The organism is Zooshikella ganghwensis (assembly GCF_018263875.1).
Lineage (GTDB): Bacteria > Pseudomonadota > Gammaproteobacteria > Pseudomonadales > Zooshikellaceae > Zooshikella > Zooshikella ganghwensis.
Genome location: NZ_JAEVHG010000002.1, coordinates 1 through 230,686, shown reverse-complemented (window position 1 = coordinate 230,686; position 230,686 = coordinate 1). Strand labels below are relative to the sequence as shown.

General features: G+C 41.5%; 187 protein-coding genes (1 of these 187 cut by a window edge). 130 read left to right on the top strand and 57 right to left on the bottom strand.

The genetic code is table 11. From position 1 onward, the window contains the following. The 3 genes from KHS79_RS04895 to KHS79_RS04885 all read left to right on the top strand — a co-directional run. Positions 1 to 226, top strand: the end of a protein-coding gene (locus KHS79_RS04895) for a glycine betaine ABC transporter substrate-binding protein (protein ID WP_212717221.1). 1,256 nt of this gene lie to the left of the window's left edge; 226 of the gene's 1,482 nt are visible here — the last part of the coding sequence; its start codon lies beyond the left edge, outside the window; it ends in the stop codon at positions 224 to 226. 623 nt (positions 227 to 849) lie between these two features. Next, on the top strand, positions 850 to 2,301 hold the full coding sequence (locus KHS79_RS04890; protein ID WP_212717220.1) for a phosphatidylserine decarboxylase: 1,452 nt from the start codon (positions 850 to 852) through the stop codon (positions 2,299 to 2,301). 133 nt (positions 2,302 to 2,434) lie between these two features. Further along, complete coding sequence (locus KHS79_RS04885; protein WP_212717218.1) at positions 2,435 to 2,893, top strand: GNAT family N-acetyltransferase; 459 nt, start codon at positions 2,435 to 2,437, stop codon at positions 2,891 to 2,893. Positions 2,894 to 3,019: 126 nt separating this feature from the next. Here KHS79_RS04885 and KHS79_RS04880 read toward each other — a convergent pair whose 3' ends face one another. Beyond that, positions 3,020 to 3,595, bottom strand: a complete 576-nt coding sequence (locus KHS79_RS04880; RefSeq protein WP_212717216.1) for a DUF3011 domain-containing protein — start codon at positions 3,593 to 3,595, stop codon at positions 3,020 to 3,022. Between the two features lie 379 nt (positions 3,596 to 3,974). On the opposite strand from KHS79_RS04880, the gene KHS79_RS04875 reads away from it, so the two are divergent. Continuing rightward, the gene (locus tag KHS79_RS04875) at positions 3,975 to 4,589 is read left to right on the top strand and encodes a hypothetical protein (RefSeq protein WP_212717214.1); all 615 of its coding nucleotides are present in this window, start codon (positions 3,975 to 3,977) and stop codon (positions 4,587 to 4,589) included. Positions 4,590 to 4,618: 29 nt separating this feature from the next. Here the strand turns inward: KHS79_RS04875 and KHS79_RS04870 are convergent, their stop codons facing one another. Then, entirely contained in the window at positions 4,619 to 6,007 is a 1,389-nt protein-coding gene (locus KHS79_RS04870; protein ID WP_027709056.1) for a class II fumarate hydratase, read from the bottom strand. Positions 6,008 to 6,063: 56 nt separating this feature from the next. Beyond that, entirely contained in the window at positions 6,064 to 7,266 is a 1,203-nt protein-coding gene (locus tag KHS79_RS04865; RefSeq protein WP_212717204.1) for an HDOD domain-containing protein, read from the bottom strand. Positions 7,267 to 7,355: 89 nt separating this feature from the next. On the opposite strand from KHS79_RS04865, the gene tadA reads away from it, so the two are divergent. After that, positions 7,356 to 7,919 (top strand): tRNA adenosine(34) deaminase TadA, encoded by a 564-nt coding sequence (tadA, locus tag KHS79_RS04860; protein WP_212717202.1) that lies wholly within the window; start codon positions 7,356 to 7,358, stop codon positions 7,917 to 7,919. Positions 7,920 to 7,936: 17 nt separating this feature from the next. On the opposite strand, the gene mltF is transcribed toward tadA, so the two are convergent. Further along, positions 7,937 to 9,412 carry a membrane-bound lytic murein transglycosylase MltF gene (gene mltF / locus KHS79_RS04855; protein WP_212717200.1) on the bottom strand — a complete coding sequence of 492 codons (1,476 nt, stop codon included), beginning with the start codon at positions 9,410 to 9,412 and terminating at the stop codon, positions 7,937 to 7,939. 257 nt (positions 9,413 to 9,669) lie between these two features. Here mltF and purL point away from each other — a divergent pair, with 257 nt between their 5' ends. From purL to KHS79_RS04830, 5 genes are all read left to right on the top strand, one after another. Then, positions 9,670 to 13,590, top strand: coding sequence for a phosphoribosylformylglycinamidine synthase (purL, locus tag KHS79_RS04850; protein WP_212717198.1), 3,921 nt, complete (start codon positions 9,670 to 9,672; stop codon positions 13,588 to 13,590). A 189-nt stretch (positions 13,591 to 13,779) separates the two neighbouring features. Next, positions 13,780 to 14,667: a PhzF family phenazine biosynthesis protein gene (locus KHS79_RS04845; RefSeq protein ID WP_212717196.1), complete on the top strand. Its 888-nt coding sequence runs from the start codon at positions 13,780 to 13,782 to the stop codon at positions 14,665 to 14,667. Positions 14,668 to 14,890: 223 nt separating this feature from the next. Further along, complete coding sequence (locus tag KHS79_RS04840) at positions 14,891 to 15,862, top strand: hypothetical protein (RefSeq protein WP_212717194.1); 972 nt, start codon at positions 14,891 to 14,893, stop codon at positions 15,860 to 15,862. A gap of 44 nt (positions 15,863 to 15,906) precedes the next feature. Further along, positions 15,907 to 16,425: a hypothetical protein gene (locus KHS79_RS04835; protein ID WP_094786438.1), complete on the top strand. Its 519-nt coding sequence runs from the start codon at positions 15,907 to 15,909 to the stop codon at positions 16,423 to 16,425. Between the two features lie 13 nt (positions 16,426 to 16,438). Next, entirely contained in the window at positions 16,439 to 17,281 is an 843-nt protein-coding gene (locus KHS79_RS04830) for a tetratricopeptide repeat protein (protein ID WP_212717192.1), read from the top strand. Positions 17,282 to 17,372: 91 nt separating this feature from the next. Here the strand turns inward: KHS79_RS04830 and KHS79_RS04825 are convergent, their stop codons facing one another. The 3 genes from KHS79_RS04825 to KHS79_RS04815 all read right to left on the bottom strand — a co-directional run bounded on the left by KHS79_RS04825 (position 17,373) and on the right by KHS79_RS04815 (position 21,108). Continuing rightward, positions 17,373 to 18,833, bottom strand: a complete 1,461-nt coding sequence (locus KHS79_RS04825; protein ID WP_212717190.1) for a DUF3360 family protein — start codon at positions 18,831 to 18,833, stop codon at positions 17,373 to 17,375. 391 nt (positions 18,834 to 19,224) lie between these two features. After that, positions 19,225 to 20,499 (bottom strand): heparin lyase I family protein, encoded by a 1,275-nt coding sequence (locus KHS79_RS04820; RefSeq protein WP_212717188.1) that lies wholly within the window; start codon positions 20,497 to 20,499, stop codon positions 19,225 to 19,227. A gap of 186 nt (positions 20,500 to 20,685) precedes the next feature. After that, a complete protein-coding gene (locus KHS79_RS04815) occupies positions 20,686 to 21,108 on the bottom strand; it encodes an organic hydroperoxide resistance protein (RefSeq protein WP_212717186.1) in 423 nt (140 codons plus the stop codon). Positions 21,109 to 21,219: 111 nt separating this feature from the next. On the opposite strand from KHS79_RS04815, the gene KHS79_RS04810 reads away from it, so the two are divergent. Further along, entirely contained in the window at positions 21,220 to 21,666 is a 447-nt protein-coding gene (locus KHS79_RS04810; protein ID WP_212717184.1) for a MarR family winged helix-turn-helix transcriptional regulator, read from the top strand. A 235-nt stretch (positions 21,667 to 21,901) separates the two neighbouring features. Here the strand turns inward: KHS79_RS04810 and KHS79_RS04805 are convergent, their stop codons facing one another. After that, the gene (locus KHS79_RS04805; protein WP_212717175.1) at positions 21,902 to 22,654 is read right to left on the bottom strand and encodes a type 2 periplasmic-binding domain-containing protein; all 753 of its coding nucleotides are present in this window, start codon (positions 22,652 to 22,654) and stop codon (positions 21,902 to 21,904) included. 740 nt (positions 22,655 to 23,394) lie between these two features. On the opposite strand from KHS79_RS04805, the gene KHS79_RS04800 reads away from it, so the two are divergent. Together KHS79_RS04800 and KHS79_RS04795 are read left to right on the top strand one after the other, a co-directional pair. Continuing rightward, complete coding sequence (locus KHS79_RS04800; RefSeq protein WP_212717173.1) at positions 23,395 to 28,773, top strand: C80 family cysteine peptidase; 5,379 nt, start codon at positions 23,395 to 23,397, stop codon at positions 28,771 to 28,773. 393 nt (positions 28,774 to 29,166) lie between these two features. Next, positions 29,167 to 30,888: a DEAD/DEAH box helicase gene (locus KHS79_RS04795; protein WP_212717171.1), complete on the top strand. Its 1,722-nt coding sequence runs from the start codon at positions 29,167 to 29,169 to the stop codon at positions 30,886 to 30,888. 103 nt (positions 30,889 to 30,991) lie between these two features. On the opposite strand, the gene KHS79_RS04790 is transcribed toward KHS79_RS04795, so the two are convergent. From KHS79_RS04790 to KHS79_RS04770, 5 genes are all read right to left on the bottom strand, one after another. Then, positions 30,992 to 31,684, bottom strand: a complete 693-nt coding sequence (locus tag KHS79_RS04790; RefSeq protein WP_212717169.1) for a pirin family protein — start codon at positions 31,682 to 31,684, stop codon at positions 30,992 to 30,994. A 220-nt stretch (positions 31,685 to 31,904) separates the two neighbouring features. Further along, positions 31,905 to 32,690, bottom strand: coding sequence for a hypothetical protein (locus KHS79_RS04785; protein ID WP_212717167.1), 786 nt, complete (start codon positions 32,688 to 32,690; stop codon positions 31,905 to 31,907). A 237-nt stretch (positions 32,691 to 32,927) separates the two neighbouring features. Then, the gene (locus tag KHS79_RS04780; protein ID WP_212717165.1) at positions 32,928 to 34,187 is read right to left on the bottom strand and encodes a hypothetical protein; all 1,260 of its coding nucleotides are present in this window, start codon (positions 34,185 to 34,187) and stop codon (positions 32,928 to 32,930) included. 360 nt (positions 34,188 to 34,547) lie between these two features. Continuing rightward, positions 34,548 to 35,279: a substrate-binding periplasmic protein gene (locus KHS79_RS04775; protein ID WP_212717163.1), complete on the bottom strand. Its 732-nt coding sequence runs from the start codon at positions 35,277 to 35,279 to the stop codon at positions 34,548 to 34,550. 233 nt (positions 35,280 to 35,512) lie between these two features. Beyond that, the gene (locus tag KHS79_RS04770; protein ID WP_212717161.1) at positions 35,513 to 36,928 is read right to left on the bottom strand and encodes a S8 family peptidase; all 1,416 of its coding nucleotides are present in this window, start codon (positions 36,926 to 36,928) and stop codon (positions 35,513 to 35,515) included. A 494-nt stretch (positions 36,929 to 37,422) separates the two neighbouring features. Between KHS79_RS04770 and blaOXA the strand changes: the two genes are divergently transcribed. Further along, positions 37,423 to 38,187, top strand: a complete 765-nt coding sequence (gene blaOXA, locus KHS79_RS04765) for a class D beta-lactamase (RefSeq protein ID WP_212717152.1) — start codon at positions 37,423 to 37,425, stop codon at positions 38,185 to 38,187. 400 nt (positions 38,188 to 38,587) lie between these two features. On the opposite strand, the gene KHS79_RS04760 is transcribed toward blaOXA, so the two are convergent. Next, on the bottom strand, positions 38,588 to 39,157 hold the full coding sequence (locus KHS79_RS04760) for a flavodoxin family protein (protein WP_212717150.1): 570 nt from the start codon (positions 39,155 to 39,157) through the stop codon (positions 38,588 to 38,590). A 334-nt stretch (positions 39,158 to 39,491) separates the two neighbouring features. Then, positions 39,492 to 40,292, bottom strand: coding sequence for a substrate-binding periplasmic protein (locus KHS79_RS04755; RefSeq protein WP_212717148.1), 801 nt, complete (start codon positions 40,290 to 40,292; stop codon positions 39,492 to 39,494). Positions 40,293 to 40,615: 323 nt separating this feature from the next. Between KHS79_RS04755 and KHS79_RS04750 the strand changes: the two genes are divergently transcribed. Then, positions 40,616 to 42,202 (top strand): substrate-binding periplasmic protein, encoded by a 1,587-nt coding sequence (locus tag KHS79_RS04750; protein WP_212717146.1) that lies wholly within the window; start codon positions 40,616 to 40,618, stop codon positions 42,200 to 42,202. A 195-nt stretch (positions 42,203 to 42,397) separates the two neighbouring features. Here KHS79_RS04750 and KHS79_RS04745 read toward each other — a convergent pair whose 3' ends face one another. The 5 genes from KHS79_RS04745 to KHS79_RS04725 all read right to left on the bottom strand — a co-directional run bounded on the left by KHS79_RS04745 (position 42,398) and on the right by KHS79_RS04725 (position 49,628). Beyond that, positions 42,398 to 43,075 carry a YdcF family protein gene (locus KHS79_RS04745; protein ID WP_212717144.1) on the bottom strand — a complete coding sequence of 226 codons (678 nt, stop codon included), beginning with the start codon at positions 43,073 to 43,075 and terminating at the stop codon, positions 42,398 to 42,400. A 36-nt stretch (positions 43,076 to 43,111) separates the two neighbouring features. Next, a complete protein-coding gene (locus KHS79_RS04740; protein ID WP_212717142.1) occupies positions 43,112 to 44,848 on the bottom strand; it encodes a SulP family inorganic anion transporter in 1,737 nt (578 codons plus the stop codon). Between the two features lie 34 nt (positions 44,849 to 44,882). After that, positions 44,883 to 45,779, bottom strand: coding sequence for an MBL fold metallo-hydrolase (locus KHS79_RS04735; RefSeq protein ID WP_212717140.1), 897 nt, complete (start codon positions 45,777 to 45,779; stop codon positions 44,883 to 44,885). Positions 45,780 to 45,840: 61 nt separating this feature from the next. Then, positions 45,841 to 47,913 (bottom strand): flagellin N-terminal helical domain-containing protein, encoded by a 2,073-nt coding sequence (locus KHS79_RS04730; RefSeq protein WP_212717137.1) that lies wholly within the window; start codon positions 47,911 to 47,913, stop codon positions 45,841 to 45,843. A gap of 290 nt (positions 47,914 to 48,203) precedes the next feature. Further along, positions 48,204 to 49,628 (bottom strand): carbon starvation CstA family protein, encoded by a 1,425-nt coding sequence (locus KHS79_RS04725; protein ID WP_094788150.1) that lies wholly within the window; start codon positions 49,626 to 49,628, stop codon positions 48,204 to 48,206. 889 nt (positions 49,629 to 50,517) lie between these two features. Between KHS79_RS04725 and KHS79_RS04720 the strand changes: the two genes are divergently transcribed. The 12 genes from KHS79_RS04720 to KHS79_RS04665 all read left to right on the top strand — a co-directional run bounded on the left by KHS79_RS04720 (position 50,518) and on the right by KHS79_RS04665 (position 59,856). Then, positions 50,518 to 51,759 (top strand): hypothetical protein, encoded by a 1,242-nt coding sequence (locus tag KHS79_RS04720; RefSeq protein ID WP_212717135.1) that lies wholly within the window; start codon positions 50,518 to 50,520, stop codon positions 51,757 to 51,759. A 103-nt stretch (positions 51,760 to 51,862) separates the two neighbouring features. Then, the gene (locus tag KHS79_RS04715; RefSeq protein WP_212717127.1) at positions 51,863 to 52,252 is read left to right on the top strand and encodes a hypothetical protein; all 390 of its coding nucleotides are present in this window, start codon (positions 51,863 to 51,865) and stop codon (positions 52,250 to 52,252) included. Positions 52,253 to 52,990: 738 nt separating this feature from the next. Further along, positions 52,991 to 53,851, top strand: a complete 861-nt coding sequence (locus KHS79_RS04710; RefSeq protein WP_212717125.1) for a PhzF family phenazine biosynthesis protein — start codon at positions 52,991 to 52,993, stop codon at positions 53,849 to 53,851. Positions 53,852 to 53,965: 114 nt separating this feature from the next. Next, the gene (locus KHS79_RS04705) at positions 53,966 to 55,147 is read left to right on the top strand and encodes a winged helix-turn-helix domain-containing protein (RefSeq protein WP_212717123.1); all 1,182 of its coding nucleotides are present in this window, start codon (positions 53,966 to 53,968) and stop codon (positions 55,145 to 55,147) included. 170 nt (positions 55,148 to 55,317) lie between these two features. Continuing rightward, positions 55,318 to 55,554 carry a DUF4279 domain-containing protein gene (locus KHS79_RS04700; protein WP_212717121.1) on the top strand — a complete coding sequence of 79 codons (237 nt, stop codon included), beginning with the start codon at positions 55,318 to 55,320 and terminating at the stop codon, positions 55,552 to 55,554. Positions 55,555 to 55,905: 351 nt separating this feature from the next. After that, complete coding sequence (locus KHS79_RS04695) at positions 55,906 to 56,133, top strand: hypothetical protein (protein ID WP_211233710.1); 228 nt, start codon at positions 55,906 to 55,908, stop codon at positions 56,131 to 56,133. 117 nt (positions 56,134 to 56,250) lie between these two features. Further along, the gene (locus KHS79_RS04690) at positions 56,251 to 56,511 is read left to right on the top strand and encodes a hypothetical protein (protein WP_212717112.1); all 261 of its coding nucleotides are present in this window, start codon (positions 56,251 to 56,253) and stop codon (positions 56,509 to 56,511) included. A gap of 89 nt (positions 56,512 to 56,600) precedes the next feature. Then, positions 56,601 to 57,299, top strand: coding sequence for a tetratricopeptide repeat protein (locus KHS79_RS26230; RefSeq protein WP_212717110.1), 699 nt, complete (start codon positions 56,601 to 56,603; stop codon positions 57,297 to 57,299). A gap of 91 nt (positions 57,300 to 57,390) precedes the next feature. After that, positions 57,391 to 57,657 (top strand): hypothetical protein, encoded by a 267-nt coding sequence (locus tag KHS79_RS04680; protein WP_212717108.1) that lies wholly within the window; start codon positions 57,391 to 57,393, stop codon positions 57,655 to 57,657. A gap of 540 nt (positions 57,658 to 58,197) precedes the next feature. Beyond that, positions 58,198 to 58,734: a lipocalin family protein gene (locus KHS79_RS04675; protein ID WP_212717106.1), complete on the top strand. Its 537-nt coding sequence runs from the start codon at positions 58,198 to 58,200 to the stop codon at positions 58,732 to 58,734. A 129-nt stretch (positions 58,735 to 58,863) separates the two neighbouring features. Continuing rightward, positions 58,864 to 59,409 carry a sugar O-acetyltransferase gene (locus KHS79_RS04670; protein ID WP_212717104.1) on the top strand — a complete coding sequence of 182 codons (546 nt, stop codon included), beginning with the start codon at positions 58,864 to 58,866 and terminating at the stop codon, positions 59,407 to 59,409. Positions 59,410 to 59,466: 57 nt separating this feature from the next. Further along, entirely contained in the window at positions 59,467 to 59,856 is a 390-nt protein-coding gene (locus KHS79_RS04665; protein WP_051310837.1) for a DUF7079 family protein, read from the top strand. Positions 59,857 to 59,963: 107 nt separating this feature from the next. Here the strand turns inward: KHS79_RS04665 and btsR are convergent, their stop codons facing one another. Together btsR and KHS79_RS04655 are read right to left on the bottom strand one after the other, a co-directional pair. Then, positions 59,964 to 60,680 carry a two-component system response regulator BtsR gene (gene btsR / locus KHS79_RS04660; protein WP_027706998.1) on the bottom strand — a complete coding sequence of 239 codons (717 nt, stop codon included), beginning with the start codon at positions 60,678 to 60,680 and terminating at the stop codon, positions 59,964 to 59,966. Next, the gene (locus KHS79_RS04655; RefSeq protein ID WP_212717102.1) at positions 60,673 to 62,358 is read right to left on the bottom strand and encodes a sensor histidine kinase; all 1,686 of its coding nucleotides are present in this window, start codon (positions 62,356 to 62,358) and stop codon (positions 60,673 to 60,675) included. Before KHS79_RS04655 ends, btsR begins: the two co-directional genes overlap by 8 nt. 126 nt (positions 62,359 to 62,484) lie before the next feature. Between KHS79_RS04655 and KHS79_RS04650 the strand changes: the two genes are divergently transcribed. After that, entirely contained in the window at positions 62,485 to 63,243 is a 759-nt protein-coding gene (locus KHS79_RS04650) for a substrate-binding periplasmic protein (protein WP_212717100.1), read from the top strand. 51 nt (positions 63,244 to 63,294) lie between these two features. Next, the gene (locus tag KHS79_RS04645) at positions 63,295 to 63,909 is read left to right on the top strand and encodes a tRNA-uridine aminocarboxypropyltransferase (RefSeq protein WP_084611089.1); all 615 of its coding nucleotides are present in this window, start codon (positions 63,295 to 63,297) and stop codon (positions 63,907 to 63,909) included. Between the two features lie 123 nt (positions 63,910 to 64,032). On the opposite strand, the gene KHS79_RS04640 is transcribed toward KHS79_RS04645, so the two are convergent. Continuing rightward, entirely contained in the window at positions 64,033 to 64,869 is an 837-nt protein-coding gene (locus KHS79_RS04640) for an SDR family oxidoreductase (protein WP_212717098.1), read from the bottom strand. Positions 64,870 to 64,982: 113 nt separating this feature from the next. On the opposite strand from KHS79_RS04640, the gene KHS79_RS04635 reads away from it, so the two are divergent. From KHS79_RS04635 to KHS79_RS04625, 3 genes are all read left to right on the top strand, one after another. Then, positions 64,983 to 66,089: a PQQ-dependent sugar dehydrogenase gene (locus KHS79_RS04635; RefSeq protein ID WP_212717096.1), complete on the top strand. Its 1,107-nt coding sequence runs from the start codon at positions 64,983 to 64,985 to the stop codon at positions 66,087 to 66,089. A 366-nt stretch (positions 66,090 to 66,455) separates the two neighbouring features. Next, complete coding sequence (locus KHS79_RS04630; protein WP_027706992.1) at positions 66,456 to 67,565, top strand: HD domain-containing phosphohydrolase; 1,110 nt, start codon at positions 66,456 to 66,458, stop codon at positions 67,563 to 67,565. A 128-nt stretch (positions 67,566 to 67,693) separates the two neighbouring features. Beyond that, positions 67,694 to 68,017, top strand: coding sequence for a Nif3-like dinuclear metal center hexameric protein (locus tag KHS79_RS04625; RefSeq protein ID WP_212717093.1), 324 nt, complete (start codon positions 67,694 to 67,696; stop codon positions 68,015 to 68,017). A gap of 4 nt (positions 68,018 to 68,021) precedes the next feature. Here KHS79_RS04625 and KHS79_RS04620 read toward each other — a convergent pair whose 3' ends face one another. Together KHS79_RS04620 and KHS79_RS04615 are read right to left on the bottom strand one after the other, a co-directional pair. Continuing rightward, a complete protein-coding gene (locus KHS79_RS04620; protein WP_212717091.1) occupies positions 68,022 to 68,576 on the bottom strand; it encodes an NUDIX hydrolase in 555 nt (184 codons plus the stop codon). 85 nt (positions 68,577 to 68,661) lie between these two features. Continuing rightward, positions 68,662 to 69,024, bottom strand: a complete 363-nt coding sequence (locus tag KHS79_RS04615) for a DUF3135 domain-containing protein (protein WP_094788124.1) — start codon at positions 69,022 to 69,024, stop codon at positions 68,662 to 68,664. Positions 69,025 to 69,481: 457 nt separating this feature from the next. Here KHS79_RS04615 and KHS79_RS04610 point away from each other — a divergent pair, with 457 nt between their 5' ends. Continuing rightward, positions 69,482 to 70,096, top strand: a complete 615-nt coding sequence (locus KHS79_RS04610) for an NUDIX hydrolase (RefSeq protein WP_212717089.1) — start codon at positions 69,482 to 69,484, stop codon at positions 70,094 to 70,096. A gap of 88 nt (positions 70,097 to 70,184) precedes the next feature. On the opposite strand, the gene KHS79_RS04605 is transcribed toward KHS79_RS04610, so the two are convergent. Both KHS79_RS04605 and KHS79_RS04600 read right to left on the bottom strand, forming a co-directional pair. Continuing rightward, the gene (locus tag KHS79_RS04605; RefSeq protein WP_212717087.1) at positions 70,185 to 71,447 is read right to left on the bottom strand and encodes an HlyC/CorC family transporter; all 1,263 of its coding nucleotides are present in this window, start codon (positions 71,445 to 71,447) and stop codon (positions 70,185 to 70,187) included. Positions 71,448 to 71,518: 71 nt separating this feature from the next. Beyond that, positions 71,519 to 72,316 (bottom strand): cytochrome C assembly family protein, encoded by a 798-nt coding sequence (locus tag KHS79_RS04600; protein ID WP_027706987.1) that lies wholly within the window; start codon positions 72,314 to 72,316, stop codon positions 71,519 to 71,521. A gap of 333 nt (positions 72,317 to 72,649) precedes the next feature. Here KHS79_RS04600 and ffh point away from each other — a divergent pair, with 333 nt between their 5' ends. From ffh to rplS, 5 genes are all read left to right on the top strand, one after another. Continuing rightward, positions 72,650 to 74,044 (top strand): signal recognition particle protein, encoded by a 1,395-nt coding sequence (gene ffh, locus KHS79_RS04595; RefSeq protein WP_027706986.1) that lies wholly within the window; start codon positions 72,650 to 72,652, stop codon positions 74,042 to 74,044. A 283-nt stretch (positions 74,045 to 74,327) separates the two neighbouring features. Then, complete coding sequence (rpsP, locus tag KHS79_RS04590; RefSeq protein ID WP_027706985.1) at positions 74,328 to 74,573, top strand: 30S ribosomal protein S16; 246 nt, start codon at positions 74,328 to 74,330, stop codon at positions 74,571 to 74,573. Positions 74,574 to 74,608: 35 nt separating this feature from the next. Then, positions 74,609 to 75,163, top strand: coding sequence for a ribosome maturation factor RimM (rimM, locus tag KHS79_RS04585; RefSeq protein ID WP_212717085.1), 555 nt, complete (start codon positions 74,609 to 74,611; stop codon positions 75,161 to 75,163). Positions 75,164 to 75,165: 2 nt separating this feature from the next. Continuing rightward, on the top strand, positions 75,166 to 75,924 hold the full coding sequence (trmD, locus tag KHS79_RS04580; RefSeq protein WP_094788120.1) for a tRNA (guanosine(37)-N1)-methyltransferase TrmD: 759 nt from the start codon (positions 75,166 to 75,168) through the stop codon (positions 75,922 to 75,924). 35 nt (positions 75,925 to 75,959) lie between these two features. Further along, positions 75,960 to 76,316, top strand: coding sequence for a 50S ribosomal protein L19 (gene rplS, locus KHS79_RS04575; RefSeq protein ID WP_027706982.1), 357 nt, complete (start codon positions 75,960 to 75,962; stop codon positions 76,314 to 76,316). A gap of 101 nt (positions 76,317 to 76,417) precedes the next feature. Here rplS and KHS79_RS04570 read toward each other — a convergent pair whose 3' ends face one another. Continuing rightward, a complete protein-coding gene (locus KHS79_RS04570; RefSeq protein ID WP_027706981.1) occupies positions 76,418 to 77,185 on the bottom strand; it encodes a ParA family protein in 768 nt (255 codons plus the stop codon). Then, positions 77,157 to 78,758, bottom strand: a complete 1,602-nt coding sequence (locus KHS79_RS04565) for a CHAD domain-containing protein (RefSeq protein WP_212717083.1) — start codon at positions 78,756 to 78,758, stop codon at positions 77,157 to 77,159. The genes KHS79_RS04570 and KHS79_RS04565 overlap by 29 nt, the downstream gene beginning before the upstream one ends. A 214-nt stretch (positions 78,759 to 78,972) precedes the next feature. On the opposite strand from KHS79_RS04565, the gene xerD reads away from it, so the two are divergent. From xerD to KHS79_RS04515, 10 genes are all read left to right on the top strand, one after another. Beyond that, positions 78,973 to 79,950 carry a site-specific tyrosine recombinase XerD gene (gene xerD / locus KHS79_RS04560; protein WP_233468227.1) on the top strand — a complete coding sequence of 326 codons (978 nt, stop codon included), beginning with the start codon at positions 78,973 to 78,975 and terminating at the stop codon, positions 79,948 to 79,950. 87 nt (positions 79,951 to 80,037) lie between these two features. Further along, positions 80,038 to 80,772 (top strand): DsbC family protein, encoded by a 735-nt coding sequence (locus tag KHS79_RS04555; RefSeq protein WP_212717081.1) that lies wholly within the window; start codon positions 80,038 to 80,040, stop codon positions 80,770 to 80,772. Positions 80,773 to 81,133: 361 nt separating this feature from the next. Further along, entirely contained in the window at positions 81,134 to 82,444 is a 1,311-nt protein-coding gene (locus KHS79_RS04550) for a homoserine dehydrogenase (protein WP_212717079.1), read from the top strand. Positions 82,445 to 82,482: 38 nt separating this feature from the next. Continuing rightward, positions 82,483 to 83,886 carry a threonine synthase gene (thrC, locus tag KHS79_RS04545; protein WP_212717077.1) on the top strand — a complete coding sequence of 468 codons (1,404 nt, stop codon included), beginning with the start codon at positions 82,483 to 82,485 and terminating at the stop codon, positions 83,884 to 83,886. Positions 83,887 to 83,959: 73 nt separating this feature from the next. Continuing rightward, a complete protein-coding gene (gene recJ / locus KHS79_RS04540; RefSeq protein WP_212717075.1) occupies positions 83,960 to 85,699 on the top strand; it encodes a single-stranded-DNA-specific exonuclease RecJ in 1,740 nt (579 codons plus the stop codon). A gap of 112 nt (positions 85,700 to 85,811) precedes the next feature. After that, a protein-coding gene (gene prfB, locus KHS79_RS04535) for a peptide chain release factor 2 (protein WP_233468226.1) occupies positions 85,812 to 86,910 on the top strand; the annotation gives its coding sequence in 2 pieces (ribosomal slippage) (positions 85,812 to 85,886 and positions 85,888 to 86,910; 1,098 coding nt in all). A gap of 251 nt (positions 86,911 to 87,161) precedes the next feature. Continuing rightward, complete coding sequence (gene lysS / locus KHS79_RS04530) at positions 87,162 to 88,667, top strand: lysine--tRNA ligase (protein WP_212717073.1); 1,506 nt, start codon at positions 87,162 to 87,164, stop codon at positions 88,665 to 88,667. A gap of 266 nt (positions 88,668 to 88,933) precedes the next feature. Next, positions 88,934 to 89,638, top strand: a complete 705-nt coding sequence (locus tag KHS79_RS04525; RefSeq protein ID WP_212717071.1) for a TetR/AcrR family transcriptional regulator — start codon at positions 88,934 to 88,936, stop codon at positions 89,636 to 89,638. A 329-nt stretch (positions 89,639 to 89,967) separates the two neighbouring features. After that, positions 89,968 to 90,717, top strand: coding sequence for a TIGR00266 family protein (locus tag KHS79_RS04520; protein WP_027706972.1), 750 nt, complete (start codon positions 89,968 to 89,970; stop codon positions 90,715 to 90,717). 135 nt (positions 90,718 to 90,852) lie between these two features. Next, a complete protein-coding gene (locus KHS79_RS04515) occupies positions 90,853 to 91,149 on the top strand; it encodes a hypothetical protein (RefSeq protein ID WP_051310819.1) in 297 nt (98 codons plus the stop codon). A gap of 30 nt (positions 91,150 to 91,179) precedes the next feature. Here the strand turns inward: KHS79_RS04515 and KHS79_RS04510 are convergent, their stop codons facing one another. Next, complete coding sequence (locus tag KHS79_RS04510) at positions 91,180 to 92,076, bottom strand: HDOD domain-containing protein (protein WP_212717070.1); 897 nt, start codon at positions 92,074 to 92,076, stop codon at positions 91,180 to 91,182. Between the two features lie 235 nt (positions 92,077 to 92,311). Here KHS79_RS04510 and ung point away from each other — a divergent pair, with 235 nt between their 5' ends. Continuing rightward, entirely contained in the window at positions 92,312 to 93,022 is a 711-nt protein-coding gene (ung, locus tag KHS79_RS04505; RefSeq protein WP_212717061.1) for a uracil-DNA glycosylase, read from the top strand. Here the strand turns inward: ung and KHS79_RS04500 are convergent. Then, a complete protein-coding gene (locus tag KHS79_RS04500) occupies positions 92,985 to 93,953 on the bottom strand; it encodes an AraC family transcriptional regulator (protein WP_212717059.1) in 969 nt (322 codons plus the stop codon). The two genes, ung and KHS79_RS04500, sit on opposite strands and share 38 nt — an antisense overlap. Before the next feature lie 153 nt (positions 93,954 to 94,106). Here KHS79_RS04500 and KHS79_RS04495 point away from each other — a divergent pair, with 153 nt between their 5' ends. The 6 genes from KHS79_RS04495 (at position 94,107) to KHS79_RS04470 (ending at position 106,039) form a co-directional block, all read left to right on the top strand. Then, positions 94,107 to 95,603, top strand: a complete 1,497-nt coding sequence (locus tag KHS79_RS04495) for a CoA-acylating methylmalonate-semialdehyde dehydrogenase (protein WP_212717058.1) — start codon at positions 94,107 to 94,109, stop codon at positions 95,601 to 95,603. A gap of 97 nt (positions 95,604 to 95,700) precedes the next feature. Next, positions 95,701 to 96,861: an acyl-CoA dehydrogenase family protein gene (locus KHS79_RS04490; protein WP_212717055.1), complete on the top strand. Its 1,161-nt coding sequence runs from the start codon at positions 95,701 to 95,703 to the stop codon at positions 96,859 to 96,861. Positions 96,862 to 96,932: 71 nt separating this feature from the next. Continuing rightward, positions 96,933 to 97,739 carry an enoyl-CoA hydratase gene (locus KHS79_RS04485; protein WP_094788105.1) on the top strand — a complete coding sequence of 269 codons (807 nt, stop codon included), beginning with the start codon at positions 96,933 to 96,935 and terminating at the stop codon, positions 97,737 to 97,739. Between the two features lie 104 nt (positions 97,740 to 97,843). Continuing rightward, complete coding sequence (locus KHS79_RS04480; protein ID WP_212717053.1) at positions 97,844 to 98,983, top strand: enoyl-CoA hydratase/isomerase family protein; 1,140 nt, start codon at positions 97,844 to 97,846, stop codon at positions 98,981 to 98,983. Positions 98,984 to 99,094: 111 nt separating this feature from the next. Continuing rightward, positions 99,095 to 99,985, top strand: a complete 891-nt coding sequence (mmsB, locus tag KHS79_RS04475) for a 3-hydroxyisobutyrate dehydrogenase (protein ID WP_212717051.1) — start codon at positions 99,095 to 99,097, stop codon at positions 99,983 to 99,985. 222 nt (positions 99,986 to 100,207) lie between these two features. After that, positions 100,208 to 106,039: a transporter substrate-binding domain-containing protein gene (locus tag KHS79_RS04470; protein WP_212717049.1), complete on the top strand. Its 5,832-nt coding sequence runs from the start codon at positions 100,208 to 100,210 to the stop codon at positions 106,037 to 106,039. A 58-nt stretch (positions 106,040 to 106,097) separates the two neighbouring features. On the opposite strand, the gene KHS79_RS04465 is transcribed toward KHS79_RS04470, so the two are convergent. Together KHS79_RS04465 and ygfZ are read right to left on the bottom strand one after the other, a co-directional pair. After that, complete coding sequence (locus KHS79_RS04465) at positions 106,098 to 106,931, bottom strand: HDOD domain-containing protein (RefSeq protein WP_212717047.1); 834 nt, start codon at positions 106,929 to 106,931, stop codon at positions 106,098 to 106,100. A gap of 113 nt (positions 106,932 to 107,044) precedes the next feature. Next, positions 107,045 to 108,070: a CAF17-like 4Fe-4S cluster assembly/insertion protein YgfZ gene (ygfZ, locus tag KHS79_RS04460; protein WP_212717045.1), complete on the bottom strand. Its 1,026-nt coding sequence runs from the start codon at positions 108,068 to 108,070 to the stop codon at positions 107,045 to 107,047. Between the two features lie 158 nt (positions 108,071 to 108,228). On the opposite strand from ygfZ, the gene KHS79_RS04455 reads away from it, so the two are divergent. Together KHS79_RS04455 and KHS79_RS04450 are read left to right on the top strand one after the other, a co-directional pair. Continuing rightward, positions 108,229 to 108,486, top strand: coding sequence for an FAD assembly factor SdhE (locus KHS79_RS04455; RefSeq protein WP_027706962.1), 258 nt, complete (start codon positions 108,229 to 108,231; stop codon positions 108,484 to 108,486). Beyond that, the gene (locus KHS79_RS04450) at positions 108,467 to 108,931 is read left to right on the top strand and encodes a protein YgfX (RefSeq protein WP_212717043.1); all 465 of its coding nucleotides are present in this window, start codon (positions 108,467 to 108,469) and stop codon (positions 108,929 to 108,931) included. Before KHS79_RS04455 ends, KHS79_RS04450 begins: the two co-directional genes overlap by 20 nt. On the opposite strand, the gene nadB is transcribed toward KHS79_RS04450, so the two are convergent. Continuing rightward, positions 108,928 to 110,559, bottom strand: coding sequence for an L-aspartate oxidase (gene nadB / locus KHS79_RS04445; protein ID WP_212717041.1), 1,632 nt, complete (start codon positions 110,557 to 110,559; stop codon positions 108,928 to 108,930). The genes KHS79_RS04450 and nadB overlap by 4 nt on opposite strands. Before the next feature lie 641 nt (positions 110,560 to 111,200). On the opposite strand from nadB, the gene rpoE reads away from it, so the two are divergent. The 13 genes from rpoE to acpS all read left to right on the top strand — a co-directional run bounded on the left by rpoE (position 111,201) and on the right by acpS (position 122,447). Beyond that, positions 111,201 to 111,791 (top strand): RNA polymerase sigma factor RpoE, encoded by a 591-nt coding sequence (gene rpoE / locus KHS79_RS04440; protein ID WP_027706959.1) that lies wholly within the window; start codon positions 111,201 to 111,203, stop codon positions 111,789 to 111,791. A gap of 117 nt (positions 111,792 to 111,908) precedes the next feature. After that, on the top strand, positions 111,909 to 112,643 hold the full coding sequence (locus KHS79_RS04435; RefSeq protein ID WP_212717039.1) for a sigma-E factor negative regulatory protein: 735 nt from the start codon (positions 111,909 to 111,911) through the stop codon (positions 112,641 to 112,643). A gap of 7 nt (positions 112,644 to 112,650) precedes the next feature. Then, a complete protein-coding gene (locus tag KHS79_RS04430) occupies positions 112,651 to 113,658 on the top strand; it encodes a MucB/RseB C-terminal domain-containing protein (protein ID WP_212717037.1) in 1,008 nt (335 codons plus the stop codon). A gap of 54 nt (positions 113,659 to 113,712) precedes the next feature. Next, the gene (locus KHS79_RS04425; protein WP_212717035.1) at positions 113,713 to 114,168 is read left to right on the top strand and encodes a SoxR reducing system RseC family protein; all 456 of its coding nucleotides are present in this window, start codon (positions 113,713 to 113,715) and stop codon (positions 114,166 to 114,168) included. A 59-nt stretch (positions 114,169 to 114,227) separates the two neighbouring features. Then, positions 114,228 to 115,637, top strand: a complete 1,410-nt coding sequence (locus KHS79_RS04420; RefSeq protein ID WP_212717033.1) for a DegQ family serine endoprotease — start codon at positions 114,228 to 114,230, stop codon at positions 115,635 to 115,637. A 200-nt stretch (positions 115,638 to 115,837) separates the two neighbouring features. Further along, on the top strand, positions 115,838 to 117,637 hold the full coding sequence (gene lepA, locus KHS79_RS04415; RefSeq protein ID WP_027706954.1) for a translation elongation factor 4: 1,800 nt from the start codon (positions 115,838 to 115,840) through the stop codon (positions 117,635 to 117,637). 2 nt (positions 117,638 to 117,639) lie between these two features. Beyond that, the gene (gene lepB, locus KHS79_RS04410; protein ID WP_212717031.1) at positions 117,640 to 118,461 is read left to right on the top strand and encodes a signal peptidase I; all 822 of its coding nucleotides are present in this window, start codon (positions 117,640 to 117,642) and stop codon (positions 118,459 to 118,461) included. A 154-nt stretch (positions 118,462 to 118,615) separates the two neighbouring features. Next, positions 118,616 to 118,987, top strand: a complete 372-nt coding sequence (locus tag KHS79_RS04405; RefSeq protein ID WP_212717028.1) for a DUF4845 domain-containing protein — start codon at positions 118,616 to 118,618, stop codon at positions 118,985 to 118,987. After that, the gene (rnc, locus tag KHS79_RS04400) at positions 118,984 to 119,673 is read left to right on the top strand and encodes a ribonuclease III (RefSeq protein ID WP_094788092.1); all 690 of its coding nucleotides are present in this window, start codon (positions 118,984 to 118,986) and stop codon (positions 119,671 to 119,673) included. The genes KHS79_RS04405 and rnc overlap by 4 nt, the downstream gene beginning before the upstream one ends. Beyond that, entirely contained in the window at positions 119,666 to 120,586 is a 921-nt protein-coding gene (gene era, locus KHS79_RS04395; RefSeq protein ID WP_212717026.1) for a GTPase Era, read from the top strand. Before rnc ends, era begins: the two co-directional genes overlap by 8 nt. After that, a complete protein-coding gene (recO, locus tag KHS79_RS04390; protein ID WP_212717015.1) occupies positions 120,587 to 121,306 on the top strand; it encodes a DNA repair protein RecO in 720 nt (239 codons plus the stop codon). 14 nt (positions 121,307 to 121,320) lie between these two features. Then, positions 121,321 to 122,073 (top strand): pyridoxine 5'-phosphate synthase, encoded by a 753-nt coding sequence (gene pdxJ / locus KHS79_RS04385; protein WP_407704218.1) that lies wholly within the window; start codon positions 121,321 to 121,323, stop codon positions 122,071 to 122,073. Then, entirely contained in the window at positions 122,070 to 122,447 is a 378-nt protein-coding gene (gene acpS, locus KHS79_RS04380; protein ID WP_027706947.1) for a holo-ACP synthase, read from the top strand. The genes pdxJ and acpS overlap by 4 nt, the downstream gene beginning before the upstream one ends. A gap of 153 nt (positions 122,448 to 122,600) precedes the next feature. Here acpS and barA read toward each other — a convergent pair whose 3' ends face one another. Continuing rightward, positions 122,601 to 125,432 carry a two-component sensor histidine kinase BarA gene (barA, locus tag KHS79_RS04375; RefSeq protein ID WP_212717004.1) on the bottom strand — a complete coding sequence of 944 codons (2,832 nt, stop codon included), beginning with the start codon at positions 125,430 to 125,432 and terminating at the stop codon, positions 122,601 to 122,603. 386 nt (positions 125,433 to 125,818) lie between these two features. Here barA and cysM point away from each other — a divergent pair, with 386 nt between their 5' ends. The 4 genes from cysM (at position 125,819) to mazG (ending at position 131,666) form a co-directional block, all read left to right on the top strand. Further along, positions 125,819 to 126,712 (top strand): cysteine synthase CysM, encoded by an 894-nt coding sequence (gene cysM, locus KHS79_RS04370; RefSeq protein ID WP_212717001.1) that lies wholly within the window; start codon positions 125,819 to 125,821, stop codon positions 126,710 to 126,712. A 299-nt stretch (positions 126,713 to 127,011) separates the two neighbouring features. Continuing rightward, complete coding sequence (gene rlmD, locus KHS79_RS04365) at positions 127,012 to 128,373, top strand: 23S rRNA (uracil(1939)-C(5))-methyltransferase RlmD (protein ID WP_212716999.1); 1,362 nt, start codon at positions 127,012 to 127,014, stop codon at positions 128,371 to 128,373. Positions 128,374 to 128,516: 143 nt separating this feature from the next. Next, positions 128,517 to 130,763, top strand: a complete 2,247-nt coding sequence (gene relA, locus KHS79_RS04360) for a GTP diphosphokinase (protein WP_094788086.1) — start codon at positions 128,517 to 128,519, stop codon at positions 130,761 to 130,763. Positions 130,764 to 130,847: 84 nt separating this feature from the next. Beyond that, positions 130,848 to 131,666, top strand: a complete 819-nt coding sequence (mazG, locus tag KHS79_RS04355; protein ID WP_212716995.1) for a nucleoside triphosphate pyrophosphohydrolase — start codon at positions 130,848 to 130,850, stop codon at positions 131,664 to 131,666. Between the two features lie 120 nt (positions 131,667 to 131,786). Here mazG and KHS79_RS04350 read toward each other — a convergent pair whose 3' ends face one another. Continuing rightward, positions 131,787 to 132,128: a type 1 pili tip component gene (locus KHS79_RS04350; protein ID WP_212716994.1), complete on the bottom strand. Its 342-nt coding sequence runs from the start codon at positions 132,126 to 132,128 to the stop codon at positions 131,787 to 131,789. A gap of 654 nt (positions 132,129 to 132,782) precedes the next feature. Between KHS79_RS04350 and ppc the strand changes: the two genes are divergently transcribed. From ppc to KHS79_RS04310, 8 genes are all read left to right on the top strand, one after another. Next, the gene (gene ppc / locus KHS79_RS04345) at positions 132,783 to 135,416 is read left to right on the top strand and encodes a phosphoenolpyruvate carboxylase (RefSeq protein WP_212716992.1); all 2,634 of its coding nucleotides are present in this window, start codon (positions 132,783 to 132,785) and stop codon (positions 135,414 to 135,416) included. A 352-nt stretch (positions 135,417 to 135,768) separates the two neighbouring features. Beyond that, complete coding sequence (locus KHS79_RS04340) at positions 135,769 to 137,205, top strand: HDOD domain-containing protein (RefSeq protein WP_212716990.1); 1,437 nt, start codon at positions 135,769 to 135,771, stop codon at positions 137,203 to 137,205. Positions 137,206 to 137,408: 203 nt separating this feature from the next. Next, positions 137,409 to 138,068 carry an adenylate kinase gene (gene adk, locus KHS79_RS04335; protein WP_212716988.1) on the top strand — a complete coding sequence of 220 codons (660 nt, stop codon included), beginning with the start codon at positions 137,409 to 137,411 and terminating at the stop codon, positions 138,066 to 138,068. 2,060 nt (positions 138,069 to 140,128) lie between these two features. After that, positions 140,129 to 141,106, top strand: a complete 978-nt coding sequence (locus tag KHS79_RS04330; protein WP_212716986.1) for a hypothetical protein — start codon at positions 140,129 to 140,131, stop codon at positions 141,104 to 141,106. Between the two features lie 386 nt (positions 141,107 to 141,492). Further along, positions 141,493 to 142,170, top strand: coding sequence for a tRNA (adenosine(37)-N6)-threonylcarbamoyltransferase complex dimerization subunit type 1 TsaB (gene tsaB / locus KHS79_RS04325; protein WP_212716984.1), 678 nt, complete (start codon positions 141,493 to 141,495; stop codon positions 142,168 to 142,170). Positions 142,171 to 142,572: 402 nt separating this feature from the next. Next, positions 142,573 to 143,382 carry an undecaprenyl-diphosphate phosphatase gene (locus KHS79_RS04320; RefSeq protein WP_027706935.1) on the top strand — a complete coding sequence of 270 codons (810 nt, stop codon included), beginning with the start codon at positions 142,573 to 142,575 and terminating at the stop codon, positions 143,380 to 143,382. A gap of 324 nt (positions 143,383 to 143,706) precedes the next feature. Next, entirely contained in the window at positions 143,707 to 144,039 is a 333-nt protein-coding gene (locus KHS79_RS04315; RefSeq protein WP_212716982.1) for a hypothetical protein, read from the top strand. A gap of 129 nt (positions 144,040 to 144,168) precedes the next feature. Further along, complete coding sequence (locus KHS79_RS04310; RefSeq protein ID WP_212716980.1) at positions 144,169 to 144,966, top strand: class I SAM-dependent methyltransferase; 798 nt, start codon at positions 144,169 to 144,171, stop codon at positions 144,964 to 144,966. 23 nt (positions 144,967 to 144,989) lie between these two features. On the opposite strand, the gene plsB is transcribed toward KHS79_RS04310, so the two are convergent. The 11 genes from plsB to metG all read right to left on the bottom strand — a co-directional run bounded on the left by plsB (position 144,990) and on the right by metG (position 159,107). Then, positions 144,990 to 147,473 (bottom strand): glycerol-3-phosphate 1-O-acyltransferase PlsB, encoded by a 2,484-nt coding sequence (gene plsB, locus KHS79_RS04305; RefSeq protein WP_212716978.1) that lies wholly within the window; start codon positions 147,471 to 147,473, stop codon positions 144,990 to 144,992. A gap of 663 nt (positions 147,474 to 148,136) precedes the next feature. Then, positions 148,137 to 148,514, bottom strand: a complete 378-nt coding sequence (locus KHS79_RS04300; protein ID WP_027707165.1) for a hypothetical protein — start codon at positions 148,512 to 148,514, stop codon at positions 148,137 to 148,139. 305 nt (positions 148,515 to 148,819) lie between these two features. Then, entirely contained in the window at positions 148,820 to 149,956 is a 1,137-nt protein-coding gene (gene dapE / locus KHS79_RS04295) for a succinyl-diaminopimelate desuccinylase (protein ID WP_212716976.1), read from the bottom strand. Positions 149,957 to 150,237: 281 nt separating this feature from the next. After that, positions 150,238 to 150,873 (bottom strand): endonuclease III, encoded by a 636-nt coding sequence (nth, locus tag KHS79_RS04290; RefSeq protein WP_212716974.1) that lies wholly within the window; start codon positions 150,871 to 150,873, stop codon positions 150,238 to 150,240. Between the two features lie 39 nt (positions 150,874 to 150,912). After that, a complete protein-coding gene (locus tag KHS79_RS04285) occupies positions 150,913 to 151,626 on the bottom strand; it encodes an electron transport complex subunit E (protein ID WP_212717552.1) in 714 nt (237 codons plus the stop codon). After that, positions 151,616 to 152,269: an electron transport complex subunit RsxG gene (rsxG, locus tag KHS79_RS04280; RefSeq protein ID WP_212716972.1), complete on the bottom strand. Its 654-nt coding sequence runs from the start codon at positions 152,267 to 152,269 to the stop codon at positions 151,616 to 151,618. The genes KHS79_RS04285 and rsxG overlap by 11 nt, the downstream gene beginning before the upstream one ends. Before the next feature lie 6 nt (positions 152,270 to 152,275). Beyond that, complete coding sequence (gene rsxD / locus KHS79_RS04275) at positions 152,276 to 153,334, bottom strand: electron transport complex subunit RsxD (RefSeq protein WP_212716970.1); 1,059 nt, start codon at positions 153,332 to 153,334, stop codon at positions 152,276 to 152,278. A 12-nt stretch (positions 153,335 to 153,346) separates the two neighbouring features. Then, the gene (gene rsxC / locus KHS79_RS04270) at positions 153,347 to 155,599 is read right to left on the bottom strand and encodes an electron transport complex subunit RsxC (protein WP_212716968.1); all 2,253 of its coding nucleotides are present in this window, start codon (positions 155,597 to 155,599) and stop codon (positions 153,347 to 153,349) included. Beyond that, positions 155,596 to 156,180: an electron transport complex subunit RsxB gene (rsxB, locus tag KHS79_RS04265; protein ID WP_027707172.1), complete on the bottom strand. Its 585-nt coding sequence runs from the start codon at positions 156,178 to 156,180 to the stop codon at positions 155,596 to 155,598. Before rsxB ends, rsxC begins: the two co-directional genes overlap by 4 nt. 27 nt (positions 156,181 to 156,207) lie before the next feature. Continuing rightward, the gene (gene rsxA, locus KHS79_RS04260; RefSeq protein WP_212716966.1) at positions 156,208 to 156,804 is read right to left on the bottom strand and encodes an electron transport complex subunit RsxA; all 597 of its coding nucleotides are present in this window, start codon (positions 156,802 to 156,804) and stop codon (positions 156,208 to 156,210) included. 266 nt (positions 156,805 to 157,070) lie between these two features. Beyond that, entirely contained in the window at positions 157,071 to 159,107 is a 2,037-nt protein-coding gene (gene metG / locus KHS79_RS04255; RefSeq protein WP_212716964.1) for a methionine--tRNA ligase, read from the bottom strand. 921 nt (positions 159,108 to 160,028) lie between these two features. Here metG and KHS79_RS04250 point away from each other — a divergent pair. The 6 genes from KHS79_RS04250 (at position 160,029) to KHS79_RS04225 (ending at position 164,606) form a co-directional block, all read left to right on the top strand. Next, positions 160,029 to 160,502, top strand: a complete 474-nt coding sequence (locus KHS79_RS04250; RefSeq protein ID WP_027707175.1) for a DnaT-like ssDNA-binding domain-containing protein — start codon at positions 160,029 to 160,031, stop codon at positions 160,500 to 160,502. Then, positions 160,399 to 161,127, top strand: coding sequence for a replication protein P (locus KHS79_RS04245; RefSeq protein ID WP_157365381.1), 729 nt, complete (start codon positions 160,399 to 160,401; stop codon positions 161,125 to 161,127). Before KHS79_RS04250 ends, KHS79_RS04245 begins: the two co-directional genes overlap by 104 nt. A 31-nt stretch (positions 161,128 to 161,158) precedes the next feature. Further along, positions 161,159 to 162,253 carry an iron-sulfur cluster carrier protein ApbC gene (gene apbC / locus KHS79_RS04240; protein ID WP_212716955.1) on the top strand — a complete coding sequence of 365 codons (1,095 nt, stop codon included), beginning with the start codon at positions 161,159 to 161,161 and terminating at the stop codon, positions 162,251 to 162,253. Positions 162,254 to 162,305: 52 nt separating this feature from the next. Then, entirely contained in the window at positions 162,306 to 162,890 is a 585-nt protein-coding gene (gene dcd, locus KHS79_RS04235; RefSeq protein WP_027707177.1) for a dCTP deaminase, read from the top strand. 152 nt (positions 162,891 to 163,042) lie between these two features. After that, positions 163,043 to 163,915: a substrate-binding periplasmic protein gene (locus tag KHS79_RS04230; RefSeq protein ID WP_212716953.1), complete on the top strand. Its 873-nt coding sequence runs from the start codon at positions 163,043 to 163,045 to the stop codon at positions 163,913 to 163,915. Positions 163,916 to 164,090: 175 nt separating this feature from the next. After that, positions 164,091 to 164,606 (top strand): CBS domain-containing protein, encoded by a 516-nt coding sequence (locus KHS79_RS04225; protein ID WP_212716951.1) that lies wholly within the window; start codon positions 164,091 to 164,093, stop codon positions 164,604 to 164,606. A 173-nt stretch (positions 164,607 to 164,779) separates the two neighbouring features. On the opposite strand, the gene KHS79_RS04220 is transcribed toward KHS79_RS04225, so the two are convergent. The 5 genes from KHS79_RS04220 to map form a co-directional block, all read right to left on the bottom strand. Further along, positions 164,780 to 165,997, bottom strand: coding sequence for a hypothetical protein (locus KHS79_RS04220; RefSeq protein WP_212716931.1), 1,218 nt, complete (start codon positions 165,995 to 165,997; stop codon positions 164,780 to 164,782). Positions 165,998 to 166,564: 567 nt separating this feature from the next. Continuing rightward, positions 166,565 to 167,602 (bottom strand): 2,3,4,5-tetrahydropyridine-2,6-dicarboxylate N-succinyltransferase, encoded by a 1,038-nt coding sequence (gene dapD / locus KHS79_RS04215; protein ID WP_212716929.1) that lies wholly within the window; start codon positions 167,600 to 167,602, stop codon positions 166,565 to 166,567. A gap of 21 nt (positions 167,603 to 167,623) precedes the next feature. Then, complete coding sequence (locus KHS79_RS04210) at positions 167,624 to 167,968, bottom strand: ArsC family reductase (protein WP_094788063.1); 345 nt, start codon at positions 167,966 to 167,968, stop codon at positions 167,624 to 167,626. A 41-nt stretch (positions 167,969 to 168,009) separates the two neighbouring features. Further along, a complete protein-coding gene (locus tag KHS79_RS04205) occupies positions 168,010 to 170,748 on the bottom strand; it encodes a [protein-PII] uridylyltransferase (protein ID WP_212716927.1) in 2,739 nt (912 codons plus the stop codon). Between the two features lie 55 nt (positions 170,749 to 170,803). After that, entirely contained in the window at positions 170,804 to 171,643 is an 840-nt protein-coding gene (gene map / locus KHS79_RS04200; protein ID WP_212717551.1) for a type I methionyl aminopeptidase, read from the bottom strand. A gap of 270 nt (positions 171,644 to 171,913) precedes the next feature. On the opposite strand from map, the gene rpsB reads away from it, so the two are divergent. From rpsB to rnhB, 15 genes are all read left to right on the top strand, one after another. Beyond that, positions 171,914 to 172,672 carry a 30S ribosomal protein S2 gene (gene rpsB, locus KHS79_RS04195; protein ID WP_027707184.1) on the top strand — a complete coding sequence of 253 codons (759 nt, stop codon included), beginning with the start codon at positions 171,914 to 171,916 and terminating at the stop codon, positions 172,670 to 172,672. A 136-nt stretch (positions 172,673 to 172,808) separates the two neighbouring features. Next, positions 172,809 to 173,675, top strand: a complete 867-nt coding sequence (gene tsf, locus KHS79_RS04190; protein ID WP_027707185.1) for a translation elongation factor Ts — start codon at positions 172,809 to 172,811, stop codon at positions 173,673 to 173,675. 74 nt (positions 173,676 to 173,749) lie between these two features. Then, on the top strand, positions 173,750 to 174,490 hold the full coding sequence (pyrH, locus tag KHS79_RS04185; RefSeq protein WP_027707186.1) for a UMP kinase: 741 nt from the start codon (positions 173,750 to 173,752) through the stop codon (positions 174,488 to 174,490). Then, the gene (gene frr, locus KHS79_RS04180; RefSeq protein WP_212716925.1) at positions 174,483 to 175,040 is read left to right on the top strand and encodes a ribosome recycling factor; all 558 of its coding nucleotides are present in this window, start codon (positions 174,483 to 174,485) and stop codon (positions 175,038 to 175,040) included. Before pyrH ends, frr begins: the two co-directional genes overlap by 8 nt. 194 nt (positions 175,041 to 175,234) lie before the next feature. Further along, positions 175,235 to 176,011: a polyprenyl diphosphate synthase gene (uppS, locus tag KHS79_RS04175; RefSeq protein ID WP_212716923.1), complete on the top strand. Its 777-nt coding sequence runs from the start codon at positions 175,235 to 175,237 to the stop codon at positions 176,009 to 176,011. Continuing rightward, positions 176,005 to 176,808, top strand: a complete 804-nt coding sequence (locus KHS79_RS04170; protein ID WP_212716921.1) for a phosphatidate cytidylyltransferase — start codon at positions 176,005 to 176,007, stop codon at positions 176,806 to 176,808. The genes uppS and KHS79_RS04170 overlap by 7 nt, the downstream gene beginning before the upstream one ends. Before the next feature lie 18 nt (positions 176,809 to 176,826). Beyond that, positions 176,827 to 178,005, top strand: a complete 1,179-nt coding sequence (ispC, locus tag KHS79_RS04165; RefSeq protein ID WP_212716918.1) for a 1-deoxy-D-xylulose-5-phosphate reductoisomerase — start codon at positions 176,827 to 176,829, stop codon at positions 178,003 to 178,005. A gap of 30 nt (positions 178,006 to 178,035) precedes the next feature. Further along, the gene (gene rseP, locus KHS79_RS04160) at positions 178,036 to 179,412 is read left to right on the top strand and encodes an RIP metalloprotease RseP (RefSeq protein WP_233468223.1); all 1,377 of its coding nucleotides are present in this window, start codon (positions 178,036 to 178,038) and stop codon (positions 179,410 to 179,412) included. Positions 179,413 to 179,481: 69 nt separating this feature from the next. Continuing rightward, complete coding sequence (gene bamA / locus KHS79_RS04155) at positions 179,482 to 181,800, top strand: outer membrane protein assembly factor BamA (protein WP_212716916.1); 2,319 nt, start codon at positions 179,482 to 179,484, stop codon at positions 181,798 to 181,800. Positions 181,801 to 181,828: 28 nt separating this feature from the next. Next, positions 181,829 to 182,344 (top strand): OmpH family outer membrane protein, encoded by a 516-nt coding sequence (locus KHS79_RS04150; RefSeq protein WP_027707193.1) that lies wholly within the window; start codon positions 181,829 to 181,831, stop codon positions 182,342 to 182,344. A 17-nt stretch (positions 182,345 to 182,361) separates the two neighbouring features. Further along, complete coding sequence (gene lpxD / locus KHS79_RS04145; protein WP_027707194.1) at positions 182,362 to 183,393, top strand: UDP-3-O-(3-hydroxymyristoyl)glucosamine N-acyltransferase; 1,032 nt, start codon at positions 182,362 to 182,364, stop codon at positions 183,391 to 183,393. Between the two features lie 87 nt (positions 183,394 to 183,480). After that, a complete protein-coding gene (fabZ, locus tag KHS79_RS04140; RefSeq protein WP_027707195.1) occupies positions 183,481 to 183,927 on the top strand; it encodes a 3-hydroxyacyl-ACP dehydratase FabZ in 447 nt (148 codons plus the stop codon). Further along, positions 183,900 to 184,694 carry an acyl-ACP--UDP-N-acetylglucosamine O-acyltransferase gene (gene lpxA / locus KHS79_RS04135; protein WP_233468222.1) on the top strand — a complete coding sequence of 265 codons (795 nt, stop codon included), beginning with the start codon at positions 183,900 to 183,902 and terminating at the stop codon, positions 184,692 to 184,694. Before fabZ ends, lpxA begins: the two co-directional genes overlap by 28 nt. A gap of 9 nt (positions 184,695 to 184,703) precedes the next feature. Continuing rightward, entirely contained in the window at positions 184,704 to 185,846 is a 1,143-nt protein-coding gene (gene lpxB / locus KHS79_RS04130) for a lipid-A-disaccharide synthase (protein WP_212716914.1), read from the top strand. A 31-nt stretch (positions 185,847 to 185,877) separates the two neighbouring features. Continuing rightward, positions 185,878 to 186,489, top strand: a complete 612-nt coding sequence (rnhB, locus tag KHS79_RS04125; RefSeq protein WP_212717547.1) for a ribonuclease HII — start codon at positions 185,878 to 185,880, stop codon at positions 186,487 to 186,489. A gap of 63 nt (positions 186,490 to 186,552) precedes the next feature. Here rnhB and KHS79_RS04120 read toward each other — a convergent pair whose 3' ends face one another. Next, positions 186,553 to 187,416, bottom strand: coding sequence for a substrate-binding periplasmic protein (locus tag KHS79_RS04120; RefSeq protein WP_212716912.1), 864 nt, complete (start codon positions 187,414 to 187,416; stop codon positions 186,553 to 186,555). Positions 187,417 to 187,654: 238 nt separating this feature from the next. On the opposite strand from KHS79_RS04120, the gene dnaE reads away from it, so the two are divergent. The 15 genes from dnaE (at position 187,655) to rpoS (ending at position 204,959) form a co-directional block, all read left to right on the top strand. After that, positions 187,655 to 191,149 carry a DNA polymerase III subunit alpha gene (gene dnaE / locus KHS79_RS04115; protein WP_212716909.1) on the top strand — a complete coding sequence of 1,165 codons (3,495 nt, stop codon included), beginning with the start codon at positions 187,655 to 187,657 and terminating at the stop codon, positions 191,147 to 191,149. 162 nt (positions 191,150 to 191,311) lie between these two features. After that, entirely contained in the window at positions 191,312 to 192,295 is a 984-nt protein-coding gene (locus KHS79_RS04110) for an acetyl-CoA carboxylase carboxyltransferase subunit alpha (RefSeq protein ID WP_212716907.1), read from the top strand. A 114-nt stretch (positions 192,296 to 192,409) separates the two neighbouring features. After that, a complete protein-coding gene (gene tilS / locus KHS79_RS04105; RefSeq protein WP_212716905.1) occupies positions 192,410 to 193,789 on the top strand; it encodes a tRNA lysidine(34) synthetase TilS in 1,380 nt (459 codons plus the stop codon). A 142-nt stretch (positions 193,790 to 193,931) separates the two neighbouring features. Continuing rightward, entirely contained in the window at positions 193,932 to 195,563 is a 1,632-nt protein-coding gene (locus tag KHS79_RS04100) for a CTP synthase (RefSeq protein ID WP_212716903.1), read from the top strand. Positions 195,564 to 195,581: 18 nt separating this feature from the next. After that, positions 195,582 to 196,427 (top strand): 3-deoxy-8-phosphooctulonate synthase, encoded by an 846-nt coding sequence (gene kdsA, locus KHS79_RS04095; protein ID WP_094788047.1) that lies wholly within the window; start codon positions 195,582 to 195,584, stop codon positions 196,425 to 196,427. 42 nt (positions 196,428 to 196,469) lie between these two features. Next, the gene (gene eno / locus KHS79_RS04090) at positions 196,470 to 197,759 is read left to right on the top strand and encodes a phosphopyruvate hydratase (protein WP_027707205.1); all 1,290 of its coding nucleotides are present in this window, start codon (positions 196,470 to 196,472) and stop codon (positions 197,757 to 197,759) included. Positions 197,760 to 197,946: 187 nt separating this feature from the next. Further along, positions 197,947 to 198,219, top strand: a complete 273-nt coding sequence (ftsB, locus tag KHS79_RS04085; protein ID WP_027707206.1) for a cell division protein FtsB — start codon at positions 197,947 to 197,949, stop codon at positions 198,217 to 198,219. Positions 198,220 to 198,242: 23 nt separating this feature from the next. Next, positions 198,243 to 198,959, top strand: a complete 717-nt coding sequence (ispD, locus tag KHS79_RS04080) for a 2-C-methyl-D-erythritol 4-phosphate cytidylyltransferase (protein WP_212716900.1) — start codon at positions 198,243 to 198,245, stop codon at positions 198,957 to 198,959. After that, positions 198,950 to 199,423, top strand: coding sequence for a 2-C-methyl-D-erythritol 2,4-cyclodiphosphate synthase (gene ispF, locus KHS79_RS04075; protein WP_212716898.1), 474 nt, complete (start codon positions 198,950 to 198,952; stop codon positions 199,421 to 199,423). The genes ispD and ispF overlap by 10 nt, the downstream gene beginning before the upstream one ends. Then, positions 199,420 to 200,475: a tRNA pseudouridine(13) synthase TruD gene (truD, locus tag KHS79_RS04070; RefSeq protein WP_094788043.1), complete on the top strand. Its 1,056-nt coding sequence runs from the start codon at positions 199,420 to 199,422 to the stop codon at positions 200,473 to 200,475. The genes ispF and truD overlap by 4 nt, the downstream gene beginning before the upstream one ends. Next, on the top strand, positions 200,472 to 201,221 hold the full coding sequence (gene surE, locus KHS79_RS04065) for a 5'/3'-nucleotidase SurE (protein WP_094788042.1): 750 nt from the start codon (positions 200,472 to 200,474) through the stop codon (positions 201,219 to 201,221). Before truD ends, surE begins: the two co-directional genes overlap by 4 nt. Then, entirely contained in the window at positions 201,218 to 201,880 is a 663-nt protein-coding gene (locus tag KHS79_RS04060; protein WP_456156797.1) for a protein-L-isoaspartate(D-aspartate) O-methyltransferase, read from the top strand. Before surE ends, KHS79_RS04060 begins: the two co-directional genes overlap by 4 nt. A 74-nt stretch (positions 201,881 to 201,954) precedes the next feature. Continuing rightward, positions 201,955 to 202,869 (top strand): DUF368 domain-containing protein, encoded by a 915-nt coding sequence (locus KHS79_RS04055; protein ID WP_212716896.1) that lies wholly within the window; start codon positions 201,955 to 201,957, stop codon positions 202,867 to 202,869. Between the two features lie 292 nt (positions 202,870 to 203,161). Beyond that, a complete protein-coding gene (locus KHS79_RS04050) occupies positions 203,162 to 203,848 on the top strand; it encodes a peptidoglycan DD-metalloendopeptidase family protein (protein ID WP_212716895.1) in 687 nt (228 codons plus the stop codon). Positions 203,849 to 203,936: 88 nt separating this feature from the next. Beyond that, entirely contained in the window at positions 203,937 to 204,959 is a 1,023-nt protein-coding gene (rpoS, locus tag KHS79_RS04045; RefSeq protein ID WP_407704217.1) for an RNA polymerase sigma factor RpoS, read from the top strand. Positions 204,960 to 205,127: 168 nt separating this feature from the next. Here the strand turns inward: rpoS and fdxA are convergent, their stop codons facing one another. Beyond that, positions 205,128 to 205,451 (bottom strand): ferredoxin FdxA, encoded by a 324-nt coding sequence (gene fdxA / locus KHS79_RS04040; RefSeq protein ID WP_027707215.1) that lies wholly within the window; start codon positions 205,449 to 205,451, stop codon positions 205,128 to 205,130. Positions 205,452 to 205,733: 282 nt separating this feature from the next. Beyond that, the gene (gene mutS / locus KHS79_RS04035) at positions 205,734 to 208,373 is read right to left on the bottom strand and encodes a DNA mismatch repair protein MutS (RefSeq protein ID WP_212716893.1); all 2,640 of its coding nucleotides are present in this window, start codon (positions 208,371 to 208,373) and stop codon (positions 205,734 to 205,736) included. Positions 208,374 to 208,573: 200 nt separating this feature from the next. Here mutS and pncC point away from each other — a divergent pair, with 200 nt between their 5' ends. From pncC to KHS79_RS03995, 8 genes are all read left to right on the top strand, one after another. Beyond that, positions 208,574 to 209,071 carry a nicotinamide-nucleotide amidase gene (pncC, locus tag KHS79_RS04030; RefSeq protein WP_027707217.1) on the top strand — a complete coding sequence of 166 codons (498 nt, stop codon included), beginning with the start codon at positions 208,574 to 208,576 and terminating at the stop codon, positions 209,069 to 209,071. 314 nt (positions 209,072 to 209,385) lie between these two features. Continuing rightward, positions 209,386 to 210,453 carry a recombinase RecA gene (gene recA / locus KHS79_RS04025; protein ID WP_212716891.1) on the top strand — a complete coding sequence of 356 codons (1,068 nt, stop codon included), beginning with the start codon at positions 209,386 to 209,388 and terminating at the stop codon, positions 210,451 to 210,453. An 89-nt stretch (positions 210,454 to 210,542) separates the two neighbouring features. Then, positions 210,543 to 210,986: a regulatory protein RecX gene (locus KHS79_RS04020; protein WP_212716889.1), complete on the top strand. Its 444-nt coding sequence runs from the start codon at positions 210,543 to 210,545 to the stop codon at positions 210,984 to 210,986. Positions 210,987 to 211,471: 485 nt separating this feature from the next. Further along, positions 211,472 to 211,984: a DUF6702 family protein gene (locus KHS79_RS04015; protein ID WP_212716880.1), complete on the top strand. Its 513-nt coding sequence runs from the start codon at positions 211,472 to 211,474 to the stop codon at positions 211,982 to 211,984. A gap of 137 nt (positions 211,985 to 212,121) precedes the next feature. Continuing rightward, the gene (locus tag KHS79_RS04010) at positions 212,122 to 213,708 is read left to right on the top strand and encodes a multicopper oxidase family protein (protein ID WP_212716878.1); all 1,587 of its coding nucleotides are present in this window, start codon (positions 212,122 to 212,124) and stop codon (positions 213,706 to 213,708) included. Positions 213,709 to 213,739: 31 nt separating this feature from the next. Continuing rightward, complete coding sequence (locus KHS79_RS04005; RefSeq protein WP_212716876.1) at positions 213,740 to 215,245, top strand: multicopper oxidase domain-containing protein; 1,506 nt, start codon at positions 213,740 to 213,742, stop codon at positions 215,243 to 215,245. Positions 215,246 to 215,373: 128 nt separating this feature from the next. Next, positions 215,374 to 216,936 (top strand): multicopper oxidase family protein, encoded by a 1,563-nt coding sequence (locus KHS79_RS04000; protein ID WP_212716873.1) that lies wholly within the window; start codon positions 215,374 to 215,376, stop codon positions 216,934 to 216,936. Positions 216,937 to 217,703: 767 nt separating this feature from the next. Beyond that, complete coding sequence (locus KHS79_RS03995; protein WP_212716871.1) at positions 217,704 to 219,449, top strand: zinc-dependent metalloprotease family protein; 1,746 nt, start codon at positions 217,704 to 217,706, stop codon at positions 219,447 to 219,449. A gap of 136 nt (positions 219,450 to 219,585) precedes the next feature. Here the strand turns inward: KHS79_RS03995 and KHS79_RS03990 are convergent, their stop codons facing one another. Continuing rightward, positions 219,586 to 219,909 carry a tetratricopeptide repeat protein gene (locus KHS79_RS03990; protein ID WP_212716869.1) on the bottom strand — a complete coding sequence of 108 codons (324 nt, stop codon included), beginning with the start codon at positions 219,907 to 219,909 and terminating at the stop codon, positions 219,586 to 219,588. Between the two features lie 106 nt (positions 219,910 to 220,015). Between KHS79_RS03990 and KHS79_RS03985 the strand changes: the two genes are divergently transcribed. Genes KHS79_RS03985 through KHS79_RS03975 form a run of 3 tightly spaced genes read left to right on the top strand, consistent with a single transcriptional unit; the run spans position 220,016 to position 222,088 of the window. Continuing rightward, on the top strand, positions 220,016 to 220,747 hold the full coding sequence (locus KHS79_RS03985) for a GNAT family N-acetyltransferase (protein WP_212716867.1): 732 nt from the start codon (positions 220,016 to 220,018) through the stop codon (positions 220,745 to 220,747). 36 nt (positions 220,748 to 220,783) lie between these two features. Beyond that, positions 220,784 to 221,632 carry a GNAT family N-acetyltransferase gene (locus KHS79_RS03980; protein ID WP_325167582.1) on the top strand — a complete coding sequence of 283 codons (849 nt, stop codon included), beginning with the start codon at positions 220,784 to 220,786 and terminating at the stop codon, positions 221,630 to 221,632. 30 nt (positions 221,633 to 221,662) lie between these two features. Then, the gene (locus tag KHS79_RS03975; RefSeq protein ID WP_212716865.1) at positions 221,663 to 222,088 is read left to right on the top strand and encodes a GNAT family N-acetyltransferase; all 426 of its coding nucleotides are present in this window, start codon (positions 221,663 to 221,665) and stop codon (positions 222,086 to 222,088) included. A 369-nt stretch (positions 222,089 to 222,457) separates the two neighbouring features. On the opposite strand, the gene KHS79_RS03970 is transcribed toward KHS79_RS03975, so the two are convergent. Continuing rightward, positions 222,458 to 223,471, bottom strand: a complete 1,014-nt coding sequence (locus KHS79_RS03970) for a DUF6607 family protein (RefSeq protein ID WP_212716863.1) — start codon at positions 223,469 to 223,471, stop codon at positions 222,458 to 222,460. 1,496 nt (positions 223,472 to 224,967) lie between these two features. Between KHS79_RS03970 and KHS79_RS03965 the strand changes: the two genes are divergently transcribed. Continuing rightward, the coding region (locus KHS79_RS03965; protein WP_212716861.1) for a non-ribosomal peptide synthetase at positions 224,968 to 230,686 on the top strand (5,719 nt) is incomplete at its 3' end.

Below are 230,686 nucleotides of genomic sequence, written 5' to 3'. Positions count from 1 at the left end.
GATTCGCACAGCTGCAATTATTAATATTGGTACTGCGACACTAGCAGCTTTTATTGGTGCGGGTGGTTTAGGAGAACCCATAGTGATGGGACTTTCATTAAACGATACGACTCTAGTATTGTTTGGTGCTATTCCTGCGGCATTACTTGCTATTCTTACTGAGTGGCTGTTTGAAGGGGTAGAGCGACGTTTTATTCCTGCCCATTTGCGGAATACTTTGGGCTAGCGGTCAGGTCAATTGTATATAAAATTGCAAACCTACCTTTTGCAATCTTCCAGTCACATTTAAATAAACAGTAGTCATACTTTGACTTATGTCTGGATAAGACAAAGGCAGGGTAATGTACGTCGAACTGTTTGCCGCAAGGATGCGGTAATCAAGCCGCCAAGCAAGGATTTACGGCGTGTTTGACGAACATTATACGGTCTTTGGGCAAGGGGGACGTAAAGGCAAATTATATGTGATTACCGCTGAGCTAGTCGTCGATGCACAAAGTAATTGGCTTTGAAGGTTGTTATCTTACCTCACCCAGGGTGTTTAAAAAGTGCCAGCTGGCCCGTTAGAGTAGTGCTACGGATAGTGCGTATAAAACTGATTCGTGAAGAGCATACTCAAATGATTTAAATGTCATACTATTTTATTATATTTCAACGCGGTCGTTTGGTGTTTTTTTGATTGCTGGCGTTTCGTATTAGCCACTTTTTTGAAATCTAAACTTCACCTAATTAACTCTTTCTAAAAAATTATATTTTGTAAATAACATTAAAATTAGCTAAGCCAAGTGATGGCTGGCGCTATATCTATTTATTGAGAAAAAATAGCAATAATTGTTATAAGGAATTAACACTATGAGCAGCAAATTTCGAGCTCGAACTCCTCATCATCGTCTTGCTACAACTCAGGATCTGCAAAATGCGATCAAACGTGGTCCGCTTGCTGAGTCTGAAAATCAATTACCCTGCCAGCCTCGACCCTTTTTGGCTGAGCTTCCTCCTGTAGGGGTTACATATCGACCACAACAGGATATTACAAAACAGTTAAAGCACATTATTGATGATAACTTTTATGCTACATCTTTCGAAAATGCCATTAAGGCAGTCAGCAAACAACGTATTCCAGAGCTTGATCGGATTAAGACTTTAGATCAGTTCTATTTTTATGTGGATGCATTGGCGACTTGGATTCCAGAAATACGAGTGTGGGATTGGTATGGAGAAGTTTTACATGAACGAACAGTGTATTTACGTATAACACAGTTTTATTATTACTTTAATCAGCCTCAGTTAGAAGCATTGCAAAGTCCTATTGAACCTCAGGAAGGGAAGGCGCTTTCACCTATTTCACTATGGTTGCGCAATTTTGCAGTAGAGTGGGGTTCATTTTTAAATACAAGTGCTTCATCGGAATATTTATCATCCTTTAAATATGCACCTGAATATGCGTGGCAAGATTATGAAAGGTCACCAGAAGAATACCCAAATTTTAATGCTTTTTTTGCTCGTCAATTTAAAGATATTAATGTCCAACGACCGGTAGCACAGCCTAAGAATGATAAAGTGATAGTCTTTCCAGCAGAGTCAACCTTTGTTGGTCAATGGGCGGTGAGTACAAAGGTTGGACCTCCGCTGGCTGCACCTCCCAGCATTGTGGTTAAAAACATTGAATGGTCTATTCGAGAGTTGTTGCAAGATAGCGACTATGCTGATGCATTTGAGGGTGGAATTTTTTGTCATAGTTTTTTGAATACATACGATTACCATAGGTTGCATACTCCGGTAGCAGGTAAAGTATTAGAGGCTAAATTTATTCCTGGCCAGGTCTATTTGGAGGTTGAACTTACAGTAAATGCTGATGAGGAAGGCAATAAAGAACCCGCGAATATTGTTACTCCCAAACGGCTTCTTGATGCCGAGGACAATACAGGTTACCAGTTTGTTCAGTGTCGAGGGTTGTTAGTGCTGGAGTCCAGTATAGGTAAAGTGGCTATTCTACCGATGGGCATGGCTCAGGTTTCTTCAGTTGTATTTGTCACTCCAAGGGATGAAGGGCATCAACCTATTTTATTAACAGCCGAGGAGCAACAAAAGCTGGATTATAACCAGCAAGTATGTTTCCTCAATGAAAAAGTTCAGGGCTGTTTGGTAGGCAAAAACTTGAGTAAAGGTGAAATGTTTTCATACTTCCAGTTTGGAGGTTCTGATTGCGTAATGGTCTTTGAGCGTAAAGCAAACGTTAATATAACTGCTCAAACCAATATCCACTATCCCATTAGAAGCCAGTACGCTATAGCTAACGGTTAAACTAAAAATATACGGCATTATAAACCTCTTATGATGCCGTATTTATTTAAGGTGGTTTTATAGTTAATATGTAATCACCTTGGAATAATAAGTTATTTTGTCTTGGCGTTAATTTTAAAAAAGGGATGTAGTTTTGAAGTTGAACTTTCGTAAAGCTGTAGAGAATGATCTTAGCGCTCTGGTAGAAATGCTGGCAGATGATGAGTTGGGAGCGAAGAGAGAAGATACATCACTGCCTTTAAATGAGGCTTATTTGCAGGCATTTAATGCTATTGTTTTAGATCCTAATAATAAACTAATGATTGTTGAGTGTGAAAAGAGCATAGTTGGTATGCTGCAATTAACATTCATTCCATATTTAACCCATACTGGTTCCTGGCGGTGCTTAATTGAGGGAGTAAGAGTTCATAAAAATTTTAGAGGGCAAGGTTTGGGTTCTTGTTTCATTGAGTGGGCAGCAGAAGAAGCAAAGAAAAAAGGGTGTAGCATCATTCAACTCACAACTGATAAAAAAAGGCCTAACGCTATTAGATTTTATGAAAAATTGGGCTTTTATGCCTCTCATGAAGGGATGAAGATGAAGTTAAGCTAGGGCCTGTTAACTCTATTTGAATATCCCTGAGTTTAAAAAAACTGAATGTTAATAACATATCGACTGTCGCAGAAGTGCGGCAGTCGAAGAGGCTATTCTTGTAATACCTACTGCCAGTTAATAGAGTTAAAAAAGATTAAATGTTCCTCGACAGCCATTATTTACCCAAAGTATATTATTACGTGTTCCCCAACTTTTTTCTTGTTGGCAGGGTGACTTTGAGTGTCGTTTATTCAACCATGCACCTTTTATTTGAAAAGGCACTGGACATTCTCGGTATTGGTAATTGTTGCTACTACATTGGAGGGTGACTGGGTTTACATTGAGCTTAGCAAGAACTTGGAATACGGCACGACATCCTTTAGTGGTGATGATTTGGTTATTGGTCGTTGACCATACACTATTATTACAGCTTGAGTTTGATAATTTTTTATGAACATTAGTGTGGACTATTTTTAAATCACCCAAGGTGCAGACTTCAGGTTGGTAGTTGTGGCTTTCACAGACAACGTAAAGGGTTTTATAGCCCGCAGCTTCTGCTAATTGGGTATCGTTCAAGTACCTTTGAATATCATTTGCTTCTAGCTGTTGGCCTAGAGTCGGTACACTTATTGCCAGACTACAAACTGTTAGCATTTTAGCTAAGTGGTTAAAAATTGTTTTGCGAACCATGAATGGGTTGTTAAAACGTAAATAACGCATGGTAGCGGTTCCTTGTGCTGATTAAGTTTATCCAGTTGTGTTTATCGCACAAGAGTAGTTATACACCAAAGCCATGACGCTATTGATAAAGGGAGGTGTTGTTTGTGAGAAGAATGCATGAGTATATATGGGTATATATCTTTCTTAATGGCGAACTGGTTAACAGTCATGAAGGATGTTTAATTCACATGCATTTATAAGACTAATGTTCGTAGTTTATGTGAAATAACCCATTTGTCCTTGATAAAAAATTCAGTATAGTGGCCCGCTTTATAAAGCATATTGATAGACTGTCAATCAGTTTTATCCAAGGTGACTCAATATTAGCCCAATAAAATAGGGTGTGTGCTGAACACAAAAGGAAGTAAGGACATAAAAAATGGTTATGCGGCTAGCGTTGTTTGTAGGGCTAATATTCGTAACATTATTTACTCGTGCGGACTGGCAGGTGGCAAGGTTAGTACCTGGACAACAAAAAGTTGTGTTTTATCAAACAAGCTCAATCCAAACTCAACCTGCTGGTTACTTATCTGCTTGTGAATACTATCTATATATTCCGATTCCAGGCAGAAAAATGGTTGTCATTCAGGATTGGCGCCAGGAACAGACAGGCTATGTGCCAAGTAGTTTTATACAACCATTAATGACACTGTCTGAGCAGGATCAGCTCCAATTTATTCGCACCTTATTACAACAGGAAGAGCAGAATATAAACCAGCGCCAGGATATTATCCCTGGGCATCCAGAATGTCGAAGTCACCACCTGCAACGAATGGACCCTGCTTTACCCTTTATTGTTGACCACTTTTGTCAGCACTATCAACCTGACTTAATGCGCTATTTTTTAACGGTGTTGAGCAGACTGGAAGAAGAAAACCCTCAGGCAATGATTCATGGACTTGCAGTGCAAACCTTACATCAGTGTCGTCCAGCGTTTACAGAAGTCCATTTGAATATTGCTCATCAAAACCTTAAGGACTACCTCAACCCGTAACCTGTTTACTACTAGGCTGAGCGCAGTATCTACTCGTGTTCAAGCCCCCCTCGGGTCAGTTTGAAAGGGTCAAGGAGCTGTTCCAGGTGCTCTTTACTTAATGAGGTGTTTTCTAGTGCTACATCGAGAACAGGTCGGTCCTGTTGATAGGCCTGTTTGGCAATCGCTGCGGCTTTTTCATAGCCAATAATTGGGTTGAGTGCGGTGACTAAAATTGGGTTACGGTATAAAGGTTGGTTAATGGTTGACTGATTAACTTTAAAGGTGGCAATCGCTTGATCCGCTAAGGTGTTGGCACAATTACTGAGTAACTCAATACTTTGTAACAGGTTAAATGCAATCACCGGAAGCATCACATTTAATTGAAAATTACCTGACTGACCTGCCAAGGTAATGGTGGCATCATTACCCACCACTTGAGCTGCGGCCATCATTACTGCTTCAGGAATAACAGGGTTTACTTTGCCAGGCATAATGCTGCTACCAGGCTGCAATGCCTCCAAGGTAATTTCGCCGAGACCTGCCTGTGGACCACTGTTCATCCAACGTAAGTCATTACTGATTTTGATAAGGGCGATGGCAAGAGTTTTTAGCTGGCCTGAAAGCTCGACGGCAGTATCTTGACAGCTGATTAAGGTGAAAAAGCTTGGTGCCATTGTTAAGTCTAAGTTTGTTAACACACTAAGCCGCCCCATGGCTTCAGTTGCAAAGGCTGAGTGTGTATTAATCCCCGTGCCTACTGCAGTCCCGCCCAAAGCAATAGTATGTAAACGGGGTAGGACGGCGCGGATACGATTACGGCAATCATTAATTTGCTGGGCCCAGCCGGTTAACTCCTGACCTAGCGTGACAGGCATGGCATCCATGAGATGAGTGCGGCCTGTTTTAACTGTATGCATATGTTCGCTAGCACGCTGGGCAAGGCGTTGATGCAGGTGGGTCAAAGCTGGCAGTAGCTGATTGGCGATTTGTTGAGCACTGCTGATATGAATAGCTGTCGGGATGACATCATTACTGCTTTGTCCCATATTGACATGATCATTGGCATGTACGGGCTGTTCTTGCGCTTGAGAAGCTAAAGTCGCTAGCACTTCATTCATATTCATATTGGTGCTGGTGCCAGAACCTGTTTGAAAAACATCAACAGGAAACTGGTCATGGTATTTTCCGCGAATGATTTCAGTAGCAGCCTCACAGATTGCTTTACCAATGCTAGCAGGTAATAATCCCAGGCTTTGATTGGCTTCAGCAGCGGCATGTTTTATTTGTGCTAGGGCGACAATAAAATGCGTTGAAAATGTTAAACCGCTGAGCTTAAAATTATCAATGGCGCGTTGAGTTTGAGCGCCATAAAGGGCATCGATAGGGACTTCTAAATCACCCATGCTGTCAGATACGGTACGAAACTTGTCTTTCATAATAATTTAACTCTTACCGCGCTTATTGAATTTTACGCTTGATGAGTGCAGTCATATTAAGCGAGTAGTTTTTGATATTCAGTAATGGATGGTCCACCGTCATGACTACGATTATTGAGCACTTGCCGTAAATAGTGATGATCAAAATGGCTAGCCGCCGGGATACTAAGAATGTCGGGTAGCCCTTGGTTTTGCGGTTGATGACGTTTGCGCATAATTAAATTGGCAAGTATTAATAACGATGTATAGTCTTGTTCATTTGAAGACTGATACTGCCATTGGCAACTGTGTTTCACCGCAGCACAAAACTCAACGGGAAAATTCCATTTTTCTAGAATAAAATGCGCAATTTGCTGTGTTTCATCTGGGGTGAACTGATTGGCTAGCTCTTCAAAATAATCATGGTGAACACCATAACTTAAAATGGCAAGCTGACCTAAAAAGTTTAACATTCCCAATAATAGGCCTGCTTCAGGGTTTAGTCTTTTAGTTTCTTTGGCGATTAAGTAACAAAGACTACCAACCTCAGCACTTTGCAACCAGATGTTTCTCATAACCTTAAGCACAAAACTATTATTGTCTGTTTGCACCTCATACGTGCAATAGTAATCCATCAGCTGTTGGCAAGTATCCGTGCCCAGTGTTTTTATTGCCTCCGTCAGCGTGCATACTGGTTGATAAGGGCTGAACAAAGGCGTATTAGCGGTTGACATTACTTTGCAGCAAATCGCTAAATCAAAGGCAATGGTTTGTGCTAGTGCTTCAATGGTGGGGTCTTTTAAGTTCTGTTGCTTGATGAGCTCAATCGCTTTGGGCAGTGACTGTAAAATAGTTTGTCCTGATAAGATTTCTTGGGCGATCTGCTGCTCCAGACTTTGCTCTTGGCTATCTCCTCTTGATTGCCGGAGGCGAAGAAATCGAGCTAACTTATCATGCTCAAAAATAATAAGTTTAACAGGTGTTTTGGATTTTCCAGAAAATTGGCGGGGGCGCAATCTTGCGAGTGGCGCAACGGCAGTGGGGGTGCCTCCTTTAATTTCTTTACTGCGCTCATCGGCTGCAATTAACTCAATAGTACCTGCTACAAGAAAATAGTCATGATTATCCTGTTCACCTAAATTGAAAATATACTCATTTTTAGGAATTTCTACGAATGAGCCTGCATGGCTTAAAAGAATTATATCTGCCTGACTTAGTGGCTTGAAAATATCAAACTGTTTAAGATCAAGGTTAGGGGGAATCGCCTGTATTGCAGTCATGACAAATCCTTTGTAATGTGTTTCGTTCCATGGTCTGACTTAAATTGTAGACATAAATAGTGCAAATCGGTAAAAACGTCGTAACTTCTATGCCACAGGTTCCGTCCACCCATTACTTGTTATCTTCCTGCCAACAAAACGAGCCAGGCCAAACGGTCGTTGACCGCTTTTGGATGCAATTTGCCCTTCAGCAGGCCCGGCTTGCAGCACAACAAGGGGAAGTCCCTGTTGGGGCTGTATTAGTAAAGCATGGACGGCTACTCAGTGTAGGGTTTAACCAGCCCATTTCACAATGCAACCCAACCGCTCATGCGGAAATCATGGCGCTACAACAAGGGGCTGCTGTATTACAAAATTATCGGTTGTTGCATTGTACACTCTATGTAACCCTTGAGCCTTGTACTATGTGTGCTGGTGCACTGGTACATAGCCGTATACAACGTTTGGTGTATGGTGCCTCAGAACCGAAATCGGGTGCTATTAAGAGTAAAAACCAGTTGTTACAAGCAGATTATATGAACCATCAGGTTGAGGTAACGGGGGGGGTGTTAGCCGATGAGTCGAGTGCATTACTACAGAGTTTTTTTCAGTGGCGGCGAAGTGCTCGTAAACAATTGAAGCAGAATAACAAACATACATCAGATAAGGCATAAATGGTGTTAGACGCCTTTTAGTTAACTTTTATGCTGCTGGCTTTATCTGGCTCATAAATCCCTGGGGAGTGAGCTGCCTGAATGGTCGTTGAGGCTTCATCTTTAGGGACCGTTAGCCATTGCAGTAAATCATAATAGCGACGAATATTCTGCACATAAAGCACAGGTTCGTAGCCACGGGCATAACCATAGCGGGTTTGACTGAACCATTGCTTTTTAGCCAGCAGAGGTAAACTTTTTTTAACATCAACCCACTTGTTTGCATTACCACCCAGTTTCCGGGTAATTTCACGTGCATCCTGTAGATGACCAAAGCCAACGTTATAAGCTGCAAGCGCCATCCAAGTGCGATCAGGCTCTTTAATTTCTTCAGGGAGTCGCTTTTTAATTTTCTGAAAATATTTTGCACCACCTCTAATGCTTTGCTGAGGATCTAGCCTATTTTTAACACCCACTTCTTTGGCGGTGGGGCGGGTTAGCATCATAAGTCCTCTAACCCCTGTTGGGGATTTTGCTCTGGCTCGCCAGTGCGACTCTTGATAGCCTATTGCCGCAAGAAGTCGCCAGTCCATTTCATACTTTTTAGCGACACGCTTAAACTGTTTTTCATGTTTGGGTAAACGCTTATGAGTTTGTTGAATAAAGGTTTTAACGCCAACATAGTTGAGCTGATCGACATGCCCATAAAAGCGTTCATTTAATTGGTCGAGTGTGCCGTTTTTACGTATTTTCTCAAAGAACTGCGTTATTCGTGCTACAAATTCGGCATCAGTGTTGGGAGAAAGCGCCCAGGCGAGCTGTTCACTGGGTTGTAAATCAAATGCGGAGCGGACTTTAGGAAAATAAATATAATTCATAGCCAGCACATTAGAGTCGACAATGGAGTAATCTATTTCCCCATCATTGACCATTTTTATAAGGTCCATGGCTTCATGCTCAGTGGTTGACTCCCATGTCAGATTAAGCGTTTCACTGGCTTCTTGCAGTCGCTCTTCATGGCTACTGTCTGCCATAACCATTACCCTCTTACCTACCAAGTCGGCAAGTGATGTAGGTCGTGACTGACTTGTATTATATATAAGGCTCAAATTGACGTTCATATAGGGGGGACCAAAGCGGACTCGTTGTTGTCGCTCTTTGGTAATGCTTAAACCTGCAGCGGCAATATGAAAGCGATGTTCATGGGGACCCGAGCTAATGGAGGCAAAAATGTCCTGAAGTGAATTAGCCGTCACGAGTTTAAGCTCGACACCTAAATCTTTGGCAAACAACCTGGCCAGCTCATACTCAAAGCCAGTGGGCTGGTCGCGCCACTGAAAATAGGTAGTAGGACTATTACGGGTAATTACCCATAGAGTATTAGACTGTTTTATTTGATCAAGGGTGCTGACTGGTTGTTCACAGGCGGCGAGTAACAGTACTACAGGTAGTATCAAAAGCTCCCGTGACCAACGCTGGTAATATGTAAGCCAAAACCAATATTGCTGAACCATGCACCTAATCATTTGTATTTAAAAATTAATATTAACTGATACGAACAACATTTGGAAAACTCTTAAGCGATATTCTAAAGAGAACAGTGGCGAGATGGTGGCTGTTAGTGAGCTTATCCAGTATGATTAGCGCCCGACAGAATACCTGTTCTGGTTAGTGGTTATGCTGGTTTGTCCTCGTACCTGACGAGTCCCTGGGTACAGCAACATGCTGATACTTTACAAGCAGACGATAAAGAAAGAGGTCCGAATCTACCATGCTTGAATTGCGCGGTGCACCTGCTTTGTCCGAGTTTCGCCGGTTAAAATTACTTGCTGAAGTCCGGTCAAAAGTGCCAAAAATCACAGATTTATACGCCGAGTTTCGCCATTTTATCCACCTATCATCCCCCCTTTCTTCCTCTCAATTACAGCTCCTTCAGCGACTTCTTCAATATGGACCGAAAAGAATCAGTCATGATTTAGACGGCTCCTTGATTCTTGTGACACCTCGTCCTGGTACTATTTCCCCCTGGTCCAGCAAAGCGACAAATATTGCCCATAACTGTGGTCTTCATAACATTCAGCGCATTGAACGAGGAACACTTTACAATTTATTAACAAGTGACCCATTGACGACTGAAGACAAAATAGCCATCAAGAGCTGTTTGTTTGACCGGATGACGCAGACGGCATTTGATGATGTGGTTCTGGACAGTATGACACAGGCGGCGCAGTTATTTGCAACCACTGAACCTGCACCTTTTGCCACCGTGCCTGTTTTAGGTAAAGGACGTGATGCCTTGGTACAGGCGAATCAACAGCTTGGCTTAGCCTTGGCTGATGATGAGATTGACTACCTTTTGGCGAGCTATCTCCAGCTTCAGCGTGATCCCACTGATGTTGAATTGATGATGTTTGCGCAAGCTAACTCAGAACACTGCCGACACAAAATATTTAATGCCCAATGGACGATTGATGGTGAAGAGCAGGATCTCTCGCTGTTTGCCATGATAAAAAACACTTACACCATGCATCAGGAAGGCGTGCTATCCGCTTACAGTGATAATGCTTCTGTAATACAAGGATTTACTGCTGATCGTTTTTATCCTGAGTCTGAAAGCAAGGCATACGAATATCATCGTCAACCCGTTCATATTTTGATGAAGGTTGAAACTCATAATCACCCCACAGCCATTGCACCTTATCCAGGTGCTGCAACAGGCTCAGGAGGGGAAATTCGTGATGAAGGTGCTACTGGCCGCGGTTCTAAACCGAAAGCAGGACTTACAGGTTTTTCAGTTTCTAATTTAAATATTCCTGGCTTTCAGCAACCTTGGGAAGTGCCTTATGGCAAGCCGGATCGGATTGTTTCGGCTTTGGCTATTATGCTGGATGGCCCATTGGGCGGTGCTGGTTTTAATAACGAGTTTGGTCGTCCCAATCTGTGTGGTTATTTCCGTACTTATGAGCAACATATCCCAACGAAGCAGGGCGCAGAGGTAAGGGGGTACCATAAACCTATTATGCTGGCAGGAGGTCATGGCAGCATAAAAGCTGAACATGTTAATAAAGGGGAAATCCCTGTCGGTGCAAAGCTGGTTGTGCTCGGTGGTCCAGCCATGCAGATTGGCCTGGGTGGGGGAGCTGCCTCTTCCATGGCCTCAGGTGAAGCCGAAGCTGATTTGGACTTTGCTTCCGTACAGCGGGATAACCCAGAAATGGAGCGACGCTGTCAGGAGGTGATCGACCAGTGCTGGCAGATGGGAGCAGATAACCCCATTGCTTTTATTCATGATGTGGGCGCGGGTGGTCTTTCTAATGCGTTGCCTGAGCTGGTAAATGATGGAGGATGTGGCGGTAAGTTTGAGTTACGGTCAGTTCCTAATGATGAGCCTGGCATGTCGCCACTTGCTATTTGGTGTAATGAGTCACAAGAGCGTTATGTCCTTGCTGTTGCACCTGGAGCACTGGAAGCCTTTATCGCGATCTGTGAACGAGAGCGTTGTCCCTATGCCGTGGTAGGTGAGGCAACTAAAGTAACCCATTTAACCGTGACAGATAAGCACTTCAAAAATAAGCCAGTGGATTTACCACTTGATGTGTTATTGGGTAAACCACCTAAAATGCATCGCCATGTTCAGCGCCGTGAAGTGAGCTTACCGCCCTTAAATGTTTCAGGTGTGCGACTTGAGGAGGCTGTGGAGCGTGTGTTGAAGCTCCCTGCCGTGGCCAGTAAGAGCTTTTTGATTACGATTGGTGATCGCTCAATCACGGGTATGGTTTGTCGGGATCAAATGGTTGGGCCTTGGCAGGTGCCTGTGGCAGATGTCGCTGTCACCTCAACCACCCTGAATAGTTACACTGGTGAAGCGATGGCTATGGGGGAGCGAACTCCTCTTGCGGTATTAGATGGACCTGCCTCAGGAAGAATGGCCATTGGCGAAGCCATTACCAACATTGCTGCTGCACGGATTGATAAGCTCAGTGACATTAAGCTATCAGCGAACTGGATGGCTGCAGCCGGCCATGACGGTGAGGATGCTGTACTGTATGACACCGTGAAAGCGGTGGGTATGGAACTTTGCCCGGAATTAGGTTTAACCATTCCAGTGGGTAAAGACTCCATGTCTATGCGTACCCAATGGCAGGAGCACGGCGAAGAAAAGTCAGTGACGGCGCCAATGTCACTTATTATTTCTGCTTTTGCGCCAGTGCAAGATGTACGACATACCTTAACACCTCAGCTCATAACTGATCAGGGACCGACGAAGTTAATGCTTATTGACCTGGCAGGAGGACGGCAGCGGTTGGGTGGTTCTGCCTTGGCACAGGTCTATAGTCAAACAGGTGATCAGTCTCCAGATGTGGATGAACCTCAGCGCCTAAGCCGGTTCTTTGTGGCTATCCAGCGACTTAATCAGGAGCAGAAGCTGTTGGCTTACCATGACCGCTCTGACGGTGGACTGCTTGCTACCTTAGCTGAAATGGCTTTTGCTGGACATACAGGTTTGCGTATTGCACTTGATAGTTATGTGCCTCAACAAGAAGCGATGATGTCTGGGTTATTCAATGAGGAATTAGGTGCTGTTATTCAGGTCAGAGCAGCGGATGTGGAGTACGTTGAGTCTGAGCTGGTAAAAGCAGGTCTGGAGACCGCGTGTATACACCACTTAGGCACCGTCAGCGATGATCAACAGCTAGTCTTTACGTTTGAGGACATAGTGGTGCTGGAAGGCTCACGAGTGAAGTGGCAGCAGTGGTGGGCTGAAACCAGCTATCGTATTCAAGCATTACGGGATAACCCTGAATGTGCTCAACAAGAGTTTGATCAATTGCTTGATGAGCAGGATCCAGGTTTGTCAGTAATTACTTCGTTTAAACCTCAAAAGGATGTTGCAGCGCCTTTTATTAACACAGGGTACAGGCCATCTATTGCTGTGCTGCGAGAGCAGGGGGTGAATGGGCAAGTAGAAATGGCAGCCGCATTTGATCGCGCAGGCTTTATGGCTGTTGATGTTCATATGAGTGAGATCCTTTCGGGGCAAGTAACCCTTGACCAGTTTAATGGACTGGTGGCTTGTGGTGGATTCTCTTATGGTGATGTATTAGGCGCGGGTGAAGGTTGGGCGAAGTCGATTCTATTTAATCGGCGTGCCAGGGATCAGTTCGTTGAGTTTTTTAATCGCGAAGACAGTTTTACCTTAGGGGTATGTAATGGTTGCCAAATGCTTTCCAACTTGCGGGAGTTAATTCCTGGGGCTGATGCCTGGCCACACTTTGTACGAAATCAGTCGGAACAGTTTGAAGCACGTTTTTGTCGGGTTAAGGTCGAGTCATCACCTTCAATTCTACTGGCAGATATGGAGGACTCATTTTTACCAATAGCTGTTGCACATGGTGAGGGTTATGCTGAATTTGCATCTGAGCAAGCACGGCAACAAGCTGAGTCAGAAGGGGTCATTAGTCTACGTTATGTAGATAATTACGGAAAGGTAACAGAGCAATATCCTGCTAACCCTAATGGATCTCCAAAAGGTGTTACTGGATTAACAACAACTGATGGTCGTGTCACGATTATGATGCCGCATCCTGAGCGTGTATTCCGGACTGTTCAACACTCATGGCATCCACCTGCATGGGGAGATGATGCACCTTGGTTAAGAATGTTTCGTAATGCCAGAGTGTGGGTTGGCTAAGCATGACTAGGTGGGTGAAATATCGAGTATTGTTGTTTTGCTATACTTGAGGCGGTCAACTGCTAATACATTTCATTATTGATATACTGGTAATGAAGTGTATATCAGTGGCTAACCTATAATCGTGACTTAGAATTAAACAGGCACTGGTCATCAATCAGTGCCTGTTGCCTGAACAAGGAGCAGTTCATGGCCCAGACTACACTACACAGAGTGCATGCTTTTACTGATCGTAATGAAGGCGGTAACCCCGCAACAGTAATATTAGATGCTGATCAGCTGTCATCAGAAGCCAAGCAGGAAATTGCTCATAAGTCCGGCACTTTTCGTACCGCATTTGTATCACAATCAACAGTCGCAACAGTAAAAATCGAATTTTTTACTCCACAAGCCCAAATTGCCCATAGTAGTCATGCCACACTTGCTGTGTTTAGTTTGTTGCGGGAGCAAGGCAAGTGGCAGTCCTCAGAAGCTACGAAAGAAACCATTGATGGTATTCGTAAGGTGTATTTTGAAAATGACCAGGTATTTATTGAACAAAAATCACCGGTTTTTCATGCGCCATTGGATATCTGGCAGGCCTATGATGAGCAGACATTATTAGAAGGACTTAACCTGAGTAGTCGGGATTTACTAACGCCGTTACAACCTGTTATTGGCGATACTGGTAACCCACTTTTACTGATTCCGCTAAAAAATGCAGCAGTATTAAAAAAAGCGCGGATTGTAGATGAAACGCTTAAACATTACTCTGAATACCTTGATGTGGTGGGTTGCTATTTGTTTTCTTTGGATGTGAAGCAGCAGGGCCATGACGCCAGTGCACGTTTATTTGCACCTCGTTTTGGTATAAAAGAAGAATCTGCTACGGGGGTAGCCGCAGGTGTATTAGGTGGCTTCTTATATGAATTTATTAATATGAAAAAATCTCAGTTTAGCATCGAACAAGGGCATTATTTACAGCCACCATCCCCCTCATTATTGCAAGTTAAAATTGAAACAGAACAACAAGAAATCGCACATGTCTATGTGGGTGGATATGCTCAACTTGATACAAGCAAAATAATTAATTACTAAAACAGTTAGATTATATGCCCATAATATAACCAATACGAATGGTTTTTAGGTGCAACCATCGAGTGACGAAGTCCCATGAGCCTATATTAATAGGTGATTGGGGTGAGGAGTGAAGATAACAAAACCTAGAAATCATTTTTAGGGTATATGTCCCTTAAGACTTAAGGGTGGCTGGAGAAAGGGCTAGGAAATTATTAGGGATAAAGACACAAGGGCTGAGTGAATGGGTAAAAGAATTATAGTCGTGCATGGACGGGCAACTAAACCGAAAGAAAATGAGAAATACCGGCTGGTATACAAAGCATTGTGTCATGGATTGTCGAGATATTCTGAGGAAGTTGCGCAGGCAGTTATCAGTAAAGTGGTTCCTGTTGAGTTGGTTTACTATGGTGATGTTACTAATGCCATAATATGGGCTTCCCACCAGCGACCAAAGAAAAAAATAGTAACTGATTTCCTTAAAAGGTGGGAATATAGTTATGAGCCAAACGGTCGTTATGATGCGGCAATGGAATCATTATTTGATATAAAACAGCAATCCTCAGATGCTTACTCGCACTTAAAGTTCCAGCTTAATCATTTTTCAAATACAAGCGACAGTATTAACTTTATTAGTCATGTCGTTAATTTGCTTGGGGTTAATGATGAAATTATAAATGCAGTTATGCCGGATTTGGGTGCATATTTTAGATATCGAACTATTGGCTCTATGATTCGGCACAGATTGCAGGAAATACTCGTACCAGCACTGCATAAAGGTGATGATATTTGCATTATAGCACACAGTTTAGGTTGTGCCGTGACATATGATGTGCTTTGGAAGTTGTCTCGTATGAGTGAATACCAAGCATTGCATGATAAAAAAGTGAATTTATTTATCACCGTTGGTTCCCCCTTAGCTGAACCTGCTGTCGCAAAACAACTGTATGATGTTCATGAGCCAGATGATGGCCGTTATCCAAAAAATATCAGTGAGTGGCATAACTTCTCTGCGGCAGATGATTATGTTGCTCGCGATTTACGTCATGCAGATTATTTTTATCCAATGTATCAACGACAACTGGTGGAGCTTATCCAGGATCATATTGTGTATAACTTTTGGGTAGGTGAGCATGGACTCAATCCCCATAAATTTTATGGCTACCTTGATAACCTAAGTGTCACTCGGATAATTGCAGAGTGGTTAATGCATTGACACGTTAATAATTCTGTCAGGGTAATTTTTTACAGGATAGTGTTATGGACTTTGTGGAATTACTGAGTACAGGAGTAAGTGGTTTTGCATTTTTAATGCTGTATGTCGGTTATCAATTAACGTCATCTGTACAAAAGAAGATACTTGATGTGAACCTTCAGGAGACAGATGCAGACCGGTTAAAGGTGTGGAATGATCTAGCTGATAAGCAGCTATCGAACACTCGATATTTTATGTTTTTTTCTGGGGTGATTTTAATTGCAGGTCTTATCGTACTTCAGTTGCAGTATCGGCCAGAGGCAAATATCGGCTTTTCTGTTTCACCATCAGAGTCTGCTTACATGCCGGTAGTATATGCTCAAACTACATTGGTACCCTTGGATCAAAATGGTAAAGGTACAGCAACCATTAAAAATGAGCATATCATTCTGGTTGATAACCAGACTATTTTTGAGGCATTAAATAAAGAAAGAAAAAAAGCAGAAGCCTTAAAAGTGAGTGAGAAAGCGTTAGCTGAAAAGCTAGCAAGTTTTTCAAGTGACTCTGGATTTGGTGGCTTTTAGGAGATCAGGCATAGTGGATAATGTTTACACCAAAATAGTCGCAGTGTTGTTTTTCTTTCTGAATTCAGTTTGTGCTTTCTCCAATGATAGGTTTCAACATATTAAAGTGCTTCTTGAGGAGGAACAATATGAGGAAGCCATTTCCCAGCTTGAGCGGTTACCAAAAGAAGATACAGCGCCTAATCCAAGGGTTTTAAATGCAGTAGGATGGGCCTATTTGAAACTGAATGACTATGTGAAAGCTGAAAAATATCTAAAAGCATCATTTGAACAAGCAAAGATCCTAGGCAATAAGGAAGCAGCGGTTATTTCATCAAATAACTTGGGAATATTATCATACCTGAAAAATGATCTTGACCAGGCTGAGGATTATTTTGATATCGGTAAGGAAAGAAAATCTGAAACAGCATTAATTTATCTGGATCTTATTGAAAATAAGAAAAAACAGATTGAATTTCAGGACGCGTTATTAACGGGTATCAAGTCTCGTAGGGAGCAAGATTTTAAAGCAGCCATAGCCAGCTATAATAACGCTTTGGTTATCCAGCCGAATGATGTTGCTACACTTGAATTCAAAGGATATGCGTTACTAAGAAATGATCAATATGATCTTGCGATTGAAACCCTAGAAAGAGCCAAGTCTTTAGATCCAACACGAAAATTAGTGCACTTAAACTTAGTGAAAGCATACTGTTTAATGCAGTCTGATCACGGTGTAAAGCAGTCAATTAAAGAGTCGTTACTTGGAGAAAAGCAATTTGTTGACTGGTATACGGCAGATTTGGAATTTCGACGAATGTGTCGTCATAGCAAATATCTATCTGAATTAATAAATAGCCATGAGCTTAATGGTTAACATGGGGCAACCGCATATGATCATACGTTTAAAAAGATATTTTATATGCCGCTTCCGATAAATAAGTACCTTTGCCCAGAGTTTGTATAGCTTAGTTACCAATTACCGCAGGAATGCCTGGCAATTGACCAACGGCTGCTAGAGAGCCTACACAGATAACAAAGGCTATTCCAGGGATCAGGTACTTGTCTTTGGAAGACAGCTCGCTGGCTCGCTCGTGATCACCAATTAGCCCCATGTTATCCAATAGCATGGTGGTTGCCCAACCGAATACGGGGTTAACGAAAGCACAAGCAAAGATACAGATACCTGCACTGAGCGAGTCTTTATGTTTGTGAATCATCTGCATACCCGCTTCCAGTAGAGGAAGGAATACGCCTACGATTAATGCCACACGCAGAACCGGCTCCCACATCGCCAGATCCATTGGATAGCCAATTATTGATGCCAGTACACACAAAATTCCAGTCAGCAGTGCGCCACCAGGAATCGGACGCTTAGCGATTGCCGCAGGGATCATATACGTACCCCAAGAAGAAGCCAGGTTACCACCACCGAGAAAGGAGCCTACACCTTGCCGAATTGACGCAGCAACCATGGTGTCATCCACATCCATCAGCACGCCTTTAGCTTCTTTTGGGTAGTTCAGCTCTTGAAAAACACGATGACCCAGGTAGTCAGGTGACCACATTGCAACCGCTAACAGGGCAAAAGGAATGACTGCAATAAAGTGTGCCAGATTAGGCCAGCCTAGTTGCCAGCCAGTGTCTTCACCCCACCAGTAGAATGGGCTGAAGTGTGGCAAACCAGGTTCCGTGGTAAAGGCAAAGTCTGCTCCCATTATATAAGCCACAATACCTGCTAATGCTGAACAGAGGGGGATCGCCAGCCAGCGTTTGCCGACTTTGGCCAGGTAGGCATAAATCAAAACGGTTACACCAATGACTGCGAATGAGATATGGCCTTGGTTACTGGATGAAGCCCAGGCTTCTGTTTTATTAATTTGACCAATCAAGCCGACGGCACCAAGATAGATCAGTAGCCCCCCTCGGACACCAACGCCCGTGAGTGCCATTAACTTTGAGCCTCCTTTGGTGTACGCAAGTATCAAACCGAACAGACACACCATGATTCCCAGTGCCAGTGGGTGTCCTCCAGCAGCAGCAATCAGCGGGATCAGCGGAATCATTGGGCCGTGAGTGCCCGCGAGGTTAGCATTAGGATTGAGAATGGCTGAAAACAGAATCACAAACAGTGCTCCGGCAATCAGCAATTCATAACGTACATTTTCAGCCACAAATTCAGGAGACAAACCAAACTGGGCCGCAAAAGCGGCTACCATAGCGGTTACCATTACGACTTTGCCGATAGTGGCGGCTAATGCGGGTACCCAGTCTTCAATTTCGATAGAGTAATCACGAAAGGGTAGGTGAACTCCCCAGCGACGAAAACTCATTATTTTCAGGTCATGGTTCAAAAACTCTTCACGGCTTTTGAACTCCTGAGCTTTACGGCGCAGGTCACGGTAAAAAGTCTTGCTTTTCTTAGACATATATTTTCCTAAACTTTTTGCAAGGCCATTAAGCTGTGCACTAAGCTCCACTTTGGCTGCATCAATCCGTTAAGGCGTCAATTATGTATTCAATGGGAATTTTTGACCGTTGATTGCTAACTTATTACTGAGTATGAGAAAAATAAAAGTATTGTAAAGTATAGAAGGAACTGACTTCTGGTTAATCAATTATTTTTAGAGAGAAGTATATTGATCATCCATTAATGAATGGGGGGGGTAGGTATTAGTATTGTATCAATCAAGAATGTAGCTCATGGGTTTATACCAAAAACAAAGGGTTTTTGGTGGAATTCGTCTTTTATGTTAAGACTAGCGATTGCGGCCACAGCAGTTTTGAAATTGCTAGCTGTGCCCTCAACGGCTATGCCATTTATAATATCAAGAAGGAGGATAAATCGTAGTCCACTTGAACGGGTAAATCTTGAGAATTATTTGATTTATATATACCAAACTTGAAGTAGGGTTTCCACTGATCGTTGTTGCCTAATGGCCCATAAAAGTCTGCCAGCTGTTCGCCTGTATCGCTGTTAAATAGTAAAACACGTCCTTTTTTAAGCACATTATTGTTTTCTTGTTTCCATTCAGGCCAATCAATATAAAGCGTCAGAGTATGCCACTGATCAAAAAGGGCGTCTGTTATTGGGGTTTTCCAAACTAAGCTAACACCAGATGCCCAAGGTGCATTGCTTGAACTGGTATATTCTTCTTGTAGATGCTCGTATTTTTTAAGCTGTTTGGTTTTATAATTACAAATGTAAAACTGACTGGGTTTAGCGGCTTGATTTCCAGATAAAGCTATTTTCGGACATCGTGTTAAACGTCGGTCGTGGACAGGATATCGAAAATAATTTGCAATTAAAGCAAGCTGTCCATCTTTGATTTTTAGTGCTAATGGAGGAAAGCCTCCTTGATCAAATAAGTATCCTTGTTGCTTTAGCTTTTTGTAATGTGTCAGGGTTTCACCTAGTGCAGTATCCGATTCTGGGTTAGTGGTGAGTGTTTGATATTGATGAGGTAAATCTGTTTGGTGTCGATAGGTTAAGCGGTCAGGTATACCGTGCCACTGGGCAATGATAACGGACATATCATCCGATAAAATACTGGCTTTATTGGTTTTTGGTAAATGTAGTTTTTTGAATTCATCTCTGAATTGTGAAGGCAATCGAAAACGGATTTTATAAAGATGTGGGTTTGTGTTGGTTGGCCATTGACCAGACATCATGGATTTTGTTGACTGCTTATAGTTTAAATAAGTATCAGAGATAGGGTTGGTATAATACTGGCTGAGCCGATAAAAACCTGTGGTAAATTCAACTCTTTGTCTGCCATCGGCAAGGGAACCAAACTCGGGAAGAATGTTTTTTGGAATAGCCGTTATTGACACATGCCCAAATCCTTGCCTGTGATCAGGAAGCCTACCCAACGGGTGTCTTGTACCAACGGGTGCCAGTGCTAACCCCTGATGATTAAGAATACATTGTTCATCAATAAGATAGGTTTGAGGGTTAATTTTACCTACTATTTTTAGTGGGCTGATATAACAGTTTGCTTGAACGTATTTAGAGAAAGATAAATCTGATTGTTGGGCTTGAAGAGCTGGGTTTGAAGTTATGATGAGAGCTAAGGTACCTATTACCCTGTGCATGGTTACTCCTTTTATTCGTACTGTTCATATCCATTTCAGCTGCGATCACTTCCCCTAAAAGCATCGTTTGGGGTATATGAAAATACTACAGGAGTTGTTTTTGGTAGGCGAGGTGAAGTTTTAGTTTGAGTGGAGAATATATTAAATAGGCTGAACCATTGATTAAATGGCTCAGCAGGTTAATGATTAAATTATTTGACCATTCACAGTAACCTCAACCTCAATATTGCCACGGACGGCATTTGAGTATGGGCAAACTTGATGGGCGGCTTTTACAAGCTGTAAAGCTTGGTCGTTTGGTAAATCTAGCTGGGCAGTCAGCTTTACAGTTAATGCAAAACCACCAGTTTCATTCGGTCCAATGCCAACTATGGCTGTTACTGGTGCTTCAGAGAGCTTTACTTTTGCTTCACGCGCTACGTGTAAAATTGCATTGGAAAAACACGCCGAGTAACCCGCTGCAAAAAGCTGCTCAGGATTCGTTGCTTCACCACTGCCACCCAGTTCTTTTGGATAGCTAAGGTTTAATGAAAGCAGACCGTCGTCAGTGGCCACTTGACCATTGCGCCCTGCAGAAGCGGTTGCCTGGGTTGTATAGAGTGCTTTCATAGCTATGCTTCCTGTAAAAATGATTGCTAACAATTATATTGTGCACAATGTTAAATGACTCAATATCAAAAAGCAACTATATTGTGCGCAATCTAAATGGGCGGAGGCAATATGACATCAGAGAAACAGCCAGCTTCAGCAAGGTTAGTGTTAGAAAAACAAGTTTGCTTTCCTTTATATAGTGCCGCTAATGCTGTTGTTCGAGCATACAGGCCTTTGTTGGAGGCTATTGATCTAACGTATCTTCAATACATTGTGATGATGGTGCTATGGTCGCAAAATGGTATTAATGTGAAAGAGCTTGGCCACAAGCTGCATCTAGACTCCGGCACATTAACGCCTATGCTAAAACGCTTAGAGACAAAGGGGTTTGTCATAAGAAAACGAGGTGAGCATGATGAGCGAGTACGTGAGCTTTATTTAACGCAGGCAGGGGGGGACTTGAAGGAAAAAGCACAGAGTGTCCCTGAGGCGATTGCTAGTAAAATTGATTTGTCATTGGATGAACTTATTCAGTTAAAGTGCCTTTGTGAAAAGGTGCTGACGAAGTTAAGTTAGTGGGTTGTTAGTCGTTCGAAGGTTTTACGCGTTGAATTATACCCTTCACGAATGATTTCTAGGTTTTGTTATCTTCACTCCTCACCCCAATCACCTATTAATATAGGCTTATGGGTAATATAGTCTCATGGGGCTTCGTCACTCGATGGCTGCACCTAAAAACCATTCGTATTGGGTATAGATAATCGGACTAGTATTTTTAAGGCTAGCAATACCAATAATGACCTTAAAAGTGCTATCGCGTATAAGGTAAGTGATACTTTTCAAATATATTAGCGACTGTACTGTTATTGATAAGCTTAACTAGCTGCGAGTTAATTAATGACTTGACCTCTAAAGGTAGTAGTCTGTCAAAAACTAAATAAATTTTCTCATTATTTAAGTTAGCTATGTCATGGTATTTTAGGCCTTTAGCAACATGGGGGTACTTTTTAAGGAAATACTCAATACGTGGGTAAGAGAATAATAAACAGTCAATTCTATCAAGCCTTAGTGCTAAAAAAGCTGATTTAACACTGGTAATATTGGTCGTTGTATTTTGATTTATCCAGCTATAATAAAAGCCAGACATTTTTCCTAGTCTTAAGTAATCAAGTGCTGTAGTTGTAATTTCAATTATGGCTGGTTTTGTTTTAAAAACAATAATATCGTTTAAAGTAAATAAGTGCTGTTTAGAGAAACTGATGTTTTTTGAACTTTCAAACCATGAATCACCTCCCCAGCTAAGCCAGTTCTTGTATGTGCCCTTTATAATATGATCTTTAATGCGTTCATCTGGCATGGGAATGATTAATATATCAAATGTTGTATCTTTAAATATGGCTTTATAGACATCTGCAATAATGCCCTTCGACTCACTACCAAATCCAAAAGGCTCTGAGACATCGCTACTAGATATAAGAATGGTTACTTCATAAGTTTCGGTTTGTGCTATACACGTTAGGTTTGAAGATACTAAAGCAAGAAAGGCTAAAGTATAAAGCTTCATTCGATGCTGGAAAGTCAGTTTATGAATGAGCACTAATCTAATGTCTCTAAAAAAAATTCTAAGATATATTATGAGCAATATTTATATTTGAGCCAATCTATAAATCACTTGCGTACTTGCTTCAGTCATTCCAAAGGAAATATTAGTGGTATCTTGATGAAGGAGGTTTGAGAGGCTGTCTTCTCCAGAGCCAAACTTATACCCAATACGAATGGTTTTTAGGTGCTGCCATTGAGTGACGAAGCCCCATGAGCCTATATTACCCATAAGCCTATATTAATAGGTGATTGGGGTGAGGAGTGAAGATAACAAAACCTAGAAATCATTCGTGAAGGGTATATTTAAAAAATTGTTGCATAAAAGATAGTATATGTATGAATGCTAAAGATAATATGAAAACCAAATAGTATTTGTAGTGTTTGTGTAAAACTAGTGTTTTTGTATTTTAATTGTTAGGAATAACGTATTTTAAATTGTAAGAAATATATTTGATTTTTTTTGTTTGTCGATTTATTTTTAGAATGGGCTGGTTTCAGCCGGTTTTAGTACTGCTTTCCTATATTCTGCTTTTTAATTTGTTGCAAGAGATGTACATGTTTTCTTTTTTGATGCGTTTAAAGTCTAAATCTTCAGTTTTAATATCTCATTAGGGATATGGCCTTTTATTAATCCTGCTCTGATTTCTCGGGTGGGTGTTTTCATTGAGTTTTTAGTTGTTTAATGTAGTAAGGAATAAACTCATGCCTGGAAGTGAAACAAATGGTGTTGTAAACAGTGGTGCAAATATTGGTGCGCTTAGTTTTGAAGATAAGCTAGCCAATTTTATATTAGCCTCTGCATATTCTAATGAGCATATTGATTCATGGTTAGAAGGTGTTGCTATACCTGATAAAGCCAAAAATAAACAAATTACTGAAGCTAAAAAAAAGTTTGAAGCAAAAGCGCGAGAGTTGGCCGAAGCCTGGCAGCCCTATTTAAAAGATGGTCAACAACTTAATATTCGTGCTTATGCTGAAGGATCACTGATTAGCCAAGCGCAGAAAGCTTTGGCAGAAGCAGGCCTTCCGAGTGCAGATCAGTTAACTGTTGAGCAAATCAAAGATTATCTTTTAAATCCGCAGCAAATTCCAAATGCTACTCCACAACTCATTACTCAAATAAATCAGTTATCGCCTGAAACGAAAGGGCGGGGAGCTACAGGTGATGCCACTGAGATTAACTACGAGACGGTAGCTGTCACGCTTGTTGATAAAACACTTTATGTGGCTTCTAATACGAAAACAAGATCCGGTGTAAGTTATAACCCAGCAACAAAAAAACTTACTGGGCTGGATAGTAAAAATAAATATTTATCCTTTTCGTTATTTCAGGATGCTGATCAGCGGAGTCATGCTGCAAATAGAGTGGCTGTGGTAGATCAGTTGCAAGCGGAGCTGCAAGGTGTTGCAGATTTTGATCGTGTTGTTTTTATTGGTATTGGTGATACCCCAACCAGTGCAAATGAAGCTGCCAAGCCACACGCAGAAATGCAACTGTTAAGGTACTTTAAGGATAACAATATTTCGCTAACAGATAAAACCATTGGTATATCAAAGCCTACTTGTAGCGAATGTACAGTTAAGCTCCAAGAAAGTGCAGTTAGCTATCGTGATGGTACTAAAACCAGGGAAAATGTTAACTCCAATCCAACAAACTGGTTGCAACCAGATGAAATAAACGGTGTTAAAGTCGTTTATGAGGCGAGTTTTAAACAGCCTACGGCGCGTCAATTAAAAGACTATCGTACATTAACTGCAGACCAGTGGCGACAGCCCTCAACGAAACAAGTGGCACGGTTAGCTGGGCAGTCTACCACTGCCGGTAGTAAGTATTCGAATAATGTTATTGTTCAACTGGATGGTGACTCTGTAAGTTTTAATGCGGCATTACGCTTGTTTCATAAATACCCGGCAGATAAGGTTAAATGGTTACAGTGGAACCCTGAACATGGACAAATTGTTGATGCGTTAACGGGTCAAACGGTGTCAGGATTGTCTGTTACGGCTAATGATCAAATGTTATTAGTAGGGCACTCAGAAGCAATGCTCAGTGATTCTGCACTGCAACGTGGTTCAATGCTTGCGGGGATGAACGCGGAACAATTAACGACCAAGCTGTTTGAACATGGCTTACAGCAGGATATCCCGAAAAAAATAAGTTTAGTGTCATGTGGTTTGGGGGCTGTTGATAGTCAACATGGGAGTCGATTTGTTACTCAAGTCGCTCAGCAAATCGCGTCAACTAAACCGCAGGCAAAAGTTTCTATTTCTGCGCAAGACACCGTCGTTAAAGTGAATGCGCAGGGACAAAAAGAAACTTTACGTTTTATGGCGGATGGCAACGTTATTTGGAAATCGGGTGATCATCAACATAAAGTAATTGTAACCACTAATGGTTCTGGTGGCGTTACTGAGCAAGTTTTTACCCTCGGTGAGGGAGAAAGACCATTAAATCAAGTAGGCGCAGAGGTCATTAAAAATATAAAAATTGAAGATGCATTGAGTCAAATGGGTCAGGCTCGTACTTCTTCTCTGGGTGTCGATGCGGACTCTTTTTTCAATCCTGCTAAAACACTACAAACGGCGCGATTACATGACCAGCAATTGATTCAAAACCTTGTCGAACGAAAGCTGACGGCATTAGGTAAGCAGGCAACCGATTTTGTGGGATTTGCTGATGGCACTGATTTACCTTCAGGTAAACTTGTTATTGAATACCAAGATGCTGGGCAACGTAAAACGCAACATATAAATACTGATCCGAACCAGTTTCGCACAGTAAAAGTCATCAAAGGTTTTCGACAGGAATTCTCGAAGGGTACGGCGCGTACTTCAAGAGCGTTAGGTATATTTATGACGCTAAAAGGAATGGAAAGCCTGTCTGATGCTTTAACAAGTGGTGATGCCAAGGCTATTGCTGCGAATTCTGCCATGACACTCTATGGTGTTGGTGAGTTAGCGGATATGCCTCCTAAAATTTTAATGCGCACCGGGGATTTACTCGCAAAGGCCACAGCCTCTACCGCTGATGGGTTATCAGCAATAGCCGCTCGCAAAGCCGCGCCTGCGTTAGCGAGCTCTTTTGCACAATTCAGTCGTACAGGTGCTGCGGGCATACGTGCATTTAGTAAATTATTAGCCAGAGCTACACCATTAATTGGGGTGGGATTAGGCATTCATGGGATGAGTGAGGATTTAAAAGATCCTGATAAAGTGCGAGGTACTGTTAATTTCGTACTTGATTTTTTTGCCACAGCAACAGGCGCATTAGCGTCAATTCCTTCTCCACTTTCTCCTTTATTTGAAGCATTTTCTATTGGTTTTACCATTGCCAGATTAGGCTTTGGAACGTTATATGATAATGTGAAAAAAGCCTTAAGTGAGCTGCCTAGTGATGCCTCGTGGCAACAACGTGCAGATGCATTTTTTCAAGGACTTGGAAATGGTATCGAGCAACTGTTTTATGAGTTCCACCCAATAGGTAATATTATGAATGCTTTACAGCAAAGTGAAGCATTAGAAGATCAGTATCGAGAAGATGTAAAATTATTGTCATTACTGTCTGATTATCGAAATTATTTTAGTATTTATCAAACAGATGAAAATGGTCCAGCAACCATCGATTTTGCGAGTGCACCAGCTTCTTATTATGGAGGTAATTTACAGTTTAAACTGGGTGATCCAGGTTATGATTCCTCGCTGATTATTGACAATATGGTCGATATGTCGGGTGAACAACAAAGCCGCACATTTTCAGTTAACACCGATGGGGTTCAAAATATTGTATTGGGGGCTGGTCAGACACCTGAAATAACCATGGAATCCAGAACAGTCAAAATGTTGTGGGTTATTCCAATTAATACAAAGCAGGTCATTGCTCGAAATGAGCAAGGAGGCATTGATACGGATGAGGGATCGAACACTGGAAGCTATGTTGGTAATAATAAAAATAATGTATTTCAAACGATTCAACAGCAGCCTGTTGATAACGATGGTAATGCGGTTGGGGCCTCTTTATCAAGCTATAGCTATACTATGAAAGGGTTGGCTGGGGATGACTTATTTATTTTGGGACCACAGCAAATACATGTGTCTGGTGACCAGGGGGCTGATACTTATATCGCTGGAGAACATGCTGCAGAGTGGCTAACCATTAATAATTTTGATGATTCCACGCAACCGAGTTTGGATACGCTGAGCGTTAATGCCGAGCTTAATGCGATTAAAGCTTATAAACTGCAGGTTAAAGAAGGCAGGGAAAAATGGGCTTGGAGTGATGATTTGTTAGTTGTTTATAAAGATAAACAACAGAAAGCACATTATGTTCGTATACAAAATTGGTTTAAAGGCAGCCAGTATCAGCATTTACAAATAAAAACCAGTGATGGCTATTTAGTGCACGTAGGAGGACTCGTTTCAGCCTCAGCAGCAGAACATACCTCAACGCAAGGTGATAATGGAAGAACTGCACTTTCTCGCCAGCCTGGCATTGACCGTGCTCATCCTCAAGAAGCGCTAAATGACAATGGCAAAGTCTCGTTAACGGCTGTAGCTTATGATAAGTCGTCTACTTTGCAGCAGGAAACAGGTGCAGTATTTGATGCAAATCGGCTAGGCATGGAAAATATTCGACAAATAACAGGTACCTCAAAGTATGATCGTTTGAAGGGTAATGCCTTGGCGAATGTATTAAATGGTTATGGTTCTGGTGAACAGGCAGATGCACTTGCAGGCGGTGAAGGTAATGACGTTTATTTAGTTCAGTCGTATTTGGATAGAGCAAATAAGGTTGAAATAGATAACCGGGCACATGATAAAGCAATGGATTACATTGTACTGGGTGCAGAACGAGGGCATTTATCATCACTATCTGTGGATGGAGAAGATGTCATTTTTAGCACACGAGCAAATCAACAAGCTCAGCAACAAAAAATAAATGCGTTAAAGGCTGACCAAGATAATTTTCAGCGTATTGCAGCATTTTTACAGCGTATACTATCAAAGCATGAGCAATTATCTGTTCAGAGCTTTGTTGATGAGCTGAATACTCGTACTATGGTATTTCAAGGTCAAACCTATGTTGTAACTGATGGTGATGGGTTTGAGTCTGCGGCGGAGAAAATATTAGGCAAGCCTACGGCTGGAAAATTAAGAACTTTTGCAAGCCGTGTTCCTCCAGCCCAGTCATTTACTGAAGCGGTAAAACAGTATACTGAACGTTATGAAAACCTGATTACGAAATACCAACAGCAAATCACAGCACAAACTCGCTATAAAAATGATGGGCAGTCTGGCACATTAAATGTCAGGCTAAAACATTGGACGCAAGGAGATGCTGCGCAACACGTACGCTTTAAAACCAGTGATAATTTAACCCTAAAATTAGTCAAAAATAATGATCAATACCAGTTTCAAGTGACTGGCTTTGATGCATCCATGTCGGCACAAGGTGTAGTATTAGACCGAGAGGCCAGAACAGGTGCTCACCCTTATGCAGATATCACTTCCTTCGCGGGTAGCCAGTTTGGCGACCGCCTGACAGGCAATGATAAAAATAATATTCTGCAGGGTGGTGGCAATGGCGGTACTGTAAAGAGCTATGATACCTTGATTGGTGGCAATGGTCATGATGTCTATATTTACACGCCTAAAACAGATGGACTGGTCGTTGTTGATACAAATGCTAATGATGGCAAGCAGGATATCGTGCTGTTTAATGCGAAGTATGATGATATTAAAACACGCTTTGTTAATATATCAAGCCAGGAACAGAATATTCACTTGGATGAAAGTATTGCCCTTCGGCTGGATATAGAAGGACAAAAAGGTGCATTAGTCGTACAACACTATCAGCGTGATGATAAACACAGGAATTTAATTTTTAAATCCCTTGATGGTGTTTACTTTAAGGTTGATCATCAGTCTTTAGCTAAATTGCAGACTAACAAAGAGGATGTGAGTCGTTTAAACCAGCTGGTTCAGTCTATGAGTTCTATGGGAAATCAGGGCGGGAGCAGTGAAGTATCTTCGGTAACATCACCACAAAAAGTAAGCCCATTATTAGCACAAAGTGCTGTTTAGTAAAAATGTGGATGTAAGGGGTATTTTTAAGGATGCTGTCAGAAGGGGTGCAGGGAGGCATCCTACCAAATCATCCTTTAAACTATTTTCAGCGTACATGAGTGAGCTCTTTTTGAGTCATCAAGGATATCGATGCTTGCTTAGTATGAACCTGCTGAGTATGAAGAAGTGCAATAGCGGCTTTTAAAAGCCAAACGACTGAGTTGAACTGCTATAGTCTATACATAGGGAATAGGGTACAGAGCTGACATAGGTAGCGGTTTCGCTTAGAAAAGGAAAAAAGCGATACAAACCATTTGCAATCACGTATAATGCGCGCCTTATTTTTGTTCAGGGTTTGCCCATGCCACAGACAACTGCCCTGGCTAGCGTGTTTTTGTATAGGTATTCTTAATGTCTGTTGATGAAAATTCTTCGCGCAGTTTCCACGATTTAAACCTTATTCCACCGGTTTTACAAGCACTGGATGATGTAGGCTATGAGACACCATCTCCTATCCAGGCACAAGTGATTCCTCATGTCATGTCTGGTCAGGATGTGATTGGTCAAGCCCAGACAGGTACTGGTAAAACGGCAGCCTTTGCATTGCCGTTGCTATCTCGAATTAACCTTAAGTTGAGTGCACCACAAGTACTTGTGTTGGCACCTACCCGTGAGCTTGCCATTCAAGTTGCAGAAGCTTTTCAGCGCTATGCCGCACATATGAAAGGTTTCCATGTATTACCCATTTATGGTGGACAGGAGTACCGTGGGCAGTTGCGTCAACTGAAACGAGGTGCACACGTTGTGGTGGGAACCCCAGGCCGGGTGGTTGACCATATTAAGCGTGGTACTTTGCAGTTGGACAAGTTACAGACATTGGTACTGGATGAAGCTGATGAAATGCTGCGCATGGGCTTTATTGACGATGTTGAGTGGGTGTTGGAGCAAACTCCAGCTGAACGTCAAATAGCGCTATTTTCAGCAACCATGCCTAATGAGATTCGCCGCATTGCCCAACGGCATTTGGTTGAACCTACAGAAGTTGCGATCAAGGTTAAAACCACCACGGTTGATACTATTCGTCAGCGTTATTGGTTAGTCAGTGGTGTCCATAAGCTCGATGCACTGACTCGCATGCTAGAAGCAGAACCGTTTGATGGCATGATTATCTTTGTGCGGACCAAAACAGCCACATTAGAACTCGCTGAAAAGCTGGAAGCACGAGGCTTTGCGTCTGCGCCTTTAAATGGAGATATCCCTCAACAGCAACGTGAAAAAACAGTTGATCGTTTAAAAGCGGGCAAGTTAGACATTCTTGTTGCTACTGATGTTGTTGCCCGTGGGTTGGATGTACCCCGTATCAGCCATGTTATTAACTTTGATATTCCTTACGATATCGAAACCTATGTCCACCGCATTGGCCGAACAGGTCGTGCAGGACGAAAAGGGGAAGCGATTTTATTCGTTGCGCCTCGTGAGAAGCGGATGCTGCATAGTATTGAGCGTGCCACTCGACAACGTATTGAGGTAATGGAGTTACCTTCAACAGAAATCATTAATGATCAACGTATCAGCCGCTTCAAGCAGCGAATTACTGATACTATTGCGGAAGAATCTTTAGAGTTTTTCCTGCAAATTGTTAATGACTATCAGCAAGAACATAATATACCTGCACAGGAAATTGCTGCAGCACTGGCGAAATTAGTACAAGGTGATGAGCCTTTATTGCTCAAGCCTGAGCCAAAGCGCAGGCAAATTGATATCTCAGACGATAAGGGTATGGAGCGTTATCGGATTGCTGTAGGTCATCAACATGGTGTTAAACCTAACAATATTGTGGGTGCTATTGCAAATGAAGCCGATATCAGTAGTAAATTAATTGGTCGCATTGATATTCAGGAACACTACAGTACAGTTGACCTGCCTGCTGGCTTACCCCAAGATATTTTAAAAGCCTTAAAGAAAACGTTAGTCTGTGGTCAACAGCTTAAAATCACCCTAACAGATGAGGTGGTAGAAAGATCTCCCCGGCGGCGTAAACCCAGTGGTAAAAAAGGTAAGCCTAATAGTGCGCCACCAAGCAGCAAGCATAAAAAGAAAAGAGCACCAAGAAAAGAAAAGCGTTCCAGCTAGTCTTGCTGATTTATAAGTCATTCAAAAAAGCCATCATTTATTGATGGCTTTTTTTTCGCTCATCGGTAACGGTAAATGGGTCCTTATGTAAATTTAAGGTTTATCACTTGGGTAAATCAAACCATAAACCTTCTAACCCTTCTTTTCCTGCTGTTAAATGCAATGGAGTTTGTGAAAAATTTCCTAATCCATCACCTGACGTAAATTGCTGACCTGCGAGTAGAGCTTGACCGTGAATAATATGCAAATAACCGGTACGGTTCTCGGTTGATAAACGCATTGTTTCATTGGGTGCCAAGCGAAGCCGGTAAAGCCAAGCATCTTGGTGCATCATCAGAGAACCCTCCTGGCCATTGGGAGTAACTAAGGGCGTCAGTGTATTGCGCTGTTTGATTTTTGCCTGTTCATAGCTTGGCTTTATGCCTCGTACATTAGGTTGGATCCAAATTTGTAAGAAGCGTAATGGCTGTGTAGCAGAGTGATTATATTCTGAGTGTAAAATACCACTTCCTGCACTCATGCGTTGCACTTCACCTTGAGTAACAGTGAACTGATTTCCCATACTGTCTTTGTGCTCAATCGTCCCATCTAATATGTAAGAGATAATTTCCATATCCCGGTGGCCGTGGGTATCAAAGCCAGCACCGCCAATGACGATATCATCATTAATGACACGTAGGACAGATATCCCCATGTGTTGAGGGTCGTAGTAATTACCAAAAGAAAAAGTATGCCGACTATCCAGCCAACCAAAGTTAGCTTTGCCTCTTTCTTCTGAGCGTCTGACGTAGTCCATGAAGCGATCCTATATTTGAAAATTAGTTAACAAACTGATATTTCAAGCATAGGTGGTTAGCGCAGGTCATAAAATTGAATAAAGTATTATGAGTTGTTCTATTTTATCGAATCAAAGTCTGGTGCTTTTTGCAAATATACATAATGTGTCTATGTCAGGGAAAAGCCACGCCATCAGAAAAAAATGGAGAGACGTCATTAGTTTAATTACCCATAGAACCCTACTTATCAGGGTAATCACAGACGATATCACCATACTCTCTTCGGCAATTTAAGCCACACTTCACTTCATTAATAAATTTCACGCAGTTCATATTGGGTTGAGAGGCACAAATCCAACCATCAAACGGTGTTTCTTTACAATCATAACCACAAGCTTCTTTACCAAAAGCATCTGACTTGCATTGATATTCTGGTCCTCTGTATTGAGGTCTATGATGTGGTGGTGGTGGCTGATCACACTTCACATCAGTAAATTCTTTCCGGCAGTTATAGCCGCATACAACATCTGTTACGTCTTTCACACAGTTCATTTCGGGGTGACTAGCACATACCCAGCCATTAAAAGCACTTTTTTTACAGTCATACCCACAAGCTTCTTTGCCAAATGCATCTTTATTGCATTGGTACTTTGGACCTCTATATTGAGGTTTAAGGTGGGGTGGGGGCTTATCACATTTGACATCAGTATATTCTTTCCGGCAGTTATAGCCGCATACAACATCTGTGACGTCTTTCACGCAGTTCATTTCTGGATGAGTCGCGCATACCCAGCCATCAAAAGCGCTTTTTTTACAATCATAACCACAGGTTTTTTCACCAAATGCTTCTTTATGGCATTGATATTTGGGGTAGTGATAATTATGAGTTTCATAAGGAGGAGGAGCGTATTTTTTATTGGAAGTTGGATAGTATTCAGGTTCTACGACTTGCCAATGAGAATAAACACATCCTGATAACGTACCTATTAATAGTAATAAAGTACACAGCTTATAAACTACCTTCATGAAAAACCTCTCACAACTAGATCTGACATTTAATTATATAACATCTTAATAGTAAGTAATCAGTGCAATTGTATATAAAAATAGCCTTGTTTTAACTGAGGTACGTTAAATGAATTACTTATTAACAAAAAAATAATTAACAAAGTAAATGTGTCAAATTGTATTAAAAAAAAAGGGGGGGAACGGCACAAATGTGCCGCAAAAGATCAGGTTAAGAAATGCTTTATTAGTTTCGGATTAGTAGCTTGCTTCAACATTGATAATTTGAAAATCACCATAAAGTGAAGAAAATACAGTAGCTTTATCACAAGCACCATCTAAAGTGACTTTAGTAATTTCATCAGCTTTCAACTCTACACCTTGCTTAGGGTAAGTGCGAAGTTTTTTTCCTAATTTTTTAGCGTTTCGTTTACTGAGAGTACATTCAAAATCTACTGATTGATAGCTGTATGCATCAGCAGCTCGTAGCCAAAAAGTAAATTGAGCAGGCTGACTTTTGTGAGCGCCTTCAACACGGTGGCTGCGGAAACTTACTTTGTTACCATCATAACCTGAATCACTTACTTGGTAATACTGTTTGCCAGCACAGGCTGATGAAGTAACAGGTGTTAGTTCAGATTGAGTATAGTCACCAAAGAAGTCATATTCAGTAAGCACCCAGCCATTAAGTTTGCTGCCTGCATCTGCGAAAGCTGAGCAGTCTACGCTGTTGCTACTTGTTTTAACTTCGTTTTTAGACTGAGCATTGTTTGTAGTGGAAGCAAGCTCAGTAGTAGAAACTGATGTAGAGGTAGAACAGCTACCAGAGCCTTTACATGAAGATGTACGATTAATAGAAGTAGGTGTTTTAGTTTCAGTAAAGGTTTTAGTAGTTTTCGGTGTAGTAGTATTTGTTTCTTCAGTTTTATTATTAGTATTGCTTAACCATGGATACATTTTATTTTTCAGGTTAGTCGCTTGAGTTTCTGTAAACCGGGTTCTGGAAAAGCGCGAGTTATTATTACTATTGTTATTTGACCAAGAACTCCATTGATTATTCAAGTTTGAATTTTTGTTTTCGGTGAAGCGGGTTTTAGTAGTACGAGTTTTATTGGAAACGGTTGGTTTTATTTCAGTACTAGAGACGGAAGTAGACGTTGAACAGCTACCTGAACCAGAACACGATGACGTACGTGTAATAGACGTGGGAGTTTTTGTTTCAGTAACTGTACTTTTGTTTTGATTATTGCTGGCTTTAGTTCCAAGTCTTTTAGCGGCAAAAGATTCAATCTTTTTATCGGACCAACCTGCAGCATTTTTTAAAAAGTTGTACTCAGATTTGTCTAATCCAAAATATTGATCATTTTCTGTAGCAAGAACAACATTAGTGCTTGCTAAAGATAATAATAAAGCGGAGCTTGAAAATACAAGGGTAGAGAATCTCATGAGGGTTCCTTTTGCGTCTCTTATTTCAATTATCCAATAAATTTTATTAGAACAGTGGAGTGTTACCTTCACTATGATCTTGAATATTTAACCCGCAATCACTATCGACTTTAGGCACTTTAAATTCCAGAAGGTGGATGAAATTTTATACAGTGTAGGAGAAACGGGAAGTAAATATCTAAAAAAAAGAGAAATTGCTCTCAATAAATAGTGTAACTGAGGCGATACAACTGTATCAAGATGTCATATATTGCCATTTAAAGCTTATAAATAAAGGGAGGTGGTTATTTAGGAGGAGGTTATGTGCAAGGGGAGGAGGAATAGCCTTATTGGATAAAAGTGGCTCTATTTTTGGAATTTTAGAGTAATTTTGAAACTGAGGTTCAGGTCATTGTTAGTGATTTTAAAGATGATTAATTGATCACCTTTATTTTAATTTGCGTTGGCAGGTGATTTACTCGTTAAGTTAAAGCCTTTGTCAAATAATCGCTTGACCTGCTCTCCGCGTGTTGTTTGAGGGAAAAGAACATGGTAGTTAAACTGCTTTATTGGTTTTTTTGAAAAAGTAAATAAGGACTTTTGTTCAGAATTTAAATATTTATCAATAACCTTCTGACCAACAGTTAAGTTTGCCTCAAAAACATCTGCTCTCATTGTGAGAATCATATTAAGAGCTTGCTTTTCATTTTTGACGTAGTAAATATTGACACCTACATCCTCCAAATAGTTGTAGTTATAGCCAATAAACCCTACAAAGCGATATTTAATTAAGTCTTCAAGAGATTGCCAGTGAACAGGTTTATCTTTTCTGTGAAATAGATGGGCATACTGGGTCAGTACAACACTCTCGGAGAATAAGCTGTATTTTGCTCTCTCGTCATTTTTTGACCAACCAGGAGTTGCATCAATTTCACCTGTTTTAATCATATGGAAAGCACGTTTCCACGGAAGCCAGAGAAAGGTGACTTCTATGTCTACGGCTTGGAATGATTTGCTAACAAGTTGAGTAAGTGAACCATAGTGTGGCAATGATTTACTTATATAAGGAGGCCATTCCCCAACAGCTACTTTGACTTCTTTGATATCTTGAGTATAGCAATATGTTATTCGAAAAAAGAATATGCATAGAGTCGGTATGACAATAAACTTATAACAGAACAGCATTTAATTGATTCTGACACTAATTTATACAGTCTAGATAATTATAGAAGTGTATGTGTAAAATTAAAAAAACTGATCCTGTATTGACTGGATAACGTCCTTCGAACGGTTTTTCACAAAGAGGTGGCAGCCATGTCTCAGGCAAGGATTTAACGCATGTTCGAAGAACGTTATCCAGACTTTCAGCAAAGGTGCTTTAAAAAAATTAAATGTATATTTATAGATTAATTAAAACACTATTTTTTAGTCATTGCTGGTACTAAGTCTAATGTTGCATCACAGTCCATTTTAGGAACATAAGCATCACTATCAACAGCTTTTTTAATGTAATTGCCTCCATGCTGTAAATATATTTTTACATCGGCTGGAGATAAGGTTGGATTTTTTTCTAACATTCTAGCTACGCAGGCGGTTACGGCTGGTGTTGCTTGTGAAGTTCCAGACATAATGGTTGTATCATTTGATAAATGATTTAGTGAAATAATATTATGACCTGGTGCTGCAATATCTGTAGTTTTACTCACATTAGAAAAGCAAATTATTTCATTTTCAGATAAAGACTCATGTCCACAATTGACAATAAGCTTAAAATCAGGGCTAGGGTGAGTACTATGCGCTGCAACTGAAATGGTATTATCTAGACAGCTAGGTAATCCTTCCCCGCCAGTTAACCCTTCATTACCTGAAGCTGCAATAATTATTTTACCTTGAGAAGTCAGCTTTTTAATTACATCAGGTAAATCACCAGTTACATATTTATCACAAGTACCAGGTAAATTTAAAGATGCACCTAGACTTAGATTAATAACTTTTATATCTTGCAGATTAGGATCAGTTGCGAGTAAATTTAATGCATTAACTAAGTCTTGATGTTCATAACTATTTTTGCTATTGAGAACTTTGAACGAAATAATCTCAGCTTGAGAAGCATCACCTTCTGGTGCAGCATTTGGATCACTTGATTTGCTTGCAGCAATAATACCTGTTACATGAGTACCATGACCATGATCATCCACAGCAGCGTCTTTACCTTGTTGAAACTTTAGGCCATTAGCACATGCACCGTAATCTTTACCAAACTTTTTTTCAAGGGCGATAGCTTGACTTAATGTTATATTATTTGGGTTTATACTTTGAAAACAATACTCCTCAACAATTTTTCCTTGAATTTGAGGGTGTGTTTTGTTTATACCGCTATCTAATACCGCAATTTTTACTCCTTTACCCTTATAATCTTCAGAAGGTAAACTAGTGGTTGGTACATATGCATTTATTGTGTTTGTAGAAAAACCTGTTCCAGTTCCACTTTTTATGGTTCTGGTAAGTTCGTTTCTAGAGATTTCTAGAAGACCTTTAAGTGTTGTAACAACATAAAAACTACTTCCATCACTACTAATATGCTGATTAAGTGTGGGGGCTTTTAAACTGCTAATAACTGACTGAGCGTCATCTTTACTATTGCTAGACAGATATACTTCAAGAGAAAGTAGCCCTTCATTTATATCATTGATAGATTGTGCTGATTCAAATACAGCACTAGATACTTTGCTAGTGTTTTGAATGCCATTAAGAATTTCATCTTTTTCACTGCTGGCAGAAACATAAAAAGAAGACAGCATTCCGATTGTAAAGCATAGTATTTGCTTTCTCATAATTCCTCCAGAGTTTTTATGAATAAATATTTAAACACGAAAAAAAATATATATTCTATGAAATATGTTGTTTTGGTTGAAATTTGAGAAATGATTTGTATTTGTTTTATTAAGTAGATAAGCGTTGTTACGCTGCTGCGAGCTGTATTAATGGTGTGTTTTTTTGTGTTTTATGAAAATGAATAGTGTATCAAAATGTATTATTTTGACTTTTTGTACTAAAGTAAACAAGTTTTTGACTTTGTACAGTTCTTGTTTAGAGGTGTACTATTTTTTGCTTTAGCCTGGTATAGATAAGAAGTTGTTCCCTATTATTCTTTGGCACGAATGTTTGTTTTGCCATCTTTCGTCATAATTTATCATTTTTCTTCGCTATACATGTTTGTTGTAAGGTCATAATATTGAAATATACCGTTACCAATAACTGTTTCACGAACTTTATTTGAGATGTGAGAAAAGTTGTTAAATCAAAATAACTAACATGTGAGGATAAAATGCGTTTTTTTACAAAGGCTTTGATATCGTTTTTGCTAGTCCCGTTATCTTGTCTAGCAGATGATGATGCAACGATCAGAAATATATTTAGTAAATATCATGTTAATGGTACGTTAGTTGTTTCCTCTTTAGATGACCAAAAAAAAATTATCTATAATAAGAAAAGAAGTCGCCAAGGATTTGTGCCGGCATCAACATTTAAAATTTTGAATACACTGATTGCTCTCGATGAGGGGGTAATTACTGATAAAGTTGTTTTTAAGTGGGATGGAAAAGACAAAGGCTGGGAGGCTTGGAATAAAGATCAGACACTAAAATCAGCTTTTGGTTTTTCATGCGTATGGTGTTATCAGCAAATTGCCGGTAAGGTAGGTAATGCACGCTATCTTAAGCACTTTAAACGGATAAATTATGGAAATGGTAAAACTGGGCCTGACGTACAACGTTTTTGGCTTGATGGTGATCTAAAGATATCTGCGCTACAACAAATTGACTTTATACGCAAAGTTTATGAGGAAGAACTTCCATACGCTAAAGAAGATATAGCAGCACTTAAACATATAATGATTCAGGATAGTAATGATAACTATACATTATATGCGAAAACGGGTTGGTCTCAAAAAATTGGTTGGTTTGTTGGCTTTGTAGATACTAAATCTGGCCCTTGGTTATTTGCATTAAACATTGATATGCCTGATATTAAACAAGCTCCAATTAGAAAGAAAATTGTTGTTGAAACATTACAAGCTAAAAATATTTTATAGCTCTTAACTGCTCCTTATAAACTTAATGATTGTAGTATACCCTTCACAAATCATTTTTAGGGTATACTAATATCATTTATCATTTCAATAAGCCAAAGCCTACTAACATTGAGTAGGCTTTACAATTGAGCCGGTATTAACTGCTATATATACCCTTCGCGAATGATTTTTAGGTTTTGTTATCTTCACTCCTCACCCCAATCACCTATTAATATAGGATCATGGGTAATATAGGTTCATGGAGCTTCGTCACTCGGTGGTCGCATCTAAAAACCATTCGTTTTGGATATAGAATGACTACACGGCATTCGTTGTACCTTGTTAGGCTAAAAATGTACCTTGTTAGGCTAAAAAATAGTCTACGGCAGTGGTGATTCAAATAGTGTTAACAGACCCTAAACTACTGCCACCGTAATGATGCTTCCGCAACTCGCTTACCTAGCTGCTCTGCTGTTTTTAAGTCCCCTGAAGGAGGTGTTTGATCTGCAGGTAAGTTATCAGACTGCGCCATAGCACTGAGATAGGCACCAATGCGGTTGACGGCTTCAGGGTGACCACTGGCAATGTCAGGGCTACTGGACTCGTTCATTTGGCCAAGTGAAACCCAGAGCATACTGTGTTGAGCGGCAAACGTTGTAAGCTGAACTAAACTGTTGAATTTGTCGCCACTCATACTACCAGAGTTAGTAAAACCAGCGGCTAACTTGTCTTTCCAGCCTTGGTTAAACCAAACCTTCGATGAGGCATCCATAAATGCTTTAAATGGTGCTGAGAGTGATCCCATGTAAGTTGGTGCTCCAAAGATGATGGCATTATATGCATTGAGTTGTTCTGGATTGTCTGTGACAAGAGCCACTTCAAATAGATCTGCAGATACACCGTTTACTGATGTTACACCGCTAACAACAGCTTTGGCTTGTACTTCTGTATGCCCAAATCCACTATGATAAACAATGGCTATTTTGCTCATTATGATATTTCCTTGTATATCACCTTTTCAGGGAGGTTATTGAATGGTTAAAGGTGGTGGTGAATCAATACGAGTTTGTTTAAGTTTGATAGAACAAAGATAGCATGGGCTGAAACAACTGATAATTTCAATGTTTCGCTTAAACTGTTCGAAAAAGTTGGACATGTATACCCCATACGAGTGGTTTTTAGGTGCGGCCATCGAGTGACGAAGTCCCATGAGCCTATATTACCCATGATCCTATATTAATAGGTGATTAGGGTGAGGAGTGAAGATAACAAAACCCAGAAATCATTCGTGAAGGGTATATAACTTTAATGATTCATTAAGGTAATTAATACTGACTGAGAATTTGCAAGTATTCTTTAGAATCCCGTAATTGAGCCATTAACGTCCAAATTTGCATTGCGGTCTCTGTATGTTCTTTGAAAAACTGATATGAGAATAGTAAATAATAATTTTTGCTGATAATTGGAGGTTTAATTTTAATCACATCATTAAACCTTGGCTGGCTACGTTGTTGTTGACTTTCAATGTTTGTATCTAAGTCAACAATAGCATCAACTCGACCACTAATAAGCATGTTTAAACTATTAAGAGAGCCTTTTGTTTCAATAAGGTTATCAGAGGGAATACCTTTTTTATAAAGTTCAGAAATGATGGAATATCCTAATGTTACACTCACTCTTTTATTCTTAAGTAAATCATCAAAGTTTGTGATATTTGACTGAGGTATTGTGAAAATAGAGTATTGTTGAGTGTTGTTTCGCTTTGTTTGATCTAATATGTTATTTTTCATTGGGTAAACCCCAATTGTTAATCGCTCTGTTTTAAAACTAGCATCAATAGTGCCATCAACTTTGTTTGTTTTTACAGCATGTAAACAGCGCTTCCAGGGCATTTGTACGAAGTGGATCTTAAGTTCGAGTTTATTTGCCACTTTGTTCAGCATCTCAACGGTCACTCCTGGTTTATCTAATAAGTGATTACCCATATTAAATGGGGGATTGGACTCACTGTTATAGGCTAAAGTAATAGTTTGACCTGTATTTGCTGTGGTTGATAAGCCTACCAAAAGCAAAGTGGCGATAACTGACAAACAATTAAACCTGACTACCTTAGCGAGTACCTGCATGCGATCTTTCCTTGGGTTTACCATGTTTTCCGAAAAAGAGATATTTTACAAACCATCTTAGCTCAAAGTTTGCATAACGCTCATTGAACATTCTGTAAACCCCCCCTCTGGAGGCTTGACTGCTTTATCTTTGCGGTAAACAGTTCGATGTGTGTTATTCCACCTTTGTTTGCTATAGGGCTCCAACGCTTGACGGCTCAGTTAGCGCTTTTAAAACATAACGCGCGTCTTTACAGGCCGGACTTTTCCTGCAAATTATGGCTCTCTTTGGGCATAGTTATCTAAACTTAAACGATGTGTACTCAATGTGTTGATGAAGAAGCATGTACCTTTATACTCACTGGTTTATCCTGCTTTTACTTTGTGTACTTGTATCTACGGGAAGAACAGAGGAAAACATAGTTCTATCAGGAGGTGAGTGGCCTCCCTATGTTTCCAGTAAACTTAGATATAAAGGTGTCACCCCACGTTTAATCAGTGATATTTTTGCTGAAATAGGTGTTAAAGTGACTTACCGGTTTAACCCCTGGGCTAGGTCGATGGAGGATGCACGACAGGGACTGGTTGATGGTACCTTCTTATGGTACAAAACTGCTGATCGTGAACAGGATTTTTATATTAGTGAACAACCTATCGGGTATATTTCATTTGTTTTTTTTCATTTAAGGGACAAAGTATTTGATTGGAGGTCATTTGATGACTTGAAGGGGGTTAGGGTTGGTGCAACTATTGGTTACAACTATGGTGAGCCTTTTATGGAAATGGAGCAAAAAGGAAAATTGCATGTAATTCGTAGTAAATCAGATTTACAAAATTTACGAATGTTGCTTAAAGGACGTATTGATATTTTTCCGCATGATCTCACGGTAGGTTACTACGAGATACATAATACTTTTTCCAAGAAAGAAGCTTCACTCTTTACTCATCACTCAAAGGCTTTGCAGAACAAAGGAGCTTACCTAATGCTGTCAAAAAAAAGCATTAAAAATAAAGAGTGGATAGGGTTATTTGATGAAGCGCTGACTCGCTTTATAAAACAAGGAAAATTTAGACAGTATTACGAAGACGACCTTGAAAAAAACCATTATAGCATCACTGCTAAGTCTTCAAATAAAAATATACCGGAAAAAAATGAAAAGAAAGAACCTGCTGAGAAGCAAAAAAAGACCGTGACTATTTATGTTGATGATAACTATCGGCCTTACTCTTATGCAGAAAATAACAAAGCAAAAGGTGTATACATTGACGTGCTTCAAGCTGTATTTGATAAAATGACACCATTTGATGTTAATATGGTGCCAGTTGCATGGCCAAGGGGAAAACAAATAATGGAGCAAGGTAAAGGCTACGGATTAGCGCCCGCTTTTTTTCATGGCCACGATTGGCCTTACCTATATCCATATTCTTTGCACTTTTACATAGAAAAAATAGCTGTTTACTGCCACCCATCAGTATTAATAAAAAAACGGGTTAATTGGCCCGATGATTATAAAGGCTTACACATTGTAAATATTGCTGGCTTTGATGGCTGGGGAGGCAAAAAATTTAGGAGGATGATAGATCAAAAGCTGGTAAAGTATAGTGAAGTGAGGGGTATGGAGAATATGTTGTTAATGGTAAGTCTTGGTCGAGCAGATTGTTTATTATCTGAAGAAGGGGCATTTAATGCAATAAATGAACAATTGCTTTTTAATCGTATTCATTCGGCAAATGGTCGGTATAAAGCACTGAAGAAAGTCGCTATTTCAGGTGAGGATCCAGTCTATATCGGCTATTCAGAAGTCGCACTCAAAGAAGGAAAATACCCATTCCATAACAAGTTTAGTAAAATGTTTGATAGTGAGCTTTATAAACTAAAGAAAAGTGGGGAAGTTTATCAAATAATGCAAAAGTCTTTTACTCGTCATTAGCCATTGAAAAATAGGTAAGAGAATAATAAATGATAGTTTTTATTGATAATTGACGGTTTTTTAACCACATATTTAAACGTCAAGTGGTTATGTTGTTGATGCTCAATAAGCTCATTGATCATTCTGTAACTCCCTTCCTGAATACTCGGTTACCTTATCTTTGCGGCTAACTCACTTTTTACTGTAAGCTAACCCTTAATGCTGAGGTCGAATAAGCATTAATAACTGAGCTCGTAAGGATTGTGGTAATAAGGTACTGATATTTGCAGCCCAGTTGTAATGGACATTTTGCCAGAGCTCCCAATACGTTACTTTGGGGGAAGTGGTTTTATATGAAATAGCCTTAAACTTTACTTTTGTATCAATAGGGTGATCGGCAATAATTTGTTTAAATCGCTGTAAGTGAAGTGGCGTACTCACTAAGAAAACCGTTTGCCAACCTTGTTGAGTAATAATTGACTTGGCATTTTGCCAGTTAGTTTGACTATCGTAGGAGTGTGTTTCGGTTAAAATGTTATCATCATCAATAGCTTGATTGACCAAATACTGTTTCATAAGGTTTGCACCATAAACATTGTTGGTTGGGCGTGAGCCTCCAACACATAAGAATGTATTGATGTTATATTGTCTTGCTAAGGATAGAGCATGATTAAGCCTGCGAAGTGTTTGGTTACCTAATGCCGTATAGTTATTATTAAAATCTCCCATAAGGATAATTAAGGCATCAACTGATGATGAGTCTACGGTATCGTTATGGCTAAATTGGTACGATACATATTTTAACCAGGCAATTGACAGTATTAAATCGATAATTAGTAGCACTATCAGCAGCTTTAGTATCTTTTTTAGAATAGGGCGGTAGCGTGTTTGCATCTCATTAATCATCAGATAGCGTTTATAAACAGGTTATTAGGGGGCTGTTTTTAAGTCTTCAATTGCTTGATGCTGGCTAAGATAGATGTTGCCATTTAGTTGTTTGGTAAAAGTAGTTTTTTGTAGTGTATCCATCACAGGGCCTTTCACTTCTGATAAATGGAAGTGAATATTTAACTCTTGTAAACGACAATTGATGACTTCTAATGTTTCCAGTGCACTTAAATCAATTTCATTAATTGCGGTACACATTAGAATAACATGTTTGACCTTAGTATTCTGAGCAATCAAACTGTATATCTTATCTTCCAAAAAGCTGCTATTGGCAAAGTAAAGACTCTCATCTACACGAATAGAGATAATATGAGGGTAAGTGATGACATTATGACGTTGAATATTACGAAAATGTTCAGTTCCTGGTATTTCGCCTACCACAGCAATATGTGGACGAGCGGTTTTAAGTAAGTGCAGGCTGACTGAAATAGCTACTCCACTCAATACACCGTACTCTACACCAAAGAATAAGGTTATAGTGAGTGTGGTGGTGATCCCTGTAAACTCTGTTCGAGAATATCGCCAGGCTTTTCGAATTAAGCCGATATCAATAAGTGAAATAACGGCCATCACAATGGTGACTGCCAGTGCTGCTTTCGGCAGGTAGAATAGCAATGGTGTAAGCCATAATGCCACAATCGCTATACCCAAGGCAGCAAAAATACCGGCAGCAGGTGTTGAAGCGCCTGCATCAAAATTAACGACAGACCGTGAAAAACCACCTGTAACGGGAAATCCGCCAGAAATTGCAGAGGCTAAGTTAGCAGAGCCTAAACCAATAAGCTCCTGATTTGGATTGATACGCTGACGTTTTTTGGCAGCAAGGGTTTTGCCAATGGATATGGACTCAATAAAGCCAATAATGGCAATTAAAAGTGCAGAACTCGTTAATTGCTGCCAGTGAGCTCCAGTCATTGTAGGCCAACTTAATTGGGGTAAACCCTTGGGAATTTCACCGACGATTGCAACACCTTTTAAGTCAAGCCGAAAATAATAGGTGGTGAGTGTAGCGAGTAAAATGACGATGACGGGTGCTGCTTTTGATAAAAGTTGAGCGTAGTGTAATGGTACTCCCCACGTTGGAAAGTACCTCAAAAAGCAAAGACGTAACCACCATAAACCTGCTAAACAGCTTATGGCCAAAATACAGGTAGTGCTGTGCATTGCCGGTATTGACTGAAATAGGGTCGTTCCCTGTGTAATTAAATTATCACCACTGACTGGAATTCCCAATAGGTGCTTGAGTTGACTAATAATGATAATTATACCGGATGCGCTGATGAAACCAGAAACTACAGGATGAGATAAAAAGTTGGCAATAAATCCAAAACGTAAAATACCCAAAAGCAGCAGTACTAAACCAGAAATAAAAGCAAGGAGAATCGCAAGCGTTGTGTAAGCAGGTGACTCAGGAGAGGCTATAGGCATAATTGCACTGGCGGTCATTAATGAGATAATAGCGACCGGCCCTACGGATAGACTATAACTGGAACCCAAAAATCCATAAAAAACCAGAGGTAAAATGCTGGCATATAAACCCATTTCTGCAGGTAGCCCTGCTAATAATGCATAAGCTAATGACTGAGGGATTAACATAATGGTGACAATAAGTGCAGCAATAAGGTCACCATTAAAATGCTCAGTTTTATAGTTTTTAAGCCATTGCCTTGCTGGAAACAGCTGCTTTATGACAGACAGGATGAAAGAGTTTAGCTGCATAAGAGAGCACTTATTATATTATTTTCAAAAACGATTAAAAACCGTTGATGGGTAGTTTAAGGTATGTTGCACCATTATCAGCAGGAAGAGGGAGCTTTCCTCCACGAATATTCACTTGCAAAGCAGGGATGATGAGTTGTGGCATGGTTAAGATGGCATCTCGCTGTTGTCGTAGCGTAATAAATTCTTGTTCAGTGACTTGCGCGTTGATATGAATATTGTTTTCTTGCTCGGTTTTTACTGAGGATTCGAACTGCAACTGTCGTCCATCAGGGCAATAGTCGTGACACATAAAAAGGCGTGTGGTATCAGGTAAATTAAAAATTCTTTGAATTGATTGATAAAGGGTTTTGGCATCTCCACCAGGAAAGTCTGTACGTGCTGTACCACTGTCAGGCATAAAAAGGGTATCGCCAATAAAAGCTGTATTGCCAATTACATACGTCACACAAGCAGGGGTATGACCGGGGGTTTGCAAAACGTGACCGGTAAGCTGACCAATTTGAAAGCTGTCGCCATCATTAAAAAGGGTATTAAATTGTGAGCCATCACAAGGGACAGAATGCGTGTCATTAAAAAACCTGGCAAAAGTAGATTGCACTTCGGTCACTTTATTACCAATCCCTAGCTTTCCACCCAATTGTTGTTGTAAATAATCTGCAGATGTAAGGTGGTCTGCGTGAATATGGGTTTCTAATATCCACGCTAACGATAAATGATGTTCGTGAATATAATGAATAAGCTGATCGGCTTGGGCAAAATGTAAACTACCTGATGCATAATCAAAATCTGCGACGGGATCAATAATCGCACATGCAGATGAGTTAGGGTCTTTAACGATGTACGTCAGAGTTTGTGAATGTGGGTCATAAAACGCTGTGACTTGGGGTTGAGTGGCTAAACTTGGGGTGAAAGGTAAAGCGCCATCCATGCTTAATTCTCCATTACTTATATCGTCTTGGCTGTGATTATTTAAACATTAGCACGTTAACTTAAAAATCTAATAACGCCAATACTTGCTGTGCATTGGCATTGGCTTGAACCAACACGGAAATTCCAGCTTCCTGTAATACTTGTGCTCTGGAAAATGCAGCTGTTTCGGCTGCGAAATCAGCATCAACAATACGAGAATTCGCTGCTGAAAGATTTTCACTAAAAACACTTAGGTTATTTACACTGGACTGAAAGCGATTTTGAAGTGCACCTAAAGAGGCTTGTAGGCTGCTGACTTGATCTATAGCATTATCGATAGATGTTAAAGCATCTGTGGCGTTACTTGCTGTTGTGATGTCGACATTATCCAATAATTTACCATCTTCAACATTACCAAATTCACCCACACGAAACCCTGAACGATCAATGGCTGAAAAAGGGTTTTGGGTTGTTATATCAATTTGACCTGCGCCTGTTAATAGAATTGATGAGCCTGTATCTGCACCAATTGACGCAACATTAAACCCGGCTTCTGCCACATTGGCACTATCATTAGCCAGGTTAATATTTCGGCCATCTGCGGCAACTAAACGAAATGATGTACCAAAGGCTTCTGCCGTTACCCCTGTGACACCCTGCTTACTGTTAACAGCAGTAAGCACATTGTTAATGATAGTGCTTGCTGAATCAGCAGCATTAAAACTGATGTTGATGGTTTCGCCATTAATATCGATGGATTCATTACGGGTACTGCCTGTAGTAATTGCTGTGCCATAGGCAATGGTTGGTAAAGCTGTGGCAGTAACGCCTGTTTGACCCGTAACCCGATTAATGGCTGCAGCTTTGGCGATAGCACTTCCATCTTTGTTATTAAATGAAGCTGTATCATCACTGGTTAATGAAGGGCCAACGGCTACACCGTTAATGACTAAATCGCCGGATTGTAAAGCTTGTGTCACTCCGACTCGACGACCAACAACACCACTGTTACCACCACTAAAAGTACCTTTCAGTAAGCCGGTAAAGCGATCAATATCAGATCGACCAAAGTCGATATTAATATCAGCGCCACTGCGGGAAATAAGAGTGTAGCTGCCGACAAAGGTTTGAGCCGCACCACTGATGCCTACAGCAACCGCTGCGGATAAGCCCGAACCATTATCATCATACACAATGTTGCGTCCATCATCGGCGATAAGTGTTATGCCCGTATTAATACTGCCGGTGTTTTCAGCACGTACACCAGTTTGCCCTTGAGCTGCATTAATGGCTGTCACCACAGACTCTCGGTTGGCATCAGCACTGAGTGCATTATTGGTAGCAACCGCAATGGTTGTGCCATTGATAAGGATATTACCGCTAACGGTTGCATTGGTTGCAGCTAAAAAGTCCGCGTAGCCAACCACGTTGGTGTTTGCACGGGCAGTAACACCTGTTTGGTCACTTACACTGTTGATCGCTGCGGCAATGGCAATTCCACTTTTCTCATTATCTGCACTGGATAAACTATCATTGGTGGAAGACGGAGCAGGGACTGCAATGCTGTTAATGACTATATCGCCCGCTAGCAGTGAAGTGAGTGATCCAGGTCTGGTGGACGATATACCATCAGTAAGGGCGCTACCAAGTCGGTCTGGTGTAATAGCACTGATGGATACAGGAATTGTTTCACCCAGATTAGTACCCACTTGGAAGTTTGTTTTAGAAAGGGAGCCGTTTAACAGAGGTTTCCCATTGAATGTTGTGTTATTAGCTACGTCTTGAATTTCATCAATGAGTTGCTGGACTTCTTCATTGAGCGAGTCTCTATCCAACGAAGTATTACTGCCATTTGATGACTGTAATGCCAGTTCTCGAATACGTTGGAGGTTAGTTGTGATAGAGGAAAGTGCTCCCTCAGCCGTTTGAGTAAGTGAAATGCCATCGTTTGCATTACGAATAGCAGTGGCCGTTGAGCTTATTTGTGTACCGAATCGAATGGAAATTGCCAGCCCTGCTGCATCATCACTGGCATTGTTGATACGTAGCCCAGAGGAAAGCCGTTCAAGGGCTGTTGCTTGCGCTTGTTGCGTTTGATTTAGGTTACGCTGAGCAATCAGTGATAGCAGGTTTGTATTAATAATCTGGGGCATGGTGAACCCTCCCCATTAGCGCACAGCTGCCAACTTGCTTGGGGCAGGACTAGTGGTTAGTGAGTAATAACATAACTGATTGAAAGCTCATTTCATCACTCATTCTCAGTATTGGTGGGATTTGAAGAGATGTTAAAGATGTTTCAGAATTATTACGCTTAATTGTAATGAGTAAAAGTTATGACCAGACTATGAGTAAAAAAATATGAATAAAAAAAGGCGACATAAGCCGCCTAAGTATAGTGCTGCAATGGAACAACGATTTCTCCAGTAGTAGGTTGATTTAACCGTTAACCATTTTGCTCCTGAGGTAATAAAGCAGGTTTTTTATACTTCCAGAAAAAGCCAGCAGTGAACACGACTGTAGTCACTGCACCGATGATGGTGGCAACGTTCATTGGCAGGTTAAAGCCAATTTCAGCGTTGGCTAGATAAGTTATGGTGACTGCCGTCATAAACATTGCGGGTATTGTACAAATCCAGTGCAGCTTACCTTCTTTAATCAGATAGGCTCCAGCAGCCCAAAGCATAATCATTGCTGTGGTTTGGTTTGCCCAGCCAAAATAGCGCCAGATAACGCCGAACTCAGCTTTGGTGATAAGGAAGCCAATCACAAACATAGGGATAGCGATTAATAGGCGTTTTACTAGCGCTTTTTGAGGTAATTTAAAGAAGTCAGCAACAATGAGGCGGGCACTACGGAATGCTGTATCACCAGAAGTGATCGGTAAAACAATTACCCCCAGTATGGCCAGAACACCACCTATTGCACCCAGCAGTGAAGTAGAAACTTCATGGACAACTGCGGCAGGCCCACCAGATGCCAGGGTCGCATTAAGCGCTTCAGGGCTTTCATAGAATGATAAGCCTAAAGTACACCAGATTAACGCAATAACACCTTCACCAATCATCGCACCGTAGAAAATAAAACGACCTGATTTTTCATTTTGCATGCAACGAGCCATTAGTGGTGACTGTGTTGCATGAAAGCCTGAAACTGCACCACAAGCAATGGTAATAAATAGTAAAGGCCAAAGTGGAAGCTCTTTAGGGTGTAGGTTGCTGAAATCTAAGCCTGCGGAGTAAAAGCCTTTGTCACTGATACCTAAACCAACGAGCAAGCCTATAGACATAAATAGTAACAAGGCGCCAAAGAAGGGGTAAAAGCGGCCAATAATTTTATCGACGGGCACAATCGTTGCGATAATGTAATAACCAAAGATGATGGCTACCCACCAAGCAACATTCATTTCAGACAAGCTACCAAGCAGTTTGGCTGGCCCAAGCACAAATACCACGCCAACCAGTAACAACAGCAGAACCGCGAAGATATTCATAAAGTGTTTAGCGGCAACACCTAAGTGTTGGCCTACTACGCTGGGAACACTGGCTCCTTTAGCTCGCACAGAAAGCATACCTGAAAAGTAATCATGAACAGCACCGGCAAAGATGCAGCCAAATACAATCCAGAGCATGGCAACTGGGCCATAAAGTGCCCCTAAAATCGGGCCAAAGATGGGGCCTAGTCCGGCTATGTTAAGTAGTTGAATAAGGTAGACTTTTTTATCAGACATGGGGACAAAATCAACCCCATCGTTCATTGTTAGTGCGGGTGTTTTTTGTTCGGGGCGGGGACGGAAAATTTTCTCAACCAGTCCTCCGTAGACAAAATAGCCGGCAATCAGCGCGCCGACGCAAAGTAGAAACCACATCATGTTGATGGCCCTCCCAATTATAGTACTGTCTTTATCCTGCCCTGCCAGTTTATCCCGGTTGATATATAAAGAAGGACTGACAAATAGGTGAGTGGCTGAATAGTCTGGGGAGTGGTTGGAAAACATGTGGGAGTGGTTGCAGTGGTGTGACACACACATAAAAGTATTACCGCTGAGGGGTAGCCTATCGACTTTAATAATGTACAGCCCTTAGATCACAGTACAGAGCAGTGGCCTATTAACTGTACTTTATATAAAAGCTATTTTTTTAAAGCCTTATGCCTACAAAGGTTGGATAACACCCTTCGAACACGCCGTGAATCCTTCCTTGGAGGCTTGATTGCCGCATCCTTGCGGCAAACAGTTCGAAGTAAGTTATCCAGCCTTTGTTTGAGGCTGGTACACATTGCAACATTACATGTATAGACATGTATAGTGTTCAAGTGATAAGTAATAATCGGACTGTTGAGGTAGCAGTAAATTAATTTATGTTTTGTATTGTTGATAAAGTTAAAGTCGGTAGAAGTATTGAGTTATGTGATTTGGGAAAAGTATATTGAGTGCCGTCGTGTTGTTCATCGAAGAATTGATATAAAAAATCAGCAGAAGATTAGCCTGACCCAGCTAGTATCAATCGGTTTTATTTTGCTGAAGAAGGTGATTTTGGGGCGTAAAAGACAATGATGAAGTGGTCAGTACAATTTCATTGCTTGATATTAACAATAAGGTTGTCGTACTACGAAAATGTTTGCTGTTGCGCCATGAAGAGATAATGGTAAAGAAGTTTCTATTAATGAACTGTATAAAATCAAGCATTTTCATATATTTTAGAGCTACACTCTTGGTGTTCATTGCATTGTATTTCTTTTTAATACCTGCAGGAATAGTTGTGTATGATCTTCGTGATCCAGGGTTGCAAACAAATCAGATCCCTAGTTTCACATATCGTTGGCACACAACAATCACCAAAGATTTTGTGTCATGGGTTAATGATCGTATCGATTTTCAAAGAGCATCCAAACTAACAACTGATAATGTATCTGGCACTGAGTGGCCGATGTTTAGTGCTGTTTTATATTTATGGTCAACTGAGACGCTGCAAGAAAACTGGGAAGTTAATCCCAACTTTTCTAGAGAAGCACCAAATATCTATGCTAGAGAAGCTATTGAAGCTGCAGCTAAATTGATAGTTGACCCAGATAATGCTTCATGGGTAAAAGCGCACTGGGGGAGTGATTATCTGCATAAGGAAAACCTGTTTTATAGAATGTTGTTTATTGCAGGGCTGACAAGTTACCAAAAACTTACTGGTAATAGTCAATATGAAGAGGTTTTGGTCGATCAGGTAACGTCTTTATCAAAAGAGCTGGATGAGTCCCCATATGGTCTGTTAGATGATTATCCTGGAGAGTGTTATCCGGTAGATATTTTGCCTGCTATAGCAGTGCTCAATAGAGCAGGGAAATTATTGGGTATGGATCAGTCTGATTTTATTAACCGCTCTATCCGTGCATTTGAAGATGAACGTTTGGATTCAAGCACGGGGCTACCTGCTTATATTGCTAACTCAAAAACAGGATATGGCTATGGTCCAGCTCGAGGGGTAGGAATATCGTACATGCTTATATGGGCGCCAGAATTGTGGCCAAATGTAGCCCAGAACTGGTATAGCAATTACGAAGAGTATTTTTGGAATGAAGGAAGTATTATTTCGGGCTTTTTTGAATTCCCTCAAAATAGTGGTATGAATTCGTTCTTCTTTGATGTGGACGCTGGTCCTGTGATTAGTCAATATGGAGTAGCTGCCAGTGCATTTGGCATTGGAGCTTCAAAGGTAAATAACCAACTACAACATTTTTACCCATTAGCAACAGAGGCAATTGTCGCATCATGGCCACTGCCTGATGGTACGTTGTTACTACCGAGATTGCTTTCAAATTTGGCTGATGCGCCTTATATAGGTGAGTCTGCTTTGTTATTTACGATGACGAGGCAGTCTTTATATCCATCAAATAATCAAGTTAAGTATCAGTTACCTTATATTGTTTATTTGTCTTTAGTGCTTTACTGTGGCTTAGGTTTAATCATTCTTAGATCATCAATTAAGCTGGTGCAGTCACTAAAGAAATAAGGGGGACCATATATGTCAAAATCTTTAAGTATTTCGGCACTCCCTGAAAGTTTTGTCCTGTACGTAGCTTACAATTATAATTTTTTTGTTAAAAATAATAAAGATGAAAAAAGAAGTAAAATTTGGATTGCAACTCTTTCGAGCGGTACTCGTGCCAATTTATTGTTTTGCTCTTGGGCCAGTTGCATTTGTGTTAGGTGAACTATGTGAGAAATATTTTAATTTCTGGAGTTACTATTTTGCTGCTTTCTCTATTCCAGTTTTTGGTTTAGTCGGTTCATATTTTATCTCACCTATTAGCAGATTTGGGTATACGGTTGGTGTATTTTTTGTAGGATGTTTTCTTGCGTATGTTGTGATATTCGAAAGTTACTATCCCGGATGGCATCAATTAGCATACTCTGTTACCAATAAACAATTTTTTATTACAATAGGGGTAGCATCAATAACTTTATTGCTTATAGGATTTTACCATAAAAGATATTCTACCTAAGTGAAAATATAATCAGAGAAGCGTAGCTACTTAGCATCGATCAGAGACATATAATTTTATTTTTTTAAAAGCTATGTTCTGAAGAACCTTTGCCCAAAGTCTGCATAACGCCCATCGAGCACGCCGTGAATCCTTCCTTGGAGGCTTGGTTGCCGTATCCTTGCGGCAAACAGTTCGATGTGTGTTATCCTTCCTTTGGGATTTCTTCGCATATATTGAAGTACAACAGATACACATTTAAAAATGATTCAGGTGAAGCATAAAGACAGTTAGCAATGCTTGAATTAGTTTGTGAAGCAGGTGCCGGGAGCACCGTAAGCAGTAGAGACCAAGGATGGTCTTTTACTGCGGGAGTAACAAATTAATTCATGCTTTGCATTAGCACAGTCTCTACCTATTCCAATGATATTTTAATATGAAACTATCGCTTGTATTTTGGTGAATGCTTTAGTTGATTGCTAATAAGGATAATGGTTGGCCATGAACTGTTAGAATTTTCAGTGGGATTATGGTCATTCATATGGTTCGATGTAGGATGTGGTGAGCGAGGTGTCAGAGTTGCTAGCAAACTATACCCAAAACGAAGGGTTTTTAGGGGTGGCCGTCAAGCGATGAAGCCCCCGGAGCTTATATTAATAAGTGACTGGGGTGAAGAGCGCTGACAACAAACCCTAAAAATGATTCGTGAAGGGTATAAATAAGTCGAGATGATATGAGATGTATAGGAGTTATGACCCCATGAATATTGAAGTCTTGTTAGTCAGTGCATTTACGCAAAATGGTAAGGGTGGAAACCCGGCTGGTGTTGTATTGCAAGCAGATGGCTTAACAAATGAGCAAAAGCTTTATATCGCTAAGGCTGTAGGCTTCTCAGAAACTGCTTTCGTTTCTAAAGATGATGAGGTTGATTTCAATGTATCATTTTTTACAACAACGGAAGAAGTCGATTTTTGTGGTTATGCAACCTTAGCCGCTTTTTCCGTAATGTTTCAACAAGGTATTATTACTGAGGGGGAGTATAAACAAAGGACTAAGGCCGGCGTATTAAAAGTAAGTGTGAATAGCACAGAAGTAATCATGGAGCAGTGCTTACCTACAAGGATTGAGCAGTTAAATGCTCGTGATGTTTCTGATGCTATTGGCATTGAGTCGTCTATATTGGAAAGCACTCATTTACCCATTGAGATTATTTCAACCGGTTTACCAGACATTATTATTCCAGTGCCTAAAGGTTATCTTGACTCCATTGTGCTTGATGAAGCAAAAGCTACAGCGTGTTGTAAAAAGCATGGAGCGGTCGGCTTTCATGTATTTGAGCTCAATGAAGAGGGAGATGCATATACGGCAAGTTGTCGTAATTTTGCACCACTCGTGGGAATCCATGAAGAATCAGCAACAGGCAGTGCAAGTGGTGCTTTGGCATGTTATCTGGCTGAACATGTAAAATTAAATTGTAATAGCTATGTCTTTGAGCAGGGGCGTGCAATGGGGTGTTCATCATTGATAAAGGCAAGAGTTGAACTTTCAAATTCAATGATAACAAAAGTTGTGGTCAGTGGAACTGCGACGATGCAGGGAAGTATTGAAATTCCAGTTTAAACGGCTTCTGTAGTAAAACACAAAGTATTAAATGGGGGAAGAAGAGAGTGTTGGAGGCTGTATAATGAGAAAAATGCAGACAGTACAAGAACCCATGCACAGAAGTATTTATCCATGACTGACTCGTTATCAATAAAACAAGCCAAAAAAATCGTATTGCTAAGCCAGGTCATGCCTAAAGGAATGCCGCATAAAAGTTCTGAAAAAGCGACACTGGCCGCTGTAGAGCAACTCAGTTATATACAAATTGACACTATTGCCCGAGTTGAGCGCGCCCATCATCATACCTTATGGAATCGTGTTAAAGGCTACCAACCTGAGTTATTAGATAAATTACAGCGAAAGTGTGAAATATTTGAACACTGGTATCATGCTGCAGCTTATTTACCGATATCCGACTTTCGTTACTGCCAGATTAAAATGCAACAAATGATCGATAATGAAAAAGACTGGCATGAGCAGGCCAAAAAAATCAAGGCTGAAGTGCTGGCGCGCATCACTGCTGAAGGACCGTTGCAGTCAAAAGATTTTGAAGACAAAAAACACAGTGCTGGACAATGGTGGGATTGGAAACCAGCAAAACGTGCACTGGAGTTGTTGTTTTTACAGGGCAAGCTTATGGTCGAACGCCGTGTTGGTTTTCAAAAAGTCTTTGACTTGACCGAACGTGTACTGCCATCCCATATTGATACATCGATGCCGACTCAAAGTGAATATGCGCAGTACCTCATCAAAAGTTATCTAAAAGCCAATGGTTTGGGTAATGAAACGGAGTTCGGTTATTTGCGTACAGGGATGCAAAAATACATTAAACAGCAGGTTGCACAGCTGCTTGAAAAGGGTGAAATCATCAAGGTAAAACTTGGTGATAACCACTGTTATACAGATAAAAAGGGCTTGTCATTACTCGATAAACGAATGCCCAAAGCCCAGGTAAAACTTCTTTCACCATTTGATAACCTGGTGATTCAACGAAAACGATTGAGCAAGTTGTTCGGTTACAATTATCAGCTTGAATGTTATTTAAAAGAAGCGGATAGAAAGTTTGGGTATTTTTGCTTGCCAATACTTTGGGGCGACGAGTTTGTTGGCCGTCTTGATGCTAAAGCTGATAGGAAAAACAAAATCTTGCTCATCTATAGCCTCTATATCGAATACCCTCCGATAGACACACAATCTTTTGTTGATTCATTAAAGTCTGCCTTAGACGCCTACGCCGAATTTAATCAATGCCTAAGCTGGCAGCTGCAGAAATGCGATCATAAGGAAATTAGCTATTATTTACTGAAGTCTTAAGCCTCAATCACGACTAAAACAGTTTGGTTTTGAAAAAGATAAGCAACTATTGAGAAACAGCAATATGGATGAGAGAGATCAGAAAGCACTTGATGACATTGAAAGGTACGGATGTCATATACTTCATGTTATCGAAGGCTCTGTTTGTTAATAATGATATGTAGGGAAATATGGCGATAATTTCTAGAACTATGGCTTGCTTAAGAATCATAGGAGACGATTTAATTCCAGCTGATATTACTGGTAAGCTTGGTTGTGAACCAACTCACCAGATGATCAAAGGTGAGCCGTTCTCATGGAGTGCAAATGGCAACCCTCGTATTGCTAGGTCAGGCATGTGGTGGCTTGAGGCTAAGGAAAGAGAACCAGGTGATCTAGATTCACAAGTATCTCGTAGTAACTCCTGAAGAACTGCGGCACATTGCGAAGTTTCTGGAAAGTTGTGCAAAAGGGATAGAGGCTTACGGATAGTTATGGGAGCATAAACATTTTTCAAATAAGGATCACTACTTCAATAACTCCCCTCAATTTGTTGTGTTTAATCCAGAACTCTAATCAAGTAAAAGCTGCTCCCCAGCCATCTCACTGGATAGCAGTAACCATAAAGCCTACAATGAGGTTAAGTTTGCGTAAGTGTGATGCTCATTAGTAGTTATGTGTAATTGAAATGAGTAAGCTAAGCAACACACTTTGAACTAAAACCTCGCTATCGCTTATTTTTCACCTCTCTTGGTGAATATAAAGGTCAAGGAGTGAGTATGCGCGAAATACTAGCAGCAATAGCATTTTTTTTTACATTATGGGCAATGTACAAGCTATTATTCGGCAATAAAGATGAACTTATCGAGTGCATAAAGTTTTGGTTTACTCCTGATATCGTTAGCATGTTTCGTGGTAATTATTGGGAAGATCATTGGGCTGAATTTAAACTATTTATTTGGTTAGGTAGTGCTACGGCAGTTGCTTATGGTGTGTATCATTTATAAATCATGCTTCTTCAAGCAGTATGCAAGATCGTAACCGGCTAAGACTAGCCAACTTGCTGAATGCCTTTAATTATAAGGCCTAAAATGAGGTTAGGTTTTGCATGAAAGTGGCGTATAGTGCATAAAAAAGTAATGAACAATAATCGGTTTAAAGATGAGCGAGAGAATAGGTTTACGATTAGTGGGCCTACAAAAAATGATCCAGTATTGATAATGTGTCCAAAGTGTTCACGCAAAGCGGTAGTTGTGCCCATTGACGAAGACCCTGTTTGGCAAGTACATCTATATGGTGAGATGTCTTTAATCCTAGTCACAACAGAGTTTAATTGGCAGTTAATTGAGCTGTCTGAAAAAGAATACGATGCTGTATATGCTTAACAAAAACCAACACGGGGACCTAAGTAAGCTTTACTTGAAAAATAACAAAGTTTACACCAGTACATGTGGTTGGCGTTATGTGTAATAAGGTGAAATTTCACCGAATTGGCATCGCTAAGAGGCTGATACTTGTTAGAAAATACGAGAAAGCCAAATCTCTACTTAGGCCGCTTGCTAACAATAATAACGCAGAGGCTCAATTACTTTTGGGGTACCTGTACTATGGAGGCGACCCTAATACTACAGTAAAAGAGTCGAAATGTTGGCTTGAAAAGAGTGCAAAAAATAAAAATCCTGAAGCTTTGGCCTTATTAGCCTCAACAAACTACAAAAGCAGTTATTGGAGCAACGAACCTGAAAACAGAAAGTCTTTTTTGCTTACGCTAAAAGCTGCAAATATGGGTTCTGTTGAAGCACAAAGAAGTCTTGCTTGTGCCTATGCTCATGGAGACACAGTGCCTCAAGATGATATCAAAACCATGTATTGGGATGAAAAAGCAGCAAAACAAGGCTTGGCAGAATCTCAGAATGATCTAGCTCTTATGCTTTTATATGGCGTGGGCTGTGAAGTTGATGCTGAAAAAGCAATATATTGGTATCAAGAATCGGCGAGGAAAGATCATAACGTACCATATGCACAATGGGCTGCTGAAGCTTTGGCTCGCATATTTCATGGTGAGCCATATAAAGAACTTACAGACCTTAACCAGTCTAAGTATTGGGAAAAAAGAGCGCAATACTTGAGTGGGTTAGAATTTAGAGGTCACCCAGATTGGTTCTACAAGTAGAAGCACATCACAAGGTCATCAACACCGTTTGCTATCGCTCACTTGGATGCGCTTCCGCGCACCGACTATGTCAGTGTTTTGTGTGAATAAGATGAACAAGATTGAACCTTACTCACTTTTGGTAGGAATCGTAGTATTCTTTATGACGTACTGCTTCTTGAGTGGAATTGAAAATACAATTTTTTGGTCTAAAGTTGTGGAGTTAAGAGAGTCTACCGGCAGAATTGACAGTTTTGCTCTTGCTCACGATTATAAATTAGTAATAAATACAGAAATTTTATTTTATCATTTCTTGTTTGTCATCATTGCTTATTCTATCGCCTCTATCGCAATCACAAGAATTGTGAAAAAAATATAATTTTTCATTTGCTAGTATTTGTATTGGTAGCTGAAATAGCTATGAAAACATTTTTTTTACTTCTAAGTCCTGAAGAATTTTTTGAATATCCATATTTGTTAATTGCAGAAGTGATATGTGCTGTTACCGTTTGCATATCTACAGGTGTTATTGCTAAGAAGGCAAGCGGCCAAGAATATAATTAAAACATATAACAAACAAACGAACACTGATAGCTACGGCAGGTTATTTGAGTTCACCAGCAAAGGCTGAAGCAGCTTACTTTCAAAACCTAGAAACTGTCTAGAAAAGTCATCCACTCACAGTAAATACTGTATGAAATACATCACTTAGACTTTAAACCCTCATTTTTCTGTTCGTAAATACCTTTGAATAAGCGCTTGTGGTACTTTATAGCGATTATGATAGCTTACGTTGAACGGTTTTCAGCGCGTTCTATGGAACGGTTCTTTAAAAAATAGCTTTCATAAAGGAAAATTACCTAAAATCTCTCTGGTTTCCTACTTGAATGATTCTTGGTTTTTCAGTCGAGGCTTATGCATGAAGCTAACTTTTATTTTCGCAATATCCATCTTATTGACAGGTTGTCTCGGAATGCCTGCTAAGGTTTCTCCTGTCAAAGAGTTTGACCTTAGTCGATATTTAGGCAGGTGGTATGAAATTGCAAGACTTGATCATTCATTTGAGCGAGGTTTGGAGCAGGTGACTGCAGAATATTCAGTGCGTGATGATGGTGGTGTAAGTGTTAAAAATAGGGGGTATTCACCAACAGAAAAGCAATGGAAGGAAGCAGAGGGTAAAGCCTATTTTGTTAATGGAACAGAAGAGGGTTATCTCAAGGTTTCATTTTTTGGACCATTTTATGGCTCTTATGTTGTGTTCGAGCTGGATGATGAAAACTATGAGTATGCATTTGTATCTGGCCCAGACCTGTCGTACTTATGGCTTCTTTCAAGAAAGCCAACTTTAACTCAAGGGGTTATTGACCGCTTTGTAGAACAAGCTGAGGCGTTTGGCTTTAATACTAAAAACTTAATTTTTGTAAAGCAAAATATACCCAATACGAATGGTTTTTAAGCGTGTTACATATTGCTTGGTATTACCATTTGTAGCATCCGCTAACGAGGCATGATTAGCCTCTATGCTTAGCTTTAGTTTTTATGTAGGGTGATGAAAAATAAATGACCAATATATGGAATTGAGTAAATGACGGAAAAAGAGAAAATGCTGGAAGGACTCCCCTATAATTCTTGGGATGATGTTCTACTCGGGGAAAGAATGTTTGCAAAAAGTATTTGCCAGCGTTTTAATCAGTTTGATCCTACTCGATTAGATGAACGAATGTCCTTACTATCCAGTCTGCTTTTAATAAAGGACTCTGCTCATATTGAGCCAAATTTTTTTTGTGACTATGGCTATAATATCGAGTTAGGAAGTAATTTCTATTCAAATCATAACTTGACGATTCTTGACGTCTGTAGTGTTAAAATTGGCGATAATGTGTTTATTGGCCCTCAAGTCATGATATCTACAGCGACACACCCTTTAAATGGAATTGAGCGCCGCTCGATTGAGTATGGCGTAAGCATTTCAATTGGTAATGATGTTTGGATTGGTGGAAATGTATCCATTTTACCAGGGGTTAAGATAGGAAATAACTGCGTTATAGGTGCCGGAAGTGTTGTTACTAAAGCTATTCCTGATAATAGTGTGGCTTTTGGAAATCCATGTAAAGTTCAGCATGCTGTTTAAGGCGGGTTGTGAAGGCTATACAGGTTGCTGATGTTGTGTTTATTGAGATTTTTTGGAATGAAAAAACAACAGCAGGAATACTACGAAATAGCATGGTATTCTATCTCAGAATTATTTCTTGACACTGAGTTAAAGGGTTTGGAGTTAAAGTTTATTGCAAAGCAGTTATTGCAAACGCCATTCACAGAGTCAGAACTGAATGAAATACTTATTTATGATGTGGCGCCAGTTTGTTATGGGAATTTATTGGCTACTGCTGGAGTATGGGAAGGTTTTGATAAAGAGTGGCTGTTTTCTGAAATCCAAAACAATAAAAGTAAAAACCAAAAGATATTTCGCTTAAAATGTAAGTTAATTAAATGTTTTTATGGCTCTGCACTTCAGTCTCAGTGGACTATTGTTCTTGAGAAACTTAGGAACTTAAGAAGTGATTGCTCGATACCCTAATTAGAGATGAGCTGCCAAGCGCATAGCTCAACTTAAGGTTTGTGGCATGAACACCTTAAAGTGAGCTATTTCAGCTAGGGCCTACGACTTGTTCAGGATAATCAAAACTACTGCAGCCCAAATCGATCTTTAAGCATTTTTAAGTAACGTCGACTCACGGGTACTTTATGGCCATGCTGAGTAATGATTTCTGCCAGACCATTCTCTAATAATTGAATTTCCCGTATGGCATTGATATTGATGAGATATTGGCGGTGGCAATGCAATAGTGGTGTTTTGCTTTCCAGCGTTTTTAAGGTGAGCTGGGTATGGCTTGTACCTTCTTCACTCATTACATGGACTCCTGACAAATCAGAAAAGGCAAACTCCACATCATCAATTTTAATTAGCCGTATTCTGTTTTGCAGATAACATGGAATAAGTTGTAAGTCGGCACTGGCTAAGGGGTTGAGTGAAGGTGGTTGCTGATAATTTTTTTTGAGTCTTGCTAAAGTTTTTTGTAGGCGTGATGGTTCAACGGGTTTTAATAGATAATCAAAGGCATTGTCTTCAAAAGCACGGATAGCATACTCATCATAGGCAGTGACAAACACAATGTAGGGAGCATCATCCATATTCAGCATACTGACTAGTTCTAGGCCACTGACCCGAGGCATTTGTATATCCAAAAACACGACATCAGGGTGCAAGCCATTAATCATTTGCAAGGCTTCGATGGCATTGCTGGCTTGGCCAATAATCGAGATTTCTGGGTCGCTACTAAGCAGGTCTGCCAGTGCTTCCCGAGCCAGAGGTTCATCATCTACCAGTAAAGCGCTAATCATCACCAGACTCCTCAATGGGTAATGTTATTGTTATTCGTGTCCATTGGTTTGGTTGGCATTGTACCTCAAGCCCATAGCGATTGCCGTAACGTACTTTGATGCGTTTATCAACAATACCCATACCGAGTCCATCACTTCTTGGTTTATCTTCATAAAGACCAGCATTATCTTCAACGCTAAGGACAAGTAGTGAGTCTTGCCGAGTGCCACTAATGATTATTTCACCAGCTTCAAGGCAATGCGCGATACCATGCTTGATTGCATTTTCAACAATGGGTTGCAAAGTGAATGTGGGGACTTGAATAGAATTTAACTGTTCTGGAATATCAATTTTTACGGTTAGGCGGTCAGCAAAACGGGCGTGCTCAATTTTTAGATAGGAGTGCACGTGGTCAATTTCATCTTCTAATGTGGCTGATTCACAGTCTCGTTTTAGGTTTTTTCGGAAAAAACGTGAGAGGTGAAGCAGTAGTTCCCTGGCTTCTTCTGGTTGCTTGCGAATAATCGCGCTGATGGTATTAAGTGCATTAAATAGAAAGTGTGGGTTAATTTGAGCTTGAATGAGTTTGAGCTCGGCTTGAATTAATAAGCGCTTTTGCTGCTCATGTAAGCCACTTAAGATTTGGTTAGACATCAGGCGAGCGATACCTTCCCCTAAGGTACGATTAATATTGACGAATAATTTATGTTTAGGCTCGTAAAGCTTAATGGTCCCGATGACTTGCTCATTATCACCTTGCAAGGGGATCACCACAACAGAGCCTAACCCGCATTGAGCTTGAATTGAGCAACGGTAGGGAACCTCTACACCATCAGCAAAAATGACTTGATTATGCTGAATTGCCTTAAAGGTCATGGTTGATGAGATAGGGGTGCCAGGTAAGTGATGATCATCGCCATGGCCGATAAACGCTAAAATCTTTTCACAGTCGGTTATAGCGACTGCTCCGACACCGGTTTCTTCGTAAATAATTTGAGCGATACGTGCACTGTTTTCTTCATTAAAACCTGTTGCGAGAATACCTACTGTGCGTTCGGCTATTTTTAGTGCTTTTGCGGAGAAGGCCTGGCTGAACTTTTCATACATGGTTTTCTGGTCACGAATAATATTCATGAACAACGCTGCACCAGCTGAGTTGGCTAATATCATAGGAGGTGCAATGAGTTTGACGAGACTCCAGGCTTCGGAGAAAGGTTTAGCGACAATCAAGATAACGGCCATCTGGGCTATTTCTGCTACCAGGGTGGTAAGAAAGGCAATATAAGGCGTAAAGAGTGTATCGATCTTTCGATGTTTGTTGAGTAAATAAAAATGCACAAGGCCGGCAAACAGTCCTTCAATGGTGGTTGAAATGGCACAGGCTAGATCGGTAAAACCGCCAAGAGAATATCGGTGTAATCCTCCGGTAAGGCCTACAAAAAAACCAACCAGAGGGCCTCCCAGTAAGCCACCTAAAACTGCACCCACGGCACGGGTATTCGCAATGGCATCGTGAATTTCCAAGCCAAAATAGGTACCCATGATACAAAAACTGGAGAAAACCAGATAAATTACAACTTTGTGGGGAAACTGGATCGAAATGTTGACTAATGGTTTAAAAATGGGCGTTTTGCTAAACAAATAAGCAATCACAAAAAAAACACTCATTTGTTGCAGTAAAGATAGAATTAACTGCATAGTTATCACACTACTTGGCTGTGTTCATGCTGTTGACTGGTTATCGTAGAGGCTATTGAGCATTCATCATTGTAAGTTAGCAATGCTTACTCATAGTGCAAACTGCAAGCCTCAGAAGGAATTATAATGAGTTTTAATAAATGTTCATTGTGCGTTTGGTGTTGGCTAGCGTTGGTTTATATAATGATCGCTTTTGCCCGCCCATTACCTGCAGAAACACTCATTATGGCAGTTGGCTTGGCATTACCCCCTTATGTGATCAAAGAAGGGGATAAAGGGATGGAGTTAGACGTTGTCAGAGAGATTCTAGAAAAACAAGGATATACTATTCATCCAGTCTACTTACCCTTAGCCAGAGTTGTGGAACATATGGCTGATGGTACGGTTGATGCGGCCTTAACCGTCAACGAAGCTGCAGGTTTAAATAATGCCTTTTTTTCTGATAGCCATATCACTTACCAAAACTCGGTTATCAGTTTAGCCAAGCATAATTTTCAAATAGAATCTGTGAATGATCTGGCTGATAAGTCAGTCATGGCTTTCCAGTATGCAAAGATTTATTTAGGCGCAGAGTTTGCTGCCATGGCAAATAATAATGGCCAGTATTCTGAAAAGGCTAGACAGTCAACACAAATTAGAATGCTATTTGCTGGAAGAGTTGAAGCTATCGTTCTGGATACCAATATTTTCCGTTTTTATCGTAACTCTGAAAAAAAGTATGTTGATACGTCACAACCTATTACTACCCATAACATTTTTCCCCCAAGTCACTACCGAGTTGCATTTAAAAATAAAACAGCACGAGATGAATTCAATAAGGGGCTAGAGGCGCTAAAGAGGAGTGGTCGTTATGATGAAATTATTCGTCAGTATATCCAACCATAGTGTGCTGAAGTATAGTCCTTAACGTTTTTATGACAAAGATATTCGCCTTTTATGCCTAGAAAAGTATGTATACGCTGTCAGCGGCCCGCTTCAGTTTGTTTGTGTAAATATATCACTCGTTCCCAAGCGCCTATGAACCTTGTGATACTTCAGCATCCTTCTGAGCAAAAGAAAGCCATTGGCACGGCAAAGATATTGGATTTATGTATTGATAACTCAATACATATAGTGGGAGAGTGCTTTAGCAATCATCAAGAATTTGAGCAAATACTCCAACAGCCGTGTGTGGTCTTGTTTCCAAGTGATCATGCCGTGTCAGTCAACACATTTCAGCTGAATTATTTACAAGACTCTGATCTTCAATCGTGGAATCTGATTGTTATAGATGGGACATGGAGGAAAGCGAAAAAAATTTGGTATTTGAATCCTCAGTTACACAGTTTGCCTTCTATCGTTTTAAGTCAATGTGAACCATCAACTTATCGAATCAGAAAAGTACCCAATCATGCTTACCTTTCTACTGTAGAAGCGGTTGTGGTAGCATTGCGCGAGTTAGTCAACGATCAAACACTTCTTGAAAGCCCCCTCACCGTATTTAATGCGATGATTGATCAGCAAATTCAAATAATGGGTGATGAGACTTACCAAAATAACTATCAAAAGTAGTATTTTGGAAGCTTTAATCCAAGGTAATTCTTTTTTTGAAATAATTGAACCAGTTAGACTACTGAGCTTCTTTCAACGACGCTGAAATAGCCCTGAAGTCTATTTCAGCGATAGAGTATTTACTTACTCGTCATCAATAAATAAGTCGTTCATGAGTGTTTTGTTAGCTGTACGGTCATAACGGTACTGTTCAAAATCGCTGATGCCCTGGCTTTTTAGAAAAGATTCATCGACCAAGGTTTGCCCATTAAGTGTTTCATGAGAAAGACTTAATATTTTAAACGCTGCATCGGCCATAATGTCAGCTGTACGGCAGTACTGGAATGTTTCTTCACTGCCTACTTCAAAAGCAACGGCAGCTGTTGCAATAACAGTTTTAGGCCATAAGGTATTTACAGCAATATGATACTTTTTAAATTCTTCAGCCATTCCTAACGCTAAAATAGTCATACCATATTTTGAGAGTGTGTAGGGAGCAAATTTTTTCAGCCACTTTGGCTGCAAACTAATAGGGGGGGAAAGGCTCAAAATATGTGGGTTAGATGATTTTTTTAGGTAGGGAAGTACTGCTTGAGCACAAATAAATAATGCCCGACTATTTACTTGCTGCATTAGGTCATAGCGTTTAATAGGAAGTGTTTCAACAGGGAGCAGTTTAATGGCACCTGCATTATTGATTAAAGCATCAATAGCGTCAAACCGTTCTACAGTTTGCGTCACCATCTGCTGAACTTGTTGTTCATCGCGGACATCCATTTGTACGGCAAGTGCCTTGCCACCAGCAGCCTCTACTTCTGCCGCTACACTATGAATAGTGCCTGGTAATTTACTATGGGGTTCGCTGGTTTTTCCTGTTACAACAATATTGGCACCGGCAGCTGCGCATTTAAGCGCGATAGCACGACCAATGCCTCGACTCGCACCTGTTATGACAATCGTTTTATTTTCCATGCTTGTCATATTATTACCTTATAGTCCTTTATTATTTGTTTTGATATTGAATGAACGTATGCCCTTGTGGGTATATGTATTCCTAAACGTTGTTTGACTCACTAATTTATGTGGTGATTACTATGTGGGTATCACTCAGAGTTATCACTTTATTACTCACCTTTTTATTATTAGGGAATGGCCTTTACGCTGACGATAGATTACACATCATTACCCTTAATGATCAACTAGAATACCCCTGGGCAATGGCTTGGGTTAATCAAACACGTCATGTATTGGTAACACTTAAGCGTGGACAGATAGCTTTACTGGATCAACAAGGTAAGAAAAAAGCTCAATTCAATCTTGACCTTCCCATTGCTTATGGGGGGCAAGGTGGGCTGTTAGATATTGTGCTGCATCCAAATTATCCCAAAAACCACTGGGTTTATTTCTCTTACAGTCAAGCATTATCCAGTGGTTATACCACCGCTGTAGCGCGAGCCAAAATTACGGTTAATCCTCCTCAATTAACCCAGCTTGAAACAATTTATAGTGCTCAAGCGGTTTCTGATAATACGCATCACTTTGGTTCTCGGCTCGCTTTTGATGCTAAGCATCTGCTTTATGTTACGGTAGGGGATCGAGGAGAGCGAAGTAGAGCTCAACATCTAACGAATGACTTTGGCAAGGTCTTACGCTTGACGGATGAAGGTAAACCGGCTGCAGATAATCCATTTAGTAATTCATCAGATAAACGAAGCGAAATATTCAGCTATGGGCACCGAAATCCACAGGGACTCGTTTATGATATCAAAACAAATACTATGTGGTTGCATGAGCATGGACCGTTAGGAGGAGATGAAGTCAATCGGTTAAAAGCGGGAAAGAACTATGGCTGGCCGATGGTGACATATGGCCGTGAGTACAGTGGTTTATTAATTTCTAAGTTTACCTCTTTGCCGGGAATGATTTCTCCTGAGTGGTATTGGGTTCCTTCTATTGCTCCATCAGGAATGACTATTTATTACGGAGAATTATTCAAGCATTGGCAAGGGCAACTATTGGTTGGGGCATTAAAAGCAAAACTGTTGGTACGTTTACCTTTACTCAATAATCGAATTCAACGAGAACAGCGGTTTGCTATGACGGCTCGTATTCGTGATGTTGAGGTTGGAGGAGATGGAGCCATTTATCTTATAACGGATGAGTCAAAGGGAAAACTCCTGAAAATAATACCTCGTCAATAAATAATGAGAATGTACTCTTCGCGAATGATTTTTAGGCTTTGTTACCATCACTCTTGACCACCAAGGATGGTGGGAATGTAGTTTATGCAGAAGCATTTAACTGCCACCCCAGTCATTTAGTTTATCCAAACTCCTGGGGCTTCATCGCTCGGTGGCCTCGCCTAAATAACCCTTCGCTGTGAGTATATACCACTTTATTTTGACACCTAAAAATGATTCATGAAGGGTGTAAATAGATAGAAATAAAAATGCAGACATTAATGACTAATAGTTATTTTTAGCATTTGGCACATAACTCAGTCATTGCTAGATTTAAACTCTATAGTCGAATGATAGGAAAATCCCTTAAAGTTGCAGGACTATTCAATGAGTACGTTTACGTGTGAGACTTTCACCGAGCTAGATCAAGATATCCTGACCGACTTTCATACCTGTTTTCAGGAGGCACAAGAAGAAATTGAATTGTGCTGTCACCGTTTAGAACAAAACCCTAGTTCTGAAGATATTCATGATTTGTTTCGCTCAATGCATTCCCTCAAGGGAAACTGCCGAATGGTGTTTTTGGACCCTTTGGTGGATGTAAGCCATAAACTGGAGGAAATAGTATCTGATATCCGTGATGGTAAATATGCCTATGAGCCTGTCTATGGTGAGTTTATGTTGGCAGTCATTAGCCGTATTGATGAGCTTATATCGCAACTATTGCAAGTCGGTGAAGCGGATCAAGGGTTATTAGATACTTTAGAAAGCTTTATTTTACAAGTAAGAGAGGCTGATGATAGTGGTCGTGTTGACATAGTTAATCAGCTATTAGATCAACTTGTGGGTGGAGAAGAGTCTCAGTTAGCGCCTAAAAAGCAACGTGTGATTGAGCCACCAGAAGAAGTTGAAGATGCTAAAACATCTGACTTGGATTTTTTCCATTCGTTGGCGGTTAAACTGGACAGATTATTTTTATTTAAGCAGGGAACTGCTTTTAATGAGCAGCTTAAAATGGCTGCAGAGATTAATAAAGAGTTAGGTGATGTTGTATCGCATGAAGAGTTAAGTGCCGCTGTATATTTACACGATATTGGTATGGCATTTGTGCCTTGGCAAGTGTTGAACAAGCATACAACACTGACACCGGAAGAGCAGCTTTTGTATCAAGATCATGTCCGGATAGGGGCGGGACTTGTGCGAAGAATGTCAGGTTGGCAAGGTGCTGCAGATATGATTGAGCATCATCATGAGCATTTTGATGGAACAGGCTTTCCTCATGGATTAAAAGGAGATCATATTAATATCGGTGGCATGATTTTAGCGGTTATTGACAGCTATCAGAAAGTATTGCATCAGCATAGTGATGTGAGCTTTCGTAAAACATTATTACGTGCGGTGACAGAAATAAACAGTAACAGCAATTCAAAATTTGACCCTACCGTTGTCGATGCTTTTAACCTCGTGGTTAGAAGACATTATGTCGCTCAGCGCTAAGCTTTTTTAAGTTATAAATCTCTTCTGGTTAAACAATTTCCTCTTTGTTATTTTCCTGTCTAGTGTGTTATTTAGCAAGCCTGGTCATGATGTGATTCATTTTTTTAATGTGAGGATGGAAAGCAACTATGTATAAGCTTTGTGTCTATGTACCCGAGGAAGCTTTAGAGCAAGTTAAGTCTGCACTATTTGCTGCAGGAGCAGGTCGTATTGGTTGTTATGATAGTTGCTGTTGGCAGGTAAAAGGTCTTGGGCAATTTCGTCCGCTTAACGGGAGTTCACCTTACCTTGGTCAGCAAGGCAAGGTTGAGCAAGTAGAGGAGTATCGTGTAGAGATGGTGTGTGATGATGCACATATTCATACTGCTGTTACAGCACTGCGTGAAAGCCATCCTTATGAGGAGCCTGCATTTGATGTCTGGCAGCTGAGTGATATCGCACTGACAGGTTAGTTGACTACTTAACCTGCTGATATGAGGCATGAGGGGCTATGTCAATGGTGCGAAAGGTAAACTGTTGCTGTTTCAAGTCACTAAAGTAGTACTGCAGTGTTTTAGTAATCGTTGGAAACGCTAAATTATCCCAGGGTATAGTTTCTTCTGTGAAGAGTTCTGCTGATAAGCTTTCTTCACCGGGTGAAAATATGGGTTGGGGTAGCTGCGCAAGAAAAATTAAATAAATCTGATTGATATGTGGCAGGTTAAATAAAGTATATAACTTGTCTATTTCGACAGTTGCACAGGCTTCTTCCCAGGTTTCTCGCGCTGCAGCTTGCTGGGTGGTTTCATTAAGCTCCATAAAGCCCGCTGGGAGTGTCCAATAACCTGCTCGAGGATGAATAGCACGCTGACATAGTAAGATTTGATTTTGGTAAACAGGCAAGCAGCCAGCAACAATTTTCGGATTTTGGTAATGTATTGTGCTGCACTGAGTACAGACATAGCGCAGTCGATTGTCACCTTCGGGAATAACAGTTGTTATTTCACCACCACAGTGGCTGCAATAGTTCATAGCCTCAACTCCTGATGTTGAGGCTATGAGTATAAACTGCTAATTGTGTAAACTGAAAGTGAGGGAGGAGGGCAGGTGTCTAGAGCTATACTTTAAGTTGTTTCAAGTTTCGTTTCTCACTCATGCAAATCACATCTGCCGGTGTACAAGTGGGGGTGGGAGTTTTGATTCGGTCATTAATTGAATCAGGATCGTTGAGAGATAACTGAAGCTCTTGCAGGGATTTGTACATGAGTTCAGATACTGCAATGCAGGCAGCCATAGGGTTATTTGATTTTCGAATCTGCATATCGACTTGGAATTGAATCCCTCTGAGTCTGCGCTGAGAGTTTTTGGGAGCAGACTGGATAGTATTCTCAATCAGTTGATCTCTAAGTTTTTCCAGATCTTCTGGTTTATTTCGAGCTAAGTTCATTAAGTGGTCAAAATCTGGAAGTTTTACTTTCATGTGGTCACCTGAAACATCCAATAAAACTGTTATCTATCCCTAGGTTTTGCCCTAGTCCGTCAGATAATCCGTGTTGGTTAATATTTATACTACTGACGGCGAAACCAACATGATATTGCTTAATTCTCACTCAATATGTGTGCCAGTTCTATTTTTTGAAGTGTTAAAATGACTTTGTATTATAAAAAGCTCTGGAAATCAGTTGCTTAGAAAATAATAAAAGGAGGGTGGCTTTTGCAGGAAATGTGATGTGTTTGGCTAAAAATGAACATGTGTTTGAGTTGTTAATAAGTGCGACAGTGAAATAGCTAAACACTATAAAAACATAAAAATTAATAAGGCTTTATAGTAAGTGCTGGTATGCATAAACGTATAAAATCAACAAAGTTAACGTTGAGTATAAAAAAACTTATAAGCCTCAGGACATCCAAAAAGGGTGTAAACTGGACTAACAATCATGATGACAGATATGCTTTGGCAGATTAAGCATCAACTTGCAGACTATCGACCCCCAACTAACCAAATAAGCTTACCCCAAGCGAGTGTCCTTATTGCGATAACGAATAGCTCTGTATCACCTGAGATTATTTTAATTCAACGTGCACATCATTTGTCTTCTCATAGTGGCGAGGTAGCATTTCCAGGGGGGAAACGAGAACCACAAGATAAAAATTTATGGCAAACGGCACTTCGTGAAAGTCATGAGGAAGTTCGAATTATTCCAGAATCCGTTGAGTATCTTGGCCAGCTTCGTTCTGTTGTATCTCGCTTTGGTATTTCTGTGACACCTTTCGTGGGTTTGATTCCCTCAAAGACGAACTTAATACCTTGTCCTGATGAACTAGAGTGCTGCTTTCGGGTACCTTTAGCATTTTTTCTAAAGTCACAAAACCTAGGCTGGGATCGACTTAACTATGGGGGGCATGACTTTGTATTGCCTAGCTATCAGTATCAACAATTTAAAATTTGGGGCTTAACTGCCATTGTGTTGGCGGACTTATTGAATACTGTGTTTGAAACTAATATTGATTTAAACCTGCCCCACTATAAGCGTTTTAGTGTTAACCATTGAATAATCGTTATGGCTCACGTCTCACAGTGTTTCTCAACAAAGGCGTGAGCACTTTATTCGTAGCTGCTTGCAACAGTGTTAACAGGCCCTAGTGGCTTTTTCCTTTAATCAAGCGTGCACGCTTTATAATATTGTCCTTAATTTGTAGAATTTCGATTTTATAGGTATCAATCTTAAGGCACACATTGGCCTCAGGAATTGCTTCTAAGAACTCAAGGATAAGACCGTTAAGTGTTTTTGGGCCTTCGCTGGGCATCTTCCAACCTAGTGTCCGATTTATATCTCGAATACTGGTTAGACCTCCTACAATGTATGAGCCATCGCCCTGAGGATTAATGTCGAGGTCGCTGTCTGGTAAGCCTGTGGTAAATTCTCCTACAATTTCCTCTAGTATATCCTCTAAGGTGGCTAGCCCCTGTACGTCACCATACTCGTCAACAACCAGGCCAATCCGCTCTTTATCCTGCTGAAAATTAAACAGCTGTGTATGTAATGGGGTATTTTCTGGAATAAATAATACTTCAGTCGACTCTTGTAGTAGCGCATCTTTGCTGGGTTCAGCAAGACTCAAGACACGTAACGCATCACGCATATGTAGCATGCCTACGACATTATTAATGTCCCCTTTGTAGACTGGCATACGGGTATGCTGACTGGATCGAAGTTGCTGCAGGACGGCTGCAAGGTCATCACTTAGATCAATTCCAATAATATCCTGGCGTGGAATCATGATGTCATTAACGGTGACTTTTTCCAGGTCTAAAATCCCAAGTAACATACCTTTACGGCGCCGTGGAAGTCTTCCTGCTGACTCATGAACAATTGTTCGAAGTTCTTCGGTTGTTAGATGATCTTCAGGAATATCTGAAGTATCCACACCAAATAAACGTAGTAGCCCGTTACTAATACCATTGATCAGCCATACAGCAGGATAGAGCAACCATAGTAATGGTTTGAGAATCCATGATGCAGGAAATGCAATTCGCTCTGGACTAAGTGCGGCAAGTGTCTTGGGGGTGACCTCTGCAAAAATCAGAATAACCAGGGTCAAAATAGCCGTGGCAATGGCAATACCTGCCTCTCCCCAAAGTTGAATGGCAATCACCGTTGCAATTGCTGAAGCAAGAATGTTAACAAAGTTATTGCCAATCAGAATCACACCGATTAAACGATCGGGTCGTTCTAAGAGTGCTTGTGCACGCATAGCGGAGCGATTTTTTTGTTTAACCAAGTGTCTGAGTCGATAACGATTAAGTGCCATCATGCCCGTTTCAGAGCTGGAGAAAAACGCAGACAGTAGAATAAGAATAACCAAACAGCCCAGTAAAAAACTAAGGGGTACGTCGTCCAAGAAAAAATAACCTCATGTAATACAAAACGTGCTTTATCTGTCGCCAAAATAGCCGACGATTGTGGTGAAGTTTATCCAGCTTGTTTGATTAGGTCCAGTAGGAGCTTGCTACCAAAGTAAGCGAGTACAAGTAGGGTAAAGCCACAAATAGTCCAGCGTATAGCAGTAATACCTCGCCATCCGAGGGCATGCCGTCCCCACAGCAAAATAGCAAACACTAACCAGGCGATAATAGAAAGACTTGCCTTATGGGACTGAACAAAACTGTCGTCTAGTGTAATGAAACCACTAAAAAGTGAGCAGCTTAGTAGCAGTAGCCCTGCCCAGAGAAACTCAAACAACAGGCTTTCCATCGTTTGTAGTGGTGGGAATAGCCTAATGATTCCCGTAGGGTGTCGATGTTTAAGTCGGTAGTCCTGATAGGCCAAGAGCAGCGCCTGGCAAAATGCAATGGTTAAAATACTGTATGCTAAAACTGAAAATAGCACATGTAAGATCATGCCTGCTGACAAGTTGGTTTTTATATCTGTAGGTGAAAGATGAAAGGCTGATAGCAAAATAGTCGTTGCGGCAATCGGAAATAAAATGACAAATAAGTTTTCAACGGGTTTGCGCAAACTGCTTAGTAGTACAACATTAATGATTAACCATGATATCAATGAGCCAACGTTTACATAGCTAAGATCAATACCCTGCTGAGTGTGAAGTACAAAGTAAATACTCAACATTTGCAGTATAGATGCACTTAATGCAATGCCTTGAATAAGTGGCTTATGAATAGTGTGGCCCTGAACAAGGGCCCGTCCCTGGTAGACAGATCCTGCCGCATAGAGCAATACTGCAATAAGGCTTGGCAAAATGATGTTCATAAAATCCTGTGCTAACGTGGTTTATTCTATTTGAACAGCTTATGGTACTAAGGTTAAAGGTAAAAGATCTGTGCATTTCATAAGCTTGACGTCCAGCATATTATGTTGAGACAGCAGATGAAAGTATTGTTTAGTGACTTAACTGAGTAATATTGATAAATGAAATAGTCGTGAAACTGGACAGCCGCTACAGATAATACGGTATAATCGCTTAAACTTAAGCCTATATTCAGCAGAAAGCATTCAAAATCTCCCTCTAGAGTCACTATTGTTACATATCACGCTGATTTGTCTGTGACATGGCAGGGAGGATTATCGTTTAAGGTAGCCTTCATGTTTGAAAATCTGACCGACCGCTTATCACAGACACTAAGGAATGTTACTGGCAAAGCCAAGTTAACAGAAGACAACATTAAAGAGACCCTGCGTGAAGTCCGCATGGCTTTGCTTGAAGCTGATGTTGCTTTGCCTGTTGTTAAGGATTTTGTTGAAAAAATTAAGCAACGGGCGGTTGGGCAAGAGGTGCAGAAAAGCCTCAGTCCTGGACAGATGTTTGTCAAGATTGTGCAGTCTGAGCTTGTTGAGATTATGGGTTCAGCCTGTGATGAGTTAAACCTGTCGGTGCAGCCCCCGGCGGTAGTACTTATGGCGGGCCTGCAAGGTGCAGGTAAGACCACTACGGTTGCTAAACTCGCCAAGCACCTAAGAGAGCGTAAAAAGAAAAAGGTGCTAGTCACCAGTGCTGACATTTACCGACCCGCTGCGATAAAACAGCTAGAAACACTTGCTGAGCAGGTTACTGTTGAATTCTATCCTTCAAGTTCAGATCAAAAGCCGGTTGCAATCGCAGAAGGGGCTATACAGTTTGCCAAGCAAAAGCAGTTTGATGTGGTGATTGTTGACACCGCAGGTCGTCTGCACATTGATGAAAGCATGATGGACGAGATTCGCGAGCTGCACTCGGCCATTAACCCTGTTGAAACGTTGTTTGTTGTCGATGCCATGACAGGGCAAGATGCAGCAAACACCGCAAAAGCATTTAATGATGCATTACCACTAACAGGCGTTGTTTTAACTAAGGCTGATGGTGATGCCCGAGGTGGTGCAGCTCTATCAGTTCGACACATTACTGGTAAGCCAATTAAGTTTTTGGGCGTTGGTGAAAAAACTGAAGCACTGGAACCTTTCCATCCAGATCGGGTTGCTTCTCGAATTCTGGGTATGGGTGATGTTCTTTCGCTTATTGAAGAAGCCGAGCAAAAGCTTGATAAGCAAAAAGCAGATCGTTTAGCGAAAAAACTTAAGAAAGGTAAAGGGTTTGACCTGGAAGACTTTCGTGATCAGCTCCTGCAGATGAAAAACATGGGTGGCATTACCAATATGCTGGACAAGCTGCCAGGTATGGGGCAAATGCCACAGCTCGCTAACCAAAATATTAATGAAAAACCCCTGATTCAAATGGAGGCGATCATAAACTCAATGACGCCTGCAGAGCGCAGAAACCCTGATGTTATCAATGGGTCCCGAAAGCGCCGTATTGCATCAGGTTCTGGAACGCAGATCCAAGATGTTAACCGACTGCTAAAGCAGCATAAGCAAATGCAAAAAATGATGAAAAAAGTCTCAGGGAAGGGTGGTATGACAAAGCTTATGCGTGGCCTCTCTGCAATGAAGGGTGGCATGGGAGGAGGAATGCCTCCAGGTGGTGGTCGATTCCCTGGCATGTAAGTATTAGGTAAGTCGCGGCATTAATTATGCGCATTCAAATGGTCTAACCTAATGCTTTAGTGGCTTACCATAAAAAGTTTCTGATTCTATACCTCTGGTTTAGTTGATGAAAAAGTCTGTTGTTTAGTCAGCAGTGAATGGGATTGGAAGAAATTAGTAGAATAGCTCTTCCCATCCCTCTTGATATTCCGTAGAATATGCGCCCTTTCGGGCACTGTGCTCGATCTGGATTGTTGAATCAACCAGTGGTGTTCTACGCCATTGATTTAGGAAGCGAAGTCCAATGGTAACGATTCGTTTAGCCCGTGGCGGTTCTAAGAAGCGCCCTTTTTACCATTTAACAGTGACTGACTCTCGCAAGTCTCGTGAAGGTCGGTTTATTGAACGTATTGGTATTTTTAACCCAATTGCTCGTGGTCAAGCTGAGCGTCTAAGGGTTGATCAGGAACGTGCTAGTTACTGGTTAAGCCAAGGTGCACAAACTTCTGACCGTGTAGCTCAATTGCTGAAAGAGGCTGCAAAGGCGTAATCTGGCCATTAAGTGAGGTGTAGGCGGAGTTGTTAGTGAGTCAGTCCAGTGTATCGTCATCTTTTATCGTAATTGGTAAAGTGACCTCAGTATTTGGTGTCAAAGGTTGGTTAAAGATCTATTCTCACACTGATCCTATCACCAATATTTTGAATTACCCGGAATGGACACTGAAGCTCAAAGGTCAGCAGTTATCTGTTCATGTTGACCGTGGCCAGCGACAAGGCAAAGGCCTAATTGCCCACTTTGTAGGCTGTGATGACCGGGAGCAGGCGCACCAATATTGTGGTGCAGAAATCCTGGTACCTAAGACAGTTTTACCTGAGCTTGGTGAAGGTGAGTATTACTGGCATCAGCTCGAAGGCTTGCGTGTAGTCACTGACATCAGTGAGGACGGTGTTAAGCCTCTGTTATTAGGTAAAGTTGATCATTTGTTGAGTACAGGCTCTAACGATGTACTTGTTGTTAAGCCTTGCGAAGGCAGTGTTGATCAGCGTGAACGCTTGATTCCATATTTGGAAAAGCAGGTTGTGTGTGGTGTCGACCTCACACAAGGTGTAATGCGGATCGATTGGGATCCGGAGTTTTAAAGGTGTGGTTTGGTGTTGTTAGCCTTTTCCCTGAAATGTTTTCTGCTGTTACAGCACATGGCGTTACGGGAAGAGCGGTAAAAAATGGTGGGATAGAAGTTAGCTTCTGGAACCCCAGAGATTTTACCCATGATAAACATCAAACTGTGGATGACCGACCATATGGCGGTGGTCCCGGCATGTTGATGAAAGTTCAACCTCTGCGTGATGCTATCCATGCGGCAAAAAATGCTGCAGGACCTGGCGCTAAAGTCGTTTATCTTTCGCCTCAAGGGCGAAAGTTGGATCAAGATGGCGTTCGCTATTTGGCGGATAGTCAAAGACTGATTTTAGTTGCTGGGCGCTATGAAGGTATTGATGAGCGCATAATTACCACTGAGGTCGATGAAGAATGGTCGATTGGTGATTATGTGATGAGTGGTGGCGAATTAGCTGCTATGGTCTTAATTGATACCATTTCACGCTTTGTACCGGGCACCCTAGGTCACAAGGATTCCGCCCTTGAAGACTCATTCAGCAATGGTTTGTTGGACTGTCCACATTATACGCGTCCGGAAGAGATTGCCGGTTTAAGCGTACCTGATGTGCTATTAAGTGGTAATCATCAGGAAATTAAGCGGTGGCGGTTAAAACAAGCTCTGGGGCGTACGTGGTTGCGACGACCAGAGTTGTTGAAAGCGCGGACATTAACTGTAGAAGAACAACAGTTATTGGATGACTTTCTTACCGAATATGCTAGACAGCCACAAGCATCCAATTAACAAGTAATGGGTTGGAAGTTTGTATCTAGGAGTAGATCATGAGCAAGAATAAAATTATTCAGCAGATTGAAGCTGAACAAATGAACAAAGAGGTCCCTGCATTTGGGCAAGGTGACACTGTTGTTGTTCAGGTTAAAGTAAAAGAGGGTAGCCGTGAGCGTCTGCAGGCGTTTGAAGGTGTGGTTATCGCTAAGCGTAACCGTGGCTTAAACTCTTCTTTTACGGTACGTAAAATTTCTAATGGCGTTGGTGTTGAGCGTGTTTTTCAGACCTACAGCCCTATCATTGATAGTGTGTCTGTTAAGCGCCGTGGTGATGTACGTAAAGCGAAGCTGTACTACCTGCGTCAGCGCTCTGGTAAAGCTGCACGTATCAAGGAAAAGCTGTCCTAAGCCTCCACTTAGTGCAACTTACCAACAAAAAGCAGCCCTAAAGGCTGCTTTTTGCTATGGTGGTTTTTTATCAATGGATACTGTTTTGCCGTCACGATCTGTTAAGCTCTCTTCTTCTGTTTCGAACACGCCAGTTCACTTTCAACTTCTTCCCATAATGTTTTAAAGGCTTGCGCACCAGCTGTGTCTTTTGCAAAGGCAGTAACTGGTTCACGATGAATTCCCATTTTTTCTATATCCGCTGAAAAAGGAATACTGGTTTCCAATAAGCGTGGATATTGCTTGCGCAATCTGGTCATTGCATCTTTATGTAATTTTTTCTGGGTCTGAACCATTGAGAAGAATGGTATAAGCTTTTTGTTGCGATAACCATGCGTTGTGAAAAAGGTTGTCAGTTGTTGAAGTGTTCGTTCAGATAGGGTAGTAGGTATTAACGGAATAAGAATTTTATCAGCAGCATTAAATACATTTTCAGACAGTAAGCTAATGCTTGGTGGGCAATCAATTAGGATAAGATCATACTCTTTTTTTAGTGTTAAAAGAGTCTTATGTAAGCGAGTAGTTGATTTTTTCATGTAATTTAACATGATGTCAAAGTTACGAAACGATAGCTTTGCAGGTAAAATATCTAAGTAAGGGAAATCAGATGCCTTGATATTTTTTTGCAGTTTTTTTTCTTTGCTGAAGAAAAACTTAGACTTGCACTTTTCTGATGGGCGTACTCTAAAATAAAATGAGGAAGCACCTTGAGGGTCTAAATCAAATAATAAAGTTCTATAACCTTGAGTCGCTGCTAAATGAGCCAGGTTAACGGATGTAGCCGTTTTACCTACGCCACCTTTAATGCTGTAACTCGCAAGTATTTTCATGTTTTATTTCTCCTTCAGCGGTACTAAAAAGGTGGCTGATTTGCTGCCTAACGTCCTTGTCAATAAATAGTGAAAGATGGTCTGTTACTTTCTTCCTAACTTGTAATTGTTTTTGATAAAGTGCTGCGATTACTCCACCTACTGACAAGCAGAGCTGATAATTTTCTTCTGCGGGGTGGCGAGCTTTTTTAAGCTCTTTATGATAATACTCCTGAAGAAATTCTTGTTGAACACATAAATCGTTGAAGAGACCTAGGTGATCTTGTAATTTTTTTAAAGCACTTACAAGTTTTGTGATTTCATTGGTTGGAAACAAGTCAGCAAAAAACTCTAGCAGGTACCGCAATTTTTTACAGGCTATTCGTATGTCATGAATATGTTCATCTGGCGTCTCTGGTGTTATACGTCTGCTTTTTTTTCGGATAACATGGTACTGGCGATAAATACGGTCTTTTGCGGCCTTTAGAATAGGTTCATTTGCCAGGGGACCATGGCATAAAGACGTTGAAGATTGAAACTGTGTTTCAAGATGTTTGATTTGCCTGAGATAATTACGACTTTTAAGGTGCTTTTTAATTTTATTGTGCTCTTGAGCACGTGCTTGTTGAAAGTCAGTAAATAGAACATGAAGACCCGTTTGCAAACTGTCAGGCAAAAGTTGAGCAAAGTCAGCTTGATGGTTGAGATAGACATCTAGATCTCGGAGCATATTGGTTTGTTTACCTAATTCTCCAAAAGATGTTTTTAGTTCGTTAAATTTTTCGGCAGTGAATGCATGTTTTAATAAAGTAATGAGCGAACGAATTTTTCGAATAGCAACCCGATAGTCATGTAAAAATTCGATATCTATATCATCAACAATACCTGCTTCATTTAGTCGAGCAAGAGTAAGTAACTGGGAAGTAACTTTTGCAATAACATCATGTACAGAAAGTTCTGGTGTGAGATTAAACGAGGGTTTAATGGAATAGCTACTAGGAAGAATAAGTCCCTCAGCTTCCATTTCATCAAGCAAAGTTTGACTTGTTTTATTGCACTGGTTTTGTGTTAGTAGTTGTTGGCAAAAGTTGGCATCTGCTGTATAGCCTTTTAATGGCTGTACGATTAAAGACTTTACTTTAGGTTTTGCTTGTGATGGTGGTTGAAGTATATCAAGCTGGAGCCTAACCCTTGTTTTTTCTTCGCTATCTTTACAATCAAAAAGTGTCGAAGTAAATAGAACCTCTGCTGTGGGTGTGAGTGCTCGTGCTTTAATGATTTTTTGTACTTTGTGAGCAAAAGTGGAGGGTGGCAAGTGAAGTATATTGGGCGGGGAAGTTAGCTCAAGGCTATCAAGTGCGTATAGGTCGTAAGGTGATGTAAAGTAATCTAACCATTGTAAACTCAGCTGATTCTGAAAATACCAGCAAATTAAGCCTTTTTTCCAAAGAAGCCACTCAAAGGTATCATAAAAAATCAGAGTCTGGGATGGTAATACATGCTGATAAATCTGATACTTAGCGCTGAGTAACTGCTGAAGTTTATTGGCTGAGAATCGTTTTGGCAGGTGATAACGTAAAAGTTGTCGCTCCATGATATTTTGAGCTCCAATGATGTGAGCACAGGTATAAAGGTTTATACCTTATTGTTTATAAGTAATAGCTTTAGCTTTTGACTTGAGGTGCTTCCAATTTTCCTCAAATGTTAGGTTTTTTCTTGTCAACAAATGCTAATAGACGACATGATAAGCGTTGTTCATTTTTTTGTAAACTCAACCAGGTGGTAGAAGCGCTGGGTATATGTTTTACATGTCGACTTATTTTCTTACTGCATTTCTTGAGAAAATAGAGGGTAAACTTTTTTTATTGCAGGTCAGTTTGATGAAATCCATCCACGCTACTCATCAAGTGCTCATTAACGAGTTTATTCAGTTTTTATGGTTGGAGCGGGGGTTAGCTGATAACAGTCGGGCAGCTTACCAAAGTGATCTTACACATTTTGCTGCCTGGCTCGAACAGCAAAGTCAGTCGCTTACAACGGTAAGTCGTGTGTTCATTCAGGACTATCTGGCGTTACGGGCGGCAGAGGGTATGAGTGCTCGCTCTTCTGCTCGGTTGTTATCTTCATTAAGAGCTTTTTTTAAATTTATGATACTTAATGGGCGAATCCAGGATGATCCTGTTCAAGCCTTAAAAATGCCTAAGCTGGGTAGGAAGTTGCCAGGGGTATTGAGTGAAGAAGAGGTTGAAGCATTATTGCAAGCACCTGATTTAAGCGAGCCTATTGGTTTTCGCGATAAGGTGATGCTTGAGCTACTGTATGCCTCTGGACTTCGAGTCTCTGAGTTAGTCATGCTGGAGCTTCCCATGCTCTTAATGTCGCTGGGTGCTGTACGGGTTTTAGGCAAGGGAGGCAAAGAGCGACTGATACCGTGGGGAGAGGAGGCACACTATTGGTTGACTCGCTATCTCAATGAAGTTCGTGAACAACTTTGTGTCGTTGGACAGGTAAACACGGTTTTCCCAAGTGCTAGAGGGCAGCAGATGACGCGACAAACCTTCTGGCACAGGGTAAAGAAATATGCCATCGAAGCTAACATTGCAGGAGACATATCACCGCATACACTGCGTCATGCGTTTGCTACGCACCTGTTAAATCATGGGGCTGACTTGCGGGCTGTTCAGATGCTGCTAGGTCATAGTGATTTATCTACAACGCAAATTTATACCCATGTCGCTAAATTACGATTGCAAAAGCTACATCAAGCATATCATCCAAGAGGGTGATATACTGCAGGTCTACGGAGGGAACCAAATGAGGAATTTCCCTCTCTCAGTATGAAATAAACACAAGTAAATCATATGGGGAACCCTATGACGTTGTTTCGTAAGTCTCTGATTGGCTTGACGCTAGTACTGGGTAGTAGCATGGCTGCTGCAGGACAGGACGTAAAAGCAAAAATTACAGCTAATCTTCAAGCCCTTGATAAGAATGTCAAAGTAGAAAAAGTAGAAGAGAGTCCTGTGAAAGGCGTTTATGCGGTGACCCTTGCAGGCAATCAAATCATTTATAGTAGTGCTGATGGTAACTATATTTTTCGTGGTGACTTATTAAAGTTAGAAGGTAAAAAGGTTACTAATCTAACGGCTAAAGAGCGTAATAAAGAAGTTGCCAAATTACTAAAAGATTTTCCAGAAGAGAAAATGGTTGTTTTTTCACCTAAGGGTGAGAAGAAAGCACATATCACAGTGTTCACAGATGTTGACTGTGGATATTGTCGAAAGCTGCATAAGGAAGTACCTCAGTTAAATGAGATGGGAATTGAGGTGCGCTATATGGCTTTTCCGCGTGGAGGTGAGCAGTCTCCGGCATTTGCAACAATGCAGTCAGTGTGGTGTTCTAAGGATCGCCAGCAAGCAATGACTAAAGCCAAAAATGGTGAAAAAGTAACGGCGGATAATTGCGATAACCCAGTAATGGAAGAGTTTCAGCTAGGTGTTAAACTGGGCGTCAATGGTACTCCAGCTTTGTTTTTGGCTGATGGTAGCTTGATTCCAGGTTATCGTCCTGCTGACCAGCTGGCTAAAATGTTAGGTGTGAATAAGTAGCTTTAGTTGTAGAGTAAATTCCCTTCTTTTACGCTTGAGCAATAGACTAAAATAGTCATGCTTATTGTTTTCCTCGGTTATTTTCCTGGTGTTAGTCCAACGACTATTCACCAGGGACCTCTCGTTTTCCTCTTAGACTTCAGCTAAGCTCTAGGAACTGGACGCTGGTCAGCGTAAAATGATTTCCCTTTTGCTGCTAATGACAGCAACTTTACTTTTTGCTAGAACTTTACTTTTTGCTAGATAGGTTTGTGCTGGAGTTTACCAAGATAAGATTATTGAAGCAGTTTACAGTCAACTTGGTTCTATTCGTACAAAGAGTCTCAGCGTTTTAAATTGATTGGGTGAATGGGGGTGGAGTTTGAAACCCATAAAAATAGGTATCTGTGGCCTGGGCACCGTGGGTGGTGGTACATTTAATGTTTTAATGCGTAACAAGGATTTGATTGCTCAGCGAGTGGGGAGACCCATTGAAATTGCACAAATCGCAATGCGTCGTCCAAATCCTGGCTGTGATACTTCAGGTGTCTCAGTGACTGATGATGTGTATGCAGTAGCGGATAACCCAGAGATTGATATTTTAGTTGAGCTAATTGGTGGCTGTGAAACTGCAAAAACATTAGTTTCTCGTGCGATTGTATCGGGTAAGCATGTGGTCACTGCAAACAAAGCATTGATAGCAGTCCACGGTAATGAGCTGTTAGCTGAGGCGGAAAAACACAAGGTTCAGGTAGCATTTGAAGCCGCTGTGGCAGGAGGTATTCCTGTTATTAAAGCTCTTCGAGAAGGTTTAGCGGCCAACAAGGTTCATACCGTGGCGGGTATTATCAATGGCACGGGTAACTTTATTCTTACTGCAATGGAAAAAAAGGGCAGTAGTTTTGCTGATGTTTTGAGTGAAGCACAAGCACTCGGTTATGCTGAGGCTGATCCTACATTTGATGTTGAAGGCATCGACGCTGCCCATAAACTCACCATCCTTGCTTCGATTGCTTTTGGTATTCCCCTGCAGTTTGAACAAACTTACACAGAAGGCATTAGTGGTATTACTTCAGAAGACATTCAGTATGCCCATGAGCTAGGCTATCGTATTAAGCATTTGGGTATAGCCCGTGCACGAAAAGAGGGGATTGAGCTTAGAGTTCATCCTACTTTGATTCCTGAAAAACGACTGCTCGCTAATGTCGATGGAGTTATGAATGCTGTCTTGGTTGATACCGATGCAGTTGGACCTACACTATTTTATGGCGCAGGGGCTGGTGCTGAGCCAACTGCGTCAGCAGTTATTGCTGATATTATCGATATTGCCCGTGGGATTGACTCTCCCCATCATATGCCTGCCTTAGGTTACCAGCGTCCGCTTTCAAATGAACTTGCTGTGTTACCGATGGATGAAACAGAAACAGCTTTTTATTTGCGAATGAGCGCAGCAGATCATCCTGGGGTAATGACGCAAATTACACGTATCCTGAGTGAAGAAGGAATCAATATTGAGGCTCTTCTTCAGAAAGAAGTGTTTGAGGGTGAACAGTTTGCCGCCATTATTATGCTCACTCACAAAGTCAAAGAGCGTGCAGTGAATAATGCGATTAAAGCAATTGAAGCTTTGGATGATGTGAATGGGCAGGTGGTTAAGATTCGCATGGACCATTTAGAGCATTGTAATAACTAATTAGGATCTCAACTTAACAACAGCGGGTTATAACTAAGGTGAAGTATATTAGCACAAGAGGGCAGGCACCTGCTCTGGGGTTTGAAGATGTATTGTTAACAGGGCTGGCAAGTGATGGGGGATTATATGTCCCAGAATATTGGCCTCAGTTTACACTTGAAGAAATTGCTACCTGGCGTGGATTATCCTATGCAGAGTTAGCTGAGAAAATTATAACTCCGTTTGTTGGCGAAGCTATTCCTCAAAATGATTTGCGCCAAATCTTACATGATACTTATCAAGGATTTGATCATTCAGCTGTGGCTCCTCTTACGCAGCTGGATAGTAATCAGTGGGTGCTGGAACTATTTCATGGTCCAACTTTAGCGTTTAAAGACTTTGCTTTGCAGCTACTAGGGCGTTTACTGGATTATTTGCTAGCCCGACGCTCTGAAAAAGCGGTGATTGTTGGGGCAACGTCTGGAGACACAGGATCAGCTGCAATAGAAGGTTGTCGACACTGTGACAATGTGGATATTTTTATTTTGCATCCACATCAGCGTGTTTCAGAAGTCCAGCGTCGTCAAATGACAACAGTTGTCGCTGACAATGTGCATAATTTAGCGGTGCAAGGCAATTTTGATGACTGTCAGGCAGTGGTAAAAGCCTGCTTTCAACAACAGGACTTTCTTCAGGGTAAAGCCCGTTTAGTGGCCGTTAACTCGATTAACTGGGCACGGATAATGGCACAAGTCGTCTATTATTTTTATGCGGCACTTGCTGTTGGTGCACCACAGCGCAGCGTGGCCTTTTCAGTACCCACGGGTAATTTTGGTGATATTTATGCAGGTTATGTTGCGCGCAATATGGGGCTGCCCATCAGCCAGCTTTTAGTCGCTACCAACCGCAATGATATTTTGCATCGTTTTATGGCTAACAACCAATATAGTAAAGAAGACTTGTCGCCAACACTTTCGCCAAGTATGGATATCATGGTTTCCAGTAACTTTGAACGCTTGTTATTTGATATGTATGGTCGTGATGGCGCGGCTATTGATCAGCTGATGACAAGCTTTCAGCAGCAGGGCACTTTGACTGTTGAGCCTTGGCGCTGGGAGTTAACACGGCAGCTGTTTGATAGTTGCAGTGTGACTGATGAAGAAACCTGTCAAACAATTGGTGATGCATATCGTAACTGTCAATATAAGCTGGATCCTCACTCAGCAATTGGTGTCAGGGCGGCTATGACATGTCAGCGTGATCAGCAGATACCAATGATTACACTTGCTACTGCACATCCAGTTAAGTTTCCTGAAGCTGTGGTACGAGCAGGTTTATCTTCACCGGAGCTGCCTGATTCAATGGCTGATCTTTATGAGCGGGAAGAGCGCTATACTGTCATTGAAAACGAGTTAGCTGTTGTCCAGTCTTATGTCGCTAAGTACGCCCGACCGCTAAATTAACTTGCTTGATCTCACTTTACCCTGAGATAGCCATTGAGGCTATTTCAGGGTTGCTCTGGTCTTATTTATCAGCATGCAAAAAAAAATAATTACCCGTCACTACGATGCACAACAGTTAAATTTTAGCCACGAGATCCCGCCTATATTGCAGCGAATCTATGCAGCGAGAGGTGTCTACTCAAATGCAGGGCTACCACGTTCATTGCAAGGGCTAATGAGCTTTACTTCGCTAAAGGGCTTGGACCAGGCGGTAAATATTCTCTGTGAAGCTCTAGAAAATCAAAGTCGGATGTTGATTATTGGTGACTTTGATGCTGATGGCGCAACCAGTACAGCATTAGCTGTATTGCTATTGAGAGCGATGGGGGCATCAAATGTTAGCTATCTAGTACCTAATCGCTTTGCCTATGGGTATGGGTTGTCCCCAGAAATTGTTAAAGAAGCACAACAGTATACGCCTGACCTTATTATCACTGTTGATAACGGTATTTCCAGTATCAGTGGTGTTGCGGCAGCAAAAGCAGCAGGCATTAAAGTGCTTGTTACTGATCACCACTTAGCCGGCACTGAATTGCCAATGGCTGATGCGATAGTGAACCCCAATCAGCCAGGCTGTCATTTTGCAGGAAAAAATACGGCAGGTGTTGGTGTTATTTTTTATGTGTTAATGGCACTTCGTTCAGTACTAAGAGCACGAGGTTGGTTTAACGATCGTCGGCCTGAACCTAATCTTGCACATTACTTGGATATTGTCGCTTTAGGAACCGTAGCCGATGTCGTGCCTTTGGATACCAATAACCGCCTGTTGGTATATCAGGGCTTACGCCGGATGCGTGCTGGTAAAGCACGGCCTGGTATCATGGCCTTGCTTGAGGTTGCAGGGCGAAAGCCTCATCGCTTGACGGCGGCTGATTTGGGGTTTGCGCTAGGACCTCGTTTAAATGCTGCTGGCCGGCTAGATGATATGTCTTTGGGAATAGAGTGCTTATTAACGGATGATCCCTATCTGGCGCGAGAGATGGCTCTCCAGCTTGATGATCTTAACAGGGACCGTAAGCAAATTGAGGCTGATATGCAGCAGCAAGCCTTAGCGGTTTTAGAAAAGATTCAGCTGGATGACAGTCAGGACCTTCCTGTTGGCGTTTGCTTATATGATGAAAACTGGCATCAGGGAGTGATTGGGATTTTAGCATCCCGCATTAAAGACCGTTTGCATCGACCGGTCATTGCCTTTGCAGCTGCTGATGGTGATGAAATCAAAGGTTCAGCCCGGTCGATCCCTGGCTTTCATATCCGTGATGCGTTAGATGCTATTGCCAGCCAACAGCCAGGGTTACTAAGTAAGTTTGGTGGACATGCGATGGCTGCAGGGCTGAGTTTACCTGCTGCACATTTACCTGATTTTAAACAGGCATTCGATGCGGTGGCGCGGCAGTGGCTGTCCGAAGCGGAGCTTGAAGCTGAGCTGCATACTGATGGTTTGCTTCAGCCTCAAGATTTTTCATTGCAAACAGCGACACTACTAAGAGAAGCAGGGCCTTGGGGGCAGCATTTTCCTGAGCCAAGCTTTTATGGTGAGTTTCTGATTATTCAGCAGCGGCTGGTAGGGCAAAAGCACTTAAAGCTGGTTTTGATGCTGCCAGGAACTGAGCGTTACCTAGATGGCATTGCTTTTAATGTTGACCTTACGTGTTGGCCAAACCTGAATGTACAACAAGTGCGGGTGGTTTATCAGCTTGACCTGAATGAGTATAAAGGACAGCAAAATATACAGCTGTTGATTAATTATCTTGAGCCTATTGAAAGTAGCTAAACATAACAGCATTGATCTGTGATCTTTCGTAGTTTGCGCATTTCCTTCGCTATCAGGCTTACGTTAAAATAGCCTGCTTTGTCAGAGTAACATTGGAAGATATGAGTTCGGCATGATCGAAATTAATCCGTTGACACAATCTATTAAGGACTTACAAGCACGAACTGAAGTGCTTAGGGGGTATCTTTGACTACGCTCATAAACAAGAGCGACTTGTCGAAGTAGAGCGCGAGCTAGAAGATCCTGATGTATGGAATGAACCTGAGCGTGCCCAGCAGTTAGGTAAAGAGCGTGCACAATTAGAGTCTGTCGTGAATACCATTGATACACTTACTCAGGGCTTAACAGATGCCTCTGATTTGTTGGTGATGGCAGTAGATGAAGACGATACAGACACAGTTGTTGAGGTTGAAAAAGAGCTTGAAGGACTCACTGCTCAACTTGAGCAGCTAGAGTTTCGTCGTATGTTTGCTGGTCGTATGGATGCCAATAATGCGTTCTTGGATATTCAGGCTGGTTCTGGCGGTACGGAGGCTCAGGACTGGGCGAATATGTTACTGAGAATGTATTTGCGCTGGGGGGAACGTAAAGGTTTTAAAACTGAGCTTGTTGAAGTATCAGCGGGTGATGTAGCGGGTATTAAAAGTGCGACAATTCAGTTTTCCGGTGAGTATGCTTTTGGCTGGCTGAGAACAGAAACAGGGGTTCACCGATTAGTACGCAAATCACCTTTTGATTCTGGAAACAGAAGGCATACTTCATTTGCTTCAGTATTTGTTTCACCTGAAATAGATGATGATATTGAAATTGAAGTGAACCCAGCAGACTTACGCATTGATACCTACCGTTCCAGCGGAGCAGGTGGTCAGCATGTTAACACCACTGACTCTGCTATTCGTATTACGCATATGCCTTCTGGCATCGTTGTTCAGTGTCAAAACCAGCGCTCTCAGCATCAGAACAAAGACAAAGCCATGCAACAGCTTAAAGCTAAACTGTATGAGTTAGAGATGCAGAAGCGCACGGCTGAACAGCAGGCGTTAGAAGATAGTAAGTCTGATATCGGCTGGGGCAGCCAGATACGCTCTTACGTATTGGATGCTTCACGCATTAAAGATTTAAGGACAAGTGTTGAAACCACTAACTGTAATGCTGTGTTAGATGGTGATATTGATCGGTTTATTGAAGCAAGCTTAAAACAGGGCTTATAAAATATATTCTCTTTGTATTTAAACTCAAAAATGGCACTTTCGGTTTAAGGCTGAAGAGCTTATAGGTTTTAGAAAGGGCTGAGAAAAATACATTAATAACTTATCCTAAGATAAGCATACTGAGGATAATAACTTGGTAATTTTCTATCTTAGGATAAGCTTTAATAGGCGAGATGAAAATTATTCTCGTTTGTTTAGGTCGTTAACTTTTTGAGGGGTATTTCCCTCTATGGTATTTACAGGAATCACTCATGGCTGATGATACGCAATCCGATGTAACAGTATCAGATGAAAATAAACTCATTGCTCAGCGTCGAGAAAAATTGGCAGAAATACGAAAACAGCGCAATGCGTTTCCCAATACTTTTCGTCGTGACAGTTTTGCTGGTGATTTACAGAAAAAGTATAAGGACCTAGATAAACAAGCCTTAGCAGAACAAACTATTACGGTTAAAGTGGTTGGTCGGATCATGCTTAACCGTGGAGCGTTTATTGTCATTCAAGATGTCAGTGACAGAATCCAGCTTTATGTAAACCGTAAGGCTTTGGCTAAAGAGCAACTGGATGAAATAAAAGGCTGGGATTTAGGCGATATTGTTGGCGTTGAGGGAACACTGCAGCGTTCTGGTAAAGGTGATTTGTACGTTGATATACAAAGTGCACTGTTGCTAACGAAAGCATTGCGCCCCTTACCTGATAAGCATAAAGGTCTGGAAGATAAAGAGATTCGTTACCGTCAGCGCTATGTGGACCTGATTGTTAATCAAGAGTCACGTGAAGTGTTTAAGGTAAGGTCTCAGGTTATCGATTGTATCCGCAACTACTTACAGGAAAGACATTACCTGGAAGTAGAAACACCCATGTTACAAGTTATTCCTGGTGGTGCCACAGCAAGACCTTTTATCACTCACCACAATGCGTTAGATATTGATATGTATTTACGTATTGCACCAGAGCTTTATTTAAAGCGCTTGGTTGTTGGGGGGATTGAGCGGGTTTTTGAAATTAATCGTAATTTCCGCAATGAAGGCTTATCAACACGTCATAATCCTGAATTTACTATGCTTGAGTTTTACCAAGCCTATGCAGACTATAATGATTTAATGGATTTAACAGAAGACATGTTGCGTGAAGTTACACAGCAAGTGCTGGGTAATACTACAGTACGTTATCAAGGTGAAGAGTATGACTTTAACCAACCATTTCAACGGATGACTGTAGTAGGGGCAATTCTTCACTTTAATAAAGATATTTCTGCAGCTGATTTAGCGGATCGAGACTCTGCAAAACAGGTTGCGGAAAAGCTGGGCATTGTCGTTAAAGATAATTATGGCCTTGGTAAAATTCAGCTGGAAATTTTTGAGAAAACAGCTGAACATCGTTTGCAACAGCCTACATTTATCACTGAGTATCCTACAGAAGTTTCACCTCTGGCGAGACGAAATGATAATAATCCCTTTGTGACAGATCGTTTTGAATTTTTTGTAGGTGGACGTGAAATTGCAAATGGATTTTCGGAGTTAAATGACCCTGAAGATCAGGCTGAAAGGTTTCTAGCGCAAGTTGCGGAGAAAGAAGCAGGTGATGATGAAGCTATGTTCTATGACGAAGATTATATTCGTGCACTAGAATATGGGTTACCACCAACAGCAGGAGAAGGTATTGGTATTGACCGCCTTGTCATGTTGTTTACAGATTCGCCATCTATTCGCGACGTACTACTTTTTCCGCACATGCGTCCAGAATGTCACAAATAAAATGTGAACTGTGCACCCTTTTTAAGGGTGCATCCCCCTCCTAACAATTTTTTTAACGCGTTAAAATCTGTCATTGTTCCCATCTTGTTAATGATTGATTAAAAATCATTCATATACTTCTTACCTGTGTGAAAAAGCATGACTTAATGCAATAGTGACTATTTTTTTGAGGAACGTCGAGTCACTTTTAGGTAATATGTAGCTGTTAATAACTTAAAACAGAAAAAACCGATACCAACAAAACTGCAGTGGTTGAGATGAAAACAATGAGTTTATCTTCTAGGGAAGCCCCTAGCACTATCGTCTATCAAGGACGTAAAACACGGAGAAATGGCAGTGAACAACGCCGTCGTTTAATTCTTGAGGCGTCATTGCGATTAGTCATTCGAGAAGGTGTGAGAGGCGTAAGGCATCGTGCGGTTGCTAAAGAGGCTGATGTCCCACTTTCTGCAACAACTTATTATTTTAAGGATATAAATGACCTCATCGCTGATACTTTTACGTATTTTGTTGAAGTTGGAGCAGAATCGATGCGTCGTTTTTGGAATGGCGCTGAAGAAGTTTTATTTGCTCAGCTAAACGATGAACTTGCTTCAGGTGATAACTTACGTGTTATCCAAATGCGTTTGGTTGATCTGGGTGTTCAGTATTTAATGCAACAAATCGAACAGCACCGTGACTACTTATTAGCTGAGCAGGCTTTTCAGTTTGAGTCGCTAAGAGATGGACGCCTAAGTCAGTTAGCGCGTTTGCATCAGGAAAACATGCTGGTTGATTTAACCCGCTTTTTTAAAGCAATTAAAACATCTGACCCTGAAACAGATGCTTACCTGACGTTAGCAGTTATTTTACGTTTAGAGTATGACGCATTGTTAGGCTATCCTGAAGTCATTACACAAGAGCAGATTAAACACAAGCTTACTCGCCATTTACAGCTTATTTTACAATTGCCCGATAATACAGAAAATTAACGGTAGATGCTGTTTTTTGGCGTCATTTTTATTTGGCGGTACTACAATGTAGTGCCGTTTTTTTTGCAAAACTAAAAACTATTTCTGGGGACGTTTTTTTGTAAATGATATCTTTCTGTACAAAGTTATATTTTCATATGATTTAAAAAAGAGTTTCTCTAAAAATATGAAGTCTACTTCAGTAGTAACCTTTTAATTCTCTCCCCCTATACTTAAATAATGATTGTGCACTTCAGGTGAAATGTTTTTTCTGTTCGTCATACTGTAGTAATATCAGAGGTGATAATGAGCATTTCAGATGAATTATTTTATATATAGAGGATAGCCTAATGAACTGCCATGAAGTTGATTACGACATTATTGGCCATGATTTACAAATGGTAGAGATAGAGTTAGATCCTGGTGAAACCGTTATTGCTGAAGCTGGGGCTATGAATTATATGGAACAGGGAATTGAGTTTGAAACCAAGATGGGTGATGGCTCAAGCCCAAACCAAGGTATGATTGGTAAATTATTCGGTGCAGGTAAGCGGATGCTAACGGGAGAGTCGCTGTTTATGACACATTTTTCCAACCAAGGTGTTGGTAAGCGACGAGTGGCGTTTGCGGCACCTTATCCTGGCGCAATTATTCCTGTGGACATGAAAGCCATTGGTGGGCGTTTACTATGTCAAAAGGATGCTTTTTTAGCCGCTGCGCTAGGCACAAAGCTCAGTGTTGCTTTTAATAAACGTTTAGGCGCTGGCTTTTTTGGTGGAGAAGGGTTTATTTTGCAGCGTTTAGAAGGTGATGGAATGGCCTTTATACATGCTGGAGGGGCCGTTATTCGTAAGGAGCTTAATGATGAAACGCTGCGCGTTGATACAGGGTGTTTAGTGGCTTTTTCTGACGGTATTGATTATGACATTCAGTTAAGTGGTGGTTTAAAAAGCATGCTGTTTGGTGGAGAAGGAATTGTGTTGGCCACCTTATCTGGTACAGGTAGTGTTTGGTTGCAGAGCTTACCTTTTTCACGCTTAGCTGATCGTATTCTGGCGCATGCACCTGCTCGTGGTGGTAGCGATATGGGTGAAAATTAATGAGCTATTTGTTTTGCTTTAATTAAGTAAGATTTTATTGGGTTTAGGGAATGCTTACAGCAGTGTTATTATTTGTGCAGTAAGTAATTATAAATATTGTCAAGAAAAGAGAGCAGTATTAAGAGGTGGTTATTTGTGAAAATAAATCATTCCTGGCAGTTAATAGGTGTTGCATTAATAACCCTTATCGTTACCGTTATTACCTTAGACAAAAATGGATATTTACGGCACTCATCAGAAGAAGATTCAATTTATCTAGCTGAGTTTAATTTAATCAAGCAATCTACAGAGTCGACTGAGACAAAGCTATCGCATATCCCAGCAGATTATTCTGCTCAATGTGTGCAAGGTGTTTTGTTATTACACCATAAAAAACAAAAGGATAATGTTGGTGTCTTGGTTGATCGAAAACAGCGAGCAGTCCGTTGTTAGTGACATTAGGAAGGTAAGCGAGGGATGTTACTACTTTCCCAGTACACTGCGGGGTGGAGGTATTAGAATACCTTTTGCATTGCCACCAAGCATATCGACAAGTTGTAAGGTTTCTTCATATAGCGTCGAATAAATACGCGTGGCATCGGCATGACGCCAGTACTGAAAAGGAGACTTTAGAAAACTGGGCAATGAAGATAACTCAGTTGTAGGTTTAGTCCTTGGGTTCTGATGTAGAAATAGAAAACGCGCTATGAGTGAATGATCAATTAAATTATATTTTTTACTCGCTGAAAACGCCCAGAAATCCTTAGTTTTAATAACATTACTGAAGGCATTGGGCAGTTGCCAGGTATTTATCAGCTTGGAGCCTATTACTCGATTCAATTGATTACAAATAGTCCGTACACTTTGGGGAGAGCTAATACAATCAGGGTAGTCATCGAGTTGCGTGACTAAAAAGAGGCTACCTACATCTTGCAATAATGCACTGAGTAGTGCTCGATCTGTATCAATAGAGCCTACATGTTTCGCTAAAATAGAGCTAAGCGCCGCAAAGACTAGACTTCGTTGCCAGGTTTCACCTTGATATTTACGTGCTAAATAAGAGTGGCAAGGAAATAGATTTTTAAGTACGTAGGTGAGAATGACATTACTGGTCGCCTTAATGCCAATACGTACAATGGCGCCTTTTAAATCATATGGGGGGACAGGTTGTCGGTAGAGTGGTGAGTCGGCCAGCTTTTCCAGATGATGGCTAAGACCTTTATCTTGCTCAATCAGTGAAACAATTTCGTTTAAATGAACGCTGCTTTTAGCCGCCAGCTGTCTAACCGTAAGGGTATGAGGAGGTAGCTGCGGAAAGCTAAAAGGAGATTCAATTAACTTTTCAATTAAAGCTTGTTCAATAACATCCAGTGAAACCATACAAACGTTTACGGCCTTAATTTTAGGGGCTAGCGGAGGTTGTCATAGAAAAAGGCGACAACTTGCGTTAGCTTTCTTGTGTCGTTCATCCCTGGAATTTATTATTGAGCTTTCGTATTTTAGTGGGTTCAGGTCGTGGGGGGTGAGTAGGCTCTCACCTAAACAACCCATTACTTCATTCCTTTTTGATTATAAACGTATAATAGCAGCTTTGTTGATTCAGTTGAGGTGATTAATGACGGAAGTAAAGTTAGAACCGTCCTGGAAAAAAGTAATAGGTGGCGAATTTAACAAAGCTTATATGCAACAACTGAAAGCCTTTTTGGTTGCTGAAAAGCAAGCGGGTAAAACGATTTATCCAAAAGGTCGTGAGTATTTTCAAGCTTTTTCGTTAACACCATTTGAAGTAGTTAAAGTCGTTATTTTAGGACAAGATCCCTATCATGGGCCTGGACAAGCTCATGGCTTATGTTTTTCAGTCCGACCTAAAGTAAAAATCCCGCCTTCACTGATCAATATTTATAAAGAGTTGCAAGCAGATCTTGGTATAACACCACCACAACATGGCTGTTTGGAAGGCTGGGCTAAGCAGGGTGTATTACTTTTGAACAGTGTGTTAACCGTTGAGCAAGGACGTGCTGCAGCACATCAGGGAAGAGGCTGGGAACAGTTTACTGATCATGCGATTAGTGCGCTTAACCAATCTCGAGAAGGTGTCGTGTTCATGCTTTGGGGAGCTTATGCTCAAAAGAAAGGAAGCTACATTGATACTTCAAAGCACTTAGTGTTGAAATCAGTCCATCCTTCACCACTTTCTGCACACCGAGGCTTTTTGGGGTGCAAGCACTTTTCTCAGGCTAATCACTACTTGCAACAGCAAGGTAAGACACCGATAGATTGGCAGTTGCCTATACAGATGGAACAGATGGCCTATGCGCAGGCATAGTTTGTTCTTGCTGTAGTGATTGACGCTGTAGTTGACGGTATTGGCTGGGTGCTATTCCTGTGTGCTGCTTAAACAGTCGGGAAAAATAATACACATCATTAAAGCCAACATGCTGGGCTACAGCGGCAATGGGTTTGTCACTCACATCTAACAGGTAACATGCCCGTTGAATCTTTAACTGGTTGAAATAATGTAAGGGCGCATAACCAGTCAAAGCTTTGAATTGTCGGCTAAAGTGTGAAGGTGATAGATTCGCCTGCTGTGCCAGTGCTTTCAGGGTAAGTCCTCGGTGAATGTTTCTTTCCATATAAAGTTGTAATGTCGTCAGGTTGATTCCTGTAGGACTTTTTGGCTTGCTTTGAAGAATAGGGAGATAGCTGAGTAACTGCTGCAAAAGTTTGGTGCTGTAGATATAACGTTGCCATTGCTGACCACTATCTTGAACGCTTAACAGTTGATCAAACTGTGCAAGTAAATAGCTAGATAAACCACAAGGCTTACAGTAGTGATGATGAGGACTAGGTTTAGCTGAGTGCAACGTTGTTTGCAGGTAGTCCATAAAAACATCACTCTTTTTCCCTTCAAAATGAACCCAGAAGATGCTCCAGGGATTGGCCTTATCAGCACCATAGGCGTGAGGAATACTGCGCGGTAATAGTAAAACATCACCTGCAACGACTGGAACAGTTTGCTGGTTGATTTGTAACCAGCCACTACCTTGATGACAGTAAATAACCAGATGATCGACAGGTGAGCTTCTTTCCATTTGGTGACAGCTGGCGGAAGGGTAATGACCATAGCCAAGGGGAAAGCAATCTTGGCTCAAGGGATGCGTGCTGAGCTGCTTGATGGTGGCATCAGGAATGATCCATCGAACACTGGTTTGGCTGAGTGGCCAGTTTGAGGTTAAGGCATAGCTTGCAATTGACACAACAGTATAAAAGTCCATTCACATAATAATATTGTCCATCCTTACTGTAACAATTGCATGGTACAACTGGCCATCTTTATCAGTGATTTTTCAGGGTACTCTGTAGTCTCTGAGTATCAACACTAACAATAATTAATGAAAAAAGGTGTTGTCATGCCTTCAGCTAACCTGCCTCTCTTTATCAATAATGAATTGGTTGCAAGCCAGTCAGACCAGTCAATCCCTGTGACTAATCCCGCGACCCAAGAAGTTTTAACGAAGGTCCCAGAAGCCACTGATGCGGAAATGGAACAAGCGATTAATGACGCACAAAATGCTTTTTACCAGTGGCGAGATGTACCCCCACCAGAACGTGCGCGGTTGATGATGGTTTTTCAGCAACTTTTAAAAAGTCATCACGATGAGCTTGCAGAAATACTGAGCCAAGAAACAGGAAAAACCTTTGCGGATGCGAAAGGTGATGTTTGGCGTGGTATTGAGGTTGTTGAACAGGCTTGCAATATTCCTTCATTACTAATGGGTGAAACTGCTGAAAATGTTGCGGGAGGTATTGATACCTACAGTTATATGCAACCTCTTGGCGTATGTGCCGGGATTACCCCTTTTAACTTTCCCGCAATGATTCCTTTGTGGATGTTCCCAATGGCAATTGCCTGTGGTAACGCGTTTGTGCTTAAACCCTCTGAGCAAGATCCAATGACGCCAATGCGTATCGCTGAACTATTTGCTGAGGCTGGGTTTCCTCCAGGGCTGCTACAAGTTGTCCATGGCCGCAAGGCTCAGGTAGACCATTTATTACGACATCCATTGATTAAAGCACTTTCTTTTGTTGGGTCAGTACCTGTTGCTCAGTATATTTACCGGACAGGTACTTCTCACTTGAAACGGGTACAGGCTTTCGCAGGCGCAAAAAATCATATGGTAGTTATGCCTGATGCGGATAAAGCACAAGTGATCAGTAATTTGGTGGGTTCTTCTGTAGGGGCCGCTGGCCAACGCTGTATGGCGATTAGTGTTGCCGTGTTTGTTGGTGAGAGTGCAGACTGGATAACTGATCTACAACAAGCCATGGCGAAAGTAAAACCAGGCTTTTGGAACGATGAGTCCGCAGGGTTTGGCCCATTAATATCACCTCAAGCCAAAGAGCGGGTATTAGGTTTGATCGCACAGGGTAAGCATGAAGGTGCACAGTGCCTTTTAGATGGAAGTGATTGCCGGGTAGCTGATTACCCTGATGGTAACTGGGTTGGGCCCACGTTGTTTAGTGGAGTAAAGGCTGACATGACCATTTACCGGGAAGAAATATTTGGGCCTGTGCTGCTTTGTATGCATGTTAATTCTTTAGATGATGCTATTCAGCTTATTAATCAAAACCCTTATGGTAATGGCACATCAATTTTTACTTCATCAGGCTTATCTGCACGACACTTTCAGCATTACATTGAAGTAGGACAGGTAGGCATTAATGTGCCGATTCCAGTACCACTACCGTTCTTTTCGTTTACTGGCTGGAAGCAGTCATTTTATGGTGATCAACATGCTTATGGTAAACAAGCTGTGCGATTTTACACTGAAACTAAAACAATTACGGCGCGCTGGTTTGACCCAGGTATGGCGGCTACACCTAATATGACGATTCAGATGCGTTAAATAATAGCTCGTTGTAATACATCCATTGTTAAGGGTAACCCTAGAAATGCACTTTTTTTAGAGGACCCTTAAGCGTCAGCCATTAAGGAGGTACCCAATGGATTTTGAGTTGACTGAAGAGCAACAAGCATTCCAACGCACAGCAAAGGCCTTTGCTGAGGGGGAGTTTGCTCCTCACGCTGCTTCATGGGATGAAAAACAGCACTTTCCTGTAGATGTTATCAAGCGTGCTGGTGAGCTTGGATTTTGTGGCATTTATTGTGCTGAAGATGAGGGTGGGCTGGGACTATCACGATTAGATGCTTCAATTATTTTTGAACAGCTCGCCCAAGGATGTACATCAACAACAGCCTATCTCACCATACATAATATGGTGACATGGATAATCAGTCTCTATGCCCAGGAAGAAATTCGTAAAGCGTGGTGCCCCTTGATGGTAACGGGCGAGAAATTAGGCTCCTACTGTTTAACAGAACCCAATGCTGGCTCTGATGCGGCTTCTCTGAAAACTACGGCAGTAAAAAATGGCGATCACTATGTACTAAACGGCAGTAAGGTGTTTATTTCGGGCGCGGGCGCAACCGATGTTTTAGTGGTTATGGCTCGAACAGGTGGTGAAGGTGCGAAAGGTATTTCCAGCTTTTTAGTACCTGCGGATAGCCAAGGTATTACTTATGGTCGAAAAGAGAGCAAAATGGGTTGGAACAGCCAGCCGACCCGAAGCATTACCTTCAGTGATGTCACTGTTCCAGTTCATTACCGGCTAGGAGGTGAAGGCCAAGGTTTTAAAATTGCTATGCAAGGTCTGGATGGAGGGCGCGTTAATATTGCCACTTGCTCAGTGGGTGTTGCTCAGGCGGCATTAAGAGATGCACAACAGTATATGCATGAGCGCTCTCAGTTTGGTAAGCCCTTGGCTCAATTTCAAGCATTACAGTTCAAACTGGCGGATATGGCTACACGGCTTGTCGCATCACAGCAAATGGTTCGCTTAGCTGCCAGTCGTTTAGATAAAAAAGCAAAAGATGCCACTCTTTATTGTGCAATGGCTAAGCAGTTTGCCACTGATGAATGTTTTGCGATTTGTAATGATGCCTTACAACTGCATGGTGGGTATGGTTATATCAGAGAATATCCATTAGAACGTTATGTTCGAGATGCTCGGGTTCATCAAATTTTAGAAGGTACCAACGAAATTATGCGTGTCATTATTTCTCGTCAATTGCTGCAAGGAGATACGCATCATCTGTTTGGTTAATTGTTTTTATTAGTTTAGAAAATAATTTTTTGACAGTTTTTATTTTCAGTAAAAGAGGTCGATGATTAGCAATGAAGTTAGCAAAATTATTGAGCTTGGTTGATACGGATAAGCTCAAATTAGAACAACATGAGCATACCTTGCTCGTGAGATTGAATAATCCGCCTGCGCATACATGGGATCAGGAAAATCTAGCTGCGCTGCAGCGATTAATGCACGCTTTAAATAAGGTGGATTCAATTTATGCCGTAGTGATTACGGGAGAAGGTGAAAAGTTTTTTTCTGCAGGGGCTGATTTAAAACTTTTTGCTGATGGAAATACGGGAAGAGCTCAGGAAATGGCCAGCTTATTTGGGCGGGCATTTGAAACCCTGGCGGCTTATCGGGGAGTAACCATTGCTGCTATTAATGGCTATGCCATGGGCGGTGGCCTTGAGTGTGCTCTAGCGTGTGATATCCGTATCGCTGAAGAGCATGCGCAGCTTGCTCTACCTGAAGCCAGTGTGGGTCTATTACCTTGTGCTGGCGGGACGCAGCGTTTACCTTGGCTGGTCGGAGAAGGCTGGGCTAAGCGAATGATTTTATGCGGTGAGCGGCTTACAGCTGAGCAAGCATTGAAAATTGGTTTGGTTGAGCAAGTTGTTAAACGCGGGGAAGTTGTTTCTTTAGCTCTCAAACTGGCTGGCCAAGTGGCACAACAAAGCCCTTGTAGCGTGAAAGCCTGTAAGGAACTTATTTCTGCAGCACAGCATCAACCGTTCCACACGGTACTTCCTATGGAGCGCGAAGCCTTCCTGGAATTATTTGAAACGGCGGATCAAAAAGAAGGGGTTAATGCCTTTTTAGAAAAGCGTCCTGCTGTCTGGCAAAACAAATAAATAACTGTCTACAGCAATGGAGGGAGTGCCATGAAAAAAAGCGTGAGTCTCCCTCTAGGATGTTGTTGTAGGAGATTAAATAAGATTGTGAAGATGAGAATGATATGAGTGATGCCATTGTAGTGAGTTGTCTTTCTTGTGAGGGTGGACAACAAATTGGAGTGTTAACACTTAACCGGCCGTCGAGTTTAAATGCGATTAATCAGCCAATGATTGATTGTCTTTATGAGCAGTTACTGGCTTGGCAGCATGATGAGCGTATTGCTTGCATTATACTAAAAGGCGAGGGGGATAAATCATTTTGTGCTGGTGGTGATGTACGACAGTTGTTTACCGCATTAAGTGAAGATCTTAAGGTAGGGCAAAAAGAGGCTGAGCAATTCTTTTCCCATGAGTACCGCCTGGATTATTTAATACATACTTACTCTAAACCTGTTGTGGTATGGGGCCATGGTATTGTCATGGGCGGTGGATTGGGTTTAATGGTGGGAGGCAGTCATCGAGTGGTGACAGAAACCACCCGAATGGCAATGCCAGAGATGGCAATTGGACTTTATCCTGATGTCGGAGGCTCCTGGTTTCTCAATCGGATGCCAGGGAAGACAGGCTTATTCTGTGGAATAACAGGTTGTGCACTAAATGCCGGTGATGCCCTTTATGCGGGGTTAGCTGATCGTTTTTTACAGCACAGTATGCAGCAAGAAGTCATTGATGCCTTGCGTCTTTCAAACTGGGAAAAAGACCCAGAAGCCAACCATGCTATTGTGAGCAAAATTCTCCGGCGCTTTGCTAAAGCTGCTGAACCGTTACTGCCTGAAAGTAATTTACAGCAGCACAGTAAGCAAATTCAACGTTTAATGGATCATGATAATTTGGTCGAAATCTATCATGACTGGCTACACTATGAGTCGACAGGCAATTGGGATTCGACAGATAGTTGGCTGGAAAAAGCTATAAAAGGCTTTTTGCATGGGTGTCCAACCACTGCTTACTTAGTATGGGAACAAATTAAACGTGGAAGGCACTTGTCATTACCAGAAGTTTTTCAAATGGAATTAACGTTGTCGGTTCAGTGTTGCTTACATGGTGATTTAGTGGAAGGTGTTAGATCGCGGTTAGTAGATAAAGATAACAATCCTAAATGGCGTTACACGACTGTATTAGATGTACCCAAAGACTGGGTCGAGACCCACTTTGAATCGTTATGGCCTACAGATCAGCATCCGTTAGCATCACTGGCATAAGGTATAGCCTGGAATAATTGGCAATTAATTGACTAAATGACAACAGACTTTAAATTACCGCTATAAAAATTAAAAAGCGACTCATAAATAAAAATAAGAGGAAAATAAAAAATGGACATTGGTTTTATTGGGCTGGGGCAAATGGGTTGCCCAATGGCCAAAAACCTTATAAATGCAGGCCACCGACTTCGTGTCTATGATTTAATTCCAAATGCGGTTGATTTACTGGTAAAAGATGGTGCGGAGGCTGCACATACTGCGCATATGGCGGTAGAAAATGCTGATGTGGTTATTAGTATGCTGCCTGCAGGGGAGCACGTAAAGCAGTTGTATTTAGAGGGTAATTTACTGGATAGTATTAATACTTCAACTTTAGTGATTGATTCCAGTACGATTGATCCGGATAGTGCACGATTAGTTGCGTCTGAAGCAAAAAAAAGAGGTATAAGAATGCTGGACGCACCTGTTTCAGGGGGTACAGCGGGTGCCCAAGCTGGCACACTCACTTTTATCGTGGGTGGAGAAGCTGATGCTGTGTCCATGGCTAAGCCTATATTACAGGTTATGGGTAAAAATATTTTTCATGCAGGTGCCAATGGCGCAGGTCAGGTCGCCAAAATATGCAACAACATGTTGCTGGCGATTACTATGGCAGGAACAGCTGAGGCATTGCAGCTTGGTGTTGAACAGGGACTAGATCCACAGGTCTTGGCTGATATTATGAATAACAGCTCGGGTGGTAACTGGGTGTTACAACGTTATAACCCCTATCCTGGAGTAATGCCAGAAGCGCCCGCTAGCCATGATTATCAGGGGGGATTTCGAGTTGAGCTAATGCTGAAAGATCTTGGCCTAGCTGAGCAAATGGCACTTTCCCAAACAAGCCGCACGCCCATGGGAGCATTGGCTCGGAATCTATACAGTATTCATTCTGCGCAAGGCAGTCATGCGCGGGACTTTTCAAGCATCATGCAGCTTTACCAACGACATATTGATGAGTAGTTTGGTTGAGCGCAGAATATGGGTACTCTAAACGAAAATATCTTTGGAGCACCCTAGGTTAACTTTTTCACCCCAACATTAAGCCAATGTTAGTACTTTAACATTGGCTTAGCCTGTTCTGTCAGTATAATGGCGTATATACCCATCTTCTTGGGGTAAAATACCTTATGCTATTGCCATAAAATTCAATTATAAAAAGACTCGCTGTCTAACGGTTACGCCATGAAGCGCCTATTTGCAATTTGGTTTGGTTTTATCCTCTTGTGGAGCTCATACGCTTGCTCTGAAGAATCTGATACTTCAACAGCGTCATTGCCCCCTGTTGAGCAAGTGATTGTTGCCTACGCTACAGGGCAAGAACCCTTTCAATTTAGTGATGATGAAGGTAAAGCTGCGGGTTATTTAATTGATATTTGGCGTGAATGGAGCAACCAGACAGGCATTAAGGTTAAGTTTTTAGGTGCGCCTGAGCAAGTAGCAGTAACCATGGTAAATCGTGGTCATGCGGATGTATTGGCTGGGGTGTATCGACGAGGTGAGTATAAGAGACTGAAATACAGCACACCATTGGCAAAAAGTGGCGTTTACTTCTTTTACCATAAAAGCTTACTGGATATAAAAAAATTAGAAGATCTTGCTGGGTTTAAAATAGGTGTAATTCGCGGGGAAGAAGCTGAGCAATATATTGAAGAGAATGTACCGAATGCTTCGGTGGTCACTTATAACAGCTATCGACAATTACTGGATGCGGCCACACGTGGGGATATTCGAGTATTTGTGGGAGAAGGCCCTTTACTTCGATACTTAATGGCGGCACGGGGTGCTCTTCAGGAATTTAATTATCAGTCTGAGCAACCTTTATTTCAGCGTACGTTGTATGCTGCAGTTAATGAAGTTCAATCAGGGCTGGATGAAGTTATTCGTAATGGAATGCAAAAAATCAGTTTGGTTGATCGTAAAGTGCTGGAAGGAAAGTGGTTGGAGCAGACCCGTGCATACTCAAGTGATGCATTGATTATCGCTATTGACTCAGACTTTCCGCCCTTATCGTTTATTAATTCAAAAGGACGCCCTGCCGGTTTTTTTGTTGATTTTTGGCGGCTTTGGTCTGAAAAGACAAAGAAGCAAGTGCGCTTTAGGGCCAGTGAGTGGCACGATACATTGGAAGCCATTAAAGATGGTGAAGCTGATATTCATTCAGGTGTATCAGAAACACCTATGCGAAAAGAATGGATGGACTTTTCGCAACCCTTTTATGAAATGAGTTCTGCACTTTTTTATGCAACGGACTCTATTCCAGTGCAAAGCTTTGATGATCTGACGGGGTCTCGCATTGGGGTGGTAAAAGGGACATCCCAGTATTTGTATGTTCTGGAAAATATCAGAGAAGCCTATTTAACAGAATATGACAATAATGAAGAGTTAATTCGGGCACTGCTCGATGGTGAAATACGTGCTTTTATTGCAGAGCCTATTTCAGTCAATATTTTACTGAATCGACTGGGGTTATTAGGCGAGGTTAAGCAATGGGGAAAAAATTTATATAAAGAAAAGTTTTATGCGGGGGTGCTCACAGGTCGAAAAGACTTACTGAAATTAATTAATAATGGTTTAAGTTTAATTAACCATCAAGAGCGCGTTGAACTGGAAGCACGTTGGTTAGTTGATCCCAAATTACGTTTTTTTTCTGATGAGGTATCTCCCCTTGAGTTATCTGAGGAAGAAAAAGAGTGGCTGCACAATCATCCGGTGATTACATTTACGGGAGACCCTGGATATCCTCCTTTTGAGACGGTTGATGAAAACGGTGACTATCAAGGCGTTGCAGCTGACTATATCAAAATACTCGAAAAACGTTTGGGCATAACATTTAACTACATCCCTTCAACGAACTGGAGTGACGCGGTTGCTAAGCTTCGCAACCGAGAAGTGGACTTACTGCCTGTTATTGCCTGGAATGAAGAACGGGCGAAACGCTTTGCATTTACGCAGCCGTACTGGGAAGTACAAACGGTTATTATTGCTCGCAATACTGATGACAGTATTAACAGCATTAAAGATCTCGCGGGTAAAAAAGTTGCTACTTTACCTGAGTTTGCAGCTACAGATTTTATAAAAAAACAGTATCCAGATATTGATTTTGTCAATGTCAAAGATTTTGCTGATGGTTTTAAACAGGTCTCTTTAGGGCCTCTGGATGCCATGATTGTAAACATGGCGACTGCGAGTCATGAAATTGAGCGTACCAAAATCACCAACTTACGAATTGCTGCGGAGGCAGGTTATAACTACCGTTTTCGTATGGCGACCCATAAGCACTGGGATAAATTTAATACCATTTTAAATAAAGTATTGAGTGGTGTAACACCTCGGGAAAAAGACGAAATTAAACGCCACTGGATTTCTATTCAAACACAACCTTGGCGTCCAAACAAAGAGTTTATTATTGGTGTTGTTATAACACTGGCCATTATTTTGTTAATTATTTATTGGAATTGGCGGTTATCACGAGAAATTGCGGAACGGCAAAAAGCAGAAAAAGCATTGCGTATGCGTGCGCAGATGGACCGTTTGTTAAGCAATATTACCCGCCAGTTTATGGATCGTGATTTAGATGAAGCAGTGAACTACACCTTACGTGTCGTGGGTGAGTTTATGGGGGCTGATCGGGGTTATGTATTAATTATTCGAGGCCAGCAGGCATTGATGACCCATGAATGGTATGCCTCTGATCTGCCTGCATTTATAGCCTCTCAGCGTAGTTACTTAGTGGATAAGTATCCTTTATTGGCTGACCGAGCTAAACAAGGAAGTACTTTGCAAAGCAGTGTACGGACGTTAGGCGCTGAAGATCATGACATGAAGTCACTGTTGGCTGAGTTAAAACTCAGGTCTGTTATTCATGTACCAATGCTTTTATCTGGGCGAGTTGTTGGCTGTTTCGCGCAAGCGACGGTGATGACCAATAAACACTGGAATCATGATGAGGTTGCGTTATTACGGCGGGTTGGAGAATTGATTGCTATTGGTCGCGCCAAAAAAGATGCTGAAGAAGCACTACGGGTGAGTGAAGAACGTTATCAATTGGCGATGGATGCTGCGACAGATGGTTTGTGGGATTGGAATATTCCTGAAGAAACTATCTATTTAAGTCCTCGTTATGCGCGAATGCTTGGTTATGAGCCAGGAGAAATTGCAGGCACTCCGGCTGCATGGGAGGCACTCATTCATCCAGATGATAAAGGGGATATGATTGATTTCCTGCGTAATATGCTGGCTACTTGCAATGAGTCATTTGAGCGCGTTTATCGCTGTTTTCGTAAAGATGGCAGTGTGTGTTATGTCAGAACCAAAGGTAAGGTGGTATTTAGGGATGAAGAGGGCAAACCATTACGTGCAGTAGGTACTCATGTTGACATCAGTGAGGAGTTAAGTCGACAGCGAGAGTTATCACTGGCTCACTTTTCACTAGATAACTCTGCGGATGAAATTCAGTGGGTTAACCAGCAGGGGCATTTAAGCTATGCCAACAGTGAATTATGTCGTTCATTAGATTATTCATTATCAGAACTTATTAATAAACCGTTAGCGGAAATTGACCCTAATGTGGATCAAAAATCCTGGAATCGGTTATGGAAATTATTAAAGCGTGAAAAGGCGATTACCTTTGAGACATTACGCAAGCGTAAAGATAACTCCGAGTATCCTGTTGAAGTGACCGCTAACTTAATGGAGTACGAAGGGGAAGGCTATGTGTTTATGTCTGGGCGTAATATTACGGATCGCAAACAGGCGGAAGAAGACTTGCATAAAGCAAAAGAAATTGCTGATCAAGCTAATCGCGCGAAAAGTGATTTTCTAGCCAATATGAGCCATGAAATACGAACACCCATGAATGCAATTATTGGTATGAGTCATTTGGCATTACAGACGGATTTATCTGAAAAGCAGTTTGATTATATTAGTAAAATTAAGTCCGCTTCTCATGCATTACTCGGAATAATTAATGATATTCTCGACTTTTCAAAAATTGAAGCAGGAAGAATGGAAATGGAATCCATCAGCTTTGATTTAGATGAAGTGTTTGAGAACTTAAGTAATATCATGCTGGTGAAAGCAGAAGAAAAAAATATTGAAGTTCATTATCACATTGCCGATAACGTTCCACGACACTTGGAGGGTGATCCATTACGTTTAGGACAAATTCTGATTAACCTAACTCATAATGCCATCAAATTTACTAATAAAGGCTCAGTTTCAGTATATGTTAAGTTGGTGGACTGGGAGCAGGATCATGTTCAGCTTGAGTTTTTAGTTAAAGATACTGGGATAGGTATCAGTAGTGATCATCTGGCGCACTTATTTGACTCTTTTTCCCAAGTAGATAGCTCAACTACTCGCAAGTTTGGAGGTACTGGATTAGGACTGGCTATTTGTAAAAAACTTGTCAGCATGATGCAAGGTTCTATTTGGGTTAAAAGTGAGCTAGGAAAAGGCAGTGAGTTTTATTTTACGGTTCGCCTGGGTCAGCAGCAGTTTAATAATAAATTGGCGCTAATGAGTGATGAATTAAAAGACATGCGGGTTTTGGTGGTTGATGACAATAAAGCCTCACAAACGGTGTTGACTGATTTGCTCCAATCAATTTCGATGCGTGCTGAAGTTGTATCCTGTGCTGAGGAAGCCTATGAACGTCTTGCGGAAGCTAATAGTCAACCAGGTGACTGCTTTGAATTGGTGTTAATGGATTGGCGGATGCCTGATACTGATGGCATTGATGCTTCGTATCATATTAAACAAATGGAACAGCTTGTGCATACGCCTGTCATTATTATGGTGACAGCTTATGGTCGTGAGGAGGTAATGCGTCAGGCACAGGAAACAGTTGATGCCTTTTTGATCAAGCCGGTTAGCCCTTCGGTATTATTAGAAACTATTTTACGAACCTTTGGTAAAGGAAAACTGCAAACCCATCCTCGTCAGCGAAGTTTAACCCCAGAGAATGCCACATTGCAGCGCTCAGGCAATGTGTTATTAGTGGAAGATAATGATATCAATCAGCAAGTGGCTAAAGAGCTGTTAGAAGGTATGGGGTTGACCGTGACGATTGCTGGAAATGGATTAGAAGCCATCAATGCGGTTAAGCAAAAAACCTTTGATTTGGTATTTATGGATATTCAAATGCCAGAGATGGATGGTTATCAGGCTACAACTTACTTACGCAATGATCCAGAGTATCAGCAGTTGCCTATTGTCGCGATGACAGCCCATGCCATGGCTGGGGATAAAGAGCGCTGTATTGCTGCGGGGATGGATGATCACTTGCCAAAACCATTGGACCCTGATGCATTGGCCCAAGTGGTGAGTTACTGGCTTGGTAGTCATCACAGCAGTGGCAAAGGTGAGGTTGACCAAGAGGCTGATCAAGTCATATTGCCTGAGTCTCTGCCTGGCATTGATATTAAGATTGGCTTGTCCCGGTTAGTGAACAACCGTCGACTATACCTTAAGTTATTACATGATTTTGTTCGTCAGTTGAATGATGCAGAAAGCACTGTTCAACATGCTTATGCGAATGATGATTGGGAAACAATTTTATATCAGGTACATACATTGAAAGGTGTCGCAGGTAATATTGGCGCCATTCAATTACAGCAAACTGCCCATGAACTGGAAAAAGCATTACGTGAAACGCCAGAAAATTTGACAGAGACATTATGGGATAATTTTTTGGAAAGTGTAAAAAGGTTAAAGCCGGGATTATTGGATTTGCCTGCTTTACCGGAGCCGGAATCCCCTCAGGATGAGAAAACAGTAACATCATTATTACCGTTTAACGAAATTCTACATTGCCTCAAGGAGCTTCAGTTGCAACTGGCATCGGGTGATATCGAGGTAATGGCTATGTTCCAGCGCAATCAGCATGATTTTGCAACAGTGCTGGCGCCTAATGAACTAAGTCAGCTGGAAGGATTTATTGATAATTTTGATTTTGATGAGGCGGCCGACTGGCTGGGCGAAAAGCTGACGATGTTAGAGGAGGTCAGCCAATAAATCTTACGTTATAAAACATTTGTTGCCTTTTGCCATGTTTGCTTCGTATGCAGATTGATTATTGCAGTAGCGACATGGCGGCATCCATTTCGGCAGTCAAGTCTTCACTTTCACCTTCTTCATCTTCAGGATTTATACCCAGTTTTTCAAAGGCTTTTATTTGAGTCCAGTCCAGTTTGGTGTATGGGTGGCCTGAGCCTGCTAAGGTTTGCAGATTGGCAACCATGACAATATCGACATAATCAACTTTATCAGAGTCACGGCTAAAATTAGTGTATTGTGAGGGAACGACAGCAATATTTTCAGGGAAGTCCCATGCTCTTAAAATGCGTGTACCAAGCCTGGGATGAATTTCTTCAATAACTCTGCTTAAGCTGATACTGTCGGGTATTGAGCCTCTTTCTTCTACATAGGTCAGAATAGGGAGTACGCCTATCTGATGCAATAAACCTGCGAGTGTCGCCTGGTCAGGCATTAGCCGAGTAAAGTGTCGACATAAGACGTGACTGATGCCTGCAACTTCGGTGCTGTGCTGCCAAACACTGCGAAGAATTTTATCTACGACATCTGACGTCGCCTGAAACATTTGCTCCATGGCCAGCCCTGTCGCTAAGTTGGCGGTATAGGTAATACCCAGCCGGTTTACAGCCATATTAATATTGTCAATTTCTCTGGATGCGCGCATTAAGGGTGAGTTAACAACCTTAATTATCCTTGCCGAAATAGCGGCATCATTACTGACTACCTTAGCCAATGTGGGCACATCTACATCTGGGTCCTCTGCTGTTTCGCGAATTCTTAGGGCAACCTCTGGTAGCGTAGGCATGAATAGTTCTTCATTTTCGATGGCCTCAGTAAGCTCGGTTAAAATCTGCTCAGCAAGATTAGCCATGTTGCTTCCTTTAACTTATTTTTAACAACGACACCTTGTTCTTGAATGATTTATGGGCAACAACGGGCGGGTGGCTCACCCGCAAAAGTTGTCGGTCATTAATGGTTTTAAGCTCAAGAACCTTCATTAGTTATAGTATAGGGTAAGCTAAGTAGCTGAACTTTTTTTGATAAATCTTGATCAAGGTATACGTCGTCGTTATTGACTGCTTTCGTCATGAGAACAGCAAGCGCTTCAGTTGAATGGGTAGGGTGGTTTAAACTGATAATTTCACCCACTGAGCTGTTATGTGCAGGTGAGTACAATGGCTGTCCAGGAAGAGCTGTGGCATTATCTGGAAGCTTTATGTGGTATAGGCGGCTTTTTAATTTGCCTAAGTACTGGGTGCGAGCAACAATTTCCTGTCCTGTATAGCAGCCTTTTTTAAAGCTAATGCCCTCAATAAATTGCATGTTGAACTGTTGAGGAATGTATTTCTCTTGAAATTGCTGATTAATCCAAGCTATCCCTTGATCTACTAAATAATGCTGCCAGTAACCATAGCCAGCAGGTGAGCAGTGTTTACTGAAGGTGAGCCAGTAATTCTCAGCCTGATCTATTGGGCAATTGATCAGATAGCCTTGTTGCCCAGGTAGGTTGATTATTTGAAGTTGATTTTGAGTAGTTATTTGTAATTTATCATTTGTGGTTGGCAGACCTGTCTGGCTAAGCGTTGTATTTGCCTCATTACCCAGGATCGCCAGTTGAACCCACTTTTGACTGTGGTTGCTGATACTGCATTTATAAAAAACAGCGTATTTGCTAAGGGTTTGAATAAAATGCTCAATGGCGTTACGACTTAAAAAAAGCAGAAAGTCATCATCAGCTCGCCATATCCAGAAGTTACCAATCATTCGGCCTTTGGGAGTACAGTATGCTCCAAATTGTGCTTGTGATTCACTCACTTGATTTATGTCGCAAGTGAGTTGACCTTGTAGTAGCTTGTCACTGCCTTCTCCAGAGATATGAATAATACCCATTGGCGTTAAATCAACGAGGGTAGGTTGCGAGGAAAGGGGCGGTTGTGGAAAAGCTAAAACCTGATCATCATTAAACTGTGCCCCTTGAGCTTCTAAAAATTCAGACCATGATGTACTCATGTGTTTTTCCAGATTCCAATTAACCAAATTGACTTGCAAGAATAGAAATAAGTAACCGACAATACAGCAGCTTAGCAATTTTGTGCAAGATGATTGCCCCACTATACTTCGACTTGTGGGCAGACCTGTAGAAAGTGATGTTTGAGTAAGGGATCAAGATGTTATCAGTGGCTGAACATAATCGGCTTTTTTGGCGAAGCCGACGCGGTATGCTGGAATTAGATGTACTCTTAGTGCCTTTTGTTAAAGAAGCTTTTCCATTATTAAGTGAGGAAAACCAGGCTCGTTACAAGAAGCTGATTGACTGTGAGGATCCAGACCTTTTTCGCTGGTTTATGCAAAAAGAGCAGCCCGATGATCCGGAGCTGGCGATTATTGTTGAGATGATTTTGAACCATGTCCCTGCATCAAGCTAACGGTCTCCTTTTTATTGCTCTAAAGCCATCCCGCTGCCTGGCTGCTTGGATAATTTTTAGTCATAGTTTAGCTGCACTAGGCTTAACTATTTCACCATGGCTATGGTGGCTGGATTTAACGCTGTTAATAATGATGGCTGGGTCTTGCTTGTGGTTACTAAGGTTTCATGTATGGCGAACAGCAGCTAAAAGTGTGGTGCAGATTCAGCAGACACCCTCGGGCTGGTTGCTGCTGCTTAGGGATGGCACATTATTAGAGGCAGCACTTCACTTCGATACGTTGGTAATGGCAAAGCTGGTTGTTCTGAATTTTAACGTTAGTGGTAAAGCTCGCCCTTTACCTGTTGTTATTATGGCTGATGCTATTAACCAAGAGCAGCTACGCACTCTCCGTGTTGTGCTGCGCTGGTCATCGTCTGAAGAAAAGGCCTCGACTTTTCCTTAGCTAGAGGGTTCACGGTCCGCATAAGGGTGGTAGTTGGTTGGGTAGAGAATGGTATCTTCAATTTTGCTGAGTGAGTCTGGATAGTCCAGCGTATAGTGCAGCCCCCGACTTTCTTTTCGGGCCATCGCGGACGAAATAATGAGGTCAGCAACTACTGTTAAGTTGCGTAGTTCGATTAAGTCATTGCTGATTTTATAGTTACTGTAAAACTCATAAATTTCTTGATGCAGCAAATTGATGCGGTGTCTGGCTCGCATCAGCCGTTTAGTCGTTCTTACAATTCCAACATAGTCCCACATAAAGCGCCGCAGCTCATCCCAGTTGTGCGCAATAATGACATTTTCATCAGAGTCAGTAACTTGGGTTTCATCCCAGTCAGGAATATCTACGGGGGGGAGAGGTATAGATAAACGCTTCTTGATATCTTCAGCACTGGCCAGCGCATAAACCACGCACTCTAGTAATGAATTACTGGCTAATCGGTTAGCACCATGCAGGCCAGTAAAGCTACACTCACCAATGGCATAGAGGTTTCTAATATCCGTACGCCCTGCAGTGTCTACCATAATCCCACCACAGGTGTAGTGTGCAGCAGGTACAACAGGTATGGGGGCTTGAGTAATATCAATACCGTAACTCAGGCAGCGCTGATAAACATTGGGGAAGTGACTTAAGATGAATTCTTTAGACTTGTGGCTGATATCTAAATAAACACAGTCAATACCTAGCCGCTTCATTTCATGGTCGATTGCTCTGGCGACGATATCCCTTGGCGCTAATTCTTCCCGCTTATCAAACTTAGCCATAAAGCGACTGCCATCAGGAAGCTTGAGTAATCCACCCTCTCCTCTAATTGCTTCAGTAACCAGGAATGACTTTGCTTGTGGGTGAAACAGGCATGTTGGGTGAAATTGGTTAAATTCCATATTGGCCACTCGGCACCCTGCCCGCCAGGCCATTGCTATACCGTCGCCTGTTGCACCATCGACATTACTCGTATACAGATAGACTTTACTAGCCCCACCGCTAGCAAGCACGACATGATTGGCATGAAATACTTCAACTTCATCAGTTTTCAGGTTAAGTACATAAGCACCTACACAGCGGTTCGGCTGTATGCCGAGTTTCTCAGATGTGATTAAGTCAACGGCTAGGCGGTTTGATAATGTTTCTATATTAGGGTGGGCTAAGGCTCGTTCAATAAGTGTTTGAGAAATTGCCTGGCCTGTTGCATCGGCAGCATGGATCACTCGACGATGACTATGGCCACCTTCTTTGGTTAGATGATAGTCTTCGTGGCCATCCGCCATTTGCGCTTTAGTAAAAGGAACACCCTGGCTTATTAACCAATCAATACTTGCTTTGCTGTGTTCGATAGTGAACCGAACAGCATCTTCGCTACACAGTCCTGCCCCAGCGGTCAGGGTGTCGCTGACATGCGCTTCGATAGTATCACTTTTGTCAATAACACCTGCAACACCACCTTGTGCCCAATAAGTTGAGCCTGCAACAAGCTCGGCTTTACTCAGTACAGCAACTTTAACGTGGTCAGCAAGATTTAACGCTAAGGTTAACCCTGCAGCGCCACTACCAATGACAAGTACATCATAGCGATATGCGTGAGGCATGAGGAATCCTTGATTTTTGCAGACGCCAATTAAATTTTAGCGTTAATCTAACGTCATTTACTTACGATTGCAGGTTTTTTACGCATAACATGCAGGAGGTGAAGTATATAGTATGCCTACTCGAATAGGCAGTCTTGGCATGGAAGATCATGGGCTGGTTTGATTTTGCTCAAGGAGATTTATGTTGAGTGAAGAATTAAACTGACTTACTGCCTCACAAGTATTTGTGATTAATTTTGTTTGGCAGTGTGACTTGTTCGCTATTGAATAATTGTCATTGGGAACCAATTTTAAGTATGTGACTCCATCTAGACTGTTATTGGTAGTGTTGAGTCGGATCTTAAAGGAAGTGGCTTTATTTTATCGAAAAAGCGCATATAAGCGTTTTTTCATTGAAATCAGACCAGTTGATATACCATCAGTGAACTGAATTCAAAGAGTTTGGCTACATTACTTAGAGCTGCTTTTGAACGTTTCGAAATGGGATGTTGACTTATGATCACATCTTGTGATTTCTGCCAATAACCTCAAGCTAACTGTTGAGAACTTTTATTTATCCATATGGTCTACACAACAGAACATAACTTAACCACCCGGCAATGCCTGAACGCTCTGTTGTTCTTGGGAACAGCGGAGGGAGTATGGTAAGTGCGCAAGACTCTGATCAACAATTAATCGATCGAGTCCAACGGGGGGACAAGCGTGCTTTTGATCTGCTGGTTCTAAAGTACCAGCATAAGATTCTTGGCTTGGTCAGCCGCTATGTGCATGACCATCAGGAAGTATACGATGTTACTCAAGAGGCGTTTATTAAAGCTTATCGAGCTATAGATAAATTTCGTGGTGAAAGTGCATTTTATACCTGGCTTTACCGTATCGCGATTAACACAGCGAAAAACTACCTGGTATCAAAAGGCCGACGTCCACCTGATACAGATGTCGATAGTGAAGAAGCTGAATATTTTGAGGGACATAACCCCTTAAAGGAAATTGAAAATCCTGAGAACCGTCTACTTCGTGATGAAATTGAAAAGGTTGTGTATAAAGCCATTGCAGGTCTGCCTGATGACTTACGCTCAGCGCTCACCCTTCGCGAGTTTGATGGGTTAAGTTATGAGGAGATTGCTGAAGTTATGCAGTGCCCAGTAGGTACTGTGCGCTCAAGAATTTTTAGAGCAAGAGAAGCTGTTGATAAACAGGTGCAGCCTCTGTTATCCAGCGCTGCTGGCTGAGACTTAACAGTGATAAGAAATGATTTTTGATAATACGGCGTTTGATTTTTAATATGGAACGGATGGTGTGGCAATGAGAGCAGATCTTGATGTTTTCCAGTGCAATGAGGTGCCTCTATGAGCAGTGATGATCGTAATTACGAGTCATTATCAGCCATCATGGATGGTGAGGCGAATGAGCTGGAGTTGCACCGGGTATTGAAACATCTTCATGATAATGATGAAACACGAGCAAAGGCGTTTCGATACCAGTTAGTGGGTGAAGTCATGCGGAAAGAGACTCATGACTTTTCACACATTGACTTGTCTGCAGCGATAAGTACGGCTATTGATGCAGAGCCAATGCATGAACATCACCAGCCTGCCTATGAAACGGCCATGAGTGATCAAGCTGTTTTGGGTGGTGCTGTATCAGTAGCTCATGGCTGGTCGCGATGGTTGCGTCCTGCGGGTGGTGCAGCTGTTGCTGCAACAGTTGCCTTGGCTGTGCTGTTAGGTGCAAATTTAGTGAATCGTTCTGCAAATAATAATTTGGAAGCAGAGCTGACTGCTCAAGCTGAAGCTACAACAAACACTATTCCTGTGTCGGCGGCCTCCCCAGTTGTTAGAGAGTCACCACTGGTGACAGGGCAGGCAGCTCCTATGCTAGCAGGGTATCCTGATCAACCCACATACCGCGTACCACTTCGTGTGGATCAGCATGAAGCAGCGTTACGTGCGAAACAACTAGCTGAGATGGCTGCACAGGCGCGCTTTCAGTCTTATATGTTGCAGCATGCTGAATACAGTTCATTGAGTGCTAATCAAGGCATTTTACCATTTGCCAGAGTCCATGAGTTTGAGACAAAGTAATATGCGTATGCGGGTTCGTCTGGGCTTAGGTCAAACTCTTCTCTCGGTGGCTATGTTATTGGCGAGCTTTAGTGCTGTTGCAACTGAAAAAAGAACAGCACTGGATTGGCTGCAAGCTATGGTTGTCGCTACTCAACAGCTGAATTATGAAGGTCAATTTGTGTACGAACATAGTCGCGGATTGACCACTATGTCTATCGCTCATGCTTACCAAGATGGACAGGTTCGTGAGCGGTTGGTGTATTTAGATGGACCGCCGCGAGAGGTTATTCGTTATGGGGACAAAGTAATATGTGTGACCCCTAAAAACGAAGTAATCCGTTTTGATCATCAAGGAACACCTATTCTTTTCGCTCAAGCTTTTCAAAAAAACCTCAGTAAAATTGCTTCGCTATACAAGCTGGAGTTAGACGGTCACGGCCGTATTGCAAACCGGCCGACTACTGTGATTAATGTCGTGCCAAATGATCAGCATCGATATGGTTATCGATTATGGTTAGATCAGGATACTGCACTTTTATTAAAGTCGGTGCTACTGGATAATAAAGGCAAGCTACTAGAACGTTTGCAGTTTACTTCCATACAAACTGGAGAGGCTATTGCAGAAGAGCGCCTGGTTTCATCATTAAATGATGAAAATGCCGTTGAACAAGTTATTTCAACCCAGAGCGTTAGCCGTCAACCAAGTGATACCCTGCAAAGCTGGCGTGTATCCTGGGTACCTGATGGTTTTGAGCTATCGAGGCATGATGAGCGTAAGCATTCAGGGTATGGTATGACGGTTGCCTCATTGATGTTTTCTGATGGGCTGGCAGGCTTTTCTGTTTTTGTTGAGCAAGGTGATGAGCGTTCAGCTGCCCAACAAGCCTTGAGTCGTCGAGGAGCAATGACGGCTATTTCTCGAATGCTAAAGGATAACAACAACATTTATCTGGTTACTGTTGTCGGTGAGGTCCCTGAAAAAACAGCTGAAAAAATTGCAGTTTCAGTGCAGTCAGCTTTAAATAAGCGTTAAAGTAATATTACCTAAAGTTTAACGTTTTAAATCAGAGAAAAGATATCAGCTAAAATGATAGAAGAACAAGGACATGTAATGGCTGTCGAGCCTGGTGCAGTGTGGGTCCAAACCATTAGGCGAACTACATGCGGCAAATGTCAGGCTAAGTCAGGGTGCGGGCATAACCTTATGGAAAAGCTGATTCCCAATCGCCAACATGCCTATATCAAAGCACTTAGTGATAACTACTCCTTACAGGTTGGTGATGAGGTAGTCATTGGTATCGAGGAAAATACCCTAGTTAATGCTTCAGTTTTAGTCTACTTACTGCCTCTCTGTGCGCTTTTATTGGGACTATTTTTAGGTCATTGGTGGCAGTTACATGAATTAGCAAGCTTAGGGGTAGCGCTTTCTTTATTACTGCTGACATTTGTTGGGGTGAGGGACTATAGCCATAAGCATTTTGTTCAGAAAAAAACATTACCTGTAGTAATACGTGTAAAGCTAGCAGCTCAAGCAATTTCTTGAATAGTTAAAACCACTAAATTGAATAAATAATAAACAGATTTTAAGGGTTTTGGTTTCTTATGAGAACTGTACTAACTGTTCGCTTTCTTTGGCTATTTGTTTTATCAACAGTGATAACACTTTCCACCGCTCGTGCAGGATCTTATCCGGACTTTACCGAGCTAGTCGAGAATACCTCTCCTGCTGTTGTTAATATTAGTACACGACAGGAACCTAAAAGGCGACAGCAGCTCCAGTTCCGTGAGTTTCACCAAGATTTACCTGATATTTTTCGTGATTTTTTTGGAAAGCCATTCCCCCCTGGTAAAGATAATAAAATGCCTGCTCACTCACTAGGCTCAGGCTTTATTGTTTCTCAAGATGGTTATGTATTAACAAATAATCACGTTATTTCTGGGGCTGACGAAATACTAGTTAGGTTGCGAGACCGAAGAGAGCTTGAAGCAAAAGTCATTGGTGCTGATGAGCGATCAGATTTAGCACTGCTTAAAATTGAGGCATCAGACTTACCTGTTGTTAAAGTAAATACTCAAGCAGTGATTAAACCTGGCCAGTGGGTTGTGGCAATTGGCTCGCCATTTGGTTTTGAAGCATCTGTAACCGCAGGAATTGTGAGCGCGACAGGACGTAACTTGCCTAGTGAAAATTATGTTCCATTTATTCAAACGGATGTTGCTATTAACCCAGGTAACTCTGGTGGTCCACTCCTGAACTTAGATGGAGAGGTGATTGGCATTAACTCTCAGATTTATACTCGATCTGGAGGGTTTATGGGGCTTTCTTTTGCGATTCCCATGGATGTTGCTATGGATGTGGTTAAGCAGCTCAAAGAGAAGGGGTATGTCTCGCGAGGCTGGCTAGGGGTTATGATTCAGGCTATGAACAAGGAACTAGCTGAGTCATTTGACTTAGAAAAACCGATGGGTGCACTTGTGGCAGAGGTTCTTGAAGATAGCCCTGCAGAAAAAGCAGGTTTTGAGAGTGGCGACATTATTTTACAGTTTGGTGGTCAAGAGATTAAAGAATCATCGGATTTGCCTTATATTGTTGGCCGGACACCAGTAGGTAAGCAAGTTGAGGTTGACATACTTCGTAAGGGAGAAAAACAAACGCTTTCAGTCATGATTGGTGAGCTTCCAGATAAACGACATCTTGTTGATAGCAAGCAAAACACGCCTAAAGCGTTGTCAAATCGACTAGGGGTTACAGTTAAAACGCTGACAGCTGATGAGAAAGAGCAGCATGACCTGGCCCATGGTGTGGTTGTGAGTAAGGTACTTGAAGGTCCTGGTCGTGATGTTGGTTTGCGCTCAGGTGACTTCATTACTGATATCTATAACGAGAAAGTTGATTCCGCCGAAAGCTTTTATGATGTGGTGGACAAATTACCTGCAAATAAATCCATCCCTATGCGTTTGGTCCGTCATGGCAAGCCAGGCTATATCACATTTAAACTTACAGATAACTAAATAGTAAGGATAAAAGGCTGACAGGTTAGCTCCTCCTCAACCCTGTCAGCATAGCCGGAAGGTAATAAATACGTTAGAATTCAGCCTTTCTGTCAATCTTTGATTTCAAAGTAGATATACTGTTCTGTTGCAGCCCTTTAAGAAAGTAAATATAAGGGCTAGCATTTTTTTATCAGTGACAATTGGTGGCACAAAGTATCGTGAGTGATTTAAGCCATATTCGCAATTTTTCCATTATTGCCCATATTGACCATGGTAAGTCCACGCTGGCTGATCGTTTTATTCAAACCTGTGGAGGTTTGTCTGATCGTGAAATGGCCGCTCAAGTGCTAGATTCCATGGATATTGAGCGTGAGCGTGGGATAACCATTAAGGCGCAGAGTGTAACCCTAAACTATGAAGCCTTGGATGGGAAAAGATACCAACTAAACTTTATTGATACTCCAGGGCATGTGGACTTTTCCTATGAAGTTTCTCGTTCACTTGCCGCATGTGAAGGCGCATTGCTGGTTGTGGATGCCGCACAGGGTGTTGAAGCCCAGTCAGTAGCAAACTGCTACACTGCGATAGAACAAGGTTTGGAGGTGATGCCTGTACTCAATAAAATTGATCTACCTCAGGCTGAACCTGAGCGTGTTGCACAAGAAATAGAAGACATAATTGGCTTGGATGCGACAGATGCAGTGCAATGTAGTGCTAAAAGTGGATTGGGTGTTTCAGATGTTATAGAGCGCCTGATTCAATTAATACCACCTCCTGAAGGCGACTATGATAAGCCATTACAGGCACTGATTATTGACTCCTGGTTTGATAACTACTTGGGTGTTGTGTCTTTAGTCCGTGTTGTTCAGGGTAGTTTGCATAAGGGCAATAAGGTAAAAGTTAAGTCTACTGGGGATGTGCATGTCGTTGATGGTGTTGGTATTTTTACGCCAAAGCGTCATGAAACCGGTGTTCTTCGTGCTGGTGAAGTAGGCTATGTTGTGGCAAGCATTAAGGATATTCACGGTGCCCCCGTTGGCGATACCTTAGTGCTATCTTCTGGGGGAGATGTTCCTGCATTGCCGGGTTTCCAAAAGGTTAAACCCCAGGTCTACGCTGGATTATTTCCTATTAGCTCAGATGATTTTGAATCATTCCGTGAGGCACTGGGTAAGCTGTCGCTTAATGATGCATCTTTGTTTTATGAGCCTGAATCTTCAGATGCGTTAGGCTTTGGTTTTCGCTGTGGTTTTCTGGGTATGCTCCATATGGAAATTATCCAGGAACGTCTAGAGCGTGAGTATAATCTGGACCTCATCACCACAGCCCCAACGGTAATTTATGAAGTAGAACACAAGGATGGCTCTGTTCATTATGTGGATAATCCTTCTCGGTTACCTGACCCTTCTGTCGTCAATGAAATGCGTGAACCCATTGTTCAAGCAAATATCCTCGTACCACAAGATTATTTAGGTAATGTTATTTCTCTTTGTGTGGAGAAGCGTGGTGTGCAAAAGGATATGCAGTTTGTTGGAGGACAAGTGTCATTGAGCTATGAGCTTCCCATGAGTGAGGTAGTACTGGACTTTTTTGATCGCTTGAAGTCAGTAAGTCGTGGGTTTGCTTCACTAGACTACAGTTTTGAGCGCTTTCAGGCGGCCAATTTGGTCCGTTTGGATATCTTGATCAATGGTGAAAAAGTTGATGCTTTAGCGCTTATTGTTCATAAAGATCATGCTATGCATCGTGGTCGTCTCCTGACAGAAAAAATGAAAGAAATAATTCCACGTCAGATGTTTGATGTAGCCATTCAAGCGGCTATTGGGGGGCATATTATTGCTCGTCAAACAGTTAAAGCACTACGTAAAAATGTAACCGCAAAATGCTATGGCGGAGATGTGAGCCGAAAACGTAAACTGCTTGAAAAACAAAAAGCAGGTAAAAAACGGATGAAGCAAGTTGGGCGGGTAGAAATACCACAGGATGCGTTCCTTGCTGTACTAAAAGTAGAGAAATAATTATGGACTTTAACTTTCCACTTATTTTAGTCATTGCAGTTTTTCTGACGGGTGTATTGGCTGCATGTGATTATTTTTTATTAGCGCCTCGTCGTCGTCTTGCGGTTGACCAATATAAAGCGTCTACCAGTGATGTAGATGATGAGGTGGTCTTAAAAATCACCAAAGAACCAGCTGTTTTTGAAACGGCAAAGTCAATTTTTCCAATACTACTCATTGTATTGGTAGTTCGCTCCTTTCTTTTTGAGCCTTTTCAAATCCCTTCAGGTTCTATGAAACCAACATTGGCTATTGGTGATTTCATATTGGTGAATAAATACGCTTATGGAATACGCCTACCCGTGATTGGCACCAAAGTTGTCAATGTTAATGACCCTCAACGTGGCGATGTAATGGTATTTAAAGAGCCTGCTAACCCTACGATTAACTTTATCAAACGGGTAGTGGGTCTTCCTGGCGATACGATTAAATATAAAGATAAACAGCTGTTTATTAATGGTGAGCTAGTTGAAGAGCAATTTATCGCTCAACTTCATGAGCAAAACATTCCCTATAAGCTGTTAGAAGAAAATTTAGGGGGTGTAAAGCATCAAATTCGAGAAAATGTTGGGATGCAAATCCAACTAAGGCGTTTAGATGGTGAATGGACTGTGCCTGAAGGTCATTATTTTGTGATGGGCGATAATCGCGACAACAGTAATGACAGCCGAAGCTGGGGGTTTGTGCCTGATGCTAATGTTGTAGGTAAAGCTATTTATATTTGGATGCACTGGCCTAGCTGGGGACAGTTGCCGAGCTTTAAAAATAATGGTGCTATTGAATAATATGGTGCCATTCGTCTTACGGCATTGACTCCCGAGTAGTTTTTTAAAAGAAGTTTAGTGCTCATAGCATAAAATTTGCGAAATGGGTCTATTTTTGTAATAGACCTTACAGATTAACTATTTTTGGTTCAATCATTGAAAAAGAGATGGTGCTATGAAGCTAATGCATAAACAACAGGGAATGACGCTAGCCGGCTGGTTATTTGTATTTGTGGTAGGGGGCTTTGCTGTGTTGTGTACACTAAAAATGTTGCCCCATTACTTGGATGATATGTCCATTGCCAAGGTGCTGAAGAATTTAGACCGGCCAGATATAGGTTCAGCTTCTCCTAATGAAATTAGAGATTTAATTAGCCGAGGATTTCAGGTTAACAGTATTCGAGATATTCCTAAGGATGCTGTTAAAGTGAAGCGACAAGGTGGCGTTGTTAATGTTGTCATTAACTATGAAAAGCGTGAGCACCTGTTGGCAAATATTTATGTTGTTTTAACCTTTGAACATAATTGGAATACTCAGACTAAGTGAAGAAGTCATTAACACCACTTTGTAAAAAGCTCGGATATCACTTTAACGACCCGTCACGCATATTACTGGCATTAACCCATCGCAGTTTTGGTGGTCAGAATAATGAGCGTTTGGAGTTTTTGGGTGACTCTATTGTTAACTTTGTAATTGCTGAAGAGCTCTTTAGTCGCTTTCAAGAAGCGAAGGAAGGGCAGTTAAGTCGGCTGCGTGCACGCTTAGTGCGTGGCGCAACCTTGGCAGAAATTGCCAAGGAGTTTGGCTTGGGGGACTATCTAAGGTTAGGCTCTGGAGAGCTTAAGAGTGGCGGTTTTCGCCGAGAGTCTATCCTGGCTGATGCCTTAGAAGCCATTATCGGTGCGATGTACCTGGATGGCGGGATGGAGGCTTGCCGACAATGTGTACTTCAGTGGTTTGAGTCTCGACTTGACCAGCTGACGTTGGAAGACACCCAGAAAGACCCTAAAACACGACTGCAGGAGTTCTTACAGTCACGTCAGGAAGCTTTACCCCAGTATGATGTCATCAGTATTGAAGGTGAAGCACATGCCCAGACATTTACCATCGAGTGTAATGTTTCCATGTTGCAAGACAAAACCATTGGTATTGGTTCCAGCCGCCGTGGAGCTGAGCAGCAAGCGGCTCGAAAAGCGCTTGAACACTTAGGAGTAGATAAAGCTAATGGTTGATAGCAATCATTCTAGTACAAGTAGTCGGTGTGGATTTGTGGCTATTGTCGGTCGACCTAATGTGGGTAAATCGACATTAATGAACCGTATTCTAGGACAAAAACTGAGTATCACCTCGCGTAAGCCTCAAACGACGCGTCATCAAATTATTGGAATAAAGACAGCAGGTGATGTACAAGCCATTTATGTTGATACGCCAGGACTTCATAAAAGTGTCAAGAAGGCGATCAATCGTTACATGAATCGTGCAGCAAGTTCAGCCATTAACGATGTTGATGTGGTCATTTTCATGATTGACCGTAACCGCTGGACAGATGAAGATCAAATGGTGCTTGACCAACTACAAGGAATGAAATGCCCACTTATTGTTGCCATTAATAAAGTGGATAAAGTAACTGAAAAAGAGCAACTGCTGCCTTTACTTGAGGAACTTGCTAAGCGTATGCCTAGCGCAGAATTAATTCCAATGTCGGCCAAAACCGGGGCAAGTATTGAGCAACTGGAAGCAGCAGTAGCTGCACACTTACCAGAAAGTATTCACTTCTATGAGGAAGATCAGCTCACTGATCGTAGCTCACGTTTTCTTGCCGCAGAACTTGTGAGAGAAAAAGTTATGCGTCAGTTGGGTGATGAAATTCCTTATCAAATTACTGTTGAAATAGAAGAGTTTAAACAGGACGGAAAAGTGCTTCATATCAGTGCCCTGATCCTTGTTGAAAAAGATGGGCAAAAAGCCATTGTCATTGGTGCGAAAGGTGCTCGCTTAAAGTCTATTGGACATGATGCACGGCTAGATATGGAGCGACTGTTTGATAGCCAGGTAATGCTCAATTTATGGGTAAAAGTCAAAGGTGGCTGGTCTGATGATGAGCGTGCGCTGCGTAGTCTAGGGTATGATGATTTCAGGCAGTAAATGACGGTTGAGTTAGTATCTGGCTATGTGCTTCATCAGCGTCCCTACAGGGAAAATAGCACTTTGGTTGATTTATTCACTAAAGAGCAGGGGCGCTTAAAGGTTATTTGTAAAACCTCAAAAAAACAAAAACGTCAAACACTTCCGACCTTACAACCCTTTGTTTCCTATTGGTTGCAGCTAAAAAAACAACAGACACTTTTAAGTTGCTATCAGTGGGAAACCAATGCATCTCCTTTTGAGTTAAATGGCGATACCCTCTATTGTGCTTTTTACTTAAATGAACTTCTGTATCGTTTACTTCCCACTCATGATACTTCAACTGATATTTTTCAGCTGTATACGCAGACCTTGAGTTCGCTTACTATTGCCAAGAATACACTAGATATAGTATTACGACGTTTTGAAAAACAGTTACTCATTGCTCTAGGGTATGGTTTACCACTGTTATATGAAGCGGAAAGTGATGCTTTTATTGAGCCTGCTAAGGTTTATTGCTTTGTACCAGAATTAGGCTTTATAAAAGCAACAAAAAAAGAGTTGTCTCAACAAGCGTATCGTTGTTTTCCAGGCAGGGAGTTGCTGGCTATTGCAGAGGATAATTATCTGCAGAAAAGTACACGCCAATCTGCAAAGCGTTTGATGAGATTAGCTTTAAGGGAGTTATTAGGTGATAAGCCACTCAATAGTCGAGCGCTGTTTCCAGTGAAGCGTAAATAATAAGGAATAAAGCAGTGATTCCATTTCAACGAATACAGTTAGGCGTAAATATTGATCATATTGCCACCATACGTCAGGCAAGAGGTACACGTTATCCTGATCCGGTGCAGGCTGCACTACTGGCGGAGGAAGGAGGGGCTGATGGCATCACTGTGCATCTAAGGGAAGATCGACGTCATATTCAGGAAAGAGATATAGCTATCTTAAAACAAGTTTTACAAACACGAATGAACCTGGAAATGGCTGTGACCGAGGAAATGTTAGCTTTTGCTGCACAGGTTTTTCCAGAGCATGTTTGTTTGGTGCCAGAAAAACGACAAGAATTAACAACAGAAGGTGGATTAGATGTTGTTAAACATTTTGATCAGGTGAAGCAGGCCTGTCAGAGACTTGGCGCCCACCAAAGTGAAGTTTCGTTGTTTATTGATCCAGATATAGCACAAATTGATGCAGCCATTGAATGTGGTGCGCCTGTGATCGAATTGCATACAGGTGCTTATGCTGATGCTGTTAGCAATGGTGTGCAACAGCAGGAATTTGAACGAATTAAGCAAGCGGCGAAATATGCGGCAGATAAGGGCTTAATTGTTAATGCAGGTCATGGTCTTAACTACCAAAATGTTGAAATTATTGCGGCGTTGCCTCAAATAAACGAATTAAATATTGGGCATGGTATTGTTGCTCGTGCTTTATTTACAGGATTGAAAAGTGCTGTGACGGAAATGAAACAATTAATGTTACAAGCGCGAGGATATGTAAAGGCATGATCATTGGGGTAGGGACTGATATTGTAAAAATTGAGCGTATTGCTGATGTTGAACAACGCCTAGGCGCTCGTTTTGCTCGACGTATTTTAACTCCAACTGAGTTACAACGTTATCAGTCTCACCCTAAACCTACGGCTTTTTTAGCCAAGCGATTTGCAGTTAAAGAGGCTGCTGCTAAAGCATTAGGGACGGGTATAGCACAGGGGGTTTCGTGGCAACATATTCATGTTAACAATAATGATTTGGGAGCACCTACCTTAAACTTTTCTGCACAGGCATTAGTCACTATGGAAAAGCTGGGAGGCAAGCACTGTCATGTTTCCCTTGCCGATGAGCAGGATTATGTGGTTGCATTTGTTGTATTGAGTGCATGATAGCGAAAAGTACGCTGCTTTCAGTTATTATTTAATATAACCAATACGAATGGTTTTTAGGTGCGGCCATCGAGTGACGAAGCCCCATGAGCCTATATTTAAAACTGGGCGGATACACAGAAATATTTACAGGGTCAGATAGGTAGAGTCCTCTTAAGTAGACTGGTGTTGTTTATTCCACTGTAATAACTGTTCTGTTTGTTCAATTAGTTCTTCCATCGCACTGGCAACTTTCCTTCGTTCTTCTTTATTGTTTTCTGCAGCTTTTAAAATAGATTCCATATCATGGCAGGCTTGGCGAAGGAATGGAACGCCACAATAACGTGTAGCACCATGAAGTCGATGAACCTGTTCAAGTAATTTATCCCAGTTTTTTTCCCGATAAAGTGCGCGAATCTCGTTTCTATCTTGCTCTAAACCTGCAAGTAACATATTCAGCATATCTTGAGCTAAATCTTCTTTGCCTCCGGCTAACTTAATACCTTGGGCCATATCGACGATGCCAGAGCTATCATCACTCGAATGGTGTGCCGAGGCTATTTGCTCATCACTGTTTTCTAGTGGTGCAACATGTAACCCGGTCCATTTTTTAATGACATGCTGCAGCTGGTTTTCATTAATTGGCTTGGTCATGTAGTCATCCATGCCTGCCAGTAAAAGCTGCTTTTTTTCTTCGGCTAAAGCATGTGCGGTGAGGGCGATGATGGGAATTCGACGCTCACCAAGCTCGCGTTCTCGGATACGTTTAGTGGTTTCAAGTCCATCCATGCCGGGCATTTGTACATCCATAAAAATCAAGTCAAAATGATATTGCTTTGTTTTTATGATGGCTTTTGTTCCAGAATCAACAGCAGTGACTTTTGCTCCTAAGTCTTCAAGTAATGCTGAAACTAATTTTAAATTAGCGGGATTATCATCGACTGCCAAAATATGTGGCTGTCGAGTAATAGCCTGGTTAATTCGTTTGGCAACATGCTGGTGCTGATTACCAGAGCTGTTAGGTTGCTCGACAATGAAATAGGATAAAGCACGATATAACCGGTTATAGCATAATGGTTTTACGATACACAAAGCATTATTGTTATTTTCTAATAAGCGATTAATGGAAGCTTCTTTATTGGTGTTAGCCAAAATAATTAAATGTGTACTTCGGTTTGCTGTAGCTTTTAATAATTGCCGGATAACATCTAAGTCAGTATATGAAGGGTGATGACTGACTAATGCGATATCATAAGGATTGCGATCATAACGTGCTTGTTCAAGAAGCTGCGTTAATTCATTTGGGTCATGACATTGCGTAACATCTAGATCAAAATCACGCAGCAGGTGCATAACTGCTTGTGCTGCAAGCTCATGATGCTCATACATAATAATTCTGCTACCAGACAAGGCAGGAAAATGCTCTTTAATTGCTGGCTCATTGGCAATGGGCACTGTGATTGTAAACCAGAAAGAGGAGCCTTTACCTAGTTCACTTTCAACGCCCACTTCGCCTTGCATTTTTTGTGCGAGATGTTTGGATATAACTAACCCTAATCCAGTCCCACCAATATTTCTTGTGGTTGAGGTATCGGCTTGAGAAAATGCTTTAAAAAGCTCATTTTGCTGTTCTTTGGATAGACCTATACCAGTGTCAGTTACACTGATTTTTATGGTTACTTTGTTATCTTTTTCATCTTCTAACATGGCACGAATAACAATAGAACCATCATTGGTAAATTTAATCGCATTACTGACAAGGTTGGTGAGAATTTGTTTTAAGCGAAGTGGGTCACCGATAAGCTGAGTGGGTGTATCGGAATAAATTAAGGGGACAAGTTCAAGAGATTTTTCATGGGCAGCAGGGGCGAGAATGGTTAATACCTCTTCAATACTTTCTCGCAAATTCATTGGAATGCTTTCTAGCTCAAGTTTACCTGCTTCAATTTTTGAGAAATCTAATACGTCATTAATAATAGCCAGTAAGTTTTCTGAAGACTTTTGTATAGTCGACAAATACTCACGTTGACGCTCATTCACTTTGGAGCGAAGTAATAAATTTGTAAAGCCTATAATGCCATTTAGTGGTGTTCTAATTTCATGGCTCATATTAGCTAAAAACTCTGATTTAATACGGCTGGCTTCTAAGGCTTCTTTTCGAGCCATATCCAGTTCGATGTTTTGAATTTCAATAGTTTCTAGTGTTTCCTGTAAGTCTTTAGTGGACTGCTCAATGTTTTGCTGCATTTCTAAATGCGCCCGTTGCAAGGATGCAACCATGGCATTTATGCCTGACTCGAGTGTTTTGAGTTCACCTGCTGTTTCGGAGTTAATACGTGTATCAAGATTGCCGTCGCGAATATGAGCCACAGCATTAATAATTTTTTGTAATGGCTCCGTAATATGAATCCCTAAACGGAAGGCGAGAAATAAGTTAATCAATATTCCAGAAATAATTAACAAGGTGCTGGCAAGTATAGTTTGATATTTTTTTAACTCGGTATTTGCTCTTGAAAACTCGACCTCAATCCAACCTAAAAATACGCGCTTACTTGAGGGTTGGGCATTGCTCCGCAAGTCTTGATTAATCGTATGAGTCTGCCGAGTAAAAACTGGAAGCGCAATGTGTATCGTATCTTTCTGAATCGTAATTTGCTGGCTGTTAGGAGGATGCTTCATGTTGGACAAGTGCTGTGTGAGCATTCTTGGTCCCGCATGAATCACCGGTTGTTTATTGTGTGCGTAAAGTGTAATTGAACGAACATCGTTTTTTTCTAATGCCGAGCTGGCAAGGCGCTGTAACAGCTTGTTATTTTCAAGCTGTAAGCCATATTCGCTCATAGGAATAAGTTGTTCAACCGTGGCCTGACTGCGCTCAAGTAATAAGGTATCTAGGTCATTTAAGCGGGCAATCGTAAAAAAGACGCCTAATACCAGTGATATGGTAATGGTTGGTAGTAGTGCTAAAGCGAAAACTCTACTTTTTAAGCCCTTATTACGAAGCATAAATAACCCTTTGGGGATCAATGTTTGATCACACTGCTTATCTACCAAGCCTGTGTATTAGTTTACAGGTGATAGGTGATCAACGATTAGGTCGCAATTGGAGTATAGCGTTATTGAGCGTGGATTAAGCCATGACTCTAAAAAGGGTGCAAGTTTATAACTTTTGATAGCCGGTTTGAGGTAAGTGTTGCCATAGCTTAAAAGGTAGATATATCAAAATGATCCAACTATAGTGTTTTAAATAGCCTAGAAGAATAATCATATAGTTAATCAGTATTAACATTTAAAGACTTGGGTGGGTACCATTTGTAGTATTGTCGGTTAGGCTTTGTTGCTGTAACGGCTTAGCTGAAGAACTGTGTTAGTTATCAGAAGGACTTTTGGTTGTGCAGAGTGACTATCCCACCATTGACTCGTTGATTGGCAATACGCCATTGATTCGCTTGCAACGGTTAAATGCAGGTCATAACAACACCATTTTATTGAAAATGGAAGGACAAAACCCTGCGGGTTCAGTCAAAGATAGACCTGCATTGAGCATGATTAATGAGGCTGAGCAGCGTGGCTTTGTGCGTCCTGGTGATACATTGATTGAAGCCACGAGTGGCAATACAGGTATTGCACTGGCCATGGCCGCAGCGATCAAAGGTTACCGCATGGTGTTAATAATGCCAGAAAATATGACCGCTGAGCGGCGTGCAGCAATGGTTGCTTATGGCGCAGAGATTGTTCTGGTTAGCAAAGAGGCTGGTATGGAAGGGGCCAGGGATTTAGCTGAGCAAATGCAAAAAGAAGGAAAAGGCGTGGTATTGGACCAGTTTGCCAATGAAGATAATCCACTTGCCCATTTTCAGGGAACAGGTCCTGAGATCTGGCAGCAGACCCAAGGACGAATAACCCATTTTGTCAGTGCAATGGGAACAACAGGTACAATAATGGGTACTTCAAAGTACCTTAAAACAAAAAATCCAGCGATAGAAATTGTTGGCTTGCAGCCTGAAGAAGGCTCTGCCATTCCTGGCATTAGACGATGGCCAGAAGCGTATTTACCCAAAATTTTTGATGCCTCTCGGGTTGATCGAGTACTGGATATTGCTCAGCAAGATGCAGAAAGTATGACACGACGTTTAGCTCAGCAAGAAGGAATACTGTGTGGTATATCGTCTGGTGGTGCTGTTGTGGGGGCTTTACGTGTTGCGTCAGAAGTAGAAAATGCAACTATTGTCGCGATTATTTGTGATCGAGGGGATCGTTATTTATCAACAGGTATCTTTAACTAAAGTAGAAGAGAGTTTGAAGTATAAGTATATTGACGAGTCAAGGAGTACGGGGCCATGAGTGAAGGGCTGCCTCATAGAGCTATTTTAGTTTATAATGATGCAGCTAATAGCATAGATAGATAGTGTTTGCATTAAGAATAATGTTAAGTGCTAGACCAGGCCGCGATGATTAGAGCTCTTCCCTTTTATGGTGGTGTGATAATACAGCAGTTGCTGCACATATACCTTGTAATATCTTCTCAGTGCGGGTAGTGATGATAATTGTATTGGGAATAGCTGCTTTTTAAGCTTACTCACTCATGAAAAAACGCACCTCTGTCCAGTTTTATTCGTCTCGTTCAGCTCGCCAGCAACCAAAGTCTTTACTTTTAGTGCCTGCACTCCGTGTAGAAAAGCTTTCTCATGATGGCCGTGGTATTGCCTACTGGCAGAATAAACCTGTTTTTATTAATGGGGCATTGCCCAGTGAATTGGTTAAGGTGGACATTACATCAAGCCGAGCACGATTTTTTGAGGCAAGTGTAACCACATTAATAGAGCCTGCCCCAGCCCGTATTTCACCTGAATGTCAGCACTTTGCTAGCTGTGGAGGTTGTCATTGGCAGTTTGTGGAGGCAGAGCAGCAGCTGCTTTGGAAGCAGCAGGCAGTCATCGAGCAAATTCAACGTATCGCGAAGACTGAGGTTAAAACAGTAGCGCCAGTGATTGGTAGTCAACCTTGGGGATATAGACACCGAGCAAGGCTTGCCTGTCGAGTGGTGAAGGGGCAGCTACATTTAGGTTTTCGTAGTTCACAGTCTGAACAAATTGTCGAAGTCACCCAATGTTTGACATTGGTACCTCAACTGCGGCAACTACTTGGTCCGCTTCAAGATAGGTTATCAAGCCTGAAGGGTAAGCACAGTATTGGCCATATTGATATGGCTCAAGGGAACACTACGTTGGGGATAGCGTTAAGGCTGGTTAAGCCTTTACCTGAAACGGATTTACAGCAGCTTGAGCATTGGGCAACTCAGCATAATGTGTGTGTTTGGTTGAATTATGGCCCTGACCATGAGCTTGTCCCTCTTCGTACAGAGCAACCAGAGACATTATTTTATTCGTTGTATAACGAGGAAATTAGATTAAATTTTTTACCAACAGACTTTATTCAAGCAAACCCATATATTAATGAGGCAATGGTCAAGCAAGCTATTGACTGGTTGCAGCCCTTTGCTGGAGGGGCATTACTCGATTTATTTTGTGGTATTGGTAATTTTACCCTGCCTTTAGCAAAGGACTCTGGCGCTGATATTACGGGGGTTGAGGTCAGTAAGTCTGCACTTAAACGTTGCCTGCATAATGCCCAGCTTAATGGGGTGACTAATGTTACAACCTATCAAGCTGACTTATCTGTAGCCAAGCCCTTGCCTCGTAGCTTAAAAGGAAAGGAATTTTCTGGGATTTTGTTAGATCCTCCTCGTGCAGGGGCTCTAGAGGTGGTTAATCAAATAGCAGAATTAAAATCACAGCGGGTGGTCTATATTTCCTGTAACCCAGCAACCCTCGCGAGGGATACTGCTGTGCTGGTAAAGCATGGTTATAAGCTCCTACAGTTGGGGGTACTTGATATGTTTCCACACACAGCCCATATAGAAACAATGGCGTTGTTTACCCGATAACTGCTCATACTGGCTGCTGTTGAGGTGGGTAAATCGTATTTTTGGGGCCTGTGTTTTAGTGTATTTGGTGTTGTAAACAGGTCCTTAATGTAAAAATGATAAGAACGATTCCAAACAATAACCCGTAAAACCACAAGGCGAATATGGTTAAGGTTAGAGAAGAACATCCTGTCCACTCTGATGGCACAGTTGATTTGGATGCATGGTTGCAACGTATTCAAGCAGAGGTTGCCGCTGAAGATGATACAGCCTTGCGCAAGGCGTGCGAAATAAGTCAGCGTGCAGATAGAGAAAGCCAAGACAGTCATCATAGTTGGGAAGGCAGCAGTAGTTTTATTACTGGCCTGGAGATGGCTGAAATTTTAGCAGGTTTGAAGCTTGACCAGGAAACGCTAATAGCTGCGGTGCTGTATCGAGGTGTGAGAGAGGAAAAGCTCACACTGGATTATGTAGAAAAAGAGTGTGGTAAAAGGGTTGCCAAATTAATTGAGGGTGTACTTGGCATGGCGGCCATTATGGCTGTTCAGCCCCGGAGTGGTGGTGCGGTATTGGGGGACCGGCTGGGCCAGCTTGAAAAAGTCCGAAAAATGCTGGTGTCAATTATTGATGATGTGCGTGTAGCACTCATTAAGCTTGCAGAGAGAACTTGTGCTATTCGTGCAGTGAAGCAGGCCACTAAGGACAAAAAGCGTAAGGTCGCTCAAGAAGTTTTTAACATTTATGCCCCTCTCGCTCACCGTTTAGGCATCGGTTATATCAAGTGGGAACTGGAAGATTTATCCTTTCGTTACCTAAAACCCCAGGACTACAAAAAAATAGCTCGGCTGCTTGATGAAAAACGAATCGACCGAGAAAACTATATAAAAAACGTCGTAGGTCAACTTAGATCGTCACTGTCTGAAATGAGTATTAAGGCAGAGGTTAACGGTCGGGCCAAACATATTTACAGTATTTGGCGCAAGATGCGCCGTAAAGGCATTGATTTTAGAGATGTCTATGATGTTCGGGCAGTTCGTGTTTTGGTTCCTCATGTTCGAGATTGTTACGCAACCCTTGGCGTTGTCCACTCTCTGTGGCGGCATATTCCCCGGGAGTTTGATGACTATATTGCAACGCCTAAGGAAAATGGCTATCGATCCCTTCACACTGCAGTGATTGGCCCTGAAGGTAAAACCCTGGAAGTGCAAATACGCACACATGATATGCATGAAGAGGCTGAACTTGGTGTGTGTGCACATTGGCGTTATAAAGGAACGGATTTAGGTTCTAATCGAGACAGCTATGAAGAAAAACTGGCCTGGTTACGACAAGTTTTAGAATGGCAAGAAGAGCTTGGCGATATTGAAGGTCTGCCTGATCAGTGGCAGGCAGCGGTTGAAGCAGACCGTATTTATCTTTTTACCAAAGATGGTCATGTGGTGGATTTAGCGGTCGGTGCTACACCATTGGACTTTGCATACCGTATTCATACCGAAGTGGGCCATACCTGTCGAGGGGCTAAGGTTGGTGGAAAGATAGTTCCTTTGACTCATAAGCTAAAGACGGGTGATCAGGTTGAAATCATGACTATGCCTGGGTCTACCCCAAGTCGAGACTGGCTAAACCCTAATCTGGGTTATCTCACCACTTCACGGGCTAGAGCGAAAGTAATCCACTGGTTTAAGCAGCAAGACAAAGAACAAAATGAACTGGCTGGACGTCATCAATTAGAAGCAGAGTTTAAACGGTTAGCCTTGCGTCAAATTAACTATGAAGAGCTTGCTCAACAGGTTAACTATAAAACTGCGCCTGATATGTTTGCGGCTGTAGGAGCAGGGGACTTAAAAGTTGCTCATGTTATTAATGCTGCGCAACGTATTTTGGCTCCTGATGAAGCCAAAGAGTTTATGTTCTTAACCCCAAGACAACCAACACCACATAAAAGCCAGGATGCGGGGGTGGTTGTACAGGGCGTTGGTAATTTATTGACGCATATGGCAGGTTGCTGTCATCCAGTTCCTGGAGACGCCATCATTGGCTATATTACTTTTGGCCGAGGTGTAACCATCCATCGTATGGACTGTGCTAATGCAGTTCAACTGCAAGAACAAGAGCCTGAACGGATGATTGAAGTGGACTGGGGGGGAAAATATGAAGAAACCTATCCAGTAGATGTCGAAGTTCTTGCTTATGATCGACCAGGATTATTGCGCGATATTACGGTGGTGCTTGCGAATGAGCGGGTAAACGTTTTAGCTGTTAATACTCAGTCAAGTAAGCATGATAGCTTAGCACGCATGCAACTCACCATCGAGGTGCCTAGTTTGCAAATGCTTGGACGCGTGCTTACACGAATAAACCAGCTGCCTAATGTCATTGAAGCCAATCGCCACCGACTGAAAAATCACTAATACTACACACTTGATGTCGTGCATTCTTTGTGGTTAAGCGTACATAATATGTACTTTAAGCGGTATTTAGGGGACCTGTCATTTATGCCTCATTACACAATGGATGATTTGCTGTATTTAATGACGCAGTTGCGTGATCCAAAGACTGGCTGTCCTTGGGATATTAAACAAACGTTTTCTACTATTGTTAATTATACGATAGAAGAAGCTTACGAAGTCGCAGACGCCATCGAACGGGAGGACTTTCAACACCTTTGTGATGAGCTTGGAGACTTACTCTTTCAAGTCATTTTTTATGCGCAAATGGGGGAGGAAAATGGTTATTTTGATTTTGCCAAAATAGTAAATAATTTAGTGGCAAAATTAATACGCCGGCACCCTCATGTTTTTCCTAGTGGTGAACTCAAGGTAAAAAAAGATGAGACTGAACAAGTTAATGTCTCTGACCTGGATGTTAAAGCAAGTTGGGAGCAAATTAAAAAGCAGGAACGTCTTCAGCAGAATAAGACGCAGTTGCTGGCTGATATTCCACTGAGTTTACCTGCTTTAAAACGAGCGCATAAATTACAGCACCGAGCTGCCCAAGTAGGTTTTGACTGGTCTGATCACAAGCCTGTGATTGATAAAATCAAAGAAGAACTCAAAGAAGTTGAACAAGCGATTGCAACAGGCAAAGAAGAACATATTCAGGATGAAATAGGGGATCTTATTTTTTGTTGTGTTAATTTAGCAAGACATTTACAGGTTGATGCTGAGCAAGCAGTACGACAGTGTAATGCAAAATTTACACGGCGGTTTCATTATATTGAGGAGCAGCTTGCTGCTAATGAGCAAGACTGTAAAAGTAGTTCGTTGGTGGAAATGGATTACTTATGGCGGCAAGCCAAAGAAAAAGGACTTTAGGTGCTTTTATCGTTTGTGTTTAAAGGTGGGTATGATCAAAGCAACACTGTTTTATCAGTCACTTTAACGAGAAAGTGACTGGCTTTTTTACTTGACTGTTTTTGCTATGAAGCCACTTACTTAGTGGGTATCAGGCAAGTTTTCTTTAAATGTCTTTAAATGCTTTCTGGATAATTCGAGGTATTTGGGCGTAGGGCCAATATCTTCGTAGAGTGGGTTGCCTTCTTCATCTTCGGCTACGACAAGTTGACCTTGCTGATAAGGGAAGGATCGTTCTAATTCATCCAGAGCTGCATGTAGTAAGTCTCGAATGATTTCTTCAATATGACGGCGAGGGTACATTTCGCTTAGTGCTGCAAGGCGAGCGGCATCTTCTAGGGGCAGTTTGATACAGAATGCGTCATGAGTAACCGCACCTCGCGCAGAGCTTTCCCACTCATTAATTAAATCTTTAATGCTCATTGTATGGTTCACTTTAATCATACGGGTTTTGTCTAAAAAGGCTTTTTAATCTCCCTAAGGTTAGCGTCGTGCACTAGTGTTTATGCTGGCGAAAAAAGCTTTTTAGATATACCACTATTATTTGTTTTAGAAATTTTTATCGACTCAATCCTAAGTGTATGTTAACCGAACGGCAGACAAAATTAAAATGTTTCTCTGAAATGTCTGCAAAGGGATAGTAAAGGAATTATAGTCATAATTGCGTTTAAAAAGGGTTGGATAAACTTATTGATTTAGAATGTAAAGTGATTATATAGAAATGATATGGCTTTACACATGGTCTTTATGAAACTGAGCTTATAATACGGCTATGTCATAACCACTCGTTAATCCTTTAATGTAATATGAAAGCTATCTTTCAGTATGGTCAATTAATAACTGACTGAGAAGCTTGTAGGTTATAGCTAACCTAAGTCACTGTGTAGTGTGTTCCTTATTTCTCTGACGTTGCTTAATGGTTGGGGACTATCTTTAGTACACAGATTCCTTTAGGCTATGCTAGCTATCCGTATTTTTGGGTAAGTGCCCTTCACGATGGGGAATGTTTTTTTCTGTAATTAGTCACCTGGTTTGTTTTTGGGTAAGCCAGATTGCTGTTTGTTTGGGGGAAGGTTAATGCCCGATACACATGCTGCGCTGCGTAATAATGTGCACCTTCTTGGTGAGTTATTAGGTAATACCATCAAGGAGCATATGGGGGAGCAGTTTTTAGATAAAATTGAGTTGATTCGGCAGCTCGCAAAAGCGAGTAGGGCTGGCAGTAAGGCGGGTCAGGAAGCCCTATTGACGGAACTAAAAGGATTAACGGATGACGAGTTACTGCCTGTAACACGTGCATTCAATCAATTTTTGAATTTGGCGAATATTGCAGAACAATACCATACCATTTCCAAGCACTCGCAACAGTGCCCTCTAGAGTTAAACCCTATTGCTGAATTGCTGGATCAGCTACTTGCACGACAGTTCAGTGCTGACGCTATTATTGAGAACCTTTCAAAGCTAAAAATTGAATTGGTATTAACCGCTCACCCAACAGAAGTAACGCGTCGTACGCTGATTAAAAAGTACGAGGAAATTGCTAACTGTTTATATGTAAAAGATCACCACTACTTATCCGGAGCTGAAGAAGAGCAGCTAATACATCGTTTACAACAGTTAGTCAGTCAAGCCTGGCATACAAATGAAATCCGTGAGGAGCGGCCCACTCCTGTAGATGAAGCTAAGTGGGGTTTTTCAACAATAGAGTACTCCCTCTGGTACGCCATACCACGGTTTTTACGCCAACTGAATCAACAGTTAAAGCAGCGTATTAAGCGGGGATTACCTATAGATATTTCCCCTGTTCGATTTGCTTCATGGATGGGGGGAGACCGTGATGGTAACCCTAATGTGACAGCCGCAGTGACTCATCAGGTATTGATGTTGAGTCGCTGGATGGCAGCTGATTTATATTTACGGGATATGGATACACTCATTGGTGAGTTGTCAATGAATGACTGTAGCCAACGTTTACTGAAAGAAGTGGGCAACCAGAGTGAACCGTATCGTGTACTCCTGAAAAAATTACAAGCCCAGTTACGGGCAACGCGCGATTGGGCTGAAAGTGCTGCACATACCTATATTGAACCCTCCAAGGAGGTATTGCTTTACAAGGAAGATTTGTTAGCACCATTACAGCTGTGTTATCAGTCTCTGCAGGACTGTGGAATGCATGTTATTGCTGATGGGCCATTGCTAGATACATTATATCGAGCACACTGTTTTGGTTTGAATCTGATCAAACTGGATATACGTCAAGACAGTAGTCGTCATGGTGATGTGATGGCAGAACTGACAAACTATCTAGAGTTGGGTGATTATCAGACTTGGTCCGAGGAGCAAAAACAAGCCTTTTTATTAAGGGAATTAGCCAGTAAGCGTCCTTTACTGCCTAACCAGTGGCAGCCCTCCGCTGAGGTCAAAGAAGTTATAGACACATGTCGTGTACTTAGTCGGCATGAGCCACATGCGATTGGCAGCTATATTATTTCCATGGCGAAACAGCCGTCAGATGTGCTAGCAGTTATTTTATTGCTGAAAGAGTGTGGTGTTCAGCATCGAGTGCCAGTTGTGCCGCTATTTGAAACACTTAATGACTTGGCAAATGCGGATGACGTAATCAAGAACTTACTGGGTGTCAGTTGGTACCGTGATTATATTCAAGGTAGTCAAGAAGTAATGATTGGTTACTCTGACTCTGCAAAAGATGCTGGCACATTGATGGCTTCTTGGGCGCAGTATCAAGCACAGGAAAAACTGGTGGAAGTATGTGCTGAGGCTGGTGTGAAGTTGACCTTATTCCATGGCCGGGGTGGGAGTATAGGTCGTGGTGGTGGCCCAGCTCATGCAGCTATTTTGTCACAGCCCCCAGGCTCAATTGGCGAAAGAATGCGAATCACTGAGCAGGGTGAGATGATTCGCTTCAAATTTGGATTACCCAATGTTGCGGTTAGAAGTCTTGCGCTGTATACCAATGCGGCATTAGAAGCTAAGCTGATTCCGCCTCCTGTTCCTAAAGACAGCTGGCGAGAGATGATGAACAGCTTGACGGAAACATCGTTAGAGGCTTATCGCGGTGTTGTCAAAGAAAATACTGATTTTGTTCCCTATTTCCGTGCAGCAACGCCTGAGCAAGAACTTGCGAAGTTGCCATTGGGTAGTCGTCCTGCAAAGCGAAAAACATCTGGAGGACTGGAGAGCTTGAGAGCTATTCCCTGGATATTTGCCTGGACGCAAAACCGACTGATGTTGCCCTCTTGGCTGGGAAGTGGCGAAGCACTTCAACAGGCGCTTGATAATAAGCAGGAGACATTAATACGAGAGATGATGGCAGAATGGCCGTTTTTTAGAGCCAGGGTTAATATGTTGGAGATGGTGCTTGCGAAAACGGATTTATCATTAGCAGCCTACTATGAACAACGACTTGTTCCTGAGCCTCTGCAAGCTTTAGGGACAGAGTTACGCCACCGTTTAGCCAATACTGTTGAAGTGGTTCGTTATTTGAAGAAAGTGCATGAATTATTAAGCGATGAACCTTGGATTCAACAGTCGATAGCCTTGAGAAATCCCTACACTGACCCACTCAATGTATTGCAGGCTGAATTATTGTTTCGTTTACGCCATGATGCAGAAAATATTAAGCCGTTTATTCCACAAGCATTAATGGTCACCATTGCCGGTATTGCAGCAGGAATGAGAAATACAGGTTAATCAAGATAAAATTGTCTGCAGCCAGGGAGGCTGCAGGCGAGTTTTACACAAGAAACTGAAGTCGATTAGCTGTAGGTTGAAACGCTATAAATAGACGACGGTATAAATGGAGTTTATGTCGTAGATTGTCACCACTCGAATGTTAACAATTAATTGGCTGGCAAAAAATTATTAAAAATGATCCCTCCGTATTTAATAAAAAGTAATAAATTCTGCAAACTAATCAGTTTTAACTAACTATAATGAAACTTAATGGATGCCACTGTAACTTCTACTATGGGTTATGGTAATAAGCTGATTCAGTTTGAGTTTATAAAATTGATAAAAAGGGTCAAAGGATTTGGCTACGTTAATGTCTAATAAGTATGTTTATGGCTTAGGCCAGGGGGAAACTGGGATGCATATTGCTACCCGGATCAAGCGCTATTTAGCCGCCAAAGGCGTTCCCTATGCGTTGTATCAGTTAAATTGTGGTGTATCACTTTCTCAGGCCGTGTCTCAAATAGGCATTGATCCTTCTCAGGTTGCTGTACCTATACTTATTTCCCGCAGACAAGGTCAGTGGATGGTTGTAACAAGTGTTGATCGGGTGCTTTCATGTGGTCAGTTGTCACATGTGCTGCATGAGCCGATCCGCTTAGTGCCACATCATGACGTTGACAAACTGTTTTCGGATTGTGCTCCAGGTATCAAACCCGCTTTAGCGGTCCCCTATCAATTACCCTGCATGCTTGATAAGTCGTTAATGAGAAAAGACAAGGTGTATTTTGTCTCTGGCTGTCCATCGATATTAGTAGGGGTTGATAGTGATGAGTATTTGTTTCTTCACCCTCATGCTCAATTATTTGAGTGGCCAGAGTTCGAGCAACTACCAACATCGACAGATAATAGTGAGCTGATTATTTTTCCGGGTACTGCAACCGCAAGTGAGCATGATCAGCTGGATCATATTATGCCTTTAGCTGCGGTGCCTGAGACTTCAGCAACAGCAAATGCGCTGCTTAAGCATCAGGAACTAAGAGAAGATGAAGTGGCTTTGCTTTCATTTCTCGATGAGCATGGACTGATAAGCCGACAACTTTGTAAGGTTGGGTCAGCTATCAGCCACAAGCCATGCAGTTGTTCTCATGAGGTTATTGAGCATCTAGGAGGTTGTAAGACCTACGATTTAGCGCTTGCTTGCGCCATTATCTTATCTTTTCGGGTTCCATTGCGTGGCCCTCTGGGTCTTAACAGTGTTTGGCAGCATGCGCTATACAGTAGTATTCTAGCGGAGTCACTGTTAATACATGTACCAAAACATCATCAGCAGAAGCTCACAAACCTACATTTAACTTGTTTATTGCAGCATGTGGGGGTATTGCTTCTAGGACATATTTTTAGACCAGAGTTTATCATGCTGAATAAGTGGGTTACTTGTCAGCCTCATATTTGCTTAAGTGACTTTGAACAGAGACTTGTTGGACTTGGTCAAGCGCATGAGATTCTTCGGTTTGGTTATGCTCAGCTTGGTGGGTGGTTACTTAAACGCTGGCGATTAAACCAGCCAGTGATCCAAGGGGTAAGCCATCAACTTCTCAGCCACTCAGAAACTCCCTTAGTGCATATGTTACAGGTGGTAAATTATATGTTAACGTGCCACCGCGTCAGCTATGCGACACTTTCTGACTATCCGGAGCATGCGTTTGCCTGCTTAGGGTTATCACTTGACTTAGTTGATCAGCATTTTACGCAGGTAGCTAAAGACTATCCTCGGACTGATCAGCTTGCATTTACCCAAGCTGCTTAAACTTGCTTCGCAATGGTTGCACAATAAAGGCTTAACTTGAGCATCACAACCGACCTGTGTATCTTACCTGCTACTTTTGATTGATCTTGGCTGTTGCAAAGCTGAAATAAGTACAAGAAGCGTTTTGCAGCGGCTTTATTTGTTATAGAATCGGCGATTTTTTAGCATATACCGCCTAAAGCGTATTAAAGGAGCTGGCATTCATGCGTGTTATTTTGTTGGGGGCACCTGGGGCGGGAAAAGGAACCCAGGCTAAGTTCATTATGGACACATTTAATATTCCTCAGATCTCTACTGGGGATATGTTACGGGCAGCGATTAAAGCGGGCACACCACTTGGTTTGCAAGTGAAAGAGGTAATGGAGTCAGGTGGTTTAGTTTCTGACGATATCATTATTAATCTCATCAAAGAACGAATTCAGCAGGATGATTGTAAGAATGGCTTTTTGTTTGATGGATTTCCTCGCACTATCCCTCAAGCTCAGGCGCTTGTGGATGCGGGTGTTAGTATTGATTGTGTTGTTGAAATAGCAGTTGATGATGCAGAAATTATCAAACGATTAACAGGCCGACGAATTCATGAAGGCAGTGGGCGGGTTTATCATGTTGTGTTTAATCCACCTAAACAACCTGGGTTAGATGATGAGACTGGTGAGCCTCTGGTTCAGCGGGATGATGATACTGAAGAAACCGTTGGCAAGCGCCTAGCAGTTTACCATTCTCAAACGGCTCCATTAGTCACCTTTTATCAGGAAGCTGAAGCCTCTCAAGGCACACCAAAGTATGTCAGTATTGATGGTAAAGGTTCAGTTGATACCATTCGTTCTACTGTTTTGGATGCACTTGCTGCCTATCAACAGTAAATATTAGTCAGTCGTTGGGGGATTTTCCCCCTCAACTCAAATAATTATTATCACTCGCTGCCCCCCAATCTCTTTTTCAAAAAGTATAGCCCTATAAACCCTTGATGCTTTATAGATAGAAGGCTTCATGTGACTTTTTGTGGCTGTAATGCATTTATTGAGTCGATTACTTTTTGAGTCTCAGCATTTAATTCATAAAATAATGCTTTACAGGCAATAAGTTCATATTAGAACAGTATCACTACTTTTAATGTGTTTCCAATGTATACCCTCCGCGCATCAATTTTAGTATTTGTAGTCTGCCAATGGCGTATATCGAAATACCACAAGTGCTTATTTAAGCATTAGAGATTGCAAAATGTAGGTTTGCACTGGTTGAATTTATTTGTGATAGCTCCGTTGCCTTAATGTTAATAAGGATTGTTGGACAGTCAATGCAACGTGAATTTACGAAGTGATATCGGTAGGGTTATTAACCATAAATACTATTATCTTCCTCATCGGTGTTGTTGAGCCTGTTTATCTTTTTAAACAAAGCATGTCCTATCCATTTGTTTTTTCAAGATTGTATAGCTTAATTGAAAGACAACTGAGCCTGAGTGGTTACTGTAAGTGAGGCTGTAATCACCCATTAACCTGAATTGCTAAAAATAGTTTGTTGTGAGTAGTGACTGTGTTGATGCAATCCGTTAATTAGTTTCTCTTTCTCTCAGCAGAAAATCATCCTTCGTTGCTACTGTTTACAATACTACTAGCACTTGTTTCATAAATAGTTGTAATCCTATTTCTTGTTATATCTAAATGTGCACCTGTTGTACTTCAATGTATGCCAATGACCACTAAAGACTCGATAACTCATGTTGATCGTTCTGCTACAAGTGCGGTAAACAAGTTTCTGTAGAAGGATTTAGGCATTTTACGGTCATCATACAGGCTTTATAGGGGTGTTTTAAAAAGTGGTTTTATAAGTAAATATATGCCATTGCTCTGGTAGGCGGTATAGAAATAAGGTCATCAATGTGGTTTGAAAAAATAATATTGTATTCAAGCCTCAGGGCTAAATCGCTCTCTGTTTGACGTTTAAGTGTAAGCAGTCGGAGTGATATAAGTTGTCAGTATAAACACAACTTTTCTCCACTTGTGGTTGGTGATAGCAACAAACCGACTTATGTGTCGAGAATTTGTCGTACTTTTTATCTGGAATGTTAAGTTATCTGGAATGTTAGGGCGATAGCCTGGCTGATACTTCCAAGACATTGGTAAGACATGTTGTCTGTATTCTTGTCTGTAAATAGAAGATAGTGGCGGGTTATTTCTTCTTTTACCTAGAGAAATACTTCAAAGTCAGCCTATTCAGTTTGTGAATGAGCTTATTATATTGTTAGTGGTTTAGTATGTCTTTTTATGAGGAATCATGTTGAATATACTCCCTACAATTTAGATTGGAGCTGTCGTACTTGTGAAAGAAAGAGCTGTGAGAGATAAGCTTTTTGTAAAATTAAGTGGTTAAACTGGCTAGATTAGTGTTGCTACCTGAAATTGAATTCATGTAGGTTGATTGAATCATTTTGGTTAATGCAATCGGTAAGATGTTAGAATAGTTGTTTGTTTTGATTAAGGATGTTAATTGCATAAAGGGTATGAGGAGTCTGTTGCTCTCTAAATGATGCGGATAAATGGATATGTTATCATTTTAGAATTATGTTTCTAAATTTGTTAGGATAAAGACAGAGGAATACATTCTTTGCTACAGATTTATCTTAACTATACGAGGTTAGCTGCACTCATCGAGCTATTTATTGAGTCCGACTACAAAAATAAATTGCGATTAGGCTAAGAATTGATAGGCAGGATAGCTCAAGTTTGTGTCTGGTTTTTAAAGAAGATATATGTCGTTTGGTGATCAAATCTTAAAAAGATTCAACTTTCGTGTAAAAAGAGGGTGAAAAATTTTTACGATTTAAATATTATTCGCCCCTAACTGTTTGTTGACGCACAGTTTTTTGTGCTATGTTTTAACTGATAACTCTAATATTAGATTTCCCCTCAGGAGAAATGAAATGGCGAGAGGTAGAAAACCTGGGACTAAAGCAAAAAAGTCCCCTGTAAAAAAAGCAGTTGCTGCTAAAACAACAAAAACAACAGCTACCTATACTGGTCTTGAAAAAGTAATGGCTGAGCTGGAAAAGGTAACTGAAAGAGTTGCAAACGCAAAACTCAAAGTAGATGAAGCCAAAGCTAAATTGGCTACAGCTAAAGCAAAATTGAAGTCAAGTGCTACTGCTACGAATAAAAAAGCAGTAGAGCGCGCTAATGCCGCTATTGAAAAAGCTCAAGCCGATTGGAATGCAATGCGTGAGAAGCTTGCAGCAGCAAAACAGGCTGTAGAAATTGAAAAGGTTGTTGCTAAAGGCGAACAATTAAAAGACACTGCTAAGCAACGTGTAGAAGAGTATCAAGGCTCTTTAAAAGCAAAAGCTGAACAAGATCTTGCAAAAGCAATTGCTGACTTTGAAGCTAAGTGGCTGAAAAGCCGTGAGCGTGCTGATCAAGCAAAAGTTAAAAAGCGTGAAGTCGCAGAAAACAAAAAATTGAAAGTTGCGCTCAAAAAAGTAGAAGTTAAAGCTAAGGAAATGGGTGAGAAAAAAACTTCTACTGCAGGTGCGAAAAAACGGGGACGTAAGCCAGCATCTACAACAGCCAAAACTACGGCTGCAACTTCCACAACAGCTAAGCGTCGTGGTCGTCCACCTAAAAAAGCAACAGCGACAACAACCGCGGCTAAGAGCACTGCACCAAAGCGTCGTGGTCGTCCACCTAAAAAGGCAACAGCTGCTACAACAGCAACAACTAGTGCGACTCCAAAGCGTCGTGGTCGCCCACCTAAAAAGGCAGCAGCTGCTACAACAACCGCTACTGGCACGGCAGCACCCAAGCGTCGCGGACGTCCAGCAGGTTCAACAGCTAAAGCAAAAGTTACTAAAGCTAAAACTACAACGACTAAACGTCGTGGTCGTCCACCTAAAAAACAAGCTTAGTCTTGTAAAGGTGGGTTAAGTACAAATTTATTGTACTTAACAAGCTTGAGCTTAAATAGATGCCAGGATGGCATCTATATTTTTTTGAGTTACTCTAAAACTTCTACCCAGATTTGTTTTCAATACATTCCTTAGTCTTTCTTCTTCTTTCTCTCCCACGGGCTTAATCTTTAAAATGTTTGTGTATGTTTATAGGTTTGCTACCTGGCCCTTTAGAGCACTAATCTGATATATAGAGGTGGGTTCTGCTATTATTGCAAATAAAAGTGTTTACGGGTGTATTAAGAAAAAGTACTTTTAGTCGCAGTAGAAGTCATTCATTTTTAAGTGTATGCCCAACACAAAGGGTATTGTCGTGTTAAATAAGTGCATTATTTAGGTACACTATGAGTCGCATATTAGCTATTGATACAGCAACAGAAGCTTGTTCTGCTGCATTACTTATTGAGGGCGATGTCAAAGAGTCGTTTGTTGTTGCACCTAGAGAACATAACGAGCGCATTTTACCTATGGTTGATGAGTTACTTTCTAGTGCAGGCCTGGGTATAAAACAGCTAGATGCCATTGCGTTTGGACAGGGTCCAGGTGCTTTTACGGGGGTTCGAGTTGCGGCAGGTATTGTTCAGGGGTTGGCTTATGCGGCAGATTTACCTGTTATTGGTATCTCAAATTTAGCTGCACTTGCACATTATGCTTTTCGGGTTTATCAACATGAAAAGGTATTTACGGCAATAGATGCAAGAATGGATGAGATCTACTTTGCTGCTTATACCGTAAATACTGAAGGCAAATTAGCACTCGTCATTCCAGAGTCGGTCATCAGTCCAGAAAATGCAACAGGTTATGAAGATATGAGTGGGTGGGTAGGTGTAGGCAGTGGATGGAGCTATTCGCCAAGAATTCCTTTTAAACCTGAGGTTATTTACAAAGATATATTACCTCATGCTCAGGATATTGCTTTGTTGGGTGAACTGGCATGGAAATGTGGAGAAGCAGTACCTCCAGAACAAGCGATTCCTGTTTACTTACGTGACAACGTCGCCAAGAAAAAACAAGAAAGATAGCCAACCAGGTTATCTTTCATCTCCTTATTGTGCCTATCCCAATATATTAATCTGAGTTGATGCCTCAATAGTTTAATAATGTGAACTTTGTAGATTTTGCTGTTGATGCGCGTGTCTTAAATGGGAAAAAGTTTCGTTAGAGTTACAGTTCTTGGCATATAATGTTTTGGTTTTACAAAGGGTGATCGTATCAGAACCATGTAACGGTCCAGCTAGAACGTTTAAAACAGCTATTATTGTTGGCGCTAAACTTAAAAGACCAGATTAGCCACACAAAAAAATCCTTCGCTGTGGGTTTATATGCCTCTTTCAGGTTATCAGTGAATAGTTTGGCACACTTTTAACTGTGTAACATTTACCAGTGTATCGTTAAATTGAGTTTTTAGATTAGGTAGTGCATTTATGGATGTGATTCAAGCGATTATTCTGGCGTTGATACAAGGACTAACAGAGTTTCTTCCTATATCAAGCTCAGCCCATTTAGTGCTGCCAGCGCAGTTACTAGGCTGGCCTGATCAGGGCTTGGCATTTGATGTGGCTGTACACATAGGAACGCTGATTGCTGTTGTTTTATATTTTAGAGACGACTTATGGGCTGTAATGAAAGGTATGCTGGAAGGACTGTTTGGAAAGCAAAAGTCTTTTGAAGGATACTTGGGTTGGTACATTATTTTGGGCACCATACCTGCTGTATTGTTTGGCCTGGCCATTAGTCTTATGGATGTTGAAAATCAATTACGTTCAATCTTTATTATTGCTTGTACTACATTGATTTTTGGGGTTTTACTAGGATGGGCTGATCGTACAGGAACGCAACAGCGACAACTAACAGAGATAACCTGGAAACAAGTACTAATTATTGGTATTGCTCAGGCGCTGGCTATTATTCCTGGCACATCGCGATCAGGTGTTACTATTACCGCTGGATTAATGTTGGGTTTCACCCGGAATGCAGCCGCAAGATTTTCATTTTTATTATCAATACCCGTCATTTTTGCGGCAGGATTATTAAAAACCAAAGATCTTGTAATGGCTACAGAGCCAGTTGCCTGGGACGCGATTTTTGTAGGCGTGTTTGTGGCGGGAATTAGTGCCTATGTATGTATCCATTTATTTTTAAGTATGATTGCACGAATGGGAATGATGCCTTTTGTTATTTATCGTGTACTTTTGAGCGCAGCATTGTTTTTTGTTTACTTCACAAGCATTTAGTGTGTAATAAAGTGTATGAGAGATAAGCAGCTTTATCAAAGATCTGAGTTTTTTAATTAAGAGCGCCCTTTTGGGCGCTTGTTTTCATTTTTTTGCCGAGCAACCTGTTATACTACTAGTAAGGTAATACCGGTGTAAAAAATTAAGTAAGGATATGTAATATATTTTAATGATTGTTCTAATTAAATGTGTTGGGAACACATTAAAGCAACTTCGCTGGTCTGTTAGGGTAAACGCTATGGAATGCGTGCATAAAAACTAATTCGCGAAGGGTATACATATAAAAGGTAGCAATAGTTCAGTGAATGTGAGAGGAGTTGGGGTGTGGTTTCCAGTGTTGGTCATTTGACATTAGGTGCACAGTATCTGTTACCCAGTAGTTCAAATACGACACCAAAAACAGTAGAAGCTATCCAGCCTGTGGCAAATGTTCATTATTCATCACAAAATGAAAGTGAACGACAAGCTGATGCAATGTATAAACTTGCTCAAACCCAGCGAGTGAACAAAAGCCATCAAATTGAACAGCCATTTCAAACACGTCCACATCAAGTTAACCCCCTCCCTAAAAGTATTCGTACTTACTCAGAAGTGGCTGAGTTTGAACTAGAACAGGCTAGTAGTACTGAATTATTTGGTATTGATATTTATGTGTAGATTTCCTTAAGTCGATTTATCTGTTACTTTTCCTCCCGTTATAACTTCTTTGTTCGCTGGCTATTATTTAGCATACATTAAAAAACAACCAGCTACCCTCTTTGAAGATGCTTGCAGGTAAGCCTCACTATGTGCTCAAAAAACAAGGTTATAGTACTACCCGCTTCCCCTGAAGGATTACCTGATGCTAAAGCGTTAGCAGAAGAATTTGCTTTCCCGCTAAAGGAGAGCAGTGAGGGGCTGGACTTGGACACAACGCTTGCTTTAGTCGTTGATCAAGATAAAGTCAGTTTGGAAGCTTTAAATGAGAAAAAAATGGGCAAAGTATATGTCGATTTTGTCCATGGACCACTTGCTTTTCGAAGGCTTCATGGAGGTGGTAAAGGACAGGCTATTGCTAAGGCGATAGGGATTAAAAAACAGTTTAAGCCTTCAGTTTTAGATGCAACGGCTGGTTTAGGTCGAGATGCATTTATCCTCGCCACCCTTGGCTGTCAACTAACACTATTAGAAAGATCATCTGTTGTATATTGTTTATTACGCGATGGTTTAAGAAGAGCATTACAGTGCCAGGAAATTCAATCATATATTGAGCAAATGACATTACAACCGCTTCAAGATGCAAAATCCTTTTTGTCAAAATGTCAGTCTGATAGCTTTGACTGTGTTTACCTTGATCCTATGTTTCCACATCAAGATAAAAAGTCGGCACTGTCAAAGAAAGAAATGCAGCTCTTTCAAAAGCTGTTAGATGGAGACAGTGATGCTGACCAGTTATTTTCTGATGCTTATAACGCTGCACGCTATCGAGTTGTTGTGAAAAGACCACGGTTAGCACCATTACTGGCTGCAAAAAAGCCTACTTTACAACTAATGGGAAAAGCTAATCGGTTCGATATTTATGTAAAAAAAGGCATACCGCATTAACGCGCTATGCCTTAATATACCACTTACTGTTTATTTAAGTGTACCGTTGCTAATTGCTGAATAGCCCGTCGGGCTTCACTGGGAAGTACATAACGTGCACTATTTAGAATAACATGAATGTTATGGCTAAATGATAAGTTTTGTTGAGAGTCAGATTGAACTAAGTTTTGCTGACGAAGTGTTTCTATAAAGTTTTTGAAAAGTGATTTATCAAAAAACTCTGGAGCATTTATTCCCTGTATAAATGAAAGCCGTTGTGCAAGCTCATGACATTGCTTTTCCAAGGTGTCTCTATCTATTTGCTCACTTCCACTTCGAATCAACAAGCTGAGTGCCATATAAAAGCGCTCTAACGTTTGCATGATGGTTTTACCCAGAAAGTTAAAAGTGACTGAGGTGACAGAGTCAGGGTTTGGACTTTGTAGCCAGCCATTTTCACTTTGCAATATTGAGTGCTCAACAAGTATGTCCAACCATTGTTTAAGCAGGATTTTAAACTCATCAGGTTGCCAAGGTAAAAAAAGCTCTGTGCGCAAGTAAGGGTATATTTGACTACACATCGGAACAAGATCTGCTTCTTTAATTCGAGAGCTATTATTAAAGAAACAGCTGATTAGAGAAGGTATTGCAAAAAGGTGTAGTGTGTTATTTCTGTAATAAGTCAGTAAAATAGCATGTTTACCTTCCGTATAAATTACATCACCTAGAGAGTCAGTTTGTCGTCGGATAAAGCCTAATTTTTCGACGTAAAGAATGGTCTCAGTGGGTGTTTTGAGAGGCGATATTATACGTTCACTGTACGGCAGCTTTTCTAGTAACCAATTATAAAATGTTACTTGCTCTTTTAGTGATTCCTCACTCATTGCTTGTTTAGGGGCAGAGAGTAGGGCGGTTGCAATGAGGTTCACAGGATTAGCAACAGCAGCGGCATTAATATGACAATTAATTGAATTTGCCAGCTGTTGGGTAAGGTTGCGAAACCACGATTGTCGTGTGTAGCTAGATGATTCTGATGAAATACTAGATTGCCAATCTGGTTCTTGTTGCGATAAAAATTGATTAAGCAAAATAGGTTCACCAAAATTCACCCATACTTCGCCAAACTCTTTTTTCAAGGCTGAAAGTATACGTAAGATATCAAGAGGAGATTCCGCTTTTTTTGTTTTTCCGCGTAACTCACCAAGGTACGTATTTCCTTCTAGTACTCGCTCATAGCCAATATATACAGGTACAAAGCAAAAAGGCTTACGCTGATCCCTGAAGTAGCTTTGTAACGTGAGTGCTAGCATGCCTGTTTTGGGTTGTAGTAATCGGCCTGTTCGGCTACGTCCACCTTCAATAAAGTATTCTGTGGAGAAGCCTCTGGTCAGTAAAGTATGCAGGTACTCGTTAAATACAGTCGTATAAAGTTTATTCCCTTTAAAGCTTCTACGCATAAAAAATGCACCACCTCTACGCAGTAAACCACCAATCAGAGGCATGTTTAGGTTTATTCCTGCTGCAATATGGGGAGGGCTTAAATTTTGCTTATAGAGCACGTAGGATAGAAGTAAATAATCGATATGACTACGGTGGCAGGGTACGTAAATGATTTCGTGGTCTTTGGCCAAATGCTGGATGGGTTCTACGTGATTTACCTGAATACCATTATAGAGTTTATTCCAAAACCATGTTAGTACAATATCTAGAAAACGTATTGCTGGATAACGAAAGTCAGAGACAATTTCATTAGCATATTTACGCGCTTTATTATTTAGCCGACTAATATTGTCGTGTGTCGCATTCGCTTGATCTAAAATAGCTTGCTTAACGGGTTGACTATGCAACAGCTGATTAACCAGCGTTTTTCTATGGGAAAGCTCAGGGCCTGTTAAAGCTGTACGTAGTTGTCGAAAATGGACACGAAGAATTCGCGCTAATTTCCGTACTGTACGACTTGTTGAAAGTTGATCATCAACCAGCTCTCTTGTCGCTAATGGTGTACTGAAATTAATCATTGTTTGTCGGCCATGGATCAGTAAGGCAAATAATTTGCGTAACCGCCCTCCCACGGCATAATCATAGGTGAATAACAGTTTGAATGCTGACTGTTCTTTCAGTGGAGAGCGTCCCCACAAAATCGTAACGGGAATCAGTTGAATATTTTTTTCTGGGTGACGTTGAAGGAAAGTGATAAGCTGGTGTAATTGTTCTGAAGGTTTTGGTGGCGGAAAGATTCGCCAAATAGTGGGCTGTTGAATTAAATGTAAACAGTTGGGTAGTAGTTGGTTGTGCGTGACAATGAGTTTTTGGTTTGGGGGCGGGAGCCCTTCGCGCTGACAAATCTCTTCAAGGACTAGTGTGTCAAATAAGGACTGGCGGGCGAGAATATAGCAAATTCCATCATTTTCCTGTAAGGGTGGTAATAGGGGTAACTTCCCTATGTGCCTGGTTTTAACCCATAAAAATAAGACTTTTCTTAAACTACGTCTTAGTAGTGATTTGAGTTGAAATGATATCTTCGACATTTTTTGTTTTTTTCCAGATACTGAAAAGTTTCCCCTTGTTAATACTTAAGCTACAACTGAATCAAGGCAACTTCATTTTGCGTTGAGTATTGTACTGGCATCTTTTTAGTGTGGGGGAGATCAGACTTCTTATCCCAGCTACCTATGACTTTCTTTAACTACAGTTTTGGACGAGAGACAAATCGTATTTTCCTAACCATTGCTGTAATTGATTGTGCTACTACTAAGAGGGCAGCAGTAGATAACTTAGAGTTATGCTTAGCTTTTGCATATCATTGATAATCAGTATTTAATTGGAATGCTCCCTTTTATTAATTCACTTACAGGTATAAATCGATTAACGCTATGCTCATTATGGGATATAAAAATCATTGATATTTCACTAGAGCCTTCTGTTTTGCCAAAGGCAAATATAACTACCTAAGTCTTAGTAGCGTCTTGTACATAAGTAATTTAAAGTACAGATAGTGACTTAGGTAAGCATTTTAGTATGTATGCTGTGTAATGAGCTACGGGAAGATTATTAACATAGCATGTTATTACTATCTACTACTCTGTTACGCTTAAAGACAGTATTTAGTGGTGATTGGCTGCTGTAAGATAAAAAGTCAGTATTATTTATAAAACACGAGTATTTTATGAAAGGAGAGAGTGTAAACCTATTTATTCTTGCCAGCTTATAATGCCTTCACCTTGATGTGTTATTTGCCACCAGTCATTATCTGCAGCTTCCTCTTCCTGCCAGAATGTGCCATTACAACGTATCTCAGTGTTAAAAAAATCAAAAGCGTCACGAGCACACTCAATATCTGTTTCCCAAGGTGTTTCAGCTGAGTTAAACCAAATACTCGTAAAGGCCCGGCCAGCTGCTCGCTCAACTACCATAATGGGGATGCTCATACCTTCCCAATCAGCATTATATTGATGGGTGCGTCCTTCTTTATTGAGTAACTCAATGTTATCAAAACGATCATCCAGCCATTCTTCAATAAGCTCTGGCGTGGTGTTTTTTACATAGATTTCAATATCAGGTAATTGCATGGTTGTTACTCTCTTGGGAAAACTCGTTATCCAACCCTGTCAAGAGCACCTAAGCTAACACGGGTAGTATAGACCTAGCAATGCTACTAACCAGTTAATCTTTATACCCAATGCTTTTAATCTGTCGAATTGTGATAATGAAAAGAGAGTTAATGCGTTATACACCAAACGCTGTTTGTATTATTGAGCTTATGGTGACAAATTGAGGTTATGTGTATACAAGTAATGAAGTCATACGGCTAGCCTTATACTAGGCCAATCGTATGATTCACATTGAACTTAGATGTATTTACCTATCAGTGTGGTTAGCCCAACAGGTTAATCATGATGCGTTCGTAAATTGAGGAAAGGGTTTCAAGCTCAGAAATACGTGTGCACTCATTGACTTTATGGATGGTGTCGTTACAAGGGCCTAACTCGATAACCTCGGTACCATAGGGAGCTATAAAGCGTCCATCTGATGTGCCACCTGAGGTGGATAGTGTAGAGTGAGTGCCAACCTCCGCGTGAATGGCTGCTTGGGCGGCATCAATTAAACGTCCTCGTTCTGTTAAAAAGGGACTGCCGAACAACGTCCAATCAATGTGGTAGTCCAAGTGGTGTTGTTGCAGAATATGATGGGTTCTGGCTTGAAGCTCTTCTGCAGAAGACTCTGTGGAAAAGCGAAAATTAAACATCACTTGTAGTTCACCAGGTACAACATTACCTGCACCAGTGCCAGCATGAATGTTCGAAATTTGAAAACTGGTAGCTGGGAAAAAATCATTGCCTTTATCCCACTGGGTAGTGGATAAGGCTGCTAGTGCAGGTGCGGCAAGATGAATGGGATTCTTGACCAGATGAGGGTAAGCCACGTGACCCTGAATACCTCGAATGGTGAGTTCGCCAGTCAATGAGCCTCGACGACCATTTTTAATGACATCGCCGACATGTGCGGTACTTGATGGCTCACCAACAATACACCAATCGATGTAGTCATTGCGGTCACTCAGGTATTCCATTACTTTACGTGTACCATTGACGGCAGGACCTTCTTCATCGCTGGTAATTAACCATGCTAGTGATCCCTGGTGATTGGGGTAGGCGTTAAGAAAGCGCTCAGTAGCCGTCACCATGGCGGCTAAGCTACCTTTCATATCAGCCGCACCACGTCCATATAAGTAACCATCTTTAATTGTGGGGGTGAAAGGCGGTGTATGCCATTCTTCTTTAGGGCCTGTCGGTACAACATCAGTATGCCCAGCAAAGGCAAGGACAGGTCCACCGTTTCCTTTGCGTAACCAAATATTTTCAACTTCGCCAAAGCGTAAACGCTCGACATGAAAACCCAAAGGTTGTAGGCGACTAATGAGGAGGGTTTGACAGTCAGCATCTTCTGGAGTGATAGACGGTCGGGCAATTAGGTCACAGGCTAATGCTAAAGTGGGTGATGTGGTTGTCATAAAGCAGCTATTGCTCCCATTGAAATGGGGGGAACACACATAATATGCGCATCAGGTTTTGTTACCCCTCGATACATACTGGTCAGATCAGAGAGTTTGTGAGTGTCGACTTTCTTTTATACCCTTCACGAATCATTTTTAGGGTTTGTTGTCAGCGCTCTTCACCCCAGTCACTTATTAATATAAGCTCCGGAGGGGGCATCGCTTGACGGCCGCCCCTAAAAAACCTTCGTTTTGGGTATATTATGAAATTGGATAAAAAAATAGTTGGGCAAGTCGTCCTAAGCTATCGTTTTTTCTTTGTATTCACATAGGTCTTCAATAATACAGGAGCCACATTGAGGTTTTCGGGCTTTGCATACATAGCGACCATGTAAAATTAACCAGTGATGGGCATCCATTAAAAACTCCTTGGGTATAACGCGCAGTAAACGCTTTTCTACTTCAAGTACATTCTTACCTGGTGCAATGCCTGTTCGGTTAGATAGGCGAAAGATATGGGTATCAACTGCCATAGTGGGCTGTTGAAATGCGGTATTTAACACAACATTAGCTGTTTTTCTCCCTACGCCTGGGAGCGACTCCAATGCTTCTCGGGTATCAGGTACTTCAGCGTTATATTTTTCTATAAGAATTTGACAGGTTTTGATGATATTTTCGGCTTTCGCATTGTATAAACCAATGGTTTTAATATACGACTTAAGCTTGGTTAAACCGAGGGCAAGTATTTTTTCTGGTGTGTTGGCAACAGGAAACAGCTTAACGGTAGCCTTATTGACACCTACATCCGTTGCCTGTGCTGAAAGTATAACTGCAATCAGGAGCTCAAAAGGCGTAGTGTAGTTTAACTCGGTGGTTGGGTTGGGGTTTTGGGCCTTGAGTCGAGAAAATATTTGCTGTCGTTTTTCTTTATTCATTTTACTTTCATAGGTAATGAAACTGCGCTATGACAGGAGTTAATTTATCTGGCCCGTTACCCTAACACGTTTGCTACCTTTTTCAACGGGCGCCGACTTTTGTTTAGCCCGCTCAGCCAGGTTTTGGTCAATGATATTTTTGAGTGCGATCAAAAAGCCCATAAAAACAAAGGCGCCAGGCGGCAGGATAGCAAACAGAAACTTTTTATAGTCAGTAATTAAGGTTATCTCCCAGTTGCGAGCAACATCACCCAGCAGAAGATGCATATTACTGAATAAGGTACCTTGACCAATTAGCTCTCTCATGGCACCCAGTAAAAGAAGGATTGATGCGAAACCAAGCCCCATTGTAAAGCCATCGACTACAGATGGTACTAAAGTATTTTTAGCAGCAAAACTGTCAGCTCGGCCCAGAATAATACAGTTGGTAACTATGAGCGGGATAAAAATACCCAGGATTTGGTATAGCTCATAAGTGAAGGCTTGCATTAGCAGCTCAACACAGGTAGTAAATGAAGCAATGATCATGACGAACGCAGGTAAACGGATGGCATCGGTTACCTGTTTGCGGATGAGGGACACTACCAGGTTTGAGCAGGTTAATACTACGGTTGTTGCTAACCCTAATCCTAAAGCGTTAACAACACTATTTGATACACCAAGTAGGGGGCAAAGCCCTAATAGTTGAACAATGGCTGGGTTATTTTTCCAAAAGCCATCAGCCGCGACAGTGGACAGTGGTTTACTCGCCATCATGAGTCCTCAGTTGTTGCAGACCTTGTTGAAATAGGGTGTCTTGATGCTTGTTAAAGTAACTTAAGGTGCGCTTAATCGAGCCAACTACTGCTCTAGGGGTAATCGTAGCGCCTGTGAATTGATCAAAATCACCACCATCTTTTTTGACTGCCCATCGATCTTGGTCGGGATTAGTTAATGACTTTCCAGAAAAGCCAAGAATCCAGTCTGATACTTTAGTGTCAATGGCATCGCCTAGACCTGGTGTTTCTTTATGAGATATGACGCGTACACCACTCAGTGAGCCATCAGCGTAGATGCCGACAAGCAATAAAATTCGGCCATTATAACCATCAGGTGCTGTGGCAGGTAGGATGATGGCAGTGGGTTGCTGCTTTTGAAAGGCTACGTAGCCATGAGTAGGCTTTTCATTGCCCAGGTCTTCATTGGGGGCAATAGTGACTGTGGTTTTAAGTAAGTCATTGTCATGACTTTCTTCAGGCAGAATTTCATATAATGCTTTGGCTTCTGCCTGACGAATTTGGTCTGCAATTCGGTCTTTGGTTAATGCATAAGTAACAGCAATAACACCAACCGTCAGTGTCGCAAAAACACCTAGTAGCAAGCTGTTACGGGTAATGGCAATCCCTATTAAATTCATGGGTCGTTAATCCGGTTTGGCTAAGCCACGATTAGGCTTTTTATGGCCATAGGTTCTAGGTTGGGTGTAGTAGTCAATGGTGGGGGCTGCCATGTTCATCAGTAGTACCGCAAAGGCAACCCCGTCAGGGTACCCCCCCCAAGTGCGGATGATATAGGTCAGTGCACCAATACCTGCACCAAAAATGAAGCGCCCTTTATTACTGGCTGCAGAAGTCACGGGATCAGTAATAATAAAAAATGCACCTAGCATAGTGGCACCGCTTAACCAGTGAAAAAGTGGAGAGCCGTGACTGTCGGAGCCTTCACCACCATAAAATAAGGTAGCCATTACACCCAGCATAAGCAGCATGCCTGCAGGTGCATGCCAGGTGAAAACACGCTTATATAGAAGCCAGCATCCACCCAACATGTAAGCTAAACTGACCCATTGCCAGCCTTTGCCTGCCCAGTCAGAAAAAACGGGGTTGGTTGCCCACAACTCTTCGATGGTCAGGCTAGTATTTTCACGCAAGATATCTAAAGGTGTGGCCATGGTCATTGCATCCAGCGAGCTAACGGGCACGCTACCAGCAAACAGCTGGATTGAGGCCATAAGGTCGAGAACCCCTTGGCCTTCGCGCACGCCTAATGCTGGAAGCCAGGCGCTCATTTCCAAGGGAAATGATACGAGCAATAACACATAACCCAGCATGGCAGGATTAAAGAGGTTTTGCCCCATGCCCCCATAAAGGTGCTTGCCAATAATAATGGCAAAGCTGGTGCCGATAAGTGTCAGCCACCAGGGAGCCGATGGAGGAATCGCCAGTGCAAGAAGAGCAGCAGTGACAACAGCCGTATAGTCTTGTAGGAAAAAGCGAATAGGTCGCTTACGCAGTTTTATAATCAATGCTTCACAGCCAACAGCCACTAGTGAAGCCCATACCAGGTTGATTAGAACTCCCCAGCCAAAAAAGTAAACACTCACTAACAATCCAGGAATCAAGGCTATTAAGACATTAAGCATGATTGCCTGTGTTGAGCTGGCCTTGCGAGTATGCGGTGAGGTTTGTCGAATGAGTGTCATAGCATAACCTCTTTAGGCATCAGCAAGGGAAGATGATGGTTGTTGCTGGTGTTCAGCAAGTGCTGACTCGGCTTCAGATAAAGCTTTTTCTGCTGCCTCAATTTCCTCTTTTGGGGGCGCTTTATCAGCATGTTCAGCCAGTTTATTAAGCTTTCGGAGCTGAGCTTTGGCCATTGCCACTTGGATTTTAAGGGTTTTGGTTTTTTCATCTAATGGGGGTTTTTTAGGCTTTTTACTTGCAGCCTCTTTTGAGGGGGAAGGAGCTTCAGTAGAAGTTTTCGCCTTGGCAAGAGCTTGTTCTGCTTCAGCAAGTGCAGCTTGTTTTTCGGCAATAGTGGCTTGGAGAGCATCTTGGTCGGCTGCATTGTTTTCAGCCGCTGCAGCATAAGCACGTTCCGCTTTCTTGAGAGCTGCTTTCGCTTGTGCCAATTTTATTTGCAGCACTTTTAGGTCAGGACCTGAGCTAGCGTTTTCCTTTGAGTTGCTTGTAGTCGCTTTTTCTACAGGGGGGGCAGCCTGATTCGAGTCGTTTGGGGTGGCAGCAGCCAGGGCTGTTTCAAGTGATTGCTGCTGCTGTTGCAACCGATCTAAATCTTCTTGTTGTTTAACATCGGGCGTTGACTCACTTTGTTCAATATTGCGTTGTAACTTTTTCAATTGTGCACTGACCATGGCCAGTTGGATTTTTAACTCTTTCTGCTCTGCAGTCAGCTGTGGTTTGGACTTGTTGGGCGCTTTTTTAGCTTTGGCCCTTTCCAGCGCAGCTTGAATTTCCTGTTTTGGTTGCTGATCAGTGGCCGCTTTTTCAGCTGCCGCTGCTTTGAGTCGTGCTGCTTTTTCGGCATTGGCTTTGCGCTTAGCTTCTTTAGCTGCCGTCTCTTTTGCGAGACGATCTTGTCTGGCTTCAAAGCGCTGTTTAGATTGTGCAGCTTTTTGTTGCATCAGCTCCTGCTGGCGAATGATACCTTTAGCCCCCCGGTAATATTGCACCAGAGGAATATGGCTTGGGCAAACATAAGCACAAGCACCACACTCAATGCAGTCAAACAAGTTATGGTGTTGCAGTTGAGCATACTCTTTACCCTGAGCAAACCAAAACAGCTGTTGTGGAAGTAGCGAAACAGGGCATGCCTCCGCGCAGTGACCACAACGAATACAAGATTGAGCAGGAGACGCGGGGGGTAGTTCAGTCTGGGTAGCTGCAATTAAGCAATTCGTGGTTTTGATAATAGGTACGGCGAGTGATTGCAGGGTGAAGCCCATCATGGGGCCACCCATCACTAAACGTCCCAGGTGTTCTGAGTGTAAGCTTGCCTGCTTTAATAGAAAGTCAACAGGAGTGCCTAGCCTGACTTCAAAGTTGCCTGGTTGCTGAAGAGCTTCTCCTGTAGCAGTTGTTATTCGAGAGATAAGTGGTTTTCCAAGAATAACTGCATCGTGAATTGCCGCTGCAGTACCCACATTTTGACAAAGGATGCCGATATCTGCAGGCAAGCTACCGCTGGGTACTTCTTTTCCCGTGAGAATTTGAATAAGCTGTTTTTCGCCACCAGAGGGGTATTTGGTTGGAAATACCACTATTTCTATAGTGGTATTCTTGGCCGCTTTTTTTAAGGCCACAATGGCTTCAGGCTTGTTATCTTCAACGCCTAACAAGCACTCTGTAGGTTTAACCAAATGTTGAAGAATCTGGATACCACTGATAATTTGGTCTGCTCGCTCCCTCATCAGCATGTCATCTGCTGTTATATAGGGTTCGCACTCCGTACCGTTGATAATGAGCGTCTTAATCGCAGACTCTGCGCGAGCTGCTAACTTCACAGCAGTAGGAAAACCTGCACCACCTAAGCCTGTAATACCTGCTTGCTGAATAGTTTCAAGTAAGGCTTCTGTAGATAACGATGCGTAGTCTTCATTGGTTTTTAATGCAACCCATTGGTCCAGTCCATCACTTTGGATTTCAATACAAGGCTCAAACATGCCCGATGCATGAGGGACAGCCATAGGGCCTATATTGGTTACCGTACCTGATACGGAAGCATGAACGGGTGCACTGACAAAACCATTAGCGCGGGCAATACATTGTCCTGTTAGTACATAGTCTCCAACAGCAACAATAGGTTCGGCAGGTGCGCCTATGTGCTGGCTTAAAGGCAGTACAACCTTATCAGGTAGTGCGGCAATTTTGATGGGCTGCTGTGTTGACTGGTGCTTGTTTTCGGGGGGATGAATTCCGCCGGTTAAAGGCCAAGTTTTACGTGTCATGCAGCATGCCCCCGTCCAGCATCAGTAGCTATTAATTTCACCGGGGCGGGTGGTAGCTCCCATGACCAGGTTTTGGTTGTTACTTCAATGGGTCTCATTTCAATACAGTCAACAGGGCAGGGCTCAACACAAAGGTCACAGCCAGTACATTCATTAGCAATCACAGTGTGCATTTGCTTGGCTGCACCAAGAATGGCATCAACAGGACAGGCCTGAATGCACTTTGTGCAGCCAATACACTCATCTTCTCTGATATAGGCAACGGTCCGAGGTTTTTCCTCACCATGAGCTTCATCCAGCGGCATAGGCTCGACATCAAGCAAGTCCGCAAGTGAGGCAATGGTGCTTTCACCACCTGGTGGACACTTGTTGATAACATCACCATCGGCAATTGCCTCGGCGTAGGGCCTGCATCCAGGATAGCCACATTGGCCACACTGGGTTTGAGGCAACAATGCATTGATTTGATCAACGAGTGGATCGCCTTCTACTTTGAACCGCACTGAAGCAAAGCCAAGTATGGCACCAAAAATTAATGCCAATGTCAGCAGAGCAAGTATGGCGTAGACAATTATCTCCATGAGTGACTGCCTGTGATTAACTACAAATTAAAGCTTGATAAGTCCAGTAAAGCCCATAAAGGCCAGTGACATTAAACCTGCGGTGATCATGCCTATAGCTGCACCACGAAAAGGCTGGGGCACATCAGCTAAGGCTAGTCGTTCACGCATTGCCGAAAACATAACTAACACCAGTGAAAAGCCAACGGCAGCACCAAAGCCATAAACTGCAGACTCCAGTAGTGAGCTGTGTAGCCGGTTACTGTTAAGTAGGGCAACACCAAGCACAGCACAGTTAGAAGTGATCAGTGGTAGAAACACACCGAGTACACGATAAAGCAGGGGGCTGGTTTTGCGGACAACCATTTCAGTAAATTGCACAACAACAGCTATGACAAGGATAAAGGCAATGGTTTTTAAAAAAGTTAAGTCCAGAGGCTTTAAAATGTACTCATAAGTGATATAGCTAGTGATTGATGCCAGGGTGAGGACAAATGTGGTTGCCAGTGACATGCCCATGGCTGTTTCCAATTTATTGGAAACCCCCATAAATGGGCAGAGTCCCAGGAACTGCACAAGTACAAAGTTGTTCACCAAAATTGCACTGGTCAAAATAAGCGCAATTTCACTGGCTGAATCAAGCATGCTTAAAATACCATCTACTGGAAAAGTGCGATAAAACGCAGTGATTTAACGGGAGTTGTCACTAAATGGCTGAATGACTATTATCAGCCAGCTTTTTATGCCATACAAGATGATAAGGCATAAGTTTTAAGTCAAATATGTTATAAGCTTAATTGGCATTGCTATAGGGAGTGGCTACTTCCATTACTAAAGTTCATGATATGGACATACTGAGTTTGTTAAAAACAGCTGCCCATATCATAACCATCCGCTATCTTGGCTAGCGACTAGAGTACTCTCATGCCTGGCTTAGCGCCGTCATCAGGGTGAATAACCCATAGGTCTTTGCCTCCAGGACCAGCACAAAGCACCATTCCTTCCGATAAACCAAACCGCATTTTTCTTGGCTTAAGGTTAGCGACAACCACAGTGTGCTTGCCAACTAACTGTTCAGGGCTATAAGCACTCTTTATCCCAGAAAAGACTGTACGAGTTTGTCCACCTAAATCCAATGTCAGCTTTAACAGCTTTTCTGCCCCCTCAACATGCTCTGCGTTCGCGATCAGGGCTACGCGTAAGTCAACCTTGGCAAAATCTTCGAAGTTGATTTCGTCCAGAATGGGCTCTTTACTAAGCGGGCTATCGGCGGGTATGGCCTGTTGCTTGGGGGCTAGACTTTCTTTGGAAGCTTCAACCATTGCACTGACTTTTTTCGGGTCAACACGGGTTAGCATGGCACTGAATGGTTGAATCGCGTGGTTGAGTAAAACCGTATTAACGTCATGCCACTGAAGGGGATCTATATTGAGGAACGCTTCCGTATCTTCAGCTAAAGCCGGAATAATAGGTTTTAAATACAGCATAATCAGGCGGAATAGGTTAATACCTACGGTACAAACATTAAGGACTTGTTGTTCCTGTCCAGGTTGTTTCGCCAACACCCAAGGTGCTTGATCATTAATATAGGTGTTTGCTTTATCCGCCAGTGCCATAATCTCGCGAACCGCTTTGGCAAATTCACGCTGCTCATACAAAGAAGCGATTGTTGAGGCCTGATCAGCAAATGAGGCAATTAAATCTGGCTCACTGTTTTCACTAGAAAGTACACCACCTTGTTTCTTGATGAAATTGGCACAGCGACTAGCAATGTTAATTACTTTACCCACGAGGTCAGCATTAACACGCTGACAAAAATCTTCTAGGTTAAGGTCAATATCATCAATACGACTGTTGAGCTTTGCGGCATAGTAGTAGCGCAGGTAAGAAGGGTTTAAGTGATCAAGATAGGTGCGGGCAGTAATGAACGTTCCTCTGGATTTGGACATTTTTTCATTGTTGACGGTGAGATAGCCATGTACGCACACTTGAGTAGGGGTGCGATAGCCTGCACCAGATAGCATGGCAGGCCAAAACAGGCAGTGGAAGTTGACAATGTCCTTACCGATAAAATGGTAAACTTCGGCCCGACTTTCTGGATTCCAGAATGTATCAAAATCGAGGTCATCACGCTTGTCACAGAGGTTTTTAAAGCTAGCCATGTAGCCTATAGGCGCATCCAGCCAGACGTAAAAGTATTTGCCAGGTGCTTCTGGTATCTCAAAGCCAAAGTAGGGGGCATCACGAGAGATATCCCAGTCTTGTAAACCACTATCCAGCCATTCGGCAAGCTTATTAGCGATTTCTGGCTGGACGTGCCCACTTGTTGTCCATTTCTGTAAAAAGTCACTGAACTCGCTGAGTTTGAAAAAGTAATGCTCAGACTGCTTCGTTATTGGTTTTGCGCCAGACAACGTGGATGCTGCATTTTTGAGCTCCGCTGGTGAGTAGGTAGCACTGCATACTTCACAGTTATCGCCATACTGGTCTGCCGCGCCACACCGAGGACATTCCCCTTTTATATAACGATCAGCTAAGAACATATGCTTTTCAGGGTCATAAGCCTGGCTGATGGTTTTTTTGGAAATATGTCCTGCAGAGCGAAGGGCTAAATAGATGGTTTCTGCAAGCTCACGGTTTTCTTCTGAGTGTGTGGAGTAATAGTTATCGAACTCAATAGAGAACTCTCCAAAGTCTTTGATACGCTCAGCGTTAATATTTTTAACCAGCTCATCTGGCGTGATGCCGAGTTTTTCAGCGTGAAGGCTAATGGCTGTGCCATGAGCATCATCTGCACAGACATAAATACACTGGTGGCCACGCATTTTTTGAAAACGGACCCAAATATCAGTTTGAATGTATTCCACTAAATGCCCCATATGCAAAGGACCATTTGCATAGGGTAGGGCGCTTGTTACCAGAATGTTTCGTTTAGCTTCTTGGGTCATGGTCAGCCAGTATCTCAATTCTAAAGTTCAATAAGGGGGCCAATTATAATGCCAAAGATGCTGGGTTTCACCCAGCAATAGTTCAGGTTTTTGCCAATCCAGAATGTTAGCGAACACTTATGGGTTATGGTCAAGTATTACTTCAGCTAACAAATGTTGACAGAAAAAGGTTGGCATCATTCAAGCCTTCTCTTTTACAATTAAAGGTATAAACATTGATACACTACGTTTGAGGCATTGATTGGCGAGTGAGTCACTGACTCGTTTCCTTGTGAAGGCTGCTAGTGGTTTTAGCCTAGTTTCTCTATTTGATTAGAGATTGCCCCTTAAGTATGAGTGTCGCTAGTGTAAGTCCATAATTAGGTAATATCCCTTACACAGAAGTGTTAGGTAAATAGCAACACTAAAGTAATAAGCTGCCATGCTGAGTAATTAGGTGAAATGAAATCATGCTACATGTGATGGCTACAGCTTCATACTTTAGGTGTCGTTTAAGAGAACAGTTTTGCCTTAAGTATGGTAGATTACCTTAATTACACTGAACTCAACTGAAGTATGTTGGAATAAAACAGCCTTAATCACACCTAATGAGTGGATAGGTTGTGAATAAAGTGAAACGTACTAATTCTTCTTGCTCGATTTTCAGATATGTCTATAATCGTCGCCCCTTTCTCTTCATTGATTGAAGGAAGGAATTGTAAGGTTAGCCCGTTAAGGCTGAACGCTGGGCGAAAGGAATTCACCCATTGCTCTTAAAGTAAGATATGTTGGCCTTTGTTGGCGGGTATGTCTTCCTTTGTTAGTGGTCGTGCGAAGCAAAGACATTAGTCAGTAGGTACGCACAAGATGTATAAAGTACGTTGAAGTAGCTGGAGCGACCTTTGCATTAGTAACAGCGGGTAGATAGCAAGCAGGTATGTTATGAGCAATGATCGAAAACGATACAATCGGTTACTCAACCAGGGTGTTCCACCTTGGGAAATAGTTACTGCAGAAACTGCTTCAGACTCACCTCAGCACCCGGTTTTTGGTCGAGGTAGGGAGGCTGATCAGCAGCGCTCAGATAACCAGGAAGGTACATCTGGAGCAAGAGTACAACCTTTGCCTGAGGATTTTGAGCCAGATCCTCGATATGTTGAGTGGCTTGCTATTCACCATGGAATTCCGGCAGAATTTATTTGGAAGCAACTACCTGATTTCAAGTTATACTGGCTGGAAACAGGTGAAGCACGTAAAGCTTGGCAAAATCGATTTAAAAACCATGTGATCTATCAGTGGAAGCGCCAGCAAAGTGAAAGACGGCAAAACACTTATCAATCAACGGCTGAAGAACTTACAGACTACAGCTGGGCCAACAAATTCCGCTTCGAAAGCGGCGTCGAGCGATCCGACTAAGTATTATCAGGCCATTAATGCTGTTTTTCGGAAGTTAAGAGCAGCGTCACCGATTAAGTTCCGGTCTGCCTTTCCTACGCAGGATGACCTAGAAGTAGCAAAGTCTTTATGGCTTGATATGCTCAAGGAGTATTCGCCTGAGCGAATAGTCAACGCTGCTGACCTTGCTATTCGACACACTGAGTTTTTTCCTGACCTAAAAGAAATTCTTTACTATTGCCGGTTACGCTACGAAGAGCTTGGCTTAAAAAAGCCCCTGGCGGCCTACTATGAAGCTTGCAATGCTGCTGAGTTTTCGCCTGACTACAGCTGGTCTCATCCTGCCGTGTATTTAGCGGCAAAAGCCACGGGTTGGATGGTGCTCCGTAGTGAAGAGCAGCGCGTAGCTTTCCCTCTATTTAAAAACAACTATGAGCAATTATGTCAGCGATTATTGGATGGTGAGTCGCTTGATGAACCCGTTGCTCTTGCGTTAGAGCACAAAAGATCATCTATTCAAGATGTCGCCGAGCAACAGTCAAATAAACAGCTTCAAGCAGCCATGCAGGCTCAAGGCATCAATCCTAAAGGCGGGCGAGCTGCATTTCTCGCGCTGCGATCAAAGCTCAAAAAATCTTCTGATTAATCCTTTTAGTGCCCTTTTGGTGGGAGTGAGTATGACCCAACGCATACGCCAGTGTGTTGAATCGTTGATACAACAATCATTAAAGCCATATCTGGATATTCCATTAGCCACAAGCGATGTCATCAAGCATATTCACTTGACTGATGGTCATCTTGATATTGCAATTGAATTCAACTTTCCTGCAAGCGACATCAAACAGTCTTTAGAAGAAACCCTTAAGCAAGGGCTTGCTGAACGCTCTGATATAACAACTTTGAATATAGTTGTGAATTGGAAAGTGCCGACCTTTCCTCGTCTAACGCAAATACCAGCGTTGCAGCAGGTCAAAAATATTGTTGCAGTCGCATCAGGTAAGGGAGGGGTCGGTAAATCGACAACTGCCGCTAACTTAGCGCTAGCTTTAGCGCAAGAAGGTGCCCAAGTCGGGGTTCTTGATGCGGACATTTATGGACCCAGCCAGGGCATGATGTTGGGTGTGGCTGAGGATGCACGTCCAGAAACCATTGATGATAAATATTTTAAGCCACTCATAGCTCATAACATTCAAGTCATGTCTATGGCTTTTTTGGTGACGGACAAAACGCCTATGGTGTGGCGTGGTCCTATGGTCAGTGGCGCGTTACAGCAGTTGTTACAACAAACACTGTGGCAGTCATTAGATTACCTTATTATTGATATGCCACCGGGCACAGGTGATATTCAATTGACTTTGGCCCAGAAAGTGCCAGTAACAGCGGCCATGATGGTCACCACACCTCAGGATATTGCCTTGCTTGATGTGTGCAAAGGCATTGAAATGTTCCATAAGGTGAAAGTTCCTGTTGCAGGTGTTGTAGAAAACATGGCCATGCATGTGTGTAGTCAGTGTGGGCATGAGGAGCCAATCTTCGGTGAGGGTGGTGGTGCGCAGCTAGCTGATGAATATCATGTACCCTTGCTAGGTTCATTACCACTGGATTTAAAAATACGTCAACAAACAGATAGTGGTAAGCCAACAGTATTAGCCGAGCCTGATGGTCAGATTGCTGAGCGTTATCGAGTCATAGCAAGAAACATGGCTGTACAGCTGGATAAAATTACCGAGTCGATGTCTTCTGGGCCTACGATTTCTATTGCGGATGACTAAACTGATTAGCATACGTTATTGATGATTTGCGATTTTTTCTGGAGTAGACAACATGAGACTGTGTGATCGTGATATTGAAGCGTTGATGGAGCAAGGAGAGATTGTAATCGATCCACAGCCACCATTATCTCGAATTAATGGTGTCAGTGTTGACTTGACACTGGGTAATAGCTTTCGGGTGTTTAATGATCATGCAGCCCCCTATGTTGACCTGAGTGGTCCTAGGGAAGAAATGGATCGTGTACTTGACTCGATTATGAGCAAGGAAATTATCCTGGAAGATGAAGAGTCCTTCTTCTTACACCCTGGTGAATTGGCATTGGCTGTTACTAAAGAATCCGTGACGTTACCAGATAACATTGTTGGTTGGCTTGATGGTCGTTCTTCCCTAGCACGCCTTGGGTTGATGGTGCATGTAACTGCGCACCGAATTGATCCTGGTTGGAGTGGGCAGATTGTATTGGAGTTTTTTAATGGTGGCAAACTACCTCTTGGTTTAAAGCCTAATATGACCATTGGTGCCATTAATTTTGAAACAATGACTGGCCCAGCGATGCGCCCTTATAATAAGCGGCAAGATGCTAAGTACCGCAATCAATCCAGTGCGATTGCCAGTCGAATTAGTCGTGATAGTTAAAGGTAGATGTTGAGTGTTACTTCTAATTTCAGCGTCATAAACTTTTAAATCATTGTAGATTATTGATCGGCATTTTTCAGCAGGGCGGGGAATTTGTGCTTTAGTTATAGTATAGAATTTTAGAATTTACTATAAAGGCTGGAGTTTTACCCTTGAGCTCTCGAACCATTAATGTATTTTTTGGGTTGTTTATAGCCTTTCACCGTATATTGATGTTACAGCTTGGCCGTAAGCCGCGCTTTTTTCTATATGTTTTTTATGGAACCTTTATTTTAATTGGCGTGTTTTTTTCGGCATTACTTTCCCCTCAGGCTGTGGCGGCAGAAAAAAAAGAAATGCCCCGAGTGCTTTATGTCAGCGATCCCTGGCCACCTTATATTCTTGGTGAGATAGGAAGGCCAGCCACGGGCGGAGTAGCAGTAAATTTTGCTCGCGAACTGTTAAAACGTCTTGGCTTTCAAATGGATACCATGTTGTATCCTTGGGAGGAGTGCTTAAGGATGATCCATGAGCATACGGCTGACATAGTCTTCCCTCTTATTCAAACCACTGAGCGATCTGGCTATATGACATTTAGCCAGACTGTCTTTATATCTCATGACCGTGTGTGGTATTTACGGCGGCGTGGTGAGCCTGTTCAGTGGCAATTAATGAGTGACTTGTATCCATATCGTGTGGCAACCATTCGAGGTTATAGCCATGGCGTGGATATGGATAAAGCGATCGAAGAAAATAAGTTTAAAGAGGTTTTTTATGGTGCAGATCACCTGGAAAATATTGATAAACTTATGAATAATGAAGTTGACTTAATGATTGCAGATGAACAAGTGATGCAGGATATTATTCGCCGACATCCAAAATGGCGTGACAAATTTAGTTTTGCCAGAAAAGCCATCAGTAAAAGTCAATATAAAATAGCTTTTTCTAAAGGTTCAAAGTTAAGTTCGCGTATAGATGATATTAACCTAGAAATAAAGCGTATGCGTTCAGATGGTAGTTTACGTAAAATTTTTTCAAATTATTAGGTTCTCTGCTGATCGCAATCAATATCATACTATGTTTGCTCGGTCATACTCGCCTGTAAAGATAAATTAAAGGACAAAGCCAAGGCTGAGCAGGTATAGTTTTAAGCAGATATAGTTTTAAAAAAGCTTGGTCATAAAGTTTATAATAAATCGCCATCAGGAATAGGGCACTGTTATGTTGGAACAGTCAACGATTGAAAATAATGTGCGAGATGTATTTCAGGGACAAAAAGCTTCAGACTTAATGACAACGCAGGTTTTTACTGCACACTATGATTGGTCAGTTAATCAGCTGGCTGATTTTTTAGTTGATCATCAAATATCTGGGGCGCCAGTCATTGACGAGTCAGGTAAGTTGTTAGGTGTTGTTACATTAACGGACTTGGTTCGTTATGCAAGTTTACAGTCAGATGAACCCCCTGTTCGTGATTCAAGCTTTTATCAGGCATTAGATAATTATAGGTTGTCTAGTGAAGAGCGTAATGCTTTTCGTGTAACAGTTGATAATTCAACGCTTGTTGCTGATATTATGACACCTTTGGTGTATGAGGTAGAGCCTGCTACTCCACTGGTGCAAGTTGCTGAAGCCATGGTGAGAGGGAAAATTCATCGTGTTTTGGTGACCCAAAATAAAGAAGTTGTAGGTATTATTTCTGTTCTCGATTTATTAAAAGCCGCCATTTCATTATAGTTAAATTATAGGTCTGGCTATATTCTACAATTTTCCGTGTCAGAACTACTTCGCTATTGCAGTTTATTTTTTTACCCTAAATGGACTTTTGCTTGTAATTAAATGTTTACTTTTAAAAAAACTAGCACGCTAATACAGCGTGCTAGTAATATTGATAGTTAGCATGTTGATAGTTAGTAAGTTCCGTAGTATGTACTGAAAAAGTCAGTAAGATAACCCTGTCCGGATATCATATTTATTTGTGCCCGATACTGTAAGCCTCTTCTAAGACTAACAAAAACACGTGCGTCTTGCTGGCTAACTTTAATGACCAGATAACCATTTCGGGTATTATCAATGGCTGCTCTAAATAGCTTTAGATATCGATTTGGCTGATTGAACGAGTCAATCGTTGCTGTGAGTGTTTGTTGTAACTGAGGTATAAATAGAGAAATATGTTGTCCTACCATAAGTTGCTGAATAGCGCTGGTATTTACGTTGAGGTAAGCGACAGGATTACTTTGAGAGTAGTTTACTAGATCGGCTTGCCACAAAGAGACGACAGGTTGAGTGGGTTGGTTAATGCTATCATCATTGACCAGACTGATAACACCTTGGTTAGTCACATGGCTGAGTCTTGCTTCGTAGGTGCCCTCACTGCATTTTATTGTTATGTAAGACTCAATCTCATTCGTTACGATGGTTATAAATTCTTCGTCGTTTGCTTCGGAAAACTTACCTTGCCAAATCGTCATGTTGCCTGGTTGCGATTCACGATGAGTTAATGTAGCAATAAGCGTTTTATGGTTTTGGGGAAGTGTTATCTGCAAACGCCAGCCAAGTTGTAGCCTATTAAATACACTGGTATTAGCTATAACAGCGTAATCACCTTTTGCATTTTGCTCAGAGCTTAGCGTCCAAATTTTAAGGGTGGGGTGTTCGGCTTCTTGGACATTTTTTATTAAATCATCTTCGCTAACAATTAATCCTTTACCTGTAGTATTATTTATTTGGACCTCATAACTTCCTTCATTGGTAAAAAGGTTAATACGAGTGCTTTTGGGTGTGACAATTAGACTGGCCGACCCGCTACTGGACTGACCAATTATATTGGCTTGCCAGATAGTAATATTTCCGCTGTTTTGCTCACTCTCGGTTAGTTGTAATACGATTTTTTGGTTAGGGAAAGGTAATGTAAGCTGTGTACCAATAACCATCTTGTTGAGCGTATCAGCATGAGCTGTGATAAAAATGGCTGGGGAGCCATTAGGCGCTGTTCCATAGGGTGAGCCTTGCTGTAACTCCCATAAGCTTATTGCATTATTGTTAGCACTTATGGTTGGTATATAAAAGAAAATAAGAAAGCTGATAAATAATGCAGCAATTGGTGAAGTGAATGCAGGTGTTTTCACCTGAAGCTCCCTAATGTATGGACTGTCAAAACAAGAGAGCAGTTTTGCTGGCGGAATTTTTCTGATAACTGCCCTGAACATTAAATGTAGTACATTTAGTAACAGGCTGAATATAAGCCTACATCAAAGACATAAACTGAGTCTCTGCTATAGGTGATATTTCATTACTCGATAGAGCCATCCAGAAAAACTACTTCCATGATGCAATAGAATAGGTCTAACAATAGCATGGACAAAGAGAGTACCGCAACTTTATTGCCTCATGTGTCATAAATTATACTTTTCATTAAGATGTCGTGAATATACGTTGAATGTTGTGTTTCCTTAAATAACATCAATAGTTGTATATTATCGAGACTAAAGATCTAGAAAGCATGGAAAGTGCAGCAAGATAAAAAGTTATAAAAGTGAATAATTTGGATGCTATACCTAAACGAAGGCTATACGAGGAGGATGAGGAGGGGGGATTAAAAAAATGGTTGCTGTGATTAAGCAACTAATACCCAATTTATTGGGGTGTACCAATGACAGGTAATAAACCTAAACCATGTCATTGGTGTATGTATATTAATTGTGTGCGTGTAGCTCTTCGTTAAGTGCTATAGCACTGCGGTTAGTTTTGCACTCAAGGGCACCTGTTAAGGAATTGCGGCGGAATAATAGGTCTGATTGCCCAGCAAGTTCCCTTGCTTTAACAACTTTCACGGGTTGATTATTTTCATCGAGTACTTGGACTTTAGCTCCAGCCGTAATATAGAGTCCAGCTTCGATGGTGCAGCGATCTCCAAGAGGAATACCTACTCCTGCATTAGCGCCAATAAGGCACTGCTCACCAATGGCAATAACAATGTTATTACCACCTGAAAGAGTACCCATTGTGCTGCAGCCACCACCAAGGTCACTCGCTTCACCAACGATCACACCGGCTGAAATACGTCCTTCAACCATACTTTTACCTACAGTTCCTGCATTAAAGTTAACAAAGCCTTCATGCATTATTGTGGTACCTTCTCCCAGATAAGCACCCAGACGGACTCTTGCTGTATCGGCAATTCTTACACCTTTAGGCACAACATAATCGGTCATTTTGGGGAATTTATCCACCGAGAAGACTTGGAGCTGTTGACCTGATAGTCTTGCTTTTAGTTGGTGTTGAGGTAGTTCAGCAAGGTCTATAGCCCCCTGATTTGTCCAGGCTACATTTGGCAGAAGTGAAAAAATGCCACTTAAATTGGTACCATGGGGTTTCACAAGACGATGGGAAAGCAAGTGAAGTTTTAAATAGGCTTCAGGCGTTGAAGTCGGAGCAGCATCGCCTTCTAATAGCGTTAGTACAATAGGTTGCTCAGACTCCATAAGCTGCTCAATGAACGCTACGGGTAATTCTGTTGCATCATCTGTTAATGACTGTGCAAGTTGCTGAAGTTGGGCTTTTGTCAGCTCAATGGATGTATTGCCTTGTTCATAGTGAACAATAGCACTGATATGATCAATAAGTCGTGAAGAAGGGGATAAAATAGGGTTTGGGTAATAGACTTCTAGCCACTCTCCGCGGCTGTTTTTTGAACCAATGCCAATGGCTAAACTAAAAAACTTTTTACTCATGAGTACTTCTCGTCATTAATTTTAAAGTAAAATCTGTTGGTAGTTTGTTTCGCTGAAACCAACCAAGCGTTGACTTCCCGTGTCAATAATCGGGCGTTTAATCAATGTTGGATGAGCAACAAGTAGCGGTACGACAGAGGTTTCATTGACAGTATGTTTTGTGTCTTCAGGTAATTGGCGCCAAGTCGTACCCCGTTTATTAAGTACTTTTTCCCATCCAAGTTCGGAACACCAGGCACTAACCTGTTCTAGAGTGAGTCCTTGGCGTCGGAAGTCGTGGAAAGTATAGTTTATATTATTAGCGTCAAGCCATTTACGTGCTTTTCGTACGGTATCACACTGGCTTATACCGAATAGAGTAATCATTAGACTTTTTGTTCTCCGCTCATATTTTTGCAATAAATAAATTACTGAATCGTAAGGCTTTTGCGGCGACTGGTTCTTCGGCCGGCATCTTGTAATGCTCTATCATCCAGCTGTTTGCATATAGTTTGTCTGATATGCTCGCATTTATCTGCATCAGTAATAGGACAACCATGAGCGTCTGTTATAAAAAAGACATCCTCTACACGCTCGCCAAGTGTTGCTATTTTTGCATTATGAATAAATAAACCTAGCTCCATAAATATGCGCCCAAGCAGGGCTAATAAACCGGGACGATCTGGTGCGATTATTTCTAAAATAGTCGTACCATTGTTTGGATTATTGCTAATGGTTACTTCTGCTGGATAGGTAAAATGCTTTAATTGTCGTGGTGTGCGACGCTGAATGATACTGGGGTAACGTGCAGGATTATTTAACTTGTGAGTAAGCGTTCGCTTAATTCGTTTTATTCTTTGAGGATTATCACCTATAGGTGTGCTATCGGCCTCTAAAACAGTAAAGGTATCTAGGCTGTAATTATTATGAGAGGTGATGATTCTTGCATCCTGAATGTTTAAATTAAGTTGGTCAATAGCAGCAGTCGCGGCAGCAAATAAATTATCACTGTCTTTTGTATAAATAAAGAGCTGTGTTGCACCTTCAAAGCCTGGGTGTGTTGTTTCTCGCACAAGAACAAGTGGGCCATTTGTTGTATTTTCAGTAAGAATTCCCTGAGTATGCCACACGATTTCTTCAACCGAATGTCTTAGGAAATAGTTATCGTCTAGAGAGTGCCAGATATTAAAAATTTGTGTGGTTGGAATATTCTCCGTGTTAAGAAGTGCGAGCGCTTCTTCCTGTCGAGATGCTATACGTTCGTTTTTATCCGCAGGTTTTTCAAGGCCACGACGTAAGACTCGTTTCGTTTCTTGATACAGTTGTCTTAATAAGGCTGCTCGCCAACTATTCCATAGTTTGGGATTGGTTGCATTAATGTCAGCAACAGTCAGCACATATAGATAATCTAAGTGGGTTTGATCAATAACCTGTCGGGCGAAAGCGTGAATAACTTCAGGGTCAGATAAGTCTTTTCGTTGTGCTGTAGTAGACATCAGTAAATGATTACGTACCAGCCATATAATCAAGTTGCTGTCTTCTTTGGCAATGCTGTGACGTATACAAAAGGCGCGTGCATCTTCTGCACCTAACTCAGAGTGATTTCCTCCCCGACCTTTAGCAATGTCATGATAGAGTCCAGCAATATGGAGTAAAGCGAGATCAGGCAGGTGTTGAACGATTTCGGAGGCAACGGGAAATTGTTCTGCATTTTCGGAGTAATGAAAGCGACGTAAAAATTTTATTAATAATAATGTGTGAGCATCAACTGAATAAATATGGAATAAGTCATGCTGCATTTGTCCAATTATTCGTCCAAACTCGGGTAAATAACGCCCCATTAAACCATAACGAACCATTCGTCTTAAATTTACAGTCAAGCCGTAAGGCGCAGCCATCAATTGGAGAAAAAGTGCTGCATTATGTGGATCGTTTCTAAACTCATTATTGATGAGGTAACGATGTTCTCTGATAAGTCGAATAGTTGTTGCTTTTACACCGAGAATACTAGGGTTTTGCGTCATGATTACAAATATTTCGAGTAGTGCTGACGGCGTTTTTCGAAAAACATCAGGCGTAACGACTTCGATATAATTATTTCTTGTTTGAAAACGCTCATTTATCGGTACGACAGTTTGAGCTTGTCCTGCAGATAAAATTAAATCGTCAAAGTGCTGTAAAAGTAAGTCATTTAATTCGCCAAGGGACATAACAACACGAAAATACTTTTGCATAAACTGCTCAACCGCCAAGCTGCCGGGCCGATCTTTATAGCCAAATAATGTAGCCAGCTGCTGTTGATAATCGAACAATAAGCGGTTTTCATCACGACGGGCCAGCATATGCAACCCATATCGGACCTGCCAGAGAAAGTCTTGGCCAGAGATTAAAATACTGTATTCGTTCTCGGTTAAAAGCTGACAATTTACCAGGTCATGCAATTTGGTAGTACCAAAGTGACGGCGAGTTACCCAGGAAATCATTTGAATATCACGTAAACCACCAGGTGAGCTTTTTAAATTAGGCTCTAAGTTATATTCAGTTTCATTATATTTTTTATGTCGGGTTCGTTGCTCTTCGTATTTAGCTTGCAAAAAAAGGCGGCTGGGCCAGATGCCTAAATAACCGATTCGCTGCCAAAGTTTGTTTAATAAAGGTGCGAAACCAGTGATCACTCTGGCCTCGAGAATGTTTGTCATGACCGTTATTTCATCAGCCGCAGCACTCACACATTCATCCAGTGAGCGTACACTGTGACCAACGGCCAGATTTAAGTCCCACAATAAGGTGAGGAATGACTGAATGGCAGGCAGGTAGTGATTATGCTGATTTCCGGAAAGCAAAATGAGCAGGTCAATGTCAGAGTGGGGGTGAAGCTGGCCTCGACCATAGCCGCCCACCGCAAGCAGGACAATATCCTCTTGCTGCTGTCCCACATAAAATTCCCACGCTAACATGAGCAGTTGGTCCATTACCCAGGCTCGGCCGTGGACCAGATGCTCTATATTAATACCTGCTTGATACAGCTCATCCATTTTCTGTTGAGCGCGCTGTAATGATTTTTTATAAGCAGGTAAAGGATTACTGGAAAGTATTAAGTCGGCGCGAAACTGACCTTTGTCAAATAGTTCTGTGCATAATTGATCAAAGGATGGTGGTATAAACATGTTAACCAGCCTCTTAGTGAAATACTTCAGTAATCAGAAATGAGAACAGGTACTTTTACAAAATATTTTCTTCTTTGCGCTGGGTAAAAATTTCTGCACCTGTCGCAGTCACCAAAATAGTATGCTCCCATTGGGCTGATAGACGGCCATCTTTAGTTGTTACGGTCCAATGGTCATTTTTATTAAGCTTGGTAAATTTTTTACCGGCATTGATCATCGGTTCTATGGTAAAGGTCATGCCTTCCTGTAATTTAAGCCCTGTGCCTGCTTTACCGTAGTGGAGTACTTGCGGGTCTTCATGAAACTCTTTGCCTATGCCATGACCACAATATTCTTCCACCACGCTGTAATGGTTAGCATGTGCGTGTTGGGCAATGACAAAGCCAATATCACCTAAAAAAGCACCAGGCCTCACTGCAGCAATACCTTTATATAAGCACTCTTGAGTAACTTGGCAAAGTCTTCTCGCATGTTCTGGTGGGTTGCCAATAAAGAACATTTTACTGGTGTCACCGTGATAACCCTCTTTAATGACGGTGACATCAATGTTGATAATGTCACCGTTCTTGAGTGTTTTCTTATCACTTGGAATGCCATGGCAGACAACATGGTTGACGGATGTACAGATAGATTTTGGAAAACCTCTATAATTAAGGGGGGCAGGGATGGCATCCAGCGTGTTAACAATATAGTCATGGCAGATGCGATCCAGCTCACCTGTGGTAACACCTGCTACAACATAAGGCTCGATCATTTCTAATACTTCAGCTGCCATTCGACCAGCAATGCGCATTTTTTCAATTTCTTCAGGTGTCTTAATTGTAACATTCATTCTAAGAGGTAAATCCTGACAGTAGTTTTTAACGGCAAACGATTCTAGTTCTCGATAGTGTATCAGAACTGGCAGCCGTTATTTAAGAGGGCTTAGCTAAATCTCTATGGAAGCAAACTCTAAGTAAGTGATACTTGTCGCTTTAAGGTAGCCTAAAATTGAAAGATAAATTGTAGTGTTAAGGTTTTAACTAAGGTGCTTTTATGGTATAAAGCGCCGCTTGATTAATAGGTAAGTAATTTTAACCCCACACATGTGCCGTCACATAGACTTGGGTGCCGAAAGGTTGGTCTATGGGGTACATGGAGGCTTAACCCATTTATAGGAGTTAGTATGCCAAAAGTAACAATGCGTGAAATGCTGAAAGCCGGCGTTCACTTTGGTCACCAAACCCGTTACTGGAACCCAAAAATGGGCAAATACATTTTTGGTTCTCGCAACAAAATTCATATCATTAATCTGGAGCATACCCTTCCAGCATTCAATAGCGCTTTAGCTTCAGTTCAAAAAATGGCAGAAGCAAAGAAGAAAGTGCTGTTTGTTGGGACAAAGCGTGCCGCTGGGAAGATTATTCGTGAAGAAGCGCAGCGTGCAGGAATGCCTTATGTTGACCACCGTTGGTTGGGTGGCATGCTGACAAACTACAAGACAATTCGTCAGTCTATTCGCCGCTTACGTGAGCTTGAAAGCCAAAGTCAAGATGGTACCTTTGAAAAGCTAACGAAAAAAGAAGCTTTGATGCGTAGCCGTGACATGGAAAAGCTAGAGCGTAGTCTTGGCGGAATCAAAGACATGGGCGGTTTACCTGACGCTTTGTTCGTAATTGATGTTGATCATGAGCGTATTGCCATCAGCGAAGCAAATAAGCTTGGTATCCCCGTAATCGGCGTTGTTGATACCAACAGCAGCCCAGAGGGTGTTGATGTGGTTATTCCAGGTAATGATGACGCCATCCGTGCTATTCAACTGTATGTACAGTCTGTAGCAAATGCTATTGTTGAAGGCCGTTCTGCTTCAGATGTTGGTGCTAAAGATGAGTTCGTTGAAGAAGTTGACGAGCAAGGTGAAGCACAAGCGGCTGCTGAAGGCTAAGCTAAACCTCAAGTAGCACATTGCATTGGCTGAATGACAATAAGGGGGCAAGGCCCCCTTTTTGCGGATAATGTGTTAGTACGCTTATTCAGTCAGCATGTTTTAGTCTAATCAACCTAATTCAGAGGAAAATGTAATGGCAGCAATTTCTGCAGCATTGGTAAAAGAGTTACGTGAGCGCACTGGCCTGGGCATGATGGAGTGCAAAAAAGCACTTGTTGAGTCAGAGGGCGATATTGAAAAAGCCATTGAAGAGCTACGTAAATCAGGCCAGGCTAAAGCTGCAAAGAAAGCTGGACGGATTGCCGCTGAAGGCGTAATTGCCGTTAAGCTGGCTGATGATAACCGCTATGGCGTCATGATCGAAGTTAACAGTGAAACTGACTTTGTGGCTCGTGATGATAACTTCTTGGCATTTGTACAAGAAATAGCTACTAAGGCATTTGAAACGAAAGCTTCTTCTGTTGAACAGCTGATGGCTGATGGTATGGAAGAAAGACGTCAGGCGTTAGTACAAAAGATTGGTGAAAATATTTCTGTACGTCGTGTCATTGCAGCTGAAGGCGAAGTAGTTGGCAGTTATGTACACGCCAATAACCGGATTGGTGTACTCGTTGCCTTGACCGGTGGAAATGCAGAAGTTGCTAAAGATGTTGCAATGCATATTGCTGCGGTTAACCCAACTGTTGTCAGCAAAGAAGATATGCCTGCTGAGCTTATCGAAAAAGAGCGTGAAATTTATACTGCTCAAGCTCAGGATAGCGGCAAGCCAGCTGACATCATTGAAAAAATGGTTGTGGGCCGAGTCAATAAGTTCTTGGCTGAAAACAGCCTGGTCGAGCAACCTTTTGTGAAAAACCCTGACATCAAAGTAGGGCAGCTGGTTAAAGAGGCTGGTGCAACTGTAACTGGTTTTACCCGTTACGAAGTTGGGGAAGGTATTGAGAAAGAAGAAGTGGATTTTGCTGCTGAGGTTGCGGCCCAAGCAGGCCTCAACAAGTAACACCATATTGGCCTGCAATTGCAGGCCAATTGCTTTGGGCGTTTAAAAAGATGCGCTGATAGAAGGAATGCTCTATGCCGATAAGTGATCGTCAACCCAAGTATAAACGTATTCTCCTCAAGTTAAGCGGTGAAGCATTAGTGGGTACCGAGGAGTTTGGTATTGACCCTAAAGTGCTGGATCGTATGGCTCTAGAAATAGGGCAGTTGGTGGGTATTGGCGTTCAAGTCGGCATTGTCATTGGTGGCGGCAATCTGTTTCGTGGGGCCTCACTGCATGAGGCGGGTATGGACAGGGTCACGGGTGACCACATGGGGATGCTGGCTACAGTGATGAATGCGCTTGCTATGCGTGATGCCCTGGAGCGCTCAAATATTAAAAGTAGTGTCATGTCAGCGATACCTATGAGTGGTATTGTTGAACACTATGACCGGCGTTTGGCGCAACGCTACTTGACGAATGGTGATGTGGTTATTTTTTCTGCAGGAACGGGAAATCCATTTTTCACAACTGACTCGGCAGCCTGTTTGCGAGGTATTGAGATTGAAGCAGACTTAGTGCTGAAAGCGACGAAAGTTGATGGTGTTTATACTGCAGATCCAGTGCAAAATCCTGATGCGATCAAGTATGATACGCTGACCTATGACGAGATACTGACACGTAAGCTGGGTGTTATGGATCTTACCGCCATTTGCTTGGTAAGGGATCACCTGATGCCTGTTCGCGTTTTTGATATGAATAAGTCAGGTGCGCTCCTAAATATTGTTGTGGGTGGTAATGAAGGCACGCTGATTTGTGGGGTGAATAATGATTAATGAGATTAAGGCTGAAGCGTCAGCCCGTATGAAGAAAAGCTTAGAGGCACTATCTGTTGCTTTTGCAAAGATTCGAACTGGCCGTGCTCATCCTAGCTTGCTTGACGATGTGAAAGTGAATTACTACGGCTCTGAAGTACAGTTGTCGCAAGCAGCTAATATTTCTACTGAAGATGGACGGACATTGGCGGTTATACCTTGGGAAAAGCACTTGGTTCCTGAGATTGAAAAAGCCATTTTGAAGTCAGATTTAGGTTTGAACCCAGCAACATCTGGAGATGTGGTTCGTATTCCTCTGCCTCCATTAACAGAAGAAACGCGTAAAGGTTTTATTAAACAGGCACGTCAGGAAGCAGAGTCTGCGAGAGTGGCTGTACGTAATATTCGTCGTGACGCAAATAATGATCTCAAAGGTTTGCTGAAAGACAAAGAAATCAGTGAGGATGAGGAGCGTAAGGCACAAGATGATATCCAAAAGCTTACGGATAAATTTATTGGTGAAATAGATAAAGTGCTTCAGGATAAAGAAAAAGATCTTATGGAAATATAAGTGCGAACTGAGAAATTGGTTGGCAGTTGTAGTACAGATGTCGCAGCAGTGTGAAAAAACGCTTCATACTGCTGCTGTTTTTTTGGTGACGTTACACTACTTTTGTGAATTATATTTGCATCTCTCTGTTTGCATTAAGCAAATAAATGTTTATTGTTTCGACCTCAATTCAATAGCCGATTATTTCCAGATTTATGTCTAATCATCTCAAACCAGAGATTTCTGATTCCCTGGGAGAACTAAAAAATCGCCCTAAACATATTGCCGTTATTATGGATGGTAATAATCGTTGGGCCAAACGCAAACGACTACCTGGTATAGCAGGCCATCGTGCGGGCTTGAGCGCAGCACGAAGTATTGTTGAGGCTTGTGGTCGTTATGGTATTGAAGTCTTAACGTTATTTGCATTTAGCAGTGAAAACTGGCGTCGGCCGGAAGAAGAAGTGTCAGCGCTGATGGAGTTGTTTTTAAGAGCGCTGAAAAGAGAAACTAAACGCTTACATAAAAACCATATTCGCTTAAAAGTTATTGGTGATCGTTCAGCTTTCAGTCCCTCATTGCAAAAACATATTGCTGATGCTGAAGCGTTAACGGCAGAAAATGCCAAAGTTACTTTAGTGATTGCTGCAAATTATGGTGGCCAGTGGGATATGCTGAATGCATGCCAACAGCTTGCCGAAAAAGTTAAGGCCGGTAAATTGCAAGCAAGCGAGATTTCAACAGAGCTTGTTGAGCAGCACTTGCAGACAGAAGGCCTACCATTACCTGATCTTTGTATTCGAACAGGTGGTGTGCACAGAATAAGTAACTTTATGCTATGGCAATTTGCTTATACAGAGTTTTACTACACAAAGACACTTTGGCCTGACTTTGGTCCCGAAGAGTTTGAGCAAGCACTGATAGATTTTGCAGGCCGAGAGCGACGTTTTGGACGTACAAGCGAACAAGTTGAGGCTCAGGATCAGTGCTAAAACAACGAATCTTAACCGCTGCTATTTTGGCTCCTATTGTATTGGTAGGAGTGCTATTTCTTGATCTTCCCTACTTTAGCTGGTTTATTGGTGCGATTACCACACTAGGTGCTTGGGAGTGGGCTAATCTGTCGGGCTGGCAGCAATTACCACAGCGAGTTGGTTATACACTTACCTATGTGCTGATTATGATTATCAGTGCGATGTGGATTCCTTTCACTTGGGGAGTCATAGTAAGTGCGCTATGGTGGTGTGGCGCAGTGTTTTTGGTAGTTCAATACCCTAAAATAAGATGGTTTTGGGAGGCTACCACTATTAAGCTAGCAGTAGGCTTACTGGTGCTTCTTGCTGCATGGCAGGCATTTGTTCTTATTAAAATGCAAGCTAACAGTAGCTCCCTTATTGTGTTTCTTCTGTTGTTAATCTGGGGCGCAGATAGTGGTGCTTACTTTGCGGGTAAGCGTTTTGGCAAGCATAAGCTAGCACCAAGAGTGAGTCCTGGCAAAAGTTGGGAAGGTGTTGCTGGAGGGCTGGCTGCTATCACGCTGCTTACGTTTATTTTTGCTTGGTACTGGCAGTTAAACTGGATTGATAGTCTATTGCTAACTGCTATAGCCTGGTTAGTTGTTGCCAGCTCAGTTTTGGGGGACCTTGTGGAAAGTATGTTTAAGCGAGAGCAAGGTTTAAAAGATAGCAGCCAGTTATTACCTGGACATGGTGGTGTTCTTGACCGAATTGATTCGTTAACAGCAGCAGCACCAGTACTTGCCTTACTTTTAGTGGTTATTGGTTTATAAGATGCGGGCTGATTGATAGTGCAAAACATTACTATTCTGGGATCCACAGGTTCCATTGGTTGTAGTACTTTAGATGTTATTGCTCAACATCCAAGTCGTTATCAAGTGTTTGCTCTAGCAGCCCAAAAAGACGTCACTGGGATGTTAATGCAGTGTCAGCAGTTTCAACCTAAATATGCGGTTATGGCTGACAGCGTTGCAGCAAGTAAACTTCGTGAGTCGCTCAATGAGACAGTCTGTAAAACAGAGGTTTTAACAGGAGAGCAGGCACTTGCTCAGGTGGCTGCTGCTGCAGAGGTAGATACTGTTATGGCGGCTATTGTGGGAGCCGCAGGGTTATTACCAACTTTAGCTGCAGTAAAGGCTGGGAAAAAAGTGTTGCTTGCTAATAAAGAGGCACTGGTTATGTCTGGTGCCTTGTTTATGCAGGAAGTAACTCAGGCTGGTGCGACATTGTTGCCTATTGATAGTGAGCATAATGCCATCTTTCAATGTTTGCCTCCAACGGCTTCTGATTCGCTCTCAGTGGCAGGTATTCGAAAAATATTATTAACGGCATCTGGTGGTCCTTTTCGCAACTTTACTTTCGAAGAGTTACAACATGTGACACCAGAGCAGGCCTGTAATCACCCAAACTGGTCAATGGGGCGAAAAATTTCAGTAGACTCTGCCACGCTTATGAATAAGGGGTTGGAGTTTATAGAAGCTTGCTGGCTCTTTTCTGCGTCACCAGATCAAGTTGAGGTTGTGATTCATCCTCAAAGTATTATTCATTCTATGGTTGACTACATTGATGGTTCTGTCCTTGCACAGCTTGGTAACCCAGATATGCGTACGCCCATTGCGCATGCGCTTGCTTGGCCTCAGCGGATGGCTTCAGGTGTTTCCCCTCTCGACTTAGCTAAAATAGGACAGCTTGACTTTGAAGCGCCTAATGAAGAACGTTTCCCATGTTTGAAGTTAGCTAAGCAAGCTGTCCAAGCAGGAGGGACTGCAATGGCTATTCTCAATGCTGCTAATGAGGTTGCAGTAGACGCCTTTTTAGCAGATAAGTTGACATTTATGGGCATTGCACAAGTTAATGAAGCTGTGCTCAATAAAACCTCTTGCAGTGCTGCAAATAGTTTGGAGCATGTGTTAGAGGCGGACAGGATTGCTCGTGAGTGTGCTCAACAAATAGTGTACGCTAGCAACTGATAACTAAATAAGGATGCTTGGGCTACAAACATGATTGAGTTGTTGCAAACAATATTAGCAATGATCGTTGCCTTAGGGTTGCTGGTGACATTTCATGAGTACGGACACTTTTGGGTGGCTAGGCGTTGTGGCGTTAAAGTGTTGCGTTTCTCAGTGGGATTTGGCAAACCATTACTTTCGTGGTACGACCGACATGGCACTGAGTTTGTGATTGCAGCCTTTCCTTTAGGTGGGTATGTCAAGATGCTCGATGCCCGGGAAGGGCCTGTTGCTGAGTCTGATCAATCTTTTGAGTTTACGCGAAAGCCTGTATCACAACGTATTGCAATTGTGGTTGCTGGCCCAGTGGCAAACTTTATCCTCGCGATTATTGCTTTTTGGCTTATGTTGATGATTGGGATTAAAGCCCTTATTCCCGTTATTGGCGAGGTTAAACCTGAAAGTCCTGCTGCAAACGCAAATATTCGTTCAGGTTATGAAATTGTTGCCGTCGGTGATGAGCAAACAGTTTCCTGGTATGACATCAACATTGCTCTGCTTAGTTACATTGGTGATACTGGTAAAATTCCACTAACGCTTCGTCCATTCTCTGAGGGTAATAGTTCTTCGAGTAAGGGGGCTTTAGTCCAGCATGAGCTTGCTGTTGATAACTGGTTGGCAGGTGTCGAGCAGCCAAAGCCATTAGCTGCTTTAGGTATTTCTGAGTTTTACCCTAAGATTCCAGCTGTGGTGGGTGAGTTAATGGAAGGTTATCCGGCAGTTAAAGCTGGAATGAAACCAGGTGATGAAATTCTGTCAGTAAATGATAAACCTGTCGTAGATTGGAGTGACTGGGTTCAAAAAGTTAAAAAACATCCAAATCAATCATTACAGGTTGAAATACGACGTAATGGTATAAGACAAGTGTTGACTGTTACTCCTGGGGTAAAACAAAGTGAAGCTGGAAGTATAGGATTTATAGGGGCTTCGCCACAGGCAGTTTCATTTCCAGATAATGTATTTCGCGACATAAGTTATGCGCCACATGATGCATTTATTGTTGCATTGTCTAAAACATGGTCAATGACAGCATTGACTTTAAGCTCAATAAAGAAAATGATAGAGGGGGTTGTCTCAGTTAAAAATTTGAGTGGCCCGATTACTATTGCAAAAGTTGCTGGCGATACAGCACGTTCAGGTATTGAGAGCTTTCTCAATTTTCTGGCGATATTAAGCATCAGTTTAGGTGTTTTAAATCTGCTACCAATACCAATACTTGATGGTGGACACCTTGTTTATTATCTCATTGAGTGGGTTAAAGGTAGTCCTGTATCACAAAAGGCTCAAGAATTTGGTAGTCGAATAGGCATCGCGTTGATAATTACGATGATGTTTGTTGCTTTTTATAACGACTTGAGCCGTCTGTAGTTTATTTTTGGGGGAACCTGCCTTCGGGTTCGTGATGTTTCATCTTACAGCTCTGGAAGAACGGATTCCATGAAGCGATATCTGTTGTCTCTACTTTTCGGCTGTACGGCTTTACCGTACGTATGTTTGGCGGATTCATTTATCGTCTCAGATATTCGCGTTGATGGTTTGCAACGTGTATCTGAAGGTACGGTTTTTAATGCACTGCCTTTAACCATTGGTGATGAAGTCAATGCTCAAGCAATTACTGAAGCAACACGTGGCCTATTTAAGACAGGTTACTTTCAGGATATACGGCTTGCTCGAGATGGGAATGTTCTGGTCATAACTGTAGTTGAGCGTCCCTCTATCAGTAGTATCGATATTGAAGGTAATAAGGCAATTGATACTGAAAAGCTACTTGATGGATTAAAGCAAGAAGGGCTAGCTCCAGGTGAGATTTATGAGCAGGCGACCCTTGAAGCTATTCGTTTACAACTAGAACGTCAATATGTTGCACAAGGTCGCTATGGTGCAAAAATTGAGTCTGAAATTACTCCACTTCCTCGTAACCGTGTAGGCATTAAAATTAATATCAAAGAGGGTAAAGTAGCGACAATTGAGCATATCAATATTGTTGGTAACAACATTTATCCTAATGATGACCTGCTTGAGCTTTTTCAGCTGCAGCCTTCAGGTTTATTTTCTTTTTACACGGATGACAATAAATATTCGCGTGAAAAATTATCTGGCGATTTAGAGCGTTTACGCTCCTATTATTTGGATCGTGGTTATATCAATTTCAATATTACTTCTACACAGGTTTCTATCTCACCGGATAAAGAAGAAGTTTATATCACAATTAATATCCATGAAGGCGAGAAGTATACCATCAGAGACGTTAAGCTGGCGGGTGATATTAAAGTACCTGAGCCAGAGATGCGTAAGCTGATTGTGGTAAAACAAGGTGATACTTTTTCGCGTAAAGCTATTACTAAAACAGAAGAGTTTTTAGCTAGGCGCTTGGGTAATGATGGGTATACATTTGCTAACGTCAATACAATCCCACAACCCCACGAAGAAGATAACAGTGTAAGTGTTACGTTTTTCGTTGATCCTGGTAAGCGTGTTTATGTGCGACGGGTGAATTTTATAGGTAATACTAAAACTGAAGATGAAGTATTACGTCGTGAAATGCGCCAAATGGAAGGTTCTTGGGCATCAACTCATAAAATTGAGCAGTCAAAAACCCGATTAGACCGGTTGGGTTATTTTAAAGAGGTTAATGTTGAAACAACACCTGTAGCTGGAACAACAGATCAGATTGATGTGAATTATGCTGTAGAAGAGCAGGCCTCAGGTAGTGTATCTGCAAGCGTTGGGTTTTCTCAAGGCAGTGGTCTGATCTTGGGTGGAAACATTAGTCAGCGTAACTTTTTAGGTACAGGTAACAGAGTTAACCTGGGTCTTAATACCAGTAAATCCAGAACCTTATATCGCTTTGGCTTTTATGATCCCTATTACACAGTTGATGGTGTGAGTCGTGGTTTTGATGTGTTCTATCGCACCACAGACTACGAGGAAAAAGATATTTCCAACTATTCAACGGATGTATGGGGTGGCAGTGTGACATTTGGCTATCCGTTGTCAGAGACCTCAAATTTAAGTTTTGGTTTTGGTCTTGACCAGACGGAAGTTAAAACCGGTACTAATACTGCAAAACAAATTCAAGAATTTATTGATGAAGAAGGCGATAAATACCTCAACTACAAATTTAATATTGGCTGGAACCAATCAACACTAAACCGAGGTGTATTAGCAACACGAGGGTATTCACAAAGCTTAGGATTGGAGTTGGCGCTTCCTGGGAGTGATCTGCAATTTTATAAAGTGAATTATCGTGGGCAACTGTTTAAGCCTTTAACGGATAGCCTGACATTACATCTGAAAACCAACTTAGGCTACGGTGACAGTATTGGAAGTACCTCTGAAATGCCCTTTATAGAACACTATTATGCGGGCGGTTTCGGTTCTGTGCGCGGCTTCAAAGATAATACCCTTGGCCCACGTGCAATACGCAAGGATAATACAGACGACGACCCCATAGGGGGAAATGTTTTAGTGGAAGGTACTGCAGAAGTTATTTTCCCACTACCGTTTATTCGTGACCAGCGCTCTATACGCAGTTCCGTATTCCTAGATGCAGGTAACGTATTTGACACCAGCTGTAGTAGTGATGAAAACAACTGTAGTAATGTAGACCTTGGAGAATTACGTTACTCTGCAGGGTTTGGAGTAACCTGGATTACAGGTCTTGGACCACTGACTTTCAGCTTGGCTAAAGCCTTAAATGCTGACTCAGATGATGAGACTGAAGTATTCCAATTTGCTCTTGGGCAAACCTTCTAAAAGCGTTTGAAGCGAATTTATAGGAGATATGATGTTGTCTAGTAAGCTGGGTAAAATTATAGGTATTAGCCTTGCGCTGTTGGTTGCTCCTTTGGCTTCTGCTGAAATGAAAATTGCCGTTATTAATTACCAAAAGGCAATGTTGGAGTCTGATCAAGCAAAGCGTTATGCAAAACAGGCTGAAGCAAAATTCGGTGGTAAAGTGAAAACACTGCGTGCGCTTGAGGCTGAAGCTAAGTCTTTGAACCAAAAGCTGCAAAAAGATGGTTCTGCAATGAGTGATTCTGAGCGCACTAAACTTCAGCTTCAATTAAAGCGTAAAGCTGAAGACTTTCAAGTGCAGTCTAAAGAGTTGCAAATTGAAAAGAACAAAGCTGATCGTGACCAAATCAAAAGTTTAAAACCAAAACTCGACTCTGCGATTGCTCAAGTGGCTAAAGCAGGTGGATACGAAATTGTATTAGAGAAATCCGCAGCTTACTATGTTGACGCAAAACATGATATAACCAACAAAGTTATACTCAAGTTAAATCAAATGCGTTAATTCTATAGTAGGGTTTCATGAAAGTTGCTTCAGCTTATACACTTAAGCAGGTGGCTGAGTATCTTCAAGCAGACTTAATTGGAGATGCTCAGTTAAGGTTATCAGGGTTAGCTACACTGCAGGATGCTACGCCAAATGATCTTTCATTTTTGGCTAATCCAGCCTACCGAAAATACCTCGATATAACACAAGCTGGAGCAGTTATTTTGAAGCCTGATATGGCGACACAATTTTCAGGTAGTGTCATTGTTGTCGCCAATCCCTACCTTGCCTATGCTAAGATTTCCCACCTTTTTGATTCAAGTCGACAGTTTGATGCGGGTATTCACCCATCAGCAGTAGTACATCCTACCGCAAAACTATCTGACTCTGTGTATGTAGGTCCTAACGTTGTTATAGAGTCAGGCGTTACCATTGGTGAGCACGCTGTTATTGAGTCTGGCACTGTGGTGGGGCGTGATAGTTTAATTGGAGCTTATACACATTTATCGCGTAATGTCACTATTTGTTACGGAGTAACTATTGGTGAACGCGTTATAATTCATAGCGGCGCTGTGATTGGGGCTGATGGGTTTGGTTTTGCACCAGAGCAACACCAATGGCACAAAATTGCACAGTTAGGTAGCGTCATCATTGGGGATGATGTTGAAATTGGTGCAAATACAGCCATTGATCGTGGGGCTTTAAGTGATACGATTATTGGTAATGGTGTGAAGCTGGATAACCTTATTCAGATTGCTCACAATGTGGTTATCGGTGAAAATACTGCAATTGCTGGCTGTGTGGGTATTTCTGGAAGTACAACAGTAGGAAAAAACTGTACGATAGCTGGAGGTTCTGGCTTGGCAGGGCACCTATCAATTACCGATAATGTGCACATTACAGCAATGACTCTGGTTACGAAATCAATTGATCAGCCAGGGACGTATTCTTCTGGTGCAGGTACAAGTATGCCTGCAGCGCAGTGGAAAAAGCAGGTTGTACGTATTCGCCAGCTGGATGAGCTGGCTAAGCGTATTCACCAGCTTGAGAAGCGTAATGAGCGCTAAAGGTTAGTGGTGTAATCCTCCTTTTTAAGGTTTTGCCCCAGTCGTCACTAGCATTACCTCGATATTAGAAACAGGCGAAATCAAAGCATGATGAATATTCAAGAGATTAAAGCGTATCTCCCGCAACGTTATCCTTTTTTGTTGGTTGATCGAGTTGTAGAGCTTGATTTGGAAGCCAACACAATCTCTTGTTACAAAAATGTTAGCGTTAATGAAGAGTTTTTCAATGGGCATTTTCCTGAGCATCCTATTATGCCAGGTGTGCTGATCATTGAGGCAATGGCACAAGCTGCAGGAATTCTAGGCTTTAAAATGAGTGGCAAGCAGCCTGAAGATAATCATGTGTATTATTTTGCAGGTGCTGACAAGGTACGTTTTAAACAGCCTGTCGTGCCAGGTGACAGGCTCCAGCTTAATGCTTCTTTTGTAATGGAAAAACGTGGAATCTGGAAGTTTTCTTGTCAGGCATTGGTTGATGGTAAATTAGCCAGCTCAGCAGAAATTCTATGTGCAAAGAAGGAATTACTACCTTGATTGATCCACGCGCTATCATAGATCCAGGTGCAAAGCTGGCTGCGGATGTTGAAATTGGACCATGGACCTATGTGGGTCCAAATGTCGAAATCGATAGCGGTACAGTTGTTCACTCTCATGTGGTGCTCAAAGGCCCAACGAAAATTGGAAAAAATAATAGAATTTTTCAGTTTTCATCTGTGGGTGAAGATTGTCAGGATAAAAAATATAAAGGTGAGCCTACTAGGTTAGAGATTGGTGATAATAATATCATTCGTGAAGGCTGCACTATCCATCGTGGAACCATTCAGGATAATAGCGTTACCAAAATAGGTAATAATAACTTGCTTATGGCCTATGTCCACATAGGACATGATTGCGTATTAAGTAACGATATTATTATGGCAAATAATGCAGCTATTGCTGGGCATGTTTATATTAGTGACGGTGTTATTCTTGGTGGTTATTCTACAGTCCACCAATTTTGCCAGGTTGGACCCTTTAGTATGACGGCTGCTCATACGGCTGTTTTCAAAGATATTCCTGCGTTTGTCACGGTAAGTGGTAACCCTGCAGCTGCACATGGTATGAACTATGAAGGTATGCGGAGGCGAGGGTACTCAGCGGAGCTAATCGGTGTACTAAGGCGTTGCTATCGCATCATTTATCGTCAGGGTTTGACGTTAAAAGATGCGATTACTGAGCTTGAGCAATGGTCAAGTGAACATGAAGAAGTGCAACGCTTAATCAATTCTCTACAGTCTTCTAATCGGGGTATAACCCGCTAGTTAGTATTCATGACTTCAACTAAAAAGATAAGAATAGCCATCGTTGCAGGCGAGGCATCAGGTGACTTGCTGGGTGCAGGTTTAATTAAAGCATTGCAGCAACGCTTTCCTCAGGCCACATTTGAAGGTATTGGCGGGCCTCGCATGTTAGCGCTTGGTTTTGAATCCTTTGAGTCAATGGAGCGCTTGGCGGTGATGGGTCTGACCGAAGTGTTGGGACGTGTCCCTGAGCTTTTACGCTTAAGACGTCGCTTAGTTGAATATTGGCAGCAGCAACCACCAACAGTGTTTATTGGAATAGATGCGCCCGACTTTAATTTAGGGTTAGAAAAAAAATTAAAGCGCTCTGGTATCACAACAATACACTACGTGAGTCCTACTATTTGGGCATGGCGTCAAAAAAGAGTGTTTAATGTAGCTGAAAGTACTCACCATGTACTCACACTATTTCCTTTTGAGGCTGCATTTTACGAGAAACATAATATTCCGGTCACATTTGTGGGGCATCCACTTGCGGATGATATTCCAATGGATATGGACCAGAAGACTGCGCAAGAAAAGTTAAGCATTAATACAAATTGCCCTACTTTAGCCGTTTTGCCTGGTAGCCGGAGAAGTGAGGTTCAGCGGTTAGCGCAGTTGTTTATGCAAGCGGCAAAGCTTTGTCAGCGGCAACTGCCTGATTTGCAAGTATTAATCCCTGCAGCTAATAAGCACCGTTTTCAGCAAATACAAGAAATAGCTCAGGCTTTTCCTGATTTATCAACCAAAGTGGTGTTGGGGCAGGCTCAAGATGTAATGGCAGCCAGTGATGCTATTTTACTTGCATCAGGTACTGCAACATTGGAAGCCATGTTGGTAAAAAGGCCAATGGTTGTTGCATATCGAGTATCAAGGATAACGCATATGTTGGTGTCTGGTATGCTTAAAACACCTTATGTTGCGTTGCCCAATCTATTAGCAAATCAATTATTGGTTCCTGAGTTGTTGCAGCAGCAAGCAACGCCTGAGCATTTAGCTGTTGCTATTTTGAAGGCTCTCCACCCTCAAACAGCCTCTAAATTACACGACACTTTTCGACAAATCCACCAACAGCTTCGTTGTAATGCCAGTGAACGAGCTGCTGATGCCGTCGCAAAGCTTATTTCATAGCATTTTTCAAATCAGTTCGGCTTTTCAACGTATGATAATAGAGTTTGGTTATGATTACCTTGCTAAGCAAGGTGCAGTTGAGTGCAGGGTTGCAGGTGTCGATGAGGTGGGCCGAGGTCCACTATGTGGTGCTGTGGTGGCTGCGGCAGTAATATTAAATCCTAAAAAGCCAATTTTAGGTTTGAATGATTCGAAAAAACTGAGCGAGTCAAAACGAGAGCTTCTTGCAGAGCAAATAAAAACTGAAGCGGTTAGCTGGTGTTTAGGTAGAGCTGAAGTTGAAGAAATAGACGCTATAAATATTTTACAGGCTTCAATGCTGGCTATGCAGCGTGCTGTTAATGGTTTGACTATTGCACCTGAATACGTTTTGGTCGATGGTAATCGCTGTCCACAACTGTCGTACCCAAGTCAGGCTGTAGTAAAAGGCGATAGCCGTATAATAGAAATTGCCGCAGCCTCAGTACTGGCAAAGGTTGCTAGAGATCAGGAAATGCTAATATTGGACGAACAGTATCCAGGTTATGGTCTTGGACAACACAAAGGCTATCCCACGAAACTTCATTTAGAAGCATTGCAATCACTTGGTCCGTCAGCAATTCATAGGCGTTCTTTTGGACCTGTTAAACGCTTATTAAGTTAAAATTTAGCTTTTAGTTTGCTTCCACTATCAAAATAACAGGCTGTTAGTGATAAAAGTAAATTTTTATGGTGGAGGCGCTTTCAGTGTAGCTTGTTGCTGCCAGAGGCCCAGGTATTTATTAAGAAGGTTTTCTTGGGCCCCGGATTGATGGAATTGGATAATTGTTTTTCTGATAAAGGATTTAAGTTCTGGAGTGTTACAAGGAGAGCGTTTGGCAATGGTAAAATAGAGGCCTTCTGCGTTAACCGGTTTTTGTAGGTACTCAATTTTATGCTCAATTGCCATCTCTCTTGCATACGCTAAGCCAGGATACAACTCATAAAGCACATAGTCGGTTCGCTCCGCTAGCAACAAATTAAATGCCAGCTTCACAGAGCGAACACCATAAATTTGTAAATGCTCTGCAGCAAAACGATCAAACTTTTCACCAAAGCTGTTATTGATAAGAGTAGCGCCATGTTTGCTTTTGAGATGCTCCCATGTTGTAAAAGGAAAACGTTTGCCGTGTAGTACAAAAAGCACGCTGGGTACTTCAAGTATGGGCGGTTCAACATAATCCATATACTGAAGTCTTTCTGCGGTTTTAAATGCACCTGCCAGTAAATCGATGTCACCGCTTTTGGCGAGTGCCTGAGCGCGTGACCAAGGACCTACATAGCGTGCTTTTAAATTAATTTGCTTGCTTTTGAGAGCCTCAGATAACACTTCAACTGAAAGGCCAAGAAGTGCTTTGGGATTTTCTCGATCTCGCCATAGCAGGGGGGGATACTCCGAGTTGCCACTTGCCGTAAGCGTTTTACATTCTGCCGCAGAAGCCGTCGATGACAAATCTAAGGCGACGAAAAACAGAAGAAAAAGCGCTAGCAGCGATTTCTGGCTTCTCTTGATAGGATGAGCTGGCATGCCAATGACAAGCGCATCTTTCATGAAAGCGGGATCCATTATGTGAATTATTTTATAAGTTATAAGTATTAATCATTCACAGAAGTGATAATCTAAACACACTTCGTAAAAAGATTCGAGGTTTGATTTTCTTTACTCTGAGGAAACAGTTTAGGCCATGACAACTGACTGGGTAGGCTTTACAATGCTATCCCCTGAAACCGCGGTCATATCTAATAATATTTCCCCAATTGAATCAACAGTTTAACAGCTTGAATCGCTCATGTCTCATCAGTCGCCACGATTTATACATTTACATGTTCATACAGAGTACTCTTTGGTTGATGGCCTTATAAGAGTTAAAGAGCTGGTAAAGGCCGCTCAGCAGAACCAAATGCCAGCGGTTGCAATGACTGACCAGCTTAATTTATATGCGCTGGTCAAGTTTTACAAAGCCGCCATGGCTGCAGGTATTAAACCCATATGTGGTGCTGATATTTGTCTTACACCTTTGGACGGCAGTTCAACCCCTTCACGTGTTGTGTTGTTAATTATAAATGACATAGGTTATCGAAATCTGACGGAACTCATTTCGATGGGTTATCAACAGGGGCAAACGCATGGAAAACCTGTTGTACAACGTGAGTGGCTTGAGCAAAAGGCTGAAGGTTTAATTGCTCTGTTTAGTAAGAATAGTGATGTTGGTCAGCAGTGGCTAGCAGGACATGAACAGGAAGCTTTCGACACACTTCAGTACTGGCAGCAGTACTTCCCCAGTCGTCTATATTTAGCTATTCAACGAACAGGCTTACCCAATGATGAAGATTATGTTCATGCAGCAGTAGCCCTAGCAGAGAGAACGGGATGTCCTTTGGTTGCGACAAATGATGTGCGTTTTTTAGCCAAAGATGACTTTGAAGCCCATGAAACCCGTGTTTGTATTGGTGAAGGGCGTATTCTTGATGACCCTCGTCGGCCAAGAATTTACAGTGATCAGCAGAATTTCCGTTCGCAAGAGGAGATGGCAGAGCTGTTTGCTGACTTACCCGAAGCCTTGGCGAACTCTGTCGAGATTGCCAAGCGCTGTACACTGAATGTTCGACTGGGTAAATATTTTTTGCCTGAATATCCCATCCCTCATGGGATGACAATGGATGACTTTTTTCGCAAGCAAAGCCTCGAAGGACTTGAGCAACGCCTTGAACTAATACTTGATCCAGAGGCTGAAGACTATCAAGCAAAGCGTAAGGCATATTTGGACCGCTTGGAGTTTGAGCTAGATATTATTATCTCAATGGGGTTTCCAGGTTATTTTCTTATAGTGATGGACTTCATCCAGTGGGCGAAAAATAACGGCATACCTGTTGGACCTGGACGGGGATCAGGGGCTGGTTCGTTAGTAGCGTATGCCTTGAAAATTACCGATCTTGATCCCTTGGCCTATGACTTACTCTTTGAGCGGTTTCTTAATCCCGAGCGGGTTTCAATGCCTGACTTTGATGTTGACTTTTGCATGGATGGTCGGGATCAGGTGATTGACTATGTTGCTGATCAGTATGGGCGTGATGCAGTATCACAAATCATCACCTTTGGTACGATGGCTGCTAAGGCGGTAGTCCGTGATGTGGCTCGGGTTCAGGGCAAGTCTTATAGTCTTGCCGATAAGCTCTCTAAAATGATTCCCTTTGAAGTAGGCATGACTCTCCAAAAGGCATTTGATCAGGAAGAGCCACTGAGGGAGTTTTTAGAGAATGATGAGCAAGCCCAAGAAATTTGGGAAATGGCGCTAAAACTAGAAGGTATTACCCGTAATGTCGGTAAACATGCGGGGGGGGTTGTTATCGCACCCACCAAGTTGACTGACTTTGCGCCACTCTATTGTGATGAACAAGGCCATGGCTTAGTTACCCAGTTTGATAAAGATGATGTTGAGCAGGCAGGGCTTGTTAAGTTCGACTTTTTGGGGTTAAGAACCCTGACTATTATTAACTGGGCAGTAAATGCTATTAATGCTGAACGGGCTAAACAGGGAGAGCCTGCATTAGACATCATGCACATTGACTTAGCGGATAAGGATTCGTTCCAACTGTTACAACGAGCAGAAACAACAGCCGTGTTCCAGCTCGAGTCCAGGGGGATGAAAGAGTTAATCAAGCGTCTGCTACCAAGTTGTTTTGAAGATATTATCGCGTTAGTTGCCTTGTTCCGGCCTGGTCCTCTTCAGTCAGGAATGGTAGATGACTTCATTAACCGGAAACATGGGCGTGCTGTTGTGGAATATCCACATCAAGATTTAGAGCCTGTTTTATCAAATACCTATGGTGTTATTTTGTACCAAGAGCAGGTTATGCAGATTGCTCAGGTATTGGCGAACTACACTTTGGGGCAAGCGGATATGCTCCGGCGGGCGATGGGTAAGAAAAAGCCTGAAGAAATGGCTAAGCAGCGGGAGATATTTAGTCAGGGGGCAGCCGAAAATAAAATTCCAGAAGAGCAAGCAACTCATATTTTTGACTTGATGGAAAAGTTTGCTGGATACGGATTTAACAAGTCTCACTCGGCAGCTTATGCGCTTGTGTCATTTCAGACAGCCTGGTTAAAAACTCATTATCCTGCACAATTTATGGCTGCAGTATTATCGGCGGATATGCACAATACGGATAAGATTGTAACCCTGATAGAAGAGTGCCGTACCATGAAGCTGGCTATTGTGCCGCCAGATGTCAATGTTAGTAGCTATCAATTTGCGGTCAATAAACACGGCGAGATTGTTTATGGCTTAGGTGCAATCAAAGGGGTAGGGGAAGGTCCTATTGAAGCTATTGTCAGTGCGCGAGGCCAGACTGGGTTTAAAGACCTATTTGATTTTTGCCAGCAGGTTGATGGAAAGAAAATTAATAAGCGAGTGCTTGAGGCGCTGATTCGTTCTGGTGCGCTTGATAAACTGGGTCATGATCCAGCGGCTAAAGGGCCTGGGCTTGGTAAGGTTCGAGCGGTCTTAGCGGCTAGTACTGAAGAGGCGGTTAAAACGGCAGAGCAGCTGGTTAAAGGTGCTGATAGTGGGTTAGGTGATCTATTTGAAGACCTTTTAGTCGATGAAACCGCTAATGTTTATGAAAAGTATCTGTCAGTTGCAGAGTGGTCTGATCATGAGCGTCTAAAAGGTGAGAAGGACACGCTGGGTTTATATCTAACGGGGCATCCGATTGATAGTTATGAGTCTGAATTACAACACTTTATTCGTCAGCGTATTACTGAGCTGAAGCCTGGCAGGGAAACCCAAACGCTTGCCGGGTTGATTGTTGCATTACGGGTGATGAAAAATAAACGGGGTGACCGTATGGCATTTATCACCTTGGATGATCGTACGGCACGTATAGAGGTTTCAATATTTGCTGATCAGTATCAGCAGTTTCAACATTTAATCAATAAAGACACCTTAGTGGTCGTTGAGGGGGAAGTGAGTCACGATGACTTCTCTAATAGCCTTAAAGTAAGGGCAAAGCGTTTAGTAAGCCTAATTGAGGCTAGACAACACTATGCAAGACAGTTAGTGCTTAGGCTTTATGCTCAACGCATTAACACTGAGCAAATTACCCAGTTAGCGCATCTCCTCACGCATCATCAAGGGCCTGTTCCTGTTGCTGTGGAATACTATCGCCCTGATGCCAAGGCACAATTGCTTTTAGCCGAAGAGTGGCAAATAACGCCCAGTGATGAGCTCATGCAGCTGCTAAAAAATACATTTGGTAAAGAAAATGTGGCCATAGCCTACTAGCTGTTTGTTATACAAGACGGTAATATTGGCGGCTTTATTTTTTATTTTTCTCATTACGAATTTTTACAAGTGAGCAGTAGTCTTTAACAATACTCAACGAGCGTTGGATTACTGCTGGCTATAGTCACCACGTAGGCCAGACGTTGGGGTACGACATTTGATATGAATCCAAATTACTTAGATTTCGAGCAGAAAATTGCTGAGTTTGAAGAAAAAATTGAAGAGCTTCGCCAGATTCGACTGGGACCAGATGAAGGCACGGATAATGACTTTAATGTAAGTGTTCAAATTGAGCAGATGCTTCAAAAAAGTAAGGAAGAAACGAAAAAAATCTTTAATAACCTGTCGTCTTGGCAAGTTGCTCAACTAGCAAGACACCCATTGCGTCCCTATACCCTAGATTATGTTCAGCATATTTTTTCTGATTTTGACGAGTTACATGGTGACCGTAAATATGCGGATGATGCGGCTATTGTGGGGGGGATTGCTCGCCTGGATGACAAACCGGTAATGGTGATTGGTCACCAAAAAGGCCGGGATGTTAAAGAGAAAGTCAGGCGTAATTTTGGTATGCCCAAGCCTGAGGGCTATCGAAAAGCATGCCGACTAATGGAATTGGCTGAGCGCTTTAAAATGCCAATTGTGACGTTTATTGATACTCCTGGTGCATACCCAGGAATTGGTGCAGAAGAGCGTGGACAAAGCGAAGCAATTGCCTATAACTTAGCTGTTATGTCTCGCTTAAAAACACCAATCATTTCAACCGTTATTGGTGAGGGTGGTTCAGGTGGTGCGCTGGCAATCGGTGTTTGTGATCATTTGATGATGCTGCAGTACTCTACTTACTCAGTTATTTCTCCAGAGGGGTGTGCATCCATTCTGTGGAAGAAAGCTGAGCGTGCAGAAGACGCAGCAGAAGCTATGGGTATTACTGCTGATCGGCTATTAGATTTAGGACTTGTCGATCGTCTTATTCCTGAGCCGTTGGGTGGTGCTCACCGTAATGTCACTCAAATGGCATCCAGTATCAAAGAGGTCCTGCTTAAAGAGTTAGATGTTCTGCAAAGAATGGATACCGATGCTTTACTGGAGCATCGTTATAAAAGATTAATGAGCTATGGTAACGTGTCTGACCAAAGCCACTAGGCTAGCTTCTTAGCTAACAGACTCGCCACCACTCGATTGCTCAAGCCATCTCTATCAGTAAACGGAGATGGCTTCCTACCCATTTCCCCCACTGTTAGACCTAATGAATAAACAATGACTAAAGCGTTTACTCTCACTGCAGACTGGCTTCTTTCTCAACTAGACAAAAAAGGTGCATCTTCTTTTTGTGTGGGTTTAAGTGGTGGCCTTGATTCTGTGGTGCTACTGCATATGTGTAAATGTCTCTTTTTAAGGGGGCAGTTAAAAAGCTTGCGAGCTATTCATATTAATCACGGGCTTAGTGAGAATGCAGAACAGTGGGCTGCTCACTGTCAATCACTGGGGGAACAATGGAATATACCGGTTTCAGTATTTAGCCTTCAGGTGAAAAGTAGTGGACAAGGGCTAGAAGATGCTGCAAGAGCAGCACGTTATGAGATTTTTGGGAATGAGTTACTAGATAATGAATGTTTACTGTTAGCTCATCATGCTCAGGACCAGGCCGAAACACTGCTTTATCGGTTATTTCGGGGGGCTGGTGTTGAAGGGCTTGCGGCTATGCCTGTCTCACGGAGTGTGGGTTTAGGGACATTATTTCGTCCACTGCTACAGGTTAGTCGCCAGGCCATTGAGCAATACGCCGTTCAGCATGAGCTGGTTTGGGTAGATGATGAGTCCAATGATTTAGTGGATTTTGACCGAAATTACTTGCGTCATAACGTTTTGCCAGTGGTATTACAGCGTTGGCCTAAGGCTATTTCATCTTTAACAAAGACAGTTAAACACTGTACCGCTGCCGCAGAAATTTTACATGATGTGGCTATACAAGATATGCAGCAGATTGTTCAAGAGCCGCCGTTTCTAACTGGGATGAATGGGTTTCCCATTTTCCTACCCGATTTTCTCCAGCTCTCTGAGGCTCGCCAGCGTAATGTTCTTCGTCACTGGTTACAAGAGCTAAACTGGCCAAAGCCCTCAACCGAGCATTTAGCACAAATCACTCAACAACTCAGTGCTCGATCGGATGCTTCACCACAAGTTTGCTGGGCTAATGTTATGGTCAGGCGATACAAACAGTGGCTCTTTGCGCTGCCATCACAGCTAAGTCATATTCCAGTTGTTGCGCAAGTATTAAATATTACTACAAGTGATCAGTACAACTTATCAGGCAATGGCTTATTAATGTTGTCATCGATCAATAACAATGAGCCTAGAATTCAGGTAGGCTCTGCTTCTCAGTCGTTGCATATTATTTACCGTGAGCAATGGTCAGCAGAAAAAAAGTTTGCAGTTGCCAATAGAAGTGGTAAAAAAACATTAAAAAGATGGTTGCAAGAATTTAATGTTGTGCCATGGTTACGAGATCGAGTGCCTCTTATTGTAAATGAAGATGGCCACTTGGTCGCTGCTGCAGGGCTTTGGGTGGTGGCTGAGTTTGCGGCTCAGAAAGATGAGCAGGGTTGGAAGATTGAGTGGCAGCCGTGTCTAAGATGATCGGTTTGTACGTAAGTTAAGTGAGAGTAGATTGAGCTTATCAGTAGTTTCTGGTAGCCTGTAATCCCATCTTGACGTGACCAGTCTCCCTTCCACTCCTTGGTCATAAACCGCAACTTTTCTGAAAATCTACAGGTTCTTCATGACGCGCTATATATTCGTCACAGGTGGTGTTGTTTCTTCGCTTGGTAAAGGCATAGCAGCCGCTTCTCTAGCCGCTATTTTAGAAGCTCGAGGGCTGAAGGTTACCATGCTGAAGTTAGACCCTTATATCAATGTTGATCCAGGTACTATGAGTCCCTATCAGCATGGAGAAGTCTTCGTCACAGATGATGGTGCTGAGACTGACCTGGACTTAGGTCATTATGAGCGCTTCATTCGTACCACCATGAAACAGGGTAATAACTTTACCACTGGCCGTATTTATCAAGATGTTTTACGTAAAGAGCGTCGTGGTGACTACCTGGGAGCAACGGTTCAGGTAATTCCTCATATCACTGATGAAATTAAACGCAGAGTGATTGAAGGTGCTGGTGATGTTGATGTTGCCTTGGTCGAAGTGGGCGGTACGGTTGGTGATATTGAATCACAACCCTTTTTAGAAGCGATTCGCCAGCTAAAAGTTGAGCTGGGAGCAAGTCGAGCATTGTTGATGCATTTAACGCTTGTGCCTTATATTGCCACTGCCGGTGAGACAAAAACCAAGCCAACTCAGCACTCTGTTAAGGAGTTACGCTCAATTGGTCTGCAGCCAGACATTCTGGTTTGTCGATCAGATCACCATATAGATGCCTCAGCTCGTCGCAAAATTGCGCTATTCACTAACGTAGAAGAGCGAGCTGTTATTTCCTTAGAAGATGCAGACACGATCTACCGTATTCCTAGCATGCTCCATAAACAGGGCTTGGATAATATTATTGTGGAGCGCTTTAATCTCCAATGTAATCCGGCAGATTTAAGTGAGTGGTCAGCTGTTATTGATGCAGAGAAAAATCCATTGCACGAAATAAACTTAGCAATGGTGGGTAAGTACATGGACTTACTCGATGCTTACAAGTCTTTGATTGAAGCAATTAAGCACGCTGGCTTGAAAACACGCACCAAAATTAATTTTAAGTTTATTGATGCTGAACAGCTTGAGCGTGATGGCATTGATGTACTTACCCAAATGGATGCGATTCTAATCCCAGGAGGCTTTGGTCAGCGAGGGGTTGAAGGCAAAATCATGGCGGCTCGTTATGCCCGTGAAAATGGCGTGCCCTTCTTAGGTATCTGTTTGGGAATGCAGGTTGTTGTTATTGAGTACGCACGGCATGTCGCGGGTCTTGAAGGAGCCTACTCCACTGAGTTTGAGCCAAACTGTGCACACCCTGTCATAGGTCTGATTACCGAGTGGTTAAACCGTGATGGTTCGGTTGAGCAGCGTGGTGAAGAGTCAGATCTCGGTGGAACAATGCGCCTTGGCGCTCAAGATTGTCTGCTGACAGAAGGAACAAAAGTTCAGCAAGCCTATGGGCAAAGCGTTATTCGTGAGCGCCACCGTCATCGTTATGAAGTAAACAACAATTATCTACCTCAGTTAGAGCAAGCAGGCCTGGTTATTTCTGGACGGTCTGCGGATAAGTCTTTAGTAGAAATCGTTGAAGTACCAGACCATCCTTGGTATGTCGCTTGTCAGTTTCACCCTGAATTTACATCGACACCTCGTGATGGCCATGGCCTGTTTACACATTACATTCAAGCAGCACTGGCTAAACAAGCTGGTAAAGAATAAGTAAGGGGGATCTACACCATGACACAAAAAGTAATCTCCGTCGGCAATGTGCAGGTGGGTAATCAGTGCCCAATGGTGCTGTTTGGTGGAATGAATGTGCTTGAGTCTCGAGACCTGGCACTGCAAATTGCAGAAATTTTTGTTCAGGCAACCGAAAAGCTCGGTATTCCTTATGTATTTAAAGCCTCTTTTGATAAAGCCAATCGCTCTTCCGTTACTTCTTTTCGTGGCCCAGGGCTTGATGAAGGGCTGAAAATCCTGCAAGAGGTGAAAAGTACATTTGGTATTCCTGTTATTACCGATGTCCATGAGCCTGAGCAAGCTAAACCTGCCGCTGAAGTTGCTGATGTTATTCAGCTACCGGCCTTTCTTTCTCGACAAACTGACTTAGTTGTAGCCATGGCTGAGACAGGTGCTGTTATTAATATTAAAAAAGCACAATTTTTGGCGCCACATGAGATGAAACACATCCTTACTAAGTGTGAGCAAGTAGGGAACGACAAACTGATTTTATGCGAGCGTGGCTCTTGCTTTGGGTATAACAATCTGGTGGTTGATATGCTTGGCTTTGGTGTTATGAAGCAGTTTAACTACCCGGTGATATTTGATGTTACCCACTCATTGCAGCAACCTGGTGGTCGAAGTGATTCGGCTGGTGGACGCAGAGAGCAAGTCGTTGAGTTGGCTCGTGCTGGTATCGCAACAGGCATTGCGGGTCTATTCTTAGAAACGCACCCTGATCCTAATCATGCAAAATGTGATGGGCCGTCAGCGCTGCGTCTTTCTCTGCTAGAGCCTTTCCTTAAGCAAATGAAGGCTCTAGATGAATTGGTTAAAAGCTTTGAGCCACTGAATACCCAATAAGTTTTTTCACCTGTAAATTTAATCGTTGGAGTTTAAAAAGGTATGGCTGAAATAGTTGATATTAAAGCGCGTGAGGTGTTGGATTCTCGTGGTAATCCGACTGTAGAAGCCGATGTTATCTTGGCATCTGGTGCTTTAGGTAGCGCGTGTGCGCCTTCTGGTGCATCAACCGGTTCTCGTGAAGCATTAGAGTTACGTGATGGTGATAAGTCTCGTTACCTGGGCAAAGGTGTTTTAAAAGCCGTTGCTGCCATTAATGAAAAAATTCGTCCTGCGCTACTTGGTAAAGATGCCACCAACCAGCGTGAAATCGATAAAATTATGATTGATCTGGACGGTACTGAGAACAAGTCCAACTTTGGTGCTAATGCAATTTTGGCAGTATCTTTGGCTAACGCGAAAGCAGCAGCAGTTGAGAAAAAAATACCTTTGTATCAGCACATTGCCGAAATCAATGGTACAGCGGGTGTTTACTCTATGCCTGTACCAATGATGAACATTCTTAATGGTGGTGAGCACGCTGATAATAACGTTGATATCCAAGAGTTCATGATTCAGCCAGTGAGCGCGCCTACCTTTGCTGAAGCATTACGTTATGGTGCTGAAATCTTCCACACTTTGAAGAAAGTATTGCAAGAGCGTGGTTTGAATACAGCTGTAGGTGATGAGGGCGGTTTTGCTCCTAACCTGCCATCCAATGAAGCGGCATTAGAAGTTATTGCTGAAGCTGTCAGCAAAGCTGGTTTCAAACTGGGTGAAGACGTGACATTAGCACTGGACTGTGCTTCTTCTGAGTTCTACAAAGAAGGTAAATATGACCTGAGTGGTGAAGGTAAAGCCTTTGACTCTGAAGGTTTTGCTGATTACCTTGCTGAGCTTTCACAAAAATACCCAATCATCTCTATTGAAGATGGTATGGATGAAAGTGACTGGGATGGCTGGGCTGTATTGACTCAGAAAATTGGTGATAAAGTTCAACTCGTTGGTGACGACTTATTTGTAACCAATACCAAGATTTTGAAAGAAGGTATTGATAAGAGCATTGCTAACTCAATCCTAATCAAGTTCAACCAGATTGGTTCTCTATCTGAAACCTTAGATGCAATCAAAATGGCGAAAGATGCTGGTTACACTGCTGTGATTTCTCATCGTAGTGGTGAAACTGAAGATGCTACGATTGCTGACTTAGCTGTAGGTACTGCGGCTGGCCAGATCAAAACCGGTTCATTATGCCGTTCTGATCGTGTGGCTAAGTACAATCAACTGCTTCGTATTGAAGAAGTATTGGGCGCTAAAGCACCTTACAAAGGCCGTGCTGAGTTTAAAGCATAAGCAATTGACTCAACATGCGTTATATAAAAAAAGGGAAACAACTGTTTCCCTTTTTTTATAAAGTGGATATTTTGACCTTTCTCTGATTATTGGATTTATTGTAAAAATCTGTGTCTGCGATAACCTTATCAGGAAAAAATCAGGTAAACTGTCTTGCTTCGTTGAGCAAAAGATCAACTAATGAAACATGAAGCGGCTTAACTATGTTTTAATTGTGTTGTTTGTAATACTGCAATACCAGCTATGGTTGGGTGATAGCAGTGTTAGCCGATGGTGGCAAACTAAACAGCACATTAGTCAACAGCGTCTAGAAAACCAGCGCCTTAAACACCGTAACCGCATTTTGGAAGCGGAAGTGGTTGAGCTGCAAAATGGCTTGGAGACCATTGAAGAGCATGCCCGCTTTGAGCTGGGTATGATTAAACGCGGCGAAGTTTTTTACCAAATTCCCAGCCCATAAACTCCTTTCACGTTTTAAAATCTATGCAAAACAGCATTCAATATTGGGTCATTGTGCCAGCTGCAGGGGTTGGTAAGCGAATGGGGCAGCAATGTCCAAAGCAATATCTGCAGCTTGGACAATACACCATTCTGGAACATACATTACGTCGACTACTGAAATTTCCGCTGTTTACCAAGATTATTGTTGCTTTGGCAGACGATGATCCCTATGCAGAACAGCTTTCTATTTTTGATGAGCCAAATATTATCAAAGTTGTTGGTGGAAAAGAGCGGGCAGACTCAGTCTTAGCAGGCTTAAACAAGCTGCAGACGCAGGCTAGTGAATATGACTGGGTATTGGTACATGATGTGGTTCGGCCTTGCATTCGTCATAGCGACTTACAACAACTTATTACAACGCTAAGTGATCACCCTGTAGGTGGTATATTGGGTGTACCTGTGGTTGATACCATCAAACGTACCAGTGAACAGGGTGTTATTAAGCAAACGGTAGATCGCCATTTGTTATGGCGAGCATTTACACCACAAATGTTTCGTTTTCAGTTACTGTTCGATAGTTTGCAACAGGCATTAGCAAGTGACGCAAAAGGTATAACGGATGAGGCTTCTGCCATTGAACATGCAGGCTTTCAACCGTTAATGGTGGAAGGTGCTGAAGATAATATTAAGATTACACGGCCTGCTGATTTGGCACTAGCCGCATTTTACTTACAGCAACAGGGGATACCATGCGAATAGGTCATGGCTATGATGTGCACCGATTTGGCGATGGTGATGCTATTGTATTGGGGGGAGTAACGATTCCTTATCACCAGGGATTAATGGCTCATTCGGATGGTGATGTGCTTCTCCATGCGCTATGCGATGCCTTATTAGGTGCTGCAGGATTAGGCGATATTGGTCGTCACTTTCCGGATACTGACCCGGCATTTGCTAATGCAAATAGTCGCCATTTGTTGGCTAATGTGATGTCACAGTTAAAGGCAAAGGGTTGGGAAGTGGGTAACGCAGACCTGACAATTATTGCACAAGCTCCAAAAATGGCGGCTTATATTCCTCAAATGCAAAACAATATTGCTGCTGATGTAGGAGTATTGCCTGAGTGCATCAATGTCAAGGCCACAACAACAGAAAAATTGGGCTTTACTGGGCGTAAAGAAGGTATTGCGGCGCATGCCGTTGTATTGTTGAAATCGATATGACAGATAAACAAATAACCCTTGAGTCTTTACCATTTGCCTATGGTGGACCTTTTTGTACAGTTCGTTTTAAAGCCTCTCCTGAAGACTTTATTGTTAATGAAGTGCTAGGGTTTGAACCCTCAGGTCAAGGAGAACACTTTTGTTTGCTCGTGAAAAAGACGGGACAAAACACAGTATGGGTTGCAGACCAGCTCGCTCGATTTTTAGGTATTAATAAACGACAGGTCAGCTATTGTGGCCTTAAAGATCGACATGCGGTTACCCGTCAGTGGTTTTCTTTACCTTTTCCAATCAAAAAAGAGGTGGACTGGGGTTTATTTAAGGTGCCTGGCGTTGAGATTGAAAGGGCTGTACGGCATCACCGTAAGCTGAAGCGAGGGACTCATGAGGGTAATGAATTTCATATTCGCTTATATGGTGAATTTCCTGAAAAGCAAAGCCTTGAGCAAAGGCTAGATATAATCAAGAAGCAAGGCGTCCCCAATTATTTTGGTGAGCAACGTTTTGGTATTGCTGGTGATAATATTCGAGCAGCTGAAGAAAGCTTTATCAAACAAACGTTATCACGTATGTCACCTAACAAGCGGAGCATATTGCTTTCAACTGCAAGATCAGTACTGTTTAATAAGGTATTGGCTAGTCGAGTTGCAGACCATAGCTGGAATCAATACTTATCAGGTGATGTACTACAGTTTAATGACGGTAACACCATAATTAAAGCGGATGCAATTGATGATGCTATTCTTAAGCGCTTTGCCGCAGGTGAGCTATTTGCTACAGGTCCACTGTGGGGAGAGGGGGAGCTACTAACAGCCCATGAAGTAGCCACAATGGAAAAGACCATAGCACAGTCAGTATCTTTGTTTGCGGATGGCTTGGTTCATGCTGGATTGAAGCAACAACGTCGGAGTCTGGTTCTGCTGCCTAAGCAGTTGAGCTGGTCATGGCCTAGTGAAGACTGTTTAGAACTGAACTTTTTCTTGGCCAAAGGGTTGTTTGCAACCACAGTCATTCGTGAGTTAGTGGAGTGGGGGGATTATCAGATAACATGAAGTTTTTATTAGCTAATGATGATGGGGTTTTTGCACCTGGTTTATTGGCACTTTATGAGACTATATCGCAGTTTGGGCAGTGTGATGTGGTGGCACCTGATCAGGATCGTAGTGGAGCCAGTAGTGCCTTAACACTCGATAAACCTTTGCGTCCCACCCGCTTAGCCAACGGTTTTATCAGTTTAAATGGTACGCCTACTGATTGTGTTCATCTGGGGATAAATGGCCTGTTACCTCAAGAGCCTGATATGGTCATCAGTGGTATAAATCTGGGTGCCAATCTTGGTGATGATGTACTGTATTCAGGTACTGTCGCCGCTGCTTTAGAAGGGCGTTTTTTAGCTACACCCGCTATTGCCGTTTCTCTCTGTAGCCGTTCTGCCGCTAATTTAGAATCAGCAGCATATGTTGTACATCAGTTAGTGGCTAATATTGATGCTTTAGTTTTACCCCCTCGCAGTATTCTTAATGTCAATGTACCTGACTGTCCTCGTTCAGAAATAAAGGGTATTCAACTCACCAGGCTGGGTCATAGGGCAAGAGCCGCAAAACCTGTTAAGCAAACTGATCCCAGAGGCAAAGAGGGATACTGGATTTCTGTGGTGGGTAAAGGTGAAGATGCTGGAGAAGGGACGGATTTCCATGCCGTAAAGGATGGCTACGTCTCAGTAACCCCATTACAAATTGATAAAACACATTACCAGGTGTTTTCACATGTAGGGAGCTGGTTGGAGGAGATTTTGTGAAAAAGTTGGATGTTGCCGGGATTGGCATGACTTCCCAACGTACTCGAGAACGTCTTATTCGGCGTTTACAACAAGAGGGAATTCGAGATGAACGCGTGTTAGAGGTTATGCGTGAGGTTCCTCGACACTTGTTTGTTGATGAAGCCCTTTCCCATCGCGCTTATGAAGACACGGCATTACCTATTGGTTATAGCCAAACCCTTTCGCAGCCCTATATTGTGGCCAAAATGACTGAGGCATTGCGGCAGTCTGGGCCATTAGAAAAGGTCTTGGAAATTGGTACAGGGTCTGGTTATCAGACCATTATTTTATCTCAGCTTTGCTCTCAGGTGTTTTCTGTTGAAAGGATAAAATCATTGCAAAGAAAAGCAGAGCAGAAACTTCGACAGTTAAGCGTCAGGAACGTACGTTTTCGCTATGGGGATGGATTTGAAGGCTGGCCAGGGTATGCGCCTTATGACGGCATTATCGTGACAGCGGCTCCTGAAGATGTACCAGAAAAGCTAATAGATCAGCTTGCTGAAGGGGGGCGCATGGTCATACCCATTGGTCAGAGTTATGAGCAACAGTTAGTTCTGTTAACGAAGACGTCTACTGGAATAACCCAACGTATGCTGGCACCTGTTAGGTTTGTGCCATTATTGCCAGGTGCGGTGTAATGGATATCTAAGCAATTAGGGCTAGCCTTTTTTTAATCAGAGAGAAACAGTTATTTTATTAAAGGTTCTTTATTATGCTGTTGTTATTTTTAAAAGGCATGGCCATGGGGGCAGCCGACATTGTGCCAGGCGTTTCAGGAGGAACCATCGCATTTATTACCGGCATTTATGATCAGCTTATCGAATCTGTTCGCCGGGTAAATCACCAAGCACTTCGTCATTTATTTAATGATGGGTGGAAAGCCGCTTGGGAATATATTAATGGCTCATTTATTTTTACGCTTTTGTTAGGTATTTTGGTTAGTATTTTCTCGTTTTCCCAAGTTATTGGTTATTTATTACTAAATTACCCTGTACAACTTTGGTCGTTTTTTTTCGGACTTATTATAGTATCTGCTTTTTTTATTATTCGGCAAATTGAGTGTTGGCGGTTCTCTAGTTTAGTGAGTGCTATTTCTGGAACAGTGTTTGCGTTTTGGATCACTGTTGCCACGCCCATTACCTTATCTGCAGATTATTTGCATTTCTTTATCGGTGGCGCAATTGCCGTATGTGCCATGATTTTACCTGGGGTATCAGGTAGTTTTATTTTACTTTTGCTGGGTTTGTATGCCCCTGTAATTGATGCCATAAAGTCATTAAACATACTTACCATAGCGACGATTGGTTTAGGTTGTGTGACAGGGCTATTATTATTTTCTAATGTTTTGGCATGGTTATTAAAAAATGTAAGAGATATAACATTTGCCTTTTTAACTGGGTTAATGATGGGCTCACTCAATAAAGTTTGGCCTTGGAAAGTCACCGAAAGCATGCGCTTAAATAGTGAAGGGCATGAAGTTCCTTTTTTACAAAAAAATGTTTCCCCTTTCGCCTATGAGACAATAACTGGTCAGTCAGGCTCATTAGTGCTAGCCATCATTCTCATGGTCACAGCCATCATTTTGGTCATAAGTTTAGACCGTCTAAGAAGCCCGACCCATGGCTAGCTTGGGGTGACCAGTGGTTGGTTTTAATAATACAAAGAATGGAATATTTGTTCTATTTTTTGTTGATGAAGTTCAAAAAAATGAGTTTTTTAGACTTTTTTATCGTAGGGTTAATTTTGTTTATTTTGTTATGGAATAATAATTACTGTAACATTTTCGTTTTACCGAGCCATCTCAGGTGAAAATTGTGACGTTAACCAGTCAAAAAATTGCCGTTTTTTGTTATCGCATTTTTATTGTGATGTGCTTCATTTTATTGCAAGGGTGTATTTCGGGTGGACCCTATGCGCCAGTGGCAGATCGTAATCAAAGACCAAAAGTAACATCTGGGTTTCATATCGTGAAACCAGGCGAAACCCTCTACTCAATTGCAGCTCATTATGGGTGGGACTATAGAGCGTTAGCAAACGCCAACAATATTCTGCCTCCTTATACTATTTATCCTCGACAGCGAATTTTATTTGAACAGTCAAAAATAAAGTCAGTGGTAAAGAAAAAGGAGCCAAAAGTAATAAAACAAACGACTGTTGTAAACAAAACAAAGAGTGAACCTGTCAAAAAAACAACTGGAAAACTAAATACTAAAAAAGTGTCATCCGTAGCTAACCTTAGGTGGCAGTGGCCTGTGAGTGGAAAAGTTGTTTCACAATTTACTACAAAAGGTAAGGTTAACAAGGGTATTGATATTGAGGCAAAATTAGGTCAGCCTGTAAGTTCAGCGGCCGAAGGAAAAGTAATTTATGCGGGAAGTAGTCCGCTGGGGTATGGAAAATTAATAATAATTGAACATAACAGTAAATATTTAAGCACCTACGGACATATAAAATCATTAGCAGTCAAGGAAGGCGACCGGGTAAAAATGGGACAAAAAATCGCAGAATTGGGTAGTAATGGTAGTGCTAAAGCGATTCTACATTTTGAGATTCGCCATAAAAATAAAGGCAAACCTGTAAACCCGCTGAAGTATTTGCCGAAATAATAACTATCTTAACCCATGTACTGCGAGTTAATCAGTGTGTCATGGATAGACAACAATAATTATATCAACCTAACCAGACGCAGGATTTATGACTATGGCGCTAAAAAGGGAAAACACTGAATTTTCCGAATACGAGCATGAATTGATTCAAGTTCCTGATGAATTTGATGAAGCTGATGATAATGAGTCATTTGAGGCAGAAGAGAGTAAATCCAGTTCCAGTCAAAACCGGTCAGCTACGGCGGCTAAAAAGAATGAGGATGAGGAGGGATTTTATAAAAGTCTGGATGCGACCCAACTTTATTTAAATGAAATAGGATATTCTCCATTATTAACCCCTGAAGAAGAAGTTCATTATGCCCGATTAGCACTCAAAGGTGATGAGGCGGGTCGACGGCGCATGATTGAAAGTAATTTGCGTTTAGTTGTAAAAATCTCACGACGCTATGTTAATCGTGGGTTAACGCTCCTGGATCTTATTGAAGAAGGTAATTTAGGACTTATACGTGCTGTAGAAAAATTTGATCCTGAACGAGGCTTTCGTTTTTCGACTTATGCTACATGGTGGATTCGTCAAACGATCGAGCGGGCGATAATGAATCAAACCCGAACAATTCGTTTACCCATTCATGTGGTTAAAGAGTTGAATGTTTATTTACGTGCTGCACGTGAATTAACACAAAAATTGGATCATGAGCCATCACCAGAAGAAATTGCTGATTTATTGGATAAGCCGGTTGATGATGTAAAACGAATGTTAGGTTTAAATGAACGTGTGTCTTCGGTGGATACACCATTAGGACCTGATTCTGATAAATCAATACTAGACACTATTTCCGATGAAAATGATGCGGACCCGGCTCAAGTCTTACAAGAAACAGACTTAAACAGTAGTATTGATAAATGGCTAGGTGAGCTTTCGGAAAAACAAAGAGAAGTCATTGCGCGTCGTTTTGGTCTTAGAGGCTATGAAACAAGTACCTTGGAGGAAGTAGGGCGGGAAATTGGTTTGACGCGAGAACGTGTGCGTCAAATACAAGTTGAAGCGCTTAAGCGTTTAAGAGTCATTTTGGAAAAGCAGGGTTTATCAAGTGACGCATTATTTAGTTAGTGATTGACAGCTGTGTTTCCAATAAAAAACCGGGTAATACTACCCGGTTTTTTATTGGGGCGTAAAAATATTAAAAAATAAGTGCGCATATTTTTTAATAAATATACATATAAAAATAATTAAAAATGTAGTGCCGATAATATGTCTAGAGTGTAGGGCAAAATAACTTTAACGCTCTAAGTATGAAAGTTTTCCTTCAACCCCATTCCAGTCATCAGCATCTGAAAGCGCATCTTTTTTTTCTGTAATGTTATCCCACACTTCCGCTAATTCTGCGTTGAGTTCTTTAAAGTGCTCCTGATCTTCAGGTATTTCATCCTCTGCAAAGATGGCATTTGCAGGACATTCGGGTTCACATAATGCACAATCTATGCATTCATCGGGATGAATGACTAAAAAGTTAGGTCCTTCATAGAAACAGTCAACGGGGCAGACTTCAACGCAATCCGTGTATTTGCACTTGATGCAGTTTTCGCCAACTACAAATGCCATGGGTGTTTTACTCCATCAATAATCAGGCTAACCGACAGAAAGTTAGTTTATCAGTTATTAAAAAGACAATATAGATAATCGTTGCTTATAAGCAGTTTTTTCTAGATGAATTTACACTAAATTTATAGCTAAATGAATTAAATGTGCTTAAAAGCTTATAAAACAATACGTTTAATGCTGTACCCTTCGTGTAGTATGCTAAGAAAACTCTACGAAGGGTTATAAACGTGATGACGTACTATACCCAGAATGAAAGGGGATAATACGGACTATTTGCAGTAACTATAGCTGCTCCTTTATTTGATACAACATATCCAGTGCTTGGCGTGGCGTCATATCATCGATATTCAGCTTTTCCAATTTAGCAATGACTGGGTGAGGCTCAGTTGCAAATAAGTCAGACTGAATAGGCTCAACTTTTTTGCGCTTAGCTATGGGCTTAGATGCTTCTTCATGCGTTGTTACAGTTGGTGTGGCGGGTTGTGGTATAGCTGCTGCCTGTTGGTGGGGGTGCGATTCTGCTTCCAGCTGATGCAGCTTCTCTTTGGCTAAACCTATAACCGTATGAGGTACGCCTGCCAGTTGCGCGACTTGTAAGCCATAGCTTTGGTTGGCAGGACCATCATGAACCGTATGCAGAAACACAATACGTTCATTGTACTCAGTTGCATTGAGGTGAACATTCGCGACATTGTGATGCGCCTCTGGGAGAACTGTCAGCTCAAAGTAGTGAGTTGCAAACAGTGTAAATGCTTGTACCTGCTCTGCTAAATGTGATGCGCAGGCCCAGGCTAAGGACAAACCATCAAAGGTACTGGTGCCCCGGCCAATTTCATCCATTAGCACTAAACTATTGGGTGTCGCATTGTTTAGGATATTGGCTGTTTCAGTCATCTCCACCATAAAGGTTGATCTACCACCAGCCAGGTCATCAGATGAGCCAATTCGGGTGAAAATGCGGTCAACAATACTGAGTTCTGTTTTGGTGGCTGGTACAAAGCTTCCAATATGTGCCAACAGGGTAATAAGCGCAGTTTGTCGCATATAAGTCGATTTACCGCCCATGTTGGGACCAGTAATAATCAACATACGACGATCGTTTGATAGTGCAGTACTGTTAGCAACAAAAGGCTCATCTAATACCTGCTCAACCACAGGGTGACGGCCTTCTTCGATGCTAAGCCCTGGGATATCAGTAAATGTTGGCTTACAGAAGTTTAAGGTTTCTGCTCGTTCAGCCAGGTTATTGAGTACATCAAGGGTTGCCAGGGAAGCTGCGGTTTCTTGCAGTGGCGCTAACTCTGAGGCTAAAGTTTCTATCAGCTGTTCATATAACTGCTTTTCCCTCGCTAATGCACGACTCTTACTGCTTAATGCTTTATCTTCAAAAGTCTTTAGCTCTGGGGTAATAAAACGCTCAGCATTTTTTAAGGTTTGTCGGCGAATATAGTGGGTTGGCGCTTGCTCTGCCTGTTGACGGCTGATTTCAATAAAATAGCCATGCACCCGGTTATACCCTACTTTAAGTGTACTAATGCCGGTTTTTTGCCGTTCCTCTGTTTCAAGCTTAATGAGGTAATCCCCAGCATTTTCACTGATAGCTCGTAGCTCATCCAGCTCACTGTCATAGCCTTCGGCAATCACACCACCATCACGAATGACCACTGGTGGGTTAGGAATGATGGCTCGTTGCAGCAAATCGACCAGTTCAGGATAAGTACTGATTTGAGCAGCAAGCTGGTCGATTTGGCCACCATTAATAGCTTGCAGCAGGTGTTGTAAATCGGGTAATACGGCAAGTGCATCCCGTAACCGCGCCAGGTCTCGAGGGCGTGAAGAACGAAGGGCTATTCGCGCTAATATACGCTCTATGTCACCAATTTGCTTTAGTGTTTGGTGAATTCCTTCGTAGTGATAGTTTTCTAGCAGTGCAGTTATGGTTTGCTGCCTAAGCGTAAGCGTGCTGTGGTCACGCAGCGGCCGATTAAGCCAGCGGTTAAGCAGTCGGCTGCCCATGGCGGTAGCCGTACGATCCATGACTGAAAGTAGAGTATTGTCCTGGCTGCCAGCCAGGTTGGTAGTAATTTCTAAATTGCGGCGTGTGGCTGCATCAAGAACAACACTGTCTTCATGACGGTCGACATGGAGCGCACGCAAGTGAGGCAGTGCTGTGCGCTGAGTTTCTTTCGCATACTGTAACAGGCAGCCTGCCGCTTCTATGGCTATTGATAGGTGCTCACAACCAAAGCCAGCCAGGTCTTGTGTACCGAACTGGTGAGTGAGCTGTTGATAGGCTGATTCATAATCAAAATCCCAAGGAGCACGTTTTCTAACCCCTTTATAGGGTTGTAAAAGGGACTTATAGTCTTTGTCTTCACTGACCAAAATCTCAGCAGGAGACAGGCGTTGCAGTTCTGCCTGAGCTGCTTCAAACCCTGTTAACTCGGTAACATGAAAACGGCCACTACTGATGTCTAATGTTGCCACTCCATAGGTTGATTCGTGACAGTGAAGAGCTGCCAGTAAATTATCTTGTCGCTCTTCAAGTAGAGCTTCGTCACTGATGGTACCAGGGGTTAAAATACGGACGACTTTACGTTCTACGGGCCCTTTACTGGTTGCAGGGTCGCCCACTTGCTCGCAGATGGCGACAGATTCACCTAATTTGACGAGTTTTGCCAAGTAACCATCGACCGAATGGAAGGGTATTCCTGCCATTGGGATAGGTTCTCCAGCAGATTGGCCTCGTGCAGTTAATGTGATATCCAACAAGTGTGCGGCTTTTTTGGCATCATCGTAGAATAACTCATAAAAATCCCCCATTCGATAAAACACCAGCTCATCGCGGTGTTGCTGTTTTATCTTCAGGTATTGTTGCATCATGGGGGTGTGTTGAGCCTGTTGTTGCTTTACTTTAGTCATTGATAACAAATGGTCTTTTTGCTCACATGGGAAAACAGATAATAGAAATGGATTTTAAGGGTTTATCAGTCACTGACAACCGACTTTTGTTAATAATGACAAAAGTCTTTGTTTTGAATAGAAGTTGCACCAATAAAATTCTCAACGGTATACCATTTAGTGTGGGTAAAGAGTAGCTGTCGTATTTTGGTGGTGGATATATGGAAACATTTGAAGATCAAGCATTTGTACTTGCTGAAACAGTCGGGCAAGCGCTTAAACAAAGTGAGTTGATGCTGGCCACGGCGGAGTCTTGTACAGGTGGATGGGTGGCTCAAGCAGTCACTGCAGTACCTGGAAGTTCTGCGTGGTTTGAGGGAGGCTTTGTGACTTACTCAAATGAGGCGAAACAGCAAATGTTAGGGGTTTCGCTGACAACATTAGAGGAGTTTGGCGCTGTCAGTGAGCCTGTTGTGGTACAAATGGCGGAAGGTGTTTTGCAGCGCACTCGGGCAGACCTGGCGATTGCGATCAGTGGCATTGCTGGACCCGCTGGTGGCAGTCAAGACAAGCCGGTTGGTACGGTTTGGGTTGCCTGGTCAGCTGCTGGTCGTCAGACATTAACAAAATGCTTTGAGTTTAGCGGCGATCGTCGACAAATACGTCAACGTGCGGTGCTGGCAGCACTTATGGGCATCATGGATCGGTTAAGGAATTGAGGTCACTGTTGTCACTCTTGGGTTGTCGCAATTTACCAAGGCTAGCTGGATTTCGCTTTTGTTGAATGCATAGAGTTATATAATGAACAACCTGACTTCTTTCATACTGTAATTGTCTCATTAAAAACTTTCTCTAACTTATAAGCTATGAGCGTTATGCTTGCGGGTAGGTAGTCAATAGAGAAATGGGCCAGTTAAAAAAAATACTGTTTTATACTAGGCGGAATGGGAAATCTATGACATAATACTGAATATATATACAGTACTGGTGTTTCTCGCCTGTTTCGTCCTTTTGCTTCACGAGGTGTGATTTGATGGATGACAACAAGAAAAAAGCCTTAGCCGCTGCAGTTTCTCAAATTGAACGACAGTTTGGGAAAGGTGCCATCATGCGGATGGGTGATCATGAACAAGAAGCTATCCCTGCCATTTCAACAGGCTCATTGGGTTTAGATATTGCTCTGGGTATTGGTGGCTTACCAAAAGGACGTATCGTTGAAATCTATGGACCTGAGTCTTCAGGTAAAACAACATTAACACTACAAGTGATTGCCGAGGCTCAAAAACAAGGGGCGACCTGTGCCTTTGTTGATGCTGAGCATGCTCTTGACCCTGAATATGCCCGCAAGCTAGGGGTGAGTGTTGATAACCTTTATGTGTCTCAGCCTGACACGGGTGAGCAAGCACTTGAAATTACCGACATGTTGGTTCGTTCAGGTGCAGTTGATGTCATTATTGTTGACTCGGTCGCTGCATTAACGCCTAAAGCTGAAATTGAAGGCGAGATGGGTGATGCGCATGTGGGTCTGCAAGCTCGCCTTATGTCGCAAGCTCTAAGGAAAATTACCGGCAATATTAAGCAGGCAAACTGTCTTGTAATTTTCATCAACCAGATCCGGATGAAAATTGGTGTCATGTTTGGTAACCCTGAAACTACAACGGGGGGTAATGCACTTAAATTTTATGCTTCTGTGCGTTTAGATATCCGCCGTACGGGTTCAGTCAAGCAGGGCGAAGAAGTGATCGGTAATGAAACCCGAGTAAAAGTCGTTAAAAATAAGGTTTCTCCTCCTTTCCGTCAGGCTGAATTCCAAATTCTCTATGGTAAAGGCATTTATCATATGGGTGAAGTAATTGACCTGGGTGTTAAAGATGGCCTTGTTGATAAAGCGGGTGCTTGGTACTCCTACAATGGCAGCAAGATTGGCCAAGGAAAAGCGAATGCAGCGCAGTTCTTAGAAGATAATCCTGAAATTGCTTGGGAAATCGAGGAAAAAATACGTCAGAAGCATGGCACACTCGCCAGCGAGGATTCACCTCAAGAAGCCATTGAACCCGCGAGCAAAGATAAGAAAGGAAAATCAAAGGCAACCACGGATTAATTTTATTATCAGGTAACTATGTATAGAAGGTATACCCGTACACAAAGGGTATACCCAGCGTTTCAACAAACAGTTTACACCCGTATTGTATGACCATTTCTCTCGCCGTTCTGCGACAGTCAGCACTAACCCTGTTGGCTTGTCGCGATTTTTCTGTAGCTGAACTAGCTTCCCGACTTCGAAAAAAAACAACAGATGAAAACCTTATCCAGCAAGTGATTGAACAATTACTTGAGAAAGGCTGGCTGGATGACCATCGTGCTGCAGCATCGTTTGTTAGACAGCGTATAGATAGAGGCCATGGACCTCTGCGTATCCGTCAGGACATGCGTGCCCGTGGATTTACTGTCGAAATGATAGAGCAAACACTGGAAGAGCAAGAGCCAGACTGGGAAGAGGTTGCGTTTCTTGCCTGGCAAAGAAAGTTTTCATCTATTCCTAAAAATGATAAGGAAAAAACCAAGCAAATACGCTTCTTACAGTATAGAGGCTTTTCATACGATATTATTCGATGTGTGTTGAACAGAGAATAACAAATTACACCTCTACTCCCTGACTCTTTAAAAACAGACTTACCCAGTTTTTGGTTCATTATTAGTAACTGCCGGAATACAAGAGCGGTTTTCTTTATAATGATTAGTAAATAGCCAAAATAGCTTAGGGAAGGCCATATTTCGCCATAAATTTAAAAATAACTAGTTGTATATTGGTACATATTATTACATTTTACGCGGGTTAATTAGTCTATTCTAAGAACAGTAGCGTCTGATTGTCTATTTTAATAAGTAGTAAAATTGGATGTTTGACTGCTATAAAGTAGTGGCTTTTTTATGGAAAAGATAAAGAGTTGCGACAAAATAAGACAAAATAAGACAAAAAAAGAGTTGTCATAATTGATGTCTTCAGTATTGTTATTCTGCTAGCAATATAAATAAAAATAAGAAAAATAGAACAGGTGGTATAAAGTGTCTTATAGTCTGCTCTCGACTGGTGGGGTGTAAAATAAAAGGATTTAAAAATGCTCTATAATGCAATATATAAAGCAATTGCTTTGTTAATCTTCTTTTTTTTAAGTCAAACGGCTTACCCTCACACAAGTTTTATTTCATTCTACAAAATAACACTTTTACCAGGCTCTGGCTATATTTATGGTTCGTTTGCGCGGCAGGGAGTAGATATTGCATTACAAAATTATTATGGTGAATCGCGTTATAGTAAATCAAATATGGAAGAGAAAAAGAAACTATTGGGTTGGTATTTGTTGAAGAAAATGAGCATAAAGGTTAGGGGCGAAAATATTGCGTTAAATGTGAATGATGTTCGATTGGGTAGCCATGAAACGAATATTAGTATTAATATGCTTAATATGCCAAAGGAAATTAGTGATTTAGAGATCAAAATAACAGCTATGTCTGAGACTCGAAATCAGCAAAATGTGGTTCTATTAAAGTCAAAAGATAAAAAAGAAAAAGTAATTCTGTCAAAGAAAAATAATTTTAAGTATAAAGTGCTTAATGATTCTGGTGAATAATGTAATAAAATATTTTTCTTGGCTCGATGTAAGCTGTTGGTAACTATTACGTTGAGCTTTAAATGATTTTAATAGGGTGGTTTTATTATAAATAACTGCCTTAAAACTTGAATTTTAAAATTAGAAAAGGAAATGCAATGGATCGCAGAAACTTTATTAAATATGGAGCCACACTATCATCAGGATTAGCATTTAGCTCTGTAGGCCTATCTGCATTAAGTTCTTCAGGATCATCCGAAGGGCTTAATTATCAGCAAAAAAAACTCATTTCAGAATATAATCCTTTATATATACCACCGTTATTGTATAACCCTTACGCTAAACGTTATCGTATGCCAACGCTATATGTACAAGATACATTCCATGAATTTTATCCTGGAAAAAAATCTCCTGCCACAGGACTTTCAACTTTACAGCATCACTGCTCATATTTTGGCCCAACTATTAAAGTTAAACGAGGAGATGTTGTAGATTTTTCGATTGTCAATTTACGACAAGAACCTGTTACAAATCATTGGCATGGGCTGCATATACCTGGTCGTTTAGATGGTGGGCCTCATCAAATGATTCAGCCAGGTGAAACTTGGAATATAACCATGCCTGTTCGTCAAGAAGCAGCTACTTGCTGGTACCATGATCATACCTGCGGCAAAACTGCAGAACATGTTTATTTTGGCCATGCAGGTTTGTTTTTGATAGAAGATACTCATAGTGCTTTTTTGGGAATTCCTGATATTTATGGAGTTAATGAAATTCCAGTTATTGTTCATGACAAGCTTTTTAATACTAATTTTGAGCAAATTTATGACTTAAGAGGTGGTCCTATCTTTTTAGGAGATAGTATATTAGTGAATGGTACGATAAATCCATATTGTAAAGTAAACCCAGGCTGGGTGCGTTTAAGAATATTAAATGGTGCTAATGATAGGCACTTTGACTTTTACTTTAAGGATGGACGAAGCTTTTATGTTATTGCAGGAGATGGTGGTTTTTTAAACCAACCAGTACAAATTGATCAACTTACGTTGTACTCAGGCGAGCGCGCTGAAATTATGATTGATCTGTCACAGGATGGTGGTGGTATTATCGATCTAATGGCAAAAACGATTGTTGTTGATACTAGCGGTGGTGACTTGTTTGTTAATATTATGCGACTGGCGATTGAAGATAATTTTGAACTGCCTGCTACATTACCATCGCGCTTGAGGAAAAAGTGGATCAACTGGGAGGAAGAAATTAAATCAGCACCTCAAGTTATATCCAGATCTTTTGATTTAAGTAGCAATAGTACTCTAACGGAAATGTATATAAATAATAAAGCCTATGACATGAAAGTTATAAATGAATTTGTTCCTCGTGGTGTTCATGAAGTTTGGGAGGTTAAGTCACTGCGAGGAGGACACCCCTTTCACGTTCATGGTTGTTCATTTCTTATCATGGCAATTGATGACGAGCCTCCTCCTGATGAGTTCAAAGGCTGGAAAGATACAGTAGTATTACCGTTACCAGAGCCTGGTACTCCTGTAGGAAAATATTACACTGCAAAAATTTTAGTAAAATTCGATCATACAACCTTTCGTGCTGATGGTACAAATCGGAATATTAGTGGCTTAAAAGACCAAAAAGAGTTGAGGTATCATTTCCCCTATATGTATCACTGCCATTTACTTGAGCATGAAGATAAAGGCATGATGGGGCAGTTTATAGTATATGATGAAGCCTAAAAAATTAAACATGAATTTATAAGGTAAAGGAATGGATCGACGTCAGTTTTTATCTGTTGCGTCTGGCGTGGGCGCACTGGGTGTTTTGTATTCAAGTTTAAAAAAAGATGATCTTGAGTACGAGGTAGTATTAAATGAGAGTGATAATTTACTGTATATTCCTCCAATGCTGAATGATCCATTTTCTGATTTTTATAGCTTACCAGCCTTAACGATCCAAAATAAAACGCATAGCTTTTTTCATAATATTGCGTCATCTTCTATAGGTTTATCTTCATCACAGCATCAGCTAGATTACTTAGGTCCGACGATAAAAGTGAAACGTGGTGATGTTGTTGAATTATCAATTAAAAACCTAACCAATGAAGAAACTATGAATCACTGGCATGGCTTGCATATTCCGGGAAGTGTTGATGGCAGTCCTCACCAGTTGATAAATCCTGGAGAAAGTTGGAACACTACACTACATATTCAGCAAGAAGCGGCTACCTGTTGGTATCACCCATTAGGTTATGAACTGGGTGTTCAACAGATGTACTTAGGCTATGTGGGTCTTATAATTATTGAAGATGAAAGCAATAAGTCTTTGAATATGCCTGTCACATATGGTCTGGATGATATTCCTCTAATTATTCAGGATAAAAACTTTGATAGTGAAGGTAAGGAAATATTCGATCTCAATACACGCTATAGGGGAAACACACTAGTTATCAATGGCACTGTTAAACCATATATTACTGTTTCACCTGGCTGGGTTCGTTTTCGGATTTTAAATGCTACACAAAGCCGAGTATTGGATTTTTCTTTTACTCATGGCTCAACTTTTTACCAAGTCGCAACAGATGGCGGAATGCTGAATGCTCCCATTGCAATGCAAAAAGTCAGTATAGCACCAGGTCAGCGTTGCGAGCTTATGTTGTTAATTGAAGAAAAACAGCAAAATATTGCACTTAACATTGTGGATAGTTTTTGGAATGATTTATCAGTTCTTGCACTAAAAGTGTTGGTTGAAGATGTTGCCTGTACTGAAACAGTATTACCTAATAAATTGAGACATAATAGTCTAAATGTTAATTTTAATCTAGTAGATACATTACCAGTAGCAAAAAAGATATCAACAGATGAAATCGAAACAACAAAAAAAAATATACTTCAAAATACAGTATTCAATATGAATGAAATTGAAAGTGCTATTGTTCGTGATAAAGATGAAGTATGGGAGGTAGAAGTAAAGGGAAGTTACTCCTTTCATATCCATGGAGCTTCATTTCTAGTAGTGAGTATAAATGGTATTCCTCCTGAAAGTTGTGGATGGCAGGATACTGTTATAATAGGAAGTGAAAAAAAAGAATTACATAAAATGAAGATACTCATTAGTTTTAATACGACTACATATCGGCATGGTGTAAACCAGTTTCAAACAGCCTATAATTCGACGAGCTTGAAGTACCATGTTCCTTATTTATATCATCTGGTAAGTATGGATGAACAGGGTGTTAGTAAAATTGGTCAATTTTCAGTAATTGAGCAGTTATAATAAGAGTTTTTTGAATTATTGTGAAAGAAAATTTTCGTCTCAAGTAGTACTCAGCGTTATTATATGAAAAGCTAAAATTGAATAAAAAAGTATTCATGTTTAGTGTAAAAAAACAAAAGGGTACATACATGGAGCGTAGAAATTTTATTAAATATGGAGCTATGCTTTCTTCGGGAGCAGCACTAACCTCAGTAGGGTTTTCTGTTGTTGGTCACTCTAGATCATTAGAGGGACTGACTTACCGACAAAAAAAAGCTATTGCTGATTTTAATCCTCTTTGTGTCCCTCCCTTGTTGTATAACCCTTATGCAAAACGATATCGTATGCCAACCCTGTATATTCAAGATACCCAACATGAGTTTTATCCGGGTAAAAAATCCTATGCTACTGGGATTTCAACTTTACAGCATCATGGTTCTTATTTAGGTCCTACTATTAAAGTCAAACGAGGGGATATTGTTGATTTTTCAGTTGTAAATTTAAGATCAGAACCGGTAACCAATCACTGGCATGGCTTACATATTCCAGGGCGTTTAGATGGTGGGCCTCATCAGATGATTCATCCAGGTGAAACTTGGAATATCAGTATGCCAATTCATCAAGAAGCTGCAACTTGCTGGTACCATGATCATACCTGTGGTAAAACAGCAGAACAGGTATATTTTGGTCATGCAGGAATGTTTATTATAGAAGATAAAAATAGCGTTTTGTTGGGTTTGCCTGATATTTATGGGATTAATGATATACCAATTATTTTGCAAGATAAGCTTTTTGATGCTGCTGGGCAGCAGATTTATGATCTAAAACCAAATAGAGTATTTACAGGCGATACATATTGTATAAATGGAGTAGCTAATCCATTCATATCCGTAATGCCAGGGTTAGTAAGATTCAGGATATTAAATGCATCTAATGCGAGACCTTATAACCTATTCTTTAGTGATACTATATTTTATGTTATTGCTTCTGATGGAGGTTTTTTAAACCAACCTGAACAAGTTGAAAAAATTCTAGTTCTTCCTGGCGAGAGAGTTGAAATAATAGTTGATTTTTCAAAGTTTAGAGGTGGTATGCTAGATATGAAGGCAGTTACGCTGCCTTCTGACCCCTTTGATCCAGATTATATAACAGTAACTATAGCAAAAATTGTAGTAAACTCTTATCAATTAAAAGAAACGATACTCGCTAATAGCTTAAGGCATAGTGAGATTCAGAGAGACTTTATTACTAATACATTATCTGATATATCTAGATCATTTGAGCTTATGGTAGACGATGAGTTATCAAAAATGAGTATTAATAATAAAGAATTTGATATGAAGTTTATTAATGAAGAGGTGAAAATAGATATTCCTGAAATATGGGAAATAAAATCTTTGAAAGGTGGACATAACTTTCATGTTCATGGTTGCTCGTTTTTGGTTCTTGAGTTATATGGAGAAGAGCCAGACAATACGCTGAAAGGATGGAAGGACACAATCGCACTACCAAAACGTATTGGTGAAATGAATGAAGGTGAGTATCATACCTGTAAAATATTGGTAAAATTTAATTATAATACTTACAGAAAAGAATATATGAAACACATCGAAAGTCGATCAGATATTAATTATCATATTCCTTATATGTATCACTGTCATGTTCTTGAACATGAAGATAAAGGTATGATGGGTCAGTTTATAGTATATTAAGATTAATTGATTGTAAATGACATTGTGTAAACTGCTGAGTATAATACCACTCCAAAAAATGCTGCATACTGCTTCAATAATTAATGATGTATTCTCCCGTGTGATCAATAGGGCTATTGTATGTAGCATCCTTTTATTTAAAAGATACACTTTTACAAGTATTCTTTACTTAGGGTCTGTTAACAAGCCCTAAGTTTGTACGACACTCATCGAATACACTTCAATTCTGACGTTTTATTGTGAGAAGTAGCTCAACGTATGTTACTCAACCTGTGTTTTAGCAAACGCTATATCGAAATATCATGATTGTTTATTTTTTGTAATCGAGAATCACAAATAATAAGTCTGCAAAGCTTGGATTAGTATGGGAATTATGACTAGTAGAGACTATGAATTGGCTTCTGTTATGGAGGAGTAAATAAGCTTATATATTGTATATAAAAATGTATAAGGTTGGGTTGCTTATTTAAAAGTTGTTATAACTTGTTAATGCATGAGGTAAGAGAAATGTTATATGTTGTTTTAAGTATTTATATGGTACCAAGGTGTATGTTTTTTGTGGCTTTATCAGTAGATTTACAGATGGAATAATACGAGTTTGCAAATAGAATGATATGCCATTAGAAAGAATACTTTTAATTGATGCTGAAGTGTTGAGAGTTTGGACGTTTGTTTTGAAAATATTGAGTGCTCACTGTCATTCCATTATTTTCTGCATTAATTGAAAAGTTATATTTTAATTAAAAAACTTAAGGCAAACATACTGTATGAGTCAGAACAAGACATCATTTCCTAAAAAAACTCGACAAATCTTAAGTGTTGCCATTTCGGCAAGCGTTTTATCCATGCATTCGCTTGCAGATATGGGGCAAACTCAACCAGAGGTCGTTGACTTAATGATTCTATATACTGAGGGAGCCAAGTCTACTGCTGATTCATACGCTAATAATGCAGGTATAAACAAGCGTATTACGGATCTTGTTGAGCAACTGAATGAATTATACCGTATAAATAATGCAAATATACAGCTCAATTTGGTTCACTCTGAATTAACTGCTGACGCAGATACTAAACGTTTGGATAAAATTACAGTAGGTAGTCATTCAGTCTCAATAGTATCGTCTAATCGAGGCATACGTGATTTAAGGGCACAGTATGGTGCTGATCTAGTTTTGACATTAGTATCTGTACCAGAAGCAGTTTATGATGGTACATGTGGTATTGCGACAACAAGTGGTGCTAAAGTACAGGAAGGTCAGTTTTCACTGAGTGATAGAGACAATGCCTATTCAGTTGCTTCTATCGATAAAAATACCTGCGATACCTACTCACACAAAAAAGATAAGACTTTGTTTGATGAAGTCGTGTTAGTTGTTGCGCATGAGTTTGGGCACTCTATGGGACTAAACCATGATGTAAGAACTGAAAAAAATAATTTTAATGCGTCAATTAATGATAATGCGATGAAAAGCTTTTTAAAAGAAGCGCTATTGGAAGTTAAATCAGATGAATATTTGAAAAAGAACGGTAAGCTTCCAAAAAAAGGGAGTATTGTCATAAATGATCCAACATTTGATGATTATAAATTAATTGCTGGTGGACTATATGAATATAGTTTTGGTTATGGGGAAGATGATCTTTTTACTACAATAATGGGGTATACAGATAGTTATGATGCTGAAAATAAAAACTGGTTACCCTATTTTTCTACACAAAACCCTGTAACCTATACTTTTCCATTTTTTAGGTTGGATAGAACAGAGCTTGATAAGCCTGGAGCTGATTGGTCAAAAATATCTTGGCTAAGAGAGGACTGTAGTTCAAGTACTTGTGACTATAATCTAATTCCAGGTAAATATCCTACAACAAAAGTCATAAAACAATTAACGTCTATTGGTAATGCTGACAAAAATACACTTAAAGCAGTTAATCAAGCTTCTAAACAAATTTCAGAGTTCTGTGTTAGTAAAGACCAAACCAGCCAATACCCTTACACTGAACCAAAGGCTGTAAAAGTTAAAGGGATGACGCTAAGAGAGTTTAGCTTGATACATGCATATACTATCAATTTCAATAAAACGCCTTTTTGGAGTAAAGAGTATCCCAAAAGTACAGAAGGATTCTATGGTTGGCAGTCAGAGATACTCGATATTATAGATATTGATGCTAAAAAGCGCTACATGACAGTTTCTACAGTTGATAACACAATGCCAGTGGTTGGTCTAGATTTAACTTGTGCTCTGCAACAAAATGAAACTTATCGATTTGCTGCAGAAGTTCAAGGTGGGTCTGAGGGTGTTGCAGCAATTTGGCTGTACTATGAAACTGCTCAAGATACACAAGACTGGATACTTATCGATTATAAACCAGTGAATCAGGTCGATTGGACGGCATTAACTGGAGATATAAGGATGCCAAGCCAGCTGACTAATGCAAGACTTGTTATTACTGGTGTTTCAGATGGCGTCGGATTTTCCCTGAATGAGTTGAAAGTTCTCACAAAACGTAATTAAGATGTAAGTACTAGATGTAAGTACTAATGGATGCGGTAGATAAGATTTAAACCTCCAGACGGGCTGCTTGTTTAGTTAATACTCTGGCAGCCAGTCAGAGCATGATGTAACTTTAGCAACCAAGTAGGATGTATTCCTACTTGGAATTATTTAATTGCTTATTGCATCGTTTAAGAAATACAAGCATTTCTTTTTCGGCTTGCTTATCACCTTTACTACGAGCGATGGTTATACCTTGCTGGTAAATGTCAGCTGCTTTTTGCCATTCATTTAATTGAACATAACTTTTTCCCAGTAACTTCCATGCTGTTGAGTAGTTTGTGTCATGCTGTAAACAGGCGATGAAATGCTCAATAGCTTTCTCTGGCTGTTGATCGTCCAGATATGCTTTACCTAAGCCGAATCGTAACATCGCATTATCCTGACCTTGCTGTAATAATGTTTCGAGCTGTTTAATCATAAACTAACCTTGGATAAATTAAGTAGGCATATCTGACACTCGGCGTATAATAGCGCTGATTACCTAGAAAGTAACAAGTCATTTAAAGAAAGTAGTCAGGATGTCTATGGATAATAATAGCTATAATAACTTTGTGGACGCTATTCACCACTTTGTGAGTGGTTGGAGTAAGTCACGTACTAAAGGTGAGGTGTTATTAACACACGAATCAGGCGGTGTAATCTGCTCATTCGATACTCCCATTGGTTCAGTAAAGCGTAAGCATGAAGCTTTTATATGGAACCTAAGTGAATTTGACCTACAGTCATTTAAGGCAAGTATTAATGATGAACAGCACTTTATCACGCTCTTTAATCTGGATATGTCAGTACAACAGGAGCTTGATCAGCAGCAGTATTTACCCGTGACTGAAGAGCTGCTGATGTCATTGGATGTGAGTCAGCTGCCTGATCTTTTGCCACAGCATGAAGTTAAAGTGTTAAGTAACAAAGACGAGGTAGTTTGGTTTAATGCACAACGTGGTGAGGATGTTGTTTGTTTAGAACGGTTTAATAAAAATGATGTTGCTATGTACTATCTTTGTGATGGACAAAATCTAATATCATGGGCACGGGCAATTTCTGCAGGGAGTGACATGGTTGTTGATGATGTACAAACGAACCCTAGTTATAGAAGACAAGGGCTGTCTAAACGAATCATGAACCATATTATCTATGATGCCCAGAAGGCTGATTGCCAACACATTCGACTTGCGGCATCAGTATTAGGTCAAAAATTATACTACCACTTAGGGTTTCAATCTGATATTGAGATGTCTGTTTTTTCTTCAGTCAGTTAATATATTTTTAATGAAGCAATAGAAGGATCTTCAATAGTGCATAGTAATTACATAATCCGACCAATGAAGCGCGAGGAAGTTAATATTGCTATTGACTGGGCTGCAAAAGAGGGATGGAATCCAGGGCTTCATGATGCGGACTGTTACTATCACACCGATCCAAACGGTTTTTTTATGGGTTTACTTGATGGTAAACCAATTTCGACATTATCTGTTGTCAAATATAGTGCATCATTCGGTTTTCTAGGTTTTTATATTGTACATCCCGATTATCGACGCCAGGGTTATGGTTTGAAAATCTGGAAATCAGGTATTCAGTATCTATATGGCTGTAATATTGGCTTAGATGGTGTTGTTGAACAACAAGAAAACTATAAAAAATTTGGCTTTAAGCTAGCCTATCGAAATATTCGATTTGAATACGTTGGTGGTGATGACGTATTCGCTAATACCGATACTATTGATCTTTCGACGTTACCATTTAACACGGTTGAGCTTTATACCTGTTCTTTTTTCCCTGAAAAAAGAACAGCATTTTTAAAATCATGGATCAATCAGCCAGATTGTCATGCATTAGGTATTATCCAAAATGATCGTTTAGCTGGTTATGGTGTTATACGTAAGGCTCAAAATGGCTACAAGATTGGACCTCTTTACGCTGATAATCCTGCATTGGCTGATGCTATTTTTGCCTCATTAATACAAGCGGTAGATTTTTTACAACCAGTCTACCTTGACATACCTGAAGTCAATCATGAAGCGCTTAAGTTGGCTGAACGTTATAGAATGGAGAAGGTTTTTGAAACGGCGAGAATGTATACAGGGGAATCACCTACATTACCTCTAGATAGAATTTATGGTGTCACTTCGTTTGAGGTAGGGTAAATAATTAGCAGTTTATAGCAGTGAGCGATTATGATTATTAGAGATGGTATGTTAGATGAGGCATTGTTAATACACAATAATGTGGCAGAGTTAAACAGTATTCATTCAATAGCATATTATTTAAACAGAATAGCATCCCGCCAATATAAACTGTTAGTTGCTGAGGTCTCAGGTAAGCTTGCAGGGTATAAGTTAGGTTATTGGGAGGATATCCAAAATTTTTATAGTTGGTTGGGAGGTGTTCTGCCAGAGTACCGTCGCTTTGGTGTTGCGCAGCAACTCCTTGGAACTCAGGAAGCTTATGTGCGTGAAGTTGGTGGACACCGAATTTGTGTTAAAAGTATGAATAAGTATCCAGGCATGCTTATTTTACTTATTAAAAATGGATACTATATTACTAATGTTGTACCTTCCTCGTCGGGTGAAAATAAAATTGAGTTTACTAAGTCGCTGTAAAAGTCATAAATGGAGCACAATTACAGATAAAATAGTTTTTGGTCGAAAGACATTGTGGAAATGAGTGAAGTGATTTGTTTTTCCCGTACTAGAAGACCACCCTTGGCCTTTACTGCTCCTGGTACTTTCAGCATCTTTTTCGTAACCAAGCCTCCAAGGAAGGTTTAACAGCGCGTTTGAGCATGTTATGCAGACTTTGGGCAAAGGTGTAATTAAATCTAATCAGGTTAGCCTCACAAAAAAATCGTTCGAATTGGGTATAGCAAGAGGATATTGATCTTTAGAAGCTAGTGAGCCATACCCCAAAAAAGCCTTATTTTATGCATGGTCATGGCCCACTAATGTTCATTAAAACACTATATTATGAGTTTACTCCCGATGTTGCTCAATAATTTTGTAGAGAGAGTCTCTAACTACTTCAGCGTGTTTTGGGTTATCTTTTACAGTTTTATAATAGCGTGTGAGTAAGGAATTTATTTTATCACTTCTAGTGCTGTCTTCTACCATTTTTACTTCATTAAAATCAGTTGAGCCATCTAAGGTATTACGCCAAACATCGGCTAAGATATCCCAGAATGCTTGTCGTTTTTCAGCCCAATCAGCTACTGATGCGCATTCATTATCAGGTAAGCGTACTGACCAGATTTTGCCAATTTCTTTAACCAGTGCGTGCTTATAGCCCTCTGAAAACTGTGTTTTAATATTATTCTGCCTTTCAATCCATGAGTTACCATATGAAATAACGGAAGATTGCCGTGACAAGGTATTATAATCACTTCTTCCCATATCACGTGACTCTCTACCTGGTATTGGAGCAAATGCACCACAGTTGAATTCTGAAAATTTATGGCCTTCAACCCAGGTACCTAGGCATTGGTAACGTAGCCCATCATCTAAACTTAGGATCTCTCTGACCCATGGTGCATGGAGTGCACCGATAGGCTCTACTGCCCATCGATCGTTTTCACCAAAGCGGCCCAGATACTTATATCGATACATTGGTTTTTTTCGCCAAATCTCTCCGTGATGACGCATCATAAAAGCTGTATCGCCTCTATGACTATCAGCCTGCATAAAATGTTGTAGTCTTACGTAGTCTTCTCCTTCATCAACAACTTTTATAAGCTCTTTTACCACATATTGGTTAGCATCATAGACTCTTGAGTCCATGGTGTAGTTAGGGTCAACTGCTTCTGTTTCGGCATAGGTATAGTCTACTAAATAACAGCCAGCTAATTGCTTAATTTCTTCAAGGTCAGGAGTAAGGACGTTTGATCGCTGATATGTATTGGCTTGAATGGCTGATGTACTCAGAGAGGCAAACAAAACTGAAAGAACAGAAAGTTGTTTGGGTAGGAGCATTGTTTTCCATAACAATTTCATAATCTCATCCTATTTAATTATGGTCAAGATGACATACTCGGCATGATTATGACTACTTGGCTTCCCAGGCTGGTAGTTAACATCTGATACAGTTATGTTTCATAGGCGTGCCTCCTGCCGTTGGACTTAAAAAACTGCGCGTTGAGTATATCGTTAACTGATCATATAGAGATAAATTTTGCATGCAAGTGAATAATTTACTGAGGTATGTTGTTAATGATCTCATTTAGATAACACTTCTGTGCTATTTGGTCACTCTATACAACCGGTTATAAAACAACCATAGAGTTTGGGCAGGAGTTGAAGTTTATTACCAAATATAAAGTGTTTTGATCTAAATTTTAAACATTACTTTTTGAGTTATGTGTCTTTTTTTTGAACAAAAAAAGGTGGTGTATATTTTGTGCTCAGATTGATAGCTGAAGTAATAATGCTTTCTGTATTTGAATTTGTTGCAAATAAGTTATAATGTACATATATATTTTTACTAAGAAGTAGCTGCGCCATAATCATTACTTTAATGACGTGCAGGCTGTTTATAATGGTGAAAGAAGGCACATGGCTTGTGTTCAAAAAAGTAGTCAAAGATCATTGCTGGTTGTTTGTTCAAAACAACTCTTCTTGTGACCAAAAAAGGAGCTTGTGGTTCTAGTCTTTTTTATAGTTCGTTCTGATTTAGAAAACATGCAGACTGAATAAGGTTGTTGAAGCCTATCTGATTGCTATCCATAATTTCCCTCTATAAGCATTCGATTGTGCGGGGTTATGGTTTTATGAATTTATTTGCAGGTAGCAGAGCAATGCAGGAGCATATAATTGTCACCCTAGGATCTGTGAACACTATTTGAATATCGCTGTTATGACGGTAAAAGCACTCATCTAGGCGCGAAGCGTGAAGTTTAGTGGTTCTAAATGAACAATGAGTAACAACGAGTAGTGCTTTTACCATCATCACCCCTTCGGGCCGAGATTATTTTTCCACCTAGCGGTGTTACAAGTCATTTATATAGAATGACTACACGGCATTCGTTGTACCTTGCTAGGCTAAAAATGTGCTTTGCTAGGCGAAAAAATAGTCTACGGCAGTGGTGATTTAAATAGTATTAACAGGCCCTAGTCATTTATTAATATACCCAGCACTACTTTTATATTAATAAGTCTTTACCACAGTTTTCACGGTTGTAAAATTGCTCAAGGGCCTTATCTCATTGACGGCCGTTTTTAATAGTCCTTCGTTTTATGTATAGCTAGAAAAGAATAAAATGAGCTTTATTTTCAAAGTATGCTTTAAGTATTAAATAGTTACAATTTAAGTGATTAGTTGTCACTGATTATTACATATACCCGTCACGAATCAATTTTTGGGTTTGTTGTCTGTGTTAATAAACCAAGTTATGTCTTAATATAGGATTTTTTGGTTTTATCACTTGACAATCACTTAAAAATACTTCGTTGTGGGTATATTTTGTATTAGAATGAAGTTATTAGGGATTGACATGAAATTAATCTGGGACCACTTCTCTATTCAAGGAAAAGAGTGTCAGGCAGGAAAAAAACAGCTTATAAGTCAGCATGGCTTTACAAAATATTATTGTTATAAGTTAGAGGGTAACTTATGTGAGCTTGCTTTTTTAGATGCAGCTAAAACAGCGTTTAAGCTGATTGATAGTTCATATATTGATGAAAGTAACCAACAAGTTATATGTGAGCTTGCACCTGTAAAACTGAAAGTCCTGGATTTCTCGAAGGATCGAAAACCTTATATAAGTATCAATAAATATATTAGAGACCTAATAAATGTTAAAACTGATACTCAAAACTCACTTTGCTTATATATATTGAAAGCTGATATTGATTGCTATCAACTAATAGTTCAAGGAAATGCTGCGTTATTTTCTGATGAAGCATGTGTTTGTTATGTTAAAAATGTGCTTGCTATTTATGATGCATCTTTCCGAGAAGTGCCATATAGCCCAGTTACTAATCAAATTAACCTAGGTTTGGATCATAGTTATAAAAAATATTGTGACTGGTTAAGTAATGATGACGTACCAGAGGCATCATTGGCGAATCAAAGCACGATGAAATCTGAGTTTTTACATTATAAGTCGTTCTCAAGTAATAAAAAATTCAATATATTACATGTGTCTATTAATAGTGACACATATAAGCAAATACAAGAGGCAATTAGATTACTGGGATTAAATTTACAGCAAATAACGGTGCTGGCGTTAGCAATATACTTACATAAAATAAGTCATAAGCAATATATATCTGTAGGAGCACACCGAGGCCATAAATTAAACACGTCTACCGCTAATAGAATATATGAAAATGAAGAAGAAGTTGTACCGTATTCGTTGAATATCACTTCGTTAGAAAGCCCTCAAACGTTAGCGAAGCAAATGGCTGATACAGAATGTGGTAATTTTGAAGGAAATTATACGCCGTTTGATACAATTGTATTTGACACAAGTGAACTTGACTCATTTCATTATAAAAATATAAACGTTATTCCAATAACTCAGTGCACTTTAAGTTATTCTACACCAGTACAGTTACAATGTAATGTGGCCAGTGATAAGAAGCATGGTACGCTCACTCTTTGCTATCGGTCTGATGTGTTCAATAGTACTGAGGCAGCGTCATTTGTTGAGAGCATTTTTAATATTATTACAAATATGTCTGAGGAGACAGGGCTACCTCTTTCTAAAATCGATTTTTTAACAAAAAAAGAGTTAGCTTTGTTAGCACAGTGGAATAATGCAAGTAAGAGCGTAAATACTCCTGATTTAAATGAACAGCAAGTGATGAGTATACATCAGCTGTTTGAAAAACGAGCTCGTTTAACGCCTCATGCAATAGCAGTCGCTGATGATACTCAGCAATTGACGTATCACGAACTTAATCAGTTATCTAACCAGCTTGCTCGTTACTTAATTCAAAAGGGTATAGAGCCTGGGTATAGCATTGGTATCTGCTTAGAACGGTCTGTCAATTATGTTGCTACCATTTTGGCTATTTTAAAGGCTGGTGCCGCATATGTGCCGCTTGATCCAACCTATCCTGCTGATCGATTAGCTTACATGATTGAGGATTGTCAATCTTCATGTGTGATTACTGAGTATGCACTGTGCCAACAGTTAAACCTTTCTAAGCAAACAACAGCAGATACACTATTGCTTAGCGAGGCTTTACAACAGTGTCAGCATTTTTCTGTAGACAATATATCTGCTGACGATAGAGCCATTGGAGCATGTGATACTTATGCATCAGATAACTTAGCCTATGTTATTTATACTTCAGGTTCGACAGGTAAACCAAAAGGGGTCGCTGTTTCTCATCGTAATTTAGTAAGTTCAATTTTAGCCCGGCAATCTTTTTACCAGAACCCTGTTGTGGCACATTTACTTATTTCTTCATTCTCATTTGATTGTACGGTTGCAGGTATTTTTTGGACTTTACTCGATGGTGGTAAATTATATATTGCCCAAGATGTTTATGACTTATCATATTTGGTTGATAGCATTGAACAGCAGAATATTAGCCATTTATTAGTCTTGCCTTCACTATATCGACAGTTATTAGATGAAGCAGAAGCTTACCAGCTTAGATCGCTACAAGTTACAATAGTGGGTGGGGAGAGTTTTAGTTATGAATTAAAAAAATTACATTTCTCAAAAATTAACAGTAGGCTTTATAATGAGTATGGCCCTACAGAAGGTACTGTATGGAGTACTTCTGCAGAATTATTTGATGATAACAACCCTTTAATTACTATTGGCCGTGTTGCACCTCATATCAATGCTTATGTTTGCTCACAGGAGAATCAGCTGTGTCCAATTGGAGTGGCTGGTGAGCTATTGATTGGAGGAGCAGGGGTTGCGAAGGGTTATATTAACAATGAATCACTGACAAAGAAAAAATTTATTGAAAAGCCCATTGAACTTAATGCTGAAGATGGCATTTTGTATCGCACCGGTGATTTAGTTAAATGGCTGCCAAATGGTGAACTGGAATTTATTGGGCGGGTTGATGACCAAGTTAAAATTAGAGGTTATCGTGTTGAGTTAGGTGAAATTGATAACAGCCTTCGCAAACATCAGGACGTAGCAGAAGCAGTCACTATCGCTATACAAGATACTTATCTTAATAGCGATCAAAAACATTTGGTGAGCTACATTATGGCAGTAGATAAACAAAAGTATGCTACTGCCCAACAGAAAGAACACCTTACAGATGCGGTTATTGATTACCTCAATCAATCATTACCAGATTATATGGTACCCAGTAATATCTTGGTACTTGATACATTCCCATTAACTGCTAATGGTAAAATAGATAAAAAATCATTACCAACACCTGAGTTTGGTATATCGTCTGCTGAAATAGATGTTAACTATGTTGCCCCTCAAACAGGTACAGAAGAAAAACTCGTTAGTCTTTGTCAACAGGCATTGGGTAACCATGTACAAATTAGTATAGCTGCTAACTTCTTTAAAATGGGTGGTAACTCGCTTTCGTCAATGAAACTATTGTCACTCATAAAGAAAACATTTGCAGTAAAGTTAACGGTTAAATCGATATTTCTCGCTAATGATTTATCTTCTCTTGCGGATGCAATTGATAATTGTGTAAAACAAGAATGGGATGATCGTATTTATCCTGTTAAAAGCCTAAATCCTTCGCCATTATCTTATTCTCAGCAGCAATTATGGGCAATTAGTCAAATGGAAGGAGGAAGCAGTCACTATCATTTACCCTTAGTACTGCAGCTGAATGGAAAACTATCACAGTCAAGCTTAGTCAAAGCACTGACGATGATTATTGAGCGTCATCAAAGCTTACGCACAGTGTTTTTGAGTGAAAATGGTCAAGCTTATCAGAAGGTAATACCTTTGCCTGTTGAGTTTAACTTACCTATTACTGATTTACGTGGTATTGAAAAAATTAAACAACAGCAAACTCTTTCTGAAATACAACAGCAAGAAGCCACCACTGAGTTTAATTTGCATCAGGACTTAATGTTACGTGGGCACTTGATTTTGTTAAATGAAGATCAAGCTCAATTATTATTAACAATGCATCATATTGCAGCAGATGGTTGGTCCTATGGTATTTTAATTAATGAACTTAATAAGCTGTATAATAGTTTTTATTTAAACCAGACACCTACCTTATCTGATCTTCCTGTTCAATACTCTGATTATGCGCATTGGCAACGTAAAAAATTAAATGATTTAAGTACAATCCAATCACAAATAAATTATTGGAAAACGCAACTGACAGGTATTCCTGAGCTTCATAGCCTACCTTTGGATAAGTCAAGGCCAAGTCAGCAACGTTATTGTGGTAGTGTCTTATCATTTAAAATCAATAAAGAATTAACAACGTCATTACAACAGTATTGTGAACAACAAGGTGCAACATTATTTATGGGGCTCTTTGCGTTGTTTTCAGCATTACTCAGTCGCTATAGTCAGGAAACAGATATTACCATAGGTACTCCTACCGCAAATCGTGAAGCATCGGATGTTGCTGAATTAATCGGTTTTTTTGTAAATACTTTAGTGTTGCGAGCTGATTTAACAAGTAATCCATCATTTAATGAGTTAGTTCTACAGTGTCGTCATACTTCACTTGAAGCATTTTCTCATCAGCAAGTGCCTTTTGAATTATTGGTTGATGAACTGAAGCCAACACGTAGCTTAAGTTATCAGCCATTATTTCAGGTAATGTTGGTGTTACAGAATAATAGGCAAGAACAGTATCAACTGGCAGATCTCAATGTATTGCCACTGCAAACACAAACGAGTCGCGTAAAGTTTGACTTAACATTAAATATTGAAGAACAGGTTGATGGTTTAACTCTGGACTGGGAATACAACACAGATCTGTTTGACGCGGCCACCATTACTCGTTTAGCGACCCACTTTAATCAGTTACTGCTGGCGGCGCTTGAATCGCCAACACGACCTATTACCCAGTTACCTCTGCTGACAGCACACGAACAACACCAGATGTTCCAGGATTGGAATCCCCAACCGATTGACTTGCCTTTTAAAACCGTGGCGCAGAAGTTTGCCTTGCAGGCACAGGCGACACCGGCAGCCACGGCGGTGGCGTGGCATGATGACGTGCTGAGTTACCAGCAATTGGATACGCAGGCGAATCAGCTTGCGCACTATTTAATTAGCCAGGGGGTACCGCCTTGTAGCTTAGTGGGTGTTTGCCTACCGCGTTCATTCAATATGGTCATAGCGACCTTAGCGATTTTAAAAGCGGATTGTGCGTATGTACCGTTAGACCCCCAGTACCCAGAAGACCGATTACGCTATTTGCTGAGTGATAGCCAGGTACGTTGGGTGCTGACGGAGCGTGGCCTGGAACAACAACTGCCACTGACGGATCAGCAGGCCGTGCGGTTAGACAGCCCAGAACTACAAAGCACCTTGGTGAGCTACCCGACAACCGCCCCTGTGGTGTCAGTGGATGAGCACAGTGCTGCCTATGTGATTTATACCTCCGGTTCAACAGGGCTGCCGAAAGGAACTGTAGTACCGCATCGCGGTATTTTGCGGTTGGTATTGAATAATTCTGCGGTTCCTGTGGATCAGCAGACTGTGATGTTGCAAGCGGCGTCGGTGACTTTTGATGCGGCGACCCTGGAGCTATGGGGGCCCCTCCTTAATGGTGGACAGGTGGTGCTGTATCCGGAAGAGGTTGTGGCCCCGGCCCAGTTAGCCACCTGCATTCACCAACATCAGGTCAATACGATTTGGTTGACGGCAGGTTTGTTTGATCAGTGGGTGGCTGCTGAATTGCCCGCCATGCCCAGTCTGCGCTATGTATTGACTGGCGGGGATGTGGTTTCGCCACAGTCGGTGGCCCGCTGTTATCAGCAGTATCCCCAGGTGACGGTGATTAATGGTTATGGACCCACAGAAAATACAACCTTTACCTGCTGTTTCCCGATCCCTAAAGACTGGCCGGCGACGCAGCCATTACCCATAGGTAAACCGATTGGCAATACCCAGGTGTATGTGTTGGATACGCATCAGCAGCCTGTACCTGTTGGGGTGGTGGGGGAGTTATATGCGGGTGGAGAGGGGGTCGCGTTAGGCTACTTAAATAATCCAGCGCTCACGGCAGAAAAGTTTGTTGAGCACCCCTTGCGTGTTAAGGGGCAGGGTAGTGATAAACCTCAGGCGCGAC

What these genes read in the sequence shown, in the direction of transcription:
- KHS79_RS04055 (WP_212716896.1), top strand. Translation starts at nt 201,955, where the DNA reads ATGCTGTTGTTATTTTTAAAAGGCATGGCCATGGGGGCAGCCGACATT.
- KHS79_RS04820 (WP_212717188.1), bottom strand. Translation starts at nt 20,499, where the DNA reads ATGCACAGGGTAATAGGTACCTTAGCTCTCATCATAACTTCAAACCCA.
- KHS79_RS04725 (WP_094788150.1), bottom strand. Translation starts at nt 49,628, where the DNA reads ATGATGTGGTTTCTACTTTGCGTCGGCGCGCTGATTGCCGGCTATTTT.
- KHS79_RS04225 (WP_212716951.1), top strand. Translation starts at nt 164,091, where the DNA reads ATGTTGGAACAGTCAACGATTGAAAATAATGTGCGAGATGTATTTCAG.
- KHS79_RS04250 (WP_027707175.1), top strand. Translation starts at nt 160,029, where the DNA reads ATGAGCAATGATCGAAAACGATACAATCGGTTACTCAACCAGGGTGTT.
- rnhB (WP_212717547.1), top strand. Translation starts at nt 185,878, where the DNA reads ATGATAATAGAGTTTGGTTATGATTACCTTGCTAAGCAAGGTGCAGTT.
- lepB (WP_212717031.1), top strand. Translation starts at nt 117,640, where the DNA reads ATGGACTTTAACTTTCCACTTATTTTAGTCATTGCAGTTTTTCTGACG.
- KHS79_RS04835 (WP_094786438.1), top strand. Translation starts at nt 15,907, where the DNA reads ATGGACTTTGTGGAATTACTGAGTACAGGAGTAAGTGGTTTTGCATTT.
- metG (WP_212716964.1), bottom strand. Translation starts at nt 159,107, where the DNA reads ATGACCCAAGAAGCTAAACGAAACATTCTGGTAACAAGCGCCCTACCC.
- lysS (WP_212717073.1), top strand. Translation starts at nt 87,162, where the DNA reads ATGGCTGATGATACGCAATCCGATGTAACAGTATCAGATGAAAATAAA.
- apbC (WP_212716955.1), top strand. Translation starts at nt 161,159, where the DNA reads ATGACCCAACGCATACGCCAGTGTGTTGAATCGTTGATACAACAATCA.
- KHS79_RS04615 (WP_094788124.1), bottom strand. Translation starts at nt 69,024, where the DNA reads ATGAAAGTAAAACTTCCAGATTTTGACCACTTAATGAACTTAGCTCGA.
- KHS79_RS04320 (WP_027706935.1), top strand. Translation starts at nt 142,573, where the DNA reads ATGGATGTGATTCAAGCGATTATTCTGGCGTTGATACAAGGACTAACA.
- KHS79_RS04020 (WP_212716889.1), top strand. Translation starts at nt 210,543, where the DNA reads ATGACCATTTCTCTCGCCGTTCTGCGACAGTCAGCACTAACCCTGTTG.
- fdxA (WP_027707215.1), bottom strand. Translation starts at nt 205,451, where the DNA reads ATGGCATTTGTAGTTGGCGAAAACTGCATCAAGTGCAAATACACGGAT.
- pyrH (WP_027707186.1), top strand. Translation starts at nt 173,750, where the DNA reads ATGCCGATAAGTGATCGTCAACCCAAGTATAAACGTATTCTCCTCAAG.
- tsf (WP_027707185.1), top strand. Translation starts at nt 172,809, where the DNA reads ATGGCAGCAATTTCTGCAGCATTGGTAAAAGAGTTACGTGAGCGCACT.
- KHS79_RS04640 (WP_212717098.1), bottom strand. Translation starts at nt 64,869, where the DNA reads ATGACAAGCATGGAAAATAAAACGATTGTCATAACAGGTGCGAGTCGA.
- KHS79_RS04490 (WP_212717055.1), top strand. Translation starts at nt 95,701, where the DNA reads ATGGATTTTGAGTTGACTGAAGAGCAACAAGCATTCCAACGCACAGCA.
- ispD (WP_212716900.1), top strand. Translation starts at nt 198,243, where the DNA reads ATGCAAAACAGCATTCAATATTGGGTCATTGTGCCAGCTGCAGGGGTT.
- frr (WP_212716925.1), top strand. Translation starts at nt 174,483, where the DNA reads ATGATTAATGAGATTAAGGCTGAAGCGTCAGCCCGTATGAAGAAAAGC.
- ispF (WP_212716898.1), top strand. Translation starts at nt 198,950, where the DNA reads ATGCGAATAGGTCATGGCTATGATGTGCACCGATTTGGCGATGGTGAT.
- uppS (WP_212716923.1), top strand. Translation starts at nt 175,235, where the DNA reads ATGTCTAATCATCTCAAACCAGAGATTTCTGATTCCCTGGGAGAACTA.
- KHS79_RS04845 (WP_212717196.1), top strand. Translation starts at nt 13,780, where the DNA reads ATGGCCCAGACTACACTACACAGAGTGCATGCTTTTACTGATCGTAAT.
- KHS79_RS04825 (WP_212717190.1), bottom strand. Translation starts at nt 18,833, where the DNA reads ATGTCTAAGAAAAGCAAGACTTTTTACCGTGACCTGCGCCGTAAAGCT.
- KHS79_RS04430 (WP_212717037.1), top strand. Translation starts at nt 112,651, where the DNA reads ATGCGGGTTCGTCTGGGCTTAGGTCAAACTCTTCTCTCGGTGGCTATG.
- KHS79_RS04340 (WP_212716990.1), top strand. Translation starts at nt 135,769, where the DNA reads ATGTCTAATAAGTATGTTTATGGCTTAGGCCAGGGGGAAACTGGGATG.
- ygfZ (WP_212717045.1), bottom strand. Translation starts at nt 108,070, where the DNA reads ATGAGTACATCATGGTCTGAATTTTTAGAAGCTCAAGGGGCACAGTTT.
- KHS79_RS04770 (WP_212717161.1), bottom strand. Translation starts at nt 36,928, where the DNA reads ATGAGAAAGCAAATACTATGCTTTACAATCGGAATGCTGTCTTCTTTT.
- KHS79_RS04205 (WP_212716927.1), bottom strand. Translation starts at nt 170,748, where the DNA reads ATGTTTATACCACCATCCTTTGATCAATTATGCACAGAACTATTTGAC.
- mltF (WP_212717200.1), bottom strand. Translation starts at nt 9,412, where the DNA reads ATGGTTCAGCAATATTGGTTTTGGCTTACATATTACCAGCGTTGGTCA.
- KHS79_RS04740 (WP_212717142.1), bottom strand. Translation starts at nt 44,848, where the DNA reads ATGCAGCTAAACTCTTTCATCCTGTCTGTCATAAAGCAGCTGTTTCCA.
- KHS79_RS04715 (WP_212717127.1), top strand. Translation starts at nt 51,863, where the DNA reads ATGAAAAAAGAAGTAAAATTTGGATTGCAACTCTTTCGAGCGGTACTC.
- KHS79_RS04730 (WP_212717137.1), bottom strand. Translation starts at nt 47,913, where the DNA reads ATGCCCCAGATTATTAATACAAACCTGCTATCACTGATTGCTCAGCGT.
- KHS79_RS04405 (WP_212717028.1), top strand. Translation starts at nt 118,616, where the DNA reads ATGAAGCTAATGCATAAACAACAGGGAATGACGCTAGCCGGCTGGTTA.
- bamA (WP_212716916.1), top strand. Translation starts at nt 179,482, where the DNA reads ATGAAGCGATATCTGTTGTCTCTACTTTTCGGCTGTACGGCTTTACCG.
- surE (WP_094788042.1), top strand. Translation starts at nt 200,472, where the DNA reads ATGAAGTTTTTATTAGCTAATGATGATGGGGTTTTTGCACCTGGTTTA.
- KHS79_RS04555 (WP_212717081.1), top strand. Translation starts at nt 80,038, where the DNA reads ATGACGTTGTTTCGTAAGTCTCTGATTGGCTTGACGCTAGTACTGGGT.
- adk (WP_212716988.1), top strand. Translation starts at nt 137,409, where the DNA reads ATGCGTGTTATTTTGTTGGGGGCACCTGGGGCGGGAAAAGGAACCCAG.
- KHS79_RS04865 (WP_212717204.1), bottom strand. Translation starts at nt 7,266, where the DNA reads ATGACTGCAATACAGGCGATTCCCCCTAACCTTGATCTTAAACAGTTT.
- rpsB (WP_027707184.1), top strand. Translation starts at nt 171,914, where the DNA reads ATGCCAAAAGTAACAATGCGTGAAATGCTGAAAGCCGGCGTTCACTTT.
- rpsP (WP_027706985.1), top strand. Translation starts at nt 74,328, where the DNA reads ATGGTAACGATTCGTTTAGCCCGTGGCGGTTCTAAGAAGCGCCCTTTT.
- KHS79_RS03990 (WP_212716869.1), bottom strand. Translation starts at nt 219,909, where the DNA reads ATGATTAAACAGCTCGAAACATTATTACAGCAAGGTCAGGATAATGCG.
- rpoE (WP_027706959.1), top strand. Translation starts at nt 111,201, where the DNA reads ATGGTAAGTGCGCAAGACTCTGATCAACAATTAATCGATCGAGTCCAA.
- KHS79_RS04470 (WP_212717049.1), top strand. Translation starts at nt 100,208, where the DNA reads ATGAAGCGCCTATTTGCAATTTGGTTTGGTTTTATCCTCTTGTGGAGC.
- KHS79_RS04705 (WP_212717123.1), top strand. Translation starts at nt 53,966, where the DNA reads ATGACTGACTCGTTATCAATAAAACAAGCCAAAAAAATCGTATTGCTA.
- KHS79_RS04745 (WP_212717144.1), bottom strand. Translation starts at nt 43,075, where the DNA reads ATGCAAACACGCTACCGCCCTATTCTAAAAAAGATACTAAAGCTGCTG.
- pncC (WP_027707217.1), top strand. Translation starts at nt 208,574, where the DNA reads ATGGAAACATTTGAAGATCAAGCATTTGTACTTGCTGAAACAGTCGGG.
- KHS79_RS04870 (WP_027709056.1), bottom strand. Translation starts at nt 6,007, where the DNA reads ATGAAAGACAAGTTTCGTACCGTATCTGACAGCATGGGTGATTTAGAA.
- KHS79_RS04810 (WP_212717184.1), top strand. Translation starts at nt 21,220, where the DNA reads ATGACATCAGAGAAACAGCCAGCTTCAGCAAGGTTAGTGTTAGAAAAA.
- rsxA (WP_212716966.1), bottom strand. Translation starts at nt 156,804, where the DNA reads ATGCTTGATTCAGCCAGTGAAATTGCGCTTATTTTGACCAGTGCAATT.
- KHS79_RS04150 (WP_027707193.1), top strand. Translation starts at nt 181,829, where the DNA reads ATGATGTTGTCTAGTAAGCTGGGTAAAATTATAGGTATTAGCCTTGCG.
- KHS79_RS04565 (WP_212717083.1), bottom strand. Translation starts at nt 78,758, where the DNA reads ATGGAGCGACAACTTTTACGTTATCACCTGCCAAAACGATTCTCAGCC.
- lpxA (WP_233468222.1), top strand. Translation starts at nt 183,900, where the DNA reads ATGTGCAAAGAAGGAATTACTACCTTGATTGATCCACGCGCTATCATA.
- KHS79_RS04310 (WP_212716980.1), top strand. Translation starts at nt 144,169, where the DNA reads ATGTGCTCAAAAAACAAGGTTATAGTACTACCCGCTTCCCCTGAAGGA.
- mutS (WP_212716893.1), bottom strand. Translation starts at nt 208,373, where the DNA reads ATGACTAAAGTAAAGCAACAACAGGCTCAACACACCCCCATGATGCAA.
- recA (WP_212716891.1), top strand. Translation starts at nt 209,386, where the DNA reads ATGGATGACAACAAGAAAAAAGCCTTAGCCGCTGCAGTTTCTCAAATT.
- btsR (WP_027706998.1), bottom strand. Translation starts at nt 60,680, where the DNA reads ATGATTAGCGCTTTACTGGTAGATGATGAACCTCTGGCTCGGGAAGCA.
- dcd (WP_027707177.1), top strand. Translation starts at nt 162,306, where the DNA reads ATGAGACTGTGTGATCGTGATATTGAAGCGTTGATGGAGCAAGGAGAG.
- KHS79_RS04795 (WP_212717171.1), top strand. Translation starts at nt 29,167, where the DNA reads ATGTCTGTTGATGAAAATTCTTCGCGCAGTTTCCACGATTTAAACCTT.
- nadB (WP_212717041.1), bottom strand. Translation starts at nt 110,559, where the DNA reads ATGCCTCACGCATATCGCTATGATGTACTTGTCATTGGTAGTGGCGCT.
- KHS79_RS04120 (WP_212716912.1), bottom strand. Translation starts at nt 187,416, where the DNA reads ATGAAAGATGCGCTTGTCATTGGCATGCCAGCTCATCCTATCAAGAGA.
- KHS79_RS04480 (WP_212717053.1), top strand. Translation starts at nt 97,844, where the DNA reads ATGAGTGATGCCATTGTAGTGAGTTGTCTTTCTTGTGAGGGTGGACAA.
- KHS79_RS04435 (WP_212717039.1), top strand. Translation starts at nt 111,909, where the DNA reads ATGAGCAGTGATGATCGTAATTACGAGTCATTATCAGCCATCATGGAT.
- KHS79_RS04670 (WP_212717104.1), top strand. Translation starts at nt 58,864, where the DNA reads ATGACGGAAAAAGAGAAAATGCTGGAAGGACTCCCCTATAATTCTTGG.
- KHS79_RS04645 (WP_084611089.1), top strand. Translation starts at nt 63,295, where the DNA reads ATGCCTAGAAAAGTATGTATACGCTGTCAGCGGCCCGCTTCAGTTTGT.
- relA (WP_094788086.1), top strand. Translation starts at nt 128,517, where the DNA reads ATGGTTAAGGTTAGAGAAGAACATCCTGTCCACTCTGATGGCACAGTT.
- KHS79_RS04210 (WP_094788063.1), bottom strand. Translation starts at nt 167,968, where the DNA reads ATGATTACTCTATTCGGTATAAGCCAGTGTGATACCGTACGAAAAGCA.
- KHS79_RS04465 (WP_212717047.1), bottom strand. Translation starts at nt 106,931, where the DNA reads ATGGCTAATCTTGCTGAGCAGATTTTAACCGAGCTTACTGAGGCCATC.
- KHS79_RS04800 (WP_212717173.1), top strand. Translation starts at nt 23,395, where the DNA reads ATGCCTGGAAGTGAAACAAATGGTGTTGTAAACAGTGGTGCAAATATT.
- KHS79_RS04510 (WP_212717070.1), bottom strand. Translation starts at nt 92,076, where the DNA reads ATGGTTTCACTGGATGTTATTGAACAAGCTTTAATTGAAAAGTTAATT.
- KHS79_RS04620 (WP_212717091.1), bottom strand. Translation starts at nt 68,576, where the DNA reads ATGAACTATTGCAGCCACTGTGGTGGTGAAATAACAACTGTTATTCCC.
- KHS79_RS04485 (WP_094788105.1), top strand. Translation starts at nt 96,933, where the DNA reads ATGAAGTTAGCAAAATTATTGAGCTTGGTTGATACGGATAAGCTCAAA.
- recJ (WP_212717075.1), top strand. Translation starts at nt 83,960, where the DNA reads ATGCAAAAAAAAATAATTACCCGTCACTACGATGCACAACAGTTAAAT.
- KHS79_RS04875 (WP_212717214.1), top strand. Translation starts at nt 3,975, where the DNA reads ATGGTTATGCGGCTAGCGTTGTTTGTAGGGCTAATATTCGTAACATTA.
- eno (WP_027707205.1), top strand. Translation starts at nt 196,470, where the DNA reads ATGGCTGAAATAGTTGATATTAAAGCGCGTGAGGTGTTGGATTCTCGT.
- KHS79_RS04790 (WP_212717169.1), bottom strand. Translation starts at nt 31,684, where the DNA reads ATGGACTACGTCAGACGCTCAGAAGAAAGAGGCAAAGCTAACTTTGGT.
- KHS79_RS04000 (WP_212716873.1), top strand. Translation starts at nt 215,374, where the DNA reads ATGGAGCGTAGAAATTTTATTAAATATGGAGCTATGCTTTCTTCGGGA.
- ftsB (WP_027707206.1), top strand. Translation starts at nt 197,947, where the DNA reads ATGAAGCGGCTTAACTATGTTTTAATTGTGTTGTTTGTAATACTGCAA.
- rseP (WP_233468223.1), top strand. Translation starts at nt 178,036, where the DNA reads ATGATTGAGTTGTTGCAAACAATATTAGCAATGATCGTTGCCTTAGGG.
- KHS79_RS04805 (WP_212717175.1), bottom strand. Translation starts at nt 22,654, where the DNA reads ATGAAGCTTTATACTTTAGCCTTTCTTGCTTTAGTATCTTCAAACCTA.
- KHS79_RS03970 (WP_212716863.1), bottom strand. Translation starts at nt 223,471, where the DNA reads ATGAAATTGTTATGGAAAACAATGCTCCTACCCAAACAACTTTCTGTT.
- KHS79_RS04630 (WP_027706992.1), top strand. Translation starts at nt 66,456, where the DNA reads ATGAGTACGTTTACGTGTGAGACTTTCACCGAGCTAGATCAAGATATC.
- rsxD (WP_212716970.1), bottom strand. Translation starts at nt 153,334, where the DNA reads ATGACACTCATTCGACAAACCTCACCGCATACTCGCAAGGCCAGCTCA.
- KHS79_RS04425 (WP_212717035.1), top strand. Translation starts at nt 113,713, where the DNA reads ATGATAGAAGAACAAGGACATGTAATGGCTGTCGAGCCTGGTGCAGTG.
- rsxC (WP_212716968.1), bottom strand. Translation starts at nt 155,599, where the DNA reads ATGACACGTAAAACTTGGCCTTTAACCGGCGGAATTCATCCCCCCGAA.
- KHS79_RS04675 (WP_212717106.1), top strand. Translation starts at nt 58,198, where the DNA reads ATGAAGCTAACTTTTATTTTCGCAATATCCATCTTATTGACAGGTTGT.
- KHS79_RS04350 (WP_212716994.1), bottom strand. Translation starts at nt 132,128, where the DNA reads ATGAGCATTAAAGATTTAATTAATGAGTGGGAAAGCTCTGCGCGAGGT.
- acpS (WP_027706947.1), top strand. Translation starts at nt 122,070, where the DNA reads ATGATCATTGGGGTAGGGACTGATATTGTAAAAATTGAGCGTATTGCT.
- KHS79_RS04330 (WP_212716986.1), top strand. Translation starts at nt 140,129, where the DNA reads ATGGCGAGAGGTAGAAAACCTGGGACTAAAGCAAAAAAGTCCCCTGTA.
- dapE (WP_212716976.1), bottom strand. Translation starts at nt 149,956, where the DNA reads ATGACAACCACATCACCCACTTTAGCATTAGCCTGTGACCTAATTGCC.
- mazG (WP_212716995.1), top strand. Translation starts at nt 130,848, where the DNA reads ATGCCTCATTACACAATGGATGATTTGCTGTATTTAATGACGCAGTTG.
- era (WP_212717026.1), top strand. Translation starts at nt 119,666, where the DNA reads ATGGTTGATAGCAATCATTCTAGTACAAGTAGTCGGTGTGGATTTGTG.
- truD (WP_094788043.1), top strand. Translation starts at nt 199,420, where the DNA reads ATGACAGATAAACAAATAACCCTTGAGTCTTTACCATTTGCCTATGGT.
- barA (WP_212717004.1), bottom strand. Translation starts at nt 125,432, where the DNA reads ATGCTTCGTAATAAGGGCTTAAAAAGTAGAGTTTTCGCTTTAGCACTA.
- KHS79_RS04100 (WP_212716903.1), top strand. Translation starts at nt 193,932, where the DNA reads ATGACGCGCTATATATTCGTCACAGGTGGTGTTGTTTCTTCGCTTGGT.
- rsxG (WP_212716972.1), bottom strand. Translation starts at nt 152,269, where the DNA reads ATGAATTTAATAGGGATTGCCATTACCCGTAACAGCTTGCTACTAGGT.
- KHS79_RS04015 (WP_212716880.1), top strand. Translation starts at nt 211,472, where the DNA reads ATGCTCTATAATGCAATATATAAAGCAATTGCTTTGTTAATCTTCTTT.
- KHS79_RS04610 (WP_212717089.1), top strand. Translation starts at nt 69,482, where the DNA reads ATGATGACAGATATGCTTTGGCAGATTAAGCATCAACTTGCAGACTAT.
- dnaE (WP_212716909.1), top strand. Translation starts at nt 187,655, where the DNA reads ATGTCTCATCAGTCGCCACGATTTATACATTTACATGTTCATACAGAG.
- KHS79_RS03975 (WP_212716865.1), top strand. Translation starts at nt 221,663, where the DNA reads ATGATTATTAGAGATGGTATGTTAGATGAGGCATTGTTAATACACAAT.
- ung (WP_212717061.1), top strand. Translation starts at nt 92,312, where the DNA reads ATGACGGAAGTAAAGTTAGAACCGTCCTGGAAAAAAGTAATAGGTGGC.
- KHS79_RS04285 (WP_212717552.1), bottom strand. Translation starts at nt 151,626, where the DNA reads ATGGCGAGTAAACCACTGTCCACTGTCGCGGCTGATGGCTTTTGGAAA.
- KHS79_RS04455 (WP_027706962.1), top strand. Translation starts at nt 108,229, where the DNA reads ATGTTATCAGTGGCTGAACATAATCGGCTTTTTTGGCGAAGCCGACGC.
- KHS79_RS04680 (WP_212717108.1), top strand. Translation starts at nt 57,391, where the DNA reads ATGAACAAGATTGAACCTTACTCACTTTTGGTAGGAATCGTAGTATTC.
- KHS79_RS04300 (WP_027707165.1), bottom strand. Translation starts at nt 148,514, where the DNA reads ATGCAATTACCTGATATTGAAATCTATGTAAAAAACACCACGCCAGAG.
- KHS79_RS04010 (WP_212716878.1), top strand. Translation starts at nt 212,122, where the DNA reads ATGGATCGCAGAAACTTTATTAAATATGGAGCCACACTATCATCAGGA.
- KHS79_RS04650 (WP_212717100.1), top strand. Translation starts at nt 62,485, where the DNA reads ATGAGTTTTAATAAATGTTCATTGTGCGTTTGGTGTTGGCTAGCGTTG.
- rlmD (WP_212716999.1), top strand. Translation starts at nt 127,012, where the DNA reads ATGAAAAAACGCACCTCTGTCCAGTTTTATTCGTCTCGTTCAGCTCGC.
- lpxD (WP_027707194.1), top strand. Translation starts at nt 182,362, where the DNA reads ATGAAAGTTGCTTCAGCTTATACACTTAAGCAGGTGGCTGAGTATCTT.
- KHS79_RS04750 (WP_212717146.1), top strand. Translation starts at nt 40,616, where the DNA reads ATGTACCTTTATACTCACTGGTTTATCCTGCTTTTACTTTGTGTACTT.
- ffh (WP_027706986.1), top strand. Translation starts at nt 72,650, where the DNA reads ATGTTTGAAAATCTGACCGACCGCTTATCACAGACACTAAGGAATGTT.
- KHS79_RS03985 (WP_212716867.1), top strand. Translation starts at nt 220,016, where the DNA reads ATGGATAATAATAGCTATAATAACTTTGTGGACGCTATTCACCACTTT.
- KHS79_RS04005 (WP_212716876.1), top strand. Translation starts at nt 213,740, where the DNA reads ATGGATCGACGTCAGTTTTTATCTGTTGCGTCTGGCGTGGGCGCACTG.
- KHS79_RS04635 (WP_212717096.1), top strand. Translation starts at nt 64,983, where the DNA reads ATGTGGGTATCACTCAGAGTTATCACTTTATTACTCACCTTTTTATTA.
- blaOXA (WP_212717152.1), top strand. Translation starts at nt 37,423, where the DNA reads ATGCGTTTTTTTACAAAGGCTTTGATATCGTTTTTGCTAGTCCCGTTA.
- rpoS (WP_407704217.1), top strand. Translation starts at nt 203,937, where the DNA reads ATGACTATGGCGCTAAAAAGGGAAAACACTGAATTTTCCGAATACGAG.
- KHS79_RS04450 (WP_212717043.1), top strand. Translation starts at nt 108,467, where the DNA reads ATGTCCCTGCATCAAGCTAACGGTCTCCTTTTTATTGCTCTAAAGCCA.
- KHS79_RS04665 (WP_051310837.1), top strand. Translation starts at nt 59,467, where the DNA reads ATGAAAAAACAACAGCAGGAATACTACGAAATAGCATGGTATTCTATC.
- purL (WP_212717198.1), top strand. Translation starts at nt 9,670, where the DNA reads ATGCTTGAATTGCGCGGTGCACCTGCTTTGTCCGAGTTTCGCCGGTTA.
- KHS79_RS04655 (WP_212717102.1), bottom strand. Translation starts at nt 62,358, where the DNA reads ATGCAGTTAATTCTATCTTTACTGCAACAAATGAGTGTTTTTTTTGTG.
- nth (WP_212716974.1), bottom strand. Translation starts at nt 150,873, where the DNA reads ATGAATAAAGAAAAACGACAGCAAATATTTTCTCGACTCAAGGCCCAA.
- dapD (WP_212716929.1), bottom strand. Translation starts at nt 167,602, where the DNA reads ATGAGTAAAAAGTTTTTTAGTTTAGCCATTGGCATTGGTTCAAAAAAC.
- KHS79_RS04495 (WP_212717058.1), top strand. Translation starts at nt 94,107, where the DNA reads ATGCCTTCAGCTAACCTGCCTCTCTTTATCAATAATGAATTGGTTGCA.
- tsaB (WP_212716984.1), top strand. Translation starts at nt 141,493, where the DNA reads ATGAGTCGCATATTAGCTATTGATACAGCAACAGAAGCTTGTTCTGCT.
- KHS79_RS04760 (WP_212717150.1), bottom strand. Translation starts at nt 39,157, where the DNA reads ATGAGCAAAATAGCCATTGTTTATCATAGTGGATTTGGGCATACAGAA.
- KHS79_RS04815 (WP_212717186.1), bottom strand. Translation starts at nt 21,108, where the DNA reads ATGAAAGCACTCTATACAACCCAGGCAACCGCTTCTGCAGGGCGCAAT.
- tadA (WP_212717202.1), top strand. Translation starts at nt 7,356, where the DNA reads ATGCCACAGGTTCCGTCCACCCATTACTTGTTATCTTCCTGCCAACAA.
- KHS79_RS04840 (WP_212717194.1), top strand. Translation starts at nt 14,891, where the DNA reads ATGGGTAAAAGAATTATAGTCGTGCATGGACGGGCAACTAAACCGAAA.
- KHS79_RS04700 (WP_212717121.1), top strand. Translation starts at nt 55,318, where the DNA reads ATGGCGATAATTTCTAGAACTATGGCTTGCTTAAGAATCATAGGAGAC.
- ppc (WP_212716992.1), top strand. Translation starts at nt 132,783, where the DNA reads ATGCCCGATACACATGCTGCGCTGCGTAATAATGTGCACCTTCTTGGT.
- fabZ (WP_027707195.1), top strand. Translation starts at nt 183,481, where the DNA reads ATGATGAATATTCAAGAGATTAAAGCGTATCTCCCGCAACGTTATCCT.
- KHS79_RS04600 (WP_027706987.1), bottom strand. Translation starts at nt 72,316, where the DNA reads ATGAACATCATTTTGCCAAGCCTTATTGCAGTATTGCTCTATGCGGCA.
- KHS79_RS04880 (WP_212717216.1), bottom strand. Translation starts at nt 3,595, where the DNA reads ATGCGTTATTTACGTTTTAACAACCCATTCATGGTTCGCAAAACAATT.
- KHS79_RS04775 (WP_212717163.1), bottom strand. Translation starts at nt 35,279, where the DNA reads ATGCTGTTCTGTTATAAGTTTATTGTCATACCGACTCTATGCATATTC.
- tilS (WP_212716905.1), top strand. Translation starts at nt 192,410, where the DNA reads ATGACTAAAGCGTTTACTCTCACTGCAGACTGGCTTCTTTCTCAACTA.
- KHS79_RS04570 (WP_027706981.1), bottom strand. Translation starts at nt 77,185, where the DNA reads ATGAAAATACTTGCGAGTTACAGCATTAAAGGTGGCGTAGGTAAAACG.
- xerD (WP_233468227.1), top strand. Translation starts at nt 78,973, where the DNA reads ATGTCGACTTATTTTCTTACTGCATTTCTTGAGAAAATAGAGGGTAAA.
- KHS79_RS04785 (WP_212717167.1), bottom strand. Translation starts at nt 32,690, where the DNA reads ATGAAGGTAGTTTATAAGCTGTGTACTTTATTACTATTAATAGGTACG.
- KHS79_RS04710 (WP_212717125.1), top strand. Translation starts at nt 52,991, where the DNA reads ATGAATATTGAAGTCTTGTTAGTCAGTGCATTTACGCAAAATGGTAAG.
- KHS79_RS04890 (WP_212717220.1), top strand. Translation starts at nt 850, where the DNA reads ATGAGCAGCAAATTTCGAGCTCGAACTCCTCATCATCGTCTTGCTACA.
- KHS79_RS04625 (WP_212717093.1), top strand. Translation starts at nt 67,694, where the DNA reads ATGTATAAGCTTTGTGTCTATGTACCCGAGGAAGCTTTAGAGCAAGTT.
- rsxB (WP_027707172.1), bottom strand. Translation starts at nt 156,180, where the DNA reads ATGGAGATAATTGTCTACGCCATACTTGCTCTGCTGACATTGGCATTA.
- KHS79_RS04420 (WP_212717033.1), top strand. Translation starts at nt 114,228, where the DNA reads ATGAGAACTGTACTAACTGTTCGCTTTCTTTGGCTATTTGTTTTATCA.
- kdsA (WP_094788047.1), top strand. Translation starts at nt 195,582, where the DNA reads ATGACACAAAAAGTAATCTCCGTCGGCAATGTGCAGGTGGGTAATCAG.
- plsB (WP_212716978.1), bottom strand. Translation starts at nt 147,473, where the DNA reads ATGTCGAAGATATCATTTCAACTCAAATCACTACTAAGACGTAGTTTA.
- KHS79_RS04735 (WP_212717140.1), bottom strand. Translation starts at nt 45,779, where the DNA reads ATGGATGGCGCTTTACCTTTCACCCCAAGTTTAGCCACTCAACCCCAA.
- lpxB (WP_212716914.1), top strand. Translation starts at nt 184,704, where the DNA reads ATGACTTCAACTAAAAAGATAAGAATAGCCATCGTTGCAGGCGAGGCA.
- KHS79_RS04110 (WP_212716907.1), top strand. Translation starts at nt 191,312, where the DNA reads ATGAATCCAAATTACTTAGATTTCGAGCAGAAAATTGCTGAGTTTGAA.
- KHS79_RS04695 (WP_211233710.1), top strand. Translation starts at nt 55,906, where the DNA reads ATGCGCGAAATACTAGCAGCAATAGCATTTTTTTTTACATTATGGGCA.
- recO (WP_212717015.1), top strand. Translation starts at nt 120,587, where the DNA reads ATGACGGTTGAGTTAGTATCTGGCTATGTGCTTCATCAGCGTCCCTAC.
- KHS79_RS04520 (WP_027706972.1), top strand. Translation starts at nt 89,968, where the DNA reads ATGAACTGCCATGAAGTTGATTACGACATTATTGGCCATGATTTACAA.
- KHS79_RS04755 (WP_212717148.1), bottom strand. Translation starts at nt 40,292, where the DNA reads ATGCAGGTACTCGCTAAGGTAGTCAGGTTTAATTGTTTGTCAGTTATC.
- mmsB (WP_212717051.1), top strand. Translation starts at nt 99,095, where the DNA reads ATGGACATTGGTTTTATTGGGCTGGGGCAAATGGGTTGCCCAATGGCC.
- KHS79_RS03995 (WP_212716871.1), top strand. Translation starts at nt 217,704, where the DNA reads ATGAGTCAGAACAAGACATCATTTCCTAAAAAAACTCGACAAATCTTA.
- KHS79_RS04525 (WP_212717071.1), top strand. Translation starts at nt 88,934, where the DNA reads ATGAGTTTATCTTCTAGGGAAGCCCCTAGCACTATCGTCTATCAAGGA.